The organism is Cohnella phaseoli, assembly GCF_003386235.1.
Classification (GTDB): Bacteria; Bacillota; Bacilli; order Paenibacillales; family Paenibacillaceae; genus Cohnella; species Cohnella phaseoli.
This window is the reverse complement of record NZ_QRDZ01000017.1, coordinates 1-193,438: the sequence shown is the minus strand read 5'-3', so window position 1 is coordinate 193,438 and position 193,438 is coordinate 1. Positions and strand designations below refer to the sequence as shown.

The window sequence follows — 193,438 nt, the reverse complement described above, 5'->3', positions numbered from 1 at the left end:
AAATAAACCACAAATTACCAATAGCCGTCTTGAGAATGGCTTATTTGTTATGCGCATTTCCGTTACTACGTGCGTTGGCTAAGGATTTCAGACTTATCACCTCATTGTTACAATAACCAAATCCATTACTGGTTATTCCAGCATCTGTCCAATAGGAGAATAGGCTGCTGATCATACCAGCAGCCCTGCATCCTGTACTATTCGTTAGCTTAATCGGGATCTCTTCGGGCGAACCAAGGAGTCGTCAGGCTCGAGGCGTGAATGAAGTTCGTAACTTCTCAAATAGCATTCAAATAATGTAAATCATTTCATATTAATACCACAATTCTTTAAATGATTTATTATGTTTTCGTATGAATGATCGTCCCAAATAATAAGATAATATTTTTCCCTGTTTAACTTCTGTAATGCACCAAGTCGATGATTACCGTCATGTAATCTAAAATCTCCATCTACAATTTCTGCGATCAAAGGAGGCATGTCCCACCCGGATTCTAATCTACTGCAAATTTGATCAATGTTATAGTTCCACCAATTAATATCCTCTACATATTCCAAATGTTCTTCTGGTCCAACTACTCTTTCCAGATATTTTATGTCAATTTCAATAGGTCCTAACCAATATCGTTTTTTCTTTTTTAAGTCTTCTGACATGACTATATTTTTGCCTTCTCCATTTAAAAAAAGATGAACCCACGTTTCAATATCATTGGTTTGAGCATATTCATTAGCAGCGCTTAATGTAAAAGCATTCATCTGTCTTCCCCCACCTTCAATTTAAGCTTCTATTATGCTAATGATTATGCAATAGAATCCCAATAAATGGAAGGTTAGATTTAATTTAAACCGTTCTTTACTGCTTTCTTTGAGCGAGAAAGGCGGAATTTCGTCCTACTTACGATACGGTTCAGCTTAACGGAGCTATCGGCGAAAAGTAAGAAGAGGTCGCAATACAAAGTCCCCCCTTTTCAAAACCCGATCCAAAAGCTAAGATCAAGCCTACCGATACGGAAGGCCACCAAAGTAATCGGCGGCCCAATTGGTGATTCAATTATCGTTACCCGTTTGTGCAATATCCTTTCGGACTAAATTTTATCAGCAACAAGGGTAAATGTTTTGGGTATACCTTTATCAAAGACGCCTGAAGAAAGATTGGGGAGTTCTTCGAAAACTCTAATGTATAATCCCTGACTTGCAACAGATGTAATGATTTCTCCAAGTGTCCAGTTTCTTAAACGCACTTTTTGTATACTTTCATTGTTGTCTTCAGGTAGAAATTTCGAAAAGGAAACCTGTTTTTCTACTAATGAAAAGTCAAAATAATCACCAGTTACTTTATGCTTTCTTATGTTTGCCGTTGTTCCCCTTGATGATATTAGTTTCGTGGTTACTGGGTGAAAGTCTTGAAGAATTAGTCTGCTACCTGGAAGAAGGAGAGCCTGTACCACATGAAATAACGGTTTTAAATCTAGAAAATAGTGAAGGATTCCATGTTCCATAAACACAATCTCGAACCCATTCGAAATGATATCTGCAGGCAGTTTGAGTACATCGGATAGAACATACTGTATCTGAACCTCTGAAGCTTTCGCCAGTTCCAAGGCATACTTTTTATTTTCGGAGGAAAAGTCCACCACTGTGACATCAGCTCCTAACAACGCCAGAGCCACCGCCTTGTTTCCATTTGAACCAAGCAGATTCGCTATTTTTTTACCTGTTACGTCATTCATGTATTCAAGGGCATTACCAATTCTTCCGGCAGGGTCTTCTTTTATCTTTATAGCCGCCTCGGTTGGATTGCCGAAACGATTGACCCACGCTTGGTATGCACCAGCATTCCACGAGTCCTTATTTTGCTGAAAGAATTCCAGACGAACCACCACCATGTTTTTTCCAATCTATCAGATCAAAAAGGAAGCTGCCGAGTTGATTATCGACAGCCTGGTATGAACAGACAGGATAACGTATCGGAAATGTAAACTTAAGTTACGATTATGCGTACTGCTCTTTCAAGAACTCGATCCATCGGCCTCGTAACTCTGGCACAGAACATCGGAGTGCTTCTTTGAAATCAGCCGGTTGCCGGAGAAGCCGATTCAATCCTTCCTCTCCGTATGTCCGAAGAACAAACTCCGCCAATGTATATGCGAATTGAAACCCTTTCTTCCGCTCAAATTTCCATGAATTATCCTCAAAGTCTTCAAACGTCGGTACGTCATCGCGCCCGACCGCCTCATGGATTGAGTCGCGAACATAATCCTTTGTCATCAATCCAGCCTCATAACCGCCGAGTCCTTGATAAAGCCATTTGGGCGCAGTCGGGTTCACCTCCTTGACCATAAGGATGGTGAACAGATGCACGGTCGATTGAAGTACTGATTTGTACGTATGGGCAGGCCCCGGACTCAACGGAGATACGATCTTGATAGTCCTGTCGTCGATGACGCCCATGAACCAATCCGGAGCGCCCGGTTCACCGACCGCTTTATGAAATGCATCGAGAGTAGGATAAATCTCGATCGTCAACTTCCCGGTTAGTTGATGCCGGACAAGCTTGGTGATCCGTTCGATACGACTGCCAAGTTCGTCGATAAGGTCCTCCCGTACTTGCGCGGCATGTATGGGATTCGTTCGATCCATAAATAGTAAATTTTGTAAAATTGACATGACTGGGGGAACCTCCTCATGGTCGACCAATTCGATACGCAATTTCGCAAGCGCCCGATACAGCCGATTCTTGGTCGTGCTCAGCTTGAGTCCGACGATCTCCGAAATTTCCTTCAGCGTACACCCGATATCATAGTATAGTGTGAGTATTTCTCGGTCGGTTTCGTTCAGTTGTCGCATTGCGGAGCCAACATCGAGTCGGATCTCAACGTTGCTTGCAAATTCATAGGACACAAAACGGTTGTTGAGCTTACCCGGATCGGTATATTTTTCGTGTCTGCGACTCTTGCTGCGGTATTCATTCTTGAGCGTGTTGATCGCGATACGCCATAACCACGTGAAGGGACTGGCGTGTTCACGAAAGGAATGCATACTTTCAAGTGCCTTGACAAAGGTTGTCTGCGCCAAATCTTCAGCAGTGTCCTTGTCGACTTTCAGTTGCAAATACTTGCGAAGTCTGTGGTGATACCGGGCATAGAGGTCTTCCAGTCGTTCAGCGGATGCATGCATGCAGAGAACCTCCTTGTAATGTCACACCCCATTAGACACCAGAAACAGTTAAATAGCCACATCCGAGTTGAAATAAAGAGAAAAGCAATACATCGTTGCCTATGTAATAGGAGCTGTCGCGGCGTGTGTTGGCAACCTTCCAAGGGGATCATAATCAACCTATACTAATGCACGAAAGCCACCGAAGAAAATCGGCGGCCTGATTGTTGTTATCCAACTATCGTTCCCCAGTTAGTTCAATCCCCAATGCCAAATGCTTTAATTGACCGAGATTTGCTTGATTTGTTGTACTTCTGTGAGACTATTGGGATCTTTGATTTCAAATAGACAACTTTCACATATCGTGATATTTAGAAAGCTTGTAACCACTCTATCTTCGAGAAACGATTGAAGTATCCTGCCCGTTAGCAGAACAGGCTGCCGATGTCAGCAGCCTGTTCCCATTGTGCTATCGTATCCCGTTAGTTGAATCATTAAGTTTCCAACTAATGTTGCTAGCTTACTGTTCATAAACTAAAATTGTTATACAATTTATTTCATCAACTGTCTTCCCTGTTTTCTTTGAATGTTTAATCATTTCCAATAATCCGTCTAAATCTAATTGTGTAGAATCAGTATACTTCCATCGAAAATAAGGGCTGAGTGATTCAGCAACCTGTTTCCAAGTTTCACCTTGTTGCTTCGATAGGATTTGATTAATCTTTCCAATAATCAATTCAAAATCTAACTTATCTACAATAAAGTACTGCATTCCCAGAACTATTTTTTCGTTTCTCAATTCTTTTTCTAACGCTTTTGGAGTAATAATTCCAAAATCAAAATTATCTTCTCCTTCAGAGTCTTCCGATACATGCTGTTCCTGATAAATAAAAATCATCCCCAATATCTTCTGTTTATGTAAATTGTAACTTTCCGTACATATTGGGGTTTCCAGTAATGATAAGATCCTTCAATATCGGCTTAATCAAGCTTTCCACTCCTTATTCGCCCTTTGTGTAGAAATGGGTCTTCTATCTACAGGAATTAAAGAAAACTTGCCCGTTAGCGGAACAGGCTGCCGATGTCAGCAACCTGTTAACATTGTGCTATCGTTCTCTGTTAGCGTAATGTAAAAGGAAATACTGCTCGCCTTAGCTACGTCACTTACGTCTCTCTTTTCTCTTGTAAAAGCTGTCTATGAGAAGGATTAAGATATGTACCATGGTTATAAGCACTGCCATCTGTACAGCCTTAATAAAACTAACCCCTACAAAATAATAAACCAGAAGCAAAAGGGCACAAAAATAAAAAGCAATCCCTAGAATTGATTTCATCATTCTCGCCTCCCTTATCTTACTAATTTTACCACACTCCTCATCATCTTGTATTGAGCCAAACTGCCCGTTAGCTTAATCATCCTTCCCCCACTCTGTTGATCATCCGTCGGGAATGGGACAATGTTATTGTCACAAAACGGGAATGGGATCAAGTTCTTCATAAAACAAAAAAGCCGCAATTTTACGCGACTTGTTATGGGACATTGTTCTTGACCTCCGACAAATGAATGATTTTATAAAGTGTTTTTTTTAGTGTTGACAATAAATCTTCCTGATTCAATACAAAATACTGATTTAAAGTTGCTATTTAATTTTGTATAAGCTATTAATCGCAGAAGCATTCAATCTCGTATATCCGAACGTCACTTAGCAGATCTATTAATTCAGCTATATTATTTTGTAGTTGTTCGGGCATCTGCGGCTTTAATGTCTTTAATTCATTGATAATGATTGGAATTTCATCCAATGAAATGATATGGTCATTATAATAATCTTTAAGTCTAGCTAATATAGGAAACCCAATTGCCTGGAAATTTCTGCTAAAAATACTTTTGTGTAATGAATCATTGATCGGGTAGTGATAAACTATCAATCCAGCCCTGTCCTTAAAGTAACAATCTAATGCCACCTGGATTCACCTCCATAAATTTTTATATACACCTCCCATATTACAGATTTTTTCCTTTAATAGAACCATTCTCGGTTATACAAGGTCCTTCAAATCCTACCCTTAGCTCTAAAACCAATTCTTGTCGCTGATCAGTGGGAAGTGAACTGGAGTTGTCAAAAAAAAGTGCAATTTGAAAACACCCTCATACAGAAATCCCATTACTAAGCTGCTTGTGACAGCATTCTTTCGCGATAAATAGCTGGGGGCCAGCCCCCTGGATTAGAGGTGTAGATCCGCCGTCTGTTGTAGTAGGCCATGATGTATCTGAAGAAGATCGATTTCATATCGACCATCGGATAGCGCTCTGTGTTGATCTTGTACAGCTTCTCTTTCTTTTGCGCAGCAAAAAAGCTTTCCATCCTTGCGTTATCATAGCAACGCCCTGTGCCGCTCATGCTCTGAATTGCATCTCGTTTAGCCAGATACGGCTCGGAATGCATGGCTCGTGAATTGGCTGCCTCGATCGCTGTGATAAATCATTCCGCGAGCCTTTCTTGCTTTACAGGCGTTCTCAAAAGCTTGGATGCAGAGTTCCTTGCGCATATTATCCATGGCAAGGCCTACGATTTCTCCGTTAAAACAATCCAGCACCCCAGGTAAATACTTTCTAAATTTCCCTTCATCACCGTTTTAAAACATATTATGATCATTTTATGTTATTTCTTAATTAATGCAACATTGACAATATTAGGACACAACGTTGGAAACGGGTATAATTAATTAACCTGCTAGTTAGTTGAGAAAACGGCAGCCGATCTTCTGGCCAGCTGCTGTTGTGTTATTATTTGATTAACGTTTCCCGTTAGTTGAATCAACGGTCTTAGAAAAATTCCACTCCTCGAACTCTAGAAAAAATCATAGTATTTCGCAAAGAGCCGTCTACATCACACTTTTCATTTCGAAGGGTCCCTTCTAAGTTAAATCCCAATCGTTCAGCAACTCTTGCACTTCGTTCATTACGATCATCGCATCGGATTTCAATTCGATTCGCTTGTAACTCATTTATGGCAAAGCTCGAGATAGCTTCTACTGCTTCTGTAATGTATCCTTGCTTAGCATAAGATGTTCGCACCCAGTATCCGATTTCAAATTTACGCGCCTGCCAATCTATTCGATGTAAACCGCTGCTACCAACTAGCTCATCGGTTCCCTTCAAAAAAAGTAATAACCTTAAGTCACTACGCTCCAAGAATTGTAAACGAGATCGACGGATACTAACTTCCGACTCTTCTACGGTTGGAATGTTTTTTGCCCAGGGCATCCAGGGACGTAATTCCTCTTTACTTTCTTTTACCGCCTCGTTTACCTTCATGCCATCATTCCATATTGGAGCACGTATAAGTAATCTTTTACTTTCGAAGCTCTCCGGTATCGAGTACATTATTGGATCGACCACAGCCACATCAACACCCCATTAGGAAAATATTTCCCAAAAGATATCACTATTTTTCTCTTAATTCAATAATAAGTTCTAAGTAAACTGTCCGTTAGCTTAATGAATATCGGTAATCGGTACACATTCTTGACATCCGACAAAAAGCCAACTCTGTTTAGAGATGGCTTTTGTTATGAGACAACGTTCTTATCAACTTACACCCTTTCAATCGAACAGCTTACGGCTTCAGCATGTGATTCTTAACTTGATTTTTAGCTGCAACACCAATTTTTTTCTTGAATTCCAGTTCGTCCATACCTACCAAAGACTTTAATGGTGGAGAATATGCGTTCGAGCTCACTTTTCCATCCTTAATTCTCCATATACCGTTTTCGAAACAATATGACCAATACTCGCCCCATGTAGTCCTAGACAATAATAGGATTACTTCCTCCCCTGGGGTAACTGATAATCTTTCCTTGGATGACTTAACTCCATGTTGGAGTAATGTGATTTCTTTTCCAACTGCAGCCTCTCCATAAATTACTTCATCTACAATTACAGATGCAGGGGTAACAGGAAATGAAGTTTTTCCCTTATTACTCGGAATTCCTGCATCTTGTTCCCTGGTCTCGTGTTCCTCTACTACTTTGCCTCTTATAATTAAATCTACTCCCCATAGTCCTTCTTCTAATGAATTAGCTTTAATAGAAAGTGCTTCTAGTTGAGTAATGTGTTGTTCATTAGCGAAAATATTATTTTAAACATTTCCACTAACTAAACCTACTACTAACGAGGATAGAAAGAAGAACATATATATGATGTGCTTTCTTTTCATTTTTAATCTCCCCTTTATTATTAATAAAGATTATTCAATATATTAATATCGTATGTTGTTGGGCTGTTGCTCCATAAAGAATCAGTATAATATGTTGTCATAAGTGATGATTGAGTAATCGAAGTTGAGTGGGCTATGCCAGCAACATGACCAAACTCATGAGCGATAATCCCTGCTCTTGAAATGATGAGGGAACTTGAATGATGGCTTCGAACTGAGCAAAACTGCCCGTTAACGTAAATAATTCTTTCGCATATTTGTGGTTTCTGCAGTGTTTCTGCATCATTAGTCACGGATAAATCCTTCCGAATGTTGTATAATGACACGATCATACAAAGGAGGTGTCCGCATGCTTCATCCGGTCAGTCTTCTTATTCCATTGATGATTCTGTTGCCCAATCTCGTTTTTGTGCGCTTTCCGCCAACGAGCCCGCCGGCCCGTCGGACCACCAACCTCCTCCTTAATGCTTGTGAAGCGATTGGTAGGCTCGGCATCATGGTCGTTCCTTTGTTTTATTCGATGCGCGCCGAGCGAAGCTATGAAACGATATCACTGATCGTCATGCTGGCCGCGCTTCTCTTCTATTATAGTGGCTGGTTCATGTATCTCCGCAGTGATAGAAGCTATGCTCGTCTGCTAGTCCCGATGCTTGGCATTCCAGTTCCGATGGCCGTATTTCCCTGCCTCTATTTCTTCGCTGCATCTGTCGTTCTGCATTCTATCCTCTTTTTCATTTTCGCTGCGAGCTTTGCGCTCGGTCACATAACTAACAGCTACAGGGATTCTCTCCTCATTTTGAAATGATGTCGACTTAGGATATTAACAGCGGACAATCTTATAGTGGTAAAATATAGATAAGAAATATTGAGTTTGAAGATGTGCATGGCTGAGTAAAAGGAAGTTGAACTGGAGGACGATGCCAATGAGGGATGCTGCGGAGGATCAACCGAAGCAGAGGCAGCAAGAACATATCGAGCCGCTGCCGCTGTTCTCCACCACGGATAAGAACGGACGGATGACTATGCTCCTGCCGGGACATCGCGTCGGACGCGCGGCTCCCTTGATGCCGCAGCTATTCACAGCCGCGGCACTATGGGCGCTGACAGGCTCCGTGCCGTTCGGCGCACTGCTCGGAATGGCGCCGACACCGGCGATCAGCATGTTCCTCGGTCATCCGGTCACAGTGGGCGTAGCCGTTTTGCTGCTGCTCGTCGCGATCGGTACGACCGGCGGAGTGTACTCGCGATCGATTGAGCAGTTCGGACAGACCAGGGTGGCCGGCCTGTTCGCGACGCTGTCGGTGACAGGAGGACTTGCAGCAATCGCGGGAATCCTCCTGATCTGGATGCTGACAAGCGACCTACCGCGCCCCTTTGACCTCGGGGCCATTGCGACATCGCCGACGATCCCGCCAGAGCTCGGCGCCGTCGTCGGAGCTAGCTTCGCCCTCTGGGCCGCCATTACGCTCCTGCGGTTGCCCGGCTCAATCGCCCACGCCCGACGGCGTCAGGCGGACATCGAGCGTCTTCGAGTAGAGGGTTCGTCATGCCCCGGGACGTTGACCGCCGTGAACTTTACTAATAGCTGGCTCTTTAATTTACCAATGTTCGTGGTGGAGGTAAATTATATCGTCGACAGCACCCCTCTTGTCGTCTCAGCGCACATGCGCACCAGCGCCGATCGCGTTCCCATCGTCGGGTCGCGAATGATTGTGCTGACCGACAATCGCGGAACCACCCATGTGGAACTGGACCTGGCGAGCGGAGCGGCATTCGAGCCGGACGTGGGGAAGTACGCACCGTCAGACGGTTGATTTTGGTGCCATTTGACATAGAGAATGACTCAACAATTTTTTCATCACAATTGCCACATAAAATTATTGTATTCTCTATATAAACGATCACCTCATCCCTATTACGTACAAATTATACCAACTTAAACTGCCAGTTAGCTTAACGAACAACGAAAGCCGCTCCTGTGGCCGGCTATCGTTGTCTCACAATTGGACTTTTGTTTCCCGTTAGAGTAGTCCGTAGTATTTATCCTTCTGTTTGAGCCAATTGAGAATTATGCTTCTAAAGGTGTCTAAAGGCAGCTCACAGTACATTTCTTCGTCGGAATACGGATCGATTACCTTCACAGTTGTTTTGCTTAGCTCGATCACATGGTACTTCACATCACCTATGGTACTGTTGGTTACTTTACCACGTAGTACGTCATCAATGGAATCAATCAACCAAATACCCTTTTCATCTTTATCTTGAAGATTTGTTCCGATAAAGGCTTCTAACAACCCAAAACCTGTAGGCAGTGAGATCACAGGTACCCCATTCATGTCAATAAGTTTAAAATTCAATACTATTCTCCTACTCTTGATTCATGATTTATTAGGTTTGAGCAGTGGATTTGAGATAAAATGGTACTTCCATTGCTCTCTTTGAACCAATGCAAAACCATTTTTGAAATCGTTTACAACAGCATACTGCGGGGTTATTATTATTTCTCCGTTTTTGTTTATAAATCCCCATTTCTCCTTTAATTCAACGGCAGCAAGTCCTTCGCTAAAAGTCTTTATATCATCATATTTAGGTTTAACAATTACAGATCCGCTCCTGTTTGCAAGGCCACATTTTCCAGATTGTTGAACCATGATCAAGCCTCCATCCAAGAGCTTAATTTTTTCGTATATGGGCTTCAAGATTACTTTTCCGGTTTTATCAATGAGACCCCGCTTTAAACCGTTCTGAACAATTGCGATTCCGTCTTGAAAATCAAATACGTTATCGTATTGAGGCTTTACGATTACTTTTCCAGTTTTATCGATAAAACCCCATTTTCTCTCTTTATTCATAATTGCGGCCATACCTTCATTGAAAGATTGAGCGTCAGTAAATTGAGGCTTAATGACTTCTTTTCCTTTTTTATCGATAAATCCAATTTTCGAGCCCTTACTAAACAAAGCCAATCCATTACTAAAATCAAACGCATAATCATAACGAGTCTTCAGGACCACCTTACCCGTTTTATCAATAAATAAAGGATTTCGATCGCTTTGATCATTGGCTACCAGAGCCAATCCTTCTATGAAATAGGTAGCATCAGGACGACCAACACTACCCACACTGTTATATTGAGGTTTTATAATCTCTTTTCCTGTCTGGTCGATAAATCCCCATTTCCCATTTTTATAAACTGCAGCCATTCCGCCAGCGAAAGGTTCAATCGACCCATATTGTGGGGTTACAATTTCTTTTCCGGTTTTATTAATGAATCCCACTTTGTTATTTTTGTACACCTTTGCTATTCCGTTTTTGAAAGAATCAACTCTGTTATATCGAGGTGTTACCATTTCTTTTCCCGTTTTATCAACAAAGCCCCACTTATCGTTCTTTTCCACTGCAGCCATGCCTTCGCTAAAATCATCTACCCAATCATATTGCGGTTTTACAATCTCTCTGCCGGTTATGTCTACAAACCCAATTTTCTTCTCTTTTTCGACCCTCCCAAAACCCTCAACGAATGCAGTCGCCCAATCATACTGTGGTTCAACGATAAATTTACCAGACCTATCAATAAAGCCATATTTTGCACCTTTAACATTGTACCAAAGCTGTAGACTCCATTCTCCACCAGTGGCAACCATTGCAACTCCCTCTTCACTAAAGTCACTGGCGTAAGAGAACTCAGGTTCAATAGGATTAGGAATGGTTTCATTAGCTACTGCAATTGTTATGTTACTAAGCATCATGAAAATACACGTCAAAATGAATAGTCTCTTTTTCAAATGGCTCATCCCTTCAATTCATGGGTTATAGTTATTGGCGTTAAATAATTACAATTATCGCATATTCATGAAAACGTGGTCTACTCTAAATCCAAATCCATGAGACCGATGAATTTTCGGATCAGCTGTCGTCTATATAAACGAAGGCAAAAATGAACACAAACTAATTTGACGAAGAGGTGTTTTGAAAATGGCATTAACGTCCGCATTCACAAGCTTCAACCTGCCTGTAAAAAACGTAGAACAATCGAAAGCGTTCTTCACCGGGCTCGGATTCGAGCTCAACCCCCAATTCCCCGATAACGAGAATTCGGCAGCCATCGTGATCGGCGACAACCTTCAGGTCATGCTGATCAGTCAAACTTTCTTTAATACGCTCACGGAGAGGGAATCCGTCGATACGAGCAAGTATGCGCAGATGACGATCGCATTGGCCTTTGAGAGCCGGGAAAAGGTCGATGAAATCGTGAATACCGCGGTCTCCTTAGGCGGAAAATTACACGCTGAACCTGAAAATCATGGGGTGATGTATCATTGGGGCTTCGTGGACTTGGACGGCCATCTGTGGGCTATTAACTGCATGAACATCGATGCGGTACAAGGTTAAACCTAGCGGTGAGCATGCTCATACTAGGTTCAAAAAGAAAGACGCCGGGCATCTTCCCCGGCGTCTTCTTCGCGATGATTAGTTTTGTTCGGTATAGGCTTTGAAATTGTCCATAATCGCTTGCCAGCCTGCTTGCTGGAACTCGACGGGATTGGAGCTTTCCGCGTCGAACGTTTCAATGACCTTCGTCTCGTTCCCTTGATCGACGAAAACAATATCCACTCTTCTTCCGTCTCCCAGGGTGTAGCCGATCGCCTCATGCCGATTCACGACATCGTAGACGCCGCCAAAATCAAAACCCATGCTGCCATCCTTCGCTTCCATCCGTGTCAGAAACTTGCCGCCGACCCGCAGATCGTTTTCGGCTCTTGGCGCATGCCAGTCCTCGGACGCTTGATTCCACTTCGTGATGTGATCCGGCTCGGTCCAATAGCGCCATACCTTCTCGACAGGGGCTTGAATAACGGCTTGCACGGTTACTTTCGTCGGTTGATTCGTTTCCATTTTAAATAGACACCTCTCTCATGATAATCGTCGTTTGGTTATTCTCAATAATATAGACGTAAGCCAATGACGAAATTCATCGGTCAATTCGTTCAGGCAGCCCAAATCGCGAAAATAATGGCGTATGAATGAAATTTTGAACGTGCAGAATTTGATTTTCTTTGGTTTCGATGACGTGGATGCCCCAGGGTACCAGGCCGGAGCCCTCTTTGTCCGGCATATACTGGGCCAACGCCGGATAACCGCCATTCACCGTAATAGGCACAAGTCGCGAACCTTCGCAATGCCACCGAGTAAGTGCAAAGAAAGCAGACAAATCTTCCTTGCCGCGGACCCACATCTCGAAGGGCGGCATCGACATGCAGCCTTCCTCGTGGAACAACGCGACAAGCGCAGCAATATCGAATTGCTCGAAGGCCTCCACATACCGGGATAGCAGTTGCTGTTCCGGTTGAACGTCCATGCTGCTGAGCTCATCCGAGCGAAGCTGCGCCCGGTCCATCGTCTCCCGGGCTCTTTGTAAGGCGCTGTTCACCGCTGCCGGCGACATCGCCAACGTTTCCGCGATCTGCTTGGAGGACCATTCAAATACATCCTTCAAAATGAGTACCGCGCGCTGTCGCGGAGGCAAGTTCTGCAGGAGAGCGATGAAGCACAGTTGAAGGGTCTCTCTGCGGACGAGCCGATCCTCCGGATTGCCCCCAAAGTCGGGAGACGGCCAGATCCAGGCAGAATCCGGCAGCGTGTCGCGCGGCTCGACGATGGCGACGGCCGGATCAAACAAATCAACGGGAAGCGCGCGGCGTTTGGATTGTCTCAGCTTGTCCAGGCAGAGGTTGGAGGCAATCCGATAGACCCAAGTTTTGAACGAGGAATCCTGTCTGAACGTGCTCCAGCTCTGCCAGACCCGAATACTCGTCTCCTGAACGGCATCATCCGCATCGTCTATGGAGCCTAGCATTCGGTAACAGAACGAGGTTAAACCCGGCTTCAAGCTTGCAAATAATGGTTCGTCAAATGCGGTCTCGTTCATCGCGGCCTCCCTTAACGATCTCCCCTAAGGGCAGTACCTTCATTATATGCAATGAAACGGACGGCCTCAATAGAATAAATAGGCAGAGGCTGGAGACCTTAGCGGCTACGCACATGGCCATTTAGTGCTGCACATGCCGGCCTCAACCTAGTGGACACGAAGCTTACGATCCAGATCGAGCTCTTCCTATGAAATAAGCAGCTTAATTGTACTTGGCTTATCAATTACTGTGCTTCTTTCAGTTTCGCCGGCTCCGGAAAGGCGAGCAGCTTGCCCCTCGTCTGCACCACTATCATGCCGCTGTCCCTTAAAGTCGGGCCGAACGCGCGCGCCGGTACGTCCATCCGGAACAACGTTCTATTCTTGCTCGGGTTCATGACGATTAGCTTCCGGTCGGTTTGGTAAATATACAGCCCGTTGCCTACGATATCGAACCGTGCGATTGGATTATCGATCGCGTATCCGACTACCGCCGCTTTGTCCACGGTCTTTACACCGTAGAGCCGATAGCTTCTAGCATTCGTGGATACGAAGAATATCTTGCCGGCTGCAGGTCCGGCGGCATAGTCTACGTTTGAATTGTCCCCATACACCCAGTAGATCTCCTTCTTCGTTGAAGGCGCAGTCGGATCCGCATCGAGCGGATAGGCAAGGACTTTGATGCCGAAGGAGAGATAGATTTTGCCGTCGCTCACGAAGACGGAGTCGATAATCTGCTGCTTACCGTTCGGGTTGATCTTGGCCGACTCGTATTCCGTAGTCTTGAGCACTTTGCCTGTTCGCCAATCGACGGTTTTGACCGCCGCGCCTTCCGGCTTATCCAAAGCGAAAATATAATCCAAGTGCCGTGCCATGAACGTGCCTTTTGCCTCATTAACGTATAAGGGCTCGCCGATGTCCATCAGCTTCCACAGCACCTTGCCCGTCTTCCGGTCAAGCCCGAGCGTCATGTCGTACAAATAGGCGCCGGATTCTTCATGCCGCTCCACCAAAACATCGCCCATCACTGTCACGGTCCCGAAAGCCGGAAACTCGTAATCGTCCTTCCATAGCCGTTTGCCATCGGACAGACGATACGCATACACATGATCGCTGACTGAGATCAGCTCGTCATTAGTCACCGTAAATTGATGAATGTCTGGCTGTTTAGTCGACGACGCCCAAATGCGTTTGCCCGTCGTCGCGTTCACCGCATAGACAGTGCCGTCACCTGAGGCTGCATATACTTTGCCATCCGCATAGACGAGCGGCAGCTTCAATCCGCTGCCGTATTTCCAAATCCGCTTGCCGGTTTTGACCGATACGGCAAGCAGTTGTCCTTGGTTCAGATAGAAAACTTTTCCCTCCTCCGCAAGCGCAACCCCATTGTTCAAATCGAAGCCGGGATCGAAACCCGACATATCCACCGTCCAGGTCGGTTCGACGGTCTTCGCATCGTTCAAGTAGTCATAATTATCGCCAATATAAGACGATTGCCCGTTCAATCCGCCCGCATCGGCAACGCCTGCTCCCAAAACTCCCAATCCTACCGCCAGCACCGCTATGACGAATAAGCTTCCATTTTTCATTCGGGCACCATCTTTCCATTATTTAACTGTGAATATAGACGCAGCAGTATCCCGAAAGTTGCTTCTCCGCTTGATTTGCGACGGCTTTATGTTTAATCTCAGTTACCGGCACGTTCTTACATTCGGTCTTTAGACATCTTTATGGCTTAATTGCTTTAATGATAGAGGCTTGTATATAGTCATTAATATTTGCTCCAGGAACCCAGTCCTTAATGAATTCGCGTGATTCATCTTTCGGTTCAACAATGACTTCAACGAATCCGCTTTGACGAAGCATTTCTTTGAGTTCTTTGGCGGTTGATGCCCCCGAAATGCAACTCGCTAATGAATCTAGATCACTTTTTATTTCTGCTGGCAACTCTGCTGTTGTTACAATATCGGAAATAGCTAATCGACCGCCCGATTTTAATACCCGGAAAGCTTCATGGAAGACTTGCTGCTTATCCGGCGATAAATTAATCACACAATTCGAAATGATTGCATTGACCGTTTCAGACTGAATTGGCAAGTATTCTATTTCTCCCAACCGAAAATCAACATTCTTATATCCATTTTTAGTAGCATTATTGCGGGCTCGGCTAACCATTTCCGGGGTCATATCGACACCAATAACTTTTCCCGTATCCCCTACTTGTTTGGCGGCGAGAAAACAATCGAAACCAGCACCGCTCCCCAAATCAAGAATAGTTTCCCCGTCCTTAATCGACGCAATGGCTTGAGGATTTCCGCAACCAAGCCCGAGGTTAGATCCTTCCGGAACGATTGAGAGTTCTTCATCAGAGTACCCTAGCTTGGAGGAGATCTCATTTACTCCATCGCAACAACTTGAAGACGAAGTGCTTGGCGAGCAACAGCTCGCATTCGAAACGTCTTGAATGGCGATCTGCTTGTAACGGTTGCGCACATGCTGTCGAACTTCATCGTTTTGAACTTGATTCATGGAAATCATCCCCTAATTGAAAATAAATCAAGATTTTTTGATTAATATTGCAAAAAGAAGACTGTCTCTAATTTCAAGAACAGCAACCGCTTGAATGATCGTCCCTCTTACGAAAAATGCAGCACAGTTCAGGAGAAAGCAACCGATTGACCTCTGCATGATTCAATTCATAGTAACTCCACGTTCCTCTAGTGTCACGCGAGACCAATCCAGCATCAAGTAGGATTTTAAGGTGATAGGACAGCTTGGATTGCGGCATATCCACGATGTTCACGAGATCGCAAACGCAGACGCTTCCCTTCTGGGTCAGTTCGTACATAATTTGCAACCGTTTCTGATCGGCCAACGCTTTGAATTTTGCTTCATATTTGACGAAATCAACGTTTTCATTAGTTACCGTAGCAAGGGGAAGCTCTTTAATCATTTTCACTGCCCTCCATAAGCAATTCAATTGCGAAGTAATTCGTTTACGAATCATTGACCATTAATCAAAAACATTTGATAAATGAATGGTAACATGGAAAAAATCGCATTTCAATCATTAAATCAATTTTTCTTGATATTATCTTGAAAACATTCTTCCCAAGAGAGGCAATCACAATTCACACTGTTCGCCAAAATGGTCTTCATGCGGGTCATTTGCTGGATTTTGGCTTCGAGTTCATTCTGTTTCCTCAAGGCCATGAGCCTCCACCTCTCGGAAGGTGCGACTTGCGAGTCAAAACCATCCAGCAGTTGTTTGATTTCTTGGATTTGAAACCCGGCGCTCTGTGCAAGCTTAATCGTTTCGATCCGCCCCAATACCTCAACGTCATACACCCTCTTACCGTTTTTACGATGCGGTGGCTGTAGCAATCCGATTTGTTCATAATATCGCAAAGCTGATGTCGTAGTGCCGCACTTTTCAGCAACTTCTCCTATGGAAAGCATGAAACTCCCCCCTTGACTTCAAGTTAACTTGAAGTGATATGCTTTTCCTCAGCATACAATATCCATCGGTTTGGGACAACTTAGGGGAGGATTCATGATCATTGCAATAGGAATTTTCATTGTTACTTTGGTTTTTGTAATTTGGCAGCCTCGCGGACTTAATATTGGATGGTCTGCATGCGCCGGCGCTATCCTGGCATTAATCTTTGGGGTTGTGAATATGAGCGATGTCTGGGATGTGACGCAAATCGTATGGAATGCTACGCTTGCTTTCGTAGCAGTGATTCTGATTTCGTTAATCTTGGATGAAATCGGCTTCTTCGAATGGGCTGCTCTGCATATGGCCCGGTTTGCTAAAGGCGACGGCAACCTGATGTTCATTTACGTCATTTTGCTAGGCGCTGCCGTAGCCGCATTTTTCGCCAATGATGGAGCAGCGTTGATCCTTACGCCGATCGTGTTGGCCATGGTTCGGGCTTTGAAGTTCGATGAACGAATGATTATCCCTTTTATTATGGCAAGCGGGTTTATCTCGGATACAGCCTCCCTTCCACTCGTCGTCAGCAACCTAGTCAATATCGTGTCTTCGGACTTTTTCGGTATTGGATTCGCCGAGTATGCAGGTCGTATGATCGTTCCGACGATCTTCTCGATTGCGGCAAGCTTGCTGGTTCTGTACCTGATGTTTAGGAAGAGCATCCCAAAGCAATATGATCTTACTCAGTTAAAGCAGCCAAAGGAAGCCATTAAGGATATGAGGTTATTCCGGATTTCGTGGATAATTTTGGCCGTTTTGTTCGTTGCCTATCTGACAAGTGAATTGATGAACGTCCCCGTCTCCATTGTCGCTGGCGTTGCCGCCATCATCTTCCTCCTATTAGCTAGGCAAAGTAAGGAGATTCAAACCTGGAATCTCGTTAAAGGTGCTCCATGGGCGGTTGTTGTCTTCTCGATCGGGATGTATGTCGTGGTGTACGGATTGCGCAATGTCGGTCTTACCGACGAGCTAGGAAAGCTTTTCGTTTGGGTCGGAGATCAGGGATTATTCGCGGCCACGGTGGGATCCGGATTTATCGCGGCCCTCCTCTCCTCAATCATGAATAACATGCCGACTGTTATGATTGACGCGCTTGCTATTCAAGGCACCGATGCAGCCGGCATTGTTCGTGAAGCCTTCATTTACGCAAATGTCATCGGATCTGATCTAGGGCCCAAAATAACGCCGATCGGTTCCCTGGCTACCTTGTTGTGGCTGCACGTGCTTAATTCTAAGGGAGTTAAAATCGGTTGGGGCTATTACTTCAAGATCGGCATCATTCTGACCGTCCCCGTCCTCTTTATCACGCTGACGAGCCTTTATCTCTGGATCAAGATTATTAATTAATATCATTAAATACAATACACCTTAAACCTAAAGGAGAATGACACAATGGAAAAACCACTTGTATATTTTCTTTGTACGGGCAACTCTTGCCGAAGCCAAATGGCGGACGGATTTTTGAATTTTATAGGCTTCCATCTCTATGAAGTGAAAAGCGCGGGACTTGAAGCACATGGACTGAACCCACGCGCAGTTGAAGTCATGGCAGAATCCGGCGTCGACATCTCTACGAATACCTCCAACGTCATCGATCCGGAGACTTTAAATCGAGCAACCTATGTCATCACACTGTGCGGACATGCCGATGAGCATTGCCCTGTCATCTCCAACCCGAACGTCTTCAAATGGCACTGGGGCTTCGACGATCCCGCTAAAGCGACTGGGACGGAAGAAGAAATAATGGATCAGTTCCGTTCAGTACGCGATGCCATCAAGTCGCGCGTTGAGCAATTCGTTCGTGAAGGTTAAAAGGACGGCAACAAGTAACGGATAGAGGTTCAGAAAACATCTGAATCTCTATCCGTTACTTGTTGAGTATCATTTCAAATTTATCGTTAAACATGAAAGACAGCCTTTGCGATTCAATAACCGTTAGGGAGAACGAATAGCTTCCCTTCACCAGGCGCCAAGGTTGCGGACATTTGTCCCGTCGTATTATTGTAATCGGTAGCGACTTCGTTCCCGTTCACCTTCGATATTTCTTTCACTGTGCTCGGAAGCGGAGAAAACGAAAACGAAACTGTTCTTGAATTGGTGATATCCCGGTTCGTAACCATCACATACTTGCGCCCGCTGTCATCTGTAAAGTATCCGAACACGAGCGGTTCCGCTGTGCCGGTAGGCTGCATGAAAAAGCTTGCGGGGAGCGCAGTTGTGCTGTTCGGCAGCGTTCCTGTGTGATAGACCGCCTGTGAAGTCAACGACATGAGCTTGGGACCGAGTTGCAAGACTTCAGCGTTCAGCGTTTGCGCCCACGTATAGGAAGTATTTTTCGTGCCATCCGGTAAAATGAGCCCGTCACGGAAAGCCTCCGTTCCCCCCGACCACGGCGTCCAATACGTAAAGTATATATATCCCTTTGCTCCGTAAGCGAGGTTAGTGTAGATTTGGCACCTCATTTCCGCCTCATTCGGAACCCTTAAATAACCATTAATCCCGATGGACTGAATAAAGGACCAGAAATCGACCCCGCCGGCCAAAGCCTGGCGTCTAATGATCTCCAGATTGCTATAATAATCGCTAGTTATCCCCCCGCCGATACGGAACGGATAATGATCGAACACGAGTACATCCGGCAGCTTTCTGACCCAGCGGTAGACATAGTCTTCATACGTGCCGCCCTGTATATTCTGGTTGATGGTAAACCAAAAATCAGTATTCATGGGCGTACCTGCGACATACGCTGTACCGTCGTTGGTCCAATTGTCGCCGATCAAGGAATGAATCACCCATCCGACCGAATTGTTTCCTCCGCCATTATGGGTAAGCTCGAAATAGTAAGAGGTGTCCGGACTTACGCTGGCGTTTAAGGTGAACGTAACCCAGTTGTTGGATGCGCCATTCAGCGTTTTCTGGGCGATCAAGCTTGTTTTGGAAGGAGAATTCCAAAGCGACAAAGTTAATTCTTCATTCGCGGACCACTGGGTGTCGTCTATCCACATCTGGATCGTGGATATCGTCGTTTGATTAGGCTTGGTCTTGAAGGTTTGTCCCAATGGCTGGGCGGAAGTGACATAAGCGCCTGTTTGCTCCGTTAATCCTAGCTGCTCCGGCGTGGCGTAAGTCGGAAACAGATTCACGAAGGTCATATGATTCGGATCGGTTTGCCTCAATCTCATCATAGTGTCTTGAATGCGCGTCATAATCGCGGCGGACGGTTCATCGTAAATATTGTAGCCCTGGAAAGCGGCATTAGTTGTAAAGTGGTTGGCAACATCGTCGATTTCCGTGTTGGAAGGCTTCCCGCCGTCATTGTAAACCAATTGGGAAAATGAAACTTTGAAATATAGGTCTTGGGCGGTCGCGACTCCGTTCTCGTACAATTGGCCGTCGGCATAAGCGTTGCCGAGTCTTATCGCTACATTATTCGGACTGTTGCTGGTCAACTCCATATAATAGGTGGAATTGGAGTTGATGGTTTTATAAATGCCGAACACCGGGAAATCGGTGCTTCCGCTTCCCGTAATCGAATCGCTTCCAATCAAAGTTGTTTTGCTCGGACTGTCGTAGATCGAGAGCGTTAACGTTGTATCGGACGGCCAAAATGTTTTGTCGATGCCGAGCTCGACAGTGTTAAGCCCCCAGCCCGTGCCGCTTGGCGTTTTGAACGTTTGCCCGATCGGATTGTTGTTCCGAACAAATACCGTAGACCCTTGGATGGTTTGGGACAGTACGTTCGTTCTCCAAGCCAATCTCAGATCTGAGGCTATCACGACCAAACCATTGTTGGCAGCATGGGTAAGCGCCGTGTCCACCTCATCGAGCGTATCCACGCCATTCGAAGCAAACACGACGTTGGCGTTCATATCCTTGATTTCCTGATACCGCGCATCTGTCGTATGTTCGGAATCCGGCGACCAATAGACGCCGATTGGAAACGGCGTAATCTCCGGTACATATGCACGCGCCTGCGAAGAAAAAGTAACGAGACATAGCACTGCGACAACAACAGCCATGACACTTTTTCTCATCGTATCGTCTCCTTTATTATCCATCATAGCGATTCCAACAATTGTCCTTCTCCCGGCATTAGATCGAGGCGAATCCACTGTTCCCCGTCCGCATGATGGAGCCGATGCCGGACGCCGTTGCGCCACACCGACAAACTTTGCAAACAGTTCGCTTCTACGTTTAACCGAATGGTCGCGGATTGTTGAAAGCTTTTGTTCACAATCATCCACTTCCGGAACCCCAAATTATCTTCCAAGCATCCGATAACTATGGGATCGCCTTCAATTTCCAAGAACGGGTTTAGAGCGATGCGACTATCCTTGGACAGATGCCCGTCTTTGTGAATAACGTCCACTGACTTGCAATTAATCAGAACGGCTCCCATATCCTTTAATTGCTGATTGATCCGGCGAACTTCCTCGTAGCGTTCTGTCCGGTTTCCCTGCCGATCGATCATGGCTTCTCCGAAAACTTCTCCATTTGCATCGCTTGGCGTCCAATAGGTAAAGTACTGTATGCCTTTCGCTCCGTAGGCCAAGCTCATATTCACCTGCCACAGCAGTTCCTCAGCGGTGGGGGCCCGTAAAAAATTATCAATCGCTACCGTTTGAATGAACACCCAAAATGGAATTCCGATTTCCAACGATTTATTCCTGATTTGCTGCAAATTGTCGAAATAATCGGCGCTAATGCCAGTTGCCTGTTCCGGTTGCGCAACCCATAACGGGTAATGGTCATAAGACAATACCGTCAGCTTTACTTTGCGGCAGTACTTGTCCAGGTAATTCGGATAGGTGTCGCCCAACTGCGTCGAAGGTGAAGCATACGTCGGATACAGGTTGATATAGGCCATGCCTGAAGGGACAATTTTGTAATACCTCTCGGCAATGCTGCCGAGACGATCGAACATGGCCACTCCCGGTTCATCGTACAAGTAGTGGCCCAGATAAGCCGGATGATCGCTAAACTCCTGAACAAACTGGGCAAGTTGCTCCTCGTCTTCGAGCTTCGTCACGCGAGCATCGTTTACGATGTATTTCAAGCCGCACTGCCAGGCATAGTCCATAGATACTCGAATGCCATCCGTTTCTCCTTCCCAGTTATTAAAATCGTTAATATGCGTAAAACCGGCATCGCGGATTTCCTGGAATCTAGCTAGCGATAATTCGTGTTTCGGCGGCGAAACCCAAAAGCCAATCGGCAGTGTCATTTGACGCTTCCTCTCCTTATTCGTGTAAAGAATCAGAAATGCAATTCGAGCTTGACACTGCCGTCAAACGAATCTACTGTTACCGTTTCCTGTTCGGATATACGGACTCCCGTACCGGTTACGCTTCGCGGTCTTCTCCCTTCCGGATGGGGAAGGCTCAGGCGCACTGTCTGCGGTTTGCGATTCGTCGCACATTCGATCGTGGCGAATATCACCCCTTTCTCGAGCTGCGATTCCACATGCAGGTTGACAGGTCCGAAGTAAGTGGCGACCCCGTTCAGCTCGATTTCCTTGCCGTGCTCAAGCCATTTTCTCGGAACGCCGGGCAACAGGTTCAGTGTCTGCCCATCTTCTTTATAGAGCATCCAGCGGGTTTGCATCAGGAACCAAGCTTCTTCGTGCGTCTTATGCGGGCTCGCGTGAAAATAATGCTCCCAGAACGTGTACGTTTCCCTGTCGGCCAATCCGGCGAAGCCGTTGTAATACGCCTTCAGGAACGGCTTCACTTCGCCGCGCAGAAGATGCACAAACGGATGAATGCTGTAATAGGGCTGGCTGAGCGCTACATTTCGGATGCACATCAGCTCGTTATGGAACTGGAGCAGGAACTCAGCGGCCGGCTCGTCGGCTCCGAGTACTTCCTGGAACACGAGATATAGCGGGCCGAGCAGCGAATCGCGGGCGACGATCGAGCCGTGCGTCAGCCACTTGGCACTTTCGGCGTACAGAGACAGCGGCCCTCGATGTTCGACCCAAGGCGGCGCGGTAGGCACCCAGCTGCCGTCGGCCAGCGGAACGACCGGCGACAATGCCATCGCCCGGAAGAAGGCGATGCGAATATCCGCTTTAAGCTCCGCCGCCTCTGCGGCAATGCGTTCGGCTGTGGCCGGATCGGTAGCCTCTAGCATCTCAGCCAGTCGACTCATCCCAAGATATGCGTATCCATTCAGCATGAAAGAGTGAAACGGGTCTTCGGGATCGGCCGTTTTCCCTTCCAGCATGCCGTATCCCCGGCCGCGGAGCTCCTCGGTCTTGTTGCGATTACGCCAGGCGACCAGATAATCAAACGCCTTCAGCAGCTTCTCCTTAATCGAGGCCAGCCAGGCTTCGTCCCGTGTATAGCGGTAATGCTCCCCGAAGCTCCAAAGCGCGGCTCCCGTTTCCAGCATGTATCCGCCGAAATTTTGAATGAACCCGTCGTCATGCTGCTTGTCGAGGAAAAATTGCAGCGACCGCGCCGCCACTTCGCTCCATCCCATAGACTCGAAAAACTGCACGATCGGCGAGCTCTCCGAGCCGATTGCCGTATAGACACCGATCATCGGAGCGATCGTTCCGTTCGGTTCCGAGCCGTAGGAGATAAGATCGAGATGCAGCAAGCCAGCGCGGATCATCTCATCCAGCCGCTGTTCCGGCACCTTAATGCGGGCGGCGCGGGCGAGCTTGCCGTTCCAGAAAGCGCGGCATTCCTCGAGCCGCGAATCGAAGCTTTGTCTGATCAGCTGCCCGGCGCGAGCTTGCGTAATCGGTCGATGCGGCAAATAAAATTCATAAACGGCGGTCTCCCCCGGAAGGATCAATATCGCCGTCTCCTCTTGCGTCAGCGGCTGACCGTTCAGCTTGGATACGCAGCAGATACGGTCGTCCGAAAACTTTACGAACCCGTTACGGCCGTCGAACATGTAATGTTTGTCGTTATTTAACACGAAAGCGTTTGGGATCGGATTTTTGAACCAGGCGTATCGCGGAACCTTGGCCGTATTCGTCGCCACCGCGCGGAAATACAGCACTGTCTCCTCTTCCCGGTTCATCTCCCGCTCGAGCCGTTCGTTTCGGCGTTCCGTCTGCGCCTCTGTCAGCATATGGCCGTGGCCAAAGCCGTCCGCCACCAGGTAATCCGTTCCTGAAAGCGCTTGCTCATTCAAGGGACTCGATTCGTAAGAAGCGAACGATACGGTGCTGTACGTAATGTCATCGTCGACAATCGACGCGTGCAGAATCGGCAGCACACCGTTCTCCAGCCGTCGCGATACGCTCGCCACACAGCCGATGCCGCGCCCCAGCAAATACCGATAGCGGACCGGCTTATCCTCAGTCTCCGGCAGCGTCGTCTCGAAGCCATGAAACCGCGGCTGGACCCAGTCCCACAACCGTTCCGGTTCCTCTCCGCCGACGCCGCGGAAGCCAATTCCGAAAATCCGCATGTCCCGCGATAAGCCGAGCCACGTCTCACACGGCAGCTCGCGCGTATGGACGGCAGCCTGCTCGTAGCTCTCCTCCGGCTCGGCGTCGATTTGCTGCAGGTTGCTGAGCTGCCCTTTCGACCGAATGTCCTCTTCGATCTGCCCGTAGGTGCGTCCGTCCTCCGCTTCGGTAACGGCAACCCCATATGCCGGAATATAGATCGGATATTGCTTGTGAACATCGCGCAAGAAGAAGCTGAACGGATTCTCCTCCGTATCGATCGTAACGATAGCCGAATTCGTACTCTCCTCTCCGGATGTTGTCTCGACAACAAATTCGAGCCGGATCGCCTCGCCGTCCGTCGAGAAGCTGCCTTGCGACACGCCGCCGCTCCCCTTGACGATCTTCTCTTCGACGATCGTTCCTCCGGTCACGGATATGCCGCCTTTCACCGGCCCCTTGCTCCATTCCACTGCCATTCGATTTCTTACCACTTGCATTCCCTCCTATTTTTTTCGCCGACCTGACTGCGGTGCTCGGCCAACATCGTTTGATTCGATTGCATCACCCTTTAATGGCGCCAATCATGATTCCTTTTACGAAATATCTTTGCAGAAACGGATACAGAAACATAATGGGCAATGTAGTCACGATCATGGTCGCTACTCGTATGGTGAACGGAGAGACGGCGGCTTGAAAACTGGAGGTCACTCCGTGTTTGGACATCTCCTCCTGCATTTTATTGTAAATGTCCGCCTCGTTAATCAGCTTTCTCATGATGCTCTGCAGCGTTTCCAGGCTGGACGACTTGGTATAGATCATCGTGTCCAGATAATTGTTCCATTGTTCCACCCCCGCGAAGAGGGCGACTGTCGCAATAACCGGAAGCGAAAGCGGCAATATGATTTTATAGAAGATATAGTAGTTGCCCGCCCCGTCCATCTCCGCCGATTCGACAAGCGAATCCGGAATCGCCTGATAGTAAGCCATCAGAAGCAGGGTATAGAAGAAGTTGAAGGCTCCAGGCAAAATATAGATCAGAAAACTGTCGATAAGCCCCAACTTGCCCATGATGATATAGGAGGGGATTAATCCGCCGCTAATATACATCGTGACGGCGAACAATAAGAGGTAAAACTTTCTCCCCGCCAGGAATTGCTTACTAAGCCCATAGGCGACGAGGGCATTTAAAGCGACGCTCAGCGTAGTGCCAAACAATGTCCTAAGCAGCGAATTCTTGGCAGCTGTCAGCAGCAGATCGTTCCCCAAAATAAAGCTGAAATTGTCCAGCACGAATTTCCTTGGCCATAAGTAGATTCCGCCTCTTAAGGCGTCCGTCCCTTCATTGAACGCCAAAACGAGGCAGTAGTAGAACGGGTACACGGTTAAAAGCAAGATAATAAGCATGTAAAAATAGTTAAGGAGATCGAAAACGCTTTTTTTATTCTCTCTCCTGTTATTTGCCGCCAAGCCTACATCACTCCTACATCTTTCGTTTTTTTGCTGACGAAATTGGCGAAGAGCATTAGCCCCAAGGAAATTACCGATACCACAAGTCCCATCGCAGTGGCATAAGAAAAATCACCCGTAATGAGACCTTTCTGGTAAATGTAATATTGAAGAACGTTGGACTTGGGTTCGTTAATCGTGTTCCCCAGCAGAAGAGCCTGATCGAAGCCTACGCCCAGTAGGCCGCCGATAGTCAAAACAAGCATAATCCCTATGGTCGGCATGATGGACGGTACCGTAATGTACCATGCTTTCTGGAATCGATTGGCGCCGTCAAGCTCGGACGCTTCATAGATGCTTCTATCGATGCCAGTTATGGCTGCCAAATAAATAATCGCCGTCCAGCCGGTCCCCTTCCACGCGTTGGAAAGAATGGCGATCCACCAGTAATACTCCGGCCATCCCAAAAACAGGATCGGTTTATCGACCAAACCGAAATTGACCAAAAGTCGATTCACGATGCCGCTGTCCGGTGAAAGCAAAGTGATGAGCAGTACGGATACGATGACCCATGATATAAAATTGGGAAATGAGCTGGCGGTTTGGACGATTCTCTTGAAAGGGCCATTTCTGATTTCGTTCAACAGAATGGCGAACAGGATCGGCAGCGGAAAACAAATCAGAAGATTCAACAGGCCCATGCTTATCGTGTTTCCGATAATTCTTGCAAGATCCGGATCATGAAAAAAACGTGCAAAATTATCTAATCCTACCCATTCGCTTCCGAAAAAACCTTTGCGAAACGTGTATTTCTCAAAAGCGGCAACGATCCCAAACATGGGGAGGTACGCAAAAACCAACGTGAATCCTAGACCGATCCACACCATGCTTTGATACGTCATCTGCTTCTTCAATCGCACGAACGCACTCTGAGTCTTATTTTTTGCATTCATCATCAATTAGCTCCAAATCTTGAGGAAATAAAGGCTTTCCGCATGGGTGATCCGGACGGAAAGCCTCTATGACCTCTTAATCTAAACGGGTTGAACGAGTTGAAGTTATTCCAGGACTACGCCGTTTGCCGCCAGCCTCTCCGCATACTTGCCGGCCTCTGTCGCATAATAGGCTTTTAATTTGTCGATGCCGACTTCCTGCGTTTTGCCCATGAACTCGGCGTACAGACTCTCGAATTGTTCATCCGATTTGGCCGTTATCGTCTGGAAAATGTACTTCTTGACGACATCGCTCAGCTTGATTTCGATATTAGCTTCGTCCGAACCGGGCTTGATAAAGATGGCATTCGTTAGGTATTCGGATTTTAAGCCGACTTTGTACTTTTGGTAGAAGTTCCTGGTTTTTTGGGCAAGCGGATCTTTCTTGGTATTGGCATACACGACCGCATTGTCATACTTGTTTTTAATGATCCATGCGTAATTGTAGTAGTTGTACACGCCATACGTATTCACCATCTTGGTGAAATCCGTGCTGAACAATTTTCCAACCTCGTCTGCAAATACCGGATACTCGCCGCTTTCGTCCTTTTCCATGTTGTAGGTGACGCCTTCCAAGCCATAGAGAGCCAGCTTCTGGCCTTCATCGCTGATCATGAATTTAAGGTATTCCAGAGCTTTGGCCGGATCTTTGGCGTCTTTGGTGATCATCGCGGTTCTTCCGCTCTTGGTGGAGTACCAGATCGGCACTTCATAATTGTCGACGCCATTCGCGATGACAGGTTCGACTGGCGTATAAGACATCTCCGGGTCGATCTTCTGCAGGCTGCCGTTCGCCCCCGAGATGGCGAAGTAATTCCAGATTCCCAGAAGGAATACGTCTCCTGTATTAAGCGGAAGCGACCAATCCTTAAGCGTGAAGGCCTCAGGGTTGATCAAGCCTTTGGCATACAACTGATTCAAATATTTGAGCGACTTCTTGCCGATTTCATCCTCATACCAGTAGCCTACCGTTTTGTTTTTCTCGTCGTAATATTTGCCATCGATGGTACTGTGTCCGCCAAAGCTTTGATAGATCGGCCAAGGATTGCTGTATAGGAAAAGCTCGGGCAGGAAGAGCGGGTACTTCATGTTCGGAAACTTGGCTTTTGCCTGTTCGAGCACCTGCATCAATTCCTCCGGGGTTTTCATGGAAGGGCTTCCAAGACTTTTGTGCAAATCTTCCCGGATGGCCCACTGCCCCGTGGCCGACAATCTTGGGTCTTTAAGCTCGTCGTAGCCAAAAATATTGGATACCAGGTAATATAACTTGCCGTCGTCCTCCTGATTAAATTCCAGTTCGCCTTTCATCAGCATGTCTTTCATCCCCGGGTCGTATTTTTCGATCAAGTCGCTGAGGGCATACACATAATCGCCATCGACCAGGTCTTTATACAGTTGAGTCGTCGGATTCACGTACACCAGAATATCCGGCAGCTTCTCGCCAGAGGCCAGCATAAGCTTCAGCTTCTGGCTGTCGTTGTCTCCGAATACCGGCTCGATCGTCACGCCGGTTCTTTTGGTAATCTCCTGTGACACGGGGTCCTTCCCCCAATTCCAAGGGATCGAACTATTTTCCGCGACATTAAAAAACGTGGTCAAGGTGACCGGCGATTTGGCGGAACCTTCTTGCTGCGTTTGGGTTGCGGCGGGATCGGTGCTCGCCTCGCTTGGGGATTCGCCGCTTTGCCGGCTGCCGCCCGTCTGACAGCCGGTCGCGAGCAGCAGTAAAACGGCAGCACTCAGGATCAAGCAGGATTTGGATGTAGGCCTTAGCTTCATGAAAGTACCTCCTGTTATCGTAATAGCTTGACTATAAATGACCGGCTTCTGCTCTTCAATTTAACTTTTCCCCGAATTGTTTCACATTTCTTAAAGGTTTCGAAATCCGATTGTCCGGTCCGTATACGCTCTTATATAATCAAACCAGGGTGATACAATGATCAAACTACTAATGGCGGAAGACGAAAAGCTGGACCGGGAAATGCTTAGATCAGGCATCCATTGGAACCAGCTCGGCATTGAACTCGTCGGCGTGGCGGATAACGGCAACACTGCATGGGAAATTTTCCGCGACCAACAACCCGACATTGTTCTGACGGATATCAAAATGCCCATTATGGACGGAATCGCACTTTCCAATGAAATTAAGAAAACGTATCCGGAAACCAAATTGATCTTTATGTCGGGCTATCAAGACTTTGAATATGCCAAGGCCGGCATCGATTTCCGAATCGTGGAATATCTCACAAAGCCGATCAACCTGGAGGAGCTGTCGCACTTGCTTGCGAGAACCGTAGAGGGTTGCGTGGCGGAGAAATCGCAAAAGTATGAGAAGGAAAGATTTCGGCATCAATTGGCGGAAAGTCTGCCTTTACTGAAGGAAAGGTTTTACAAGGACTGGGTTCATGGCGTTTATCCGGATGAAGAAATCATACGAGAAAAGGCGCTTTTCCTGGGGATACAGTTATACCTCTATACGTATATCATCGTTGCTGACATGGATAACTATGCGGACGGGACAAGCTCCTTTAATGAATACAGCAAGCAATTGCTCGATTCCAGCATACTGAATTGCATCTCCGAAATTGTGCCCGACCCTGACCGCGCCTTCATCTTCCGCAACAAAGAAGGCCAATATGTCATCCTCCTTCACGACGACGAGGAGCAAAGCTCCACATTTTTTACAGCGCTATCCGAAAAAATAAAAATTAACATCAATATGAATGCCAAAATGAACGTTACCTTGAGCATGGGCGGACTGGCGAACAACGCCGGTCTGATTCCCGATCATTACAAGAAGGCGCTCGAGGCTTTGAACTATAAGTTTTTCTACGGCCAGAACCATGTGATTTATTACGACGCCATCGCCGAGCCGGACTTGGGAACTTTGCCGGACAAAGACTTATATTTTTCAAAAATCTTGAGCGCGGTGAAGGCGGTCGATAAAGACAAAGTCTTGCAGCTTATCGATGAATTGTTTCATAGATTAAGAGAGAACAGAAGATTTTCCGTCGTATACGTAAGAAACGTGTGCATCGAGCTGTTAAGCAAAGCGCTGATCTCATTGAACGATTTCAATAAAAACATAACCGAACATTTCAATGATATTTCCGTCTATGAACGAATTCTGACCTGCGACCATCTGTCCGTTCTGTCGGACTACATCAAACAAGCGTTCGATAACATCTTCAGCGTCATCTCCGATACGTTCCGAACCAAACACGCCCGGATCATCGAAACGATCAAAAAAACGGTCGAGAACCGTTATTCCGAAGAAATATCCGTGGAGGAGATCGCGGCCGAAGTGTATCTGTCGCCCAGCTATGCGACGACTTTATTCAAAAACGAAACTAACGAAACCATCATCCAGTATCTCACCGGCATACGGATCAAAAAAGCGATGGAACTTCTGCAAGACGATACTATCAAGATTTACGAAGTGTCCCAACGGGTCGGCTATTCCAACATCACATATTTTTCGTCTTTATTCAAAAATCATGTCGGAATCACTCCGAAAGAATTTCGGGCAAAAGGATGATGAAAAAACTCGCTGCAGGCTTCCGTGTCGTGACGTTCTTTCTGAATAACATCGCTTTAAAATACAAGCTTTTGATGTTTTTCGTGTGCGTATTGTTTTTCTTTATTTTCACGATCAGCTATTTCACCTATTCGAAATCCAGCGAATTCGTCAAAGCGGAGACATCGGAGAACAATTTGCTGCAATTGGCCGCCACCGCCAAAAATATCGAATACACGCTCAAAAATTATAACCGCGTCCTGAACAGCTTATATATCGACAACCCATTCATTAAGCTTCTTTCGGACGGGCAACACGCATATGACAATCCGATTGATTTCTATAAGGCGAAGATGAATATTTACGACCATATCTATACCATGCTGCTTCCTTACGATTACAATCCGAAATTCAAGATCTACTTGATCAACAGCACCCTCGAACCCGATCAGGATATTTTCTTCAGTCAAGAGCAGCTCACGTCGAATGACTGGTTCGAGGAATATCCGATTGAGATTCGCAACTCGCTGAAGTGGAGCAAGGCCTACAAACAGAACGTTAGGGGTGTCGAAAGTTATTGGATTTCCTCCTACATGCCGATACGAGACAGCAACGACGGCAGCATATTGGCGATTGTAAGGCTTGAGTTCAAAATCGAGAGTCTTTTTGAAATTCTGGAGCGTATGACCGTCAAGGGGAAAAGCAAGTTTATCCTCGCGAATTCGGAAGGGGTTATTTTATATAGCTCCGAGCAAGAATTAGTGACCGGAAACGCCAATGAGTTCGAATATTTGCGGTCCGCATTAAACGGTAATAACGGATATTACCAGACAGACCTCCCTGCGAGCAACAACACCGTTTTCTATCACAAGAATGAAGGAACGGGCTGGACACTGATCAACATCGTTTCCTTCGATGAAATTGTCAGCAAAACCGGATATATCCGCAACTATACAGCCCTGATCGCTGCCTTGTCCCTTGTGTTGGCCTTAATAATTACCATTTTGTACGTGAGAATCGTGACCAAAAGAATTCAAATTCTCAGCGCTGCCATGGTACGCGTCGGCAAAGGGGATTTTGAGATTACGACTGGCATCAGCGGCTCGGATGAAATCGGTCAAATGAACCATGTGTTCCTTCGTATGGTTATGAGAACCAAAAATTTGATCGCACAAGTTCATGAAACGGAAAAAGAGAAGTATTTGCTTGAGCTCAAAGCGCTTCAGGAGCAAATTAAACCTCACCTGTTATATAATACGCTTTCAGCAGTCCATTCTATGGCTCACGGCATTGAAGCACATGAGATCAGCAAAGCTATCTTTCATTTGACGGATTTTTACAAGCTAACTCTGAGCAAAGGGATGGATATTATCCCCATCGCGAATGAGTTGCGCCATACGAATAATTACATCGAAATCATAAAAATTAGGTTTAACGAAAAATACCAATTCGTGCAGCAAATCGATCCGGAAATTTACGACTTCCGCACGCCGAAGTTAATTCTTCAGCCCTTCGTCGAGAACGCCATCTTCCACGGATTCGACTGCGTCCTGGACCGCGAACCGGTTATCGAACTGAAGGCGGAGAAAACAAACGACGTGATTGTATTTTCCATTTCCGATAACGGCAAAGGGATGGACCAGGGCAAAATAGCCGAAATCTACGGCGATCGCAGTGAAGGCTATGCCATAAAAAATATAGATTCTAGACTACAACTCTACTATGGTTTTCCCTATGGAGTCACGATTGTCAGCAAACCTGACAGCGGAACCGTCGTTACGGTCAAAATTCCCTTATTGATCTAATCTTTACCGGTCAACAATCGTCTACAGAAAAACGAACGTCAACCGGCGTCTGGTGGGTATTCGCCATCCGTCCCCTCACAAGTTCGACGTTACAGACTAAAAAAGACGAGCTCACAGATGAACTACACCACCTGACTAGAACTGTCCTCGATCTTCTAACTATTGCGGAGCTTCTTCCCCCATCGATAGACATAGAACTCGAAACGCTTAGACTGGCCGCGGTCATCGAAGGCTTGACGATCCTCGCATTGCTTCGCCCCGAGATATACCTTCTTCGTATGTAGCTCTGCAATAGACCTTCTCGCCGCTATTGTCATTTGCTTGAAGGCTATACCGCCACACTCCGCCTGGCCGCACGTCCATCTCGTAAACGGTTGTCGTCCAGCCCTTTGGCCCCCACCATTTTGTAATATGTTTTGGCTCGGTCCATCCTTCCCAAGCCATTTGGGCAGGCAACGCAACGTTGCGCTCGACAATGAGCTCCCTGCGATCGCGATTTTTACGAATAGTTGTTTTGCTTTTCATCTGCATTCATCCTTTTTAAGTAGTGTTCAAGCGAATCCGGTCTCTTGTTCCAGATGTCGCAATTATTCAGCATGTAACTTGCGACAAAACTGTTGATGCCTGTCATAAGTCCTCCTTCTTCTTGTAGTCCAGCATATACTCCTCGAAATTGTCGAGACGCTCTTCCCATAGAATGCTGAAGGAATCAAACCATTCATCCAGCTCCTGGAACGGCCCAGCCTCGAGGCTGTATATTCGCAGCTGTGCTTTGCTGCGCGAGCGTACCATCCCGGCTTCGCTCAAGATGCGCAAATGACGGGAAACGTGCGGCTGGCTGATGCCTAGCGCTTGGACAATTTCCCCTACCGATTTGGGTCCATTTCTTAGCAACTCAACGATGTTAAATCGATTGGGTTCGGCAAGAGTAAGTAACGTTAACTGCAAGTTTGCTGTTGTCATGATCTAAATATACACCATCGTATATATATTTGTAAATGTATATAAAGTCATTACAAGCCGAATTGCATATTATTGATACAATCTGAGTCTTGAAGTTGCCGGTAGCTGTAAGCAAAGCCATTTTTGGCTACAATCTGATTATTTTATGCCGTATCTAGGAAGCTTGACTGACCCTAGAAATTGAAACAGCGACAGCTAAGGACGAGAAAATAAAGTCCTAAACTGTCACTGTTTGATAGAATTAATGTTTATTTATTTTCGTTTCATGCTGCGAATCAATTTTTTGGTTTCTTGATCCACACGATAAGATTCGGTTATTTTTTGCAGAGCTTTGTTGAATGTAAAATCGCACAGAGAATTGCTTCTTAAATATGCCAAAGTGTGTTCGGGAAACTTCACATAATAGATCGAAATTGCCCATGCAACAGCCATTCTGACATAATATCCATCATGTTTGATATTGTCCAACAGTTGCAAAGCAAGAGCTTTGTACCCTTCTTCAATAAAAAAATCGAGAAGCATGACCACCCCAAAGCGAATTTCATATTCTTCGGATGAAATTAGATAAGGCTGCAAAAAATCCCATACTTTTTTCATATTCGTTTTTGTGAATTTCAGTCCTGTACAAAAGCTATCGCACACCGACCAATTATCAATTTTAGGTACAAATTCTGCTACATATTGCAGAATTTCATCTATATCTGTTTTTACATAACCAATTACCATGCCCTGAAGCATGATTTCTTCAAAATACTCATTCTCAGCTCGTTTTAAGTAAGCTCGCCAATCTTCGCGGGCAATTTTTTTGGCCAGCTTGCGTAGCTCAGGTAGCCGAACGCCCATAACATTATTAATATTCGGAATTAGAGCTGCAGAAAACTTTTGATACTTCTCATCCGCCAGCTCTAGTAATTGTTCTTTGATTGTATTTCCCATCATTCTACTCCTTGTGGCGATTGATCCTAAAGGGGAATACCTGCGACGATATAGTTCGAATTGCTCTTTTGTCATAGTTTCAATAAGATGAGAACTCGAGTTCCCCCATAACGTCGCTTGTTCAATGAACTATTTCATCAGTTTTTTCCCACATACCTCTTAATTCTAGGAATAAGTTTCTATTTCGCATCGTGAAAAATAATCCCCAAACTGTACCTTGTACCTGTAGTTACAGTGCTTACACCGTGTCTAAGTGTCGTTCTATAATAACCACGCGTTCCTATTACGGGACGATGGTTTGTTGGAAAAATTAGACCTTCCCCTTGATTCAATGTTATGACATGTCCACGGCTCTGCGCCCGCGGTCGCTGCTCTACCAGTAAGAATTCACCACCCGTGAAATCCTCTTCTCTTTGATTGAGAGCGAATACGACCTGAAAGGGGAAGAATACTTTCCCATACAAATCCTGATGCAAGCAATTATACCCCCCTGCTTCATATTTCAGAATCAGAGGGGTTGGACGGTTCTGTCCCTCTTGATGACATTGATCGAGGAATTGTTCCAGTGTTGCCGGATAAGAAGCATTGTGACCTAATTGTTCCAGCCAGCGATTCGCTGTTTTAGCAAGCTCCGGATATAATCCTTCACGCAACTGCTGCAACAAAGATGGAAGGGGAGCATGGTAATATTTATACTCCCCAATTCCAAAGCGATACCGAGCCATGTCGATAGTCGTTCGAAAGAGACCTTCTTCCTCATAAGTGCTGATGATCTCTTGACATTCGGTTTTGTTTAGTAGATTAGGGAGTTTAGCATAACCATGTTCGTCCAGCATTTGCTGGATGAAGTTCCAATCCAATTTATCTACGCTTAACGAAAGGCTCTCAGGCATAATGTAAGTCTCCACTTATAAGGGCATTATTATGTTCAAGTTTCAACAGTTTCGTTTTCATTTCCATGCCTCCACGATAACCGGTTAAAGCCCCGTTTTTACCGATTACACGATGACATGGAACTGTAATCAATATAGGATTCGCACCAATAGCAGAGCCCACAGCACGAACAGCTCTCGGTTTTTGGATCTGATTGGCAATTTCCGAATATGACTTCGTTTGTCCGTAAGGGATTTCACTGAGCGCTTTCCACACGTCGAGTTGAAATGTCGTTCCGTGAAAATCGAACGGGATTGTGAAGTTTTTGCGCATATTTTGAGAACCCACGTAACAAAGGCCATTAGACGTTGCTGCAACAATAATTTTCCAATCCTCATGTGATAAATGTGTCCAATATATGGTTGAATAAATGTTGTTTCTCATGATCAAAAACCTCCATTTTGATATCGACTCGTACTTGTTGAATGTACTCGACCGGAGTCAAATCTTTGACTTTTTTATATGTTCTTTGCAGATCGGGACTGCCATGAGAGATAATTGCGGTTCACCTCCACGAACAGTATAACCCCAAAAAAAAGCTCTTGTACGCATTCTCGAATATAACAGCATGATAACGAAATTCGTTAAATGCCATTTTGTGTTACAACTAATTTGAGGGAAAGAATAGCATGCAAAAAAAATTGATCCAAGAGCTTATATAAAACCGTTGATTTTTTGTAAAAATGGCAGGTTTGAAATGAGGATTTCATATGAGCATAGACGACATTGAGGAGAACATTAATCATTTTACCTACACACTATTAGACGCTGATCGTCGACCTTATCAAAGCAAAACCAAAGGAACTATGGGAGGCTATCGCAGAAATAAAATTTATGGTCGCTTAGATTGTCCCTCTGCACTCCGGGCAATAGCTAAAGGAGGATATGTAAAATATCGCGTATTTTTTGAAAATGAAGAACTAGCTATAGCCGCAGGATACAGACCTTGTGCAGTCTGTTTGCCGAAACGCTATGCTAGCTGGAAAGCGGCACAAACAAAGGAGAGTTGACGTATATGGGTACATTCCAACGTTTTTCCATGCACAACAATGTGAGTAAACCTTCCAAAGGCTTTGTAAAATTGTTTGGTACGTTTGGGAACCCAACCGACTCCTCACTTCATGCCAGCTTCCAGCAATAATTGATAAGTCGCTTCCCTTCAATAAATAAGCCATCCGCGCCTCTTCGGTTCGGATGGCTTACTGTTCTTTTAGTCAATCATGCTTAATGCTTGCAGTGTTCGAATAAACACCGTCGCGGCCTGCGCTCGTGTCGTTTCACCCTTTGGACTAAACGTATCCGCTTTAGTTCCGGTCATAATGTGAAGTTTACTTTATTAGTATAAATAGCTGAAACATCAGTAATGCTATCAGATCATGCTTTGCAATACACTGTTCATCCCAGGGAATAGACGGGAAAAGACATTAAAATATATCATGATTAAAGATAATATAATAACTATTAGTAGAATGGCCAATAGTTTCTTTTTGCTTTTTGGGATTGTAAGTAACAAAACAACTATCATTATAAGATATATTCCCATAAGCCATGGTATTAAATAGTAATGACTGTGAAAGGGTAAGTAAGCGTTCCGTAATTCAAACCCTTCTGACAGCAACACTGTAATTGGAAGAGCCGAAACAATATTAGAAAATAATCCGATTCCACGCGCATACCACATAATATAAGCACAAACAGGAGATACCGCCGCGCATATACTCCAAAAAACAATTTCTCTTTCCGGGAAAAAATGTAGTACAAGCGTTGTGTAAACATAATAAACGGTAAGCATCGACCCAAAAAAGGCGAATACTTTTGCAGCCGCTAATTTGGGCGAATAGCTGAAAACCGATAAAAGTGTTGCAACAAATACCCATATACCAAGACGATCACCTATATTAGTGAATATTGGGTTGAAATAAGAAGGATTATCCACAATCTTTGCTAATAAACCTAGAATAACGCCGATTATAATTGCATTTACTATTGAAAAGATTTTTTGTTTTGTAGTCGATTTGTTCGCAACTCTAATCCCTATCAACTTATTATACATTTCCATTGTACCTTTCTATTTTCCAAATAGCCTGAATACCAAGCATAACACTTAAGCCAATTGGTTTTCAAATACACAAAAGCCCGTGCGCTCAATACGTTCGGGCTGCAATGATAGGTAAATGCGGCTTTGAAACTTTATATCAATGGATGTGGAATATACAGTTCTTCTAAACGGGTAATTTCTTCAGAAGTCAATTTTACCGACAACGCCGAAACCGCATCTTCCAGATGGCTGATCTTCGTCGAACCTATAATTGGCGCGGTGACCTCTTCTTTTTGTAGCAACCATGCAAGTGCAATCTGAGCGCGCGAAATTCCCCGGTTAGCAGCAATTTCCCCCACTCTTTCCGCGACTTTGCGATCCGCCTCTTCCGTTTTATTAAACAAGGCCTTTGCTACCTGGTCCTTCTCCGATCTTGTTGTCTGCTCATTCCAATCCCGGGTTAACCGGCCTGCAGCCAAAGGCAGGTAAGGAGTGACGCCAACTCCCTCGTCTCTGCAAAGGGGGAGCATTTCTCGTTCTTCTTCCCGATAGAGCAGGTTTAATCTATTCTCCATGGAAACGAACCGTGTCCAGCCGTTTCGCTCTGCGACATGCTGAGCTTTCGCAAGCTGCCATGCCAGCATGGAGGATGCTCCGATGTATCTGACCTTGCCCACCGTAACTAAATCGTGAAGAGCCTTCATAGTCTCCTCAATTGGCGTATTAGGATCCCACCGATGAATCTGGTACAAATCGACGTAGTTTGTTCCGAGTCGTCTTAGACTATTATCAATTTCGGTCATAATGGCCTTGCGGGAAAGTCCCATTGCATTTGGGCCTTTGCGCATTGGAACAAATACTTTTGTAGCTATGACAACTTCGTCACGATTAGTGAAGTCCTTTAAGGCACGTCCGAGAATTTCTTCGCTTGTTCCGTCGGAATACATGTTGGCGGTACTGAAAAAGTTGATGCCCGATTCGAGTGCCTTCTTAATAATCGGTCTGCTTTGCTCCTCTTCCAGAGACCATGGGGTATTGCCGCGTTCAGGTACTCCGAAGCTCATAGTTCCAAGGCTTAACTTTGAAACCTCTAAGCCGCTGCGTCCAAGTTTTACATATTCCATGTGATAACACACTCCTTAAGGATATTGCGATGCTCAATTTTGTATTGCAAAATAAGGTAGACACATCAACTTTTCATTCATCAGTTTCTACTCATGTTGACATGTCAACCTAAGCGTAGGTTAACACCTTGTGGTTGACGTGTCAACCATGATATTATATTTTCATGGATACTAACAAAGTAAGCGAAGATGAAATGCGAATATGGAATATGTGGAAAGGCTCCTTTAAGCGAATCTTTGGTCGCGTTGTTAAGGAGCTTTCTGAACATACAGGACTATCAGAAGGAGACTTTGAAATATTAGACCGGTTAGTCCAATTCGGAGATGGCAAGCTTCGCCAACAGGAACTAGCCGACTCAATGAACTGGGATAAGAGCAGATTATCCCATCATTTGACGCGGATGGAAAAACGGGGCCTTGTTATAAGAAGTCCTTTAGACGCAGATCGAGGTGTCCAGGTCATCATTACTCCTGCCGGAAAAGCTGCTTTGGATGAGGCCCTGCCCATCGTCTCAATGGCAATACGCAAGTATTTTCTGGATCAATTAACCGAGCAAGACATTGAATCAATTACGAAGCTGGCGGAAAGAACAAAAAAGTGATAAACAAAAAAGTAAGCGGTTGATTATAGAAATGATCAGCAGCTTACTGTTTTTGTGTTGCCCATCCGACATTCTGCTAATGAACAATGCGGGCCCTTTAGCTCCCAATACCGCCCTAAATAGAGGAGCGAACTATCTCCTATTATTAAAAGGCTTTATCAAACGCGCTTTCGATTTTCTCGGCATCCTTGGAGACTGTAAACAAAATATATCGACCTTTGATCTTTAATATATGCTTTTCGACGAGGTAATACTGCTCGGGACGGTAGTCTTTCAACTTGACCTCTTGAGCCTCGATTCTTTTCATGATTTTTTCCTTAACGCTTTCCGCTTGATTCTCTTGTTTCACTTTGATCACGGCCAGTTCATTTGCTTCCACGTTCGATTGTGCCGTATACAGCACAAAATCCTGAACTTCATCTGCATCGAGATGATACAGCTTCTTAAGTCTGTTCATATCCCCTATTTTCATATCTTCCATAGAAGCCACTTGCTTGATGCGTTCCTCAATGGTATGGACAGGAACGTCCTTGGCATCTTCCTTCTTGCCGGAACACCCGACCAAAATGCCGTATAAGATCATGACGGCAGACAGGACAACCAAGTATTTCATTTTCTTTCCAGTAAGCATCGTTACTGACCTCCTTTTTGCATTATTCTACGGAATCCGCTAATGATTTAATGGATGGATCTTCAAAAAATGTAGAAGTATTATACACAATCAACATGTCGTGGATTTGTCGATCTTCCGTAAGTTTCCGTACATCGCCCTCATAATATCTGAGGTCTATCACATCAATTTCGCTAAAATGTGGTGTTAAAAAAGGGATCAAGCTGTTTGCATACGAATCTTTGACAATAAGCAGCCTTCTCCCTTCCGTATTGTCGGTTGTTATTCGGATCAAGCCATGATTTCCATTGAAAAACACAGTATATTTATCCTTCTTTTCGAGGTTTTCCATGGCATACATCGAATCCGCACTTTGCTGCTCGTCTACATAATTCACGGAAATGGCCCCCGGTGATATTGGATAATAAAGCTCAATAGAATCCGGCTGTATGTGCCTAACCCCGCTTTTCGAATACAAAGATCCATAGAACTGACTGGTGACTTGACGAATTTTGAAATCCTCTTCGTTCTTGGGCGTAAAACTCATTGGCGAGCTCAGTTCCCGATAGGCAAGGAAGGCGCCTTTGGTCGTCCAATGATGGTCTGTTTTGTAATAGATCGGTTGCTCCTTATTCGCCTCTAGCGCGGGGGAAACATCGATATATCGAATGTCCCCGAGATGAGAATCCTTTATCTTTTCCCAATAGACCCTCTCATTACCACCGGAAGCATAAGGCGGCAATTTATCCTCAAGTACGGCAGCGGCCGTCGGCACCAACATCATATATTTGCGTAGACCAGGCGTAGCCTTATCAAATGCTTGAATAGCCTTCACCCTGTCTTTTAAATCTCCTTTTTCGGGAGGAGAAAATTTTTGAATCAGGTACCCGTCCTTGCCGATGTAAACTCCATTGCTCTCTTTTTTCCCCATTCCCCGGTCCGCATCGGATTTTAGTCCAATCCAAAAGTCCCTCTCCATAAACTGATCCGATAAATACGTTTCAAATTCTGAAGTAAACTTGCCTGATCTTAAGGTTTGAAGCGAAAAATTCGGGAGCTGCTGCAGCATTCGGTTCTCTGATTCGGAAAATACATTACTCGGGGTCAGAAAGTTGACAACCAATATCGCCCCGGTAAACATCAGCAGTAAAATGGCGAGTGCGCGATAATAGATCTGGTCGTACTTCTTCAAATAAAATCACCTCCATTAAAAACGAAAGTATAAGAATGGATTGTACGTTGCATTGACCAGATAAGCTGTTGACGCCACCATAAAAATGAAGTAGAAGGCGGAAGCGGCAATCGATCCGAATCGGGCAAACTGGGTTCTGATGTATGTCAGTGCTTTATGGGGATACGGCGTGGCACACAACACCAAGAGCAGCAGCAGCAAGGCGTTCGTCGACAGATCATAGAGCGACCGGTTGTCCACAAACCCATTTGCTCCAGCGCCAAACATCGTTCCGATGAATGTCATAGCTGTGGGCATATGTTCAAATTCGAACAATACCCAGCCGATGATCACAATAATCAGGGTATAGACATGGCTTATAAAGGCTGGCAAGCGCTGAAGCCATTTCAAGAGAAATAGCTTTTCGATCGTAACAAAAAGACCGAAATATACGCCCCAAATGATAAAATTCCAGCTCGCTCCATGCCATAATCCCGTTACCAACCATACAATCGCCAAGTTTCGCAGCTGCTTCAGCATACCTGCTCGGTTCCCACCGAGCGGGATATAGATATACTCACGGAACCAGGCACCGAGCGAAATATGCCATCTGCGCCAAAATTCCGTAATGCTCTTAGAAATATAAGGATAGTTAAAGTTCTTCATAAATTCGAACCCGAACATTCTACCAAGACCACGTGCCATATCCGAATAACCGCTAAAATCAAAATAGATTTGAAACGTGAACGCGACAATGCCGAGCCATGCGGAAAGTACCGATAGTTCTCCCGCAGGCACCGCTTTGACATTTGTCCACAGCAATTCGATATTGTTGGCAAGCAATACTTTTTTAGCAAGCCCCCTAATAAATAGTTCCGCTCCTTCACCAAAGCGATCCAACGTCACTTTGCGATTAGCAAGTTGCTCCGCAACATCTTCATATTTCACGATCGGTCCCGCTACAAGCTGCGGAAACATCGTCACATAAGCGCTGAAGGAGACCAGGTTCTTCTGAACCGGCACCTTCCTCCGATAAACGTCGATTATGTAAGACATCGTTTGGAAGGTGTAGAAGGATATTCCCACCGGAAGCGGAAGATCTGCTGCCTGCAAGTGCAGGTTAAACAACGAATTAATATTGTCGAAGACGAAAGACGCGTATTTAAAGAAGCCCAGAATTCCCAGGCTTCCAATCATGGATACGATCAAAACTCCCCGTGCAATTGCCTTACGGTGCCTGTATCTTTCGATCAGGATCCCGTTCACATAGTCGAATACCGTCGAGAAGATCATGATGAAAATATAGACAGGCTCGCCCCATGCATAGAAGATTAGGCTTGCGACGAGGAGAATGCCATTTCTAATCCTCATGGGCGATATAGAGTAGATCAGAATGGTGACCGGCAGAAAGAGAAATAAAAATAGAAGGCTACTAAAGACCATTCCCCGTCACCTCCAATTGTTGACCTACTTGCATGTTATTTCACCCGATCTTTGAGCAAATCCAGCATACGAGTATAAAACTCCGGTTTAAAATGAACGCCGTCCGAACTGTACAAATTTGGGTTGTCCGCAAATATGGAGGATAAATCGACAAATCCGACTTGCTTCTTGCTCGCCAGCTCTTTTAAGCCTTGGTTGTAATCGTTGATATTTTTGTAGCGTGGTTCCACTTTTTCAGCTTCCGGCGTAACCGGAGTCACCGGTAAAACCGTTATGGATGCCTTCGGAAGCTTCTCCTTGATGCTGTCGATCAATTTGGCGTAAAACTTCAGCGAATACTGCTTGGGATTATCGGTAACTTGGGAAGGCAATAGGATATCATCGGATCCCAGCATGATAAATACATGCTGCGGGTTCCGCTCTGCCAGCTTATCGACATCCCCACCCTCCAGAGCTAGCTCGGTAGTCGTTCCGGCACCTGCCACGACATTGAGCTCGTCCAAAATGTCATGGTAGGATAGCGCCTCTGTAATTGAATCCCCCAAAAATACGCTGTGTTGAAAAATCGTTTTATAGTCAGTATTGTTTGACTTCTCCGTGGGAGCCGTTTCATTGACTGGTGGCTGAGACGTCACGCTTGGCGGATTTTCCCCGTTGCCGCATGCTCCAAAGGTGAATACTATGGTAACTACAACTAACGTTGAAATGATTCTTTTAAACATGAACATTGTCCTCTCTTAATTTAAATTTAGGTACTCCTTAATGCCTTCCAAAATGGAAGCAGCTATTCGACTTTGAACATCTTCTGTCAGCATGGCTTTCTCTTCCTGCGGATTCGTTACATACCCCGCTTCAATCAAGACGGCCGGCATTTCCGTATCCTTTAGGACAAAAAAATCTTGTTTCTTCACTCCCCGATCCCGAAATCCGCTTGCCTGAACGACTTGTCGTTGCATGATATCGGCCAAGGATCGCGAATTGTCATGGTAATAGTACGTTTCCGTGCCCGATACGCCAGCGTCCTCGTACGTATTGCCATGAATGGATACAAACAGATCCGCACCTAGATCATTGGCGAATTTCGGCCTTTCGCGGTCCACCGAGGAGATAAACCGATCGTCCGTCCGGGTCATATACACCTGGATTCGCGATTCTTGCTTCGCCAATTCCTCCACCTTGCGCGCCAGCTTCAGCGTAAAATCCTTCTCAAGATTTCCGCTGGCCCCTGTCGCGCCGCGATCTTTGCCTCCATGCCCGGGGTCGATCACGACTTTAAACGGCGTCCCTGATGCAGTACTGTGGTCCTTTAGCGGGTTCATCGCCCGATCGTTTTGATCGGTCTTGCTGTTACTTGCTGCCCCCTCTCCCGAAAGAGCGCCGTAAGTCAACCCAATCAACACGACGGATAATAATAATGCGACAAATAGTAAGGCTCTTCTCACTCTCTCTCCTCCTTTCGAAAAAAAGTATAATCGCGCTAGGTCAAGATAAAGTGCAGTTTATATCAAAGTGATTTATAGATTTTGGCTACTAGGATAGATAAAAAAGGAGCCGTCCAACCGAGACTCGCGAAGACCTCGGGACAGCTCCTTACCGAATTCCGCTCTTTCTTCTACTTTTCTACCCTTTTTTATTCAAGTGAAAATAAAACAAAACGCCATCGGAGGTATTGATGACTCCGTATGCTACACCGTGCATCTCCAGAATTTTCTTGGATATGGCGAGGCCAAGTCCCGTCCCTCCGGTCGACCGGTGGCGAGAAGGTTCCCCGCGGTAGAAACGCTCCCAAATTTTCTCCAACTGCTCGTCAGGGATATGGGCACCTTTATTTTCGATACAAATTTGAACGATGTCCCTCTCTTCCGATGTTGTTACGAGTATGGACTCCCGATCCGGAGTATATCGAATCGCGTTAGTAAGAAAATTGACGATGACCTGCTCAATCCGACGCTCGTTCCCCTCGACTTCGACAGATTTAAGCGAAGTGTTGAGAAGCAGTCGCTTTGCCTGAATGTCCGGCGTTAATTTAGTGCATACCCGCTCGATGACGATATTGATATAGAACGAGCCGACATCCATTTTATACGTACCGGATTCATACTTTGCCAATTCCAGCATATCCGCAATCAGCAAATCCATCCGACGGACTTCGTCCTCCATCGCCGCAAAATAATGATCCCGCTTATGGCTTACAACCCCATCCTTCAATATTGAAAGGCAGCTTTGGATGACGCTTAACGGAGTTTTCAGCTCATGGGAGACGCCGGATATAAATTCTTTCCGCGTATACTCGAGCTGCTTTTCCTTATCAATATCCTGCTGAAGACGGAGAATATGGGAGTGCAGACGCTCGGAGAGCTCGTTAATGCTGCGCGACAAGTCACCGATTTCATCCTTCGTTGTGATGGGAATTTTCTCCGAAAAATCGAGGTCTGCCATTTGCCGAGCGGTACGGTTGATACGCAGCAACGGCCGAGCGATCTGGCGAGAGTAGTAAAACGAGGCCAGCAGCACGAGAAGCAAAGTGGCAATAATGATATACACATAGTAATCTTGAATCATCCCTGCGGCTTCATTAACCGGCTGAAGTGACGTCATCGCGAACAAGTATGTCGGATTTCCGTCGCGATCTTGGATGCGATCCACGAAAATTTTGTAGTTCGCATGATTTTCTTCATAGTCTACGATCTGACTTGCGTTCGTGGCATCCTTAAAGTCGCCGTACAATAGATCCGCTTGGAAAGCTTTGATACGGTCCAGAAACAAGTGATTGGTGTAACGCGAGACACCCGCCCCTTCCGGTATCCGAACTTTCGTAATGGTTCCTTTGACCAGAAATGGGGAATATTTTTCACGATATTGGATTATGTTCGATCGATCGACGACCTCGTACTCTTTGCTCGCTATTTGATGATTTTCCAGCCGACTTTCGTCTCTCAGATTGGATGTGCTCCTTCCCATCCGCTGGATAACTGGCTGGTTGTTCGTGATCAAGCCTTCAAGCGCGATCCTTTCCCCTTCTTGAATCCAAGGGGTGAGGAACGTTTTATTGCTGCTGAAGTCCTCTACGTTGATAAAACTGTATAGAGGTACGGTTATCGTTTTATCGAAAAGCGCAGATTCCTCCGAACGGTCCAGCTTAATCTCCATAAAGAAATCGTCGGCATACTTTAAATTCCCGCGGGTGTCCAAAACCGTGATCCAAGTGTTATGCTTTTGAAAAAAGATTTGCTCCAGCTTTGCCATCTCCTGCGTGCTCGAGGCTTGATTCAGGTAGTCTTGTTTATAAGCCTGAAGCGCCGTGTTGACGTTCTTCACTTTTTGATGAACATAAAACTGTTTGAAAAATACAGTTTGCAAGGTGAAAATAACGGCAAGGATGAACATGCATAATGCCATCGTAAACAGAAATAGCTTTAGAACGATCCCCTTATTCATGGTTCTTCCTCGAATTTATATCCCGAACGCACGACCGTGACGATATGCTTGGCATGTTCTCCCAGCTTGGAACGCAAATTGCGGATATGGCTGTTGACCGTGCGATCGTCCCCCATAAAATCATATCCCCAAATTTTTAGAACCAACTGTTCCCTGCTGATGATGATCCCTTTATTCTTTAATAAATAGGCCAAAATTTCGAATTCCGTATGTGTTAGACCTGAGCTTTTACCGTCAATCGAAACGGTTCGGGACGGAAAATGAATCGAAATGCCTCTGCTGGATAACGTGTCGCTTTCTTGCTCGTGGATAGGCCTGCTCTCCAACAGCCGCTTTGCTCGTGCCAACAAAATTGGTGGGCTATAAGGCTTGGTTACGTAGTCGTCGGCACCGAGTTCGAACCCAAGCAAAGTATCGTCCTCATCAGATCGGGCCGTCAATATGATAATCGGCACATTCGATGTCTTGCGGATTCGTTTGCAAACGGACCATCCATCCAAGTCAGGCAACATGATGTCCAGTAAAATCAGGTCCACCTCATATTCTTGAAATAATGAGATCGCTTGTTTCCCATCTACGGCTTCAATAACGCTGTAACCCTCTTCTAGCAGATAATCCTTCATTATTTCACGTAAAATATTTTCATCTTCTACAATCAGTATTGTTCTTGACATGTGACAACCTCCCCTCTCAAAAAACTAGAATAATAGAGAGAGATAAAGAAAAAGTGCAGATGAAATAAAATTTATTTAAAAAAACGAACCTGAAGCTGTGCTTCAGGCCACTTGTTAAGAAACTTTTTTATTTAACTACGTTAAATAAGTCATTCGAGGCTCTTCGGTTCGGTTTGTATAGGCTTTATTTTACAGAACGGGCCAGACGAGACGGCGTGCTTGCCGGGTATGCGGCCACTTCCACGGATTTGCTCATCGTTCTTTGTCCCTTTTAGTTGGTATATATCCCGAACTCGTACAATACCGGGGTATACGTTCCGCTCGTATAGTAAATGCGCGCTTTCGATCCCGTTACGGCCGTGAAAGTATGCGAGCTTGGCGATGATGGACTACCGATCGACGTTCCGGTATATGCCGTTTGCCAGCTCGCACCGTTCCAATATTCAATTCGGAATCCGCCTGTACGACTGCCGTATTCGGAAAGAACCACCCGGTTAAACGTCGTATTCGTCCCGAAATCGACCTGCGCCCATTGCCCGTGAAACGTCGAACCGCTCGCCGCTTGCCAGTTCGTGCCTAAACTGTCGTCAAAAGCTTTATCGGCCGTTTGCGACGCATCCCAGTTCGACGAACTGCTATAAGAATGGCCCAATGCGAGGTTCGTTACATCATTGTATATACCGAACTCGTACAAAATCGGGGTATACGTTCCGCTCGTATAGTAAATGCGCGCTTTCGATCCCGTTACGGCCGCGAAAGTATGCGTGCTTGGAGACGAATGACTGCCAATCGACCATCCGGTATATGCCGTTTGCCAGCTCAAACCGTTCCAATATTCAATTCGGAATCCGCCTGTGCGACTGCCGTATTCGGAAAGAACCACCCGGTTAAACGTCGTATTCGTCCCGAAATCGACCTCCGCCCATTGCCCGTTATAAGATGACCCGCTCGCCGCTTGCCAGTTCGTACTCGAATTGCCGTCGAATGCTTTATCCGCGGTCTGCGACACATCCCAGTTCGACGAGCTACTGTAGGTATGGCCCAGCGCAAGGTTCGTACCTCCCGAAGGCGGGAACAGAACATTGCGGATCGCGTCCAGCCGATCGGTGCCGTTATACAACGTCGGGCAAATCCAGCCTCCTTCGTCAAACTCATTCCAGGCGTATATTAACACCGTATTCGCTTCCGCCGTGGACGAGTTCGCATCGATCCAGTTTAGCGCATTTTGCAAATTCGTCGCGATTTCAGAAGGAGTCGCCGTTTGAACCCAATCGTTTGGGCCGACCGTCATCCATGTAACCGGATTGTCATAGCGGGGTCGGGCGTCGAGCCCGGTCGTTACCCAAGGAATGACCTTTTTGCCGGTGTTCTTGGCGCTGTTCCAGCCGTTCTGATCGGCGGCCATCAGCCCGGAATAAGGACCTCCGCCCCCCATCCACGTGTTGTATGCACTGAGGGCATCGGCTCCAATGGAGTTGGCGTCGGAAGCGCTTCCCATGACGACAATGTAGGGATTCGGCAATCCAGCCATCGTCGTTTTGTTGCGGAGAGTTGTAATATCGCTGGACGTATACCCTCCTGTTCCGCCGAAAATATAGAGCAGAGGGCGCCCGCTCAGCACTTTTTGGTAGTTACTCTCCTGAAATTTCGTCACCAGCCAGTCAAAATTGGAAGTGGGAAGAACTCCGGCACCGAGGATGAAATTGTAATTGATATCGTTTTTGTGCGTGCTGCTGAAATACAAATTCCGCGCCGTATCCATGCCGCTGTTGTCGGGATAATAGACGAACGCCCAGTAGTCGATGCCGGCGTTTTTGGCGTAAGCGATTTGCTGATCCATGACGCTTTGCGTCAACTCGCGCGCTTGCACGGAGTCGGTCCCTGTCTCCACTGCAAAAAACGGCAGGCGAAAATGGTACTTGTTCGGTCCAAGCGTCGCCTCCACCTGATGTCCTACGTATGGAGCCCCGACCCCATCCGTGTTCAGGTCGCCGACCCAAGCGTCCCAGCGGATCGCGCCCACTAAAGTGGAGCCTTTGCCCTCGGCATATGCGGTTGAAGTCGTACCCGCTATCGCCGGCATAAAGGCAACCGCCGCAAGCAGCAAAGACAAACACACAAAGCTCCACCGTTTTCCAGTCCTTTTTCCCATCTATCTTATTCCCCTCCCAAGTGGAATCGGCTAACAGCCGTCCTCATCATCATGAATCTTTGGGGTTCTTCACTCTATTTGATAAAACGCCGCAGCGTTTCCGCCCCAAAACGCCGCTTTCTCCTGGTCGTTCCAATTCTGCGGGAGCATGGACTCCGCCAATTCAACCACATCGTCATAGTCGGCTGCAAGCAGGCAAACGGGCCAATCGCTGCCGAACATGAGCCGATTCGGTCCGAATATTCGAATCGCTTCATACGCGAACGGCGCCACCTGACTTTTGGACCAAACTTCCTTTTCCGATCCTTCCACCATTCCCGACAACTTGCACATTATGCCCGGGTAAGATGCCAATCGCTCCAGTCCTCGAACCCATTCGGATTTGCCCGTTCCGTCCATCCGTGGTTTAGCGATATGGTCGATGACAGCCCGCAAATGAGGCACTTGTTCCATGAGCTTATTGCAGCTGTCCAAAAGCCAGGGTTGCAGTTGAAAATCAACAGGCACTCCCGTTTCCGCCACCATCCGGAAGTTGGCTACGACTTGCTCGCGTTGCATCCAATCAGCCGGGAGATCCTGAATCATCGGACGTACCCCAGCGAACAGCGTATGGCGGCGAAGTTCCTCTAGCTTTAAGCCGAAATCCGCTGAGTCGGATTCAAAATCGAGCCAACCGACGACAGCGGCAATCGTCGGATCTTGTTCGCCCAATCGAAGCATATAATAGGTTTCTTCCACGCTGGGCGCAGCCTGAACGAGGACGGTCCGCTCGAATCCATGCTTGCGGAGATGCCCATGCAAATGCTCGGGCAAATAATCGCGATATAAAATGCCGGTGTCCGGCGTCAGCCAACCGTAATCCGTTCTTGCGATCGACCAGTAATGCTGATGCGAGTCTACTCTCATCGTTCGCTTATCCCCTCAATCAATCCATTGATAGTAAAATTTTGCCGATGCTCGTTTGTCCCGAAACTAGTTCTTCAAAAGAAGCGATGCCGTCTTCCAACGTACGAACCGTGCTCCATTGTTCCGATCCGATTTTGCCGGATTCAAGCAGGCACAACGCATCGCTAAAATCTTGCGGACTGTAGCAGAAAGAGCCTCTGATCTCAATCTCGCTGCGGATCGCATGATTGATCGGAAGAACGGTGTCATCGATGCCGAGACCGATATTCATGAAAATTCCGCCTGGATTCAGAAGACGAATCGCCAGTTCCCGGGTAGGTTGGAACCCGGCGGCATCCAGCACGACATCGACGCCTCGCGAACCGGCGGCAAGACGAACCTGTTCAGCAACGTCCGAATCTCCGCTGCTGAAGGCGCCAGACAGTTGAAGGCGCGCGGCCGTTTGAAGTCGACGCTCGTTCTTGTCCATGATCCACACTTTAGCGGCCCCCAAAACTTGCGCGGTCAAGGCCGACAAAATCCCGATTGGGCCCGCTCCAATCACCAACATTTGAACGAGCGGAAAGTCCGCGATCGAACGACGAACAGCACGCAGCGCGCAAGCTAGCGGCTCGGTCAACGCGGCATCTTCGAATGATAACGAGTCCGGAAACTTTTGCAAACAGGAAACCGGAACGGTCGTATATTCGGCGTAGGCTCCGGGACGATGAATCCCGACGATTTGGCGGCGATCGCATAAATTCGGTCGCCCCCGGACGCATCTCGGGCAAGTTCCGCAAGCAATCAACGGATTTGCAACGACGCGATCTCCGACGCTCCATCCTTTCACATCCCTGCCGATCGAAACGATCGTGCCGGAAAACTCGTGCCCCATCAGCAAGGGAGGTTTTCTTAGGCTGTTATGACCCAGATAGCCTTCCAGATCCGAACCGCATATGCCGACAACGGCGACTTTAATCAGCGCCTCGCCCCGAGCCGGCTCGGGGACATCCAGCCGTACGAGGTCCATCTGTCTCGGCCCATTCCACATTAAAGCTTTCATGCACATCCATCTCCCGCACGAGGTATATTCTACATAACAAACGAACCGCCGTCGACCGCCAGTTGGGCTCCCGTTACCCATTCGCTGTCGTCGGAAACCAGGTAGACGACCGCTTTGCCCAAATCCTCCGGATCTCCCAGACGGCCCGATGGCAATTCGGGGTGTTTGGCCTTTTTTCCGTGCAGATGGACCGGGACGCGATCCCGGTTAATATCAGTGATGACGCCGCCGCAAAGGATGGCATTGACGCGAATCCCATAATGTCCTAACGCGCAAGCCATAGAAGAGGTCAAAGAATTGACCCCTCCTTTGCTGGCCGCGTAATGGACCTGCTCCATGCCGCCTCTGTATGCCGTCACGGTCGAAATATGGACGATAGCGCCCTTTCCTTGCTCCTTCATATGCCTAGCGGCCGCCTGCGAGGCATAGAAAACGCCGGACAAATTTACGCCAATCGTTCTCGTCCAGCTCACTTCGTCAATATCGAAGAAGTCTCGAAACGGGCAAATCCCCGCATTGTTGACGAGAATGTCGACGCTTCCCCATTCCGATCGGACTTGTTCCACCATAGCACTTATTTCGGTTTTAACCGAAACATCCGCTTTGACGGCCGTCGCAAGCCCCCCGAATGACCGAAGCTCTTCAACGACTGTGCGCGCTTCCTCGGGGTGGGAAGAATAATTGACGGCTACATTGGCCCCTTCCTTGGCCAGTTCGAAACAAATACCACGGCCGATCCCTCGGCTGCCTCCGGTTACGATCGCATTGCGTCCGTCCAATTTTCCCATACGAATTCGCTTCTCCTTTAGTGTTCGTTAAGAAGCTCGTACGCGGATTCTCGAATGTGGATTCCGGCGCCGGGCGCTTGCGGCAAATGAAACCAGCCGTTTACAGGTACATTCCATACTTCAAAGATCGGATCTTCGGTCGGGTCAGCCCCGATAAAATATTCGGCGAGCGGAATGTTCGGCGTCGCGAACACGAGATGGAGAGCCCACGGCTGAATGCCGCCCGCGTGCGGAATGACGGTCAAATGATCCGCCGACGCCATGGCGCATATTTTTTTGGCTTCCGTCAAGCCGCCGCACCAGCAAATATCCGGCTGCAAAATCTCCGCTCCCCGGACATTCAGCAACTGCCTAAACCCGTAGCGGGTATACTCGTGTTCCCCCGTCGCTACGGCCGTTGACGTAATCGTCCGGTTTATGATGCCGTACCCCTCGTAATCGTCCGGCGGGAGGCACTCCTCAATCCATTTGACTCTGTAGGGGGCGAGCATCTCCGCCATTCGAATCGTATAATGCACATCCCAAGCCATATAACAGTCGCACATAATCTCAATGTCCGGTCCAAGCGCTTCGCGCGTTCGGCGAACTAGTTCCGCGTTCTTATGCATGCCCTCATAGCCCGAGGCGGGACCATAGGGCATCGCCAGCTTTTGGCCATAATAGCCGAGCTCTTTGGTCCGTGAATAATCGTTGCCCGTGACATAGGCGTGCACTTTGTCTTTAACCTGACCGCCAAGCGATTGGTAAAGCGGCTCGTTCCTCGCTTTGGATATACAGTCCCACAACGCAAGATCAATAGCGGAAATAGCCATTATCGGCAAGCCTTTGCGTCCGTATGGGAGGGACGTCTTGAATAGAATGTCCCACAGACGCTCCACCTGAAACGGATTCTGACCGATGAGAAAACGGCTTAAATGCTGCTTGATCAACGAAGCGGCGGCAGCTCCGCCGGGGCAGGTCCCGATTCCCGTAACGCCTTCGTCCGTCTCTATCTGGACGATAACCTCTTCACTCACCCACAGCCAGGAGGAGCGGCGCTCGAAATATTCCGGATATATGGACATCGGATTGGCGATGACGGTTTCCGAGATCCAGGACAAATCTTGCGCATTGTCTGGTTTGTCTTGCTGTTTGCTTGCCTTTAAAGCGGAGATTTTGGCCAGGTTCGGCGTGAAAACGCGGACTGAAGTTATTTTCATGCACTCAACTCCTTGTATGCTGACCCATTTATTCCTTGCCAAAAACGTTCCGGATGGCCTCCAAGTATCCCATCCCATGCACGGTATCCGGTTCCAAGTAGCCTCCCTCGGTCCACTCGTTCCAGGCATAGACCGTAAACATCGGCAGCTGCAGCGTCGACCGGTCGAGGAATGCCTTAACGTCGCGCAAGGACGCTTCGAACGCCTCCGGCGTATTGCCCGAAAGAATCGGCGAGAAGTATTCGCTGCGCTCATACGGCTTGGACGGATCGCTGCGCGGACTCGGATCCCACCCCATCGTCACGTTCGGGAAATACGGCACGGTGAATTGGTCACGGAACACATCCCACTGGTTTGCCGCCCGTTCCGCAATTTTGGTATAGGAAGCCTCAGGAAACTCTTCCGGCTCGATATGATGAATCCAGACATAAGACGTAACGCTGTCCACGCCGAAACGTCGGATAAGCACGTTCGTGTCTTCGCCAAGAATGTCCCGGTGCTTGGGATTGAGTCCCCATTCCATTACGTTCAGATGCAGCTCATAACCTGCGGCCGATGCTTTGCGTCTAAACGATTGCAGCGCTTCGGCAGTTTGGTCGATGCCGCCAAGTCCTTTCACCAGCGTAAAGCACTCGTAGATGCAAAAATACAGTCGTCCGTCAATGGCGAAATGGTTTGGATGATGGAAATAATTCGCGATAATGTAATCCGTCATCGCCTCGAACCGCTCCCGGCTCACTTCGTTGTGGTTGGCCCACATAAGCGCGAATTTCAGGCGATCGCGGTTCGTTGCCTGAAGAAATCCCTCTTCCAGCGCGCGCTGCAAGAACGGCCCTTCACCGCCGCCCATGTCCCAATACCAATCGTACAGAAAAGTCGTGACGCCGTGATCGGCCGCCGCGGCGATTTGCATTTCCGACACCCGCGGATCCGCTTCTTCGATTTCTCCCCAAAAAGGCACCTTGGGTTGCTCGTGTCCCGGGAACCGCGGTTTCGCCTCGCGCAGCGACGGCCACTCTGTCCACCCCTTTCCCTTTGCCGCTTCGTTCTTCGGATCCACATGCCACTGCGGGAAATAATAGACCGCGACCTCATAGCGGCTGGATTTGTATAGATGGCTCATCTCTAACACACTCCCTGTCAATTAACCTTTCACCGACCCGATTACAAGACCTTTCAACATATAGCGCTGGGTAAAAACGAACAGCACGAGCAGCGGAATCATGGCAAGCACGCATAGTGCGAACACGGGGCCGTAGTTCGTCGACTGCCTGTTGTACATAAACTGGACGATCATCGGCATAAGCGTCATCTTTTCCGGCGAATTCAAGAAGATGAGCGGCGTTACGAAGTCGTTCCAGATGCCGTACACGTTGGTCAGAATGAAAGTGCCCGTCGCCGGCAGCAGCAGCGGGAATAGAATGACCCAGAACATGCGCAGCGGTCCGCAGCCGTCGATGCTCGCCGATTCCTCCAACTCGCGGGGGATCGACTTCGTGAAAGCGGAATACAGGAACGTTGCGAACGGAATGAATCCGGCCGTATACAGAAGGACGAGCACGCTGCGCGTGTTCCCGAGATGAAGCGAAGTGACCAGCTTGAACAACGGAATGAGCGATCCGACAGTCGGAATGATCATGCCCGTCAATAACAGCAGAAACACGAAACGGAACAACCTGTCAGTGCGCCGCGACAACGCATATCCGGCCATGGATGAGATCGCGATGGTCAGCCCGAGGCCAAAAACCGTAACAAGAGTCGAATTCCACAGACTGCGGAAAAAGTCGCCGTGCAGCGCCATCTTGTAGTAATCAAGATACAGCCGGTCCGGCAGCATCAGCGGCTTGTAAAAAATACCGGGATGCTTAAAGGACATTTGGAGCAAATACAGGATAGGAAACAGGAACAGCAATCCGACGACGATCAGTATGATTTCCGTAGGCAGAGAGGCGCGTTTGCGCTCCATTAGAGCTCCACCTCCCGTTTGCGCGTAACAGACAACTGGATGATGGCAACGACGATAATGAATATGGCTAGTAAAATACCGCCCGCTGTAGCGTATCCATAATTGTTTTCCTTGAAAGCCGCGTTGTAGACGGCCAGGAACAGCGTGTAAGAGGACGTTCCAGGTCCCCCGTTCGTCAAAATATACGGCAGATCGAACAGCTTCAACGCTCCGACGACGGTCAAAAACAGAACGATCGTAAAGGCAGGCATCAGCATCGGGAGCGTAATGTTCCGGAACAGAGTAAAGCCCTTTGCGCCTTCAAGTTCGGCTGCTTCGCAAATATCCTCCGGGATCGACTTCAGGCCGGCCAAATAAATAATCGCGCAATACCCGATAGCTTGCCATTGGGTGAGCAGGATAATCGTCGGGAAAGAAGTCTTAAGCGTTCCGAGCCAATCTTCGGTCCACGATTCGAAGCCGAGCCGGTTTAGAATTTCGTTGAAGAAGCCATCGTACTGCAGCAGTTGGCCCCATACGACGGAAGCGACAACGAGGCTGATAATGACGGGGAAATAAATGGCCGTCCGGATAAACGCCTTCGTTCTGAACTGCCTGTTGATGAGGATCGCGACAAGCAGCGCCAACGGATTCTGGACAACAATTCCGAAAACAGCCATTTTCAGCGAATTTTTCAGACCGTCCGTCATATGAGGATCGCTGAACAGATTCGTATAATTTTCAAAGCCGATAAACACCGGCTTGCCGCTGCCGCTCCAACGGGTAAAGGAGAAATAGATGCTCTGAAGAAACGGATAAAAGAAAAATAGCAGAAAAACAATCAGTGCCGGGAGCAAAAACAAGACGCCCGTCCAATAATGCCTGCGTTTGAGATTCATGGAGGCGGCCCCTTTCCGAAGCGATGAAAGGCGTCAGCCGCAAGAGGCGCGGCTGGACGCGTATATGTGCCGTCAGTCGATCAGTACGGGAGAACCACTGACTCCTTGTCTTTCTCGAAAGCATCCTGAGCGGCCTTCAAATCAGATGGATTGAACGATGCGCCGGATACCACTTTCGTGACAATATCCGTCAACGCCGTCATAGAGCTTGTCGGAATGACGTTCTGGATAGCGTAAGACATTACGCCTTTGTCAACGAAACTCTTCACGGTCTCCATCACCGGATCGTCGAACGCAACTTGCACATCGGAAAAGAAAGGCAGCGCGCCGTCGCCTGCAAGCCAAGGCGCGATGACGTCCTGCGTCGTCATGAGATTAACGAGCGCCTTGGATTCTTCGACGAGCTTCGTTTTGGCATTGATTGCAAGGCCTGCGCCGTTGCCGAGCGTCATACCGACATTACCTTTATCGTCCATAAGCGGGAAATAGCCGATCTGGAACGACTTGAAGCCGCCTTTTTGAATATTATCTTTGTTCGCGCCAGGCATCCATGGTCCTTGCATGATCATCGCCGCGTCTCCGGAAGCGAACAATTGGGCGGAGGCCGGCCAGTCGATGCTAAGCGCGTTTTTATTAAAATATCCTTTTTCCTTCATCGTCTGAAAGTTTTTGTATACCGCTTGGATCGTCGGATCGTCCAGTTTGATCTGACCTTCATACACTTTCTTGCCGAAGTCGGGATCGTTCACGAACCCGTACGATTGGATCCAGCTAACCAGGAACATCTGGACCGTCCAGACGTCTTTGAACCCGAGAGCGATCGGCGTTTTGCCGGCAGCCTTGATCTTCTCGCATACGTCCATAAATTCCTGCACCGTTGTCGGGGGCTTCAGACCGAGCTCGTTAAACAGTTCGGTGTTGTACCAGACGCCCGGGCTCGGGCTACCTTCCATCGGCACGCCGTACAATTTTCCTTGATACGTGACGGTAGGCTCTTTCTTGCCCGCTTCCGTCAGACGAGCAACCCAAGGTTCATTCGAAAGGTCCATGAAATTGCCGGCCTTAAACCAATCTGTCTGTTGAAAGAAGGTCACGTCCGGCGCGGAGTCGGATGCGAATTGCGCCTTCAGCTTGTCGAAATATGCGCCGCCAAGCGTGACGTCCCATTGAATTTTGGCGTTCGGATAAAGCTTTTTGTAGCCGTCTTCAACCGCCTTCTTCAATGCCTGTTCGTGTGGACGATCGTCAAGGAACCAGGCACCTACGCGGATCGTAAACTCTTTGTCGTTGGCTGTTGCTACGTTGTCCCCACCCGAATTGTCCGTCTGCGCTGACGGACTCGATGCTTCACTTGCCGCGGGACTGCTGGACGATGTGCTGTTCTGGTCGTTCGACTTGCCGTTGCCGCACGCCGCGAGCGCAAGCATGACGCACAAGAGGGCAATCAGCGATAATAACGCTTTCTTTTGCAAGTTGAAACACCCCTTCTGAGATCGAGTTTGTTTTACAATTTCATCATAGCCTCTTCGCAGGGTGGCCTCGATAGCTGTAATTTGGTTTTTCTTTATTGCGTTTTACCGCCGGTTTGCTGCTTGTAATTGCTTGGCGTGAGCCCCGTCATTTTCTTGAAAAGCATGCTAAAATGCCCCGCATCTTTGAAACCTACGGCGTAGGCAACCTCGTACGATTTGAGGTCTTCGTTCAGCAGCTTGATCTTGGCCGCCTCAATACGGTATTCCCACAACATATCCGTGAAGTTTTTTCCCGTCTCTTTTTTGATCAACCTGCTCAAATACGAATAGTTTACGTTCAGTCGCTTGGCGACGGTCTGCAGCGTCAGATCCGTCCGATACTCCATGTCGATAATTCCTTTCGTCTCGGCGACGAGCCGTTTCGGCGAGTGTTCCAACAGCCGTCGTATCGCGTCCGCGTTATCCAGCATATACCTCTCGAGAGCTTTCATCATGTCGGTCAAAATGAGGCTGGCGAGCATCGTTTCGCGAATGCCTACAGCCGTCCCAGGCGTCGGCTCGATTCCGAATTCTAGCAGCACGTCCTCCGACCGTTCGATCATACCGATACAAAAATGCTGGATGTCCTTACGGCTTGCGCCGGCGGACAACATGCGGCGGTATGCGGAAGAAAGCGATTCGCGTATACCGTCCGCATTTCCGGTTCGGAGCAAATCGGCGATCCTTTTGACGGATTCGAGCGATTCCTTCTCCTTCTCGCCGACGATCGTCTCGATCGCGTCGAAAGCGAGGACCGAATTTTTGCCGAGCAGCATGCGATAGTCCATGCAAACGCCAATCTGCCCAATCGCCTCCGCTAGCTCGAGGTACGAATCGAACGTCCTGCTGATGCCTACGGACACGCTTTGCCCATTTTCCGTTTCGCAAGATTTGATCATTCTCTTGGCGAGCTCGATGCCGTTTTCCCGTGTACCGGCTTCGCCCCTGGATTCGAACGGCAGCAGCAAATAAACGCCGCTGGAAGTTTCCGATATCCACGCCGTCAGGCCAGCGCCTTTCGGAACGGATTCCAGTGTCGTACGGATTTTTTTCAACTCGAACGGATTGCGTCCGGATTGTGAGCCGTGCACATGGTCGAGCTCGGCATACAGCAGCAGAAAAGAACGGTCTTCGAGTTCCTGCTCCAGCAACCACTGCCGCTTTTGCTCCCTGGAAAGAGACGATCCGCCAAGCGCGGCGAAAAACGATTCCTGCTCCTTCCATCCGCTTCGCTCTTTGGAGCGCAAATGCTCCACTACCCGAACGATGTCTTCCGGCTTAAAAGGCTTCGTAATAAAGTCGGCTGCGCCCAGTCGGACCGCTTGTCTTGCGTATTCGAATTCGTGATGCGCGGTCAGGAATATGATCGGCATGTCCGCATACGTTTTTCTGACCGCTTCCGCCAGCTCGATGCCGTCCAACACGGGCATGCGGATATCGGTAAGCAGCACGTCCGGCTTGACCACTTCGATCAGAGCCAACGCTTCCTCCCCGTTCGCAGCTTTCCCGACGACCGTGCAGCGCGCATCTGCCCATTGCGGCATTTCGGCCAAATAATTGCGAATTTCGCTTTCGTCGTCCACAACAAGGATTCGCATCGCTTAATCCTCTCCCGTCTCATTCCAAAGTTGTATCGGCATTTGCAGCGTTACGGTTATCGAATCCTCGTCTTCTCTGCTGAGCTTCACCCCATACACGTTGCCAAAATGGTGGCGTACCCGCGCATTGACATTTTCCAGTCCGGAACCGAGCCCTTTTCTGGCCGACTGCCGGATGGACAGAGAACCGTCGGCTTTTTCCGGCGGAACGGAATTGCGAATTTCGATCACGAGCTTGTAATCCTCTTCTCTTGCCTCGATTTCGATTCGGCCGCCGCCTTGCAGACGGTCGATGCCATGAATAACGGCGTTCTCGACAAGCGGCTGCAGGATGAGCTTTGGCACGGCGGACTGGAGCAGCATTTCCGGAAGCGCAAGGCGATACTGCAACCGCTCCCCAAGCCGATATTGGTGGATTTGCAAATATTTTTCCGCGAACGCCATTTCCGTTTCCAAAGACACAAACTTTTCGCCCGGCGTGATCGAAAAGCGAAAAATGCTTGAAAGGTTATGCACGATATCCGGCACGAACTTTGCCTTTTCGGGTTTTTGCGACATGATGCTAATATATTCGAGCGTATTGTATAAGAAGTGTGGATTGATATACATCCGGATCGCCTTGAGCTCCGCTTCGCGGACAAGCAGTTCGTTTTTATAGTTTTTGTCGATCAGAATTTTCGTGCGTCGCACCATCTGGTTGTAGCCGTGACAAAGCATGGCGATTTCGTCTCGGGTCGAAACGTCCTGCACCAACTGGTACTCTTCTCGTTCGGCCCGGCGCATCAGCCTGGTGAGTCTCTGTATCGGAGCGGTTACGCGTTTTAAAATGTAATACGTAACGAAAAAGACGGTCAGCCACGCTACGAAAGTAACCGCCGCCGCGAACATCGCCTGCTTTTCCACGATACCGCCCGCTCCGGGAGTTGCCAGCCGAATATAATGAAAGTCGGCATATTGCGACTTCTGCTGAATGAGCAGCAGCGTCGCAGGTCCCCGCACGTCCAGCACTCTACCGACTTCGTCAAGGTGCGAAGCGGAAAGAATAATGTTATCCGAGTTGGTGATATAGAACGTTCCAGACGCAAAATCGACAAACGTCTGCTGAAGGCTGGCGGGGACCAGCGTAACGACGAGCCATCCCAGCACTTCGTCGGTGCCAGACTCATAAATTTTCATGTCGCAGGCCATCCGTTTGTCGTCGGAAAAAAACGCCCATTCGGGCATCCGGTCGAATTCGAAAGGAAGCAAGCGGTATGCGGAAGGATAATGCAAAGGGCGGTTGCCGCCCGTTCCGAACACTTGGTCGTCCGGCGTGACCACGTACAGGTTGTCGACGAATTCACCAACGCTTCTTTTCAATTCGGCCAACTCGACTTGCAGCGCATCGATTGTGTTTTCGAGCAGTTGCTGCCGATTGCTGTCAGAAGTCGCATTTGCATCGGTCTGACTGTACAGTTTCAAGTAGGATTCCATCACGTTCCGTTCCCCGATCTCGAGCATCCTCTTCTTGATGGCCGAGAGCGGAGCATCAATCGCCGAAGCAGCAGCGGCAAGTTCCTGTTGAGCGGCCTCCGTCGCTTTCTTGCCGATCAGTTGGCTGGAACGGAAGTAGAAGGTAGCGCTTACAATAATGAGCGGAACAAGTGTAAGCAGCGAATAAATAATGAGCATTTTGTAAAAAAGTCGCGAACGGATCAGGTTAAAGAGGTTGACCATGAAGTGCCCCATGCCTGCTAACCTCCGTAAACGAAGTGTGTATGCCCATTGTACTATGGTTGGGACAGGCTGTCTCTCTATTCCATTTGACCTTTTCTTTGTTGCAGTTGACATAGCAAAGACCGGAAATCCCTTACCGTTAATCGGCAGAGCTTACCGGTCCTTATGCTTTGTTCCTGCTTTTTAACTCGGGTATACGTTTACCCGTATCAAGATTCCATCGTCAAACAAAAATAAATTGCCGTTGCTATCCGTCGACATGTGAAGCGTATAGCGATCAAGCAAAAGTCTTTCATTGCCGAACAGCTTCCAGTTGCTCGTCTCCGGAACTCCTAATATCCCCGGGTTAAAGCTAGCCTTGCCGAGCTCCGCATAAGACTCCATTTTGCCGTCCGACGTAACGCGATGTACGACTCGGCGATCGTCAAGCAAATAAAAATAACCGAACGATGCCGCTACGTGCATGACGGAATCCGAATGAATGGCGATTTGTGCATGCTTAACCAATCCCGTTCCCGTCCACTTGAAAATCGTGCTGCTCTTTTTATCGTAAACATATAATACTCCATCTTTCATGGTCGAGATCAACTGTGTTTTGTCCGACGTCGGGGAGCTGTTGACCAGTTCCAAGGCTTGACCCCTATTCGCGGAATAAATCATTTTCGAATAAGGTTCGCCGTAATAGAATGTCTTGTCATCCAATGTGGAGAAAAAAGAATCTTCCAACTTGTAGAAACCTGAATTCTCCAGTTGATAGGTAACCATTTTCACCTCGGGGGTTATCGAAAATACCGCAAGACGCAGCTTGTCCGGATACATCGCCGCGCTTTCTCCCAGCAAATACAACGTATCGCTTGCGTCGTTGTAGACGAGTTTCTTCGGAACGAATTCTCCATAGCTAAAGTTGATTTTGTATTTGTCTCGAACGGAGTATTCGAAGTTAAATCGCTCATCAATGGATGCGACGACCGACATTTTATCCGCAGAATTCGGGTCGTATTTTTTAATCTGATACCCCTTGTTCGGGTCCCTATTCAGAATGTAGACTTGATTGTCTTTAGCGGCGGCTATGCTTGTGTTTCCGAAGGAATACAGCCTGATCTTATCAAGGCTTTTTAAGTTGCTATGGTTGGCTGACAAATAATCCACGGTCAAATTTTCCATTCGTGGTCTGACGACCGGTGCTTCCTCTTCAACATCCTTTTTGTTCCCCGGCTGATCTTCGTCTATTGGCTCCGGCGTTTTTTTGATTTTCGATGAAATCCGGATTTCTTTCGTCGACGGTTCGTACCGAAGATCAAGGCCCAGAGAATTGACAATAAATCTTAGTGGAACCATCGTTGTCCCTTTAATGACAACGGGCGGCTGTTCCAAACGAACAGGGTTGCTTTGTACGAAAGCCTCCGCTCGGCCAACCGTGATTTCAACGGTGACCCCTTCATAGCTGAGCCGGATCTCATCCGACTTCCGTGTTAGATTCGCGCCGATCGCATCGCTTACGCTCCTCAACGGTACAAAGGTATAATTGTTTATCGTTGTAGGCGGAACTTGCAGAACGACTTTCTTCCCGTTTATCAAAGCGTTCGGATCGTTCATCTTGAATACAGTCTCTCTCGTGTCGAACAGATCGTTTTCTTCTGCATGAGCCGATAATGCCAGAATGAAGGCAAAACACATCAAAAACATCGCTGCAGGCAGCCATTTCCTAATTAACAATGTAAGTCCTCCTCCATTACGATTGGTGCCAGCTAGATGATGGTTCCTTGATTTGATTCATAACATAGTGCCTTAAACTACTTAAATCAGATGTTTTAAACTCTCTTATCTTGACCTTGCCGTTATATGCGTCAACAGCATTTTGAATGATGTAATGGTACTCAAGGGGGACTAATTCCATTGCCCACTCTCCAGCTTGTGCCTTTGAATAAATTGCTTTGTTTTCTTTATAGGACCAAATTCTAAGAAGTGAAAGAATTTCAGAAGCAAGAAGCTCCCCATCTAATTTGCTAAAATAATCTATCCCCCCAGAAATGGAGTCCCAAAAATCTTGTTCAGGCACTAAAGGAAATATTTCACTTCTGACTCTACCATAGATACAAATGCCACTTTGGTTAATCAAAGTTACATGACATGCTATATCAGCGTCCGTACATACCTCTTTAAAATCCCAGAATGACAAATCATTCTCGCTGGCTAACACCTCGAATTTGGGCCGCCAGTATTCACTAAAGTGAAATTCATAAGGGGTAGGGTGTCTCCAAGGATTAAAGTCTGAATAGCACAAAATACTTAACTCGATTGGTGATGGCTTTTTATGTAAAGCTAAGAACCCATTCATTAAAAAAAATCGCTGAGAAGCATTTAATGTGTTGTTAGTGACGACAATAAGATCTAAATCACTGTGTGAAGGCTGAAAGCTGCCTAAGCACAGTGAGCCGTGAAGGTAAATTCCAATCAAGTTTTCACCCAAATTGTGATTTAAAAAATCCTTTATATTTGTTATCTGCATCTTTATTTCTAAGGGACAGTTATCCCAATCATATCCGCTCAAGAGGAAATCCGCTCCTTACTCTAATTCAATACTCCAATGGTTTAGTTTGCTCTAATTGTTGATATCACCGAGTTTTTCTACGGTATCCCTCTTCAAGAATTTGTTTCAAGCCTTCAATTCTTTTTCTAATAAGCACTTGACTTACTTTCATCCAATATGAAATACACCAATTACGGTTTCCCCATCAACGTCATACAGCGGAATATCACGACCGCCTGGTGATCTACTGTTCTGTATTGCTATGGCTTCCTCAGGTGATTTTGGTTGCACACCGTCTATGTCTTTTTTCAGTACATATCCTTGTGTGCCATCCACACCTATAGCATTGATTAATTCAGGTTCCATCTCTGGAGAAGAAGCATCTGCGGAAGAACCGTATGTCTGTCCGTTTTTATTTTGAGGATACTTCATCTTTTTAGCACCAATAGGATAAGAACCTATAATGGTTTTCCCATCAACATCATACAGGGGAACCTCACGACTAAATTCACTGAGATAATCTTTATTCATCACATATCCTGCAATACCATTAACACTTCCTACATGGATTAAGTCAGGTAGCACATCAACGTGATTGGCATTTTCACCAGAACCGTATGTCTGTCCGTTTATATTTTTGGGATAATAATGAGGATTTGTGGAATTCTGATTATTTGCGCTTTGAGTAAATGTGTTTTGAGACGCCACTGCACCCGCCACTAAACAAACGAAAAAAAACATACCAAGCAATATTCTGATGCCTTTAGAATTTATCCTCATATTGTTCCCCCCTAAAGTTTCGTACTTCTCATCCAACAGCCGTTCGCCGTCACTTCTTATACTACACCATATAATGGAAAGTTGCGTTGAACTGTCCCTTAGTCTTATCCCCCTCCCTCTTCTGTTGATCATCCGTCGGAAATGGGACAATGTTCTTTTTCCCCAAAACAAAAAAAGCCGCCATTTAAGCGACTTGTTATGAGACAATGTTATTGTCAACTTACAGCTTAAGTAAATCTTAAATGAACTAAACGCTCTTCCAATATCCTACGCAGCTCATTGGGGATCCGGTCAAACACGACCCCTTTTCCCAAAAACAGAAGCCAATCCGCATAATACGCGAGCATCTCAACATCGGTCACATCCAGTTGAACACTGAATATCCCGCTCGACTGAAACATCCCGGTAAAGGACAAAGTAATTCCTGGAGGGTGCATGCGCTTAAAGCGTAGAATTCCAGTCGCATCAAGCTTCACAACAAGATTGGCCTCTCGTGCACGATGCCTTTTTTTGCTTAAGATCTCTTGCTCCGAACACTTCATCTCCTGCTCGGAAAAAGCCGAATCCCGCAGCATCGCAACAGGCAAATAACGAAACTCATCCATGTCGAAATCATAAACCTCTACAAGCCACTGAGCGTTAGAGTTGAAAATATACAGCAGATACACGTCCAACAACTGCGGCCAACCAGGACTCTGCTCAAAAGTCACGCGTAAATGTTTATCCCGTACCGCAAGCGAAATCAACTGGTTCAACTCTGGAGGCGCCGCATCATCGAGCTCCAGAAGGTTCGGATTGGCGGGATTAGTATTCTCGAAAAGTAAAATATGATTCAGCTCGATCAGCTCGTCTTGCTGGGTTTGCGAAGCAATGCCGATAAGCTTTTCGGTGATGGAGCGTCGATTTTGCAAATAAGGCAACTGCGAATTTTTCGAGGCGATAAAGCTGATAAATATCGCCTTCAGCTCATCGGGCGTGAATCGGGCGGCGGGCAGATAATGATTTTGCAGGACATGGTAGCCTCCACCCCGCCCAAGCTCTGTCGTCAGCGGAAAACCCATAGCCTGAATCTCGTTAATGTCGCGGATCGCCGTCGCGCGGGATATCTTAAACTCCCGTTGAATCTCCGCAATCGTAAAATGTGCGCGGTTATTGATGTAGCGCATAATGAGGTTCACTCGTTCTGTTTTCTTCATGATTTTATTGTATCAAAAGTGAAGAAATAGTATCAACTTTTGATACATTCGGCAAATAGAATCAAACTTGTAAAGACTAAATCCTCAAAGGAGAGAACAAAATGTCTAAGTACTCCATCAAAACCATTTCGGAAAACTACAAAATGACGGCTTTCGGTGTTCCATTCGATGACTTTAACGACTGGGCAGGCAATGCGGCAAAAACCGCGGCAAAAAAAGCCGAAATCGTTGAAAACGGCAAGCTAGCTGAACTTCTCGCGCTGGCTGACGGGCAAGAATATCAAATCAATTACGTGCTTGATGGCAAGGCTTGGCGAGGTTTCGGCGTGATGGGCGAGTTTGACGTGGAAGCCGCGGTCGTCATCGACTTTCTCGCTGGCGACTACCTTGTCGTACCAGGCACAGGCGCTGACAAGGATCGCCTTGCCGACGAAATCACAGGCAAAGTTTTCAGCGGCATGTTGCAAGAAATCACAGACTACAAATACGTTGGACCCGGCAACTCAACATTCGTCAAACCCGCCGAGAACGGTGAATTCTATGGCGAAATGTGGCTTCGCGTTAAAAAAATCGAAAGCTAAGCTCTGTCGTATTTTACAGAGCTCGATGAAAGGAGTACTCCTATGGCAGATTACACGGTCGAATACAAAAAATCTTTCACATTAACAGCATATGGTTTCTCTATCCAGTCGAATTTTCAAGATATGACGGCTATGCAAAAGGAAAAAGCCGAGTTTTGGGGAAGGCTCAAAGCTGACGGACGGTTCGCCAAGCTTAAAAACGCCGCAAAAGACGATCGTGAATGGTCGGTCAACGAGGTCTATCAAGGAAAGCCGTGGAATTATTTCGCTGTGGATGCTGGTAAATCCGTATCTGACGCAACGCGCATCATCGAGTTTCCAGAGAGCGAATACATCGTGGTTGCGGGAAATGGCGATAAGGAAATTTTGTTTGATCAGTTGACTTACCAGGCCTTTGGCGAAGTTTTGTCCCAAATCACCGATTATGCGTACATCGGCGGTCCAAACGCGACTTATCGCAAAGATAACGGTGACGGCACTTTCTACGGCGAATTTTGGGTTCCTGTCGTTAAAAAATAAGGCTTTTTACTTCCTTGAACATTCTATTCAGTTTTGCTGGCAACACCTCACACTGTGCGAGGAGCAAGCAGCTTTGCTGTCTGCTTGCTCCTCGGCATTTCAAGACTAGCCGTTTTTCGAATGGGTGGCCGACAGATTAGCCTTCTCTTCCGCTTTCCCTTCAGCCAGCGCTACGCTGGAATCATCATCCAGTATGGTGCGCGTACCCCTTTTGAATTCGCTTAATGTCCTGCCTACCGCCTTTCCCAACTCAGGCAGCTTGCTTGGCCCAAACAACAATAACGCAAGTATAACCAGTAATATCATTCCCGGAACTCCGATTGCCGACATCTTATATTCCCCTCTCGGTCATCTGTGTTTATACCCTTCCTACTTCTTCATTTGCAAGCTTGGAGTACAAGTTTCCTTGTACGATCGGATCAGACACATAGCTGCTTGCTTCCAGCCATTTGATTCCGGTTGTACCGCTAAGGGATGCTGACTGAGGTGCTGTAAGCAAATTATGGATGAGCGCAATATGGGAGATGGCTTTGTTATTTTCTCCCGCTTTAATATGGATGCCTACCGCGTCATCCTTATCGCAAATGATCGTATTATCCCGGACAAACAAATCCTCCTGTCCTTCATAGGAGGTGCCGATGACGATTCCGTTACCCGTTTTATCTACATACACTTTATTTCCCGCCACAAGCATTTGCTTGGAGCTGTGCAATTCGATACTGCCAACGATTCGATTGCTCATCACATCGTCGCCTGCGCCGAGTACAACATTATCGGTTATTTTTCCCGTATATCTGTAACCGGAATCGCCGGAATCGGCCGCCCCGCCCAACAAAATTTTGTTGACGGTATTGTTGGAGATTTCCACATGATCGCCTCTCTGCTTGCCGTTCTCACGGAACAAATCCCGCGCGATCAGACGGACATTCGTATTGCCGGCTACGATCAATTCGCGCATGCCTTCATTTCCGAGAAATATCGAGCCGCCATTCAGCTCGTTTTCTCGAATTACAAGACGGGTGTCGTAATTTTTGTGGCCGTTCATATAACAGATGGCAAAGAACGGATTCCATTGCGCCGGCGCTTCAAAACAATCATGCTGATTGTAAATCCAGTTGCCGGTTACCCGGATATGGTTGTAGAGCTTGGGCACCGCGCTCCATGACGAATTGAAGTAAATGCCGGAAGCCGCCCCCTCTACCCGGTCAAAAATATTCAAATGATTGCCTTCAATCTCGATCTCGTCCCCGCAATGATCCAGATAAGGAGCCACGAAGATGCCAACGTTAACATTACCCGAAATGCGATTGCTGCGAATGACCGTTCGCTTATGATTTGAATTCAAATCCATAATGCCCGCCATGACCCGGTTATTGAACTCATCGGCAATGAGTTGGTTCCCATAACATTCCATGTGTGTTAAATCGCCATTACCGGTTTGGGCAAGGTTAATGCCCCAAATAAAATGCTCATTTGACGCTCTTTTTTTGTACACGCAGCGGTTATGAGACACAATAGCACTTCGGGCATTTTCCACCCAAATCGATGCCGGCGGATTGGAGCCCCGCAGCCGCTCGTGATTGTGCTCAACCGTATTCCCGGTGATCACCATTTCCGCATTGCCGACCGGCTCTGTCGCATCCTCGCCGACAATGCCGATCCGGTTGCAATTCAAGAAATCGCTTCCCCCTACATAAATGCTCCTGCCTGACAGCACCACACCTGAACCATTAAAATGATGCCACGCAATACTACCCATAAAAGGAGTGCTCACTGCATCCGCTACCGTCTTGTTCGCTTGTTCCAGCGTGACGCCAGGACTGGAATACCAGCCGGAATCGACCACAAGAAACTCCTCCGGCAAAATGCCGATGTTTTTAAATATACAGCCTTCAACATAAACGGTATCGCTTTCATAGCTCGTTATGCCTTCGCTTACGATCTCCTCAAAATTGCAGTTCGTATAAAACCCACGCTTGCAGTTAACAGCCGTAATCGCACACCCGACGATATTCCGGAAAGTGCAATTCATCACGGCGATATTGGCGCAATCGGGCAAGTAAAAGTACCAGTATTGAAATAACGGGTCCAGCGTCCTTCTCGTGTCAAACGTATAACCAATGAAATAAGCAGGATTTGTATCCTTCAAGCCGACAAATTCCATGCCATCGACGGTAAGGCTAATACCGCTTGCAGCCGCCATAAATGTCGGATTCGAATTGTACAAGTCAAAGACGCGTTTGACGATCGGCCTCGATTCTCCATACATGCCGACCGTATGCTGCAGCTCAATCGTATCACCGACAACATACGTCCCTTGGGGGAAAACAACATCGTAGCCGGAATTCACTGCGGCAGCGATCTCTTCCCGATCATCCGTAACGCCATCGCCCTTTGCCCCAAACCATTTGACACTGACACGTCCCTGGAAAATACGCTTAAATCTTGCTCCACCTGCAGACTGAAGCACGATCCCCGTATTGTCCGGGGTAGTGCTATCCAGCGGATCGTAGTAGAAAAAGCCTTCCTGCCCGGCATCCTTAACATAATAGAGCGTGTCGGCCTCTGCCGTTACCAACGCCCGGATTTGGGCAATTGTCATCGGGACAACCAGCTCCATCTCCATAAGTTCCTTCACCTTGCGCTTGTTCGTCTCTTGCGCATTCGCACTTGCCATGGGCAGTTGCCCTAACAAGCCGGTCGAGGCAAGAGATACGCCAGCAAGCCCCAGTGCGGTCAGCATCTTGCGGCGGCTCATCAGCTTGGGCTGCTTGGGCTGATGACTTTCGTCATGAAGCTTCTCTTCTTGATCACGCAGCATATACATTCCTCTTTTCCATTTATTATTTCGTCCCTTGCGCTATTCCTTGACGGAACCAATCATGATGCCGTGGATGAAATAGCGCTGTAAAAAGGGATAGATCAACAAAATTGGAATCATGGAAATCATAATTTTGGCGGCGTTTAACGTTTTATTCGACACTTTGGACAGTTCAATAATCGTAGCCGCATCCAGATTTTGCATATTGATTTGGACAACCAACTGTTGAATATACGTTTGCAACGGATAGTGCTCCGGTCGATTCATGTAAATAAAGCCGTCAAAAAACGCATTCCAGTGCCCGACGATACTGAATAACGTTATCGTAGCGAGCGCCGGCAAAGCAAGAGGCACATATATACGCAGCATCAGGTACCATTGGTTCGCTCCGTCGACCACTCCCGCTTCCCGAAGTTCTCGCGGAATGCTTCTGAAGAAGTTTGTCAGCAAAATCACATTAAAGACAGGCACGGCCATGGGCAGCACAAGCGCCCAAATTGAATTCATCAGGCCAAGGGCCTTCACTGTCAGGAAAGTGGGGATCAAACCTCCGTTAAATAGCATCGAAAAAATCAGTATCCAGACATAAATGCGCCGACCGGGAAAATCCTCATCGCGCTGCGACAGCGGATAAGCAACGAGAATGGTAAGCACAAAGTTGATTAGCCCGCCTAACAGCACCCGCTGAATGGAAATGCCAAACGCTTGAAAAAAAGCCGACTCGCTTAGCAACGTCATATAGGAGATCCATGTAAATCCGACTGGCACAAAATTCACTTGACCTGCTGCCACCGCGGATTTATCGCTAAGCGAAACCGCCACCGTATACCAAATGGGAAGGAAACAGATGATGGCCGCAGCAATGACCAACGTCAACAGTACATAATCGAGCCCTTCCAGCTTTTTTTGCCCTTGATTCATTGTACATACCCGCCTCTATTAAAAAATCCGATAATTCGTCAGTTTGTAAGCCAGCCGGTAGGAGACAACAATCAAGATAAAGCTGATTGCGGATTTCATGAGGCCGACAGCAGTGGCAAAGCCGAACTGGGTATTCACAAGCCCGATCCGATAAACATAAGTGTCGATAATATCCCCTGACGAATAAACCAACGGATTATATAGATTAAAGATTTGATCGAATCCGGCATTAAGCACATTGCCGAGGCTTAGAGTTGCAAGCAGCACGACTGTCGTCACAACGCCTGGGAGCGTAACATAGCGAAGTTGCTGGAAACGAGTCGCTCCATCGATACGAGCGGCCTCATAAAGCGTTGGATTTATGCCTGTCAATGCTGCCAAATAAATGATGGTGCCAAAACCGAATTCCTTCCACACATCGCTTGAAATGACAATGAACGGGAACCAGCTATTGCTGCCCAAAAATAGGATCGGCTCAATTCCAAACAGGGCAACAAACCGGTTCACAGGACCGTTTAACGACAAGATTTCAACGAGGCTGCCCGCCAATATGACCCAGGACAAAAAATGGGGCAAATACACGGTCGTTTGTACCCATCTCTTGATAGCTGCAAGTCGAAGCTCATGCAGCATCAGGGCAAATGATAGCGGTACAAGCAAATTAAATACAATCTTCATGGACGCGATAAACAACGTGTTCGTAAAAATGACCTTGCTGTCAGGGAGCGAGAACAAGTACTTAAAGTTGCTTAACCCGATCCAGTCCGATCGCAGAAAACCTAGTGACGGATTAAAATCTTGAAAGGCAATCACAACGCCAAACATAGGAACAATGCTGAATAAGGCAACAAAAACCATACCTGGAAACAACATCAGATGAAAGCTCCAGGTCTCTGATCGCTTGTTCATTACGACTCCTTCCTCTTCTTCACGACCGGATGCGCTTGATGCCAGGCATACGCTCACGCATACGTTCACGCATGCCCCGCCAAGAAGTCCTTGCTTCAACTATGCATTGATTTCTGCTTCAACCTCTTTCATGATCTCATCGCCGCCTGTGCGCTTCCATTCTTCTACGAAGGCATCGAAGCTTTCGAGCGGCTCCAGTCCCATAATGATGCGATTGTATATCTCAAGCTCCCGCTTGAGCAGTGACGGCCATTTCAACTCCATCGTTTTGGTCGTTCCTGAAAATGCCGTTGGCACCGTTTGCTTATTAATATCCAACGCTGCTATACCGGACATGTATGCCGTGATGCTGGACCAGACTCCAACATCAGCTGTCGGGTTTTCCTTGTAAATCTTGTAGTTCTCCCACATCGGCAAAAACTTCGCCTCGAAATCCGCTTCCTGAATTTCGCCGTCCACCATTTTCTTGAAGGTCCGATACTCCTGTTCCGGCAAATCCGCCTCGGCAAATACGATACGCAATGGCCAGTATGCTGCATTTACCGCCGTATCCAGGGAAGGGTCGATTGCATATTCCAGCTCAACATTGAGCAGCTTCATAATCGCTTCCGGGTTTTTGGCTCCCTTCTTCACAACTACAAACTGCGTGCTTGCCGGGAGCTGCCGGGTGTTGAAGTTCCCCGCCTGATCCAATGGCACGGCATAAGCTCTCCAGTCCGCTTTCGGATTGTTCGCCACGGAATCGTTCAGCGGCCACATGGGCGCCCACCATTTTTGAAAGAAAATTCCCGACTTGCCGCTGACTGCAGGCTCATTGAAATCTTTACGCAAGGCGAACTCCTTATCGAGCACGCCTGCCGCGTACATCTCCCGCAGCTTGGCGAGCGCTTCCTTCGCTTCCGGCGTAATCGAGCCATATTGCACCTTGCCCGATTCGTCCACATACCACAGGTTCGGATAAGCATGGAATGCCGCAAAGATCGATTGAAAATCCGCTACATTACCCTCAACCATTGCGCCGGTGAAACCGATCGTGTTGCCCGGTCCGTTGCCGCCCGGGTCTTTGTCGATGAACGCCTTAGCTACTTGCTCTAGATCATCAACGGTTTTCGGAACTTCAAGGTGCAGCTTGTCCAGCCAATCCTGGCGAATCCACATCACATAGGACGATTCCACTTGGGTAAATACATTGGGTATCGCTAGCAGCTTTCCGCCGTAAGTAGCGATTTTAAGTGCTTCGCCATCGGTGGAATCATGAACCGCTTTCATTCGAGGCGACGCGTATGCCGCGTAGATATCGGTCATGTCTTCCAATAGCCCAAGCTTGGCCAGCTTACGGAATTCCGCCTCCGTCACGACCATGGCATCCGGCAAATCGTTGCTGGACATGGACATGCCTACCTTTTGCGAATAGGCGTCGCCTACAGCGGCGATCCAAGCTGTCTTTACTTTGACATTGATTTTCTCTTCGATCAGCCGCGTATACTGGTTATTTTCAACGGAATCGTTCGAAGGCAAGCTTTTGTCATCAGGAATAATTTCTTTGCCGATTGTAATGGTTACAGGCTCAGCGAATTTGCCAAAGGGGTCAGCGACATCCGCTTCCTTCCCATCGCTTCCAGTCGATGTTTGAGCCGAAGCTGTATTCGGCGGGTTTTCTTGGTGACTACCTGTTGTTGTTTCCTTGCTGCAGGCAGACACCAGGGCCACAACAAATAACAGGCCAACCATGCAAATTAACTGAAACGCCCTCATTTTTTCAACCTCTTCCCCGTATTTTTTTGGTGCTACCGCTAACTATACAGAATTCCTGCGGCTGCGAGGGATGACCTGTTGTGCAACACAACGGATACAATTACACACAGGTATCAGGAGAAGAAGTCGCATTGTGCATAATTGTACACCTTGGCATATGGATTTTTATCCCTCGCACTTCGTATGGCGCAGTCGAAACTCGCTGGGCAATTCGCCTGTCTGGGCACGGTAAATGCGGCTAAAGTACTTTTCATTCGGATAGCCGCATTTTTCGGCCACCTTGTAGATGGGCAGTGTCGTCTGCTCCAGCAGCATCTGCGCCCGCTCGACACGGGCATCTCTTATGTAATCCTGAAACGGCTTGCCAACGACCTGCTTGAAGCAGCGGCTGAAATATCCCTTGCTCATCATGGCTTCCTTGGCAAGCTCGCTATGGCGGATTTCGGAACTAATATGGCGGTCAATATAAGCCAGAACCTTCATAATTCCTCGTTGAATCTCGTCGTAATAGCCGGATTTTCTGAATTTTTGCGCCATAAACGTCCGAACATATTCCAGCCAGTCCATCCACTCCCCCCAATAGGCGAATGAACCCGGCAACTGAAATGAGTTGGTGGTCTCATCCTGTACAACCTTTTGCCAATTCAACCTGGCCGTGTAGAACACGGCTTTAAGTTGAGGTAAAGGAAGGTAGAGCTGCTCGATCGTCTCTAGCAGCCCACTGTATACTTCCTCCTCCAGCACCCAGAGTAGCTTCGACCATTGCTCTCGCAACTCATCCACCTCCTGATCCGTCCATTCCGGCAATTTTACTTGCAGCTGATCTGCCGGTAAAACATGCAGCAACTGGTTAGCCCGAAAATGATAAAAAAGCTGCCGATCCTTGTAGATCGCCAGCAGCCTTCTCAGAATATCCACGTTCATATGCTGCCAATTTGGTATATATACGAGCTTCCAGCCGCCGCGCCGCAGACCGGCTCGCTCGACCTGCTGTACGATCTCCTGCTCGCTCATGGGCTGACTCCCGGGAGGCTGGGGCAACTTGACCACCCAAGCACGGTAAGTCACTTCAACAACATTCGTTGCGATCACCAAGGGAAGCTCATAAAGCTGCTCCAGCTTGGCTTCCTCCTCCACTGCAAAAAAAGCAAGCCATGTGGATGGACCTTCCACTTCATGTTCGGGCAGGGCGGCATTCAACCCTTGCCTGTTATGGGCAAGAAGCTCCCGCTGGGCATATTCCAGTCGGATCCGGGCATCTATTCGCCCTAACACATCTTCCATTTTGGCCTGCTCCATTTGAATTTTGGCAATATAATCAATCGCGCCCAGCCTCAGCGCTTCCTGTATAAGCCCGAACTCTTGATGAAACGTGAGAATGACATTCCAGATATGCGGGTACTGTTCCCGAACTTGACGAATAAGATCAAGCCCGGACATTGCCGGCATAGCCAAATCCGTAATAAGCAGGTCTACATGCTGCTGCTTTAACAATGCCAGCGCTTGCTCACCACTCGCTGCTTCCGCCACAACCTGCATATCAAAAACATCCCATGGCATCACGGCGATAATCCCTTGCCTCGCCAGCTTGTCATCGTCAACAACCATTACGTTCAGCATACGAAACTGCCTCCTACTTGTAAGTGTATATCATAGGAAATTTTAGAATAATGGATGTCCCGTCACCGCGCTTGCTTGTTATAGAAAGCCTTGTTTTATCCCCGAATCTTGCTTTAAGCGTCCTGCTGACATAATGCAGGCCTATTCCCATCCCTACCGATCGCCGCTCATCTGAATAGCCGTCCAGCAGTCGGTTCAGTTCATCTTCATCCATGCCTTCCCCGTTATCTTTCACCTCAATGATCAAAAGATCCTCAACGGCTTCCATGCTAACCTCAATTACCGTATTGTCCTTTAACCCGTGATATAGGCTGTTCTCAACTAGCGGCTGTAGAATAAACCTCGGCACAGCAGTATCCATAAGCTCCTCATCGGCCCGAATCGATACCTTAAATTGAAAATCATATCGAATTTTTTGCAGCGATACATAATCGTTGAGTGCGTCAATCTCTTGCCGCACCGTGGATTCGCCGCGCTTGCCCATATTATAATAGAGCAATCGATTCAAGGTGGATATAAGATCATTGATTTCTATCATTCCCTTTGAATGCGCCAACCAGCGAATCGTATCCAAAGTATTATGTATAAAATGAGGATTGATCTGAAATAACAGCTTTTCAATCTCCAGTTCCGATTTGCGCTGCTCCGTGATTTTTACATCTTGCAACAGCTCGCGAATTCGATTTCGCATATGTTGAAACTGATACAATACCAAATCAAATTCCGTTATACGCGTCAATTGCAAGGGAGAATGAAAATTGCGATTTTGAATCTGCTTGATTTCATTGTTGAAATGGCTTAGCGGCCGTCGTACAGTGCGCCAGATCATCCAGGCCAAGCCGAGCGCCAACGTCATTGATATTAGAGTAAGTATGGCAAACCGCTTCACCCATATATTTCTTTCCTTGTAGTAATCGGCATTCGCTATAGCGGCAATCATTTTCCATCCCTGATTATGACTTTCCTCAAATAAATAATAGCCGTTTGTTTTCGTGTAGCTTCCCTTAGATGCGGATGGATTATATATCGTTCCAAGCGGGAATTGCTCTGGAAGCTCGGTATAGGTAATGCGGTCGTTATCGACAAAAATGTGAGCCGTCTTCATGCCGGATTGCTCTGCGCTCAACAATTCTATCCAATCAAAGCCCGTTTCTATATAAACATATAGATGTTCATTCCCCGGGACTTCAAGCTTACGCGATACGGATAACACGGTTCGATCGAGAAAACGATTGCTCGTCTGATGAGGACCATAGATGGTAAGCATATCTGTGTGCAACAACCGGGGCTTGTCCTCTGATACGCTATGAGGGTCGGCTTCGGGTTGTTGAAAGACTGGCTGGTTCGTACTTGCGTTGTAATACGTAATAATGCCTAGGCTTGGATTCGTAAAGCCAACCAGATACAAATTATTTTCGATCTCCTGACCCAACTGCGATTTGAGCAAAATATCGGAGGTTTCGCTATATTTTTTGACACTGGCTCCAACTCCTCCATTAAATGCTAGCAGCTGCGAGGCATAATTCAAATTGCGTAATGTATTTTCGAGGGAAAGCCCTACGAACTTAAGGTTGCTCCGGATGCTTCCTTGAATTTTGTTGTCCAGCAAAGAGGTAATGGAATAATAAGAAATCCCTCCTATTAATAATAGTGGGATTAGCGTACTTATTAAAAAGACAAGGGTCAGACGATTCTTCAATGAATAGAGCGGCAACAACAGCCGCTCTGCTAACGAAGCTCTTATTCTCACGGGCTCTCTCCTCATTTTTTGGAGTACTATAATCGTAAGGAAAAGCGACGTTAAATTCAATCTATATAAGAGCACTGGCTATCAATTGATCAGACTGCCCGGCAGTGGGCTCACCGCCTGCTCCTTCAATTGCAGCTTGCGGTAAGCCTGCGCTGACAATACAATGCTGAACTCGTAAAGCAGCATAAGCGGTATGGCAACCAATATGTCGGAGATAAAATCCGGCGGCGTGACCAGCACCGCAAGAGCGGTTAACGCCAAATAAGCGGCTTTGCGAATCCGACGCAGCTTTCCCGGCGTTACAATACGCAGCTTCGTCAGAAACAACACGACGACCGGCAATTCAAACAGTAGCGCCGTTGGCAAAATAATATTGAACATAAAGGAAAAATACTGCGCGATGCCATATGTTTCCTGAAGCCCCATCCCCTGCGACACATTCGAAGTAAACGTAAATGCCATTGGAAACAAAACCAAATAAGCAAAGGCGATGCCGAGCATGAACAGTGCTGCTGCGCCCGGGATGTACTTAAGCGCAGCCTGCTGCTCTGCTAGCCGCAATCCCGGGCGCACAAAGCCCCAAACCTGGTACAACACAAAAGGCATTGACACTGTCAGTGCGATAATAAGGGCGCATTTCATATAAATACCAATCGCGTCCCACGGGGAGAAAACGTTCCAGGCAATTCCGGACGCTGGCGGAGCCGCCTTCAAATAATCTAGCAGCGGGTTTGCCGCCACCAACCCGCCGATGAGCGCAATCCCGGCTACTAACAGCGAACGAATAATGACTTTGCGCATATCACCCAGATGCTCTACTAGCGTCATTTCCCGCTCTTTAGCCATCCACTGCTTCACCATAAAAATCACATAGCATCATAATTAGCCGCCCGTTCGCACTTGCGTTTGGCATCCATGGCACGAAATACGGGTCATTATCCGCATAACGCTCCATGGCATAATATTCCTCTGTCAGCCCATATTTAAGCTGCGCTTCCAACGTTTCTCGAGCCTTATCTCGGCTTCCGGTTTTTAACCAGTGCTCAAACCAGCAATAATCTGGAGTCGATACATACCAAGTGTGCCCTGCCCATGGATCGCTGCTCGCTCCCTGCTTTAATTGGCCGTCATTCATTAAGCCAGTCAATCCGTTGCGCATTAAACCGCGATTACGGAAATAATTCTCAACGAGCTCAGCAGTTTCGCTACTCGGCTTTATAACCCCGGAACGAATCAGGTGTGCAGGCCCATCACCCATATAGGCGCCTAAAGGAGGGTCAGGCATAATATGACCAGCGCGGTTTGAAATCAGAATTTCACCTTCGCGTTGATTATTAGCGACTTCATCCGCGAGAATGGCTTCCATGCTAACCATGTAATCTTCATAGGCAGCCCGTACTTCTGCAGCAAGAGGATCATTGTGATGCTCCAATGCATCCGCGAGCCATTGATAGCCGATCAGATTAACCGCATCTGTGAAGCACCAAGCCTGGTACTCCGTGTCTCCCCAATCCGTGGCTTGCATGGGCGGGAAGATGCCCGGGATGGTGCCCTCAATGACAAGCCTGCGCTGTCGTTCCATCCACTGAAAGGCTAGCAATGCCGACTCGCGGTACTTTTTATAAGCGCTGTCCCCACCAGCAAGCATATGCCGAGCTGCCCCCCAGACAGCAGCGCCGGTTATATTCGCCCAATCCTCAGAACCTGGAAAATTATGAATTCTGCCCGCATTTTGCCCTTCCTTCACTTGCAATACATTGAAGAATAGCTCGTACGATGAATCCGTATACCGTTGGAAGTCGCCGATCCGATCCAATGCAATCAGGAACTCAACAGCCTCCGTTGGCCAAATTGCCCGTTGCATGCCACCTTGGCGCGGCAAAACATACGCTTGTCCGATCGGATGGCAAAACATTTGTAAGCATTGGGCCACAAGCGACCGATACATCGTTGTTTCATTGGCCGAAGACCTTGCGGGATATACCCGGATGCGTGCCAGCTCATTTCTCCAAAATGTCAGCATGCCGGCTTTCTCCGCCTCGTAATCAAAAGCATGCGCCGCCCCATCCGCCAACACTGCAGTAAAGGAAGCTTCTTCGCCCGGTTGCAGCACAAAACCAAGCTTCAAAATATGCCGGCGGTGCCACGGCTCTCCCTTCTTGTCTCCCTCCCATTCCATCTTCAATCGCTGTATATCTTGCAAGCGCAGTTGGTATTTATCATCGGTCAGAAGCTCCCCTTCATGCTTCCATGTCGGGGAAACGAACCCCCAGCTGCCAATGGCATCATCAAATTCCGTATAGCCATCCGCAGACGATCCCGCGAGCACCGGCTCCAAATCAGTGCGAAGCATTAACGCCAGTTGTCCGCTAACCTCCCAAAGTTTCGTGTTCACAACCGATACCTTCATGTAGATGGATGGATTTCTTTCATTGCTGCAAAAACTCTCCATACGCAGCGTATATTCTCCCATATCGTAGGAGATCCCATGCAAGGGAATTCCCTCTCGATTCACCTCATACTTGGCCAGCTGATAGTTTGGCGGCTCGAGGGCTTCCCCTACCAGAATCCGTACCCCTGCCGCTTCGCCTCCATACCTGCTATCTGTTATATCTCCACATACAATACGAAGATCGGGCCACATCGTTACCAGCTTTTCTGCCAGCGGCGGATGTAAATAACGCTTCACTGTATAGGGACGTCTCCATTCGCTTTTTTTCATTGCTTCAGCTCCTCGTATACAAGTTCGACCTGCCTCCCTATAATAGAGCACCATTCTTGACATAGGGATACATTTTCATCCTCATTTAGGGATAATAATTCGCATTATTCATAACTCGCGTTCCCCTGAAAAGCAAACAAGCTCTCAATGGCATCAGCCATCCGAGAGTTAATCTTTTGTGGATTCCGGCTCGGCTCGAACGATGCGTAAATCCGAGCCATCTAAGGGGATGGAGAACTCCCTTTTTTATGTTGATCGCTCAAATTAGTTTTGGCGTGCCGTTTACTGATGAGAGCGACGAACGTGAAGACATAGAGGGTCAGACTCACTGTGAACGTCAGCATCGGCCACGTCAACAGCACGTCCCCGAAGTCAGCCTCGTTCCTCACGACAATCAGTGACAGGACTAGTCCTAGCAAGGCGAGGGGATACACGAGCTGGCCGTCGTCCTTTTGCTTTAAGAGTCGCGTAATCGCAGTATTGAGGGCGAACAGCGTGATCGTTGCTTTCATATAGGAGCCGGCCATCATGGACATGCCGATGATGGATTCCAGCCTTTCGATGATCTCCTGGATGCTTATGAGCCTAGAAATGTTGAATAGCGGATACTGGTATTCGTTCGTTAAAGGGCCAAGCGCCATGATACAGCACAAGGAGGTGAATGAAACCAACAGCCAATTGATCAAGTAGCCCAGGAAAATCGGTTTGGTTGCGGTCTTCCCTTCTTTGGGACGCAAGTAGGCAAATACAAAGGCGAAGACCAGGAAGTCTCCATAGATAAAGCCGCTCGTAAGATACGCGCTATGGAATACAGGCTTGATGCCCATTGGCAGGACGGGAAGCAGGTAGTTGAGATGGTAGCTTTCCACATTGAACACCAGGACCAATACAATGACGCCGACCAGAAGAAAGCTGAGCAGCATGAACATGCGCGCCATGACCAGCGCCCCCGCCCTCACCGTCAATGCGGAGATCATGGCCATAAGGCCATTGAAGATGAACACGGGAGTATCGCGCATCATCGTAGTCGTGAAAAACGCACCGATCGAAAAGTAAATGTAGGCTTGCAGCAATATCATAAAGACGATGTAAGGCACCATCAATATCAGAGTAACCGGGTAGCCGATCGTCCGAATCCCGCCTTCAATCAAGGTTTCTCCTGGAAACCGTCGGTTCAGATAAAGCATGCATCCGAGGGGAAGGCATCCGAATAGGCCAGATACGAGCATCGACAACCAAAATGCGTTGCCGGACTGCGCGAGCAAAGTGGAAGGAACGAATAGTATGGTAGATCCGGTCATATAAACGAGGAGCAGTACAGCCATTTGTACGGGAGAGATCATGTTGTCAGTCTTCATCGGAGCTCGCCGCCCTTTTGTCGGAAGCCTCTGTTTGCGGCGAGACTTTCAGCGAAGTATCGACTGCTTTTGCAGGCTTGGCAAAGACCTGATTGACCGCGTCCTGAATATTTGGAAACGGTCGATTCAGAATGTAGCCGCCGGCACAGTAAAGGAAATACAAAATCATCGCGAAGTAGCAGAATCGGACTTGCCAGGAGATTTTGCTTATCCTTTTCCAATCGGGGATCAAAACTGAGGCAAGCGCGATCAAACAACATATCAGTTTCAGGGTCATCGACTACTCCTCCTGATCGCCGTAGGGCATTGGCTTCGTAAGTCCCGTATTGGTCATTTGAATCTCCACTTTGACCTGGAAGGTCGCTTGAGACAGCCGTCTCCCCCAACTACTCTTCCACTTCAGCCATAGGGCGGGATGGCGGCGATACAAGGCATCGCCGATATTCAGAAGATCAAGCTGACGGGCCTGCATTGCGCTGATTTCCTTCTGTAGCTCCTGCTCGACGTACTCGGCGATTTTTTGTTTGATATGCTCTTCGTCGCTCGCCTTACGGATCTTTGAGCATCGCAGCTCCCCATAGCCGCCTACCAATAAAAGATGGATTCGGACCGCTACGGATTCGCCTTTGGGTTCGACCTTTGTGGTGCTGGATACCATCACATGTTCGAAGGTGTCTTTTTTGGACTTGGGATTTTCCTCGCATGGATAGGTGACGACCCCTCGTTCATACTCATTTCGCAGCATGAGCAAGTATTCCGCTTTCCCGGCCGGAATTCCCGGCTGGACGATGGAGTAATCGCGGAAGATGGCCACCCCATTCATCACCGCAGGATCCTTCTTCCCGCCCGACGAGGCCATGTACGGCAGGACAGCGATCCCGGTCTGACTCTTGAGGGCAATCGCGACCTGGAGCAAATTCATCTTTTTCGACATCCCCGTGAACCGTTTGGAAGATTGGCTAATTTCCCGCAGTTGTTGGCTGATCGTGCTCTCTATGTAGGGCTTGCGCGTCAAATAGTCGCTGGCTAGCCCCTTCGTAATCGCGAACTGCGCAGTTTCCCGAGGTTCGTGATCTCGGAGGAAATAATCCAATATGCCTTTTAAGTTCTGATTCTTAGCTATTTGTTCGCTGACAAGCACAATGCGAATGTGTCCCCACTGGGCGACGCGGCCAACTTCATTGGCGATGTTGGCAATCGCTTCCGACATGTTTTCTCCCTCGGTGTGGATATTGAAACTTTCCGACGCTTTAGGTGCGCCCTCCAGGCCGCCGCCAGGCTTGTAAAATTGGGTTGTCAGCCGGATACGATTATCCTCTGTAAGGTCGACGGCGACGGCCTGTACGAATGCCCATTCCGTCAGTTCGTACTTATTCCAGCAGCCGGTCAGGAGAACAAGTGCTAGAAAGGCCAATACTGCGAATGGAGACCGCATCATCGGCTGCCTCCGGAGCCGTGTCGGGGCCTTTTAAGCATGGAACGAATCGGTTGACGGAAGATCATACTGCTAAGCATTCGGCTCCAATCCAACGGCGCGAATCCGGTTAAGTAGTATTGGGACAGCGACTTTAGCTTGGTCAGATGAAGCATAATTAGGAAATAGCCGATCATCAGACCGAATCCGCCTAACGTAGCAGCCAAGATCATGAGCGGAAATCGAAGGACGCGCAAGGCGATCGCCAAGTTGTACTGAGGCATCGCGAAAGACGCGATCCCGGTTAACGCAACGACGATGACCATGATCGGCGAAGCGATCTTCGCCTGGATCGCCGCCTGTCCAATGACGAGGGCGCCGACGATACTGACGGCGGAACCGATCGGACGAGGCAAGCGGATCCCGGCCTCCCGGAGCAGTTCGAAAAAAAACTCCATCAAAAGCGCTTCTACGAACGCGGGAAACGGGATTTTCTCCCGCGTGTCGAGAATGGCCAAGAGCAGCACCGTAGGGATCAGCTCGGTGTGAAACGTCGATAGCGCGACATAAAGACTGGGCAGCGTAGCCGCCATGATGAAGGCGATCACGCGAAGCCAGCGAATTAGGGTCGAAAATACGGTTCTCTGATAATAGTCCTCACTTGTGGAGAAGAAATCGATGAATAGCCCCGGACAGATCATCACAGTAGGCGAGCCTTGGACCAGCACGATGATCTTTCCCGTCAATAGCGCGGAGGTCGCCACGTCCGGCCGTTCCGTGTACCTGACTTGAGGGAAAGGGGTAAATACCGACTCCTCTACCCATTCTTCCAGGTAAGTCGTATCGAGAATTTCTTTATCCTCAAGACCGCTTAGCCGCTGCTCGAACAGCTTTAGATCCTCCGGATCCACCCTATCGCTCAAGTACCCGTATACAATATCTCGGCGGGTGTACTCGCCGGCATGCAACAACTTGAACTTCAGCTTAGGCGTCTTGATCAGCGCCCGGAGCAGGCCGATGTTCGTCTTTAGATCCTCGATCGTACTGTTGTGCGGACCGAAGACGACCGGCTCCATCGTTGGCTCGGAGACGCTTCTCGTCTGTACTCCCGGCATTTCGCAGCCAATCGCCCGATCCCATCCGTCCAACAAAAAGACGACGTTGCCGTCGGTGAGACTCTGTGTGACTTGCTCAATGGAGTCAAGCAGGTGAGCGGAATGGGTGGACACCCCTTGTGCTTCCCAATAATGGGACAGCTTGTCCGGAGTCAGCGTCTTATCCAGCGCGCCAAGCAAAGGCGATAGATCTTGAATCAATGCGCTCATGTAAGTGATTCGATAATTTTGCGACAAGGTATCGAGCAAAATACCGACGGAAGCATATTCCAGATCCTGCCCGTAGCTCCATTCCTTGATCGTGAGATCGTGGCAATCCGAGAAGATCGCTTCGATGCGGGCACGGGATTCCGTCAAGTTCGGTGATATGGGCTCATACGCGTCAGGAACATTAGGCATAGCAAGCATTCCTTTCCACCCAAGTTCCCATAGTATTCCAGACCCCGAGCTAATTATTCGATGCCTGCTTTTGCCGCAGCTCGTGGGAATAAAAAAGGAACAGGCACCCGAGGTAGTCTGCTCCCTGATTATTTTATTTTCCCAGCCTTCGAACATTAAGATTAAGCTGCTTTCCGATTGTACGCACGTACCGCAAATAGATAGGCGACAATCATTATACCTACGCACCACGCAAGAGCAACCCAGATCTCATTGCCTACCGGTTGACTTGACAGTAGAGAGCGGATGGTTTCTACGATAGATGTTACCGGCTGGTTTTCGGCAAAGACGCGTACGGCAGATGGCATCGTTTCGGTCGGTACAAAAGCCGAACTGATAAACGGCAGGAAGATAAGCGGATAGGAAAACGCGCTAGCCCCTTCCACCGTTTTCGCGGACAATCCGGCAATCGCCGCGACCCAGGTCAAAGCCAGCGTAAACAGCACGAGAATGCCGGCTACGGCAAGCCAAGACAGGACATCCGCCGATGAATTAAAGCCCATAACGAGCGCTACGAGAAAGATTACCGCAACAGAAATGATATTGGATACGACAGAGGTCAGCACGTGCCCCCACAACACGGAGGAACGGGCAATCGGCATAGTGTGGAATCGCTCGATAATGCCCCGTTGCTTATCCAGAAACAGTCGGTAAGCCGTATAAGATATGCCGCTTGCAATCGCAATTAACAGGATGCCGGGCAACAGATAGTTCACATAGTTATCGGTACCGGTTTGGATTGCGCCCCCAAACACGTAGACGAACATCAGCATCATTGCAATCGGAGTGATACAAACCGTGAAAATAGTGTCCATGCTTCGTAAAATATGGCGCATAGAACGTCCAAGCATAACGCCCATATCGCTGAAAAAGTGAGTTTCCATTTACATGGCCTCCTTCTTGCCGATAATAGCGAGGAATATATCCTCCAATGTCGGCTGTTTTTCAACATACTCCACCTTCGCTTGCGGAAACAGCTTTTTCAGCTCCGCGAGCGAGCCGACTGCGATGATCCTGCCCTCGTGCAAAATGGCAATACGGTCTGCAAGCTGCTCGGCTTCTTCCAAATACTGCGTGGTTAGGAATACCGTTGTGCCGCAGTCGGCAAGCTCCTTGACAATCTTCCAGGCTTCCATACGTGCCTCAGGATCAAGCCCTGTGGTCGGCTCGTCAAGGAAAATGAGCTGCGGGTTTCCGATCAGGCTCATGGCAATGTCGAGCCTGCGGCGCATACCGCCCGAATAGGTGGACACCTTGCGGTTGGCGGCATCGGTCAAGCGGAAGCGATTCAGTAAATCATCCGCGATCTGACGCGGATTTTTGAGATGCCGCAGTTTTGCAATCATGATCATATTTTCTCTTCCGGTCAATATTTCGTCCACGGCGGCAAATTGCCCGGTCAAACTGATCGCATGTCGTACATTCTCGGGTTTTGACGCGACGTCAAACCCGTTTACGGTGACGGTTCCCCCATCCTTTTTGAGCAGTGTGGAAAGAATCCTGACAATCGTCGTCTTACCTGCTCCGTTCGAGCCGAGCAGGGCGAAAATCTCCCCTCGCTTCACTTCAAAATCGACGCCCTTTAGAACTTCCGTGTTCTTGAAAGATTTTCGCAAACCTTTCGCTTCAATTAAGTTCTCCATCGCCATCCTCCTCTTTCTTTGATTTTGATTTGCCCGCAACTTTTTTCAGGGCCTTGTTAACTTCTTGGTCAACGGATTCTTGATACATATCCGCATAAGTCTTGGAATCTTTGATTAGATCGTCGCAGAAAGCCGCTACGTCGCTGCCCGTCACATCGAGCACCTCTTTCCCCGAGGCTGCTCCCTCTTCAAAAAGATCAATAATTCCCGATAGCAAACCTGTACCGTCGGTTAGTGCAACGGGGCCGACCTTAAAATAATATTTTTGAATCTCTTTATAAACAATCTGGTAATCTCGCGGGAGCGCCTTGACGCGTGCCATGTGCGCTCGCCATTCTTTTTTGCCTTGGATGATATCTTGTATTTTCATTTTATCCTCCTATTTACCTAATTTTTTGGCGATATTATTGTTAAGTTGCTCGCGCCACTTGTCGCGGTGTGATTTTGCTCCTTCTTCGCCGGCCAACGCTGAACAGAAGCCTTTGATATCGTCGCCCAAAACCTCTTGGACACTCTGGCCGTCCGCTGCCGTTTCTTCGAGCAGGCCAAGCACGCCGTCAAGAATCGGCATGAGGTTGCGTCCAGTGAAATCCGAGTATTTCCAAATATTAAGATGGATTTCTGCCCATGCGGCTTGATATTCAGCCGGCAGCTTTTGGGCTCGCGATTCAAAAGCTTTCATTGCCTTCGTCATGTCGCTGCCGGTGATTTTTTCCCAAAAATTCATTCTCTTCTCTCCTTTAACTCATTCATCTTTGAGGACACGAACTCCCATTTTTCCCAGAACTTCCGCAGCTCCTCCCGCCCCGCGTCGTTGATCGCGAAAAACTTTCGCGGCGGTCCCAGGTCGGAGGGCTTCTTTGTGATCTCTACCAACTTGTTTTTTTCAAGCCGGATCAGGATGGTGTACACCGTTCCCTCCACAACATCGGTGAATCCGAGAGTGTTCAGCCGCCGCGTGATTTCGTAGCCGTAAGTTTCTTCCCGGCTTATTATTTCAAGAACGCAGCCCTCAAGCACGCCTTTGAGCATTTCAGTTAAGTTTTCCAGTACAATCACTCCTCGCTACTCCGCATGACTGGTATGCAGTATTACTTACTACCACTACAAAGTATCACACAGTAGCCGAATTGTCAATAGCGACAACATGGTTCAGACACGATTATTGATTCGACCAGTAAAGATATAGTTGCGCTGACCGTCCAATAAAAAAAGAAGCAGCTGCCACTGGCAATCTGCTCCTTGTGTTCCCTCAATTCCACATTTTCAGTCATTCTGCTCGATCGTGACGAAGCTCTTCGTTATCATAAGTAAAAGACACTAAGGTACTGGAATCCAATCAGATCTCCCCATATGCCCCTCTTAATCTGTAATATCGTCGAAATTTTGCAAAAGACGCTGCTCCAGCCTTTTCTCGTTTGTTTTTAGTTCTTGCATGATCGGAATCGTCATATCGGTATTGGGGTTGTATTTCAGGCCCCAGTGCATAATGGCAAAAACGACCGGAAACAGGTCAAGCGCCTTTTGTGTGGGGCGGTACATAGTTTGTGCGCGATTTGAATCTCCTTCTATCTTGACGAGCAGGCCTCCTTCGATCAGTGATTGGAGACGTGCGCTCAAAATATTAGTTGAGATGCGCTCGCGTGAAGCAAGAAACTCGCGGTAATACCTTTTGTTATGGATAAGGACGTCACGAAGTATGACTAGGCTCCAGGGATCACCCCATAGGTCGAGCGCATATACGATTGGACAAACGGATGAAGGTCGCTTTTTCATGAGAATGATTATACAATCCGTACTTGCATTTTGCAATTTTGTACTTGCAAATTGCAAGTACAAAATTTATACTCGGTGTGTAGTCTACAATTAACGAGGAGAGATCATTTGCATGAATCAAAGTTACAGCACTTTTTTTACGGTAGACCAAAGCCCCGAAAAAGTCTTCGCCGCCATTAATAACGTCCGCGGATGGTGGTCTGAGGAAATTGAGGGCACTACCGACGAACTCGGTGAATTTAAGTACCACTACCAGGATATTCACCGTTGTACCATCCAAATCACCGATCTTGTTCCAGGTAACAAGGTGGTTTGGCACGTTACTGACAACTACTTTAACTTCGTAAAGGACAAGAACGAGTGGACGGATACCGACCTTGTTTTTGAAATCGCCAAGAAAGACGGAAAAACAGAAGTTCGATTTACACACCTTGGCCTCGTTCCAACGTATGAGTGCTATGCCGTCTGTACGGATTCCTGGGGCATCTACATAAACGGCAGTCTTCGCGACTTGATCGCCAAGGGCAAGGGCCAGCCCAACCAAAGCGAGCAAATTGCAAACAAACACGGCATAAAGAATTCTTAACTTTAATAAGGGATCCTCTGACTGTCGCTACAGCCGGAGAATCCCTATTAAGGTAACGCGCCCTATTAGGCCGCCGGGTCAACCGCACAACTAATCTGGAACGTAGGTCAATCTGATCACCTGCTCGCCAATTCGATCGCTTGCCACGAGGCGCAGCGGCGGCCGCGGACCGGCGAAGAACGGCTTTCCGTGTCCCAGCACGACCGGATGGAGATAGAGTCGATATTCATCAACGAGATTGAGCTCCGTTAGACCGTGCGCCAACTCCGGCCCGGCAACTTCAATCACTCCTTCATGCTGAGCCTTCAACTCACTTATGGCCGCTTCAAGGTCGCCCTCGATCAGAGATGCGTTTGGACCGACGGACTTTAAAGTTCTCGACACAACCCACTTCGGTTTGCTTTGCCACGCCGCTGCGTATTCCCGTTCCGGTGCATCCCACTCAGATTGGTCTTCGTCCCAATACCGCATGATCTCGTACATGCGGCGCCCGTAGAGGATTCCCGCTTGCCCGCGCACGTCGTCAATGAAATGACGAAATAGCACGGGGTCGGGCCGAAATGCCATGTGGTCGACGAAACCGTCCAGTGACTGGTTCAATGAGTAAACGAACTTTGCCATGCGACTGACTCTCCTCCTTTTTTTATCAACCGTTCCCTCGATGTTATCGTACAAATTCTCTATCACTGTATATTCGAGGTAAAGCCAATGTATCCTGCTCGTAAGTGGAAGAGTCTGCCGATATTGTCACCAGCCTGTTATCATCTGTGTTATCGATTCTCGCTAACAGGTACGCCATTGATATCGAAATTGGTAGGTTCCCGATTCCAAATCTAACGTCACGCGGTTTTCGTGGAGCGCGACGATCCGAACTCCTTCCGCCTCGCCCAGCCTTATGCCTTTCTCCGTCACCCGATCTTGCAGCGCGTTCGGCAAGACGAGCGTAGCCGTCGTATTCGGGGGAATTGCGACTTTCATGTTCATCTCCCCGTTCTCCAGCCTCCAACCGGACACGATCTCTCCGTACATCGATTGGTAGGTCGCTTTGGCATAGGTAAGACTAGGACTTGGAAGCGGCTTGATCCGAATATGCTTGAAGCCCGGCGCGGCTTCATCCGTGTCTATTCCCGCTACATAGCGATAGAACCACTCTCCGATCGCCCCGAAAGCGTAATGATTAAAGGAATTCATGTCCGCGCTCCAGAAAGAACCGTCTTCCTTCCGACCGTCCCAATGCTCCCAGATCGTTGTCCCCCCTTGTTCGACGGAATAGAGCCATGACGGAAAACGACGCGACAATGCCAGTCGATACGCCAAATCGCTTCTGCCGATATCCGAAAGCGTCGGGCAGATATAGGGGGTTCCCAGAAATCCGGTCGTCAGCTTAAAATCCGTTTCCTCGAGGAGCCGAATGAAGCTTTTCTCCACTTGTTTGCGGATCGGGCCTTCAACCAATCCGAATCGAAGCGCCAACACGTGCGCCGTTTGGGTCGGAGACGCCAGCCTTCCCGTAGGCGTAACGAACTCTCGATTGAAACTGTCGCGAACGTTCGCGAACAGTTCTTCGTATAGGGCGACGTCCCCTTCCTTCCCTAACGCGCGCGCGGATTTGGCGAGCAAGCTCACGGAATAGGCGTAAAAAGCGGTCGCAATCAACTCCTTCGGAGTCGCGCCCGCGTAGCTTCCTGCGGGTGCGTCCAGTGCCAGCCAATCTCCGTACTGGAAACCTTCGTTCCGAAGAAACTCCTGCTCTCCCGATTCGCGCAGGAATTCGACCCATGCTTTCATGCTGTCGTATTGTTCTTCCAGCACGCGCGAATCTCCATAACAAGAGTAGATCGTCCACGGACAGATGACCGCCGCATCCCCCCATCCCGAGGCGGAATGCATTTCCCATCCCGGCAGCGTATCCGGAATCGTATGAGGCACGCCGCCGTTCGGCAGTTGGTCCGCCTTCAAGTCTCTAAGCCACTTGGCGAAGAAAACGGCAACATTCATATTGTGGGCGGCCGTCCGAACGAAAACCTGCGCGTCGCCCGTGTATCCTAATCTTTCGTCGCGCTGGGGGCAATCCGTCGGCACGTCGAGGAAGTTTCCTCGTTGCCCCCACACGATGTTGCTTTGCAAACGGTTGACCAGAGGATCCGAACATTCGAACGTCCCTGTCTCTTCCAAGTCCGAGCTGACGACGTGCGCAGTAAACGATTCGGGAAGCAAGTCTCCAGGATACCCGCTCACCTTCACATAACGAAAGCCTTGAAACGAGAAACGCGGTTCATATCGTTCGTTCCCCGTTCCTCTGCAAATATAGCTTGTCTTCTGCTTCGCGGAACGCAGATTGTCGACATACAGGTTCCCGAACGCATCCAATTCTTCGGCATGGGTCAGTTCGACAAGCGTTCCCGCTTCCCCCGTCACCGAATATGAAACCCATCCCGTCAGATTTTGGCCGAAATCCAATATCGTTTCTCCGGTCGGGGATCCCAAGACCCGTTCCGGTTTAAGCTCTCGCACGATTACCGTCGGTACGTTTTCCTGCGGGATGAGCATTTGTTTGCCGCGTTTCATCGTATCGACGGGCAGCCAATTCCGATCGTCGTACTCCGGCAGGCTCCACTCGTCTTTCTCGAGTCTAGCGTCGTATGTCTCTCCGTCGTAGAGGGAAGCCATGACGATCGGACCGGTCTCCGCCCGCCAAGTGCCGTCCGTCGCGACGGACTGTTCGCTGCCGTCCTCGTAGACGAGATGCAATTCAAGCAGCGCGGCTCGGCGATCCCCATAAAAATCGCGGGGATGCCCGCCGATCCTGCCTTTGTACCACCCGTCCGCGACGGTGATTCCGATTGCGTTGCCGCCAAGCCGGATCTGCTCCGTCACGTCGTAGGTTTGCGTTTGGAGTCGGTGATGGTAGCTAGTCCATCCCGGCGCGAACAACTGGTCCTTCAAGCGGCGGCCGTTAAGCTCCAATTCGTATACTCCGAGCGCGGTCGCGTAGATTCGCGCGGATCGAATCGGGGATTTCGCTTCGAAAGCTTTGCGGAATAGAGGCACAACTTCCGCCGGGAGATTCCGCCGCTCCGGGTCGAATGTAATCCATTGCGCGATCCACTCTCGAAAATCCAATATTCCCGTCTCGAAGCTGGCGTTCTGCCAGTCGCTTTCCCGGCCTTTGATATCCCTGGCTCGCACTCGGCAGTAGTAGACTTGACGGGATTTAAGCGCCTCTCCTTCGTACCCGACGTGGACGGACCGATCCGAGTCCACTCCCCCCGAATCCCAGATTGGACTTCGGAAATGCGGATCGCCCTCGGACACTTGGAGCCGATATCCGGCTTGCCGGATTCCTCTGCCCGTTCCGTAAAGCTTCCAACTGAATCGGGGAAAGCGCACGCCGATGCCGAGCGGATTAAGCCTATATTCGACGCGAAGATCGGCAACGCCGAATTCGGTCGCTTCGGACCTGCGGGTTTCCTCTGTCTTGCTCTGATCAACCTTTAATCGCACCGTCGACGAGTCCTTTCATCATATATTTCTGGGTGAAGAAAAACAGAACGATCAGCGGCAAGGTCGCCATGACGCACAGCGCGAAAATCGGACCGTAATCGATCGATTGGTTATTCGCTTTGAATTGCACGACTTGCGCCATCAACGTCATTTTAGCGGGATCCTTCAAATAAAGCAGCGGACCGAAAAGATCGTTCCAGATTCCGTAGATGTTCAACATAATAAGCGTCCCGGTCGCCGGAAGCAGGAGCGGAAAAATAATCAGCCAGAACGCGCGATATTTTCCGTATCCGTCGATGGCGGCCGATTCTTCGATTTCCTTCGGAACGGACTTCGTGAACCCCGCGTACATGAAGGTCGCCATCGGGAGCGCGCCCGCCGCGTACAATAGAATCATGAAGGTGCGCGTATCGATCAAATGCAAGGCAACTCCCATCTTGAACAAGGGGATCATTCCCGTCTGCAGCGGAATGACCATACCCGAGATGAAGAAGTAAAAGAGAAATTGAAAGAACTTGCGCGGAATACGGGCAATGACGTAACCCGCCATGGAGGAAACGACGACCATGAGCCCGATCGAACCGACGCTTATTGCGAGCGTGTTGAAGAAACCAAGCGGAACGTCGACTTTCGCAATGGCCTTCTCATAATGGCCCCAATACAAGGAATCGGGTAGGCTTAAGGGCTGATACAATTGATCCGGAGATTTAAAGCTGGTCAATATAAGATAAAAAATCGGATATAAGAACAGCAACGCGGTCAGCAGCATTCCGATCTCCAGCGCCGCGCTCCCGGGATCCTTCCGCTTAGCTAAGAGCTTGCCCATTACATCTCCACCTCCTTGCGCCGCATGATCCTCAATTGAAGCAGCGTAACCGCCATAATGAAGATCATCAGAACGATTCCGCCCGCGATGGCATAGCCGTATGTGTTTTCCCGGAATGCGGCGTTGTAGATCGCAAGCGTGAGCGTATAGGACGACGAGCCGGGGCCGCCTCCGGTCAGGACATAAGGAATATCGAACATCTTCAGACCGCCTACGATGGTCAGAAATACAACGATCGTCGTCGCGGGCATGAGCATCGGAAGCGTCACGTGCACGAACCGGTTGACCGCCTTGGCGCCGTCCATCTTCGCGGCTTCGTACAAATCTTGGGGAATGGCCTGCAATCCGGCCAAGTAAATGACCGCGCAATAGCCGAGCCCCTGCCACTGCGTCAGGGCGATGAGGGTCGGGAACACGGAGCGCGTGTCTCCCAGCCAATCCCGCTCCCAGGCTTGCAGCCCCATTCGTTCCAGCAGGCCGTTCAGCAAGCCGTCGTACTGCAGGATTTGCCCCCACACGATCGAGGTGACCACGAGACTGACGACCACGGGCAAATAAAACGCGACTCTGAGTAAAATTTTCGTTCTGAAGGGGCGGTTCAACAAGACGGCCAATAACAAGGATAAGGGGTTCTGGACGACGATACCGAACAAGGTGACCCAGAGCGTGTTTTTCGCCGCCTGAAGCATCTTGGAATCTTCGAGCAGGAATGCATAGTTGTCCCAGCCGATGAACTTGGCCGGACGAATGGAATCCCATTCGGTAAACGAATAGTACAAACTTGAAGCGAACGGATAATATACGAACGCTATGAACAAAGCCGTTGCCGGAAGGATGAACCAGAAGCCGGTCCACCACTCCCGCGCGCTCGGTTTCAACATGATCTCACCTGCTGACTATTCGACCGGCCGCTCGATGAGCCGGCCGGTCGAATTGGAATGGATGGTTTTACTCGGCCGGAAGGATAACCGTGCCTTTGTCTTTATCCAGCTTCTTCTGGGCTTCCGTCAAATCCTTCGGATCGAACTTGAGGCCCGAAGCCACTTTCGTGAACGTCTCTACTAGCGACGTCATCGCGGACGCCGGCAAATAGGTTTCGTACCCCATACCGGATTCCGTCTCGTCGACAACCTTCAAATATTCGTTTAGCGCGGAATTCGGATAGTCGAGCTGCATCCCCTGGATAGCCGGAACCGTTCCGCTGCCTACGTTAAACGGTCCGTACACTTCCGGACTAGCGATGACGTCGACTAAATCTTTCGCTTGCTGCATAAGTTTGGTTTTGGCGTTTACCGAAAGCGACTGGTCGATGCCCAGAGACAGCTTGGCATACCCTTTGTCTGTGCGGAACGGGAAGTAGCCGATATCAAACGGCGTATGTCCCTTCGTTTGGAAATTCTCTTCCGCGGTTCCCGGCATCCACGGACCTTGAACGATCATAGCCGCCTTCCCCGAACTGAACAGCTCCGCGGATTGCGGCCAGTCGATGCTCAGCGCGGTCTTGTTCAGGTAACCCTTCTCGACCATCTCTTGCAGATGCGTCATGACTGCTTGAACTTCAGGACCGTCCAGTTTTTTCTTGCCTTCGTAAAGGTCTTTGCCGTAAGTCGGACTGCTCTCGTTGCCGTAAGGCTGCATCCACAGATTAAAAGTCATGCTCGCCGTCCATACGTCCTTGAAACCCGCCGCCACCGGCGTAAAACCTGCCGATTGTATTTTGGCAAACGCGGCATCCATCTCCGCCCAGGTTTTCGGCACTTCGATTCCCAAGTCGGCGAAGATCTTTTTGTTGTACCAGATTCCGCTCGCGGCGATGCCCATAGGCAGCGCGTATACCGCGTCCTTGAACGAATAGGCGCTTTTTGCGCCCGGATTCAGCTCCGTCGCCCACGACTCCCCGGACAAATCCGCCAAATAACCGACTTCTCCGAATGCCGCGGTTTTGCCTTGATGGAAAAAAACGTCCGGCGCCGTATCCGAGGCCAGCTCCGCTTTCAGCTTATCCGAATACGTATCCCCCAGCGTAATGTCCCATTGAATGGAGGCGTTCGGGTATTTCTGCTCGTATGCCTTCTCGACGTTAGTCTTGAATTCTTGCATGTACGGCCTGTCGTCGATGAACCAGGCTCCGAGTCGGATCGTAAAAGCGTCGTCATTACCGGACGAGGTTGCGCTAGTTCCGGAAGCGGGCGCATCCGGGGTTTTCGAAGATTGAGCTTCGTTAGCCTCGTTTCCTCCGCATGCCGAGAGCAGCGTGGCCAGCGCCAGGGTCGACGCAAGAAGCATTCTGTTTCTTTTTCTTTTCACTAGAATTTGACCTCCTGGATGTTAGGTTGGGTTTCGGCGCCACAAGACGATGGCGTCTCCCTTGTCTTAAGATTAAAGAATCTCGCCTGGATTCGACATGTGTCTATTTGTCAGGAACTGTTCTGTATTTTTCTTTAACCCTTATAGTCTCCGGGCGTTTTCCCGGTCGTTTTCTTGAACAATTGGCTAAAATGGGCGGCGTCCTTGAACCCCACAGCATAAGCGACTTCATAATGCTTCAGGTTGGTCGTCGTCAGCTTTTCCTTGGCGACTTCGATCCGGTGCTCCCATAACAAATCTCTGAAATTTCGACCGGTTTCTTTCTTGATGAGCCTGCTTAGATACGAATAGTTGACGAATAGCTCGTCCGCCAGCATTTGCAGCGTAATGTCCTCCATATAACGGCATTCGATGAACTTCATAGCGGAATCGATATATTGGGCGGACGAACTTTGCCTGGCATGACCGACAAGAGTCGCCGTTTTCTTCAGAAATTGTTCCATGTAAGTCATCAAATCGGAAAGAACTGTAAAAGCAAGAACGCTTTTGCGAACGGCAACCGTCTCTTCCGGACTCTGTTGAATGCCGAAGGAATGGAGCACTTGTCCCGCCGTCTCAACTATTTCCGTACAAGCTTCCTGAATGCGCGTTTTGCTTAACCCCTCCATTAAGAACGTTCTGTTCAAAGTTCTTAAATATTCAGAAACGAAGATTTCGTCCCCCCTGCGCAATAGGTCGGACAGCTCGGAACGTTTCGTCTCCGATTGCTCCCGCTTCTGTTCCCTCATCGACAGCATGGCGGAATAAGCGACGATCGAATTCCGCCCGATCAGCATACGGTAATCCAAGCAACTCCGAGCTTCGTCCAGTCCTTTGCGAAGCTCCCTCGCGGAGGACAGACGATCGCTGATGCCGATCGAAACGCTGAAGGCCAGCGAAGCTCGGATGGCGTCGAGAAGGTGTCGGGCAATCTCCATTGCTTCATGCGCCGATTGTTCCTTCGATACGTCCGGGAGCATGAACAGAACTAAATAAACGCCGCTTGGCGACAACGCCGACCAGTACAGGTGCGGGTATAACGACATGACATCGGCGATGATCTCGCGTAAAGCAAGGTTTGAAAAGGGGTTGCCCGTATCCTCCAAAATCCCTGCGTTATCGATTTCGATGGAGAGGAACACTGCCGCTTGATTCATCGCTTCCGGCTTTCCGAGCGAACCCGGCTTTTCCCCGTCCGACATCGCGGGGTTCAACAGCGTTCGAATCCATTCTTCCTGTTGAACCCATTCGGGTCTCCGTCGATCCAATCGGTGATCCTTGATCCACTTCACTCGTTCCACGAGCTCGTCCTCGTGGAACGGCTTCGTAATGAAGTCCACGGCGCCTAGCTTAACGGCCTGCTTGGCATATTCAAATTCGCCGTATGCGGTCAGGAAGATCACCTTCATCTCCGGAAATTCCTCAAGAACGCGTCTCGTCAATTCGATGCCGTCCATGTAAGGCATGCGAATATCGGTGATCAATACGTCTGGCGCGTCTCCTTTCGTTCCGGCTATCGTTTCGTAGGCCTCCCATCCGTCTGCCGCTTGCCCGACGATCCTGCAACCAAGTCTGTCCCAGGCCGGCAGGGAAACCACGTAATCCCTGACGGCTTTTTCGTCGTCTACGATAAAGAGCTTCATGGCGATGCGATCCCCTCTCTAGTTGATAATTCCGCAGGCTCGTTGAATAAGATCGGCAAGAGAAGCCGGATGATCATCCCTTGCTCGCCTTGACGTTTCTCGATTCCGTAGCGCTCTCCGAAATGCAGCCGAATCCGGGATTCGATTCCCTTCAGACCCGATCCCATTCCTTTGGATTCGCGAGCCGGAGGCTGCGCGGAGCCGCCGTTGTCCTCGATCTCGATGACGAGGTTAAACTGGCTTTCGTAGGCTCGGATATCAATGCGGCCTATCCCGCGAATATGATCGATTCCATGGACGAACGCGTTCTCGATGATCGGTTGCAAAATCAGCTTCGGAACTTCGACCTGCTTCAAGTGTTCAGGCAGGTCGATCCCGTACTCGAATCGGTCTTCGAAACGATATTGATGGATTTGCATGTAGATTTTCGCGAAATTCATCTCAACGTCCAAGGGAACGAACGGTTTGCCCGGCGATATCGAAAATCGAATAATGCTGGATAAGCTCTTCACGACGTAAGGGATCCGTTCGATCTTATCGTTGGACTTGGCTAGAATGCTTACGTATTCAAGCGTATTATGCAGAAAATGAGGATTGAAATAGGTCCGGATCGCCGCCAGCTGCGCCTCCTTCTGCTCGAGCTCCGCTTTATAGACCTTCTGAATCAAATCCTTAGTTTCCAGAATCATCCGGTTAAAGCTGTGGCACAGCTGCGCGATCTCGTCGTGGGACCCGAAGTTTTCGATTAATTGGTAGTTTTCCTTTTCCGCTTTACGCATGAGCTTGCTCAGGGTGGCCAAGGGACTGGTGATTTTTCGCAGCACGTAATAGGTAATGACGATGACCGCTATCCAGGCTGCAAGCGCGACCGCGACGGAGAAGACGGCCAATCTCCGAATTCCCGCGCTCGCTTCCGACACGGGGATCCGGCTTACATACTTGAATCCCGTCGATTTGGATTTGGTTTCCGTCGCGATCGTATCCCTCGTCGCCGGCGAAGGAATCAGCTCTCCGATCGACTGCCGAAGGTCGGAGGACAACACGACGTTGCTTGCACTCGTAATGAAAAAGGAACCCCTATCGTAAGAGTCGTATAGCGATGGTACTTTGATCGGATCCAGCAAAACGACCAAATTTCCGAGAACCGTTCCCAATTCAGGATCGACGAGCTGCAGATTGCAGATCAACCGGTGATGATCGACGAAAAAAGCCCATTCCGGCACGCCTTGCTTCTCGAACGGCATGATGACGATCGCTTCGTAATACTGGATGTCGGGGTTGGAGCCCGTGAAATAATGTTTGCCCTCCGCGTCGAAGAGGTGAATCGAATCGGCGAAATCGCCGATGTTCTTGCTCATGTCCTCCAATTCGATCCGCAGCATTTCTTCTACCCTTTCCTCCAGAGCGTCCCTTTCGGACGGCGCAAGCGGATACCGATCCGGCATGGAAGCGTTGCGAAGGAGCGCGTTGACGAACCGATTGTCGCCGATGCCGGAAGCTTCCCTAGCAAACGCCTTAAAAACCCCGTCGATTTTGTCCGAGGTTTCGGCCATCGTTCGTTCGAAAGATTGATCGACGTTATTCTCGAGAATTCTTTTCGAAGTCACATAGAAGGTAGCGCTTACAATAATCAAGGGAATCAGCGTTAATAGCGAATAAATCAACATCATTTTGTAATGCAATTTCGATCGAACGAACCGAACGATTTTCATGCGGCGAACCTCTCCTGTCATCGTGCGTCTTCGAGTTACGGTATTTCTCTATCCTCGCAGAAGGCCCCGTCCCCAGTCAATGCGGGAAATGACTTTCTCTATTCTCTATTTGACAAGTGCAAAAGCCCCTTGCCGGGATCTCCGGAAGGGGCTCGACTTCATGCCTGGGCTCGCACTCTTAGCGCAGCGAGTAGAGCTTGGCTACCTGGTCGCCCGTCAGCGCTAGGTCATACAATCGTAATTCGTCCATTCGGACTTGCGCGTATTCGATATTGGAAGCCGACTGATACCCGAGACGGATCGGGCTCTCCACTGTCGTCAGTCCTCCGTTTATCTCACCGCTCATCCCTTCTTCCTCTCCGTCAATATATACGCGCGCGTTTTTCCCGTCGTAAGTCACGGTAACCAGGTGCCATCGGCCGGTCTGCAGGGGCCAATCGAAGGACGCAACCGTACTGTACCAACTCGTTTTCGACGTGCTCATGACGAAATGACCCGCTCCGCTTGGTAAAATCGTTAATCGGAACGCATTGTCCGCATCCCCTCCTTCTTTGCCGATCAAGGAATAATTGAGCTGCGGCAGCCTCTGCAAGTTTATCCATAAGGACAATGTAAATTGCTCTTTGCCATTCAGTGCGGTGCTGTCGATGACCGCGTAATCGTCAAGGCCATCCAGAGTAAGCCTACTGCCCGATACTCCCCCGGCTTCGATCTTAGCTCCGTTTTTCAATTGCGCGGCGTCGCCTGCTCCCGATGATTCAGGCGACGCGTTCCCGGAATTCTCATCGAATTTCCAAGTCGATACCGGCGCGGGCAGTTCTCCGTTCTCGCCGGTCTGAGCGGGGCAGCGCGGTTCGGCTAGCAAGGAATCGGCGATCGCTTGCCGAATCGCCGGATCGAGGGTCGCTTTCGGCTTGTTCTTATCGCTCTTCTTCCCTTTCTTTTGCTTTTCGAGCAGCAGCACCCAATCCTCGTTGTTCGGTTTGGCGGGAATGCACCAGCTCGAGTCAGCGGCTTGAACCTTCTCGGGAATCGAATAGTACAGTCCTGTGCGCGGGTCGAACCAATATGCCTCGTAAGTCGCGGTCCGATCCAATTGTTTCAGGGTTCCGGTGGCCGTGTCGTTATTGTAGAAAAAGACGACGTAAGTTTCGTTACCGTCGGACGAGAGCAACGATCGGGTAGTGTCGTTAAAGGAAGCCCATGCTCCGTCGTTAAATCGGGGGATCAGTTTCCACCAGCTCAGCGACGTATAAAACCTTTTGAAGTCGGTCAATTGATCCCCCGTCTTCAAATTCGCGCCGTCATACCACCAGAAGTACCGGTCGGGCATTTCGGAAGCCGTTCCGAAGTCGCCCGGCTGCCCCTTTTTGGAATAAATATCGTTCCATACGCCCGCAGCCCCATATCCGTATCCGTACATCCCGTACTGAAACGCTTTGTATGCCGCGCCTAGAGCTCCTCTGCTATCGGTCCAAAACTGATCGTAGCCGCTTTCGTATAACACCGCCGGTTTGGACGAGGAAGCCTCCCAGAAGGACTTGGCTACTCTCATGCCGGATAGATTGCCCTGCCATTGAACCGCCCATCCGTCGTGATACAGTTTGTCGGCCCAGCTGGAACTTGCCGGGAGAGTCGAATTGGTGCTCTCCATATGCGGCATGATCGGATGTCCGTAAGCGTCGTTGTCAGATAAGCTCTGTCCTACCGCATACCACTTGCCCATCGACTTTTCATCGTAGTTTCCGTACATGTTTTTGTCGATCTCTTGGGCGATCGTCCAGATCACCGGATAAGCGCCGTACCGGGCCACCCAATATTTCGCGATTCGAGACATGTAGTCCTCGGTATAGATCGGATTCTCCGCCGGGTCCAGCGCCCAGGTCACTTGCGCGTTCGCATGAACGAGTCCGTTGTCCGCGATATATTTGAACTTGCGGTCCAGATTTCGAAAGCCCTCCAAATCGGCCGCGGTAAAGCCGTCGCTTAAATTCGCCGTTTTCTCCTCGTCCGCTCCGTCGTGCGTTCCGCCGTGCGGTTGCCAGATCGGCTCCGATTGGTATACGGTAAATCCTTGGTTTTTGCGTTTATCGACCGTGTACTTGAACTGAGAAGCCACTCCGGGGGCGTTGGACGACGAGAATCGCTCATGAGGCAGGATCCAATGCGTGTCCCCTAAGTAAAAGAACGGAGTGCCGTCCGCATAACTCAAATACTTGCCGCCGTCGCCGACCTTCAGAAATCCGTGCTTGTAAATCGCCAGATCGCCTTTGTATTTTTGACTCAGCACTTTGCCGGTCTGACCGTGAAGCCCTTTATCGGACGGATCGGAAGCGGTAATCCGATAGGTCCACGTCCCCGGTCGGGTCGGCGCGAACCGGATCTTCCACGTATTCCCGCCGTCCCAATAGGCGGGCCGGGTGATGACCGTACGATCCGGACCTACGAAGACCGCCGTTACTTCAACGTCCTTGAACGGGTCCGCATAGCTTTTTTTACTGGTCAATTTAATTTCCGCGACCTTCCACTGCTCGACCTTCAGACCCGAAGGCGACGAGATCGCGAAACTCTCCGGAGCGGTCGCTCCGAGCCACAGTGCGATCGCAAGCAAGCACGCCGCGATTTGGACCGGCCATCTTCTACTTCTATTCATTCGTCGGCTTCCCCCTTATTCCGATTTCGTTTTAATAGATCGCAAGCTCGTAGATGATAGGCTGCTCCGACCCGGAAGTAAAATAGAGTCGGGCTTTGCTTCCCGTGACCGCGGGGAAAGTAACGGTTCTTGGCGTATTCGCATCGCCGATGGTCGTTCCCGTATAGGCCGTCGCCCATGCGGAGCCGTTCCAATAGTCGATTCGGTAGCCTGTCGTGCGGTTTCCGTACTCCGTAATGACCGCTTTGCTGAAAGTTGCCGGTTGTCCGAAGTCCACCGAAAGCCATTGCCCCGAGAACAAATGATGGCCTGCCTGCCAGTTGGTGGCCAGCGACCCGTCAAACGCGCGATCGGCGGATTGACCGGCATCATATTGCGATGAGCCGGCATAACTCGATGTCGGCTTATGGCTGGCGTGGTTTCGTTTTAAGAGCTCCAGCTCGTAAATAATAGGCTGGAAACCCGTGCCGCCCGTAAAATAGAGCCTTGCTTTACTCGCGGTTACGGACGGAAAAGTAACCGTCAGAGGAGAGCCGTAGTCGCCGATAGTCGTTCCGGTATAGGCCGCGGCCCACCCCGATCCGTTCCAGTATTCGATCCGGAATCCCGTCGTACGGTTCCCGTATTCGCTTATGACGGCGGTGTTAAAGGTCGTTTGGCTTCCGAAATCGACTTGCAGCCATTCATTGGCGTAACGTCCCGATGCCGCTTGCCAGTTAGTGGCCGCGCCGTCGAAGGCTTTGGCGGCAGTCTGGTTGGCATCGTATTGCGATGAGCTGCTGTAGGTACGGTTAAGAGCTGCATTCTCCGACAAGAGCTTGTAGTACTCGATCGATTGCGGACTGCTTGCCATCCCGCTCTTTACCGCAATGGCTTTCAGGACAAGGGTCTCCGGCGAAGGCGACGTGATGAGCAACGGACTTGTGTAGATCGGACTTGCCGTCGTCGGCGTCGTTCCGTCGGTCGTGTAGTGAATCGTTGCGCCGCTAGTTATCGATGTCATCGCTACGCCAAGCATCGAATCGTAAGTGCCTCCGCCCGTGCTCATCACGGGAGGGTTCGCCGCATTCGTGACCTTGGACACCCATAACGTCCAATCTTCCGCGGAGGGTTGGACGGGAATGCTCCATTGCCCCGACGCGTTCGGGGAGAATCCCGGGCTGATCGTCGTATATTTTCCGGTACGCGGATTTAACCATTTTGCCGAATAGGTGTCCGCAGCGTTTAATCCGTTCAGAATCCCGCTGTAGGTCGTTATAGCCGAAGGCAAGTACGCCACGACCGTCGAGCGATCCGAGTTCGTTTTGACGGCTGGGCTTTGGGTTCCGGGAGGAGCGCCGCTCCAAGAAATCGCGGAAGCATTCGGTTCCAGCGTCCACCAATTGGCGGCTTCGAAGAAATCCTTCATATACCGCATCTGTTCTCCGGCCGGCTTGTCGATGGCCAAGTTCCAAGGAGTCGGATCCCCGCCCCACACTTGCCAGGTATCGGAGCTGTCCCAAGTGGCCTGCCATAATCCTTCGGCGCCGTAGGAGAAGCCCGCGCTGCCCGCCATATTCGCATTCCATGCCGTTTCCCTCGTGTAAGAGGACGGAATGCCGTTAATATTCTCGTAATTGGCTTCGCCTTCGATGACGACCTTGGTCGGCGTCGCATTGTAATGCTCCAGCCAGTAGCTCTTGTCCCGTAACGCCCCGTGTCCGCTCTGCAGAAAATCGAAATGATAGGCGTCGTCGTCGCGAAACGCAATCGTGTTCGTGTAATCGTTATGAAGCGTATTGGCCCTCTTGTATGCGTCTATCGAGTAAGTGTAATCGAGCACGCTTTTCCAGCTGGCCGCGCTTCCTTGGCCGTATTCTCCGCCGCCCGTCCAGACCGTCGGATAAGCGCCGTACCTGGCGACGATATATCGGGCCATCCTCTTATAATCCTCTTCGTTGCCGCTGTCCAGAAGACGCCCCCAATCGATGCCAAGCGCCACGACCAGTCCCTGATCCACGGCATACTGAATGCGAAGATCGCTATTTTGCCAGAAGCCGGGGTTTAGGTCCGAAGCGAAACCGTTCCAGTTCAACAGGTCGTTCGTTGCGCTGCGCACCTTGAATTCCCGGATGGACGGAACGCTTCCTCCCGCCGCTCCCATAATCGAAATCCGCACGTACCTGGCCGTCGCCGTTACGGAATCGGTGAAGGAATCTCCCGCTGCTCCGGCCGTGCGGTCGATCAGAGTCGTGTAAGCGACGTTATCCGAGGAGCCTTCGATCTTGTAGCTCCAAACGTCGTTTTCCCCGAATAAGGTTTCGATTGAGCTAATCGCCGTATTCGCTTTAAGATCGATGGATAGCCACTGCGGATAAACGTTCGAGTCAGCCTTCCACATCGTCCCTTCCCGGTCGTCCAGAGCTTTGGAAGGATGAGCCACGTAACTGTCGTACAGGCTGCTGGAGGTAATAAAGCTCGACGCGTTGGCGTCGAATCGGTCGTAGTTCCAGACATGGCCGCCTTCGTTGTAAGTCCCGCTTGAACTTACGTCGCCCTGTTCGAAAGCGAAAAAGTTCATCTGGTAGACCGAATAGCCTTGTTTAACCCGTTTGTCCACCATTCCCTTATATTGAGAAGGCCATCTCGAATCGTTGGAGGCATCCCATCTTTCCCGATAAGACAGCCCCATCCAATGGGTGTCCGCCAGCCAATAAAAAGGAGTCCCGTCGTTGTAGGTCAGGAAGCGATTGGACAAATCCGACTTTAAGAATCCATGTTTGTAGATGCTTAAGGAGCCGGAATACGGTTGACTCTGTACAGTCCCGGTTTGTCCGTGCAGCCCCGTATCCGTCGGATCGGAAGAGGCGGTCGTAAACGACCAATTCCCGGCAATCGTAGGCGCGAAGCGAATTTTCCACGTATTCCCGCCATCCCAAAAACCGGGCAAGGTCAGGCTTACTCCTCCGGGTCCGACAAACGTGGCATTTAACTCCACGTCCATATAAGGATTGGCGTAGCTCTTCGAGCTGTGCAAGGTAATGTCTACCGCTTTCCACGATTCGGTAGTATAGGCGGCGTGCGCTCTCGGAACCGAAATCATCAACTGCCCCGCAACCATTGAAAAAAACAGGACCATCGAAGCCGTTAATAGCGTTGCTTTTCTTTTCATCGCTAACTTATCCTCCCTGTATGATCTATGAAGCGCTTTCAAAAATAGATTAAGGGAATAAGAGCTTTATGGACATGTGTTTGTTTTAAAAAAACTATTCTCTATTTTTCTCTTCAATCCGCTTCAATAGCCCACCGTATTCCTTAAGGTAACAATATTTTCCTGAAGGAAAGTTTGATTTTTTTCAATTCCTCTGTTTTTACACCAAACAACTGCGCAGAAAGCATCGTAAAAATCATAAAAAGGCAGCACTTTTTCCAGAGCCAACATAGGTCGAATCGATTGAAATTTTGAGTCGAGAATCTGTTTACATGGCTCTTTCCACTTTTCAAAATTCCTTTTGATATGCATTCTCCAATTATTTTGGTCAAGTTGCTTAAAACCATCGGTTACATGGTAACCATACCCGGGGGTTCTAACTTCATGGAGCATAGCAAGATACACGCCAATTTCATAAGAGAGTTTTTTATCAACTTCTCCTGTACACGGCATACCTTGAATTGACGAAAGAAGCAATGCCCCAGTCGTACTTTCATCCCCGTACCAAATGTCCAATACCTTAGGAACAGGTATTATATCCTTTAATGTTTCAAGCATCTGAAATTCACGGAATAGTTTATCCTTGTTAAATGGGATTTTTACAAAAACGGTTTCTCCACAGGCAAGAGTAAGTTTGTATACATCTGAACTAAATGATTCTGGAACGTCTTCAATGTTTAAAGCGTTCAACTTTAGCTTTTCTATAACCTTAAGAATAGAACTCATGTGCTACCTCCTGTTTCAGATCATAAAAGCGAAGTACCCCCAGAAGCGCATTTACTTGAATACGAGACTGCGCGATAGACCAGTCCTATTCTACTTATCGTGATTCCTCTATTCTTCTAAAATTAATTTAAATACATGTTCTTCATGAAAAGCTTTTTCAATTTCTCCCGTTGGAAAAAATCCTATTTTTTCATATGCTTTAATTGCAGGATGGTTATCATGAATGACTGTGAGATAGATTTCCTTGCAATCATATTGTTTTTTCATATCTTCAACAACTAATTTAAGGCTTGCTGTTCCATAACCTTTGCCTTGATACTGATGACCAAGCATAATACTTATTAATTGAAAGCGTTCGGTTTCTGGATTATATCCATGACAAGTAAAACCGATTAAGGTCTCAGAGTCATATATTGCCTTTGGAGTGAATTTGTAAACTTGACAAACAGCAAGGAAGAAAGCATTCGACCCCACCCATCTTTCAAAAATTTGAATCATTTGCTCTTGTTCAATACTGGATTTCAAATTAATAATCTGATCGAAATTACCGGGCGTCACTTCTGCCAAATAAACATTCATTTTCTATCTCCCTTAAACGTCTAATAAATTCTTGGCCTTTAGAGGCGTTCAGACTGCTCACGCTAAATAAAATTCAAATGCTTCATTCGGTTTATGACAGATAATACTTCATTAATTCTTGGTAATTCAAGCCATCTTTCGAAACCGAGAAAAGAGGAGGAAAATACCATATCCACTCCTTCTCTCTCCATATCTTCGAGACCTTTTTTGATTTTTTCATGAAGAACGATGAGGCGATCCTGATTGCTTATGGCGATTTTGCGAATTAAAAAGGCAATAGCTGCAAGCTGGGCGGGTGATGTCATATTATAAAGCCCTCTGATATCAATTTGTTCATCACCAATCAGGATGTACCCCATGGTTGAAACTTTCAGCTTTTCTCTTCCACTGCCGCTCGGATAGCTCGAAAAGTGATCGGTGGTTATTTTTCTCTCTATCTCCCATTTTGCAAAGGGAATACGTTCGCGCGGTTCGTCGTGTTCACATAATTTTTTTGCTTCCTGGGTTACGTTTTGTGGCACAAAATTGTCCATCAGAATGATTTGATCGGCAACCGACAAAAATTCACCGCTACCTCCAATAACAAGAACGGAAGATACGCCAACAGCCTCATAAAGCTCCCTGACACGCTCCGTAAAAGGTGTAATGGGCTCATGCTTGATCAAAGAACGCATTTTGATGTCTTGAATCATGAAATTCGTCGCACTTCTGTCTTCATCAATAAGAAGAAGCTTACACCCGTAGTTGATTGCCTCCATTATATTTGCGGCTTGAGATGTGGAACCTGAGGCGTAGTCCGTCGAAAACGATTCAGTCGAACTATGGGGTATCCATTTTATGAATGGGGTAATATTGATGTTTTTTATGGACCGGCCTTCCTCTGCGGATATTTCCATTGCACTTTGATCCGTAATTACAAATTCTCGTCCGTCGCCTATGCAGTGATTGTAAATTCCCGAATTTAGCGCATCCAACAAGGTGCTTTTACCCGAGTAACCACCGCCCGTGATGACCGTTACGCCCTGTTTGATTCCCATCCCTCGCAATCCGCAAATTTCAACTTCAACATCTTCCGGGGATGCAAAAGGAAAGGCACCTTCGAGTGGTCCGTTGTTGTTTGTATTTCTTGGAAAAATGCTGCCATTCGCAATAAACGCACAATAATTACTGGATTTCAGCCATTCGCGTATCCTATTTTGTTTTTTAGCCAACTCATAGGCAGCATTTAATTTGCCAAGATCAAAGTTGACTATCAACTCCTCCACTTCTTTTGGAAGCATTTTGCAGAGCATGCGCATAGCTTTATCATTATTCTTATAGGGAAGTTGAACTGTAATCATTAGGCATAGATACCATTTTTCCGAGATGACCTCGACAAAGGCTGCATTACGTTGCAACACCACGTTGGTTGGACGAAAACAATAAAAAGCACCGTTTTCTTTACTTGAACGCGACCGGTTATAAATCAATTCATTTAATGCCTCAATATGACTAACCCATTCTCTTAAGGCAAAATCTGAAAGAACAACCTGATCCCTATTTTCATCTAAGCCGAGACGGTCAAAAGGTATTTTTATGGTGATACAGGGGATATCGAGTGTGAGTTTATGTGTCCGTTCAATGTAATAGGCAACATCATTATGCCAATAGGTTGGATCACTTATCGTCCCCCCTTCATCATAGTAAGAACCTTCATAAATCATATTGTAAGATGACTGTCCGGCTTGTAAGGAGCGAAAATATTGAGCGAGCCTTTTAATAAAGCATCATCCTTTCGTATTTGGAAAGCGGGGAACAACGGGAAACGGTACCGAAGAAAGAGGCCCCTTATCTTTTGGAACAAGCAACGCCGAAGCGGATCACCGGATCACCCCCCTAATAAAAAAATAACAGCCACTCCATAAGTGGCTGTCATAGACCGGCAAGAAAACCTAAACGTTTCTTCTGCCTAAATATAAAAGCCCTGAGGGTGAATCCTCCCCTCAGAGCCTAATGTATCCGTAAAAAACAACTAAAAAGCAATATGAGGATAGGACGTATATTTTGTTTTTGTTTTCATTGTCCTCACCTCGTTACGATTAATTTTTAGAGCAACAGAATCATAACATAGAGTTGACTCACAATAAAGGGAAAGATTAATTATAATGAACTCAAAGCCTCTGACTTCTACCGTTCCCCTATTGTCAATCTAACTATCATCGCGCGGCATTTGCCTGCGCCCGCTCGTCCATCATGTCGGCAATATCCTCGATTTGTCCCATTACTGAGATTGGATCGGAGAAATAGAAGCGATACCCGTCGATCTCGTATAATTCATTGTTTTTGACTGCAGGCAATGTTCCCCAGATTGAGTCGTTGGCATAATCGAACGTCTCGGTCTTGGCATTCACCGCCATGAAAATATGGTCTCCGGCATACTTGTCCACCACTTCGCTGGAAACGCTCAGCCAGCCCACCTTCGGATCAATGTTCTGTATGACATTCTCATTCATCGGCATACCCAGTTCTCCGTGAATGGTTTTGCCGGTATAGGCGCTACCGTAAAGCGTGATTTCCTTGAGGATGCCTCCGTCAAATACAGTGACCGTCTCCCCTTCTTTGATGTGGGCCCCCACTCTTTCCTTCGCTCGAGCCAGCTTCTCCTCGAACATCGACAGCCAGGCCGAAGCTTCCGACTGTTTGCCTAGAACCTCGCCCAATTTTTCCACTTGTTCGCGGACATTGGAGTTATTTTCAAGGAAGAAGGTAGGGGCGATCTTGGAATAGGCTTCATATTTGTTGGCATCCCCTGTCACAATAAGATCGGGATTGAGTGCCACGATCGCCTCCAAGTTATCGGATATGTCAACGATGCCCGCTACTTGATCCTCCAAATAAGGATTTTCCAAAAACATACGATTGGTTCCCACAGGCTTGACATTCAATGCCAACAAATAGCCCAGATAGAAATCGGTAACGACTCGCTGGGGATCGGTCGGAACCTCAAGCTCTCCCGACGGCGTTGCGACAAGCCGCGTACTTGATTGACTGGAAGTATCGCTGCTCGCAGAACCGGTCGCTTCTGGAACCGGCTGGGACGGGGATGCGCTTAGAGAAGCGCTGGGTGTGGCATCGTTAACGGCGTTGGTGCTGCAACCTCCAAGAAGCAGACCAAAAGCCAGCAACAGGCTGGTCGGTACCTTCATTGAATGTTTGAACATGTTTGTAGACCCTCCATTCCTATATTGACAATGATTCTCATTATCACAAATAGGAATATAGCACGACTGCTCGGGGGCAACAATGGAATTTCTCCCTGCAGATAATGTAACATCCTCCTCTTCGAGGAGCTTGCGATAACGCTGCGGGGATATCCCCTTGTGTTTTTTAAAGGCATTGCTGAAGTAATAAGTATCCTGATATCCAATCGCAGCTGCGATCGTACGCAGCGGAAGCTTGGTCTCGGCGAGTAACGCGCATGCCTTGTTAATTCGCAAGCGAATGAGACAATCGATCGGACCGCGATTGAGGACCTGTTTGAAACAGTTCGACAGATAGCCGGGGCTTCTATTAACCGCAAGCGCCAGCGTATCCAGCGTATGAGGCTCGGAATAATGCTTAAGCATATACTCCAGAGTCATTGTGACCAAGTCGGCCGGACTTGCCGTTAGGGACGACGGAGGCCCGGAATGATATTGCTCGATGACCTGAGACAGCCATTGGTAGAAAACTCCTTTTAGCTGCAAGGATACCGCTTGTTGCGGGAGCTTGCTTAATTCAAGCATATTCGCGAGAAGATCATAGAGAATCACCGGTTGATAAGGAACCGCATAGTAGACCGAATCGAAAGGATTCCATTTGTCCAGCAAGGATAACAGATCGTGGGATAGAGACTCCCCCAGGTCGGCCTCGTAGTCCACGATATTGTACTCCACTCCTTCTACCCCTGCGTTCACTTCGCAATAGCTTTTATTCGGCACATGGAAAATTTGCAGGTTATTCGCCGAATAGGTGCGCCGATTCAATATAATCAAGGCATTGCCTTTACTTATGCAGAGGAAACTGCCTGATCGGAAGGTGAATGAATCGCGCTCTCCGGGTTTCAGGGTAATCTTACGAACTTCAATATGCCGGATACGGGCCATGTCCCACAGTCGGATGTGCTCGTCCAGGCGCAGCATCATGACAGCATCTCCACTTCTTATGTTGAGGTTACAGATCATCTAGAGTAAAGCCTTGTTCCGTTGTAAACTACCAACGAGCGGTGATCTATATTATCAGAATAAAAGGTAATCCAAATATCAGTCAACTGTACGGATGTCCGATCAGCGTTTTAAAAGCGCAGAGCGCAGTGTATAAAAATAGGCCAACCAGAATTTCTCTGGTCGACCTATTCATGCGTAGAGTCTATATAGGTTGCCTGTGCATCCATTGCGTAGCTACCCATTTAACGCCTTGGATAACGGGTTCGCCGCTATGCAGCGTTAGTTCATTGATTCGGGGATCGTCATAGAAGTATTCGAAGTATAAGGCGGAGCCTTTTGTCGGTGTAACAGCAATCCCTAAGCGAGGAAAAGTGGTTTCCCCTCCCTCTTCCACATCGTTCAAGTACATGATCAACGTGCTTATTCGATTGTTGCGACTAGAGGGATGATGGGGTCCGAAATAGTCGTGATGCGGCTTAAATTCTTGCCCGGGCTCGTAATGCAGGATTTGTAATCCTTCACTGTGAGAACGAGGGACATGCATCAAACTCGAAATACGGTTTTCAATCGCAACAATGAACGGACTTTCGTTTGCGTCAAAAAACATGCTGCTGCTCGTGCGTATTTGGCTGACTTCTTTGTTTGCTAATTTCGATCTCGTCAAACGAGACGAAGCCGATTCGATTAAGGCTTGGCATTCGTCATCGCTCAATACTTGGTCGAATTTCATAACCAAAGGTTCTTCGTTCAGAACTGCAGCGGTAATGATGCGATTGTCGAGGCTATAAGATGATTGAATAGGTACAATAGAAATTTCCGAAATCATAGAGTCGGCCCCCACAATTCGAATACGGACATTTTCCACTAAATACCTATAGAATAAAAAAATAGCTTCCATTAATGAATGTAATTTTCTACATAATCTTTATACTATTTGCACTATACAGCTCTCCTCCATCGCAAATTCGCCGTTCATATCGGTTACAAATTCATTGTTCTATCGCAACGCTTGAAATCTTTGCACGGAATTTCAAGCGGTAGAACCAGAAGATTCCTATGTGCAGGGCAGCAAGAACGAGATAAATGTTGCTGAATAGATGATCGCTGCCCGGATCGACATGAAGCGGATTCCATTGGAAAGACGAACCCTGCGCCACTATCATGCCGTAGACGCCTGCAGCCATTCCTTGGGCAATGAAGCCGGCCATCGAGAACAGCCCCATGCCTACGCCAATCTGGTCCTTCGGCAACGATCGCGATATCGAATTGGACATGGCGACCTGGATGAAGGATTGGCCCACATTGCCGAAGACAAGAAAAAGCGAAATCCATAACGGAGAAATCCCCGTAAAGACGGACAATAAAGCAAAACAAACGATTAAAGATCCGGAAGCTACAGAGAACAGAAATGCATTTCCTTTCAGATCCGCCAGCTTCCCGCCTTTTCTTCCCAGAATCGAGGAGGCTACCGCCGCGGGAACCATGGCGAATCCGATCCATTTGACATCCAGACGATAAACTTCGGAAAGCAGAATCGGAGTTAAGAAAAATAAAGATATTCCTATGCCGCTGATGAGAAAAGCCAGCGCCAGTCCGACGGCATACTGCTTGTTATGGAACAATCGCGGTTGGATAAAAGCTTCTTTAGCCGTTCGTATGCGCACGATGAAGAGGATTAATGCCGCTAATCCGACAACCGCGATCATCCAGTTTCGGTTGGTGACCCCGAGTAAAAGAAGCGATAAGGTAACGGCAAGCAGGCTTCCGCCCAGCCAATCGAATTTACGAGGAGCTTCCTTCGTTTCATATTCCAGATATTTTCTATAAAACGGAAGCAGCAGCAGAATCAACAGAGAGGGCAGGAATAGCCACCTCCAGTTCGCAAAGCTGACGACAATCGCGGATATGACGGGCGCAAGAGCGCCTCCAAGCGCAAGCCCCACGGCTGTCATGCTTAAGGCCGAACCTCTCTTCTCCGGCGCAAAATACCGTATAGGGATAATCAGCGCAATGGCCGGAACAGCCGAGGCTCCCGCGGATTGCAAACACCTTCCGAGGAGAGCCATCCAAAAGCTGTGAGAAACGAGTCCAATGAGCGACCCCGCCGCAAACAGCGATAGACCGAACGTCAGAAGACTCTTCAGTTGGAATCTGTCCGCCAGCTTCCCGTAAACCACGGTTCCGAATGCATAGATTAACGTATAGGCCGAGGACAGCCAACTTGCCTCGGCAAGATTAAGGTGAAATTCCTCGCTTATTTGCGGAAGCACAACGTTAAACATAAGAGCGCTCATCGACGAGACCATAACCGTAAACATCATTAGACGCATTAATACCGGGCCTTTTTGCTGACGCGAATCGGAATTCATGTTTAGACACCTCTTTTAATGATGTATGCAAGTACATACTTGCATTGTGGGGAATAAAAAACTAGGGAGTTAAAGCCCTAGCGAATAACCGTACGCTTTCCTCGATAAACTCGTTCAATCTTTCTTCGTTTAGGTTGCCGTTGAATGCGCCGCGATTCATCCACATGAAAGATAAAGCCTGCATTTCGGGATTCGACGTCTTCAACACCTTATGTTGATCCGACATGTCGATCAAATATTTCGTTAACAGATTTTTCAGCTGTTGCGGGTGGCGCCCGGCCTCCTCATAGACTTCCTCAGGAAGATTGCTTCCTCCCTTCTGAACGATTAACAATAATTTTCGGTTTCGATTCATGATCTTGTGATACGTTCTACTGATCGTGAGGAGGTCTGAATGCAGCTCCCCCTTCAGCGTTCCGTTAAAAAGCTTCGTCATCTCTTCGGCATAATGGTAGCGGCTAACCGCGGCCTGAAGGATCTTCTGTTTCGTGCCGAAATGGCGAAATAACGTGACTTCATTTACGCCGGCCGCGCTAGCGATTTCCTTGGTCGTTGTAGAATCGTATCCCTTGTCAGCCATGAGATCGATTGCCGCTAGCAGGATTTTGTCGCCGGTGCTTTGATTGTTGCTCATTATTCCACCCCGCCTTAATGCAAGTACTTACTTGCATCATTAGTCTATTTCACTTTTGTGACCATGTCAAGGACGGGAAATACAAGGCTTGAGAAAGAGACCGTCCCATAAACGCTTCAAGTTGCTCTCCAAGATGATCCATACTAAAGTTTAAAGAGGTATGTACCTCCTTTCGATGCGATACGCTCCCGAAATCTGAATGGGTAAACCCGTTACAGAGTAATTTCGGGAGCGTATGAGGCAATCTACAGGAGATACATACCCCTTACTTTGTGGGTTGATCCTTTCAGCGATTGGCTTAAGGGACAGCCCTTTATTTCATGACTTTTATCTCAATGTTTTCAGAGCGCCGCCCCAGGAGATGACTTGATCAAGCATCGCATTAACGTTGTTAAGGTGCAGATCATTCGGTTTGAACACTGTGCCGTTCTCGAAGTCCGTAAACAAGGAGAGTGTCGGATGCACGCGAACGTCCGCAATCATTAATTCGCCCATAATTCCTCGCAGATGTTCGGCCGCGCGAGCTCCGCCCGTCGATCCGTAACTTACGATTCCCGCCGATTTGTTGTTCCATGCATCCCGGGCGAAGTCGAGCGCGTTCTTTAATGCGCCCGTAATGCTGTGATTGTATTCTTGCACGATAAATACGAAGCCGTCCAAGCTTGCAAGCTTCCCATTCCAGGCTGCAATCCCCGGTTCCGTACCATCGGTTGTGCCTAAGAACGGTAATTTATAATCGGCGATATCCACAATCTCGTAATTCGCATCCCCGCGTTTATCGGCGATCCCCTTTACCCATTCCCCTACTTGCGGACTTACGCGCCCTTCGCGCGTGCTTCCTAAAATAATTCCGATATTAAGCTTAGTCATTCCATGACCCTCCCTGGTTGTTTTTCCGAATAATTTATCCCACAATCCCATGTTCTCGCACCACCTATTATGTTGCCCTGATTTGCTTGTTTCTTTCCGAATCCCTTACCTTGGTTAAATCACTAAGCGAATGCGATTTCCCGACGGGTCGGCAGTCAGGAACTCTTCTCCCTCTTCCGATACGGAGGCACCGATCCGTTGTAAATTCGCAACGGCTTGCGCCCGAGCCTCGACGTTCGGATAGACGACGGTATACGCTTTAAGGCCGACGCTGTTTTCAGACGGTTGGGGCGCGCCAACCCCGTTCCATGTATTAAGACCGATATGGTGATGGTACTTGCCGTTGGCAATAAACAGCGCTTGCCCGCCGAAGCGTAAAATTAGCTCAAACCCTAGTCCCTCAAGATAGAATGGTTTGACTTGGTTCAAATCGGAAACGTGCAAATGGATATGACCCATGACGGTATCGGACGGCAGACCGTTCCAGGTCCGCTCTCTTACGCCCGCAAGCAGACCTCGGAAATCCAATGGGTCCGTAGACATCGCTACCTCGTCGTTATTCCATGTCCACTCCGAAGGATCGCGATCCCGATAGACTTCAATCCCGTTCCCGTCCGGGTCCGACAAGTACAGCGCCTCGCTGACCAGATGATCGGCCGAACCGATCGGGATGTTCCGTTCGGAAAGATGCACGACAAACTGCGCCAGATCGGAGCGCGAAGGAAGAAGCAAGGCGAAATGATACAGTCCGGTTGTTCTTCCTTGTTTGGCTACAACGCCATCCGGCTGCTCGATCGTTAACAGGACGGTCCTTCCGTCGGCGGTTAACTCTGCGGATTTCTCGGTCTGATTGAGTACCTGGAAACCGATGATCTGTTGGTAAAATTCCAGAGAACGGTTCAGATCCGTTACTTTGAGATTGACTTGACCGATGTACGTGTAAGGCTTGCGATGGAAGTTCATTTGTCACCTCCGCTAATTTTGTTATTTGAAGCGAAAATCAGCTGGTCTAGAGCGAATTTTCGCGAAGTAACTGTATATTAAATAGTTAGTTACTTTATGTAAGTAATTCTACAACACAGAATAGCAACTAGTCAAGATAGTTACGATAAAAAAGTAATTAAACATTCAATACAAAGTGTCCCCCCCGTAAATTTCTGCCCCAACACAGAAAAAGCCGACCCACGGGTACCTGAGGGTCGGCTGTTTTAGCCATTCGTTACTGTATACGTTCCACCCAGATCGCATTTACCGACGCTTGATCGACTTGACCCGCGAAGTTCAAATTCAATTGTCCGTCCGTCACAGCTACCTCAAATGAATAAGGGAAACTGAAGAAGCGGCCGCGAAGAATTTTGAACATGTCGTATCCCGAGATCAAATGCTGCCCCTCCGCTTCCACTCTGAACAGCCTTTGGTCTTGTGCTGTTTTGACCAGCTCCGCAAAACCGAGAGTCACGCGATATTTGCCGTTGGCGACGTCAAATCGATAAGCAAATTCAGATCCTTTGCGGGCTGTCTTAAACGTTTGGACGTCCAGTGCCGAGCTTGAATCCCTGGATACGATCGCAGCCGTCGTGCTGTCGGTGGTTGTCGTGCCGACATACCCCCAACCAGTGCTCGAAGAATAGGCAGCATCCGCTGACCATGCGTTGCCGTTCGAATCGGTATAGGCTCCTCCGCCAACGTTGACGCGCTGCGAATACCCCGTCGTAACCGTAATCGGTATTGTCAACGTATCGCCGAAGAAGGCGACTCCGTCATGCACCATGCGCAACTCCAACATGTAGCTGCCGGGCGTCGACGGCGCGACGATCGTAAAATCGAATTGCTTGCGCTGGCCGATACCCATGACATCTTCCCCGTTTAAGTATACCCGCTGGTTGTTCGCAGCTGTGCCCTCTCCGCCGTCTCTTGAATTCACAATCTTAAAATCGTTGTTCGTCAGCGTCGCCAGTCGATATAACGAGGACTTCTTCCACTCGTTTACACCTTCGTTCAACGCTTCGACCCGGATTGAATAACCCACGCCCGCATTCATAGTATTGGGGACGTTGTGACTGAGGATACTTGAGTCATCCGTATCGGCGACTTGAATCTGGAATGTGAGCGGATGTCCGGCCCAGGCGACGCCGTCATGAACCATATCAACCGCAACCGTGTAGGTTCCTGGCGCGGACGGTGCGTTCAACGCAAAGGTGAAGGTCGTGGCTTTCTCCTCGGCGATCGCATCCCCGGCACGTAAATAAGCGCGTTGGTTGGCGATCCCGGCGCTGCTGCCGCCATTCTGGAAATCGCTAAATTCGAACTGGTTGCCCGATGCGGCTCCCAATCGATAATTCGCGCCGGCTGTCCAGGCTTGCGTCCCTGTGTTTTTCAAGCTGATCGATACGAGTTGCTTGGCCCCAGCCTTCATATATTGGGGCACGGTTGAGCCAATGAGCGTGAAGGCGAAGCCCGATCTACCGGACGGAACGACCTGAATCTCTTTCTCGAAGGCAGGACCGAAGTACTCAACGCCATCCCGCACCATGCGGCCGGAGAACACAAAGCTGCCCCGCTTTGAAGGCGCTTGAACGCTGAAATTGAACGTCTTGCTCTGGCCGGGGGCAATTGAATCGGTATCGGAGAGATAGGCTCGATAAGTAGAGTCTAAGCCGCTTGCTCCGCCGTTTTCGAAGTTCGTCCAGTCTACTCGGTTGGCCATCCAATATTTATGGGGGAGGCCTTCTCTGAAGGTGCCGAGTCGGTAGCTATTGGCTCTCGTCCAGGTTGTGTTTCCGACGTTCTTGACGGTAACGGCCACCGTCTCCGTCGTCCCCTCCGTCATCACGTCCGGAACGCTCACCGAAGTGATGATCGCCTGGTTGCCTGTTGCATTCACAACCTCAATTGGTTGCGCAAACTCCGCCCCTAGAAATGCGACGCCATCCCTCACCAGCCGGTGAGCCAACGTATAGGTACCGGCCGTTGAAGGCGCCTTTACGGAAAACTTAAACGTTGTCGTCGCTTGAGGAGCTATGCTGTCGCCGGGGGAAAGAAATACCCGTTGGTTGCCCAGACCCAGCGAGTATCCGCCGTTCAAGTTCGACCAGATAAAATGATTGTTCGCGGTATCGGAAAGGCGATAGAATCCTTCCGGCGACCAGGTATTGCTGCCGATATTGCGAACCCTTATCTCCACGTCGTATGTCTGTCCCGCTACCATCTTTTTTGGCGTGTCAACAGCCAGCACGATACCGTCGTCCGCCTGAAGGCTCACGCTCTGCCGCGCCAGGGAGAAGTACGAAAATGGATCGATCGCTTCAAAGTTGTAGCCCGATTGCAGCTCCTGAATTCGCTTATGGACCGCCTCAATGAATCTGGGAAAGGCGAAAGAAGATCGAACATGGATGAAATTCGGCTGATTTCCGATATTCGGCATAGATGCTGCCGCGGCTACGATTTGATTGGCCGCAGCGTCTACATTATAGTTGCTGGTCGTTCCTAACGTATTCTCGACGACAATCATATTGCCGTTCCGCACGGCGGGAGTCGTCCCTGCGATACTGTCCGGATAGCCGGCCAAGCCGTCGCCGCTGAAACGGGCGTATGCTTGTTCTACGGTATTGCTGATCGCACCGGCGGAACCGTTAAGCAGGAATCCGTTCATCGTATACCCCGTTCGCCCGAATAGCAATTCGTTCCACTGTGTCCACTTCTCCAGATTCGGTACCAGTCCCGGGTCCAAATAACCCGCTCCGGACGCTCCGGCCACAAAATAATCGTTAGGCGTAGCTGTGTCGTACAAATATTGGGCGACATCCGGGTAATCCCGCATCATGTTCGGCACGATGCCCCAAGCGAGCGGAATGGAACCGCGCCGCTTGTCCTCCCACATCATCGGCATGAGTTGATGAATCGTTCCGCCGTCATGGTCGCCCATATAATACAAGATATACGTCTTGTTTGCGAGAGTTGGCCTTGCCGGCGCTTCCTTGGCTCCGGAAAGGCCGATGCCGATCGGCGCCCAGGAATGAAACGATGCATTGGAATACCCGATCGTATCCATGATGCTGGACAGATGCGCATTGTATTGAGAGAACAGTTTGATCATCTCCCACTCTCCCGCCACCGGGTCATGGGCCTCTCCATGGAGATCGCTGTATTTGCCCCACCATGGGAAAAAGCCGAAAACTTCGATCGGCCATTCGACGCCGTAATTGTTGTATGCCGACTGCAGGATCGCTTCCAGAGTTGCCTTGTCTCGGCCGAGCGTCTCGTTAAGCGCATCGTTCGGCTTCCCGGTTCCCCAAGGGGACAAGTCGAATACAAACCCTTTATTCTTTACCGCGTAATCCCGGGCAATGGCGTAGTTTTGCGCCCCGCCCGTTCCCGGATGCCGGATGAAGCCGTCTTCCACATACGATAATACGCCTGCGTTAGCGCGTCCCGTATCCAGATAGGTGGCTTTGGCCCACATATAGGCGTCGGTTTTCGAGTTTGCCCCGGTAAATTGCCCGTTCAAATCGATGACGACGGGCATATTGTAAGGCGCCGAAGTCATCTTATGATACAGGCTTCCGCCAGCCATAACGATCGGAGCCCGTTCAATGCCGGCGATGGTTGTCGCGACGTTAACTGTGGATTCAATCCGCGGATCCCAGACGACGATGCCGGACAGTTCCGAAGCGAACTCGGCAATCAATTCGTCGACACTTGAGATCTCAATCACAGTCATCTCGCTTAACCATTGTCCGGGCTGACGGAACTTCTCAAACCAGTAATCCCCGATCGAGGCCATCTCTGCATTCGTGATCCCCATGATCGGCACGCCATGCTGATAGTCGCGAATATAGAGCTTAGGTCCGGCTTGGTTAACAATCCCTTGCAGGGTACCGACAAACAGGGTTAAGTCGTACCAATCCGCCCGATTCGTCGCAGAACTATACTCGTCCAAATCGAATACAACCATTTTGGAAACTTCCTGTGCTTTTACAGAAGACGATGGCGCTGGAAATACGCTAAATACCGAAGCCAACAACAGGAAAACGACTAGCGAGCGAATCAAAGCGCGAAATCTCATCATTTTATCCTCCTCATAATTTGCGGATGGATTACTGTAATCATTTTAGGCGAGCCTTCCTCCAAGCGACATTCAGGATTCTACACCAATCTGTCAATTTTCAATGAAAACGCTTACCCTCATCAAAAACAAAAAGAAGCCCCATGTTAAAACCTGGGGTTGAGTATATAATGGTAAAGTGAAGGAGGCGTTCTATCAAATGGAAGCTATAGAAACAGGACTGAAACTATTTGCGTTTATAATAGTTATTTCACTATTCTTTGCTGTGGTAGGTTTTCTAGTCCAAAAATATTTAAGCGATTTCTTTGACAAAATAATAGTAAAAATATTTTCTCCAATTAAAAAAATTTTCAGGAAAACGCACTGAGCCTGTTGTTGGAATAAACCTTGGTATTGCAAGAAAAAACGCCGCTAACCGGCGTTCCTCCCGATGATTCGCTTATTGTACTTCGACAATTATCATTGTTCTTTTCCCCGCACAACTTAGCGTTATTAAAGAATTACGTCAGTTAGGTTCTCCCACCTGAAGGGATGTGTGGCGCAATTTCCTCTTCGTTCGGTGGATTACGGATTTCACAGCGCTGACCGTCGTTTGCTGCAGGCATGCGATTTGTTCGTGCGAATAGCCGTATTCATAAACCAGCGTTAAAGTCTGTCGTTGCAAAGGGTTCAACTGGGAGAGCAGTTCGCCGATGAATTCCTTTTCGATATACTGCTTTATTATTTCTGGTTCGATCGCGCCTGCGTCCACTGCCGCGTTGCTGTCCGGAATTTCTCGCCGTCGTCTCCGGTATAGGTCTATCGCGATATTCCTAGCTGTTCTTTTTAACCAACCTTCTTTATTTTGATAAATGATCAAGTCGTCTAGAAGACGATAAGCTTTCAAGAAAGTTTCTTGGACTACGTCTTGTGCCAAGTAATGTTCTTTCGTAATGGAGAAAGCGGAATAATAGATAGACTTGTTATAGGCATTATAAAGAACGTAGAAGTTCTCTTCTTGCGATCGCCCTTTAGGCTCTCTTCCGTTATTCATTCAAATACTTTGTCACCTCGTCCCTTATTCATTGAGATAAGTCGTTACTCGATTCTGAATCAACTTTCCGATTTCTTCCGCCGATTTTTGCCCCGCAAAATAAGAGGTCGCTTCCTCAATGACGATCATGACGACTTTGGAATCCATTTGAGCGAACGTATCCGCCTTACCGACCAGCTCCTTTAAATCCTGCAATTGTTCATCCGAAAGCGGATCGGGGACGTAGCCGTTGATCAATTGCGTTTTGGCTTCTTTAATGTTCTCCTGAACGAGATCCAACGCTTTCTCGGCTACGCCTTTATTCATAGGAAAACCTTTGAACTCCGGCGAGGTCTGCATTTCCTCCGACAACAGAAACCTCATGAAATTCCATGCTTCTTGCTGCATTTTCGAATTTGCATTAATGCCGAGCAGATTCCTTGCGGTAAAAGCGATGCCTTTGCTTTTACCCGGTTTACGGTATACTTTGCCGCCTTCTCCGTAGGCCGCTTTCGAATAGAGAACCAGATCCTCCGGCGAATTTGCCATCCATGGACTGAAGAACTGTTCGCCCCATGTTGCGTTTTCCGCAGATATGATACCCGCGTCGTACATGCTCTTGACCTGCTCAAGCAGCCCGCGGAATGCCTTGGAATCGAAGTCGGATTTCCTATTCGCGGAATCCACGTATTTGCTATATTGATCCTTTAACAAGTTGACCAGAAAAGATTGCGGATCGAAGCTGGTGATCGCATATTTATCGGGTTTTCCGTCGCCATCGTCATCCTTGACCAACTGGCTGGCTATCTCCGTAAACTCCGCCCATGTCCAGTTCGAATCGTCGATGTCGACTTTGCCAGCTTTTTGAATTGCCGTCTGATCCCCAATCATCATGCTAAGCGAGAACTCAAGCGGGATCACATAGAGCCCGTCATCCTTCTTGAGTGCATCCATAATGTTGCCGTAGTAGGAATTGTTGTCGAAGGAATCGTCCTTGGCCATAAGCTCAGACAGATCGACCAATGCCTCTTTTTTCACATACTTGTCATAAGGCAGCTCAGAGAGCGAGATAATGTCCGCCCCTTTACCGGATAACACTTCAGTGCCGACTGTGTTTACGTACTTCTCCACATCGGCAGGATCCATGGCAAGACTCATCCCTCCGTTACCGGATTCCGGAACAGCCGCATATTCCTTGATTTGGACGTCGATATCGGCATGTGCTTGTTCATACGCTTGCTCCGCTGCCTTCAGAAACCCGTCTGCCTTCAGAACGGATATCGTTATTACCTTCTTGCCGTTCTCGCTTTTATCAACTTTCTCGGCACCAGTAGAATTTCCGCTGCTGCATGCCGCTAATGACGCCGCCAACATTCCGCTTAATACCGTAAGGCCCACTCGCTCAATTTTCCTCTTCTTCATTCGAATCTCTCCCTTTAGTTCTCCTGGATTTATTCCAATCTCACCCGGTTGTTTTCTTGTAACGGTTCGCTGCTCTCGGTTACGATCCGAACGTCCGGAGCAAGGCCTCTCTCGACGGCCGTCTCTAGCTCGTTGGCATCTGCCGCATGAAAATAGGATTTACGGACGGTAAATGTATTTCCGAGCGCTCCCTTGTTCTCTTCAACCGTCAATACGTATTTCCCGTCGGCATCTTCCTTGATCGCTTTGTTTGGCAGGAGCAGCATTTCTTTGGCGGATGACTTGGTGTAAGACAAGCTTGCCGTCTGTCCGCCTTGAATCCCCTCGCCTTGAACCGCAAGGACTAATATGCTCTTCGCAGCCTCGGCGTCAGCGCCCGCATCGCCTTGCCCCCCGGCGGATATCGCGTTATTTCCCTTTCCGTACGATTCACGGCTTTCGACCTTCATCACGCGCCCTTTGACATTCAACTTCTTGTTTTCCTCTGTCTCGATGACGAGCGGAACCGTATCTCCTGCCTTGAATAGCGTGACTAACCTATTCGTCAGAGGAATTTCCAGCTTATATCCTTTGCCCGCATTCACGATCCGGAACATCGGTTGCCCCAAAGACGGCGGCTGATCCTCGGAAATCAACACTTCCGCGACGATTCCGTCGAATGGAGCCCTCAACTCTCGTTGCTGGGAAAGCTTTTCTTCCAAGCCTTGAATTTTACGCTCCTGGATGCCGATGTCTAGTTTCTGACCCTCCAAGCTCCGCTTGGCCTCTCGCACTCCCGAATCGTCTCCGTTCCGCTGGGCCGCGATAAAATCTTCTTTCCCTTTTTCCATCGCCATGCGCAGCTGCTGCAGGCGTGCCCGTTCATCCAGCAGCTGCCTCTCCGCATCTTTGTTATCGTATTGGGCGAGTGCCTGGCCTTTCCTGACCGAATCTCCTTCTTTGACCAGCAGTTTTCGGACTTTTAGACCGAAATCGTTCGCTAATTCCATTTCTTGCTGCGGTGCGAGAAGACCGTTCCCGGATAGGCTAGTCTCCAGTTTCCCCTTCCTCGGTTTTTCCGTAATCACCTTAGGCAGCGTCAAGGACATGATCGTATTGCTAAAAAATGTGAGCAGCAGCAAAGTGCCAAGAAATACTCCGAATATTATCGCGATTGTTTTTTTGCGCCTGCGATCGGTTTTCAAGTTAATGAACGACTCCACTTTATTGACCTCCCTACCCTTTTACGCCCGATAATTGAACGCCTTCGATAAAATAAGGTTCGGCATAGAGGAACAGCAGCACCATCGGCGCCATGTACACGACCGATGCGGCAAACGCCACACCGCGCGCTTCCTCGTTGATTCGCGACAAATATACGGATAACGGCTGCTTCACCGCGTCTTGCAAAAAGATCAGAGGCTGCTCCACCATATTCCAATGATCGACGAACAATAAAAGGATTAGCGCTGCAAGCGCGGGTTTCACCATAGGCAGAACGATTGTGCGAAAAATGCGAAATTGACTCGCTCCGTCGATTTTCGCCGCCTCGATATACGCATAGGGGATGTGCATCATGAACTGACGCATCAGGAACACGCCGAACGCGGCGAAGATTCCCGGCAAAATAATAGCCGCTTGGCTATTCGTCAAGCCCAGCTTATCTGCAATGATATAGTTCGGAACGAGCGTGACCTGAAACGGCATCAACATCGTAAGGAGATAGACGAGGAACAGTTGGTCCCGGCCGCGAAATCGTAATTTGGCGAACGCATATGCGGCAAGCGACGCGATTACGACTTGACCTGCGATAATCGGAAGAACCAGCAGGACGGAATTCCAGAACATCAACAAAAATTGCGGCGTATCCGTCAACACCTTGGCATACTGTTCCAGCGAAACTTTATCCGGAATCAGCTTCAGATTGACGAACGCGTCCGGACCGGCATCAAGCTGGCCGATCACTCCGTAGTTAATGCCGATTTCCTGGCCGGTCGTCAAGGAATTGCTTATTGACAATATGACCGGGGACACCATCGCAATCGCGACGAACGCCAGGATTAACGTCCTTAACCCTTTCATAATTGTTTCCGATACGTTCATTACGTCTCCCCCCTAATCCATAAAGCTGCGAAAACGGCGCTCCATCGTTAACAGCAACGTTACGATCACCATAATCGCTGCCGCCATGATCGTCGCCGCCGCCGTCAGCTTCTGAATGTCGAGCGACAGGAACATATTGTTCATGTAATGCTGCAGCATATAGATGCTGTCGTGCGGATAATCGCCGGCGATCAAATACGTCTCGCGGAACACCTTAAAGGAATTGATGATCGACATCAACACGACGAAAAAAGTCGTCGGCGTTAAATATACGAGCGTAATGCTTATAAGCTTGTGAAGAGGTCCGGCCCCTTCTACGTCCGCTGTCTCATAGTAGTCGTTCGGAATATTTTGCAGCCCGGCCAGAAACAAGATCATGTTGTAACCGATGTTTTTCCACAAATAGACGAGAACGACGACGCCTCTTGCCCAATCCGTTTTCATCCAGTCGACGCGCTCTATTCCCAAGCCGTGCAGGATCGCATTCAACGTTCCGTTCCAATCGAATAACACCTGCCAGATCAGAATAATCGAAGCGACAGGCACGACCAGCGGCATGACGTAAGCCGTCCGGAGCCAGTTCCGCACGTATACGCTGCGATTCAACGTCATCGCTAGAAACAAGGATATAACAACCATCAACGGAACGCTGATAGCCGTAAACAAAAATGTGTTCGAGGCTGCTTTGAGAAACGATGAACTGGCAAACAATTCCTGATAATTCGAGGCGCCTGCGAATGACCCGTCGACCGGGGAGCTCTGCACCGAATAGCCGATTCCGATCGCGAATGGAATCACGTAGAAGATCGCGAATCCAGTGAAACTCGGTCCTAGAAAAAGCAAAGCGCTCGATGAATCCTTGCGCAGCCATTTTTGAAACCTCAATGCTCTTCCCTCCCCTCTCAAACCTCTTGTATTCGTTCCCGCGAAGCGCTCACTGGAAATCATGTTATCTTAGCTATGTGGAGTTAATGTGGAGTTAACTTGGAGTTTATGTGTGCTTTTCCGATAAATAAAAAAAAGAGAAGATCCGATTAACGGCAATCTTCTCTTGGAAAGCTGATGACAAACGACACGCCTTGGTTCGTATTCGAGACGGAGTAGGTCGCAGCATGAGCTTCGAGGACTTTTTTGACGATGTATAAACCGAGTCCGCTTCCTCCGGTATGTCGGTTTCGCGATTTTTCTACCCGGTGGAAGGGGTCGAAAATCCGTTGTAATTGCTCCTCCGGAATAGGCTCTCCGCTATTCAAGACATACAATCGGATGTAATGTTCGATTTGCTCCAAGCGTACTTGAACTTTACCGCCGGGCTCGACATATTGGATTGCGTTTTGAATGACATTCATTAACGCTTTGGATAGCAGCTTGGCATCTGCCCGGATTTGGACCCCCTCCTCGATGTCGATAACGGTATCGATCTTTTTCTCGACCCTGGCATATTCCAACTGATGAAGACAGAATTTGACGACCTCCGATAAATCTACGTTTTCCCTTCGGCGGCTGGATTCGGCTGCTTCGAGCTTGGAAAGCTCCAGCAGCTCGTGAACCAGCTTCTCCATCTCCTGCATGACGGTATAGGAGCGATGCAAATATTTATCGCGATCCTTATATACCCCGATTTTGTGGATCATGCCTTCGATCTGGCCCATAACCGCCGTAATCGGCGTCTTCAGTTCATGGGAGATCGTCGCGATGAATTCTCGACGCTTCTCTTCCAACTCCCGCTCTTTTCGGATTTCTACGGACAGTTGAGCGTTGGTATCCTTAAGCTGCGACATCGTTTCCTGAAGGTTGCGGGAAAGCCGATTCAGGTTGCGCGACAATTCTCCGAGCTCGTCTTCTGAGCGGATGTCGCCTGCAGCATCGAATTCCAGACTCGCCATTTTTCTGGCCACTTGATTGAGGCTAATCAACGGACGAGTAATAAACCTGGAATAAGCGATAGCTCCCAAAGCGGAAATGATCAAAACAAGAACGATCATATATGGCGCAAACAGCAGAATCGCTTGAGAGGCTTCGTTTATGGGCTGGAGCGACGCGATCACGTTCAAGTTATAGCTTCCGTCCTGGAAAACGATCGGTCTGTTTACGGGATACGTATTGTCTATCGGCGCCGTAATATCGATTCTCCTCATGGGCACAGCGGTAGTGTCTCCGTATTCGGACTCCGATTCTTGATTAAAGACGGATGGAAAGTACACATATCGATTATATTCATCTTGAATTCCCACCCACACGTTATGCTTCTGGGTAAAATCGTTCAATTCGGGTTTTGCTTCCTGAAGCGTAAGTTCCGCCGAATCGTCGATCAGACGGTCCAGCGCAGCGTTAAGCGAATTGATCTTGTACTGATGATAAAAGTTTGGAAGCATAAAATAAAACACGGTAAACATAAAAACGGTACAAACAATAAGCAATCCGCCAGTGACCAACGATATTTTAAAGGCGATGCCTCTACGCCCGAGCTTAATCATCGATTTTATACCCGATGCCCGTTATCGTGCGAATATACGGAATACCCAACTTCTTTCGCAAATTCTTGATATGGGTGTCTACGATCCGCTCGTCTCCAAAATAGTCGTATCCCCAGCCGCGATTCAACAAAGCCTCCCTGGAAACAGTACGCCCTTGGTTCTCCATTAAGCAGTGAAGGATACGGAATTCTTTCGCTGTCAGATCAATGGAGTTATCATCGACGGTGACCGTAAAACCATCCTTGTCCAGCACGATTTCCTTAAAGCGGATCACTCCGGAAGCCACTTTATCGCTTGCCCTTCTTAACACGGCTTCCACCCGTTTGATTAAGAGATTAAACGAAAACGGCTTTGCGATATAGTCGTCGATGCCGAGTTCAAATCCCTTGATCTCGTCCCTCTCCTCCCCAAGTGCCGTTAACATGATGATCGGTACCGAAGACTTCTGCCGTATCATTCGACAAACTCCGTAGCCGTCCAACTTCGGCAGCATGACGTCGAGTAGAATCAAATCGTATTCGTTTTCGTGAAATAATTGGATTCCTTCCAATCCATCGTTCGAAGTATCGACTGTGTAGTTTTGTGCGGTTAGAAACTCCCGAACTAACTCCTGGATGTCTGAATCATCTTCTATGATTAAAACTTTTATCATCGTACACCTCTGAATGAATTGTCATGCTCCATCATACGACAATTGGCAAGCTATTTTAAACCTTTGGAGTCCACGTTATCCTTTCCTTAGTTCAATGGGCTTTTCAAAATCGCGAATATTAAACCTAAAAAAAACCACGAGCAATCGCTCATGGTTAACAAATACATGTCTTTTTCTTGCTGCCGATTCGCCCCATCGTCTCGATCTTGCCAATGTATTCCGCTGCTAACGGCACAATGCAAGCCGTATTGCCGACATCTACATCTACTTTACCGATCGCCTCGGCGACTGCCTTCGCTTCCTCCGTTAACGGCTCAACGTATGCGCCCGTCGAAATAACGAAAGTATTCATAACATAGCGGACCCAGTTGCGCTCGTCGTGGATGGTATCGCGCGCTCTTGTCAAATAACCGCGTATCTCCTCTATATCGAGCGCATCGTCTGGCGCAATCGATACATAATTGGCATACGTGCTCCATCCGCTCACTGCAACCAATTCCTCCGGCGAATCAATCCACTCCACCGCCAGCTCACGTGCATAAGGACTTTCCGCAGCCACTCTCGCTACCGTATACTCGGCGGGCGCATGCCAATTGGCTCCTGCCACCCACTGCTGCAGCTGTTTTTTGGTGATCGTTTTCGGATTAATGCTCAGGCCTGCTAGATACATCGCATCGTAGTTGCCCGAATCATACAACTGCAGAGCGAGAGCTTGGTCTTTTTTCACATACTTGACGAGCTTCTTCATGTCTCCGATCTTAACGCCAAAGAATGGTTCTTTCGCACCATGACGAAGATAAGTCATTTTCGTCTGCTCGCTGCCCATGCCGGCCAGTGCCTGCATGACTTCTTCATAGGTCATTTATCGTTCACGCTCCTAAACACCTAATTCTGCCTTGGACATTTTATGAGCCAATACCATCGCATTAACCGCTAGTACGATATCCTTGGCCGCCGGCTGTTCCTCCAGCTTCAAATGAAGTTGTACGTTAGAGACTGGTGGATTTTGAGAAGAAATCTTGAGCTCAACCTCATGAGATGAAAGCACCTTCGCTTGCATGATTTGCAGCCATGGGATACGATCCGCTAACGATTGATTGTCCGAAGGGCCGGTTTCCAAGCCATCCACCGCTATAGGCGAATGTCCAACGAAATACTCAATCCTGAGCCCAGCATGCGAGGGAGTACTGCTCCTCTTCTGAGTCGTGGCCTCCTCCGGCAGATGGCGAGAACTTTTTTTAGAAATCCTAGTCCACAATACGATAAACAGAGAAGGGACGAGGAAGCCGAGTACCGCCAAGCCACCGCTGGAGGTACTGACATAGACCGCAAAAAAGAGAGCTGCGGACAGTATCCCAAGTCCCCATAGGTAGAGCTCCTGCCGCCATTTGGGCTGACGCTTTCCAGATGCTGGGGGTTTGGGCGACGCCGGTTCAATTTCCGGAGCTTGCTCCGGTTCAGCTACCGTACGTTCTCTCCACGGCAAATGCTCCCCAGTCAGCATATAGAAGTTATCGCCTGCTCCCTGCCAAACCTTCTCTTGCGAAGGATGCGGCGAATGCCAGAGGCTAACGTATTCTTGAATGTCCTTCAGATAAAGGGCGGGATCGCCCTGTCTAATATAAATATCGGCTGCGCAAGTAATTCCATTTAGGGTCGAAACGCGATGAAACTTAAGCATAATGCCGCTCTCTGGCTATGTCATGTGCTGATTTTACCATTTGCTGATACTGGATATAAAAGAGAATTTGGTCCTACTCCGTTAGTTTCCTCCTCCTGGCTCTCGACTGGTCATCCGTCGGGAAGTAGCGTTGGTCTATTGGCAGATCCATGCTTTATGGGTTACTATGTTTATATCGACAAATTTGCAGGTCTAAACAAGGAGGTTCACGCGCCTATGTGCCCCCGTAGCAAAGAACAAAACGAGCTCATCCGCCTGCAGCGCAGAGAACAGATTCTGGACGCCGCCGCGCGCGCCTACTTCCGCACAGGCGGAAGCTTTGATATTCGCGACGTCGCCCGGGAGGCCGAGCTCGGTTACGGCACGGTATACCACTATTACCCCAACAGACATTTATTAATAGAAGATGTGTTGGGAAGCGGCTTCGAGCGATGCGAGCAAGCTCTGACAGAATGGGCAAGCAGCGGCAGCCCGGATGACAGGCAGCTGTTGACGTATTGCAAGGCACTGCTCCGGCTGTGGCAGTCGGACGCCCGCGCATATCTTGTCTACAAAATGGCCGCGGAGCATTATGTAGGCCTGCCTGACAAGGATCGGCGCCCCGCCAAGAGAAGGTTTATGGAACGGCTGTACGTTCCGCTCCAATCGATCTCCGAGTGCGAAGACGACAGCGTCGACCATCTGCTTGCCGTGCTGGTCGGCTGCTGCGGGCTATATTACTATGCGAGTACTTCGGAGCTGGACGCCGATCGAATCGCCAAGCTCGCGATGCAAGCTATTACAAAGGAGTCCTGATACAAACATGGTCATCTTAAAAAGCAAACATGAAATCGAAGCCATCCGTAAGGCATGCCAAGTGGTGGCCGAATGCCACCGTACGATCGCCCCTCTTATCAAACCGGGAATCACGACAAACGAGATCGAGCGCATCTTCGAGGACCTTATCTTGAAGCACGGCGCCAAGCCCTACACGAAAGGCTACAAGGGCTATCGATATGCAACCTGTGCCTCCGTCAACGATGTAATCGCGCATGGCTTCCCTAGCGATAAGCCGCTTGAGGAGGGCGATATTGTGACGATCGACACGGTCGCGGAGCTCGACGGCTGGCTCGGCGATTCGGCCTGGAGCTATGCAGTAGGGAAAATCTCGCCGATGGCCGAGAAGCTGATGCGCGTCACTAAGGAATGCCTCGACCTCGGCATCGCGCAGGCGCTGCCCGGCAATCGGCTCGGCGACGTGACGAGCGCGATCCAGCGACATGCCGAATCGAACGGCTTTGGCGTCGTCCGCGATCTTCTCGCGCACGGCATCGGCCGGAACCTGCACGAGGAGCCGAACTATATGCATGTCGGCAAGCCCGGCAAAGGTCTCCGCATCAAAGAAGGCATGGTGTTCACCATCGAGCCGATGATCACCGAAGGCACCTACCACATGACGATCGATTCGGACGGCTGGACCGCACGAACGCTGGACCGTAAGCTCGCCGCCCAATACGAGCATACGATCGCCGTCACGGCTGAAGGTCCGCAAATCCTGACCGCGCAATAGAAGATTAGCGGCTGCCACTTAAGCCAACCAAGGGGCTGTACCTCTCTTCGATGCTATACGCTCCTGAAATGGAAATGGGGAAACCCGTAAATAGGTGATTTCAGGAGCGTATGAGGCAGTCTACAGGCTACGCTTGACCCACAACACTTCCAGATAATCCCCAGAAGCTATTCGTATAATTATCGAAGACGCTTTAGCGGCATACAATCCCTGATCTTGGTTGATTTATACGATTTTTCCCACAAATGTTCGTCGTTTGAGTCTGAGCCGAATTGCTTTGTGCGGTTTTTCCTACAAACGTTCGCCGTTTAAGCCTGGTTCGAGCTGCGTTGTACGAATTTCCGACTAAACTTCCCTGCGTAAGCTCATGTGTGCAAATAGATCCGTCGTAAAAGTTTAATATCCGATAAATTGGAAACGTTGTGGGGCATAATTAGGTCTCCGGGAAGTACATCCCCCTTTTTTGTCAATCGATTATCTAAAACAATTCCGCTTATGAGACAGCCCCCCCCCCCCCCCGCTTATGACAGCCCCTACTTTTTTGCGTAGCGGCCTAGTATTATTTAACGCTCTCCATTCTGGAAAGACAAAAATCTTCCCAATTATCTCTTGTGTGCTGTGAATGCGAGTTGGCCGGAATTATTATTTTTTCCGTTGGCAAGTAGAAATAATTTTTTTGGGGATGCTTTTGCAAGCCTGAAATTTTCTTCAAATCTCTTTGCAATGCGCGATAAAAAGATTGGATTTGTTTGTTAGGATTCTTTGATATCATCCGCATCTGTATAAGTTCTCGACTTTTATCGGTTTCTCTACCGCCATTCACTTCAATAGAATCGGAACTAGCTACATGGAAAAAATATCCAAACTCATTCAATCGCTTGATATCTTGAATCGGGTAGCAGGAAAAGAAAAAGGAATTATATGCAGTATCGTCAAAATAACTGGCGAACAATTCGATTTCTTTGCTTTCAAAAGCTGAATATTGACGTTCACCCTGTGCGTCAACGAATATTTCTGCATATAGTTTAACTTCATGACTCAACATTGTTTTATGGCTCTCCGTAAGAAAGTCCATAACAGGCATTGAAATATTAAAATAGATAGCCATACAATCCTCCTCCTTATTTATAGTATAAATTACAGCAAGTTAGGCTGCCTGTCATTTCTATATTTGAAAGGGGCCGACCGATTCATGCATCGGTACGGCCCCTATTCACTCCTAATATTTCATATACATATCATCGGCACGGAAGTTAAGACTTGGATTATAGAAATAGAACTGGTAGCGCAAGATCCTGGTACTAGACAGAAGGCTGCCCGATTTATCAAAGGTGGTCCAATTGGGGCCTACAGACAACAGATGTTGATCCTGTTTCAACACGTTATGATTGAGATCCATTTGATAGACGCTCAAGAGTATGGAATCCGCGCCTCCCACGGCCATAAATTTCCCGCCGAATTGGACCGTGCCTGCAGTCCCTCCGAGGATCGTCACATCTTGATAGACACTGTTAGCCCCTGTACATGAACCGCCACAATTAAATTCCATGTATTGCGTTCCATCCCAAGAATTGTTCGGCGCTCGATAGACGACCATGTTCGTACTGTTCACTACTTTAGTCCAATTGGATGCATCTGCTGTCCATAGATCGCTGTTCTTTAACAGATTTTTGCTCTTCTCCAAGCGATACCAATATACCCCTTCATAGTTCGGATCCGCCGATCTCCGACCGTATGACAAATAGATGAAATTGTTGGTCGGATCCTTGAACATCCCCATATAGGCCGCAGGGCAATAGCTTTGACCTCCGGTCTCCGCCTTGCTAGAGTATACGATCGGATTACCGGCCGGGAACGGAGTCCAACTGGTACTCGTAAGCGAGGTGCTCCGATAAAGCCCGAAATTCCAGTTTTGGTTCGGCATACATGACAGATTAATATCGGCAGCTTCGACCAAATTGTAATAATAACTGCCCTCCTGCAGGATGACACCTTTCCCGCCGCCGATCGACACGCCGCCGTCCCAGTTTTCGCGCCAGCTCTGGGAATCCAGGCGATCGAAAATGGCATCGTTAGCCACCCCTTGGCTCGCGTCTCCGGCGATCCAAGTCTGAAAATCTATCGTCTTGGCGATCCCTTGGTAGCCGTTAACGCCATCATAGCCATGGAAGGCCACCCAATAATAGGTGCCGTCATACTTAAAGATATTGTAGGTCCCTTCACCATCGACTTTACCGGGACCGCCGGCTAAGGTCGAACAATCATCGGTTGAGACATTACAGATGGAGTTCCAAAGCTCTCCCGGATCAATTGTTGGATTTCCGCCAGTCGGCTGGATGGTGAAAGAACCCATCGGGTCGGAACCGGACCGCTCGAGTTCGCATCCTCTTGAGGTTACGCCATCCCAACATTGGAACAGATAGTGCCACTTGTTCTCGGTTGGATTGTACCAAGCGTCTCCGTCGGTCGCATAACACGAATACGCCGTTCCGGCAGTTGGAGCGATAATCGTGACCGGCGCGGACCACGTGGCGCCTTTGTCAGTCGACTTCCTTACCTGAGTGCCCAGTCCGTCATTATTCGGGCAGCCTGCGTTATAGGTTTTTATAAGTATGCGATTGAAGTAATACCAGGCGCCGTCCGGCATGACCTCGGTGTGATTGCCATAGGAATAGTTTTCTTGTCCCGTACTCGTGAAGGTATCCTTTTTGAGATAGACCCAACTGGCATTTCCATTCCAATAATCATCCAAAGTTCCAGGAGTCCCTTCCCCAACCGCAGCTTGCGCGGTGCTCGGAAATGGGGGCACATTAAGAATGAATCCGCAAAATGCCAGTGAAAAGATCATGACGGTCAACACGATACGTTTCATGCTGGACACCATCCCTTATTTATTATTGAAGATTATTTTTGGCTATATATTCGTCCAACTGCTTCTGAGCTTCGGCCAATACCTTCTGTATGCCGGCTTTGTTCAACTGATCGAGAAGCTTCTGATAATCGGCGTCGGATTGCAGAACTCCTGTAAAAACCGGCATGGCAAGCTCTTGTACGACTTTCTGGATCTGGGCATTTTCCGTCTTTACCGGGTCCGCATTAAACGAAAAGTTCATGAGCGGATTATTTTCGATTTTTGCCGTCTTCCAGAACTGCAATGCGTCAGAAAATTCCACCGGATCTGTTGTAAGCGCCCTTTGATACTTCATATTATAAATAAACCAAGGCGTCGGGTTGTAAGGACGGTTCGCCAGATCGGTACCTTCAGGCAACTCGATCAGGTCCCCTTTGAGCGTGTAGTGCTTCTCTTTAATTCCGTACATAAACAGATCGTAATTCTCCTGGCTCTTCAGAAGCCAGTTCAGGAACATCATTGCCCGTTCCGGATGCGCGCTGGTCGCGGAAATCGCGGAATAATTGTTGGTCGGTGCAGTGTTTGTCAACGGCTGATCCTTCTTATACATGACCATTTCCAGCTTTGCACCCGGGATGTTCTTTTCCAACTGCGGCACCATATTCGACATGCTAAACAAATCGCCTGGCACAGCGCCGGCTTTACCGGAAGTAAAATTCGTTTGATCGTTCTTCTCCATCAGAATGTCCTTGGCGAACCACCCGTTCGAATAGGCTTTCCTTCCCCAATTCATCATTTCCTTGAACCCGTCGGTTTCAAAATTGTTGACGACCTTGTACGGCTTAGTGTTAATATCGATCGTATAAGGATGCTGGGTGTCGGAACCCCAGCTAAACCACATTTTCCCATCATATACTTCCCGCGCGATGGCGGAACCGAAACGTCCTTGATTCGCAACTAATGGGGTCATTCCCGGCTCATTGTTTTTGACAGCATCCAGGTACTGTTCGAACTGATTGAGCGTGGTGATTTCCGGCAGCCCGTATTTTTCTCTCAGATCCTTACGAATGATGACGACGTTGCCAATCTCCGCTCGCGGATAAACCGCGGGTACCCCGTAGATTTTGCCGTCAATGGACAACCCGTCGAAATCGGCCTGGGGAATTACTTTTTTCAGATCCTGTCCGTACTTGTCCAGCAGCTCGTTCAGCGGTATCGCCTGTTTACGAGAAGCCGCGGAAGACAAATTCCCGAAAAAGTCGAGGTAAATGTCGATTGGTGTCCCGCCTGCCGCCATCACTTTAATTTTCTCCTGGTAGTCGGCCCACGGGATATATTGCACCTTCAGATTGATATTCAGCTCCTGCTCCGACCGTTTGTTGATTTCGGCAAGCACCTCATTCTGCTCCGGCGGCTGATCGCCGGCCAAAACCAAGGTTAAATCCACTTTGTCCAGCTTGGGGGCTTCAGATGTTCCGGCTGTGCCGGAAGCTACCGAAGAAGTCGGCGCATTCTGCTCATTATTTGTTCCGCAGCCCGCTGCGACCATGACCGCCAAACAGCCCATTACGAGCAACTTGACCCATTTTGACACCCTGTTCATTTAGAATCGCTCCTCTACTTTATTTATCGCTTAACCGGCTGCTGCCGGATGAAGCCTAGCCTTTTACAGACCCCAAAATCAAGCCTTTGATAAAAAATTTCTGTATAAACGGATATACGAAAATGATCGGTCCGACCGTCAGCACACAGGTAGCCATCTTAATGCCTTCCGCCGGAAGCTGCCCAACGTTGGTTACCATGCTATCGGAGGATGTCGCGTACAGCACAGTGGATAAGATTTGTCTCAATAGAAATTGCAGCGGATACAACTCTTTGTTATTAATGAGCATGAGCGCGTTCCACCAATCATTCCAGTAACCAAGCATGTAAAACAACGTGATCGTGGCCAGACCTGGCAGCGCTAACGGGATGACGATCTGGAAAAAAGTTCTCAAATCGCCTGCACCGTCAATCGTTGCGGATTCCATGATCGCATCCGGAATCGCTCTGAAATAATTCCGGATCAGAAAGACGTTCCATGCATTGACCAGCAGCGGGACAAACAGCGCCAGGATGTTGTCGACCAGCCCCAGTTTGCTTACAATGATGTACCACGGCACGATTCCGCCATTAAAAAGCATCGTAAAGTAAACAAATAAGGCGATTCTGTTGCGGTATTTCAAGTGTTTGCGCGAGATGGCGTAAGCCAGCAGGCAAGTCACAAGAACGGACAGCAGCGTCCCCAGCAACGTAATCGTTATCGATATTTTGTAGGCTTGGAGAAACGTTGATCCGTTCATGAATAGCGTGCGATATGCCTCTAAGGACCCCTTGTCGGGAAACAACTGATAGCCGTTAAGGGAAATGCTTTTTTCATCGGTGAGGGATACCGTGACAACCAAATAGAAAGGAATAAATGCAGCCAGGGACAGCAGGGTCAAAACGAAATAATTGAAGAGCCTGAAAAGTTTATAGCTTGCGCTAAGCTGCAAGATTCTCCCCTCCTTAATAAAGCGCCATGTCTTTGTCGTATTTCTTGACAAGGAGATTGGAAGCGGAGACCAGCACAAAACCAAGCACCGCTTGATACAGGCCGACTGCCGTGGCCATTCCGAACTCCCCCGATACTCGCATGGCTCTGAACACATAGGTATCGATCACATCCGTGACGGGCAGCAGCATACCATTGTCTCCCACCAGCGAATAAATCATTTGGAAGTCCCCATAGAATATTCTGCCGATGCTTAGCAGCAGCATGATAACAATCGTCGGTAAAATGCCGGGAAGCGTCACATACAGAATGTTCTGGAATCTGTTCGTCCCGTCGATTTTCGCAGCTTCGTACAATTCGCTGTCAATCCCTACTATCGCGGCAAGATAGACGACAACATAAAATCCGGTTGATTTCCACAAATAAGCCAGCACCAGGATCAACCGCCATTTGTCCGTTTCATTAAACCAAGCCACCGTCGGCAAGTTCATGATCTCCAACAGGGAATTCAAGGTGCCATTATCCGAAAGCAGATTATAAACGAAAGCGCTTACAATGATCCAGGATAGAAAATAAGGAAAGAATAAGGCGGACTGAAACCATTTCTTCGCTGCTGCGCTCCCGATCTCGTTTAACAGGATCGCGATCGTCACTTGGACGACAAGACCGATTCCGATGAACAAGCCGTTTAAGAATAGAGTGTTGAAAGTAGTCTGTGCGGCATAAATCGATTTGAAATAAAATTCGAAGTTCTTCCACCCGATCCAAGGGCTGCCGAGAATGCCGTCTTGGATATTGTAACTTTTGAAAGCGATTAACAATCCATACATGGGAACATAGTTAAAAATTAAAAAGAAAGCAATTCCCGGCACCGTCATTAAATAAAGCATTTTGTTTTTCAAAATTTCCCTTAAAAACCCATCTCGCCTTCTCTTTCGATTCGTAACATAGGCCATAACGGCCATCCCCTCCTTCTCGCCCTGACACGACTTATCGTAATCGAGGTACGGTTTCGGGGTAAACCCAAATGATTGATGATTCTTTCTATTTTTCAGGAAAAAGCCCTTATGATTTTTTCGGATTTTATCATTTTTTTGTCTTAATGCTCCGTTTTCCGCTGCTCCGAGCGATATTGATTCGGCGTCATGCCTGTATGCTTTTTAAAAATGGTCGTAAAGTAGGCCGGGTTGTTATAGCCGACACTGGCTGAAATTTCAACGATGGGATGAGAGGTAGTCACAAGCAGCCGTTTACTCGTCTGCATCCTTAACTCCGTAATATATTCGTTAACCGTCTTACCTACGCTTTCGCTGAAGATTTTGCCGAAATATCCGGGAGAAAGGCTTGCTCTTTCCGCAAGCTGCTCAATGCCGATATCGCTTTTGCGATAATTTTCGGAGATATAGTCTAAAATATCTTGAACCGTGGACGTTTTTCGATTTAACCTCCTGCTCTCGAGCAACCGAATGATCTTCTCGCACAATGTGATGAACCAGGTTTGCAATTCCGCCAACGTGTCCGCCTGGTTCAATTCGCGATAGATGTTGTTGAACTCGAGTTCCTCGAAATCCGCATCGAAACCCGTCTCCACGGACTTCAGCAAATCCAGCGAGAGTTGGTTGAAAATAAGCAGGATATAATGCTGAGGATATCCCCTCATCCCTTCCATGATCCCGTCCAATTCCCTTTTGAACTGCTCCATGTTCGACAGCATGCATCCTTCGATCAGCCGCTTCTTGCGCTTATCGAGGGAAGTGAAATCCATTGTCCGTTTGCGCTCGATGATGTCGTTGTGCAGAACGGAATTTGGGCCATGCGCGAACCGGTAGGGCAAGAGCTCCAGACAGTTACTGTAGGATAAGTAGGCGTCCTCCAGGCTGCTTACGGATTGTCCAATCAACACGGACACCGAAATGCCCAAAGTCAGCTGGATGTTTTGTTGAATATTCGTCACTGCGCTTTGCGCATCGGTGTAGTATGCCGTTTTATCCCCCACGTCCACAAGGACGGTATACATTTCCTCATCGAAATCGACCGGCTCAAAAGCAAAGTATGGCGTCAGAAGCTTATGTACGATGAGCTCGACGGAGGTTTTGATTTCGTTCTGCTTCTGTCTGTCGTGGATTTTGATAAACCGGGAATAATCGTCCAGGCAAAAGGTAATCACGGAAACGCTTTCATAAAAAGAATGAATCTGAAATAGGCTGGTTTTATCCTGTATATCCTTCTCCATTTCGATATGTCCGGACAATAGGCGCTTCAAATAGTCCCTTTTCAAAATGGCATTGCTGTCTTTGACCGAAAGCGCCAAATGATCCGCATGCTCTAAAACATTCGTGAACGCGTCGGAAATATACCTGACGTCGTCCGATTGCGCGCGATCCGCACCTGGCAATTTGCGCGAAAAGAGTTGGTTGTCGATCGTCTGAATCAGTTTCCCGAACGGCAAATAGATGTTCCGGGCCGCCAGCAACGACAAAACGATGCCTACGCAAAGAATCGCTGCGCAGAAAATTGAGATTGTAAGCAGAAGGCTCCGCTGTTTCTCGAACAGCATGCTGTACGACGAGATGTTGACGAATGTCCAGGGAAGCGATTCCGAGCGATAGTAAGATACGACCGCCTTGCTCCCGTCGATATGTCTAACTTGATAGCCCCAATCGGCGTTCGAGGACAGGATGTCGGAGATAGAGCTGTCTCCCCCTCTATTTTTACCGAAGTCCCGGAGGTTAGAGTCGCTGACGACCAGACCGTCACCTTCGAGGATTGCCGTGTAGGAGTCTCCGTCTTTCACCGCCGACTTCATGCCGTTCTGTACATCTTCCGATTTCAGATTGATGACTAGCGCACCGTCTGCCGGAAGCTTGGTCGAGCCTTCGTCGGAATGGATTCTTTGATTTACACGATCTGTAAAGATGACTGAAATGATTTTCTCTTCCCCGCGCTCTCCGTCGGGCTCGTAAACGGATACAGAACGAGGAATAAACCGGAAGGTTTGCCCCGTATTCATTTCAGTGAGCTCCTTTACCATGCCGGGGTCTTCGTATAAGGGCGTATTATGGGATAAATCGTATTGGATATCACCCGTTTTGGCATTATACAGATAGATGGAATGGATGATCGGATTGGAATTGACAATATTGGCGATCTTCAGCGAGGTCGTATATTTCTTAAGTTCCGGTACTTCACTGCTATAGATGACGTCCATTACCTCCGAGTCGCGCAGCGTCTGCAGCCCCAGGGAGAAAATATACTCCCTGATGAAGCTCATATGCTCCGCCGTCTGACGCAAATTCTCCCGCTGGTTCAACTGAATTTCTTCCAGACTGCTTCGGGAAAATTGAATGTACAGCACACTGGACAGAAGTGTGATGGATATTAATACGATGGCCAAATAAGAAATAAAAATTTTTGAAAATGTCCTGTTTAAACGGATTTTTCCTAATCCCGCAAATCTATTCAAACGATCTCCCCCTAGCGTAGAATTCCGATTTCTCCCATATTACTGTTTTTAACGCAAGTATACATGTTGTTTTAAAATCACTCAATTCCCCATTATGCTATCTGAGGAGTGATATAGATTTTTCATATAAGCCCAACATCGCATATACCGCTTGCCTCTACTTCGGGAATCGGTATGCAGCGCTCTAGTAAATCTCTTTAATGGGTTGAAGCTGCGTATGGCAATAGGTAAAATAAGAGCGTTCATATCAGTGATATAAGGGGCTAACAAACGATGGTTCATACAGGTTTACATGAAGCAGCCAACACTGCGATCATTCCAACGCCTGAACTGGAGGATAACCATTACGACTGGCGCGCGCGCCACGAGAGGATTTTATCCGTCAAGCATCAAGTCGATCCGGAAATCGTGCTCATTGGCGATTCTATCACGCATTTCTGGGAAGGAGATTTCGAAACGGGGACCATTCACGGGTCGAAGGAAGCTTGGAACTCCTTATTTGCGCCCTACCGGGTACTGAACCTCGGATTCGGTTGGGATCGAACGCAAAATGTACTTTGGCGGCTCGATCACGGCGAATTGGAGGGTCTTAATCCAAAGATTGTCGTAATCCTGATTGGAACAAACAACACGGGCGAAACCAATAACGCACGGGCGAACGACCCCGATGAAATTGCCGAAGGTCTGAACGCCATCTGCGACCGTATAAATGTCTATGCGCCGCAAGCGACGATTGTCATCATGGCCCTGCTCCCACGCGAAGAAAGTTCAGTTCATCCGCGCCGAAAACTGATCGAAGAGATCAACAGGCGTTATGCTCAATTAGCCAATGATCGGGAGTACAACTTTGTGGATATTGGACCAAGTTTACTTGAAACAGACGGGACACTCTCAGAGCGTATTGCCTTCGACTTCTGTCATCTGACGGAGCGGGGCTATCAGATATGGGCGGATGCGCTTCGGCCGCTGCTTCATTTGCACTTGGGGCGCAAGTAAGAACTTCAGGATTGACAGGGACTAACAATGAGCAGCAGCGGGAGCTGCTGCCCCGCCCCCGCTCCCGTTGCTGCTCCTGCTACTGGCTCGAACAGTTAAAAGCTACCCTCTATTCGATTGTGAAGAAAATACCATCCTCGCCACTGTCAATATCGAGTTTAATATCATTTACAATCCATTCATCGCTCTTCTCAACGAAAAAACGGTAACCGCCAAGAGGCACAATAATTGCGGGATCTACCGGCTCAGCACTCGCATTAATACCGACTGAAAAAGGGTTGTTTCCTCCTCCGGCATACTTTGCATAGATCCGTACGTATTGCCCATTTTGCAAGCCCCATTCTTCTTTGAAGGTACGAATCGCTTCGCCTGTTACCAGAAATGACATGATCATTTCTCCCTCCTCTATCTTCTCGGATCAAAGCTTATTTATGGTAAAACAATCTATTTTTTTCGATATACGCATGCTCCGATGCCGGAATGTCGTCTTCGTAATAAATTGCGCCAACAGGACAAACCGCCTCACAGGCTCCGCAAGAAATACAGATTTCCGGATCTATAAAATACATATGTTCGCCGTCAACCGACGTACCTTCCGTTATACAATCAACAGGGCAAACGAGAGTGCATTCCCCTGCCGTCTCTTCAATACAAGCAGATGTAATGATATAAGCCATTATTCGTACTCCTATCGTATAAAATAAAAATCGCTGCTAATTCATCTGTTGCGAGAGTTAATCAGCACTTTTGCGCTTTTCCTCTGTATGTTGCCGTCCGGAAACTCGCGCCACAGCCGCAACTTGCTTTAACGTTAGGATTGTCCATTGTGAATCCTCCTGTCATCCCTTGGACCAAGTAGTCGATCTTCAGGCCCTCGAGAAACTCAATGCTCCTCGAATCGACAAGTACTTTAACTTCTCTTATTTCTAAATACAAATCATCTTCTGTTTGGATATCGTCAAGTTTTAAATCATACGACAAACCGCTGCACCCTCCATCAACGACACCTACTCGCAGGAATAAGTTATCATCGTTCTGGGCCAGCATTTCTTTAATTTGCTTGGAAGCAAACTCGCTAATATCTATCAATTTTCCCACCTCGACTCATTTTATTAGTCTTTCACTTTTTATACAATGTAGTTTACAATGTATACTAAAGAATATAGACCGAGTTCTTCGTTTAAGTCAATGTTACTTATCAAATAAATGAAAAAGCAGCCGATCGTTGCGATCAGCTGCTTCGGCTTTTCTATCCAATCAGTAAGTTTCGACTACATGAGCGGTAAGTTGCCGATTGGCGAAGTCGAAGACGAATTCCACGACTTCGTTATCCCGTTCTACTGTCAACATCGACTTTGTCGAAGACCCGCTTCGAGGGTAACTGTCGATCGAAAACGTCTGAGACAACGTTCCATAAGGAGCTACGGCATAATCGAACGTGCCTCGGAACGGAAATACGAACGTACGCCTATAAAGACCGTTCCCCGCATAGTACATGCGCGTTGTCTCGCTGTTGGAATCGTTATTGATCGCACCCACCTGGTGCTGGAAGCTGCCGTAAAGGATAACGCGGGCCGGAAGCTTGACGCCGGTCTCCGGATCAAAGTCGTTTGCCGCGCCAAAGGATGCATTTGGGAGCGGGTTGCTTGCTCGGCCTCGGAGATTATGCTCCGCCTGCCACAGCCGCTTGATCGTCTCTTCCTGACCGAATCCGAGCGGACAGCCGTCGCTTGCCTGATTGGCTTGATAAACGTCGGATACCGCTTCGCCTTCGCCGCTTGTCGGCATCGGGATTTGGCAGTTGCCTAATGTTCTGCGGATCGGCATTTGCAAATAAGCATGGAGGTTGTTCACGGCCGTCCATTTGAAGGCATAGTCCAAAAATTGATCGCGGCTCTCCGAATCCTGCGAGGCAAACCACGCAATTTGATCGTAGCCCCACCACTCCTTCCAGGCTCGGCGCTCATACGGAATGCCGTCGTTTTCGCCGAAGAACTTACCTCCCCAATTATCGAGCTCCATCAACATCGGCAAAGTATCGCAGGTCCAGCCGCTTGGCGTTACGCCGCCTTCGCTGAATCCCTCTTGCACCAGTGCGAGCTTCTCTCCTGTCCGATCCAAGATCGGCATCCGCGAATAAGGCATGGAATGAAAGTCGAACAAAAGCGTGCCGTTAATATTCACCCCGTGCGTATGCGCATCAAGCAGCACGATGCCTCGTCTGGCATGGTTTCTGGCGTAATCCCTGATCTTCCGGAACAAAGCGGCCGTTTTCTTAAACCCGTTGTCTTCAGCGGTATATAAATGAACTTGTCCCATATGGATCGCTTCATACCCGGCATCGATATAACGCACCGCCCTGTAGTAGAACCATAGCTGCGTCTCCAGCTTATTCAAGTTCGGAATGCCGCCGTCCCCATCCCATACGAACCCCTGCGGCTTCGAATCAAACAGCATGTCCGCATAACGGAACGTACGCCGTTCGACCGGCAATTGAAACGCCTCGAAAACCCAATCCGGGATTTCAATGTTTTCCACGCCGCTGTAAACGGCTTCAAAAATGCAAGTCTGCAACATAATGTCCGGGTCGACCTCATGCACGCGTTCCGCAAGCGTCCGCGAGTTTCGGAAATGAGCGTCGTCATCCGGTTCCAGCAGCCACACGCCCGAGGCGCGGCCGAGAAACTTGGCGCCAATGTTGCCTATCATTCTCAAATCGTCATCCAACGTCGTGCTGTTGACCAGATCCGCGGCCGTAACCGCTCGCGAAAGGTAGCTTTCCAGCGTGTCGCGACTAATCGTTCCATTAAACATAATCTGGGTCATAAGTACCTCCAACATCGTGATTTGTCTCTGGGGAAAGTTGTCCACGATCCGTCTGGTATCGATTCCATATAGACGGATATTACTACTATACCATCACTTTTATCAAATGAGAGCTATTTTTTCGGGAAAATAAAAACCCGATGCAGCCTCAAATTGGTGCTGCGCTTTGGACAATCATCCAATCTTGTCCCATGCTCGCGACGTATACTGTCGTATTCACGTTCTGGAGGTGCCGCTATGCTTCAATTAAACGGAATTGTCGGCGGGAAGAATCCGATTAAGTTATTGCCCGGACAAAGAATCGAAATACAAACGATCGTCATTGATGTGCCTAACCGAAAAAAGCTCGTGTTGAAAAGCCTGAATTTCCTACTGTCTAACGATGCATTTATTTTCAAGGTGGAGGCGTTGCCCTCAACCGGAACGTTTACCGTTCGCGGAGGTGCCGGAGATTTGCAACCGAACAAAGTGCTTTTCAACAACCGGACCGGAGACGGGGTCCGGATCTTCCTAAACATTGCCGTCATCAACAGCGCGCGAAATACACGTACTCTGGACCGCACTTCCAGTTGGCTGCTGAAGCTTGCGCGCGTCTGAAGACATTCGAATGATTCGGGGCGCAATACACTAGCACAAATCTTTCTCATAGGAAACGAGTAAGTTGCTGTCTGCGTCGGAAAATATCGTCCCGCATTCCTCGCACTGCTCGTCAGCTGGAAACGGGGCGTTGATCGGCAGTTCCCATACGCTCATGTTTCTGCAACTCGGACAGTAGATCGTGAAGAGCGCTTTCGTCTTTTTAGCTTGCAAGGAAAGGAACGGTCCGAACTCGCATGCGGTTTTCCGAAGCGGCTTGGCTTGCTCGACCGTCGTCAACACCACATAGTAAGCATCGTTGCCGCAATCCAGCAGGCTGATCGTGTAGCCGTGCTTTTTAAGCCGCTTGTCGAAAAAACGGAGCAAATAGGGAACATGATCGCCGCGTTCCAAATCTTCGTTCTCTGCGGCGGCATATGCCCGTTGTTCTTCCAGTTGCAGCGTGATATCCCCTTTGGCGAGTGCGGCGGCACGCGTTTGCAAAAACCGGCTGATCTGGTGCTGCTCCTCTTCGCCGGACCAATCGATCTGCAGCAACAGACCGTTTCGGATTAGCGTTTGCAACTGCTCCTCCGCTGCTTGAGACGCCGGATCGGTTATAGGCATTTGACGCTGCATTGTCTCCAGTTCGTCTGCCGTCATGATGAGCGGCAACGTTTGGACAAACTTCATTTGTTTCATATGTCGATTATCTCCTCATTTCAAAATGGCACCTGGGAGCGGCAACAAAGCCGATTATCTTGCGGTCAAACAGGAGATGAATTGCTTCCCCCTTCCAAACAAACGTTCCCGCACCCTATGTTACTACATGACGAAACCCGCTTCTATCCTTCCAATCGACTAATTTGGTCCTAGGTACCCATTTGAATGTAACCTTTAAATCAAAGAGAGTGTCCCTTCGTCATGACGTGACATTGAGACACTCTCTGTATCGTAAACCTCAGCTAACTTATTTTATTACTTACGTAAGCGATTATAGATTATTGGCAACCGCTTTGCTCGTCCCAGTCGCTGCGTCTTGAATGCCGCTTCCCGATTCTGAAGTGTCGTTGCTTGTTACGATATAATAGTTTAATTTGCGAGCTCCATCATCATAAAGCCCGATGCCGTTACGATCAAAATCGCTGAACACCCGATTCTCGCTCACAATCACATGCTTCCCGCCTTCGATCTGCAAGCTGTCGCAGGACATACAATTGGCAGGATTCAACCGATTGCGCACGACATTGCGTTCCAGCAGGTTTCCAGTAATCGTTACATTATCTCCCTTCGAGAAAATGCCTTGAAGCTGCTGGTCGCCAATACGATTATCTGCAATCGTGACCTTGCGTGCTCCCGATTCGATCAGGATGCCGATCCGCGTTGTCGTCCCCTCCTCGTCTCCCGCACCGATCCAAGAATTCGCCACTGTGACGCGCTCCGACTCTCCCCCAATGTAAATCTGCTGATGATGGGCGTTCTCAAGAATACTGTTGACGATATAACGAGCAAATCCGTTGCCGACACTCATGATCCCATAATTAAAAGCAGCACCGTTAATAACAGTCGTCGAATCGATATTGATGCCGTTTGAGTTGCCTTCCATCAGTACGCCTATATTTGTCGGCTCCACAAATGTTTTTGACAATTTGTAATCGGCGCCGGACCAGAACACGATATTAGCGCCTGGAAAAACCGATGTCGGCTGCATACTCCCAGTCGTCATCACATTACTGTTAAGGATAGTTACAAACTGTGTATTCAATTGTGTATTGCCTTTCACGCCGACGGAAATGCCATATGCGGCATTGTAGACGTTAACGCCGTCCAAAGTCGTGAAACGCGCCCCTTCCACGCGTATTCCGTACGATGGCGAATTGACGATGTCGGCATTCGGGGCTACGGAACGATCAATCGTCAAGTTTTTCACCTTATTATGCGTCGTCTGTCCGGTCCCTGTCCCGATATGAATGACAGCATCCTCTCCCTTGTTGAGGAAAACGGACGCCCCCTTTCCTGTCCCTTCCAGTTGTACGTTATGTCCGGTTATTTCCAGTGTCGAACTTAATTTATAACTCCCTTTAGGAAAAAATACAACGCCTCCGCCTGCGCTCTGTGCATCATTAATCGCGCTCTGAATCGCGGCCGTATCGTCCGCTATGCCGTCACCGGCCGCATTGTAGGGTGCCGCTTTTACGTTGTAATCCGTCGCGCTCGCCGCATCGGCCGAAATAGGTGCAACTATAGTACCTCCCCCTAGTACAACCGCCGCCAGCATAGCAGCCAGTATTCGCTTGCGGAATTTCAATTGTCTCGTCATCTACGATTCCTCCTTCATTTTCTTAAGAAAATATAACAGAAGACAGTTGAGATGCTACAACTTGCAATCTAGGCACTACCTCGATCGTGAGTATTTTTTTACCGTCCGCCTCAATAGCGATCTCGTGCTCATCCGATATAGTTAATGGAGCGATCCGGTTTTCCGCCAAATCTACGGAATAAGCTTCACCGATCTTCTGCCACCAGCGGAGCGTCGTCCGACCCGTGACATCTGACGCATTGAACAAACGGATCAGGATGCTGTCGCGCGAATCCGCCTTTTTCAGCGCGGACAGGACGAAAGGATGCCGCTCCCCGCCCAGTTGGAGGAACGATTGCGTCATGGGCAGCGCTCCGGTTCCATCCGTCGCGTTCTTCTCTCCAACCGTCACCGCATGCCGCATTTGAACCGTACGCACCGCCAAATGATGCTCATGCGCTTTCCGCCATACTTCTCCTTCCAGCGGACGACCTTGATGCGGCACTAGAGCGAAGCGGAACGTATGCGTTCCCGGGCACTGTCCATCCGGTGTCGGAAAATTCGGTCCGGCACCGCTCACGATCGTCAGCGGATCCGGCGAACCCAGATAGCCGACCGCACGCAGCAGCGTCAAGTACAATGTACCGTCTGCGGCCACTTCGCATTCGGGCAAGCCAAGAGGCGCAACGGCAAAGCCCAGCTTACCGCCGGCATCTGTAATACCGGCAAAACCGTGATTGGGGAAGACGCCTACGGCATCCTCGATCCACGCCTCCTCGTCCGGTTGAACGACCTTCACGGACCTCTCCACAAGATCGAACGCGGCGGAAGCCCAGGAAGTCTCGCTTTTCAGTCCCGTCGGAAACGCCACCCGCAACCGGTGATCCGCAGCCTGATTGTCAAAGGTGACTTTCACGCCAAGCCATTCGTCCTCCACTCCCAGACTTACTTCTGTAACGAGCCGGCAGGTCCGTCTCTCCGAAGCCCGGCGTTTGCGATCAGGCGCCAAAGCCGCAGGCAGCTCCCAACTGCGCTCGATGCGCAGTGCCCCGAGCGCCTCTCCATCTGCGCTGACCGACACAGCAGCCTGAATCCCTCTTGAAGTGAACACCTCATCGATCAGCGGGGCGGAGTAGGTATAACCGTCGCCGCCATCGCCGCCGTCCTCGAATACGAGCAGCCCTTCATAGCATTGGTCGCTCTTCTTGTCATAAAGCGTTATGCTGCCGTCGAAATGCACGTCTGCTTTAAGCCATTCGTTCTCCAGCGAATGCCCTTTCACAATAATTCCCCGTTCCGGTACCCGCTTACGGTTCGGAACTGCCGTGAAGGTTGCATAACCAAGTGCGGGCAGCGTCTGCGGCATAAATGCGACTGTCGCCTTCAGCGAATATTCCAGCCCCGGCAAAATGCCTCGCTCTTCTGGAGGAGCTGCGTTATGCAGCATCGCCATATCGCGCAAGCCTGTCTCATGATGGTGAACACAGCGGAATTCAGGCCGCACATCCAGCAATTGACTCGGAAGCCTATTCCCCTCCGAATCGTAAATATCGATCGTCCGGAAGGAAGGCTCGTTGGCAGGCAGGTACAGCTCCGTCATAACGATATCGCGGCGCGTCCGCTCGAGCGGATTGATGACATGGAATACGATGCGTTCTTTTGGAAGGGCCGAAGCGTCGATTTGGGCCATTAGCGAATAGAGGGCCTCGTCCCTTAGTTGTCCGGAGATCTCCGTCGACCAATCGAAACGCGTCATCATCTGCCGGTGAACCTCGTCCCGGCTGCAGCCGCATATGGAGTCATGCGGGTGGTTCTGCAGCAGATAGGTCCAGCTCTGCTCAAGCAAGCCGGTCGGATAGCTGCTGGCCCCCAGATCGCTCGCTATGACTGAAAACGGCTCCGCCCATCGTTCCAGCAAGTATTGGGCCTGTGCATTGGCCTGCTTCAAGTACATTCGCGACGACAGCACGTTTGCCAACAGAAAATTAAATGCGCCGGTAGTGACACGGTTCGTATCGCGAAGCTCTCCAAACGCCTTGAACAGGTTCTTTCCGTGCGTTATCCTCTCTGCTTCGTTTAGAAATTCATCAAGCGTGCCGAACACCAGCTCGTATTCCGGCAGCAGAGGGGTTGCTTCGCGGATGATGCGGGACAGATCGCGCTGCGGCTCCATATGATCCACACCCACCATCAACAGCAGCGTATCGATACCCGATGCAGGAGCAAGATGGCGCTCTACCGCCCCGCGGATTTGTTCAGCCGCTTTACCCGGATCTGAATAAAGGTGGAACAACTCCGAGTAGCCCAACTGATTGGATAGCCTGTAGGCGAACAGCTCGCTGCCATCCGCCCCTTCCCACGTCAGTTCGGATTGGCTTCGGGCAGCGACTTCGCCAAGACCTCTCCAGAAGACTGCCTGCGACATGCCGAATCCCCTCAACACTTGCGGCAATTGCGAGATGTGTCCGAACATATCCGGCAAGTAGCCAAACTTTAGACTGCCGCCCATCCCCTCCGCCTTTCGGATTCCCAGGGCGAAGTTGCGAATTAACGATTCCCCGCTTACGAGCGATTCGTCCGGCTGCACGTACCAAGGCCCGACCTTAATGCGTCCCTCGACGATACGGGTGCGAAGCCTTTCCCGATCCTCCGGATGAATTTCCAAGTAATCGTCCAGTACGCTGGACTGCCCGTCGAGATGGTAGCTGACATAGTCGGGATCGTTGTCGAGAATATTCAGAAGTTCTTTGACTAGCCGGGTTAGACGGATGCGATAATGTTGATAGGGCAAATACCATTCCCGATCCCAATGGGTATGAGGCACAATATAAATGCGTTTCATCAGCTGTATACAGCTCCTTTTGACATGTTGACATGACCTTTATAATTAAAAAAAAGCTCACATACACTTTCTCAGCCAGTCGATCGTTCGATCATCATGCGGCCGGCGGCGAAAATAGTGCCGCCAGCGGAGTTGTCAGCAGTACCGCCTTGCAATTGTTGCAAAGCGGTACTGTTATTATTATTTTGCCTTGCCTGTCGACTTGCGGACGACCAGCTTCGTGTTCAGCATCACATGCTCCAGCGGCAGCTCCCGGTCCTCGATATGCCGGACAAGCATTTCTCCGGCCTGTTCGCCGAGCCGCTTGCGAAACTGCTTGACGGAGCTGAGCGGAATCGACACATGCTCCAGCATGGGAGAATCGTCGAAGCCGATCAGACTGACGTCATCCGGTATTGCCACGCCGCGCTGTACCAGCGCCTTCATCGCATCAATAGCAATTTCGTCATTGATGGCGAATACTGCCGTTACATTGTCCGCAGGAGATTGAATATGTTCCGTGAGCCGTTCAGCGATCGCCGCCATATTAGCCGGACTGTAGTCTTCCATAACCAGCTCCCGTCGCAGCGGAATCCGGTAATCGCTCAATGCTTCGCAGTAACCTCTATACCGCTCGTGCACCGATGAAGCATAGTCGATCTTGAGCGACACGAAAGCGATATTACGATGCCCTTGCTCAATCAGATAAGAAACCGCTTGGTAAGCGCCGTCAAAGTTGTCGGAAGTGACCAGATTCGTTCGCAGCGTTCCGATCGCGCGGTCGATAATGACGAACGGAAAACGCCGATCGTTCAGTTGCTTCAATTCCTCGTGCTCATGATTGCTGGACATTGGCAAAAGGAGAAATCCGGCGAATTGACCGCTCGAAGCCGCAGCGATTAGGCTCTGCTCCTGCTCTTGACTTTCATCGCTGAAAAAAATAGACACGTCGTATCCGTGCTGGGCAAGCACCCGCTGTGCGCCCAGCAATATTTCCATACAGGTGGTATAGCCGTACTGGTGATGCTGGACATCCGCAAAAATCACAGCAACTCTGCGTGACTCATCCGGCACGGAGTATCCATCACCCGCGCCAGACTGACGATCGCCGGGAGACGCCACGAAGCTGCCTTTGCCCCGCGTCCGATAAATATATCCTTCCATCTCCAGCTCGCGAATAGCCCGGTTGGACGTAATCCGGCTGACGCTGAACTTCTCCGACAACATAAACTCTGTCGGGATCTGATCATGCGGCTTGAATTCGCCCTGATTAATCTTCCTAACGATGTACTGCTTGATCTGCAAGTATTTAGGTGATTCCGATTCCATGGTTACTCCTTTGACAACATATTTCGTATTTGACATTACAAATCTTGTGTCCAGTTTAACTAGAACGAATATGTTTGTCAATGAAGTCAGCCTTTGACGGAACCGGAGCTGAGCCCTTCGATAAAGTATCTCATCGTAAACAAGAAGACCGCCATCAACGGCAGCGAAGCGACCGTGTATGCAGCGTACATCTGCGTTCGTTTGACGTCGTATCCGCTGCTGATGTTCGCGATGCCCAGCGGAAGAGTCCAATAGGCCTGGTCACTGATCGTTACCAGCGGCCAAATATAGGAATTCCAGGAGCCGAGCAGCGTCAAAATCGAGATCGTCATGACCATCGGAATCGCCAGCGGCAGCACGATTCGCAACAGAATACCTCCTTCGGTCGCGCCGTCGACTCTTGCCGCCTCCAGCAGCTCCCTCGATATTTGCTCGAAGAAGGAGCGAAGGAGAAAGACGGCCATGACCTGCCCGCCGGCGATTCCCGGGATAATTAGCGCGAGCGGAGAATTCAACAGGCCAAGCTTCTGCACGATGATGAAGGAGGGAATGAAGGTCAGAATGCCCGGGATCATCATAAGAGAGATGACGGCGATATACAGCGTTTCTTTCCCCCGGAAGCGGAACCGGGCGAAAATATAGGCAGAGATTACGCCGACCAGCAATGTTCCCGCCACAGTAAGGAGTCCAATATAGATACTGTTCCAAATGTAGGGCGAGACAGCCTTCCACCCGAATCCGTAATTTTCCCAGGCAGGATTCTTCCACTCCGGCAGCCAGTAATTGATCGTCATCTGTGCTTCCGTCTTAAACGAGTTCATGATCATGAAAAAGAAACCGTATAGCGAGACAGCCATCATCACGCTCAACCCGATATAGCGGAGCGCTTCAAACAAGATCCATCCGCGGTTGCGCACCGCATTCCCTCCTCTGCATGTTCAAGTTGCTGTTGTCCGGCATCATGCGTCCACACGATTATAGCGATTATTAATGTAGGTAAAACCGATAATGAGCAAGAACAGCACGACGCCGATCGCGGAAGCGTAGCCGACGCGGCCATAGCTGAAGGCATTGTTGTACAACATGAGTCCCGGCACATTCGTAACACCGTACGGCCCGCCTTGCGTGATGACCAAGATGCCTTCGTACGATTGGATGCTGCCGATGATCGTCAGAATGATCAGCAATCTAAGCTGCGGCAGAATTAACGGGATTTCGATACTCCACATTCGCCGCCAGGCCGAAACGCCATCGACGCGCCCAGCGTCGTATAGCTCCTTGGAAATATTGATCAGGCCGGCCAGCAAGATTAATGTACCGACGCCGTTTACCCATGGAAACCCGATAAAAATGAGAGCTCCAATGACCGTATCCTCGTTTCCGAGCCAGCTTGCCGCAAGTTGCCCGAGTCCGATTGCTTTTAGAAGCTCGTTGATCATACCCGTTTCACTCAAAAAGCTTTTCCATAAAAGCAGCCCGACCATGCTCGGGACAACCGCCGGAACGACGAGCAGCACGCGGAAAACATACTTGGCCCGCTCGCTGCGAAGGTGGTGGATCATGAGCGCCACAAACAAGGGGACGCTGACCGCCTTCAATACGTCGGCCACTGCAAAGATCGCCATCACCTTTAGCGCGGGGTAAAACTCGGCATCGTCCGTCAGCAGTTCGACGAAATTGGCGAACCAGACGAACTTGTTGTGATTGACGCCGTTTGAATCAAGCAATGAAGTGTAAAACGAATTGAAAAACGGATAATACGAGAATATGGCGAGCAGGACGAATGACGGAAGCAATCCGACATATAGCCATTTGTTTTTGAACAATGCGCGAAAATCGATTTTCGAAGCCAATCTCCATCCATCTCCTCCGGTGTATGGAATGAAAAGCAGGGCCGGCCTCGCAGACCTGCAAAGGCTAGCCCGCCCTCCCCATGTTCCTTATTTCAATTCGCTATCGATCAGAGCCTGGTCCACCTCACTCTGAAGCAGCTTTAACTGGCGCTCAATCCCCGCTCCAAACGATTTGCTGCGCTGGATCGCAAATTCGTCAAGCGTTATTTTGTCGGTCAAATATTTTTGCCATTGTCCCCAGAACTCGTCCTGATCCTTCTGATCGGCGAAGAACGTTAGGTTGAGATCGGCATATTTGCGTTCAGGAGAAAGCTTCTCTGCACCTTCCATCGGAGGGACGCCAGCAATCGCGGCTATATCCGCTACGTAGCGCTTGCCGCTGTCCGGATTTTTCAATGGGAACAGCTCGGACGCCATTTTCGGACTCGTCAGAAAACGGAGGAAATCAATCGCAATGTTGGTAGCGTTGGCATCGTCCGATTTCTTCACCATGAATCCGTTGCGCAGACCCGACAGCTCATTTGACTCGCCTTTGTCGAAAAAGGCGCCGTTCTCAGGCCCAACCTTAGGGAACGGAATGACGCCCCAGCGGAAGGTTTGGTTCTCCTTGCCATCAGCCTTGAGCGATTCCATATGCTGGTTGATATTGCCGACGAACCAGGTTCCGTTATAGAATTGGGCATTTTTGGCGGTCAGGAACCGCTGCGGCACTTCCGAGCCGCCGATGGCCATGAAATCCTTGTTCATATAGGGAGTCATCTCTTTGAACAGTTGGAAGAGGGAACGGAGTTTCTCCGATTTGGCCGGGTCGAGAATGCCCTTCTTGTAGCCGATCCATAGCTCGTCGATGGTAATCGCTTCGCCGACCGTAGAGGCCGGATCGTTCGGATTGTAGGTCCACCCATCCTTATGCTTCAAATTAAGCGCTTCGTAATCCGAACGGAAAGCTGCGTTCATCCAGTTGCCGATGGTCCACAAGCTTTGTGCGTCGTCTGGTTTAATTGCCAGTCCCCACGGCAAGAGATCCGCGTCCGCCAGCTGCTGATTTACCTGCTTCCATTCATTCCATGTCGCTGGGAGCTCTGTGACTCCGGCCTTTTCATACATTTCCTGGTTGTAGAACAGTCCTAGGCTGAATATCGTCCAAGGCACCATGTTTGCTCGTCCCGCCCCATCGCGCGTCGCATCGACGTATGGGGCGACAAAATCTTCCTTCCACGGTTTCCCCGTATCCGAGTACGGATTCGGAGTATTTAGATAGTCGTCCAGCGAAAGAATCAAATCCTGCGCCCTGAACGTATTCGCCTCTTCCGTGAACATGATGTCCGGCGCACTGCCTCCGATTAGGGTCGTTTTCAGAAATGTTTCGTAACCGTCCCAAGGCTTGATCTGATAATCCACCGTTACATCTGGCTGTACCTTCTTGTATTCTTCGATTGCCTTTTCCAGCAGCGCCGTGTGTTCGGGCATTTTGTTAGAAAGGACGATCTTCCCCTTAAGCTTGCCTGAAGCTTCGGAATTCCCTGCAGGCGCGGTTTCCGTTTGATTTTCTCCTCCACTGCCGGAAGGCGTGCTTATACTCGGGTTGCTGCCTTCATTTGACTTGCTGCAAGCAGATAAGAGGGTCGAAATCGCCAATAAGCTAATCATTGCTAGTTGGATAATGCTCCTCTTTTTTTTACCGGTAAATTTCATCTTAACCTTCCCCCTTGTAAAAATATCGCCCATTATTAAGCGCTTACATGTTCCGTTTACAAATTGTCTTTCACGATTGCGTTTTTTCCGGCGGCGGCCGCATGCACGCCGGTTTCCGGCGACACATTGCCGGTAACGGTGTAGTAATCGGTATTGCCGCTGATATGAATGCCGTATCGGTCGAGACTTCCGAACACCCGATTGTCAGAGACGATGATATAATCTCCTCCCGTGATCTCCACGCTATCGCACACACAGCCGGAATTGACGTTATTTTCAATCGTATTGCCTTGAATAATGACATTAAAGCCGGCTGAGACGATCGCCTGTTTGCGCTGGTCTCCGATTCTGTTGTTGGCGATCGTCACTTTCTGCGTCGTGTCCTCAATGACGATCCCGATGCGGTCATTCCTATCGTTAACGCTGCCTGCTCCGACCCACGAATCGGAAACGGTGACCCGCTGCGAGCCTTCGCCGATATAGATTTGTTCTTCAAGCGCATTCTCGATGATCGAATTGCTGATGTAGCGGGCGAAGCCTTTGCCGATGCTGACAATGCCCTTCTTGAACGGCGCGCCGTTAATGACCGTCGTTTCGTTGATATTGATACCGTTTGCATTGCCTGTCATCAAAATCCCTACATGGGTCGGCTCTACGAATGTCGTGTTAACCTTATAGTCCGCGCCTGACCAGAAAACGATATTCGCCCCGGGAAACGTCGATACCGGTTGCATGCTTCCGGAATACATGACGTACGAATTCACGATGTTCGTAAATTGGTTCGGGAATCCGTCCCCGCCTTTCTCCCCTACTCCGATGCCATAGGCAGCATTGTAGACGATGACGCCATCCAAGGTTGTGAAGCGGGCGCGCTCGACATGGATACCGTACGAAATCCGTTCCTCAATATTCGGATCGGGCGGCACGGCGCGATCGATCGTCAAATTCGTTACTTTGTTATGTGTCGTATGCATCATTTCATTCTCGTTGCCGATTTTAATGACCGCGCCCTCGCTCTTATCCATGAAAACGACCGATGCTTTCCCCGTCCCCCGCAACTCTACGTTGCTGCCCGACACAAGCAGCGTTGACGAGACTTTGTATTTGCCGACAGGGAAAAAGACGATTCCCCCTCCCGCGCTCTGCACATAGTCGATGGCGCCGTTGATTGCCTCTGTGTCGTCCGTGGTGCCGTCTCCTTTGGCGCCATGCCTCCGAACATTGTAGACCTCTTCCTCTTCGAGGAAGCCTGAAGAAACGTTCTGGCTATCGCGCTGGCCCCACAGAACAAGAAATGCGATTGTTGCAGCCGACAATAACAAGGCAAAAATAATGATCCTTGTTCTATTTGTCTTTACAATTGACATGTAACCCCCCTCTTACTTATATGATTCAGCCAGTAAACCTTGAGTTTCCACCAGAAACCAAGTGTTTTATGGTCTGATATGAATAAAAGTAGCATGACAAATATGTAATGTCAACATAAATTTGTCATGCTATTTAAGCAACGAACTAGGGAGTTTGTCTGTTTACCTTTCAAACGCAGTTTTGAATCGGCTCCATTATTTGACCGAGGAGCGGAATGGTCGCCATACAATGTTTTATCGATTACATAATGTATTGACATATTATAATTTGACATGATATATTCCACGCGTAACCCGTTATCTATTTTTATCCGTGGAGGTGTTATGTCTCAGTTCTCGCATTCAGTTGCAATGAGCCTGGCATGATCTCAAATCCTAGAGGAGGAACGCTGTGTGAGGAGCTTGTGGCTTGCCCTACCCATCTTTTGTTTTACGATCATAGTAATGGGAGCGTTTGCAATGAATAAAGCTGAAGCTTATACCGACAAGGTCAGCCTTAACGGGACTTGGCAGATCTACCCTGATATAGAGAATGACGTTCGAATCATTAAGTACGATTCCGGCGTTCGCGACGCGTCAACCGTAATTGGACGCTATTCGCCGAATGGAAAATCCTACATCGAACGTATGGTGCTGAACATCCCCAATAGGAACGATGTCCAATATGCCAAAATTATGGCCCAGATTCATGTAGGCAGCAATCTTGCGCGAAAAACAGGCGAAACCTGTTACTGCTTAAAGGTGAATATTAACGATGGCCAATGGCAGCATGTAGATCTTCGCGAATATATGGACAATAAAACGCATTGGATCGAAATTCCTGTGAACAATGCCGATTTGCTCGATGGCGACAACGCTGTCACATTCGATTCGAGCATTGTTAGCAGCAGTAATATGGGAGATGATTCTCTAGACTTATTGGCAACAATCCCCGGCGGCGCAACCACTCGTGCGTGGTACAGCAATGACGGCGTCAACTTTATACAAAATAGCGATCGACATTGGAATGTCCGCCTGCAGTATTCGAAGCTTGATCATGCAGTCTGGCAAAATATCGCCGTTCCCTCGGCATGGGAAACAAGTCTGATCTTCGACGGCGTCAAAAGGAATTTTGTAAAAGTAAAATTAAATGACAACGAGTGGGTATCCGCCGATCTTTCCAGTCTGCAGGATAACGCCAACCACTGGATCGAAATTCCGGTTCCGATCAGTTATCTGAAAACGGGCAATAACTCTATCCTTCTTGATTCGACAATCGACAACCCCGGAAACATGCAACCGAACACGCTGGATGTATTCGCAAGCGGCAACGCTCCGTCGGGAAAAAGCTACTGGTCAAACGATTTAACAAATTGGACAGCCGCAACGGATCGCAACTTTAATATCCGGCTAATGACTTACAATTCCTCGTCAGCCACTTGGGAGGAGTCGAAATACGATAATGGAGGAACGGACCATACGGTCGTTATCGGTCAATATAATCCTAATGGATTACGCTATTATGAGCGTACCGACCATCAAATCGGAAGCCTGTCCGACCTCTCCGCCGCTAAAGTCAGAATTTACGCTCACGTAGGCAATACGATCGATTCAGTTTACCAGGACCCGAAACGCTTCGATGGAGTCGGCTGGTACAAGACGGAGCTTTCGATTCCTTCGCTTGCATCTGATGAAATCAAATGGCTGCAGTTCGATGCTGCTGATTATAAGCTGGAAGCATGGTTGAACGGCAAGTTCATCGGTTCCCACGAAGGGGGCTATGTACCGTTCAAATTCGATATCAGTTCGAAGAACAACATCGTTAATGTAGGCGGAACGAACTCGCTGATCGTTCGAGTAACCGATCAATTTGATTCGCGAATGAACTCGGGAACCGGGGCCATTCCCATTAAAGAGACGAATGCCGGCTTTCTGCAGGATACAATCGCCATTAATTACGGCGGAATTTGGCAAGACGTCAACTTAAGCACCTCCAAAAACATCTATATAGAAAATATATATATGAATCCCGATATCGACAACAATCGTGCAGAAGTGCGATTGAGCGTGCACAACAAGAGCAATACCTCAAGAACGTTAGCGATTCATTCCGATATTACGCCTCGTGCCGGAGGAGGCTCCTCCTATTCAGGTTCGAGCACCATCACGCTGGATGCGCACGGGATGGCCAACGTCAGCTTCTATGTAAATATGCCGTCCTCCACTCTGTGGTCACCATCCGATCCTTATCTCTATACGTCCGTCGTATCGGTGAAAGAAGGATCGTCCGTGCTCGATACCCAAACCGTAGATTTTGGGATGCGGAAAATAAGCGTGTCAGGCAAAAAAATTCTACTGAACAATCAAAATATTTTCCTTACCGGCATGCTTCACTGGGGACTTTATTGGGACACGATTGCAGAGACTCCATCCGTCTCGCAAGTACAAAAAGAAATTGCCGATCTGAAGAACGCAGGATTCAATGCCATCAAGTTCACCCTGACAGTGCCGCCAAAGTATGTGCTTGACGAAATGGACCGACATGGCATGCTCGCCTACATTGAATATCCGATCTGGCATCCGGTAGAGTCGGATGATTTCTTCTCCAGATCACGCAGCAATATCACTGAAATGGTTATAAAAGATCGCAACCATCCGAGCGTTATCATGAGCGACTTCAGTTGCGAAATGCCGACCTTCTCGCCCCAAATGGATTCCTTAATGCTCGATTTGTACAACATGGGCAAGTCACTGGCGCCTAACCGGCTCTTTCTGGACAACAGTTCAGTAGGAATGACGAAATACGGCGATTTTTATGCGACCCACCCCTACTATCAACTAAACAAATTCAAAGAAGTTATCGACGTTTGGGCGAATGCCAGGGCTAGCGGCGGCTTGGATAAACCCCTTATTTTGGGCGAATATGCCGATACCGATACCATTCGGAATACGACTGCGATCAAGAACGCCAACGGCGGAACATTGCCTTGGTGGTGGACGATGTTCGGAACGAAAGATCCTGAGACGATTTTGCAAAATCAAGGCTTCAGTCTCGGGCAAATCGATGCGTTCAGATCGTCTTCCGTCGCGAATGCGCAAATGTCCAAGAAATATTATATCGAAGCCTCAAAAATGAATAGCAGAGTTGCCGGATTGTTTGTTACTCACATTCGCGATATCGCACAAACCCAAGCGGGTTTTTATGACGATAACGGCGATCTAAAGTTCGATTCGGCTGAATTGAAAAAATCGACAAATCCGACGACGTTATTGCTTGAACGGCAGACGCTCAATGTTTGGGGAGGTTCTTCGTTTACCGTTAGCCCGAAGCTGTCGCATTACGACGGAACGGCAATTACGAATGGCACCGTCGCCTGGAGGCTTATGGCAAACGGAACTGCCGTCTCATCCGGTACTAGCCAGACCGGCGTAGCGCTTGCCAACGGCGATGTATACGACTTGAACGCGATCACCTTCACTACGCCCGACAGTGCAAGTCCGTATAAATATACGCTTCAAGTGACACTTACCGCTAACAGTGGAGAATATCTCATTACGAATGACTGGCCGGTCTGGGTGTATCCGAATAAACCTTTATCCAACCCTGATAAAACGGTTCAAGTTTACGACCCTGCCAATAAATTAGCTCTAACAACTAGTTATCCCTGGATGACGACTTGGGCTAATGACAATCCGGATCTGCTTATTACGACGGATTGGAGCTCAGCTATCGACAGCTATCTGAACAATGGCGGGAAAGTGCTCTATGTCGGTCACGGCGCCGGACCGGTCACATCCAATTCAAGCACGTTTAATATTTGGGCATATGCCTTTATTCCGAACGGGCATCCGGCATTGGGTCAATTCCCTCACGAAGGCTTCAGCGACCAGCAGTTTCTCGATCTCGCAACCGATTATTCGCTCGATTACAACGGTTTTTACGGCGGAACGAATCTTGCAGCTCATCAACCTATAATTGCAAGAATGGATTTACGCGGTTATTCCGTAAGCTCCTACTTATCCGAATTCAATGTCGGCAGCGGACAACTGCTTCAAACGACTCTGCGGCTTGACAGCCTTGCGGCGGGTGGCGACCTGGCTGGCGATCTCAATACCGATCATGACGCCAGGGAGAACGTGGCAGGAAAATATCTGCTGGATCAATTGCTGAAATACGAGTTAGGTCTAGTCGTAAGCGGCAACAAGGCTCCTGCAGCCAATCTAGTGGAAACTTCTTCGGAAGATCCGACGCTTAATGGCGCCCTTGCCATTGATGGCATCAAACAAATTTGGGGATCCGGAGAATGGGCATCCAACGGCGAGGAGCGTCCATGGATTAGATTGACTTGGAACTCCGGCATTACGATTGAATCCGTCAAACTGTATGACCGTTCTAATCCGTATGATAACATTCAGTCCGGCACGCTGACATTCAGTGATGGATCGAGCGTCGCTGTCGGAGCGCTCGATAACGCCGGGGACCCGACTACAGTGACCTTTCCGGTAAAGAGCGGCATTACATGGATCAAGTTTCAGGTCGATTCATCCAGCCCCGGCTGGCTTAACAACGGCTTGTCTGAAATCGAAGTTTTTTAGAGCTGCAAAATAAAACGTGCTGCCGGCCTTGGATGACGATCCTTGGGCTGACAGCACGTTTTTTTCTGTTCCACTTTAATACACGATCCGAACTCACAAAGACGCCGTCTATTGGGCAGGTGCCTGAATGGATTCCGGTATGCTCCGGTCTTCTCTCTTTTCGACGAATAGCGGATCCATGTATCCGAGCTTTGTCTTAATCGCGTTCATCTGCGCCTTCGCTTCGGCTTCCGTGTCGTAAATCCCCGCCTCGACGAAGTATAAGCCTTGTTTATCTTTAAGCACGCGCATGTTGTCTACGCCGAACAACATTTCTTCCGCGATTCCAACAGACTCTCCGAAAGGGAAGGATGCCGTACGCACGGAATATACCGGAGGTCGATCTATATTGCGATCCGGATCCGAAGCGATTGTAATGACCACCTGTGCGGGCTCCTTGTACTCATGGACTTCGTAAGTTACCGCTTCTTTGAACGTTACGTTAAACCGAACCATCGAATCGTCCAAAGTAATGAGCTCGTATGCGTCCTCGATCCGTTTGCTCTTCTTTAACGCGGCGAAATCTTTAACTGCGGAAAATTTCCTGGCGCCGCCGACCGTAAAAGTCATCGTATGAGGATACTCCGAGAACGAGACGTGGAAGGAGCTGGCCACCTGCTGCGCCTCGCCGTTCTGCGCGAAGTTCAAAATAATGCTTTCCTTGTCCCCCTGCTCCTTCACCGTTATAAAGTTAACGTCCGTCGCGTCCTGGATCGTTCCTCCCCCTGCGCTCCCTTTGTTGAACTGTAAAATTTTCACCAGTGTGCCCAGTCCGGGAACCTCTTGCAAGCTATTCGCGAACGCCGGAACCGTATTGATGCCGATTGTAAAAACGATGAGCAAAGCTGCCGCGCTGGCGCTTACCCGTCCGATCCACCGCCGGCTGCGCCGTCTCGCATTCGGTTGAACCTGCTGCTGTTTTCCTCTCTCTATTCCTTTGAGAACGGCTATTGACAACTCATCGGGAATGTCGATCTCGTCGTAAGCTTGCTTCATTCGTTTGAGCCTCTCATCCAATGGACTCACTCTCCTCCAGCTTGATTTTCAACCGCTCCAGCCCCCGGTAGATGATCGATTTCACCGAACTGAGCGGCGTATCAAGCACGTCCGCAATGTCCTTGAGCTGCATGTCCTCGAAATACCTTAACATAATAGCCGTTCTGGATTTCTCGTCGAGACTGCCCAACGCTTCGCGCAAATCCATCGCTTCTTCGTTATGGTTCGGTTCATAGCTGCCTTCGGCTCCCGGTTCCGCGTATACGACTTTTTTCGATTTGCGCACGAAATCCAAAGCGCTGTTAATCGCAATTTTCGTTAACCATGTATTGAAGTATTGCGGCTGCTGCAGCTTGTGGACGGCCAGGAAAGCGCGATATACGGTCTCCTGCACGACTTCGAGCGCATCCTCCCTGTTTCTTACGTACGTATAAGCCATACGGTACAGTCGCTCTCTCTTGGACTGGATCAAGATCGTGAAGCTATTTTCATCGCCGCCTATCGCTTTTCTCGCTAGCTCCGCTTCTTCCATTGCACCAACCTCCCGTCGCCAGAATTCGGAAAGACGCGTTTAACCGTGTGACTCCCCGCGTCGTTCGCTTGCCGCAATGCCGCGGGGAAATATCCATTGAAAAAACTTATTTTAGTTCGTATACGACTTTATTAACCGCATCGCCGGATTCCATGTCGATTTCGTACAGCTCGAACGTCAACGGCTGATCACCGGACAGCTTGCTTGCGGGAATTGAAACTTCCTGAGTGAATGTTCCCCATTCCGGAGCGCCCATCGATGCCGTACCGAAGCCTTCCGCTACGACGACGTCGTCTTGTTTCACGGCGTAATTGTAGGTGCCTTCATGGACCCGCGCTTTGCCCGTCACCGTATATTGAACGTTGGAATCGGACACTTTTATGCTGCGGAACGTTTTAACCGATTTCCCCGTACTTACGGCAGATTCCTTATTCAACTCGAAATTCGTTTTGTTCACGGCATCGCCGGATTCCATGTCGATCTGAAACAGTTCCATCGTCAGAGCTTGATCGTCGGACAGCTTATTCGCGGGAATCGAAACTTCCTGAGTAAACGCCCCCCATTCCGGAGCTCCCATCGATGCTGTACCGAAGCCTTCCGCAACGACCTCGCCGCTTTGCTTCACAGTGTAGTTGTAGGTGCCTTCATGGACTCGAGCTTTGCCGGATACGATATACTGCACGATGCGATCCGATACTTTGACGTTGCGGAAAGCTTCTTCTTTGGCTGTTTCTTCGGCGGCTTTTACGGCAGGCTTAAGGAAGCTTTGGTCGAACTGTTGCGAAAATTTCTGCGCCCAGGACGTGTTCATGACTCCAAAAAAGGCGGAGCCTCCGATAACGACAGCCGTGCTCAATGCGATGATTTTTTTATTCATGGTTGTGTACTCCTTATATTGTGATATTTTTCGCAGCTTCATGAAGTTACATTCGTTAGACGCAGAGGTTGTTCGAAAAGACGCAATAAATCGGTTGGGAATTTTTTGCTGTGAGGGACGGCGCACTTGCGATGACTTTCCATGGCGCTCTTCTATCCATCTTTTAAAAGATTAAATCTGCCATGCACCCTCTGTCTATGGTCGGGAATGGCGGGATTGTAATGTCCGGTATTCGCAATTATGCAACCAACCTGCACAATGAGTTGAAAGAAAAAGGGGTATTCGTCGGTCACCTCTCCATCGGCACGATGATCCAAGTCGGCACCGTCGGAGATCCCGATGTTATTGCGGATACCTGGTATAACCTCTTTCAGAAAAAGGATCATTTCGAGGAAACATTTCCTGCAAATTTCTAGCCTTTCATTTCGGATAATCAAAAAAGCAAAGAAGCTGTCCCAAGTGTAAGTTCTAGCTCACTTTTAGAACAGCTCGCTTGAGAAAAAAGGTGCCTAATTGAAAAATGACGGTGTTAAGGGTGCTAACCCTGCGCCGTCATTTCGTATTTGAGGTCTACTGCGACCTTCTTGAGCAAATTTATGGACAAATTTCAGGACAGCCGTGAAGACAGGTCTCGAGCGCGTCTTTCATGCGCTTGGAGCGGAAGCGGTTGATGGTGGGAAAGTCCGGACGTTGAAATACAAAGAAACCGTTCCTTTCGAAAATGGTTGGGTGGTACCTCCATTTTATTATGAAAGAACGGTTTCTTTTTTCGTTTTTCAAAGGTTAATCTCGATAAAAAAAGGGGGAGATACATCCCCACAAAAACATTAATCGAGATAAAGCAAAGGCTCGCTCTTACTGATTAAATAGCTCATAATAATCCATCGTCGAGGTCTCCACGAAACCGCAGGATTGGTAGAGCCGCAGTGCATTGGCGTTCTCCACGGCTACTTGCAGCATAATGTCCCCTGCGTTCGCTTCCTTCAACTTATCTATTGCCTTTAAGAGTGTCGCTCTTCCGTATCCCTTGCCGCGGTACTCCGGCAATACGCCAAGCCCATAGATGCCTCCGATGTCGGAAGACAACTGGATATGGACCTTTCCAATGATCTGTCGGTCAGCTTCGGCAAGATAGATAATCATGCCCCGCTTTTCTTCCTCCTCAGGCAGGATCATCCCCTCCTCTTGCTCACTTGTCCCCTCTTCTCCCAGATTGTCGCCAAAGTATATCGCATTCTGCCGGTGAATTTCCCGCGCATCGGCATTCGTCGCCTTACGAAATGTAATGCCTTCTAGGTCATTGCTTATCTCCGGCCGGTTCCCCCGGTAATACATCTCATACTCCGAATGTCGGTACTTGGCTCCGGTGCCTTGGACGAACGCTTGCCCGGCTTCCGATTTCCGATCGCTTAGAAGAAGCATGCTTTCGGGGGATCTATGCCTTCCCTCTGCCACAACAAGCTTATATAATGTCCCGAAGACGCCTTGACGCCTATAGTCCGGATTCACCATGCCGTTTACTTCGAGCGGCGCATCTGCGCCGCCGAATTCACAAATCCCCATGTAGCCAATTAACTCATGCCCATCGAAGTACATGAATTCATTGATTGGGCGGATCCCCACGCATTCTTTCTCTGAATATGCGCGAAGCTTGTAGTCCAACTCGAGCTTCAGCGTCGTCCGATCTTCACGGATGCACCGCTCTTGGAGTCTATTGATCAAGTCAAAGTCTTCTTGGCAAATTCCCTCTCTGAGCTTCAACCACGGATTGCGAATAGTCTTCATAGGACACCTCATTGGCTCGATAAACGCACTTATTTTAATTCTTGCATAAATTGTTTGAAGTTTTCGGCGATTTCTTTTGACCGAAGATGGTGTAAATAATGGCCTCCTTCGAATGTCATCATTTTTCCCTGTACGGAATGATTGGCTTGCTCCTCATGAAGCGGTATCCATCCCTCATTACTTGTGTTACCCGCATCTACAAACAAAATAAGGGGAAGCTCTTTGGGGAATTCTGAATGTTGAGCCCCATTAAAGTTAGAAGAAATATTCTCCATTTCATTCAGGACAGATTTATTATACATGTTTTTAAGCGTAATCATCCTCATTTGTTCTTTGGCTTCTTCGTCAAACGGCAGTTCGGCATAAGGGTCGGAACCTAATTTCAGCAGCAATCTGCCGAAGCCCGATTGCTTCAGTAACTTAAACGTTGTTATAGGGAATGTGACATCCATCCCCCCTTGCGTAGGAACACTGCTGTCGATTCCAGCAAATGCACGCACCTCGTCCGGATATTTGTTCGCGTAAGCCATCCCGTAAATGCCTGCAATAGAATGGCCCATTAATGTGTAACGGTCAATATTAAGCTGTTGTAAGGCTTCATGAATTTCACTTACAATATTGTCCGTGTTCCGCTCCTTATTCGTTCGATCGCTGAGTCCATAACCGAAAGGCTCGATCGCGACGACCTTGAAATCGAGAGAGAGCTTGTCGATGAGCTGCTTAAAATCAAGAACCGGTGCGGCTGTTCCGTAACCGGGCAGGAGCACGACGGTTTCTTCACCGTTTCCCTGAATCAGAACATTCATTTTTTTCCCATCCACAGGCACTAACTGGCCATAGGCTTGTATTTTTCCTTGCTCTATTTTGCCGCTGATCTTATCAACGATAAAAACAATGGCTATAAAAAGTAAAATTGCGCCAGCTATAGCTGCCAGAGATTTAAGGATAATGCGAAGCGGCTTGCTCATCCTCTTTTTCGTTACCTCTTCATTAAGTTCCATGCGTATCTTCTCCTGTTCTCGCCGGTTAGTTCCGGCTATCTTATCGGCTGATAAGGAGAGTTTACACGACGAAAATGTACGGCCCATGACGGTAATATGAACGCAGTATGAACAAGCAAAAAAAATTACGGCTATACACGTACAAAAGCTTGCACATGATGCCGTGAAGTTAAGAATGAATTACTCTGTCGGAGTTGTAATGGGCAAGGTGACAATGACGGTCGTCCCTCTTCCGGGTTCGCTCTCCACTCGGATATCGCCTTGATGAAGCGATACGATCTGTTTCACGATAGCCAGACCCATGCCGCTGCCGCCATACTTGCGGCTATGGGAGCGGTCAGCCTTAAAGAACCTCTCGAAGATACGCTTCTGATCCTCGGGAGAAATACCGATACCCGTGTCGGTTATTTGGACGGTCACGTTTTTGATATCTTGTTTCATGTTGACGCTAATCATACCGCCATCCGCGGAAAATTTTATGCTATTGCCGAGTATGTTCGTCCATACCTGGTTTAATTGATCATGATCGGCCATTATTCGAACGGCCTTCAAATTGAGCTCGAAACGGATGCTGCGAGCCGACCATTGCGGCTGAATCGCGACGATGACTCGCCTGATCTGTTCATCCAGGCTGAACGTGGCCAACTGCAGCTGCTGCGACTGCGATTCCAGCAAACTCAGCTTGAGCAGACTGTCGCTCATCTTGGACATCCGGTCTGCTTCGGCGATGATGATATCGAGATAACGGCTTCGCTGATCGTCGGTAATGCCTGCTTGTTTGAGCGCCAGAGCATAACCGGATATCGAAGTAAGCGGCGATTGGACTTCGTGCGATACGTTCGACACAAATTCCCTGCGCATCCGCTCAAGCTGCTGCAGATCGTGCATCATTTCTTCGAAGCTTTGAGCCAATGTGCCCAGCTCGCCCTTTTGCTTAATGTTCAGCTTAACGTTGAAATCGCCGCCTGCGACTTGCCTCGTCGCTTTTGTCAGCTTTTTGATCGGTCTGACCAAGAACATGGCAGCAACCAGAATCAATAAACTTCCCGTAAACAACGCGAAGATCAAAAAGTTCCAAATCCACTTAATGATAAAAGGGGCCGAAGGAGGGCCGATCGGTTCTATAAACATGGCTTTCGTACCCGTATCTGTTGTAAACGGCAACCCTAACAGAGTAGTCGAGATCCCGCTCGGATTGATTTGAACAATTTCCCCGGCCAATACTTTTTTCACTTGTTCCATCGTCACAGTGGCAGGCTTATGTCCGTTGACCGTTCCATAAGACTGGAACTGGCCCGGTGCTTCGTAAATACGAAGATGATAGGATTTGAGCTGGTTCATTTCGCTTACGAATGCATCCGCTTCAGGTAACGGGAACTTCTTGTAAATCCGGGCAATGTCCTGGCCGAAATAAAGCAAGGGGATTTGCAAATTTTCATTTAATTTGTCTCTAAACACCCAAGTTGCCACAAAAAAGGAAAGCACCGTGCCCCCGATTACGGAAACTAAAAATGTCAGGACGACTCGTGTATATATGGATTTAATCATTCGCAAACCTCAAGCCGGTAGCCAAGCCCGCGCACCGTCTCGATACGAAAATCGGGCGTGTCTGCGAACCGTTCGCGGAGGCGTTTAATATGGACGTCTATCGTTCGGCTGTCTCCCGCATAATCGATCCCCCACACCTGATCGATCAGTTGCTCGCGCGTATAGACTTGTCCGGGTGTTCCGGCCAGCTTATACAGCAATTCGAACTCCTTGAGCGGCAGCGTAAGCGACTCTGCTCCTCGCATTATCTTATAAGTCTGTCGGTCCAAGGTGACGTTGCCGAACTGGATCATCTGCGTGGTGCCAATCCGGTATCGTTTCAGCAAGGCCTTGACACGGGCCGTCATCTCCAGCGGATCGAACGGTTTCGTCAAATAATCGTCCGTCCCGAGATCGAAGGCCTTCACTTTCTCCCATGTTTCGCCTCTCGCGGTCAGCATAAGCAACGGAAGATCGGGATTGGCTCTTCTGAGCTCCTTGCATAACGTCCAGCCGTCCATAATCGGCATCATAATATCGAGCACGACAAGATCGACATGCGTTGAAGCATAGACGGCCAGCGCTTCCTTGCCATCCGCGGCTTCAACCGTTGCGAATCCGTCGTTGCGCAGAAATAGACAGACGAGTTCGCGAATGTTCGTATCGTCGTCGGCCACCAGAATCGTCGGCATCTCTTCCCTCTTTTCCCTGTTTCCGTCTCATGTTGAAGTATACCTATATCCGATACAAAACGGAAATCCCAAGCTCGGAAATATGGACGAATCGCCTCTGTTGTCCGTGCGGTTTACAACTATTCAATCCTTACAATATTTCATTGTACCCTTCGGTTCCGTTCACGCGAATTCGTTGCCCGTCTTGGATCAGTCTCGTGGCATTTTCCACCCCAACAACTGCCGGCAAGCCATACTCACGCGCGATCACTGCTCCATGGGTCATCAGTCCGCCAACCTCGGTGACAAGGCCTTTAATGGATAAAAACAAGGGTGTCCAGCCAGGATCGGTAAAGGCGGTGACCAATATATCTCCGTCCTCCAGATCGGCACTTTCCATGTCTAAAATAACACGCGCTCTCCCTTCTATCGTTCCGGAAGAGACAGGTAGACCTACGATCGCGTTAGCCGGAAAATTTTCTCGATTATACTCGCCTGCAATGATTTCACCTTCGGATGTAATGACGCGCGGGGGAGTTAGTTTCTCGAAAAGCTTGTAATCCTCTTTACGTTGGTTAACGATCTGATTATCAAGCTTGTTGGTGCGGACAACTTCGTGAAATTCTTCAAAAGTTAGATAGTAGATCTCTTCTGTGTCACGGATAACGCCGGCATGAACGAGTTGTTCGGCTTCCTTCAATAAAGCCTGCTTATAAACGAAGTAGCGGCTTATCTTTCCGTATTTCGGATATTCCCGGTAGCCAATGAAATTCCGGATGAGATCGATTTTTCGTTTTGTTTCTTTGGCTTTTTGTTCACCGTCCGGCAATTGTCTCAGTCGGCCTAATAACTCTTGCTCCTTATCCAATGCCTCCTGGCGTCCTTGCTCAAACTTTCGATGACCGGCATTAGGCTCGAAGCTCTTGATATGACCAAGAATCAGGGGGATAAGCGTAATCGGTTTTTCACTCCAACGGGTTCTCGTAATATCGATCTCTCCGGCACATCGCATTCCGTATTTGTCGAGATAATCATGGATAGCGTCTCTGGCTTCTCTTCCCCCATTAAGCTTAACCAGCCCATCCAGAAAATTATCTTCCTTTGCATGCTGCAAATAATCAATCACTTCCGGGTAAGGGCGGATCGCGTCTGCGACATCCAATAGCGCCAGTCCCATTTCCGAAGTAATATTGTGGGGCACAGATTGAGAAAGAGTATCTGCTGCGTTTTTTTCGCCCAACCAGTCGTTTAAGTTTTCATTGATCCATGATGTCGCATTTATAGCCGCCATAAATACAGCCGTACTTTGGGGGTCGAATAAGATCTTCTTTAATTGCTGGATATCTTCCAGAATAAAATCAAACAAATCCGTTCCTGATTTCGTTTGGATGTTCTGCTTTAGCTCTTCTATCGAGATTTGGCTGCGCTTAATCAAATCGGAAACGATCGCCGGATCGTTCTCGAATTGTGTTCCCCTATCTATAAGGCTTCTGTGCGGAATCGGCGCTGGCTGATCATGGGGTAACCGTTTTATAAAATCTCGCTCTATGACGGTTATGAGTGCGCCTTTAGTGAGCGGATCGGAGCCCACGGCATTTAATAAATTTTCCCGGCCGACTGGCGTAGACAGACTAGATGCAACATCAACGAACAGCCTCCCTCCGGCTTTACGCATAGGTGCGGGAGTGATCATCAGGTAAAAAGACAAGCCCAACGGCTTTATCGGATCTGTCATCATTTGTTGATGACCGACGGATAGATAAACGTGATTTGCTTGATCGTTCGCTTCCGGGATCGGGTATAAAGTTGTGATAGGTCGACTTTGGACAATATAAAATGTATCATCGGCCAAACACCATTCGATATCTTGCGGACAACCGAAATAAGCTTCGATCTGTCTTCCGATGCGTGCCAGTTGTAAAATTTGTTGCTCCGTGAGGGTCTGAGACCTTTGCCGATCGAGATCGATCTGCATCGTCTCCGTTCCGCCTTCTGTTCTTCCATAGATAGCCATCTTTTTGGTTGCGATCCTCTTCTCGACGATTTCCTCCTCCCGCACTTGATAACAATCCGCAGATGCCACCCCCGAGACCAAAGCTTCTCCAAGTCCAAAGCCGGCTTCGATGGATAGCAATTTGCGGTTGGAAGTAACGGGATCGGCGGTAAATAAAATGCCTGAAGCCTGCGGGAAAACCATCTTTTGAACGATGACGGATAAATAAACCTGCCTGTGATCGAAACCGTTCTGCATACGATAGATGACCGCGCGCTCCGTGAACAGGGAAGCCCAACATTTGCCGATGTGCTGCAAGATCGCGTCTTTGCCGATGATATTTAAATAGGTATCTTGTTGACCGGCAAAAGAAGCATACGGCAAATCTTCGGCAGTTGCGCTGGAACGTACTGCGTAACCATGTTCTTCGCCATGTTGGGCGAGATAGCGAGCAACGGCTTTCGCAACATCGGAAGGGATTTGTACTTCTGTGAGGGTTTGACGAATCTTCCCGCTGATTTCGCGAATTTGATCACGGTCCTCAAAATTTAATGTAGTTAATTGATCCAGCAAATCATGATACGTTTCGTTTTGTTCGATGGCTTGTTGGAATCCCGACGTTGTTACACAAAATCCGTCCGGTACGTGTATTCCTTGAATTTTTGATAATTCCCCCAAATTCAACCCTTTGCCGCCAACGAGCCCAAGCTGCCCTTTTTCCATTTCCTGAAAATCGAGAACTAGTGCATTCATCCCACATCTCTCCTCACCCTTAATTTGAGAAAAGCAATTGACAAGAGCTTGCCGAAGTGATACGATTAAAGTGTAAGATAAGATATTTGTGTACATAATGATTAAAACGGTTGGCATTTGATTATACCACCCTGTTTGTTTATGTGCAATATATATAAAGAACCTGAGCAGCCGTGCCAGGTTCTTTTCTTATTTTCCCTCTGGTTTATTAACTATCACTGATTGGCCATCCCTCGCTTGGGGTAAGAAATAGCAACATAGAAAGAGAGGGTGATTCGCATGACAACCGATCAGCGCAACATTCAGGTTGAAGAGCGCCATATCGAGAAGAGATCGGATTCCAGCCGAGTGACGGCTACATTCATCAAGTATGCAGCTTACCTTATCATTTTTTTCGGCATCATGTACTTCCTGGTCAAGTATATTCTGCCCAAGTTCTGAGGACGATGTCGTGAACCGTTCAGTGCCTAACATAAGGTTGAAACCCGATATTCAAAATATACGCCCTGCCTCCTTGACGTCGAACTGAATGACGTATTTGGAGCAGGGCGTTAATCGTTATCATGCAGATATGCAGCCTACATGCGTTTTCTACCTGCAGCAGCCGTTTCGCGGCCGCTTCCTCCGACATTCAATGAAGGAAGAGGAGGTGAACTTTCATGTCGCTTGGGTTCTTCACATTTTATACGCTTGACGTCGGCGTCGGGCAAGGCTACTATTCTGCGGTCGATCCTCCAGGCGCTACCGGACTTGTAACGCTTAGCACGGACAGTCTGACGGGCCCTGTTCGGCTGGTCATTACTCGCTACAATGGGCTGCCTCCCTTTGAACTGGATGTGAATGGCGGGCTGGAATACGGGGTAAGTATCAATCAGATTCAGACTATCGGTCTTCTGAATTTAAGCGGGGCCAGCGCCACTGGCTCCTTCTCGATTTCGATTCCGGAATAAACCAGCGCAGACTGTAAGACAAACCGTCAGGCTTGTCCTGACGGTTCTTTGGGTGTTGTAAGGCGTAGCCTCTTACAGATTGCTTGGCCTACAACTTCTCCTCTGCAATCCTCATCTTCCCGAATCCGATGTTTAAGTTTTACCCTTCTTTCAAGCTAGCATATTCAAATCAAAGGAGGATACTGTTGATCGCAAATTCGCCAAACAAAAATCGCTGCTACTCCTTTTTTGCCGGAACAGCAGCGATTTTGCCGTTAGCCTTTCATCGACCAGACTACGCTTCCGTCCGGACGATAGATGACAATATTGCCGTCGTCCTGGACAGCGAGATGACTATTCGGATTCCTGCCTTTATTGGTGAACCAGACGATCTGCTTGCCTTCATCGAAAATGTACAAGTTCCCATCGTGATCCAAATAACATGCCCCTGCCGTCGCCGTAGTTCCTGTCGCCCAAGCTGCATTCCTCGTGATCAATACTTCAGGAGGGTATGTTGCATTGCACGCGGTCAAATCCCCTTGTCTGAGATCGATGACCGCTTTCAGTTCCTGAATTTGCTCCATGATTACCGCTTTCTCTCTCGGAGATGCGGTAGCCAACTGCGCTTGCAGACTTGCTAATTGATTTTGTAGTTGGTTAACTTCAGCTTGAATAGGACGGCACTCCTGGGCTACCCTACCTGTCGTTTTAGTTATTTTATAGAGAACGAGATTTCCGTCTCCTTGAAAAACCAGCGAGTATAGCCCGTTTGGCGAATGGATGGCCTGATCGATGCCTAAAGTTTCTCCCGGTCGGACAACGCTGCCCTGTGCTGCGGGGGCGTTAGGAAGCCACAGTCCGCGATCGGGCGTCCATGGATGACGCTCCCAGGTGTTGGACCAATCCTGGGCCTCCGCCGGAACGTATCCCCCTTTTCTTCTTCTGTCATGCACAAGATCGCTCAGTCGGTTTTTAAGATCCCGGACTTGTCGAATCGCATCGAGATTGTGTCCAATCCATTGAGGAGGATACTTTGGTCGGCCTTTATCGTCGAATTCGAACCTATAACCGGTCGCCTCGTATTCCAATTTCCAGATTTCATAACGCATGCGATAGATCAAATCCGTATTTCGTTCCTGCGAGTACTGGTTCGCCAATTGCCTGTAGTTTGCCGGGTCGGCTTGCCTCGCCTGATAAGTATCGTCCGCTTTCATATAACCGTAGGCCATTCGAATATCGATAAGTCCGGGATCTATGGTCATTATGTCATGAATGTCGTGATCGGGCTGGATGATCATCACGTTTACGTTCGGGTTTACGTTTGAAATATAGGGCTCTATCTCACTTAATCCCACTTCATTAGCCATAATATCGCTTGTCGCACGATTCGCCACGTCGATCAAGTTTGCGGAACCTTTGGCATAGGTCTCAACCAGTTTTCCGTTTAAAAGGCTTCGCGCCGGTTCCAAAGAGTTATCCGAGGCCAATAGCGCATAAATTTCAGTTGCCCCCGCCTGAATAGCGGCCTGAATCGGCACAAGCTCACGAACGCCGCCGTCTACATAATGCTCATTGCCTATTTTAATTGGAGAAAATGCCAGCGGAATCGAGGCGGACGCCAACGTCCCGCCGCTCAATGCGATGCTTAAAGGGACGGACTGAGGTGGATAAGAGATTTTGCAACTCGTCATCAGCTGATTTTGGTACGAAATTTCTCCGTTCTTTTCGCGAATTTTCTCAATTATACCCGCTTTATCTCTTGGCGCAGCCATCTCCAATTCAGAGTAAAGATTGGCTCGCTGCTGCTCTAGCTCTTTGATTTTGACGGCAATCGGTAAACATTCCGGAGCGTACGGAGGTAATGTCTGCACATAGGTGACGCAGTCCCGCTGCAGCACATTACCCTTTTCCGTCACATATCGCAATGTGCCGCTTTCAAGGGCGACAATGCTCATGCGTAATTTAATGCCGCTATGCCACACTTTTACAGGATCGAGTTTTGATTGATCGTTCAGTTTCGAGTAAATGGGACCCAAATTGTATAGCGATTGAGACTGGCCGTTTAGCACCTCTTTAATTTGATTGATTAGATCTTCGGCAGAATCGTATGCCTCATTAATGTGATACATGAGTCCAAGCGTTCCGAATATCGCCACGCTGGCCCCTGCAACTTGAAACTTTTCTTTACGAACATCTTTACTCTCTAAATGTTTTATAATTTTATTATTTTTAACATTAATATACCAATTCTCTTCCACCCACATATCCGACGTCGTTTGCAGATCTCGCCAGATGCGAATTAATCCACGGAGTCCTCGGGTTTCGTCATGGCCATCCCCCTCTCCTTCCGCGAGTTTGACCGCATTAATGGCCCCGACGGACGTTCCTGTAATGACTGTAGGTCTAACGTTTCTCTCATAGAGGTAGCGCGCTGCCCCGACTTGAAAGTTGCCGCGCGCTCCGCCTCCGCTTAGTACTAAACCGACTGTCACATGAATTCCCTCCAATGTTTTTTGGCTTCGGCTATATCGTAATATTCCGCATATCCCGCTCTCAAGAGACACATTCCCGGGCAGGAAAGGAATTTTTCGGGAACGATTTTCCCTGTGCTGTCGGGAGCGCCAGGTATATGCGGCTTCTAGCCGGAGGGTTACTCTCAACAGGTTCAGTAATAGTCCGCGATACATAAATTCATTCGAATGGAGAATACTGGTGAGTACCAGTTGTCGAAATAAAAAGGTGGAGCATAAATGACATCAACCTCCAGGATCTCTGTGCGAGATGCCTATTTCATCCTTCTCCTCTCTTTAGGGATTACAAATCATGTCATTATGATTCCGCTCCTGCTGCATACGGCCAAAAGGGATGCCTGGCTCGGAATTGTTTTGACTCTGATAATAAGCGTGTTCTGGGTATACTTGATCTCCTTTATAATCAGGCGAACCCATCGAAAGCCTATTTTCACCTGGCTGAAGGAACGATATGGTCCTTTTATTAGTTGGTTCTTGCTTACCTTAACCTCTTCCTTTTTCTTCTTAATGGCATTAATTATACTTCGTGAAACGGTAAAGTGGATCAAGGTCTCCTACTTACCTCAGACGCCCAAAGGGGTCGTCGTGTTCATCCTTCTCTCTCTATGCGTTATCATCGCCTACAACGGAATACGCTCTATTGCGATCATGTCGGGCGTCCTTTTACCTGTCGTTTGGGTTTTGGGCAATTTTGTTGCCATTGCCAATCTGCGATATAAGGAATATTCGTTGTTAACGCCGTTATTCGTTGAAGGCTACGAGCCTGTTTTAAGAAGTATGATCGTAGCCGGCGGTGGGTTTCTGGAATTGATCGTGCTTGTCTTTCTTCAGCACCATCTGGCCAAACCGGTAAGTTATTTCTCGATTAGCATCATGGCGATCCTGCTAGCCGGACTTACGCTTGGTCCGCTAATGGGAGCCATTGCGAATTTCGGACCGGTAGTGGCCGCCCAAGCTCGTTATCCGGCCTTCGATCAATGGAAGCTTGTCGTTGTCACTAAATATATCAATCACTTGGATTTTTTGGCCTTGTATCAATGGATGTCCGGGGCTCTGATTCGGATTACCCTTTTCTTGTTTCTAATCACGGATACTCCCCCGTTCAAAAGCAAAAAAAGGCGTTTGACAACCTTGATTATTATCGGCGCACTATTGTTCGGGTTGTCGCTAAACGCTTTCGTCGATAAGCAAATCGAATCGTTTCTTTTTGGGGGATACTCCCTGGTCTCTCTCGTGTTTTTCTCGGCGTTGACGTTAATCTTGACGCTTGCCTCATTTAAATTCCGGAGCGGAGAGGAAAATGCATGAATCCAACAAACAGAAATAACCTCGTTGACGGCGAGGTTTTAGATGAAGAGCGATTGAGATCGCTATTTGCCCATTCCGTTGACGTAGTTTTGCGAGAACTTCCTCCAAAGGGGCTAAATCCAATATCAGGTCTAGTCCTCTACTGCGAAGGAATGATTGATGGCCAACTCCTCAATCAGCACGCGTTGCCGAATTTGGAACGCTTGATCGATGAGAGTGAGCAGTGGGACGAACTCGTTGTGGCCATGGAACAGTCGATGGAATGGAAGAAGCTGGACAAGCGCTCCGAGGTGGAGACCCTTCTTTTCGCCGGTCATTTGATCGCCTTTTTTGCCTTACAGGGTTGCTTTTTTTCCATGGATATCTCGCAATTGCCGCAAAGGCAGCCCGAAGAGTCGAGTACCGAAATTTCGATCAAAGGGGCTCGGGATGCGTTTACGGAAGATATCAACACCAACGTTGCTTTAATTCGTAAAAGGCTGCCTACCTGTTCGCTTCATAACGAACGGTACGTAATCGGCACAAGAAGCAGTACGAAAATTTCCCTGTTATACATTTCGGATATTATTCAGCCGCAGATCATCGACGAAGCAAGAAATCGGTTGAAACGGATTGAAGTCGATGCGTTGATTGCAAGCAATCAACTTGAAGAAGCCCTTTCGGATTCATCGCTTTCGATTTTTCCGTTGCTGGATTACATCGGAAGGCCCGATTTTGCATCGACATGTCTACTTAGAGGCAGGTTTATCATTTTGGTCGACGGATCTCCTATGGCGCTCATCGCTCCCTGCAATTTGTTAGAATTGTTGAAAACGCCTGAAGATGCTTATTTTCCGTATTACTTTGTCATATTCGAACGAATGCTTCGATTGCTCGGCTTGTTCATCGCGATCTTCTTACCAGGGTTTTGGATCGCTTTAACCTCCTACGATTTGGATCAAATTCCGTTCCCCTTGCTGGCAACGATTACGACTTCCAGATTCGGGCTCCCCTTCTCGACTCCAATGGAACTTTTGCTCATGCTAGCCATGTTCGAGCTGTTCAGGGAGGCCGGCATTCGACTGCCGAAAGCGGTCGGTCAGACGATAGCCGTCTTGGGCGGATTAATCATCGGCGATGCGGCAATACGGGCCGGAATGACGTCGCCGACCATGCTGGTCGTATCGGCAACTACCGCGGTAGCCACGTTCACTTTGGTTAATCAGACCTTGACCGGAACGGTCAGCCTTATTCGGATCTATGTTCTGCTCTGGGCTTCTATCCTTGGGATGTTTGGTTTTTTTATCGGGATGATGAGCTTGCTTGCCTACCTGTCCGTTCTGAAATCGTTCGGACTTCCTTACTTATCCCCGGTATCGCCACTTGTGTGGAAGGACGTGGTTGCCGGCTTGCTTGCGAAACCGTGGTCCTTCTACAAAAAGAGACCGAGTATGTTGAATACGGTGGATACGACTCGGCAAGGAAGGGACAACGAATGAGATGAGGACTTTCTTCAAGCTAATTTGCGTCGTCCTATCGTTAGGGATGACCTACGGTTGCTGGGACATTAAAGAGATTGAAAACGTGAATTATGTAACGTCCATCGGAATTGATTATATCGACAATTCCTTCGTCTTATATGCTCAGATGCTCGACTTCACTTTCATAGCGAAGACCGAGTCGGGGAAATCCGGAAAGAGACCCCAGACATGGATAGGCAAAGCAAAAGGAAAGACGTTGAAACTGGCCATGAACGAACTCTATTCGACTGCCCAAGAATTGACTTCGTGGAGTCATGTTTCAAGCATTATCGTCGGAGAAAATGCTTTAAAATCCAATATTCTCAAAACCGACGATCTGATCGGCCGATTTTGGGAAATCCGGCTAACGCCATGGATCTTCGGTACTCGCGAACCGATAGAGCGTTTGCTCTCCGTTCCGGCATTTTTTAATTTTTCCCAAAGGAATACGCTGGCTCAAGAACCTTTAGAAGCTTATGATCAGAGATCGTTAATCGAACCCGTTCGCTATTTGAAATTTCTGTCTCGACTATGGGAGCCTGGAACTACCGTCCTATTGCCCACGCTCTCGATCGACTCGACGACCTGGAAGAAAAACGAGAAAATAGATCCCAAAATGTATATTGACGGTGCATACGTGATAGAGGAAGGGAAACTTCTTGGAAAGCTTGAGAATAATAAATTATTGGGCTTAAGATGGCTAGATAAAAATACGACTCGATCGCCGATTGTCATCACAAGTCATGGAGAAGATGCTGCAGTAGTGTCTCTTGGGAGTCCCAGTGTCCGACTGTCTCTCAGTTTCAATAACGGGACTCCGAATTATCATTTCCACCTCAAGCTCAATGGCGACATCATTGAAACCTTGGATGAGCTAACCAGAAGCGAGATAGAAAGTAAAGCCGAGGATGTGGTTAGAAACGAGGTGATGAATACGTTCAGGAACGGCCTGGAGATTAAATCAGATATATATAGCTTGGAACATCTCCTATTTCGACAAAAGCCAACTGCTTGGAAGCAATTAAAACGTACAAACGACTTATTATTAAACGAAAGCTCCATCTCTTCGATCACGGTTAAAGTAAATATTAATCAGACCGGAATGAAGGTCTATCCGCTAAAATAAATGGTGATATGGAAATTCGGATAATTCATGGAGCAATTGCCCGTTCCTATTAGGAGGTCAGCCCGTTGAGAAGGGTTGGCCTCCTATGCTTATTAGGGCTTTTTCCCGAAGATGCCGTAAAAAAACAGATGGCCGATTTCCTTTCGCATCTCCACATTCAATTTGTCCCGTACAGAAGAGCTGCCGAGCATCTGCATAATGACATTCATAAAAAAAAGAATCGCCTCCGAAGATACGCCTCCGGATATTTTCTGTTCCTGCTTGCCTTGCTCAATCAGCTTCATAATGGCTGGAATGACAACTGTTCGTGAATATTGTTCAATATGCTCGGTAAATACGGGATCCTCAAACATGAAGTTTTTTAAACCGTCGTTGTTTAAAGTTTCCTGATTACTGATCGACAACGCGTACATGTTTTCCATTTTTTCTTCGAAAGGGATGTCGGCTTCCATCATCTTCTGGAAGGCTTCCCCTTCTTCTTCCATGAGATGATAAAAAATTTGTTTGGCCAGCTCCTCTTTGCTGCCAAAAAAGTTATAGATGGAAGCGGGCGAAACGCCAGCTTCCTTCGCGATTTCCCGTACGCCGATTTCTTGAAAGTTGCGATTCATAATCATATTGTGCAAAGAACGAAGAATTTGCTGCTTTTTCTGCTCTCTTCGTTTTTGGAATCCATTCATTCTCTATCCCTCCGTCATTCATTTTACATTTAAATTATGTAACAAAACAACCTATCGTTATTTTTTTATTGACAGCAAATTGCTCGTGAAATATTATGTAACTGAATTCAATCACGTTACACAATTTTATTAATATATCCAATTTAGAGTGCTGTAAGGTAAAGAATCAAAATTGGAGGTGTAGCCATGTCGGTTATTCAAGCCAATCAGTTAACCAAATATTATGGCCAAGTCAGAGCATTGGATGGTTTGAATCTTGAGGCGCGCGAAGGCGAAGTTCTTGGTTTCATCGGTCCAAACGGTGCGGGAAAATCCACCACGATTCGTATTTTGTTGGGGTTACTGCGCAAAACAAGCGGCGAAGTCCGGCTCTTCGGTCAAGACCCTTGGAAAAACGCGGTTGAACTGCATCGCCGGATTAGCTACGTGCCCGGAGACGTCAATCTATGGCCCACATTGACGGGCGGCGAAGCGATCGACCTCTTCGGACGTCTACGGGGGGATATGGATCGCAAGCGTCGTCAGGCCTTGTTGGAAAAGTTTAATTTGGACCCTGCTAAAAAATGCCGCACCTATTCCAAAGGCAATCGGCAAAAAGTGGCTTTGGTTTCCGCTTTTTCCTCCTCTAAAACCGAGCTCTTCATTCTGGATGAACCGACATCCGGGTTGGACCCGCTCATGGAAACTGTCTTTCAGGAGTGCGTGGCGGAAGTAAAGGCTCAAGGGAAAACCGTGCTGCTATCCAGCCATATTCTGGCCGAGGTGGAGAAGCTTTGCGACCGTGTCGCCATAATCCGCGACGGCAGCATTGTAGAATCCGGCTCCCTTGACCAGCTGCGGCATTTGACCCGTTCTTTTATCGCTGTGGAAACCGCACGGAATATAACCGGGCTTGATGGCCTGGCAGGGGTGCATGCTCTCCAATTAAACGGGAATAAAGCCCAGTTTCAGATCGACAGCTCTCATCTGGGAAATGTGCTGCAAATATTGAGCGCCTTTGATATTCAAGCGCTGACGAGCACTCCACCGACTTTGGAAGAGCTTTTTATGCGGCACTATGACAACAGCGATAATACGACAGTTTCGTCTGGGGGTGTACGGAAGTGAAACGGGAGCGGACTTTGACGGGAACGGGGACGTTGCTGCGTTTTATGTTGCGGATGGATCGGATCGCGATTCCCGCATGGGTGCTGAGCATTCTTTTTGTCGTACTGGCAACACTCAGCAGCTTCGACGAATTGTATCCGACCGAGACGGCTCGCCAGTCGATGGCAGCGACAATGGTTAATCCCGCCGGGATCGCCCTCACGGGTCCGGAGTTTTACTTGGAAAATTATACGATCGGAGCAATGATCTCACATCAAATGCTTGGCATGACCGGGATTGCCGTTGCCTTGATGAGTATCATGCTTATTGTGCGCCACACGCGCAAGGAAGAGGAAACCGGGCGCATGGAATTGGTTCGCGCATCGGTTACAGGACGTCATGCCAACACAACCGCAGCGTTGATGCTTGTCGGCGGCGTTAACGTAACACTTGCCCTTCTCCTTGCTCTGGGAATGGGAGTAATGGGGATCGAGTCCGTCACCTGGGAAGGCTCCTTTCTGTTCGCCGCCGCCCTTGCTTCCGTCGGAATCGTCTTTGCGGCAATCGCTGCTGTACTGGGTCAGTTGATGGAGCATGCACGCGGCGCAACCGGCTTGAGCACCGGTGTTCTCGTCGCCGCATACTGTCTGCGGGCGGTCGGCGATATCGGAGATAGCGCCCTTTCGTGGCTGTCGCCAATCGGATGGGCCCAGCAGACTTCCGCTTTTGTCGACAATAAATGGACGCCTCTTCTACTTGGAGCGGGGTTGACTGCGCTTCTTGTCGTCATCGCCTATCCGATGAGCGTGAGGCGCGATGTCGGAGCCGGTCTGGTGCGCCCCGGGCGTGGCCGCAGTGAAGCCTCCAGCAGCCTGACGACGCCGATCGGACTTGCTTTTCGTCTTCAAAGATTGAATCTGATCGTATGGTGTTTGGCCATGTTGTTGTTTGGAATGTCCTACGGCTCCTTTATCGGAGAAGCCGAGGAAATGATGGATTCCATCGGCGGTGCGCTCAATGAAATGCTCCCGGAGGCAGGCGGGGCTTCGTTTGCCGATAATATTGCCGGCATGTTTATGACCGTGACTGCCATCCTGGCAACGATTCCTGTTCTGCAGAGTATCCTAAAGCTGCGCAGCGAAGAAAATGCAGGACGTGTGGATACGCTTTTGTCAGGAGCGCTGTCTCGCTCTCGGCTGCTCGGCAGCTATCTCCTCCTCGCTGCAGCAGGCAGTGTTGCAATGATGTTTATGGCCGGCCTGGGAATGGGACTAACGGGAAGCCAAAGCATGAACGACTCCAGGTATTTGTCTGAACTGATTTTTGCGGGATTAAACTTTATACCAGCGTTGTGGGTTTCCGTCGGCCTGGCTGCCGCTCTGATAGGCTGGCTCCCGAGGGCCGCAGCACTGAGTTGGATTATTGTGGTTTACGCTTTTATTGCGGTCTACCTTGGGGGAATATTGCAGCTGCCTGAGTGGGTGATGAGCCTCTCCCCGCTTCACCATGTTCCAAGGCTGCCCGCCGCCTCATTCGAATGGACGCCGCTGCTCCTTCTAACGATGGTCGCTGTGGCTCTCGCATGGACTGGGTTGCGGGGATTCCGGCAACGTGACGTGCCTGGGTAGTTTGTAAGCGTTGACGTGTCAGCCTGATTACGCTTACCTGTTGCTGCAATGAAAACTCCCTCTCTTGACATACTTATCAATGTGTTTCTAGCCCCAATTCTTGCTCAGTTATTATTCTAAAGATCGAATTGTTTTTATACCTCTCATTTAATCACTCCCTGAGTTGAACGACTTGCCAAGGTTAGGAACTATTTTTTGCGTAATTTGATAATTAAATAAATACTTCTAATCAACCAAGACACTCCGACGATAAACCCTAAGATAATAGGAATATAAACAAAACGAGAAATAGATCCATCTCCGACTGGGCCGATTCTTGGCTGTTGAATCGACCAGAACTGATAGACAGTAAGGCCAATTAAAAATAGGGATACTATAAGGATTATATAATAACGTTTCATCGTAGCCCCCCTCAAGTCAAGAAGTAAACAATAATTGCTCGTTGCAAGTTTGCTCCCCCTTCCTTAATACTCAATCCTGCTCTCGAAATCTTCTCTTACTATCGAATATAGCTTTAAATCCTGAAAATCGTTTTTTGCCCAAATGTGCTTTCTTAATACCCCTTCAAATTTCATTCCCGTCTTCTCCATTACTCTTGATGAACCCGAATTCTCAGGAAGACATCGTGCTTCAATTCGAACGAGTTCAAGGTACCGTATATTGTGACACTTCCGGTATGGAGCAGTAACTGGCAATATCATCGAGATCTGAAAATGTTATTGGTCTTAATATGGATCTCTTCGTTTCTAAAATGGGAAAAGAATCAAACCGATCTTCGATCCTCATTTTGCGCCCTCCACTCCGAAAATAATTATTTAAAGAATTCTAAGCCTCCGATTTTTTGAAAACGTCTTGTCTCCTTAAGTTCTTCTATATATCCGACGATTTCTACATAGAAGTTTTCTGTATCCAATTTAGGGTTCCCTTCGTATATTTCAATTGGTGCAAAAGCAGCTAAAATAATCTCTTCCTCGGATCCAATTTGTAATTTATTATTCTTAGCTTCTATTTTAAATGGATTGCTCATAGATCCAGTTGACGTTTTTATTGGGTAACTTATGTATACATTATTTTGTGCAATTGTGAATTGCGACAAATTCTTTAGTTTGAGCGAATAAGCTATTCCTTGAGGCATGATAGATGTTTCTATTAATTCAATTTTTATTTGATCTATGTCTGATGATTTGACTTGAGGTTCCGGATTACAGCCTGTTAATAAAATATATATGAGCGAAGAAAATGCAAAACCTAAAATTGATCTTCGCATGGCTATTGCTCTCCTTTCTTCTTAGAATTTGTCGGTTTGAGATAACGTTCTTGTATTCGCGAAGCCGAGAGCTTTTCTATAAAAATACCCTTTTAAATTCATTGATTCAAAACCACATAGCCTAACCAACCAATAACAAGATATACTGGTGTATTTATTAGAAATGCCAATGTGTATTTGTTCTTTCTTATTAATATTGAAGACCCGATATAAAACAAAGGGAATATTAAGCCCCAAATATGAAACCTTGGCGATACCGCAAGATAAATAGACAAGGGTATTATTAGAACAGCAGAGACGTATAAACTGCGAGGGCTTCTAATCAATATTCCTAAAATAGAACAAATTATTGATGCAATCATAGCAGGCCAGAAAAACAAAGTAATCATGTCCCTCATACCTTTATCATCATTTTGGAAAAATGCCGGAAGTAAGAATGAAAATCCCCGCAACAATTGCAAAAATACCGCCTATTCGTGCCGATACAAGGGCTGCCGTACTCGGTTCGGCATTTTTGAACTGCCAGCCTACGCTCAAGTACCAAGAAATCCTTGGAAAGAATACTCCGATTGCCCCCATTATGATGAAAAGAATCGGGATCAATGTGAACAGGAACATAGATCTCACCTCCCTATATCATTATACAGAATGTTCCAATTATTAGACGCTGAAATTGAGTATAAGTTTCATTGGCTTGCCCTATTCGTTTCGATTCCTTGCTGTTCCCATAAGCCAAGTCGCCTGAGATGATCGATACACACAAAGTAAGGGTATGCCTCTCCTGCAGATTGCCTCATACGCTCCTGAAATTGCTCTGTAACGGGTTTGCCCATTCAGATTTCGGGAGCATATCGCATCGGAAGGAGGTACATACCCCTTGGACTTTTAGTATGGATCATCTTTGAAAGCAACTTGAAGCGCTTAGAGGGCAGCCCCTTTCAGGGTAGGCTGGCTATTAAGTAATGGAAGCTTGGAAAATGGATTGAATGGTGTCGCCAAGCCGCTCTTCAAATTGGGAATCTGTTTGCTCGGAAGTCAACCCCTCAGCCAATGCGCGTGAAAAGCTGGCAATCAGCCCGCGGTTACGAGCAAGCCTTGCATTGGCGTCCTCCATTTCGTAGCCTCCTGACAAAGCGACAACTCGGACGACATGGGGATTTCCCATTAGATCTTCATAGAAGTTGTCGACGGACGGAATGGTAAGCTTCAACATAATCTTTACATTCGATTCGAGACGCGACAATTGTTCCAGAATCATCTCTTTAAGCAGACTCTCCGATTCAACCTTATCCGTGCTGTTGATGTCTACTTCGGGCTCTACGATAGGAACAAGACCTGCTGCGAATATACGTTTCGCAAGGTCGAACTGCTGCTCGACGAGACTTCTAATACCGGCCGAATTCGCTTCCTTAATGACGGATCGCATCTTCGTTCCGAAAATATTCTTATCGACAGCTTGAGCCAAGCGTTCGTCCAATCCCGCCATGGGTTTCATGAGCTGTACGCCGTTCTCTAGACCGGCGAGTCCTTCGTCAATCTTTAGGAAAGGTACGATGCCCTTCTTCTCCCAGAGATAATCCGCCGTATATAGACCGTCAATGGTTCGATTCATCGTATTCTCGAACAAGATGGCACCTAGAATGTATTTCGAATCGAATACAGGGCAAGTGATTATTCGCGTCCTCATGTCATGAACTAACTTATACATCTCTTCTTCGTTCGAATAGCCGGATTCCTGGATACCGTATCGAAGCAACGCTTGTGGTGTGCTGCCTCCGCTTTGATCCAATGCAGCAATGAATCCTTGGCCAACACGAATTCGTTCCAGTTGTTCATTATTCATTAGAAACCGTCAGTCCTTCCATGATTGATTTGGTTAGGTTACTGAGTCGAATTCCCCCTAAAGGGATTAAGAAAAGTATAAAGATTAGCGCTCCTGCCTGTCAAATAAACGGCAAATTACCAACTTGCCTCCGACACTGCCTCGCCCTCTCAAAAGGGACCAATTTGATGGGTTCTTAAGTAATAGCCAACAATAAACCCTAATATTAATACAGGAAAAATATATAAAAGATAATATTTTTTTCGTACTCCAGTAACTCGTATAAAATTTAGGTTTGTATAGATCATTAAAGGAACAAGTACGACGCTTATGGATACTGCTATAATCAATCCCAAAATAATTCCGGACCATTCTTCTCCCGCCATATCTGAACAACCCTTGACTAAGCAATTAACCGAATATAAGGCAATTGCCCACCATAAGAAAGCATACATAGAAATAAAACCAAAAATAAAATTAACCAGAATACTTATCCCTATGAAAATCTTCTTCATCGACTGCTCCCAGTGATCGGAATTTTGATAAAAGTTTCCGCAGGCACTATCGCTTTGCGAGCCTCCCCTCAATAAATTTTTACATTTTTACCACCCTCATTATAACAGGAGTCTTTAATCCGGAGGGCAAATCGACGAATAATAAGATTATCCGGTCGTCGCCTAAAGAAAAAACAGGACAGCTGTCTAGTCTTAGCTGTCCCGTTAGTAATAAGCTATTGGTCTTATTCGAATAGATCAGTAACCGCTCCTTTGGCTGAGGAGGAAACCAGTCGTGCATATTTAGCCAGAACTCCGGAATTGTACTTCAAAGGAGGAGCTTGCCAAGCTTCTTCCCTTCTCATTAGTTCTTCTGTTGAAACGGCAAATGAAAGGTCCTGCGCGTCGCTGTCGATCGTAATGATATCGCCTTCGCGCAACAGCGCGATCGGCCCTCCAACCTGTGCCTCCGGTGCGGCATGGCCGACGACAAATCCATGCGAGCCGCCCGAAAAACGACCGTCTGTCAGCAAAGCGACTTTGCCTCCCAATCCTTTGCCTACGATTAGAGCCGTTACCGAAAGCATTTCCGGCATGCCGGGTCCGCCCTTCGGGCCGCAATAGCGTATCACCAGCACGTCGCCTTCCCGGATCTCGTCTCGCATGATCGCTTCCGTAGCCGCCTCTTCGCTGTCATATACGCGTGCCGGTCCGCTGAAGCGCGAAATCTTCATGCCGGACATTTTGGCAATCGCGCCTTCGGGCGCCAGATTGCCCCGCAGAACGACCAGCGGGCCTGTCGGCTTGAGGGGCCGGTCCAGCGGGCGGATAATCGTCTGCTCCGGATGCAGCGGATCGACTTGAGCCAAATTTTCGGCGAGTGTCCGGCCGGTAACGGTGAGGCAATCGCCGTGCAGATAGCCTTGGTCGAGCAGCATTTTCATTACGCCATGCACTCCGCCTACGTCGTTGAGATCCTGCATAACATGAGTTCCGCTCGGCTTCAAGTCGGCTAAGTGCGGCACGTTTAATCGAATCCTCTCAAAATCGTCGTAAGAAAGATCGACACCGACCGAATGCGCAATGGCAATCAGATGAAGAAAAGCGTTTGTGGAACCGCCAAGCGCCATTACGACCGTAATCGCATTCTCGAATGCCCGTTTTGTCATGATATCGCTTGGGTAGATCCCCTTCTCCAACAAATCCAATACCCGTTCGCCGGCTTGCGCACATTCCTCCGCCTTCAGTTTCGATATGGCGGGTGTCGACGAGGAGCCGGGAAGACTCATTCCCATCGCCTCTGCGGCCGCGGCCATCGTGTTTGCGGTGTACATACCGCCGCATGCACCCGGTCCCGGACAGGCAGTGCATTCGACTTTGTGAAGCTGCTCTTCCGTAATCCGGCCATCGTGAAATTGCCCGACCGCTTCAAACGCACTGACGATATCCACTTGTTTGCCGTCCAGATAACCCGGCTGAATTGTCCCGCCGTAGACATACACGGCCGGCAGGTTCAATCGGCCGATCGCCATCAGGCAGGCCGGCGTATTTTTGTCGCAGCCGCCGATCGCGACCAGTCCGTCAAACCGTTCCGCATTCGTAACGATCTCAATGGAGTCCGCAATCGCTTCCCGACTGGGCAGCGAGAACGACATGCCGGCATGCCCCATCGATATGCCATCCGATACTGTAATCGTATTAAAAATAAGCGGGGCTCCGCCGGCGGAGCGTAAACCTTGCTTAGCCGCCAAGGCAAGTTGATCAATGTGCATGTTACAGGGCGTTACTTCGCTCCACGTGCTCGCGACGCCAATCATCGGTTTTTTAAAATCCTCGTCCTTGAAGCCCACTGCACGCAGCATCGCCCGATTCGGTGCCCGATTTGCGCCCTCGCTGATCACATGACTGCGGATTCGCAAGTCTTTTTTGTCTGTCATCTCGTTTCATCCTTCCAAATTTTTTAGAGTACAGCATAGAGTTCGTTCATCGGCCGTATCAGGTTTTGTTTCATCATGATGCCGGCAGCCACTCCGTCCCGCTTCTCTAACGCCGCAATTATGGCGGAATGTTCTTCCACCGATGCGAGCGTTCCCGCGACCGGTTGACGGAGAAACACATACTTGAACCTTCTGATATGGACCTGCAGGGAAGAACTGAAAGAGGCGACATACGGGTTGTCCGCAGCCTCGACAATCAGGCCGTGGAATTGTTCGTCGAGCTCCATTGCACGATAAGGCTGTCCCCCTTCGATCGCTGCGGCAAACTGGACATTAAGAGACCCTAGCAGTTCAAGCTGCTCTGCCGTTACGAGAGATGCGGCAGTCTCGGCAGCCAAGGCATGTAGCGAAGCTAATGTGGAATAGAGATGCAGAATATCATCTTTCCTGATCAGGGTGACACGGGTTTCTTTGCCTGGATGCATCGCGACCAGCCCTTGAATCTCCAGCAGCTGCAGAGCTTCCCGGATGGGCGTCCTGCTGACGGCCAGCGATTCGGCCAACTCGGAATCAATAAGCTTTTCGCCCGGTTCAAGCGTTCCCTCTATAATCCAGCGTTGAATTTGGGCAAGCGCGCGCTCCTTGGCAGTCAGACGGACCGGAGAACTAAAGTTTCTAGGGATCGGCATCTCTAATCATTCCTCAATTAAGGTTATGTATGCAATATATCGCATGCAATATGCATTTGACAAGGAAAAAGATTTTCTTACTTCCTAAAACCTCCCCATTAGAGTCAAGCTAAAAAAGCCCTTATTCCTGTTGTCGAGCCGATTTTCGCTCGCCAATCCGGAAATAAGGGCTGTAGTACAGTTTACGGTGCAATCGGCAATACCGCAGCTCCGGCTGCCTTGCCGTCAACGCCGAGAACTTCGATCTCATCAAGGAAAACCCAGACGTTGACCGGGAATTCAACTTTGACGTAACGAGCGTACACTTTGTCCGCTCCCGCTTTCCCCGGCACACCGTCGGTTATCCCGTTCCATCTCACGAACTGGGCCGTGGCGGTATTCGGAGCCGACGACGGAGAAACGGTGGCTAGCGTGCTCCACGTTTGACCGTTAGTCGAAACTGAAAAAGCGGCGTTCTGCGGGAAATAGATGCCGGGCCCTGTATCCTGAAGAAAATGGGCTCTTATTAGTCCGATCGATTTGTTGCTGCCCAAATCAAATGTGATTGTGCGGCTTCGCTCCGCAGGGTAATCGCTTCCCGCATGGCCCTGCCACTGCCCGTTGCCGTAATCCGTCCCTCCGAACAGGCCGTTCGTAAGTTCATTCCCGGAATCGGGATAGTTGGCGTTAGGCGGCCTTGATAGGGTATAGCTATGACCGAGAACCAGATTGCCAAGGCCCCAGCCGTCGGACCAAGTTTGGATGAGAACTTGGGCATAACTATCAAGCAGCGTTGCCGCCGAAGCCGAGATCAATCCTTGCGCCTGCACGGCCGGGTCATGAATGTGCGCGAGAAAATCCTGCATATACGCAACGGCGTCCTTCGGCTTGTTTTGGTCCAGAAGAATCTGGATAATCTGCAGACGGTATGACAACTCATTGCCGAAAACTGATTGGATTTCGTTCGAAGAGACATAATCCCCGACAAGTCCTGCCATCGTCTCGGGCGTCGGGTTGTTGTCGGTAGCATACTTTCCATTTAAGTACTGGTACAGCCAGTCGTACATGAGACGCAAATCCGGATCCTTGCTTACGCCTAGATTGTATACCGCATTGTTGCCTTGATAATAAGCTCTGAACCCGTTTTGCATCAGGCCGCTTCTGACGCCGCTGTCCAAATATTCGATAAAACGCTGGCGCAGGATGGGGTCCGTCAGCATCCCGTCATCGAACTCGATTTCTTCTCCCATCCCGTACCGCTTCGCATTGTCCGCAGCGTCTTCCAGACGGTCCGGATCCATTCCGCCGAAGAAGTAATTCGGCTGGTAGGCGGCGGCGTCCACTCCGACGTCTTTCCACATAAACATTTTGTACGCTAAGGAGTGAGGAATCCAGAAAACCTTCAAGTTCATGGCATGCACCTTTTCCGTCACTGCGCGAATCATATCCGGTCCCGATTCGGATATCTCGATTTGCTCCGGCATCCAGTACATGCCGACAAGCTCAAGATTGGAGTAAGCGGCGGTCTGCCATCTTTGCTGGACTTGATCCAGCCACCACTGCACCGCTTTTTTCCTGTTGGCAAACGCTTGTTCTTCGCCTACGGCGGAGTCGTTAAAATTTAAGGAACCACTGCCGTCGATATCGCCGAAATCGGTTAAAGATTCCCCGGGATTTGGAATCATTAACACAACCTTGACACGATGAGCGGGCTCGTTCAGCTTGGCTCCGACTTCCTTGGCCGCCTCATTTAACTGCTGCATATCCCCTGTGGCAGCAAACGTTTTATCCAAATACCAATTCCAGTCGTCCAGGTTGGTTTGCCCCAGACCGAAATCGCGACCGGCCGGCGAAGCTATTCCGAGATAGAGAATGCCGTCAAAAAGCCAATCGACCGGCTCGCCGTCTTTATTCACATAGCTGATGTTAGGGATAATCCGTTCTTTGTTCCAATCCCCCAATCCATTCGCGTATTGACCGTTATAGAACAGATTCAGATTCCGGATACCGGCCGTAGCTTCCCCCGGCTCCAAAAATTGCGGCTGCTCGGCAGGAACCTTTACCGCCCCTTCAACCTTGCCGTCCGTACCGATAATTTCGATTTCGTCAATATATTCCGCTAGCGAATGATGCATCGTAAAGGCGACCTTTACATAGCGGGCATAAACCAACGTGCCCTCCGTATTCCCGCCTTTGATGCCGTCCCGGCTGCCCTCCCATTCAAAGGTCTCCTGCCTGGGGGGTCCTCCTCCCCAAAGCAACTGCGTAGCGTTATGGGAAAGCAGTCCCCAATTTTCCTTGTCGTCGGAGACATACATGGATACCGACAAAGGCACAAGAATCGAGTTAGCCGGATAATCTTGAAAAAAATGAGCGGTTATCCTCCCGACCGACTTTTCCTGCCCCAAATCGAATACGACTTCGCGCGTCTTGCCGCGCAGATGCCCCACCCAAGCCGGGTCGTTCTTATCCAATGCGGCGTATACTCCATCTGTAAGCTTGTAGCCGTCATCGGGATGAGAAGCTTCCGGCGCTTCGGACCATTCATACGGGAGACCGGCCGCAAGATTGCGGAAATTCGTCTGCTCCTCTGCCGATGGCGCCTCCTCCTGATTCGCGGCCGCAGCTGCAGCCGGAGAATTCGCCTGGATCGCAGAAACCGGAGTTATCGCCAAAGCTGCTGCCATCAGGATCGATCTCCATTTTTGGGTCGAAATCATCTTGATCAGCTCCTTTTTTAAACGATTCCGTTCTATTTCCCCTTAGCTGCCAGAAACACGTCGATTTGCCGTTGCAGCTCCTGCTGAATTTTTTGGAGTGCGGGACCGGCCTCCGCTTCGAATTTCTTCAAGGTGTCCTCGGTATCCATCACTCCGTTGAATAGCGCAGTATAATATTGCCCATCGACGATGTTGTACTGGCTGACCTCGTTTTGCACCGGGGTACTGTCGAATTCGAAGCCGGCCAAAATATCTGTGGTGAACATATCGGCATTGCGAAGCACGGCATCCAGTTCATCGTTCTTCGGATCGCCTCCTACAACAGTGCGCTCATCGACCGGATTCCACAGCCAGACATAGCCGAATGCATAGTAGCCGGTCGTATCCAGGTTTTTCATTTTGTCCTCTCCTACCGCCTCCCAATGCTTGCCTTCGATGCCGTAAGAGAGCAGGTCGTAGTTCTCTTTCTCATTCGCCCAGTTCAGGAACATCATCGCCCGTTCCTTGTGTTTGCTCACCTTCGGGATAGCGAGGAAATTCCACTGTTTAAAATTGGTGATGTTTGCGCCCTTGTCAGGGTTAAAAAAGGTGACCGTTTCCAGCTCGCCGTTCGGCACATTGTTCTTGATCGTGTTCTTGTGGAAGTCCGAGATGCCGAACGCGCCGTTCGTGACGATTGCCACTTTGCCTGCCGAGATCGGCTGTTGAAAATCCTTCGTCGTCAAAATATCCTTGAAAATCAGTCCGTCTTTAAACCATTTGTTCGCGTTTGCCAGCCACGTGCCGACAGGCTCCCGCTCCTCCAGCAAGTTGTGAACTTTGCCGTCATTGTTCGTGTAATAGAGCATCAGGCTGTTGCCCAATGCATGGGTTGGTCTGACATAGGTTTCGTAATCGTTTAGCGCATGGTGAGCGACAAATGAATACGTGGCGGAGCCTGCTGTCATCGGGATAATGCCCTTCTCTTGCTCTTTCACCTTGTAGGCGAATGCGATCAAATCTTCATAGGTTTGGATCGGCGGTACGCCGAGCTTCTCGCGAATGTCTTTGCGCAAAATGTAAGAGTTGCCGGACATGTAGCTGACGCCAAGCGGAACGGCCATAATTTTGCCGCCGTACTTGTTGTAGTCCCACATTTGTTGCGGCCGTTTGTCCAGCACCGTCTTGCCGTACTCGGCCAACAGGTCGTCGAGCGGTTCATAGAAACCGCTTGCAATCATCTGATTGATGTGCAGCCATGGCGCGTCGAAGATCAGGTCGATGTTTTCGCCGGAAGCGAGCGTCACCTGCGTCTTTTGCGCCAAATCCGACCAAGGCACGAACACGACGTCGAGCTTGACATTGATCGTGTCCTTCATTCGTTTCTCCGCCTCGGCGATGACCAAATCCATATCCGGCGGGCGGTCGCCGGGAATCATAATTTTCAGCGTGACCTCCTCCAGCTTGGCGTTGCTGCTGAGGCCGGCACTGTTTTCGGCCTTGACGGAAGGTTCCGATGGCTTCCCTTCCCCTTCATTCTTGCCAGCGCAGCCTGCGAGCGCGACAAGCGCGATCAATAGCGCGAGCGCAGCGGACATTCGTCTTTTCATGCTTGATTCCCCCTGTGTATTGTTTTCCTACCCTTTTACCGATCCAAGCGTCAAGCCTTTAATGAAGAAGCGCTGAATGAACGGATAGACGAACACGATCGGGCCGATGGTCACGCAGACGATCGCCAGCTGCATGCCATAGGTTGGCACGACGGCATTGTACTGTGTCTGGCTGCCGCTCACATAAGCCATCACGTTCAAGTTGGACATCAGTTGGCGAATCATCATCTGCAGCGGCAGCATTTTGTAATTATCGATAAACAGCAGCGACAAGTACCAGTCGTTCCAATATTGCAGCGCATAGAACAGACTCACTGTAGCGATGGCAGGCAGCGAGATCGGCCAAATAATGCGAAAGAAAATAGAGAAATCATTGGCGCCGTCCACCGTCGCGGCTTCATTCAATTCATACGGAAGCGTCCGGTAGAAAGAGATGAGAATGAAAGCGTAGAACGGATTAAGCAGATAAGGCAAAATGAGCGCCCATATCGAGTCTTTCAGATGCAGCCAGTTGGCGATCAGCATATAGAAGCCGACCAGCCCGGCGCCGAACAGCATCGTCAAGAAGGTCAAAAACGATAAAATGTTGCGGTACTTCACCCTCCGATGGCTCAGCGTATAGGCATAGGCGGCTGTCACCAGGACCCCCATCGCCGTGCCGACGGCCGTTACCATAATCGTAATGCCGTAGCTGCGGAACACCTGTTTGCCGGAGAGCAGAAATTCGTACGCCTGAAGGCTGAATTTGTCCGGCAGCAGCTGATAGCCCGCCGTTTGAAGAAGCGATTCATCTGCGAATGAGTTGATGAACACGATCCAGAACGGAATGAAGCAAAATAGCGCAAACGCGATCAGCACCGCGTACATCAAGACAAGAAACAACCGTTCTCTCATATCGATCACACCTTAAATCCTCTAGAATAGTCTTGAATCCGCGTCCACCTTGCGCGCAATCGCATTGAAGATCAGAATTGTGACCAAGCCCATGCAGGATTGGTAGACGACGACGGCGGAGGACATGCTGAAATTGCCCAGCTGCCGCAATGCACGGTACGCATACGAATCGATGACATCCGTCGTCGGAAACAGCACGCCGTTGTCTCCGATAATTGCGTAAATCATGCCGAAATCGCCGTAGAAAATGCGGCCGACGCCAAGCAGCGCCAATACCATCACGATCGGCCGCATAAGCGGCAGCGTAATGTAGAGCATCTGCTGCAGCCGGCTTGCGCCTTCGAGTCTCGCGCTCTCGTAATATTCCGCGGAGATGCCCGTAATGACCGCCATAAAAATAATGGAATTGTATCCGGCAATCTTCCAGGCGCTGATTACGGTCAGGATATACGGCCATACGCCGGGCGTGAGATACCAGTCCACGCCTTCGAAGCCGACAGCGGCAAGCGTGCGGTTAATGAGCCCTTCCGATGTGCTGAACAGCGTTAGCGCCATCATACTGACGACAAGCCATGAAATAAAGTAGGGTAAAAAAATAAACGATTGTGCGATTCGCTTGAACAGCCTATTCCGGACTTCGTTCAGAAAGACGGCCAGCACCACAGCGCTGCCCAGGCCGGACACGAGAAACAGCGCATTGAGAAATACGGTGTTCAGCGTCACGCGCAGCCAGTCTTTCCCGTTAAAGAAAAACTCGAAGTTCTTAAGTCCAACCAATTCGCTTCCCCATATTCCATCCGACAGCCGGTAATTCTGGAAGGCGAGCAGGTGCCCGAGCATCGGCAAATACGCGAATACGACCAGAAACGCGATGCCGGGCAGCGCCAGCAGATACAAATATCTGTTTCGCGACAGCTCGTGCACGAACGCCCCGCCTAACCTTCTCCGTTGCTTCAAACAGCGTTCCTCCTTTCTTGTTGGCTTATTGGTTTCGAACGACGTCATCGTAGCATTCGCAATGAGAATCCGCCTAGTTCTCATTGGCCTTATTCGGTTCTCGACCCGCCGATTTGCGGACTTCGGCAGGTTATCATTTGACCGTCAAGTTCGTAATCGACCGCAGCACGCTAATTCGCCGAGTTATCGGCCGTCCGCCCCAGTTCCGTCCGCCCTCCTGCCATGCTGTCGCGGTACTGGGTCGGCGTCATGCCGGTCGCTTTTTTAAAGGCAGTAAAGAAGTGGCTTTTCGTCTGAAACCCGGATTGCTCTGCTATATCAGTGACTTGCAGGCTCGTTTGCTCCAGCAGCTCTTTGACCTTGCCGATCCGCTCATTCAAAATAAAATTCGATAACGGCATGCCGTATTGCTCGTGAAATAAGTGGCGAACATATTTGCCCGTCAACGCAACATGATCCGCGATCTCTTCCACGGACAGCATCGGGTCATGAATATGGTAACGAACGTATTCGATGATCTCCTCGATCAGCTTTTCCTTGCGGTTGAAACCCTTTCTGTCGCTAAGCAGCCGAATGATCCGGCCTGTCTCCTCCTTCAGCCATTCCCTGACATCGGCCAGCGTGGAAAACTGCCTTAAGTGGTGTTCGATCCCTTCGACGCTTTGGATGGACGTCATTTTGCTGAACGATTTGACAATCGCGAACAGCAGCAGCTTTAGCTGGAATTGGCACTCGGTATATTTCATCGTCTGCAAGCGCACGAACAACTCGTCCAGCATCGTCAGCGCCTTCTCCTCCTTGCCGCCGCGAATGGTCTGGATCAGGCTTTCGTACACAGCCTCCTCAATCGGAGCCTGCAGATCGGCATAGCGTTCAAAGTCCTGTTCGATATAGATTTTGTCGTCGCCGCTAACAAACTTGAACAAAGTCAATTCATTCATATCGTCGTATACTTTGCGCAAATCGTCATGCACGCGGCGGGCCTCGCTTTCCGCGATCGTGACGTCCAATTTGACGTAGGCGGCCACTTGCCGACGCAGCTCTTTCAGTTCTTGGGTCAATTCGGGATCAGGCGAAGAACTGGCCGAGCCAACGATCACAACGAGATGGTCGGAGCCGAAATCGACGACCTCGATCGACCGTTCCGGCCGGCCCAGCAGTTCCTCCGCGATATTGCCGATGGCATATTTGAGCAGCTTGCGCGAGACAAAATCGTACTGCTCGGACAGCTCGTAATAGGAATCGATTTTGACGACGACCAATCGGATCCATTCGTAGTTCAGCAGACCGGACTCGCGGACAATCGCCGCTCTGGCGCTATCGGTAAGCCTGCCCTGCAGCAGCCACTGTCGCAAGTATTCGGTCTTGATTAGCGGATAATGATCGCGAAGCATGACGACGCCCTTCTCAATGACGCCGTAATCGTTCTCCCCCTTCACGCCCAGCATCCGCTGCAATTGGTCTGCCAGCCGGCGGAATGGCCCGACGAAACGCCGCGAATTCCAATAGGCGATCAGGAGAAGCGCCGCAAGCAGCAGCAGTGAACAGGCAATAATGACGGTTTTGAACGCATCGGCCTTCTCCCGGAATTGCTTCATCTCCGTTACGGATACAAGAGTCCATCCCAGCGATTCAAGACGGGCATAATTGACGAACGTCTCCCCTCCGGCACGGTTCAGCTCGAAGGATCCCCGCTTCGAATCTGTCCGGATGTTACGGATGCTCTCCTCGAGCCGCTCATCCGATTCCCCCAGAATCAGCCTGCCCTGGTCGTCTACAATCGAGAGCAGCGCATCCGCCCTTCCGCCGCCCGAGATCAAATGCTTTTGCAGCTCCTTCTTGTTGAACAAGACGACAAGATACCCGTCGCGATTTTTCTGTATGGGAGTCGAAGGAAGCTGGAGCGCCAAATACGAGTTCTCCCCTATCCGATGATCAAAGTAGCGGAGGAAGGACCCGGGATTGCGCTCGATTCTCTGCAGCATCGGCTGATCGACAAACTCCCCGAACGGGAGCAGTCCGACTTTGGAATCGATAACCTCTCGTTTGCGCACGCTGAATAAGTAAGCGGATTCAATAAAGGGCTCATTGGATAAGTATTTGGTCAAAACCCGCATCGTACCGGCATTTTGCAGCAGATTATCGGCGGACGCATAGATCCAGCTTTGAACGGCCTGGTCTTCGTACATATTCAGGCTGTACCATTTCAGCTTGTCCAGCATAAACTGCGTTCGCTCTGCCATTTCATCGATGCGGTCCTGATTAAACGTTCCCATTTGTGAGTATGCGAAGTGAGAAAATCGGTTTGCCAGAAACAACGAAAACGGAATAATCGTAATGGCGAAGAAAATGCCGCTGAATACAAATATGCGCCAGGATGTCGATCTGAACATAGCTGTTAACCCCTCTCCCTCTTCGTCGTTAAAGGTTCTCTTTTGACTGGTACGTTCTATCTTAGAGCACCCTTTTCGGGTTTGCCTAGTCCTCATTTGTCCGTCAAGTTCTGGTTTTCCGTTTATGCCGTGCAATCGGGGATGACAACTGGTGGCGTTGGAAGATACGGGGCCGGCGAAGTGCCGTTATTCTGGAAGAGGAAGGAGAAACTTATATTTTGATTTTATGATATCATAAGCATCGTACATAAATTATTCCAGTTAGAAAGGGGTAAGGCATGGCAAATATCGAGCACTTGCAAACTGTACACGCTCCAGCATCGAAGGTGTATGAAACGCTAACCGCCGCTGAAGGACTGTCGGAAATATGGACCAATGAGCTCATTGTCAATAACCAGATTGGCTTTGTTAATGAATTTCGATTCGGCAGCGATGATGTAACTAAGATGAAAATAGAGGAATTGATCCCTAATAAAAAAGTCGTTTGGCATTGTATAGATTCAGATGCAGAATGGATTGGTACGATGATTTCCTTCGATATTGAAGAGAAGAACGGGAAGTCTTTTCTTACTTTGCGTCATATGAACTGGAAAGAAGTAACGCCATTTTATCGCTCCTGTAACTACAACTGGGCTTTTTTCCTTTATAGTCTCAAATGCTATTGTGAAGATGGCGAAGGTATCCCCTATCATAAACGTAAGTTTTAACACTTTATGTTGTACTGTCAGGGCTGTCTCATAATTGACTTATGAGCAGCCTCGCTTTATCTCGATTAATGTTTTGTGGGGATGTATCTCCTTCCTGTTGCCTGCTCCATCCCACAAAGTAATTCAATTACTTTGCGGGGACCCCGGGTTGGACTCATGAAATCGGAATAGGTTACTCGTAACAAGGAGATTTCACGATACTCCGCTCCTCCAGGAGATACATCCCAATGTTGCCAAGATGAAGCTTGTCGCTCCACGTTCCCTGCGAATAAATTGTGCTTTAGTGAACCCGAGCTGAGGAGAGGAGTGAGGCCAAAAAAGTACCTCGACTCCACCTGAGCCCCGGAGTAAAGGCCAAAAAAGTGCCTCGACTCCACCTGAGCCGCGGAGTGAAGGCCAAAAAAGTGCCTCGACTCCACCTGAGCCGCGGAGTAAAGGCCAAAAAAGTCACTAGTCATGCATCAAACCTAACATGAAAAAAACGATCTCCATAATTACCTGTATAAGGAATATTATGATTGTTTTCTCGTAGCCAAACGCATTAAAGCTCCTTTATTGTAGAAATGACGCGTTATCCATCATTTCTTCAAAAAAGG

General features: G+C 48.7%; 165 protein-coding genes and 3 pseudogenes. 28 read left to right on the top strand and 140 right to left on the bottom strand.

Features of this window, described 5'->3' with window-relative positions; translation table 11 throughout:
• Positions 1-303 precede the first annotated feature (303 nt).
• The 8 genes and pseudogenes from DFP98_RS21230 to DFP98_RS40295 all read right to left on the bottom strand — a co-directional run bounded on the left by DFP98_RS21230 (position 304) and on the right by DFP98_RS40295 (position 7,708).
• Positions 304-756, bottom strand: coding sequence for a chromosome partitioning protein ParB (locus tag DFP98_RS21230; RefSeq protein WP_116062610.1), 453 nt, complete (start codon positions 754-756; stop codon positions 304-306).
• A 329-nt stretch (positions 757-1,085) separates the two neighbouring features.
• Positions 1,086-1,871, bottom strand: coding sequence for a class I SAM-dependent methyltransferase (locus DFP98_RS21225; protein WP_220377145.1), 786 nt, complete (start codon positions 1,869-1,871; stop codon positions 1,086-1,088).
• Between the two features lie 121 nt (positions 1,872-1,992).
• Positions 1,993-3,177, bottom strand: coding sequence for an RNA polymerase sigma factor (locus DFP98_RS21220; protein ID WP_116062608.1), 1,185 nt, complete (start codon positions 3,175-3,177; stop codon positions 1,993-1,995).
• A gap of 499 nt (positions 3,178-3,676) precedes the next feature.
• Positions 3,677-4,054 carry an Imm8 family immunity protein gene (locus tag DFP98_RS21215; RefSeq protein WP_116062607.1) on the bottom strand — a complete coding sequence of 126 codons (378 nt, stop codon included), beginning with the start codon at positions 4,052-4,054 and terminating at the stop codon, positions 3,677-3,679.
• A gap of 1,270 nt (positions 4,055-5,324) precedes the next feature.
• Positions 5,325-5,558: a hypothetical protein gene (locus DFP98_RS21205; protein WP_220377143.1), complete on the bottom strand. Its 234-nt coding sequence runs from the start codon at positions 5,556-5,558 to the stop codon at positions 5,325-5,327.
• 19 nt (positions 5,559-5,577) lie between these two features.
• Positions 5,578-5,760 (bottom strand): annotated as a pseudogene (locus DFP98_RS40300) (DDE-type integrase/transposase/recombinase); the annotation flags it as partial.
• A 223-nt stretch (positions 5,761-5,983) separates the two neighbouring features.
• Positions 5,984-6,544 carry a GNAT family N-acetyltransferase gene (locus DFP98_RS21195; protein WP_116062620.1) on the bottom strand — a complete coding sequence of 187 codons (561 nt, stop codon included), beginning with the start codon at positions 6,542-6,544 and terminating at the stop codon, positions 5,984-5,986.
• An 852-nt stretch (positions 6,545-7,396) separates the two neighbouring features.
• Positions 7,397-7,708, bottom strand: a complete 312-nt coding sequence (locus DFP98_RS40295; RefSeq protein ID WP_116062604.1) for a matrixin family metalloprotease — start codon at positions 7,706-7,708, stop codon at positions 7,397-7,399.
• Between the two features lie 17 nt (positions 7,709-7,725).
• Between DFP98_RS40295 and DFP98_RS21185 the strand changes: the two genes are divergently transcribed.
• Both DFP98_RS21185 and DFP98_RS21180 read left to right on the top strand, forming a co-directional pair.
• On the top strand, positions 7,726-8,181 hold the full coding sequence (locus DFP98_RS21185; RefSeq protein WP_116062603.1) for a hypothetical protein: 456 nt from the start codon (positions 7,726-7,728) through the stop codon (positions 8,179-8,181).
• A gap of 118 nt (positions 8,182-8,299) precedes the next feature.
• Complete coding sequence (locus DFP98_RS21180; RefSeq protein WP_116062602.1) at positions 8,300-9,190, top strand: hypothetical protein; 891 nt, start codon at positions 8,300-8,302, stop codon at positions 9,188-9,190.
• A 207-nt stretch (positions 9,191-9,397) separates the two neighbouring features.
• Here the strand turns inward: DFP98_RS21180 and DFP98_RS21175 are convergent, their stop codons facing one another.
• A complete protein-coding gene (locus DFP98_RS21175; protein WP_116062601.1) occupies positions 9,398-9,733 on the bottom strand; it encodes a hypothetical protein in 336 nt (111 codons plus the stop codon).
• A gap of 21 nt (positions 9,734-9,754) precedes the next feature.
• Positions 9,755-11,161 (bottom strand): WG repeat-containing protein, encoded by a 1,407-nt coding sequence (locus tag DFP98_RS21170; protein ID WP_220377142.1) that lies wholly within the window; start codon positions 11,159-11,161, stop codon positions 9,755-9,757.
• 190 nt (positions 11,162-11,351) lie between these two features.
• On the opposite strand from DFP98_RS21170, the gene DFP98_RS21165 reads away from it, so the two are divergent.
• Positions 11,352-11,768 (top strand): VOC family protein, encoded by a 417-nt coding sequence (locus tag DFP98_RS21165; RefSeq protein ID WP_116062599.1) that lies wholly within the window; start codon positions 11,352-11,354, stop codon positions 11,766-11,768.
• 78 nt (positions 11,769-11,846) lie between these two features.
• Here DFP98_RS21165 and DFP98_RS21160 read toward each other — a convergent pair whose 3' ends face one another.
• From DFP98_RS21160 to DFP98_RS21135, 6 genes are all read right to left on the bottom strand, one after another.
• A complete protein-coding gene (locus DFP98_RS21160) occupies positions 11,847-12,272 on the bottom strand; it encodes an SRPBCC family protein (protein WP_116062598.1) in 426 nt (141 codons plus the stop codon).
• 76 nt (positions 12,273-12,348) lie between these two features.
• The gene (locus tag DFP98_RS21155) at positions 12,349-13,305 is read right to left on the bottom strand and encodes a sigma-70 family RNA polymerase sigma factor (RefSeq protein WP_116062597.1); all 957 of its coding nucleotides are present in this window, start codon (positions 13,303-13,305) and stop codon (positions 12,349-12,351) included.
• A 224-nt stretch (positions 13,306-13,529) separates the two neighbouring features.
• On the bottom strand, positions 13,530-14,873 hold the full coding sequence (locus DFP98_RS21150; RefSeq protein ID WP_116062596.1) for an outer membrane protein assembly factor BamB family protein: 1,344 nt from the start codon (positions 14,871-14,873) through the stop codon (positions 13,530-13,532).
• Positions 14,874-15,012: 139 nt separating this feature from the next.
• Positions 15,013-15,813 carry an arsenite methyltransferase gene (locus DFP98_RS21145; protein WP_116062595.1) on the bottom strand — a complete coding sequence of 267 codons (801 nt, stop codon included), beginning with the start codon at positions 15,811-15,813 and terminating at the stop codon, positions 15,013-15,015.
• A gap of 73 nt (positions 15,814-15,886) precedes the next feature.
• A complete protein-coding gene (locus tag DFP98_RS21140; RefSeq protein ID WP_116062594.1) occupies positions 15,887-16,237 on the bottom strand; it encodes an ArsR/SmtB family transcription factor in 351 nt (116 codons plus the stop codon).
• Positions 16,238-16,359: 122 nt separating this feature from the next.
• Entirely contained in the window at positions 16,360-16,743 is a 384-nt protein-coding gene (locus DFP98_RS21135; RefSeq protein WP_116062593.1) for a MerR family transcriptional regulator, read from the bottom strand.
• Positions 16,744-16,837: 94 nt separating this feature from the next.
• On the opposite strand from DFP98_RS21135, the gene DFP98_RS21130 reads away from it, so the two are divergent.
• Together DFP98_RS21130 and arsC are read left to right on the top strand one after the other, a co-directional pair.
• Positions 16,838-18,127 (top strand): arsenic transporter, encoded by a 1,290-nt coding sequence (locus tag DFP98_RS21130; protein WP_116062592.1) that lies wholly within the window; start codon positions 16,838-16,840, stop codon positions 18,125-18,127.
• 45 nt (positions 18,128-18,172) lie between these two features.
• The gene (gene arsC / locus DFP98_RS21125) at positions 18,173-18,592 is read left to right on the top strand and encodes an arsenate reductase (thioredoxin) (RefSeq protein ID WP_116062591.1); all 420 of its coding nucleotides are present in this window, start codon (positions 18,173-18,175) and stop codon (positions 18,590-18,592) included.
• Between the two features lie 113 nt (positions 18,593-18,705).
• Here arsC and DFP98_RS21120 read toward each other — a convergent pair whose 3' ends face one another.
• From DFP98_RS21120 to DFP98_RS21095, 6 genes are all read right to left on the bottom strand, one after another.
• Positions 18,706-20,814 carry a hypothetical protein gene (locus DFP98_RS21120; RefSeq protein WP_147310252.1) on the bottom strand — a complete coding sequence of 703 codons (2,109 nt, stop codon included), beginning with the start codon at positions 20,812-20,814 and terminating at the stop codon, positions 18,706-18,708.
• Positions 20,815-20,837: 23 nt separating this feature from the next.
• Positions 20,838-22,004 carry a beta-galactosidase gene (locus tag DFP98_RS21115; protein ID WP_116062589.1) on the bottom strand — a complete coding sequence of 389 codons (1,167 nt, stop codon included), beginning with the start codon at positions 22,002-22,004 and terminating at the stop codon, positions 20,838-20,840.
• A 32-nt stretch (positions 22,005-22,036) separates the two neighbouring features.
• Positions 22,037-24,682 (bottom strand): glucosidase family protein, encoded by a 2,646-nt coding sequence (locus tag DFP98_RS21110; protein WP_116062588.1) that lies wholly within the window; start codon positions 24,680-24,682, stop codon positions 22,037-22,039.
• A 70-nt stretch (positions 24,683-24,752) separates the two neighbouring features.
• Positions 24,753-25,658 carry a carbohydrate ABC transporter permease gene (locus DFP98_RS21105; RefSeq protein WP_116062587.1) on the bottom strand — a complete coding sequence of 302 codons (906 nt, stop codon included), beginning with the start codon at positions 25,656-25,658 and terminating at the stop codon, positions 24,753-24,755.
• A gap of 2 nt (positions 25,659-25,660) precedes the next feature.
• Positions 25,661-26,593, bottom strand: coding sequence for an ABC transporter permease (locus DFP98_RS21100; RefSeq protein WP_116062586.1), 933 nt, complete (start codon positions 26,591-26,593; stop codon positions 25,661-25,663).
• Positions 26,594-26,695: 102 nt separating this feature from the next.
• Positions 26,696-28,408, bottom strand: coding sequence for an extracellular solute-binding protein (locus DFP98_RS21095; protein ID WP_116062585.1), 1,713 nt, complete (start codon positions 28,406-28,408; stop codon positions 26,696-26,698).
• 157 nt (positions 28,409-28,565) lie between these two features.
• Between DFP98_RS21095 and DFP98_RS21090 the strand changes: the two genes are divergently transcribed.
• Genes DFP98_RS21090 through DFP98_RS21080 form a run of 3 tightly spaced genes read left to right on the top strand, consistent with a single transcriptional unit; the run spans position 28,566 to position 32,235 of the window.
• Positions 28,566-30,167 (top strand): response regulator transcription factor, encoded by a 1,602-nt coding sequence (locus DFP98_RS21090; RefSeq protein WP_116062584.1) that lies wholly within the window; start codon positions 28,566-28,568, stop codon positions 30,165-30,167.
• Positions 30,164-31,951 carry a sensor histidine kinase gene (locus DFP98_RS21085; protein ID WP_116062583.1) on the top strand — a complete coding sequence of 596 codons (1,788 nt, stop codon included), beginning with the start codon at positions 30,164-30,166 and terminating at the stop codon, positions 31,949-31,951. The genes DFP98_RS21090 and DFP98_RS21085 overlap by 4 nt, the downstream gene beginning before the upstream one ends.
• Positions 31,942-32,235 carry a TetR family transcriptional regulator C-terminal domain-containing protein gene (locus DFP98_RS21080; protein WP_116062619.1) on the top strand — a complete coding sequence of 98 codons (294 nt, stop codon included), beginning with the start codon at positions 31,942-31,944 and terminating at the stop codon, positions 32,233-32,235. The genes DFP98_RS21085 and DFP98_RS21080 overlap by 10 nt, the downstream gene beginning before the upstream one ends.
• On the opposite strand, the gene DFP98_RS21075 is transcribed toward DFP98_RS21080, so the two are convergent.
• From DFP98_RS21075 to DFP98_RS21055, 5 genes are all read right to left on the bottom strand, one after another.
• The gene (locus DFP98_RS21075; protein WP_181917833.1) at positions 32,174-32,476 is read right to left on the bottom strand and encodes an SRPBCC domain-containing protein; all 303 of its coding nucleotides are present in this window, start codon (positions 32,474-32,476) and stop codon (positions 32,174-32,176) included. The two genes, DFP98_RS21080 and DFP98_RS21075, sit on opposite strands and share 62 nt — an antisense overlap.
• 102 nt (positions 32,477-32,578) lie before the next feature.
• Positions 32,579-32,914 carry an ArsR/SmtB family transcription factor gene (locus DFP98_RS21070; RefSeq protein WP_116062581.1) on the bottom strand — a complete coding sequence of 112 codons (336 nt, stop codon included), beginning with the start codon at positions 32,912-32,914 and terminating at the stop codon, positions 32,579-32,581.
• A 252-nt stretch (positions 32,915-33,166) separates the two neighbouring features.
• Positions 33,167-33,850 (bottom strand): DNA alkylation repair protein, encoded by a 684-nt coding sequence (locus tag DFP98_RS21065; protein ID WP_116062580.1) that lies wholly within the window; start codon positions 33,848-33,850, stop codon positions 33,167-33,169.
• A 179-nt stretch (positions 33,851-34,029) separates the two neighbouring features.
• A complete protein-coding gene (locus tag DFP98_RS21060) occupies positions 34,030-34,743 on the bottom strand; it encodes a 2OG-Fe(II) oxygenase (RefSeq protein ID WP_116062579.1) in 714 nt (237 codons plus the stop codon).
• Positions 34,736-35,167 carry a methylated-DNA--[protein]-cysteine S-methyltransferase gene (locus tag DFP98_RS21055; protein WP_116062578.1) on the bottom strand — a complete coding sequence of 144 codons (432 nt, stop codon included), beginning with the start codon at positions 35,165-35,167 and terminating at the stop codon, positions 34,736-34,738. Before DFP98_RS21055 ends, DFP98_RS21060 begins: the two co-directional genes overlap by 8 nt.
• A 326-nt stretch (positions 35,168-35,493) precedes the next feature.
• On the opposite strand from DFP98_RS21055, the gene DFP98_RS21045 reads away from it, so the two are divergent.
• On the top strand, positions 35,494-35,793 hold the full coding sequence (locus DFP98_RS21045) for an Ada metal-binding domain-containing protein (RefSeq protein WP_116062577.1): 300 nt from the start codon (positions 35,494-35,496) through the stop codon (positions 35,791-35,793).
• 200 nt (positions 35,794-35,993) lie between these two features.
• On the opposite strand, the gene DFP98_RS40290 is transcribed toward DFP98_RS21045, so the two are convergent.
• The 3 genes from DFP98_RS40290 to DFP98_RS21030 form a co-directional block, all read right to left on the bottom strand.
• Positions 35,994-36,101: a hypothetical protein gene (locus tag DFP98_RS40290; protein WP_116062576.1), complete on the bottom strand. Its 108-nt coding sequence runs from the start codon at positions 36,099-36,101 to the stop codon at positions 35,994-35,996.
• A 51-nt stretch (positions 36,102-36,152) separates the two neighbouring features.
• On the bottom strand, positions 36,153-36,836 hold the full coding sequence (locus DFP98_RS21035) for a DUF6518 family protein (protein WP_147310250.1): 684 nt from the start codon (positions 36,834-36,836) through the stop codon (positions 36,153-36,155).
• Between the two features lie 137 nt (positions 36,837-36,973).
• Positions 36,974-37,945, bottom strand: coding sequence for an aldo/keto reductase (locus DFP98_RS21030; RefSeq protein WP_116062574.1), 972 nt, complete (start codon positions 37,943-37,945; stop codon positions 36,974-36,976).
• Positions 37,946-38,109: 164 nt separating this feature from the next.
• On the opposite strand from DFP98_RS21030, the gene DFP98_RS21025 reads away from it, so the two are divergent.
• On the top strand, positions 38,110-38,547 hold the full coding sequence (locus DFP98_RS21025) for a MarR family winged helix-turn-helix transcriptional regulator (protein ID WP_116062573.1): 438 nt from the start codon (positions 38,110-38,112) through the stop codon (positions 38,545-38,547).
• 145 nt (positions 38,548-38,692) lie between these two features.
• Here the strand turns inward: DFP98_RS21025 and DFP98_RS21020 are convergent, their stop codons facing one another.
• From DFP98_RS21020 to DFP98_RS20915, 22 genes are all read right to left on the bottom strand, one after another.
• Complete coding sequence (locus tag DFP98_RS21020; RefSeq protein ID WP_246016627.1) at positions 38,693-39,178, bottom strand: DUF4358 domain-containing protein; 486 nt, start codon at positions 39,176-39,178, stop codon at positions 38,693-38,695.
• A 22-nt stretch (positions 39,179-39,200) separates the two neighbouring features.
• Entirely contained in the window at positions 39,201-40,349 is a 1,149-nt protein-coding gene (locus DFP98_RS21015) for a DHHW family protein (protein WP_246016626.1), read from the bottom strand.
• A 15-nt stretch (positions 40,350-40,364) separates the two neighbouring features.
• Positions 40,365-41,771, bottom strand: a complete 1,407-nt coding sequence (locus DFP98_RS21010; protein WP_116062572.1) for an MBOAT family O-acyltransferase — start codon at positions 41,769-41,771, stop codon at positions 40,365-40,367.
• A gap of 35 nt (positions 41,772-41,806) precedes the next feature.
• The gene (locus DFP98_RS21005) at positions 41,807-42,499 is read right to left on the bottom strand and encodes a GDSL-type esterase/lipase family protein (RefSeq protein ID WP_116062571.1); all 693 of its coding nucleotides are present in this window, start codon (positions 42,497-42,499) and stop codon (positions 41,807-41,809) included.
• Positions 42,500-42,508: 9 nt separating this feature from the next.
• The gene (locus DFP98_RS21000; RefSeq protein WP_246016625.1) at positions 42,509-43,213 is read right to left on the bottom strand and encodes an N-acetylmuramoyl-L-alanine amidase family protein; all 705 of its coding nucleotides are present in this window, start codon (positions 43,211-43,213) and stop codon (positions 42,509-42,511) included.
• A gap of 178 nt (positions 43,214-43,391) precedes the next feature.
• Positions 43,392-45,209 carry a sensor histidine kinase gene (locus DFP98_RS20995; protein ID WP_116062570.1) on the bottom strand — a complete coding sequence of 606 codons (1,818 nt, stop codon included), beginning with the start codon at positions 45,207-45,209 and terminating at the stop codon, positions 43,392-43,394.
• Positions 45,206-45,883: a response regulator transcription factor gene (locus tag DFP98_RS20990; protein WP_116062569.1), complete on the bottom strand. Its 678-nt coding sequence runs from the start codon at positions 45,881-45,883 to the stop codon at positions 45,206-45,208. Before DFP98_RS20990 ends, DFP98_RS20995 begins: the two co-directional genes overlap by 4 nt.
• A 271-nt stretch (positions 45,884-46,154) precedes the next feature.
• Positions 46,155-48,035 carry a galactose-binding domain-containing protein gene (locus DFP98_RS20985; protein WP_116062568.1) on the bottom strand — a complete coding sequence of 627 codons (1,881 nt, stop codon included), beginning with the start codon at positions 48,033-48,035 and terminating at the stop codon, positions 46,155-46,157.
• 69 nt (positions 48,036-48,104) lie between these two features.
• Entirely contained in the window at positions 48,105-48,941 is an 837-nt protein-coding gene (locus DFP98_RS20980; protein WP_116062567.1) for an amidohydrolase family protein, read from the bottom strand.
• Between the two features lie 19 nt (positions 48,942-48,960).
• Complete coding sequence (locus tag DFP98_RS20975) at positions 48,961-49,983, bottom strand: zinc-dependent alcohol dehydrogenase (protein WP_116062566.1); 1,023 nt, start codon at positions 49,981-49,983, stop codon at positions 48,961-48,963.
• 29 nt (positions 49,984-50,012) lie between these two features.
• Positions 50,013-50,771, bottom strand: coding sequence for an SDR family NAD(P)-dependent oxidoreductase (locus tag DFP98_RS20970; protein ID WP_116062565.1), 759 nt, complete (start codon positions 50,769-50,771; stop codon positions 50,013-50,015).
• Positions 50,772-50,788: 17 nt separating this feature from the next.
• The gene (locus DFP98_RS20965) at positions 50,789-51,970 is read right to left on the bottom strand and encodes an enolase C-terminal domain-like protein (protein ID WP_181917832.1); all 1,182 of its coding nucleotides are present in this window, start codon (positions 51,968-51,970) and stop codon (positions 50,789-50,791) included.
• Between the two features lie 28 nt (positions 51,971-51,998).
• Entirely contained in the window at positions 51,999-53,093 is a 1,095-nt protein-coding gene (locus DFP98_RS20960) for a glycoside hydrolase family 99-like domain-containing protein (protein ID WP_116062563.1), read from the bottom strand.
• A 21-nt stretch (positions 53,094-53,114) separates the two neighbouring features.
• A complete protein-coding gene (locus DFP98_RS20955) occupies positions 53,115-53,936 on the bottom strand; it encodes a carbohydrate ABC transporter permease (RefSeq protein ID WP_116062562.1) in 822 nt (273 codons plus the stop codon).
• Positions 53,936-54,814 (bottom strand): carbohydrate ABC transporter permease, encoded by an 879-nt coding sequence (locus tag DFP98_RS20950; protein ID WP_116062561.1) that lies wholly within the window; start codon positions 54,812-54,814, stop codon positions 53,936-53,938. Before DFP98_RS20950 ends, DFP98_RS20955 begins: the two co-directional genes overlap by 1 nt.
• Before the next feature lie 80 nt (positions 54,815-54,894).
• Complete coding sequence (locus DFP98_RS20945) at positions 54,895-56,286, bottom strand: ABC transporter substrate-binding protein (RefSeq protein ID WP_116062560.1); 1,392 nt, start codon at positions 56,284-56,286, stop codon at positions 54,895-54,897.
• A 92-nt stretch (positions 56,287-56,378) separates the two neighbouring features.
• Positions 56,379-57,923 carry a response regulator transcription factor gene (locus DFP98_RS20940; RefSeq protein ID WP_116062559.1) on the bottom strand — a complete coding sequence of 515 codons (1,545 nt, stop codon included), beginning with the start codon at positions 57,921-57,923 and terminating at the stop codon, positions 56,379-56,381.
• A gap of 3 nt (positions 57,924-57,926) precedes the next feature.
• A complete protein-coding gene (locus DFP98_RS20935) occupies positions 57,927-59,651 on the bottom strand; it encodes a sensor histidine kinase (RefSeq protein ID WP_181917831.1) in 1,725 nt (574 codons plus the stop codon).
• 171 nt (positions 59,652-59,822) lie between these two features.
• A complete protein-coding gene (locus DFP98_RS20930; protein WP_116062557.1) occupies positions 59,823-61,355 on the bottom strand; it encodes a stalk domain-containing protein in 1,533 nt (510 codons plus the stop codon).
• A gap of 16 nt (positions 61,356-61,371) precedes the next feature.
• Positions 61,372-62,190: an aminoglycoside adenylyltransferase domain-containing protein gene (locus DFP98_RS20925; protein WP_116062556.1), complete on the bottom strand. Its 819-nt coding sequence runs from the start codon at positions 62,188-62,190 to the stop codon at positions 61,372-61,374.
• A 147-nt stretch (positions 62,191-62,337) separates the two neighbouring features.
• Positions 62,338-62,949 carry a hypothetical protein gene (locus DFP98_RS20920; RefSeq protein WP_116062555.1) on the bottom strand — a complete coding sequence of 204 codons (612 nt, stop codon included), beginning with the start codon at positions 62,947-62,949 and terminating at the stop codon, positions 62,338-62,340.
• A gap of 227 nt (positions 62,950-63,176) precedes the next feature.
• A complete protein-coding gene (locus DFP98_RS20915) occupies positions 63,177-64,145 on the bottom strand; it encodes a helix-turn-helix transcriptional regulator (protein WP_246016624.1) in 969 nt (322 codons plus the stop codon).
• Positions 64,146-64,246: 101 nt separating this feature from the next.
• On the opposite strand from DFP98_RS20915, the gene DFP98_RS20910 reads away from it, so the two are divergent.
• Positions 64,247-64,726, top strand: coding sequence for a hypothetical protein (locus tag DFP98_RS20910; protein WP_116062553.1), 480 nt, complete (start codon positions 64,247-64,249; stop codon positions 64,724-64,726).
• Positions 64,727-64,768: 42 nt separating this feature from the next.
• Positions 64,769-65,245, top strand: coding sequence for a GyrI-like domain-containing protein (locus DFP98_RS20905; RefSeq protein ID WP_116062552.1), 477 nt, complete (start codon positions 64,769-64,771; stop codon positions 65,243-65,245).
• A gap of 105 nt (positions 65,246-65,350) precedes the next feature.
• Here DFP98_RS20905 and DFP98_RS20900 read toward each other — a convergent pair whose 3' ends face one another.
• The 19 genes from DFP98_RS20900 to DFP98_RS20810 all read right to left on the bottom strand — a co-directional run bounded on the left by DFP98_RS20900 (position 65,351) and on the right by DFP98_RS20810 (position 85,550).
• Positions 65,351-65,575: a twin-arginine translocase TatA/TatE family subunit gene (locus tag DFP98_RS20900; protein WP_116062551.1), complete on the bottom strand. Its 225-nt coding sequence runs from the start codon at positions 65,573-65,575 to the stop codon at positions 65,351-65,353.
• A gap of 28 nt (positions 65,576-65,603) precedes the next feature.
• On the bottom strand, positions 65,604-68,066 hold the full coding sequence (locus DFP98_RS20895) for a glycosyl hydrolase family 28-related protein (protein WP_181917830.1): 2,463 nt from the start codon (positions 68,064-68,066) through the stop codon (positions 65,604-65,606).
• 39 nt (positions 68,067-68,105) lie between these two features.
• Complete coding sequence (locus tag DFP98_RS20890; protein WP_116062549.1) at positions 68,106-68,987, bottom strand: carbohydrate ABC transporter permease; 882 nt, start codon at positions 68,985-68,987, stop codon at positions 68,106-68,108.
• Between the two features lie 18 nt (positions 68,988-69,005).
• Complete coding sequence (locus tag DFP98_RS20885; protein ID WP_116062548.1) at positions 69,006-69,896, bottom strand: ABC transporter permease; 891 nt, start codon at positions 69,894-69,896, stop codon at positions 69,006-69,008.
• Between the two features lie 99 nt (positions 69,897-69,995).
• Entirely contained in the window at positions 69,996-71,651 is a 1,656-nt protein-coding gene (locus tag DFP98_RS20880) for an extracellular solute-binding protein (RefSeq protein ID WP_116062547.1), read from the bottom strand.
• 165 nt (positions 71,652-71,816) lie between these two features.
• Complete coding sequence (locus DFP98_RS20875; protein WP_116062546.1) at positions 71,817-73,271, bottom strand: response regulator transcription factor; 1,455 nt, start codon at positions 73,269-73,271, stop codon at positions 71,817-71,819.
• A 13-nt stretch (positions 73,272-73,284) separates the two neighbouring features.
• Positions 73,285-75,021 carry a sensor histidine kinase gene (locus tag DFP98_RS20870; RefSeq protein ID WP_181917828.1) on the bottom strand — a complete coding sequence of 579 codons (1,737 nt, stop codon included), beginning with the start codon at positions 75,019-75,021 and terminating at the stop codon, positions 73,285-73,287.
• A gap of 81 nt (positions 75,022-75,102) precedes the next feature.
• Positions 75,103-75,867 (bottom strand): twin-arginine translocase subunit TatC, encoded by a 765-nt coding sequence (gene tatC, locus DFP98_RS20865; protein ID WP_116062544.1) that lies wholly within the window; start codon positions 75,865-75,867, stop codon positions 75,103-75,105.
• On the bottom strand, positions 75,860-77,743 hold the full coding sequence (locus DFP98_RS20860) for a hypothetical protein (RefSeq protein WP_116062543.1): 1,884 nt from the start codon (positions 77,741-77,743) through the stop codon (positions 75,860-75,862). The genes tatC and DFP98_RS20860 overlap by 8 nt, the downstream gene beginning before the upstream one ends.
• A 221-nt stretch (positions 77,744-77,964) precedes the next feature.
• Positions 77,965-79,101, bottom strand: a complete 1,137-nt coding sequence (locus DFP98_RS20855; protein WP_116062542.1) for a GerAB/ArcD/ProY family transporter — start codon at positions 79,099-79,101, stop codon at positions 77,965-77,967.
• Positions 79,091-79,378: a hypothetical protein gene (locus tag DFP98_RS20850; protein ID WP_116062541.1), complete on the bottom strand. Its 288-nt coding sequence runs from the start codon at positions 79,376-79,378 to the stop codon at positions 79,091-79,093. Before DFP98_RS20850 ends, DFP98_RS20855 begins: the two co-directional genes overlap by 11 nt.
• A gap of 3 nt (positions 79,379-79,381) precedes the next feature.
• A complete protein-coding gene (locus DFP98_RS20845; RefSeq protein ID WP_116062540.1) occupies positions 79,382-80,539 on the bottom strand; it encodes a Ger(x)C family spore germination protein in 1,158 nt (385 codons plus the stop codon).
• Positions 80,536-82,029 carry a spore germination protein gene (locus tag DFP98_RS20840; protein ID WP_246016623.1) on the bottom strand — a complete coding sequence of 498 codons (1,494 nt, stop codon included), beginning with the start codon at positions 82,027-82,029 and terminating at the stop codon, positions 80,536-80,538. The genes DFP98_RS20845 and DFP98_RS20840 overlap by 4 nt, the downstream gene beginning before the upstream one ends.
• 161 nt (positions 82,030-82,190) lie before the next feature.
• Entirely contained in the window at positions 82,191-82,952 is a 762-nt protein-coding gene (locus DFP98_RS20835; RefSeq protein ID WP_116062538.1) for an ABC transporter permease, read from the bottom strand.
• Positions 82,953-83,711: an ABC transporter ATP-binding protein gene (locus tag DFP98_RS20830; RefSeq protein ID WP_116062537.1), complete on the bottom strand. Its 759-nt coding sequence runs from the start codon at positions 83,709-83,711 to the stop codon at positions 82,953-82,955. It abuts the gene before it with no gap.
• A complete protein-coding gene (locus DFP98_RS20825; protein ID WP_116062536.1) occupies positions 83,695-84,081 on the bottom strand; it encodes a DUF1048 domain-containing protein in 387 nt (128 codons plus the stop codon). The genes DFP98_RS20830 and DFP98_RS20825 overlap by 17 nt, the downstream gene beginning before the upstream one ends.
• Before the next feature lie 9 nt (positions 84,082-84,090).
• Positions 84,091-84,438, bottom strand: coding sequence for a DUF1048 domain-containing protein (locus tag DFP98_RS20820; protein ID WP_116062535.1), 348 nt, complete (start codon positions 84,436-84,438; stop codon positions 84,091-84,093).
• Entirely contained in the window at positions 84,435-84,743 is a 309-nt protein-coding gene (locus DFP98_RS20815; RefSeq protein ID WP_116062615.1) for a PadR family transcriptional regulator, read from the bottom strand. The genes DFP98_RS20820 and DFP98_RS20815 overlap by 4 nt, the downstream gene beginning before the upstream one ends.
• 330 nt (positions 84,744-85,073) lie before the next feature.
• Positions 85,074-85,550 carry a winged helix-turn-helix transcriptional regulator gene (locus DFP98_RS20810; RefSeq protein ID WP_116062534.1) on the bottom strand — a complete coding sequence of 159 codons (477 nt, stop codon included), beginning with the start codon at positions 85,548-85,550 and terminating at the stop codon, positions 85,074-85,076.
• Positions 85,551-85,599: 49 nt separating this feature from the next.
• Between DFP98_RS20810 and DFP98_RS20805 the strand changes: the two genes are divergently transcribed.
• Positions 85,600-86,073, top strand: coding sequence for an SRPBCC family protein (locus DFP98_RS20805; RefSeq protein WP_116062533.1), 474 nt, complete (start codon positions 85,600-85,602; stop codon positions 86,071-86,073).
• 90 nt (positions 86,074-86,163) lie between these two features.
• Here DFP98_RS20805 and DFP98_RS20800 read toward each other — a convergent pair whose 3' ends face one another.
• The 19 genes from DFP98_RS20800 to DFP98_RS20710 form a co-directional block, all read right to left on the bottom strand.
• Positions 86,164-86,694, bottom strand: coding sequence for a dihydrofolate reductase family protein (locus DFP98_RS20800; RefSeq protein WP_116062532.1), 531 nt, complete (start codon positions 86,692-86,694; stop codon positions 86,164-86,166).
• Positions 86,695-86,856: 162 nt separating this feature from the next.
• Positions 86,857-89,577: an alpha-L-rhamnosidase gene (locus DFP98_RS20795; protein ID WP_116062531.1), complete on the bottom strand. Its 2,721-nt coding sequence runs from the start codon at positions 89,575-89,577 to the stop codon at positions 86,857-86,859.
• Positions 89,561-90,403, bottom strand: coding sequence for a carbohydrate ABC transporter permease (locus DFP98_RS20790; RefSeq protein ID WP_116062614.1), 843 nt, complete (start codon positions 90,401-90,403; stop codon positions 89,561-89,563). Before DFP98_RS20790 ends, DFP98_RS20795 begins: the two co-directional genes overlap by 17 nt.
• A complete protein-coding gene (locus DFP98_RS20785) occupies positions 90,403-91,284 on the bottom strand; it encodes a carbohydrate ABC transporter permease (RefSeq protein ID WP_116062530.1) in 882 nt (293 codons plus the stop codon). Before DFP98_RS20785 ends, DFP98_RS20790 begins: the two co-directional genes overlap by 1 nt.
• Positions 91,285-91,351: 67 nt before the next feature.
• Complete coding sequence (locus DFP98_RS20780) at positions 91,352-92,710, bottom strand: ABC transporter substrate-binding protein (protein ID WP_116062529.1); 1,359 nt, start codon at positions 92,708-92,710, stop codon at positions 91,352-91,354.
• 134 nt (positions 92,711-92,844) lie between these two features.
• The gene (locus DFP98_RS20775) at positions 92,845-94,392 is read right to left on the bottom strand and encodes a response regulator (RefSeq protein ID WP_116062528.1); all 1,548 of its coding nucleotides are present in this window, start codon (positions 94,390-94,392) and stop codon (positions 92,845-92,847) included.
• Positions 94,389-96,104 carry a sensor histidine kinase gene (locus DFP98_RS20770; protein WP_181917827.1) on the bottom strand — a complete coding sequence of 572 codons (1,716 nt, stop codon included), beginning with the start codon at positions 96,102-96,104 and terminating at the stop codon, positions 94,389-94,391. Before DFP98_RS20770 ends, DFP98_RS20775 begins: the two co-directional genes overlap by 4 nt.
• 178 nt (positions 96,105-96,282) lie before the next feature.
• Positions 96,283-98,757, bottom strand: coding sequence for an apiosidase-like domain-containing protein (locus DFP98_RS20765; RefSeq protein WP_116062526.1), 2,475 nt, complete (start codon positions 98,755-98,757; stop codon positions 96,283-96,285).
• A gap of 31 nt (positions 98,758-98,788) precedes the next feature.
• Positions 98,789-101,908: an apiosidase-like domain-containing protein gene (locus DFP98_RS20760; protein ID WP_116062525.1), complete on the bottom strand. Its 3,120-nt coding sequence runs from the start codon at positions 101,906-101,908 to the stop codon at positions 98,789-98,791.
• A 123-nt stretch (positions 101,909-102,031) separates the two neighbouring features.
• Positions 102,032-102,673 carry a BUD32 family EKC/KEOPS complex subunit gene (locus DFP98_RS20755; RefSeq protein ID WP_116062524.1) on the bottom strand — a complete coding sequence of 214 codons (642 nt, stop codon included), beginning with the start codon at positions 102,671-102,673 and terminating at the stop codon, positions 102,032-102,034.
• Between the two features lie 108 nt (positions 102,674-102,781).
• Positions 102,782-103,252 carry a GNAT family N-acetyltransferase gene (locus tag DFP98_RS20750; protein ID WP_116062523.1) on the bottom strand — a complete coding sequence of 157 codons (471 nt, stop codon included), beginning with the start codon at positions 103,250-103,252 and terminating at the stop codon, positions 102,782-102,784.
• Positions 103,253-103,314: 62 nt separating this feature from the next.
• Complete coding sequence (locus DFP98_RS20745; protein ID WP_116062522.1) at positions 103,315-104,955, bottom strand: P-loop domain-containing protein; 1,641 nt, start codon at positions 104,953-104,955, stop codon at positions 103,315-103,317.
• 492 nt (positions 104,956-105,447) lie between these two features.
• On the bottom strand, positions 105,448-107,415 hold the full coding sequence (locus tag DFP98_RS20740; protein WP_181917826.1) for an ABC transporter substrate-binding protein: 1,968 nt from the start codon (positions 107,413-107,415) through the stop codon (positions 105,448-105,450).
• Positions 107,416-107,638: 223 nt separating this feature from the next.
• Positions 107,639-108,262 carry a 2OG-Fe(II) oxygenase gene (locus DFP98_RS20735; RefSeq protein WP_116062520.1) on the bottom strand — a complete coding sequence of 208 codons (624 nt, stop codon included), beginning with the start codon at positions 108,260-108,262 and terminating at the stop codon, positions 107,639-107,641.
• Positions 108,263-108,425: 163 nt separating this feature from the next.
• A complete protein-coding gene (locus DFP98_RS20730) occupies positions 108,426-109,805 on the bottom strand; it encodes an MFS transporter (RefSeq protein ID WP_116062519.1) in 1,380 nt (459 codons plus the stop codon).
• Positions 109,806-109,866: 61 nt separating this feature from the next.
• The gene (locus DFP98_RS20725; RefSeq protein ID WP_116062518.1) at positions 109,867-110,439 is read right to left on the bottom strand and encodes a TetR/AcrR family transcriptional regulator; all 573 of its coding nucleotides are present in this window, start codon (positions 110,437-110,439) and stop codon (positions 109,867-109,869) included.
• Between the two features lie 327 nt (positions 110,440-110,766).
• Positions 110,767-111,360, bottom strand: coding sequence for an NADPH-dependent FMN reductase (locus tag DFP98_RS20720; RefSeq protein ID WP_116062517.1), 594 nt, complete (start codon positions 111,358-111,360; stop codon positions 110,767-110,769).
• 63 nt (positions 111,361-111,423) lie between these two features.
• Positions 111,424-112,272 (bottom strand): VOC family protein, encoded by an 849-nt coding sequence (locus tag DFP98_RS20715; protein WP_116062516.1) that lies wholly within the window; start codon positions 112,270-112,272, stop codon positions 111,424-111,426.
• A gap of 256 nt (positions 112,273-112,528) precedes the next feature.
• Positions 112,529-116,377, bottom strand: a complete 3,849-nt coding sequence (locus DFP98_RS20710) for a malectin domain-containing carbohydrate-binding protein (protein ID WP_116062515.1) — start codon at positions 116,375-116,377, stop codon at positions 112,529-112,531.
• Between the two features lie 196 nt (positions 116,378-116,573).
• On the opposite strand from DFP98_RS20710, the gene DFP98_RS39180 reads away from it, so the two are divergent.
• Entirely contained in the window at positions 116,574-116,741 is a 168-nt protein-coding gene (locus DFP98_RS39180; RefSeq protein WP_181917825.1) for a hypothetical protein, read from the top strand.
• A gap of 138 nt (positions 116,742-116,879) precedes the next feature.
• Here the strand turns inward: DFP98_RS39180 and DFP98_RS20705 are convergent, their stop codons facing one another.
• From DFP98_RS20705 to DFP98_RS20665, 9 genes are all read right to left on the bottom strand, one after another.
• Complete coding sequence (locus DFP98_RS20705; RefSeq protein WP_116062514.1) at positions 116,880-117,407, bottom strand: RNA polymerase sigma factor; 528 nt, start codon at positions 117,405-117,407, stop codon at positions 116,880-116,882.
• 24 nt (positions 117,408-117,431) lie between these two features.
• A complete protein-coding gene (locus DFP98_RS20700; protein ID WP_116062513.1) occupies positions 117,432-118,808 on the bottom strand; it encodes an ABC transporter substrate-binding protein in 1,377 nt (458 codons plus the stop codon).
• 29 nt (positions 118,809-118,837) lie between these two features.
• Positions 118,838-120,010, bottom strand: a complete 1,173-nt coding sequence (locus tag DFP98_RS20695; protein WP_116062512.1) for an efflux RND transporter periplasmic adaptor subunit — start codon at positions 120,008-120,010, stop codon at positions 118,838-118,840.
• 13 nt (positions 120,011-120,023) lie between these two features.
• Positions 120,024-120,824, bottom strand: coding sequence for a carbohydrate ABC transporter permease (locus DFP98_RS20690; protein WP_425455545.1), 801 nt, complete (start codon positions 120,822-120,824; stop codon positions 120,024-120,026).
• A gap of 78 nt (positions 120,825-120,902) precedes the next feature.
• Positions 120,903-121,775: a carbohydrate ABC transporter permease gene (locus DFP98_RS20685; protein ID WP_246016622.1), complete on the bottom strand. Its 873-nt coding sequence runs from the start codon at positions 121,773-121,775 to the stop codon at positions 120,903-120,905.
• 149 nt (positions 121,776-121,924) lie between these two features.
• A complete protein-coding gene (locus tag DFP98_RS20680; RefSeq protein ID WP_116062509.1) occupies positions 121,925-123,367 on the bottom strand; it encodes a sensor histidine kinase in 1,443 nt (480 codons plus the stop codon).
• Complete coding sequence (locus tag DFP98_RS20675) at positions 123,360-124,019, bottom strand: response regulator transcription factor (RefSeq protein WP_116062508.1); 660 nt, start codon at positions 124,017-124,019, stop codon at positions 123,360-123,362. The genes DFP98_RS20680 and DFP98_RS20675 overlap by 8 nt, the downstream gene beginning before the upstream one ends.
• A 154-nt stretch (positions 124,020-124,173) precedes the next feature.
• Positions 124,174-124,881, bottom strand: a complete 708-nt coding sequence (locus tag DFP98_RS20670) for a DNA alkylation repair protein (RefSeq protein WP_116062507.1) — start codon at positions 124,879-124,881, stop codon at positions 124,174-124,176.
• 15 nt (positions 124,882-124,896) lie between these two features.
• Positions 124,897-125,700, bottom strand: coding sequence for a hypothetical protein (locus DFP98_RS20665; RefSeq protein ID WP_246016621.1), 804 nt, complete (start codon positions 125,698-125,700; stop codon positions 124,897-124,899).
• Between the two features lie 216 nt (positions 125,701-125,916).
• Here DFP98_RS20665 and DFP98_RS20660 point away from each other — a divergent pair, with 216 nt between their 5' ends.
• Positions 125,917-126,495, top strand: coding sequence for a TetR/AcrR family transcriptional regulator (locus tag DFP98_RS20660; protein WP_116062506.1), 579 nt, complete (start codon positions 125,917-125,919; stop codon positions 126,493-126,495).
• A 7-nt stretch (positions 126,496-126,502) separates the two neighbouring features.
• Entirely contained in the window at positions 126,503-127,249 is a 747-nt protein-coding gene (map, locus tag DFP98_RS20655) for a type I methionyl aminopeptidase (protein ID WP_116062505.1), read from the top strand.
• Between the two features lie 559 nt (positions 127,250-127,808).
• Here map and DFP98_RS20650 read toward each other — a convergent pair.
• The 6 genes from DFP98_RS20650 to DFP98_RS20625 all read right to left on the bottom strand — a co-directional run bounded on the left by DFP98_RS20650 (position 127,809) and on the right by DFP98_RS20625 (position 136,096).
• Positions 127,809-128,357: a hypothetical protein gene (locus DFP98_RS20650; protein WP_116062504.1), complete on the bottom strand. Its 549-nt coding sequence runs from the start codon at positions 128,355-128,357 to the stop codon at positions 127,809-127,811.
• Positions 128,358-128,468: 111 nt separating this feature from the next.
• On the bottom strand, positions 128,469-130,121 hold the full coding sequence (locus DFP98_RS20645) for a hypothetical protein (RefSeq protein ID WP_116062503.1): 1,653 nt from the start codon (positions 130,119-130,121) through the stop codon (positions 128,469-128,471).
• A gap of 22 nt (positions 130,122-130,143) precedes the next feature.
• Positions 130,144-131,703 carry an extracellular solute-binding protein gene (locus tag DFP98_RS20640; protein ID WP_116062502.1) on the bottom strand — a complete coding sequence of 520 codons (1,560 nt, stop codon included), beginning with the start codon at positions 131,701-131,703 and terminating at the stop codon, positions 130,144-130,146.
• Positions 131,704-131,758: 55 nt separating this feature from the next.
• Positions 131,759-132,634 carry a carbohydrate ABC transporter permease gene (locus DFP98_RS20635; protein ID WP_116062501.1) on the bottom strand — a complete coding sequence of 292 codons (876 nt, stop codon included), beginning with the start codon at positions 132,632-132,634 and terminating at the stop codon, positions 131,759-131,761.
• A 13-nt stretch (positions 132,635-132,647) separates the two neighbouring features.
• A complete protein-coding gene (locus DFP98_RS20630) occupies positions 132,648-133,589 on the bottom strand; it encodes an ABC transporter permease (RefSeq protein WP_116062500.1) in 942 nt (313 codons plus the stop codon).
• A gap of 143 nt (positions 133,590-133,732) precedes the next feature.
• Complete coding sequence (locus DFP98_RS20625; protein WP_116062499.1) at positions 133,733-136,096, bottom strand: AraC family transcriptional regulator; 2,364 nt, start codon at positions 136,094-136,096, stop codon at positions 133,733-133,735.
• 273 nt (positions 136,097-136,369) lie between these two features.
• Between DFP98_RS20625 and DFP98_RS20620 the strand changes: the two genes are divergently transcribed.
• Positions 136,370-137,092, top strand: a complete 723-nt coding sequence (locus DFP98_RS20620; protein ID WP_116062498.1) for a GDSL-type esterase/lipase family protein — start codon at positions 136,370-136,372, stop codon at positions 137,090-137,092.
• A 109-nt stretch (positions 137,093-137,201) separates the two neighbouring features.
• Here the strand turns inward: DFP98_RS20620 and DFP98_RS20615 are convergent, their stop codons facing one another.
• The 4 genes from DFP98_RS20615 to DFP98_RS20600 form a co-directional block, all read right to left on the bottom strand.
• A complete protein-coding gene (locus DFP98_RS20615; protein WP_147310247.1) occupies positions 137,202-137,480 on the bottom strand; it encodes a HesB/YadR/YfhF family protein in 279 nt (92 codons plus the stop codon).
• Between the two features lie 37 nt (positions 137,481-137,517).
• Positions 137,518-137,769, bottom strand: a complete 252-nt coding sequence (locus DFP98_RS20610; RefSeq protein ID WP_116062496.1) for a 4Fe-4S dicluster domain-containing protein — start codon at positions 137,767-137,769, stop codon at positions 137,518-137,520.
• 61 nt (positions 137,770-137,830) lie between these two features.
• Positions 137,831-138,190, bottom strand: a complete 360-nt coding sequence (locus DFP98_RS20605) for a HesB/IscA family protein (protein WP_342772501.1) — start codon at positions 138,188-138,190, stop codon at positions 137,831-137,833.
• 159 nt (positions 138,191-138,349) lie between these two features.
• Positions 138,350-139,918, bottom strand: a complete 1,569-nt coding sequence (locus DFP98_RS20600) for a hypothetical protein (protein WP_116062494.1) — start codon at positions 139,916-139,918, stop codon at positions 138,350-138,352.
• Between the two features lie 237 nt (positions 139,919-140,155).
• On the opposite strand from DFP98_RS20600, the gene DFP98_RS20595 reads away from it, so the two are divergent.
• Positions 140,156-140,515 (top strand): hypothetical protein, encoded by a 360-nt coding sequence (locus DFP98_RS20595; protein ID WP_116062493.1) that lies wholly within the window; start codon positions 140,156-140,158, stop codon positions 140,513-140,515.
• Positions 140,516-140,545: 30 nt separating this feature from the next.
• Here the strand turns inward: DFP98_RS20595 and DFP98_RS20590 are convergent, their stop codons facing one another.
• The 9 genes and pseudogenes from DFP98_RS20590 to DFP98_RS40280 form a co-directional block, all read right to left on the bottom strand.
• Positions 140,546-141,196, bottom strand: a complete 651-nt coding sequence (locus DFP98_RS20590; protein WP_116062492.1) for a DUF6630 family protein — start codon at positions 141,194-141,196, stop codon at positions 140,546-140,548.
• 292 nt (positions 141,197-141,488) lie between these two features.
• A complete protein-coding gene (locus DFP98_RS20585) occupies positions 141,489-142,814 on the bottom strand; it encodes a glycosyl hydrolase family 28-related protein (RefSeq protein ID WP_116062491.1) in 1,326 nt (441 codons plus the stop codon).
• 22 nt (positions 142,815-142,836) lie between these two features.
• Positions 142,837-145,635: an alpha-mannosidase gene (locus DFP98_RS20580; RefSeq protein WP_116062490.1), complete on the bottom strand. Its 2,799-nt coding sequence runs from the start codon at positions 145,633-145,635 to the stop codon at positions 142,837-142,839.
• A gap of 180 nt (positions 145,636-145,815) precedes the next feature.
• Positions 145,816-146,943 (bottom strand): GntR family transcriptional regulator, encoded by a 1,128-nt coding sequence (locus tag DFP98_RS20575; protein ID WP_181917824.1) that lies wholly within the window; start codon positions 146,941-146,943, stop codon positions 145,816-145,818.
• 86 nt (positions 146,944-147,029) lie between these two features.
• A complete protein-coding gene (locus DFP98_RS20570) occupies positions 147,030-147,860 on the bottom strand; it encodes a carbohydrate ABC transporter permease (RefSeq protein WP_116062488.1) in 831 nt (276 codons plus the stop codon).
• Positions 147,861-147,902: 42 nt separating this feature from the next.
• Positions 147,903-148,796, bottom strand: a complete 894-nt coding sequence (locus DFP98_RS20565; protein ID WP_116062487.1) for a carbohydrate ABC transporter permease — start codon at positions 148,794-148,796, stop codon at positions 147,903-147,905.
• Between the two features lie 87 nt (positions 148,797-148,883).
• Positions 148,884-150,491, bottom strand: coding sequence for an ABC transporter substrate-binding protein (locus tag DFP98_RS20560; protein WP_220377141.1), 1,608 nt, complete (start codon positions 150,489-150,491; stop codon positions 148,884-148,886).
• Positions 150,492-150,547: 56 nt separating this feature from the next.
• Positions 150,548-151,120: pseudogene (locus DFP98_RS40285) on the bottom strand (right-handed parallel beta-helix repeat-containing protein); the annotation flags it as partial.
• 198 nt (positions 151,121-151,318) lie between these two features.
• Positions 151,319-151,858, bottom strand: a pseudogene (locus DFP98_RS40280) (glycosyl hydrolase family 28-related protein); the annotation flags it as partial.
• Between the two features lie 459 nt (positions 151,859-152,317).
• On the opposite strand from DFP98_RS40280, the gene DFP98_RS20550 reads away from it, so the two are divergent.
• Positions 152,318-156,433, top strand: a complete 4,116-nt coding sequence (locus tag DFP98_RS20550) for a glycoside hydrolase family 2 protein (protein ID WP_181917822.1) — start codon at positions 152,318-152,320, stop codon at positions 156,431-156,433.
• Positions 156,434-156,541: 108 nt separating this feature from the next.
• On the opposite strand, the gene DFP98_RS20545 is transcribed toward DFP98_RS20550, so the two are convergent.
• The 3 genes from DFP98_RS20545 to DFP98_RS20535 form a co-directional block, all read right to left on the bottom strand.
• Positions 156,542-157,468: a DUF4179 domain-containing protein gene (locus DFP98_RS20545; protein WP_246016620.1), complete on the bottom strand. Its 927-nt coding sequence runs from the start codon at positions 157,466-157,468 to the stop codon at positions 156,542-156,544.
• A 13-nt stretch (positions 157,469-157,481) separates the two neighbouring features.
• On the bottom strand, positions 157,482-158,000 hold the full coding sequence (locus tag DFP98_RS20540) for a sigma-70 family RNA polymerase sigma factor (protein WP_116062482.1): 519 nt from the start codon (positions 157,998-158,000) through the stop codon (positions 157,482-157,484).
• 106 nt (positions 158,001-158,106) lie between these two features.
• On the bottom strand, positions 158,107-158,877 hold the full coding sequence (locus tag DFP98_RS20535) for a Gmad2 immunoglobulin-like domain-containing protein (protein WP_181917821.1): 771 nt from the start codon (positions 158,875-158,877) through the stop codon (positions 158,107-158,109).
• A 221-nt stretch (positions 158,878-159,098) separates the two neighbouring features.
• Between DFP98_RS20535 and DFP98_RS20530 the strand changes: the two genes are divergently transcribed.
• Positions 159,099-159,293, top strand: coding sequence for a dehydrogenase (locus DFP98_RS20530; RefSeq protein WP_116062480.1), 195 nt, complete (start codon positions 159,099-159,101; stop codon positions 159,291-159,293).
• Positions 159,294-159,732: 439 nt separating this feature from the next.
• On the opposite strand, the gene DFP98_RS20525 is transcribed toward DFP98_RS20530, so the two are convergent.
• The 5 genes from DFP98_RS20525 to ppsA all read right to left on the bottom strand — a co-directional run bounded on the left by DFP98_RS20525 (position 159,733) and on the right by ppsA (position 166,607).
• Positions 159,733-160,662: a GNAT family N-acetyltransferase gene (locus tag DFP98_RS20525; RefSeq protein ID WP_116062479.1), complete on the bottom strand. Its 930-nt coding sequence runs from the start codon at positions 160,660-160,662 to the stop codon at positions 159,733-159,735.
• Positions 160,663-160,691: 29 nt separating this feature from the next.
• The gene (locus DFP98_RS20520) at positions 160,692-161,663 is read right to left on the bottom strand and encodes an alpha/beta hydrolase (RefSeq protein WP_116062478.1); all 972 of its coding nucleotides are present in this window, start codon (positions 161,661-161,663) and stop codon (positions 160,692-160,694) included.
• 180 nt (positions 161,664-161,843) lie between these two features.
• Positions 161,844-163,211: a sensor histidine kinase gene (locus DFP98_RS20515; protein WP_116062477.1), complete on the bottom strand. Its 1,368-nt coding sequence runs from the start codon at positions 163,209-163,211 to the stop codon at positions 161,844-161,846.
• Positions 163,208-163,882 (bottom strand): response regulator transcription factor, encoded by a 675-nt coding sequence (locus DFP98_RS20510; RefSeq protein ID WP_116062476.1) that lies wholly within the window; start codon positions 163,880-163,882, stop codon positions 163,208-163,210. The genes DFP98_RS20515 and DFP98_RS20510 overlap by 4 nt, the downstream gene beginning before the upstream one ends.
• A 130-nt stretch (positions 163,883-164,012) precedes the next feature.
• Positions 164,013-166,607: a phosphoenolpyruvate synthase gene (ppsA, locus tag DFP98_RS20505; protein WP_116062475.1), complete on the bottom strand. Its 2,595-nt coding sequence runs from the start codon at positions 166,605-166,607 to the stop codon at positions 164,013-164,015.
• Positions 166,608-166,886: 279 nt separating this feature from the next.
• Here ppsA and DFP98_RS39175 point away from each other — a divergent pair, with 279 nt between their 5' ends.
• Positions 166,887-167,048 (top strand): hypothetical protein, encoded by a 162-nt coding sequence (locus tag DFP98_RS39175; protein WP_181917820.1) that lies wholly within the window; start codon positions 166,887-166,889, stop codon positions 167,046-167,048.
• A 218-nt stretch (positions 167,049-167,266) separates the two neighbouring features.
• Positions 167,267-167,557 carry a hypothetical protein gene (locus tag DFP98_RS20500; protein WP_116062474.1) on the top strand — a complete coding sequence of 97 codons (291 nt, stop codon included), beginning with the start codon at positions 167,267-167,269 and terminating at the stop codon, positions 167,555-167,557.
• Positions 167,558-167,811: 254 nt separating this feature from the next.
• Here the strand turns inward: DFP98_RS20500 and DFP98_RS20495 are convergent, their stop codons facing one another.
• On the bottom strand, positions 167,812-170,028 hold the full coding sequence (locus DFP98_RS20495) for a patatin-like phospholipase family protein (protein ID WP_181917819.1): 2,217 nt from the start codon (positions 170,026-170,028) through the stop codon (positions 167,812-167,814).
• A gap of 258 nt (positions 170,029-170,286) precedes the next feature.
• Between DFP98_RS20495 and DFP98_RS20490 the strand changes: the two genes are divergently transcribed.
• From DFP98_RS20490 to DFP98_RS20480, 3 genes are read left to right on the top strand one after another with little or no spacing between them, the layout of a single operon-like run.
• Entirely contained in the window at positions 170,287-171,375 is a 1,089-nt protein-coding gene (locus DFP98_RS20490) for a GerAB/ArcD/ProY family transporter (protein WP_116062472.1), read from the top strand.
• On the top strand, positions 171,372-172,853 hold the full coding sequence (locus DFP98_RS20485) for a spore germination protein (RefSeq protein ID WP_116062471.1): 1,482 nt from the start codon (positions 171,372-171,374) through the stop codon (positions 172,851-172,853). Before DFP98_RS20490 ends, DFP98_RS20485 begins: the two co-directional genes overlap by 4 nt.
• A 1-nt stretch (position 172,854) precedes the next feature.
• Complete coding sequence (locus DFP98_RS20480) at positions 172,855-174,000, top strand: Ger(x)C family spore germination protein (protein WP_116062470.1); 1,146 nt, start codon at positions 172,855-172,857, stop codon at positions 173,998-174,000.
• A gap of 92 nt (positions 174,001-174,092) precedes the next feature.
• Here DFP98_RS20480 and DFP98_RS20475 read toward each other — a convergent pair whose 3' ends face one another.
• Complete coding sequence (locus DFP98_RS20475; RefSeq protein WP_116062469.1) at positions 174,093-174,680, bottom strand: TetR/AcrR family transcriptional regulator; 588 nt, start codon at positions 174,678-174,680, stop codon at positions 174,093-174,095.
• 186 nt (positions 174,681-174,866) lie between these two features.
• On the opposite strand from DFP98_RS20475, the gene DFP98_RS20470 reads away from it, so the two are divergent.
• Positions 174,867-175,787 (top strand): ABC transporter ATP-binding protein, encoded by a 921-nt coding sequence (locus DFP98_RS20470; RefSeq protein ID WP_116062468.1) that lies wholly within the window; start codon positions 174,867-174,869, stop codon positions 175,785-175,787.
• Positions 175,784-177,394 (top strand): ABC transporter permease, encoded by a 1,611-nt coding sequence (locus tag DFP98_RS20465; RefSeq protein WP_220377140.1) that lies wholly within the window; start codon positions 175,784-175,786, stop codon positions 177,392-177,394. The genes DFP98_RS20470 and DFP98_RS20465 overlap by 4 nt, the downstream gene beginning before the upstream one ends.
• 188 nt (positions 177,395-177,582) lie before the next feature.
• Here the strand turns inward: DFP98_RS20465 and DFP98_RS38715 are convergent, their stop codons facing one another.
• The 12 genes from DFP98_RS38715 to DFP98_RS20405 form a co-directional block, all read right to left on the bottom strand.
• Positions 177,583-177,795: a hypothetical protein gene (locus DFP98_RS38715; protein WP_147310246.1), complete on the bottom strand. Its 213-nt coding sequence runs from the start codon at positions 177,793-177,795 to the stop codon at positions 177,583-177,585.
• 410 nt (positions 177,796-178,205) lie between these two features.
• On the bottom strand, positions 178,206-178,661 hold the full coding sequence (locus tag DFP98_RS20455; protein ID WP_116062467.1) for a hypothetical protein: 456 nt from the start codon (positions 178,659-178,661) through the stop codon (positions 178,206-178,208).
• 408 nt (positions 178,662-179,069) lie between these two features.
• Entirely contained in the window at positions 179,070-179,279 is a 210-nt protein-coding gene (locus DFP98_RS20450; protein WP_246016619.1) for a DUF6199 family natural product biosynthesis protein, read from the bottom strand.
• A 337-nt stretch (positions 179,280-179,616) separates the two neighbouring features.
• Positions 179,617-180,504 carry a fructose bisphosphate aldolase gene (locus DFP98_RS20445; protein ID WP_116062466.1) on the bottom strand — a complete coding sequence of 296 codons (888 nt, stop codon included), beginning with the start codon at positions 180,502-180,504 and terminating at the stop codon, positions 179,617-179,619.
• 149 nt (positions 180,505-180,653) lie between these two features.
• Positions 180,654-180,998: a hypothetical protein gene (locus DFP98_RS20440; protein ID WP_116062465.1), complete on the bottom strand. Its 345-nt coding sequence runs from the start codon at positions 180,996-180,998 to the stop codon at positions 180,654-180,656.
• Between the two features lie 224 nt (positions 180,999-181,222).
• A complete protein-coding gene (gene ilvD, locus DFP98_RS20435; RefSeq protein WP_116062464.1) occupies positions 181,223-182,914 on the bottom strand; it encodes a dihydroxy-acid dehydratase in 1,692 nt (563 codons plus the stop codon).
• Between the two features lie 23 nt (positions 182,915-182,937).
• Positions 182,938-183,603 (bottom strand): GntR family transcriptional regulator, encoded by a 666-nt coding sequence (locus DFP98_RS20430; protein WP_116062463.1) that lies wholly within the window; start codon positions 183,601-183,603, stop codon positions 182,938-182,940.
• Positions 183,604-183,785: 182 nt separating this feature from the next.
• Positions 183,786-186,302 (bottom strand): DUF4855 domain-containing protein, encoded by a 2,517-nt coding sequence (locus tag DFP98_RS20425; protein ID WP_246016618.1) that lies wholly within the window; start codon positions 186,300-186,302, stop codon positions 183,786-183,788.
• A gap of 32 nt (positions 186,303-186,334) precedes the next feature.
• Positions 186,335-187,891, bottom strand: a complete 1,557-nt coding sequence (locus DFP98_RS20420; protein ID WP_116062462.1) for an extracellular solute-binding protein — start codon at positions 187,889-187,891, stop codon at positions 186,335-186,337.
• A gap of 27 nt (positions 187,892-187,918) precedes the next feature.
• Entirely contained in the window at positions 187,919-188,785 is an 867-nt protein-coding gene (locus tag DFP98_RS20415) for a carbohydrate ABC transporter permease (protein ID WP_116062611.1), read from the bottom strand.
• 21 nt (positions 188,786-188,806) lie between these two features.
• Positions 188,807-189,742 carry an ABC transporter permease gene (locus DFP98_RS20410; RefSeq protein ID WP_116062461.1) on the bottom strand — a complete coding sequence of 312 codons (936 nt, stop codon included), beginning with the start codon at positions 189,740-189,742 and terminating at the stop codon, positions 188,807-188,809.
• Positions 189,743-189,912: 170 nt separating this feature from the next.
• Positions 189,913-192,135: an AraC family transcriptional regulator gene (locus DFP98_RS20405; protein ID WP_116062460.1), complete on the bottom strand. Its 2,223-nt coding sequence runs from the start codon at positions 192,133-192,135 to the stop codon at positions 189,913-189,915.
• A gap of 278 nt (positions 192,136-192,413) precedes the next feature.
• Between DFP98_RS20405 and DFP98_RS20400 the strand changes: the two genes are divergently transcribed.
• Entirely contained in the window at positions 192,414-192,842 is a 429-nt protein-coding gene (locus DFP98_RS20400; protein WP_116062459.1) for an SRPBCC family protein, read from the top strand.
• Positions 192,843-193,438 lie beyond the last annotated feature (596 nt).

What these genes read in the sequence shown, in the direction of transcription:
- DFP98_RS21150 (WP_116062596.1), bottom strand. Translation starts at nt 14,873, where the DNA reads ATGAAAAATGGAAGCTTATTCGTCATAGCGGTGCTGGCGGTAGGATTG.
- DFP98_RS20760 (WP_116062525.1), bottom strand. Translation starts at nt 101,908, where the DNA reads ATGAAAAGAAAAGCAACGCTATTAACGGCTTCGATGGTCCTGTTTTTT.
- DFP98_RS20885 (WP_116062548.1), bottom strand. Translation starts at nt 69,896, where the DNA reads ATGAACAAGCGATCAGAGACCTGGAGCTTTCATCTGATGTTGTTTCCA.
- DFP98_RS21095 (WP_116062585.1), bottom strand. Translation starts at nt 28,408, where the DNA reads ATGAAGCTAAGGCCTACATCCAAATCCTGCTTGATCCTGAGTGCTGCC.
- DFP98_RS20880 (WP_116062547.1), bottom strand. Translation starts at nt 71,651, where the DNA reads ATGAGGGCGTTTCAGTTAATTTGCATGGTTGGCCTGTTATTTGTTGTG.
- DFP98_RS20970 (WP_116062565.1), bottom strand. Translation starts at nt 50,771, where the DNA reads ATGGGAAAATTGGACGGACGCAATGCGATCGTAACCGGAGGCAGCCGA.
- DFP98_RS20980 (WP_116062567.1), bottom strand. Translation starts at nt 48,941, where the DNA reads ATGAGAGTAGACTCGCATCAGCATTACTGGTCGATCGCAAGAACGGAT.
- DFP98_RS20580 (WP_116062490.1), bottom strand. Translation starts at nt 145,635, where the DNA reads ATGAAACGCATTTATATTGTGCCTCATACCCATTGGGATCGGGAATGG.
- DFP98_RS21045 (WP_116062577.1), top strand. Translation starts at nt 35,494, where the DNA reads ATGAGCATAGACGACATTGAGGAGAACATTAATCATTTTACCTACACA.
- map (WP_116062505.1), top strand. Translation starts at nt 126,503, where the DNA reads ATGGTCATCTTAAAAAGCAAACATGAAATCGAAGCCATCCGTAAGGCA.
- DFP98_RS21060 (WP_116062579.1), bottom strand. Translation starts at nt 34,743, where the DNA reads ATGCCTGAGAGCCTTTCGTTAAGCGTAGATAAATTGGATTGGAACTTC.
- DFP98_RS20715 (WP_116062516.1), bottom strand. Translation starts at nt 112,272, where the DNA reads ATGAACTTCCATCGCAAGCCTTACACGTACATCGGTCAAGTCAATCTC.
- DFP98_RS40295 (WP_116062604.1), bottom strand. Translation starts at nt 7,708, where the DNA reads ATGATCGTGTCATTATACAACATTCGGAAGGATTTATCCGTGACTAAT.
- DFP98_RS20960 (WP_116062563.1), bottom strand. Translation starts at nt 53,093, where the DNA reads ATGAGCCATCTATACAAATCCAGCCGCTATGAGGTCGCGGTCTATTAT.
- DFP98_RS21160 (WP_116062598.1), bottom strand. Translation starts at nt 12,272, where the DNA reads ATGGAAACGAATCAACCGACGAAAGTAACCGTGCAAGCCGTTATTCAA.
- DFP98_RS20640 (WP_116062502.1), bottom strand. Translation starts at nt 131,703, where the DNA reads ATGAACAGGGTGTCAAAATGGGTCAAGTTGCTCGTAATGGGCTGTTTG.
- DFP98_RS21090 (WP_116062584.1), top strand. Translation starts at nt 28,566, where the DNA reads ATGATCAAACTACTAATGGCGGAAGACGAAAAGCTGGACCGGGAAATG.
- DFP98_RS20480 (WP_116062470.1), top strand. Translation starts at nt 172,855, where the DNA reads ATGAGGACTTTCTTCAAGCTAATTTGCGTCGTCCTATCGTTAGGGATG.
- DFP98_RS20775 (WP_116062528.1), bottom strand. Translation starts at nt 94,392, where the DNA reads ATGAAGCTCTTTATCGTAGACGACGAAAAAGCCGTCAGGGATTACGTG.
- DFP98_RS20670 (WP_116062507.1), bottom strand. Translation starts at nt 124,881, where the DNA reads ATGACCTATGAAGAAGTCATGCAGGCACTGGCCGGCATGGGCAGCGAG.
- DFP98_RS20845 (WP_116062540.1), bottom strand. Translation starts at nt 80,539, where the DNA reads ATGATGCGGTCTCCATTCGCAGTATTGGCCTTTCTAGCACTTGTTCTC.
- DFP98_RS21005 (WP_116062571.1), bottom strand. Translation starts at nt 42,499, where the DNA reads ATGTTCATGTTTAAAAGAATCATTTCAACGTTAGTTGTAGTTACCATA.
- DFP98_RS20510 (WP_116062476.1), bottom strand. Translation starts at nt 163,882, where the DNA reads ATGCCGACGATTCTGGTGGCCGACGACGATACGAACATTCGCGAACTC.
- DFP98_RS20725 (WP_116062518.1), bottom strand. Translation starts at nt 110,439, where the DNA reads ATGAGCAACAATCAAAGCACCGGCGACAAAATCCTGCTAGCGGCAATC.
- DFP98_RS21055 (WP_116062578.1), bottom strand. Translation starts at nt 35,167, where the DNA reads ATGAGAAACAACATTTATTCAACCATATATTGGACACATTTATCACAT.
- DFP98_RS20995 (WP_116062570.1), bottom strand. Translation starts at nt 45,209, where the DNA reads ATGAATAAGGGGATCGTTCTAAAGCTATTTCTGTTTACGATGGCATTA.
- DFP98_RS20935 (WP_181917831.1), bottom strand. Translation starts at nt 59,651, where the DNA reads ATGGGGCACTTCATGGTCAACCTCTTTAACCTGATCCGTTCGCGACTT.
- DFP98_RS20805 (WP_116062533.1), top strand. Translation starts at nt 85,600, where the DNA reads ATGAATCAAAGTTACAGCACTTTTTTTACGGTAGACCAAAGCCCCGAA.
- DFP98_RS20955 (WP_116062562.1), bottom strand. Translation starts at nt 53,936, where the DNA reads ATGGAGCGCAAACGCGCCTCTCTGCCTACGGAAATCATACTGATCGTC.
- DFP98_RS21230 (WP_116062610.1), bottom strand. Translation starts at nt 756, where the DNA reads ATGAATGCTTTTACATTAAGCGCTGCTAATGAATATGCTCAAACCAAT.
- DFP98_RS20710 (WP_116062515.1), bottom strand. Translation starts at nt 116,377, where the DNA reads ATGATGAGATTTCGCGCTTTGATTCGCTCGCTAGTCGTTTTCCTGTTG.
- DFP98_RS20455 (WP_116062467.1), bottom strand. Translation starts at nt 178,661, where the DNA reads ATGCGAAGATCAATTTTAGGTTTTGCATTTTCTTCGCTCATATATATT.
- DFP98_RS21085 (WP_116062583.1), top strand. Translation starts at nt 30,164, where the DNA reads ATGATGAAAAAACTCGCTGCAGGCTTCCGTGTCGTGACGTTCTTTCTG.
- DFP98_RS20630 (WP_116062500.1), bottom strand. Translation starts at nt 133,589, where the DNA reads ATGGCCTATGTTACGAATCGAAAGAGAAGGCGAGATGGGTTTTTAAGG.
- DFP98_RS20450 (WP_246016619.1), bottom strand. Translation starts at nt 179,279, where the DNA reads ATGTTCCTGTTCACATTGATCCCGATTCTTTTCATCATAATGGGGGCA.
- DFP98_RS20750 (WP_116062523.1), bottom strand. Translation starts at nt 103,252, where the DNA reads ATGAATGTTTATTTGGCAGAAGTGACGCCCGGTAATTTCGATCAGATT.
- DFP98_RS20755 (WP_116062524.1), bottom strand. Translation starts at nt 102,673, where the DNA reads ATGAGTTCTATTCTTAAGGTTATAGAAAAGCTAAAGTTGAACGCTTTA.
- DFP98_RS20525 (WP_116062479.1), bottom strand. Translation starts at nt 160,662, where the DNA reads ATGAAGACTATTCGCAATCCGTGGTTGAAGCTCAGAGAGGGAATTTGC.
- DFP98_RS20575 (WP_181917824.1), bottom strand. Translation starts at nt 146,943, where the DNA reads ATGGAATCGGAATCACCTAAATACTTGCAGATCAAGCAGTACATCGTT.
- DFP98_RS20500 (WP_116062474.1), top strand. Translation starts at nt 167,267, where the DNA reads ATGTCGCTTGGGTTCTTCACATTTTATACGCTTGACGTCGGCGTCGGG.
- DFP98_RS20910 (WP_116062553.1), top strand. Translation starts at nt 64,247, where the DNA reads ATGTCTAAGTACTCCATCAAAACCATTTCGGAAAACTACAAAATGACG.
- DFP98_RS20430 (WP_116062463.1), bottom strand. Translation starts at nt 183,603, where the DNA reads ATGCCGATCCCTAGAAACTTTAGTTCTCCGGTCCGTCTGACTGCCAAG.
- DFP98_RS21025 (WP_116062573.1), top strand. Translation starts at nt 38,110, where the DNA reads ATGGATACTAACAAAGTAAGCGAAGATGAAATGCGAATATGGAATATG.
- DFP98_RS20545 (WP_246016620.1), bottom strand. Translation starts at nt 157,468, where the DNA reads ATGAAGCAAGCTTACGACGAGATCGACATTCCCGATGAGTTGTCAATA.
- DFP98_RS21220 (WP_116062608.1), bottom strand. Translation starts at nt 3,177, where the DNA reads ATGCATGCATCCGCTGAACGACTGGAAGACCTCTATGCCCGGTATCAC.
- DFP98_RS20485 (WP_116062471.1), top strand. Translation starts at nt 171,372, where the DNA reads ATGAATCCAACAAACAGAAATAACCTCGTTGACGGCGAGGTTTTAGAT.
- DFP98_RS21215 (WP_116062607.1), bottom strand. Translation starts at nt 4,054, where the DNA reads ATGATTTTTATTTATCAGGAACAGCATGTATCGGAAGACTCTGAAGGA.
- DFP98_RS20985 (WP_116062568.1), bottom strand. Translation starts at nt 48,035, where the DNA reads ATGGGAAAAAGGACTGGAAAACGGTGGAGCTTTGTGTGTTTGTCTTTG.
- DFP98_RS20800 (WP_116062532.1), bottom strand. Translation starts at nt 86,694, where the DNA reads ATGGCAAAGTTCGTTTACTCATTGAACCAGTCACTGGACGGTTTCGTC.
- DFP98_RS20535 (WP_181917821.1), bottom strand. Translation starts at nt 158,877, where the DNA reads ATGAATAAAAAAATCATCGCATTGAGCACGGCTGTCGTTATCGGAGGC.
- DFP98_RS20840 (WP_246016623.1), bottom strand. Translation starts at nt 82,029, where the DNA reads ATGCCTAATGTTCCTGACGCGTATGAGCCCATATCACCGAACTTGACG.
- DFP98_RS20740 (WP_181917826.1), bottom strand. Translation starts at nt 107,415, where the DNA reads ATGATGCTGCGCCTGGACGAGCACATCCGACTGTGGGACATGGCCCGT.
- DFP98_RS20445 (WP_116062466.1), bottom strand. Translation starts at nt 180,504, where the DNA reads ATGAATAATGAACAACTGGAACGAATTCGTGTTGGCCAAGGATTCATT.
- DFP98_RS21115 (WP_116062589.1), bottom strand. Translation starts at nt 22,004, where the DNA reads ATGACACTGCCGATTGGCTTTTGGGTTTCGCCGCCGAAACACGAATTA.
- DFP98_RS20825 (WP_116062536.1), bottom strand. Translation starts at nt 84,081, where the DNA reads ATGAAAATACAAGATATCATCCAAGGCAAAAAAGAATGGCGAGCGCAC.
- DFP98_RS20660 (WP_116062506.1), top strand. Translation starts at nt 125,917, where the DNA reads ATGTGCCCCCGTAGCAAAGAACAAAACGAGCTCATCCGCCTGCAGCGC.
- DFP98_RS21035 (WP_147310250.1), bottom strand. Translation starts at nt 36,836, where the DNA reads ATGTATAATAAGTTGATAGGGATTAGAGTTGCGAACAAATCGACTACA.
- DFP98_RS21165 (WP_116062599.1), top strand. Translation starts at nt 11,352, where the DNA reads ATGGCATTAACGTCCGCATTCACAAGCTTCAACCTGCCTGTAAAAAAC.
- ppsA (WP_116062475.1), bottom strand. Translation starts at nt 166,607, where the DNA reads ATGAATGCACTAGTTCTCGATTTTCAGGAAATGGAAAAAGGGCAGCTT.
- DFP98_RS40290 (WP_116062576.1), bottom strand. Translation starts at nt 36,101, where the DNA reads ATGACCGGAACTAAAGCGGATACGTTTAGTCCAAAGGGTGAAACGACA.
- ilvD (WP_116062464.1), bottom strand. Translation starts at nt 182,914, where the DNA reads ATGACAGACAAAAAAGACTTGCGAATCCGCAGTCATGTGATCAGCGAG.
- DFP98_RS20540 (WP_116062482.1), bottom strand. Translation starts at nt 158,000, where the DNA reads ATGGAAGAAGCGGAGCTAGCGAGAAAAGCGATAGGCGGCGATGAAAAT.
- DFP98_RS21145 (WP_116062595.1), bottom strand. Translation starts at nt 15,813, where the DNA reads ATGAATCAAGTTCAAAACGATGAAGTTCGACAGCATGTGCGCAACCGT.
- DFP98_RS20590 (WP_116062492.1), bottom strand. Translation starts at nt 141,196, where the DNA reads ATGAAACAAATGAAGTTTGTCCAAACGTTGCCGCTCATCATGACGGCA.
- DFP98_RS20965 (WP_181917832.1), bottom strand. Translation starts at nt 51,970, where the DNA reads ATGAAAATAACTTCAGTCCGCGTTTTCACGCCGAACCTGGCCAAAATC.
- DFP98_RS20690 (WP_425455545.1), bottom strand. Translation starts at nt 120,824, where the DNA reads ATGGTGTCCCCGGTCATATTGTCAATAAGCAATTCCTTGACGACCGGC.
- DFP98_RS20920 (WP_116062555.1), bottom strand. Translation starts at nt 62,949, where the DNA reads ATGAGGATAAATTCTAAAGGCATCAGAATATTGCTTGGTATGTTTTTT.
- DFP98_RS20820 (WP_116062535.1), bottom strand. Translation starts at nt 84,438, where the DNA reads ATGAATTTTTGGGAAAAAATCACCGGCAGCGACATGACGAAGGCAATG.
- DFP98_RS20900 (WP_116062551.1), bottom strand. Translation starts at nt 65,575, where the DNA reads ATGTCGGCAATCGGAGTTCCGGGAATGATATTACTGGTTATACTTGCG.
- DFP98_RS20650 (WP_116062504.1), bottom strand. Translation starts at nt 128,357, where the DNA reads ATGGCTATCTATTTTAATATTTCAATGCCTGTTATGGACTTTCTTACG.
- DFP98_RS21135 (WP_116062593.1), bottom strand. Translation starts at nt 16,743, where the DNA reads ATGCTTTCCATAGGAGAAGTTGCTGAAAAGTGCGGCACTACGACATCA.
- DFP98_RS21065 (WP_116062580.1), bottom strand. Translation starts at nt 33,850, where the DNA reads ATGGGAAATACAATCAAAGAACAATTACTAGAGCTGGCGGATGAGAAG.
- DFP98_RS20905 (WP_116062552.1), top strand. Translation starts at nt 64,769, where the DNA reads ATGGCAGATTACACGGTCGAATACAAAAAATCTTTCACATTAACAGCA.
- DFP98_RS20785 (WP_116062530.1), bottom strand. Translation starts at nt 91,284, where the DNA reads ATGTTGAAACCGAGCGCGCGGGAGTGGTGGACCGGCTTCTGGTTCATC.
- DFP98_RS20735 (WP_116062520.1), bottom strand. Translation starts at nt 108,262, where the DNA reads ATGATTTCGGAAATTTCTATTGTACCTATTCAATCATCTTATAGCCTC.
- DFP98_RS20440 (WP_116062465.1), bottom strand. Translation starts at nt 180,998, where the DNA reads ATGAAGAAGATTTTCATAGGGATAAGTATTCTGGTTAATTTTATTTTT.
- DFP98_RS20720 (WP_116062517.1), bottom strand. Translation starts at nt 111,360, where the DNA reads ATGGGATTGTGGGATAAATTATTCGGAAAAACAACCAGGGAGGGTCAT.
- DFP98_RS21010 (WP_116062572.1), bottom strand. Translation starts at nt 41,771, where the DNA reads ATGGTCTTTAGTAGCCTTCTATTTTTATTTCTCTTTCTGCCGGTCACC.
- DFP98_RS20610 (WP_116062496.1), bottom strand. Translation starts at nt 137,769, where the DNA reads ATGGCTTATATCATTACATCTGCTTGTATTGAAGAGACGGCAGGGGAA.
- DFP98_RS20915 (WP_246016624.1), bottom strand. Translation starts at nt 64,145, where the DNA reads ATGAAGAAAACAGAACGAGTGAACCTCATTATGCGCTACATCAATAAC.
- DFP98_RS20400 (WP_116062459.1), top strand. Translation starts at nt 192,414, where the DNA reads ATGGCAAATATCGAGCACTTGCAAACTGTACACGCTCCAGCATCGAAG.
- DFP98_RS21140 (WP_116062594.1), bottom strand. Translation starts at nt 16,237, where the DNA reads ATGATTAAAGAGCTTCCCCTTGCTACGGTAACTAATGAAAACGTTGAT.
- DFP98_RS20675 (WP_116062508.1), bottom strand. Translation starts at nt 124,019, where the DNA reads ATGATAAAAGTTTTAATCATAGAAGATGATTCAGACATCCAGGAGTTA.
- DFP98_RS20515 (WP_116062477.1), bottom strand. Translation starts at nt 163,211, where the DNA reads ATGATTAAATCCATATATACACGAGTCGTCCTGACATTTTTAGTTTCC.
- DFP98_RS20850 (WP_116062541.1), bottom strand. Translation starts at nt 79,378, where the DNA reads ATGACCCTGAAACTGATATGTTGTTTGATCGCGCTTGCCTCAGTTTTG.
- DFP98_RS21120 (WP_147310252.1), bottom strand. Translation starts at nt 20,814, where the DNA reads ATGAGAAAAAGTGTCATGGCTGTTGTTGTCGCAGTGCTATGTCTCGTT.
- DFP98_RS20405 (WP_116062460.1), bottom strand. Translation starts at nt 192,135, where the DNA reads ATGTTCAGATCGACATCCTGGCGCATATTTGTATTCAGCGGCATTTTC.
- DFP98_RS20680 (WP_116062509.1), bottom strand. Translation starts at nt 123,367, where the DNA reads ATGATTAAGCTCGGGCGTAGAGGCATCGCCTTTAAAATATCGTTGGTC.
- DFP98_RS20730 (WP_116062519.1), bottom strand. Translation starts at nt 109,805, where the DNA reads ATGAATTCCGATTCGCGTCAGCAAAAAGGCCCGGTATTAATGCGTCTA.
- DFP98_RS21130 (WP_116062592.1), top strand. Translation starts at nt 16,838, where the DNA reads ATGATCATTGCAATAGGAATTTTCATTGTTACTTTGGTTTTTGTAATT.
- DFP98_RS20420 (WP_116062462.1), bottom strand. Translation starts at nt 187,891, where the DNA reads ATGAAAAGACGAATGTCCGCTGCGCTCGCGCTATTGATCGCGCTTGTC.
- DFP98_RS20835 (WP_116062538.1), bottom strand. Translation starts at nt 82,952, where the DNA reads ATGGAAACTCACTTTTTCAGCGATATGGGCGTTATGCTTGGACGTTCT.
- DFP98_RS21100 (WP_116062586.1), bottom strand. Translation starts at nt 26,593, where the DNA reads ATGATGAATGCAAAAAATAAGACTCAGAGTGCGTTCGTGCGATTGAAG.
- DFP98_RS21075 (WP_181917833.1), bottom strand. Translation starts at nt 32,476, where the DNA reads ATGAAAAGCAAAACAACTATTCGTAAAAATCGCGATCGCAGGGAGCTC.
- DFP98_RS21205 (WP_220377143.1), bottom strand. Translation starts at nt 5,558, where the DNA reads ATGAGCGGCACAGGGCGTTGCTATGATAACGCAAGGATGGAAAGCTTT.
- DFP98_RS20975 (WP_116062566.1), bottom strand. Translation starts at nt 49,983, where the DNA reads ATGAAAGCTTTAATGTGGAATGGGCCGAGACAGATGGACCTCGTACGG.
- DFP98_RS20790 (WP_116062614.1), bottom strand. Translation starts at nt 90,403, where the DNA reads ATGGGCAAGCTCTTAGCTAAGCGGAAGGATCCCGGGAGCGCGGCGCTG.
- DFP98_RS20425 (WP_246016618.1), bottom strand. Translation starts at nt 186,302, where the DNA reads ATGATTTCGACCCAAAAATGGAGATCGATCCTGATGGCAGCAGCTTTG.
- DFP98_RS20705 (WP_116062514.1), bottom strand. Translation starts at nt 117,407, where the DNA reads ATGAATAACGGAAGAGAGCCTAAAGGGCGATCGCAAGAAGAGAACTTC.
- DFP98_RS20860 (WP_116062543.1), bottom strand. Translation starts at nt 77,743, where the DNA reads ATGAAAAAAAGCGAATGGAGACGTCCCTATACAGTGAAGCGTTATTTA.
- DFP98_RS20700 (WP_116062513.1), bottom strand. Translation starts at nt 118,808, where the DNA reads ATGAAGAAGAGGAAAATTGAGCGAGTGGGCCTTACGGTATTAAGCGGA.
- DFP98_RS20770 (WP_181917827.1), bottom strand. Translation starts at nt 96,104, where the DNA reads ATGAAAATCGTTCGGTTCGTTCGATCGAAATTGCATTACAAAATGATG.
- DFP98_RS39180 (WP_181917825.1), top strand. Translation starts at nt 116,574, where the DNA reads ATGGAAGCTATAGAAACAGGACTGAAACTATTTGCGTTTATAATAGTT.
- DFP98_RS20745 (WP_116062522.1), bottom strand. Translation starts at nt 104,955, where the DNA reads ATGATTTATGAAGGTTCTTACTATGATGAAGGGGGGACGATAAGTGAT.
- DFP98_RS20665 (WP_246016621.1), bottom strand. Translation starts at nt 125,700, where the DNA reads ATGCTTAAGTTTCATCGCGTTTCGACCCTAAATGGAATTACTTGCGCA.
- DFP98_RS20990 (WP_116062569.1), bottom strand. Translation starts at nt 45,883, where the DNA reads ATGTCAAGAACAATACTGATTGTAGAAGATGAAAATATTTTACGTGAA.
- DFP98_RS20815 (WP_116062615.1), bottom strand. Translation starts at nt 84,743, where the DNA reads ATGCTCAAAGGCGTGCTTGAGGGCTGCGTTCTTGAAATAATAAGCCGG.
- DFP98_RS20530 (WP_116062480.1), top strand. Translation starts at nt 159,099, where the DNA reads ATGTCCGGTATTCGCAATTATGCAACCAACCTGCACAATGAGTTGAAA.
- DFP98_RS20600 (WP_116062494.1), bottom strand. Translation starts at nt 139,918, where the DNA reads ATGACCCAGATTATGTTTAATGGAACGATTAGTCGCGACACGCTGGAA.
- DFP98_RS20560 (WP_220377141.1), bottom strand. Translation starts at nt 150,491, where the DNA reads ATGAAATTTACCGGTAAAAAAAAGAGGAGCATTATCCAACTAGCAATG.
- DFP98_RS20595 (WP_116062493.1), top strand. Translation starts at nt 140,156, where the DNA reads ATGCTTCAATTAAACGGAATTGTCGGCGGGAAGAATCCGATTAAGTTA.
- DFP98_RS21030 (WP_116062574.1), bottom strand. Translation starts at nt 37,945, where the DNA reads ATGGAATATGTAAAACTTGGACGCAGCGGCTTAGAGGTTTCAAAGTTA.
- tatC (WP_116062544.1), bottom strand. Translation starts at nt 75,867, where the DNA reads ATGGCTAAAGAGCGGGAAATGACGCTAGTAGAGCATCTGGGTGATATG.
- DFP98_RS20950 (WP_116062561.1), bottom strand. Translation starts at nt 54,814, where the DNA reads ATGAATCTCAAACGCAGGCATTATTGGACGGGCGTCTTGTTTTTGCTC.
- DFP98_RS20940 (WP_116062559.1), bottom strand. Translation starts at nt 57,923, where the DNA reads ATGCGAATCCTTGTTGTGGACGACGAAAGCGAAATTCGCAATTATTTG.
- DFP98_RS20520 (WP_116062478.1), bottom strand. Translation starts at nt 161,663, where the DNA reads ATGGAACTTAATGAAGAGGTAACGAAAAAGAGGATGAGCAAGCCGCTT.
- DFP98_RS20585 (WP_116062491.1), bottom strand. Translation starts at nt 142,814, where the DNA reads ATGACGAGACAATTGAAATTCCGCAAGCGAATACTGGCTGCTATGCTG.
- DFP98_RS21180 (WP_116062602.1), top strand. Translation starts at nt 8,300, where the DNA reads ATGAGGGATGCTGCGGAGGATCAACCGAAGCAGAGGCAGCAAGAACAT.
- DFP98_RS20875 (WP_116062546.1), bottom strand. Translation starts at nt 73,271, where the DNA reads ATGCTGAACGTAATGGTTGTTGACGATGACAAGCTGGCGAGGCAAGGG.
- DFP98_RS20620 (WP_116062498.1), top strand. Translation starts at nt 136,370, where the DNA reads ATGGTTCATACAGGTTTACATGAAGCAGCCAACACTGCGATCATTCCA.
- DFP98_RS20550 (WP_181917822.1), top strand. Translation starts at nt 152,318, where the DNA reads ATGAATAAAGCTGAAGCTTATACCGACAAGGTCAGCCTTAACGGGACT.
- DFP98_RS20765 (WP_116062526.1), bottom strand. Translation starts at nt 98,757, where the DNA reads ATGAATAGAAGTAGAAGATGGCCGGTCCAAATCGCGGCGTGCTTGCTT.
- DFP98_RS21070 (WP_116062581.1), bottom strand. Translation starts at nt 32,914, where the DNA reads ATGACAACAGCAAACTTGCAGTTAACGTTACTTACTCTTGCCGAACCC.
- DFP98_RS20475 (WP_116062469.1), bottom strand. Translation starts at nt 174,680, where the DNA reads ATGAATGGATTCCAAAAACGAAGAGAGCAGAAAAAGCAGCAAATTCTT.
- DFP98_RS20890 (WP_116062549.1), bottom strand. Translation starts at nt 68,987, where the DNA reads ATGAATCAAGGGCAAAAAAAGCTGGAAGGGCTCGATTATGTACTGTTG.
- DFP98_RS20490 (WP_116062472.1), top strand. Translation starts at nt 170,287, where the DNA reads ATGACATCAACCTCCAGGATCTCTGTGCGAGATGCCTATTTCATCCTT.
- DFP98_RS39175 (WP_181917820.1), top strand. Translation starts at nt 166,887, where the DNA reads ATGACAACCGATCAGCGCAACATTCAGGTTGAAGAGCGCCATATCGAG.
- DFP98_RS21155 (WP_116062597.1), bottom strand. Translation starts at nt 13,305, where the DNA reads ATGAACGAGACCGCATTTGACGAACCATTATTTGCAAGCTTGAAGCCG.
- DFP98_RS38715 (WP_147310246.1), bottom strand. Translation starts at nt 177,795, where the DNA reads ATGAAACGTTATTATATAATCCTTATAGTATCCCTATTTTTAATTGGC.
- DFP98_RS20470 (WP_116062468.1), top strand. Translation starts at nt 174,867, where the DNA reads ATGTCGGTTATTCAAGCCAATCAGTTAACCAAATATTATGGCCAAGTC.
- DFP98_RS20895 (WP_181917830.1), bottom strand. Translation starts at nt 68,066, where the DNA reads ATGCTGCGTGATCAAGAAGAGAAGCTTCATGACGAAAGTCATCAGCCC.
- DFP98_RS20830 (WP_116062537.1), bottom strand. Translation starts at nt 83,711, where the DNA reads ATGGAGAACTTAATTGAAGCGAAAGGTTTGCGAAAATCTTTCAAGAAC.
- DFP98_RS20615 (WP_147310247.1), bottom strand. Translation starts at nt 137,480, where the DNA reads ATGTCATTTCTGGTAACAGGCGAAGCGATTCGTACCTTCAAAGAAGAA.
- arsC (WP_116062591.1), top strand. Translation starts at nt 18,173, where the DNA reads ATGGAAAAACCACTTGTATATTTTCTTTGTACGGGCAACTCTTGCCGA.
- DFP98_RS21020 (WP_246016627.1), bottom strand. Translation starts at nt 39,178, where the DNA reads ATGCTTACTGGAAAGAAAATGAAATACTTGGTTGTCCTGTCTGCCGTC.
- DFP98_RS20855 (WP_116062542.1), bottom strand. Translation starts at nt 79,101, where the DNA reads ATGAAGACTGACAACATGATCTCTCCCGTACAAATGGCTGTACTGCTC.
- DFP98_RS21185 (WP_116062603.1), top strand. Translation starts at nt 7,726, where the DNA reads ATGCTTCATCCGGTCAGTCTTCTTATTCCATTGATGATTCTGTTGCCC.
- DFP98_RS20645 (WP_116062503.1), bottom strand. Translation starts at nt 130,121, where the DNA reads ATGAAACGTATCGTGTTGACCGTCATGATCTTTTCACTGGCATTTTGC.
- DFP98_RS21195 (WP_116062620.1), bottom strand. Translation starts at nt 6,544, where the DNA reads ATGTACTCGATACCGGAGAGCTTCGAAAGTAAAAGATTACTTATACGT.
- DFP98_RS20415 (WP_116062611.1), bottom strand. Translation starts at nt 188,785, where the DNA reads ATGAGAGAACGGTTGTTTCTTGTCTTGATGTACGCGGTGCTGATCGCG.